Here is a 230686-nt window from a genome sequence, read left to right on the forward strand (position 1 = left end):
AAGCACGACGTAAAGCGATAACTGCTGCTGGTATTGGTAACTTTGTTGAATGGTTTGACTTTGTTTTATATGCACAATTTGCTGCGATTATTGCGATACACTTCTTTCCCTCAGAGAATCCTACATCAGGCTTACTTGCAACTTTTGCAGTTTTTGCACTTGGTTTTTTAGCGAGACCTATTGGTGGTGTGATTTTTGGCCATTATGGCGATAAACATGGTCGTAAAAAAGCACTGTCAGCTGCCGTTTTATTGATGAGTATTGCCACATTTGCAATCGGTTTAACCCCAACTTTTGAGTCTATTGGCATAATGGCGCCTATTCTTTTGGTTGTTTGGCGTGTGTGTCAAGGTTTATCCGCGGGTGGTGAATATGCAGGTTCAAGTTCTTTTGTAATCGAATTTGCACCCAAAGGTAAAAAAGCGCTTTATGGAAGTATTAACCCAATCGCAACGGCATTAGGAATTATTGGTGGTGCTTTAGTTGGTTTAATTATGACTCAATTAATGGATCCAGAGCTTATCAATTCATGGGGCTGGCGTATTCCATTCATGATTGCAGGTCCTTTGGGTATTGTTGGTCTTTATTTACGTAATAAAGTTGAAGAAACACCTGAGTTTCAGGCTATTCAAAATAAAGTCAAAGAAGAAAAACATGCGCCTTTAGTTGAAGCATTCAAAAGTTCAAAAATGAATATGCTGACCTTATTCGGTTGGGCTTCTCTAAATGGTCTGGGCTTTTATATGTTGACTGGTTATATGATTACTTTCATGACCAATACAGCTCAAATGGCAAGACCCCAAGCATTGTCTGTTTATATAGTCGCATTGATCTTATTTTCATTCTCTTGTTATTTTGCAGGTAAGTTGATCGATCGTATCGGTATCCAGAAAGTCGCTATTGTATCTGCACTTGTAATGTCGATTTTAATTGTGCCAGCCTTCTATTTATTAAGCACAGGTGATTTAACAACAGCAATTATTGGTCTAAGTGTTTTTGGAATCGTGATGGGGTTTATTTGCACAGTCACACCTTTATTGATGGTCAATCTATTTCCTGCACATATTCGTTATAGCGCAAGCGCTTTGGCTTATAACTTGGCATACGGGCTATTGGGTGGAACAGCGCCTTATATTGCGACCTATCTCATTGCAGAGACAGGCAATAATCTTGCTCCTGCTTACTATGTCGTCTTCGTCACTATTTTTGGTTTATTAATTACTTTGACTGGTTTCCGATTTAACAAAGCGAACCAATCTGAGCATAAGGAATTGGTGCAATCATTATGATGAATAATAAAGTATTTATTTGTGATGCTATACGCACTCCAATTGGTAAGTTAGGTGGCGTTTTTAAAAGCTTAACGCCTCTCGATCTCGCCGTACCTTTAATACAGCATCTAACACAAAAAAACGCTAACATTGCTGTCCATTTAGATGAGCTAATCGTCGGGCAGGGTTATGGTACGGCTGAAGCTGCCAATATCGGTAAGGCTTTGGCACTAGATGCAGAGTTACCCGATCATGTTTGTGGTTATAGTGTGGATCGCCGTTGCGCATCAGGTCTACAAGCGATTATTGATGCGATGATGATGATTCAAACGGGTAAGGCTAATTTGATCATTGCTGGTGGTGTAGAGTCATTGAGTCAAGCTCCTTATTACAGCACCAGTATTCGCTGGGGTGGTTTTGGAGATCTGAACCTTAAAGACTCACTAAAGTATGGTCGTATTCATGCGAATGGTCAGAAAAACCCAATTCAAGGTGGCATGCTTGAAACGGCTGAGAACCTGAGAAAAAAATATGCTATCAGCCGCCAAGCTCAAGACGAATGGGCAGTTTTAAGTCATCAAAAAGCTTGTAAAGCGATTGCTGATGGCAAGTTCAGTCGAGAAATTCTTCCCGTGAATGTAAAAGGGAAGTTGATTGATACAGATGAACATCCAAGAGCTGATACGACACTTGATCAACTGTCATTGTTAAAACCTATTTTACTGAAAAGTGATCCTGAATCTACTGTAACCGCCGGGAATTCATCTGGTCAAAATGATGCAGCCGCTTTTTGCTTAATTGCAAGTGAGAAAATGGTTGCAGAACTCAATTTGAAACCGTTAGCGGAAATTGTTGATTGGTCGATTGCTGGTGTACCAAGTGCGATCATGGGGATTGGACCTGTGCCCGCTATACGAAAGGTTTTGAAATCAACTGGACTGACTTTGGCAGATATTGATCGTATTGAAATCAACGAAGCTTTTTCTGCACAGCTATTGGCATGTACGCAGGAATTGAATTTTGGTCCAGAAGAATTTGAAAAACTCAATGTCAATGGATCGGGAATTTCGCTTGGACATCCGATTGGTGCTACAGGTGCTCGAATTATGACGACGTTGATCAATGAACTTCAAAGTCATCATCTGCGTTACGGTTTGATCTCTATGTGCATTGGGGGCGGACAAGGCATGGCTGCAATTATTAAAAACATTAACCACTAAAAATATTAACCACTAAGGAAGAGAGGTATAACATGTTATACATGGTTCAAATGACAGTAAACAAACCGAATGATATTGATCCAGATGTTTGGCTAGATATTATTACAAGAGAACGTGAGTATGGGCAAAAGTTCATGAAGAATGGACAATTTCCGCATATTTGGCGTGTAGTTGGTAAGTTTTCTAATGTCAGTATTTTTGATGTTGAATCTAATGATGCATTGCATCAAATCTTATCGGGATTCCCATTATTTCCCTACATGGATATGCAGGTGACAGCACTTGCTGAGCATCCATCGGCTTTGAAAAAATAAGCTGTATTGAATATAAAAAAATCCCTTAACAGTGTTAAGGGATTTTTTTATTGAAAGGAAATAATGAATAATCGAATATTTTTCATCAAATTAACTTAAGGTACTCAGTGCATTTTTTAATAATATTGAAGGATTTCCTTCACGCCACACGACTGCAAGATCAATAAATGTATGATTATCTTCTAGAGGTATGTAACGAATTTCATCTAATTGAATATTTTCAAGGCCTTCAAGCGTTAATGTAATGCCGTAGTTAGCCGCAACCAAGATTAAAATGGAATGTGTGTCGTCAGCTTCTTTCACGATCCGAGGATTAAAGCCAGCTTCCTGACACGCATGAATAAACACTTCTCGAATAACAGAACCTTTATAAGCATGATTTGTAATAAACTTTTCGTCACGTAACTCACTAACATTAATAAATTTTCTAGAGGCGAGAGGATGCGTTACAGGAACAGCAGCGATTAATCGATGACGACTAATGATCGTATAAGAAATTCCTAATGTACTAATGGGTAATAAAACCATTCCTGCATCTAAATCGCCGTTAGCAACACTTTCTAGCACTAGATTAGAATTGGCTTTTCGATGGATTTCAAAGTCAATATTAGGATAAAACTTTTTGGTCTGATTAAATAATTTCGGTAAAACGACGCTGGGTAAAGCACCTGAAAAACCGATATGAATTTTCCCTAAACTTCCTTGGTTTGATTTACACACGGCCGCCGCCGCTTGCTCAATTGCTAATTTAACTTTTTTTGCTTCTATTACAAAAATTTCACCTTCCGGTGTCAGATTTAAACCTTTGGGAATGCGTTCAAAAAGTTTACAGCCAAGCTCATCTTCTAATTGCTGAATTTGCTTCGACAAAGGAGGTTGCGCGATAAACAAGCGCTTAGCGGCCCGTCCGATATTTAATTCTTCTGCAACAATTAAAAAAGATCGTAATAGTCTAAATTCCATTTAAAACACACTCTAACTATGACGTCGATATTAAAATAGTATTTGAATATATAGCATAAAAAACCACAATGATAAGTGGTGATATATACCAAAATCAATTCAGTGAGGAACACATGATTTATTATAAAACCTTTGGAATACAAGGAAGTAAGACTTTAGTTTTGGGTAGCTCTTTAGGCACCTCATCCAATATGTGGAACAATATTATTGAAGATTTAGCACAAAAGTTTTTTGTTGTTACTTTTGATACGCGTGGTCATGGGCAGTCACAACAACTTGGACTACAAGAATCATCTGTCGAACAATATGCTGAAGATGTTATTGAAATCATGGATTTTTTAAACATTAAAAGCTTTAGCTATGCAGGTTTATCTCTGGGTGGTGCGATCGGACAAATTTTAGCAATCAAATATCCCACACGCGTAGAGCGCTTAATTTTATGCTGCACAGCTGCGAAATTTGGTGAACCTGAATTTTGGTATAACCGAGCTAATCAAGTGTTAGATCAAGGTTTAAATTCAATTTTAGAAGCTACAAAAAGTCGTTGGTATACACCAGGAACGGCAGAATCAAATGCATTTGCTCAAAGCTTATTAGATGAACTTCTCACATTCGATCCAGTGGGATATGCAAACACGTGTAAAGCTGTCGCAAAATTTGATGTTCGTGCACAACTTAATGAAATTCAATGTCCAACTTTAGCGATTGCAGGAACTGAAGATTTATCAACGCCTGTATCGGTTATGCAAGACCTAGTTAGCCATATTCCAAATGCAGAGCTTATAGCCGTTTCTGATGCAGCACATATCGGTAATGTTGAAAAACCGGAAGCGTTTAAAAATGCAATCTTAAATTTTGCATAATTTATCATTATAAGCAGGGATGAAATCTATTGTATTTCTCCCTTCTTTTTCTATGGAAAGAGCAATGATTTCAAAGGTAATCAGTAGCGCTTATGAAGCGGTGTCAGTAATAAAAGATGGATCAACAATTGCCATTGGTGGGTTTGGTGGAGCTGGTCAGCCAGAAGATTTAATTAATGCTCTGATTGAGCATGGAGCGAAGGACTTAACCTTAGTCAGTAATAATGCGGGCAATCATGAGGAAGGCATCGCAGCATTATTAAAAGCAGGACAGGTCCGTAAAATTATTTGCTCATTTCCGCGTATGAGCCACTCCTATGTATTTGATGAGCTTTATCATGCAGGAAAATTAGAATTAGAACTTGTACCGCAAGGAAATTTAGCTGAACGATTACGTGCCGCTGGCGTTGGTCTTGGCGCAATATATAGTCCAACCAGCTATGGCACATTGTTGGCTGAAGGTAAAGAAACCAAATCGATTGCTGGTATAGATTACCTTTTAGAATATCCAATCTACGTTGACGTCGCGTTAATCAAGGCTGAATTAGGAGATCGATGGGGTAATTTAACCTATCGTAAAGCTGCACGTAACTTTGGCCCAGTCATGGCCATGGCAGCAAAACATACCATTGCATCAGTATCTAAAATTGTCGAGTTAGGTGAATTAGATCCTGAGAATATTATTACGCCAGGAATATTCGTCAAAAATTTGATCAGTCGATAATAGAATAAATATAGGACTTTATAATGGATTTTGAAGTTAGAAATAAAATCGCCTCAAGAGTGGCGCGTGACATTCCTGAAGGTTCATATGTAAATTTAGGAATAGGATTACCCACTTTAGTGGCTAACCATTTGGATGCCAGCAAAGACATTTTTCTCCATACAGAAAACGGTATTTTAGGCAAGTGGACAGCAGCAGTTGAAGGTGAAGAAGACTGGGATCTGATCAATGCGGGTAAAGAAGCGATCGAGCTCTTACCAGGAGCCGCATTTTTTCATCATGCTGACTCATTTGGGATGATGAGAGGAGGGCACCTAGATATTTGCGTATTAGGTGCTTATCAAGTATCTGCTCAAGGGGATTTGGCAAATTGGCATACTGGTCAAAAAAAATCCATCCCTGCTGTTGGTGGTGCAATGGATCTGGCTGTCGGTGCAAAAAAAGTATTTGTTATTATGGAATTATTGAATAAAAATGGTGTGTCTAAATTCCTTGACGAGTGTTCATATCCTATTACTGGGTTGAAGTGCGTCAGCAGAATATATACAGATATTGCGACTTTCGAAATTAGAGATGATGGCGTTTATATTTTAGAAATTTTTGAAAATATGTCCTTAAGTGATTTAAAAACACTTATTCCATTTTCTATTAACACCAGCTTACTGAAATAAATGATATTGATATATCAAGGTTTTTTGGGAATCTCATCAACATGATTAAGCATGATTCTAGTTTAAGTTGATGAGATTTAGCTGAAAAAACATCCCAAGATATTCCAATTAACCTCTGGTGTACTCAGTTGATTTAAAAATATTAAATGTTTAATTAAATGCGGTTTGGAGAATATTTGGTTTTTATTAATATTTCCATGGTTGCCTCTAAATAACACTTCAAGCGATTGGTAAGGTAAATGTAGAAATATTTAAAATGAATTCTATATGGTGAGGCGTGGTGGCAGTCCACCACTAACTAACATGTGTATACAAAATCTATGGTTATTCAATAAGTGTAGTTTAGTATTTGGTATAAAATTATGCTAAGGCTGAGTTTTGATAGCTACGATTTCTCTTTGGCTTTTTGGCGTAAGACATACAAATATAAGCTTTCTACTTTTTCACGTGCCCATGGTGTAGTACGTAAGAATCGCAATGATGATTTAACACTTGGATCTATGCAAAAACATCTAATCTCAATTTTACGACTTAAGCCTTCAAAGCCACCGTAGTAATCCAATAATTCATCCAAAATATCAGCAAGTTTTTTACCGTGTAATGGGTCATTAGAAGCGTTCATAGTAGATTAATCATATTTTGGGAGGTCATCATTATAACCTGAGCAAGTTGAAAAATGAGAGTGGTGGAATTTAAACGTAATGAACATTGAAAATTACAACTTATTTTCTATTTTACTTTTTCTAATTATAAATTTGTCAAATTCTATTAAATTAATTATACAGTCAGTGCAGTACATTGAAAGAAACATATGAGTAGGATACAGTCTTTGATATTCTATTTAATATAAAATGAAGTTATTCGACTTCAGAATGACTACTAATAAGTAAAAAATTTATGAAAGCCATTACAGCATTACAAAAACTAGTTTTAGATCCTAAATCAAATTTGACGGATATACTTCGTAATGCATTATTAATTTCACAAAAATTAGGTTTGTATGATTTTAAGTCATGGTGTGAGCTTGAATTAAAAGGATACGAGGATATTGATGAGTCAAATATACCCGAGTACAGGTGTATTTATGGTTCTTTTCATGTTTTAGATGTGCGTAATGGAAGACGTCAATATGTTGGTGATCAAGCAGTAGGGCAAATAATAAGAGATGGTGCTATTTTTTTTCAGGAAACATTAGTGAGTGATCAAGATTTTTTTGATTTTAGGTTTCCAGATGATAAAAATGCATTTCTAAAAAAAACATTTAATCTTAATTCAAGCAATTATATCTTTTATTCAAAAGTAAATAAAATTGCTATAAAAAAAGTTTTAGAAATTATTAGAACAAAAGTCTTAGAGTTTTCTATTGAGTTAGATAAAGAAGGTATATTAGGTGAGGATTGGGAATTTACGATAGAGGAAAAAAAATTGGCTATCAATATTACAAACTTTCAAGGAATCTTGGGGGATGTTAAACATAGTAATGTTCAACAAACAAACACTTTAACAGTTCAAAAAAATGATTTTGAATCATTAGAGCGATATTTAAAATGTAATGGTATTGAAAGCGATGATATTTTGGACTTAAAAACTATTATAGATGTTAGCCCTCTACCGCAGTCACAAAGTGAATATAGTCCTGATTTAAAGAATTGGATGACAAAAATGATTGGTAAGTCTATTGATGGCACTTGGCAGGTTACTGTGGGTGCCGCAGGTAGTCTCCTTGCTACAGGTCTTCAACAGTATTTTGGAATTCTAGGCTAACAAAAAAAAGAGTCCATGTTATCTAATGGTGGACTCTAGTCCCAAATTCGGGACTTCTTAATATTTTTTAGGTAGCCAGTAAATAGACGTGACATAGTTTGTCGCACTTGTTGGGTAAAAATTGGAAATATTTTCATATTTGAACTATAAAAATAACTTTACTAATGTGGACGTTTTTATAATATGCGGGTAATGGATTCACAATAGGTATCTGAATAATAAGCTTTCCCAAGATTTAAAGATCATAGCCACGCAGACTTGCGTAGGCTAGACTAATACGCAAGTCGACTAGCGATCTGATTTCTGCATAACTTATATTATGTTCCTTAGGATACTCAGCAACGTGATGATTTAAATTATACATCACGTTGCTGAGCTGTAGCTACAAACAGTGTTGTGTAGGCTACAGTCTCAGATATTCTATTTAACTTATGTTTACCTAAAGTCTAGTTCATAATACTATTTAACCATATAATAATTAAATTTCAACAACATATGCACAAACACATAATTATTTTTATAAAGTAACTTCATGAACTATACGTTTTATTCCTTTAAGATCTGCCTAGAATGGCAACTATGCTATCTCGCTCGGTAATGTGGTGCGCTGGTTAGGTACGAAAGCGGAAGAGCTGGAAGTGTCGATCTTTCCGGGCTTTACCGCATCTGAAATCCTGTACCATGCAGACGGTTCGCTAAAAGGCATCCAAACCGGTGACATGGGCATCGGCAAAGTTTCATACTGAGATCTAATATTAAATATATGATGAACTTCAATTCATTTTAAATTTTAGTAATTATATTGAATCATGATTTAAGTCTTTTTCTCTATTTCGATAACGTTCAGTAAATATTTTAAAATGCTTCAGAATACCGAAATTACGTTCAACACCTAAAATAGGTATCCTAAAACTTAAATCTATCTATATCTCCACACAATCTCCATACAACATCATCAATTCATAAACATTATTAATTAAAAATAATAGAGCCAAAAACTACCTCTTTGAAAAACATGCAAAAAAGTCAACATTTAATAAGTTCAATGCTTATTACAATTGTACTTCTAACGAGTTGCTCACAATTCGAAAATGATGAACCGTCTACAGCAGAAATGCCGCCAGCTGTTGTAAGTACAATCACTGTAGTCCCACAATCAATTAATGTAATTGAAAACCTTCCAGGTCGTGTTACAGCTTATCGTATTGCTGAAATCCGTCCGCAAGTGGGTGGAATTGTCGATAGAGTACTCTTTAAGCAAGGCTCTTATATACAGGCTGGGCAACCACTTTTTAAACTAAATTCTGAAATTTTTCAGGCAGATGTAAAGAGTAATCAAGCCGCCTTAAATCGTGCTCAGGCGGAAGTAATACGTTTACAAGTATTATTAAAGCGTTTCACTGAATTAGTAAAAGTCAATGCAATTAGTCAGCAAGAATACAACAATACAGAAGCAGACTATAAGAAAGCAAAAGCGGATGTAGCGCAAATGCAAGCCATATTAAGTAGACAGCAGCTTAGTCTTAAATATGCCACTGTCACAGCACCGATTTCTGGAACGATTGGTGAAATCTTAGTGACTGAAGGTGCATTAGTGAGTCAAGGCGATACCAAGGCTATGGCGATTATACAGCAGATCAATAAAGTCTATGTTGATGTTAAACAATCGATTAGTGATTATGAAAAACTTCAGGAAGCTTTACAGCAAGGTGATATCTCCAATAAAAAGCACTCTGTTGAAATTCTGAATAGTCAGGGTAAACCTTATAATGTCATAGGTGAAATCCTATTTTCGGATACTAAAGTTGATCCTGATACAGGTGATGTCACTATTCGTATTTTAGCCAATAATGAAAATCATAAGCTTCTGCCAGGCATGTATGTTCGGGTAAATATGAGTCGAGCTCAAGTTGACAATGCACTACTAGTTCCTGAGCAAGCCATTCAACATGATATTAGTGGCAAGGCCAACATCACCATCATCAATCAAAAAGGTCTAGCACAAAGTAAGCCTATTCAAATTGGTCAACGCTTTCAAAACAGTTATGTGGTGACACAAGGTTTACAAGCAGGCGAAAAAGTTATTGTTGAGGGAGCTGATCGTATACAGCCTGAGCAAAAATTAAAAATCAAACAATGGCAGCCGACAAACACTAAGAAAAATGGAGAACAACCATAATGTCTCAATTTTTCATCAGGCGTCCTATTTTTGCGTGGGTGATTGCCTTATTTATTATTCTGTTAGGTGTACTTAGTATACCTAAGCTACCCATTGCTCGATTTCCGAGTGTTGCACCACCACAAATTAGTATTACTGCAATTTATCCAGGCGCATCCCCAAAAACATTGAATGATAGTGTTGTGACATTGATTGAGCGAGAAATGTCAGGTGTCAAGAACTTACTATATTATAGTTCAAGTTCTGATAGTTCTGGCACGGCAACAATCACGGCAACATTTAAAACGGGTACAGATGTAGAACTGGCACAAGTTGATGTACAAAACAAAATCAAATCGATTGAGTCACGCTTACCGCAAGCGGTTCGACAACAGGGGTTAATGGTCGAGGCATCATCATCAGGATTTCTAATGATGGTGGGGTTGAGTTCACCAAATGATCAATATAGCGAAATTGACGTCAGTGACTACATGACTCGCTATGTCATTGAAGAATTAAAGCGGGTTGAGGGTGTTGGTAAAGTTCAAAACTTTGGTGCTGAAAAAGCAATGCGAATCTGGGTTGATCCAGATCGTTTGGTCTCTTATGGATTAAGTATTCAAAATGTTAATACAGCCATCCAAAACCAAAACTTGCCGATATCACCAGGTCGTATTGGTGATGCGCCTGCTTTGACGGGGCAACAAATTACCATTCCTTTAACAGCTCAAAGTCAATTAGAAACTGTAGAGCAATTCAAAAATATTAGTTTACGTTCTCATCAAAATGGTGCCAATGTTCGACTGTCGGATGTCGCTCGTGTCGAAATCGGAGCGCAGATGTATAATTTTGCCATTTTAGAAAATGGTAAAGCATCTACAGCAGTGGCAATACAAATGAGTCCGGGTGCTAATGCTGTTAAGACTGCAGAGGGCGTCAAAGCTAAAATTGAACAATTAAATCCAGCATTGCCCGATGGTATGAAATTCTCTATACCATACGATACGGCACCTTTTGTTAAAGTATCGATTGAAAAAGTGATCATTACACTGCTTGAAGCCATGGCTCTCGTTTTTATTGTGATGTTTATCTTCTTACACAATGTTCGATACACCTTAATTCCTGCAATGGTTGCACCGATCGCATTACTTGGTACATTCTCAGTCATGCTACTGGCAGGTTTTTCTATCAATGTGCTGACCATGTTCGGTATGGTGCTTGCAATCGGGATTATTGTCGATGATGCGATTGTCGTCATCGAAAATGTTGAACGAATTATGGCGACAGAAGGTTTATCTCCAGTTGAAGCAACCTCTAAAGCTATGAAGGAAATTACCAATCCGATTATTGGTATTACTTTAGTTTTAGCAGCTGTATTTTTACCCATGGCATTGGCGGCAGGCTCAGTGGGGATTATCTATCGCCAATTTACGATTACCATGTCGGTTTCAATTCTATTCTCAGCATTCCTTGCACTGACTTTAACTCCAGCTCTATGCGCAACGATGTTGAAGCCTATTGATCGGGATCATCAAAAAAAAGGTGTTTTTGCTTGGTTTGATCGTAATTTTGAAAAGCTGAATATTGTATATGAGCGAAGTTTATTTAAGGTTATTAAACATAAAACCATCGCAATGTTGTGTTTTCTAGGTATTGTCATTCTACTGATTTTCAGTTTTAAACAAGTACCAACTGCATTTATGCCTGAAGAAGATCAGGGCTGGTTTATGACTTCAATTCAGCTTCCTGCAGATGCAACACAAGAACGTACCCGTAAAGTCGTTACTGAATTTCAAAATCATTTAGATCAAGAAACAGGCATCAAAGATAATTTGGCTATATTGGGCTTTGGCTTCAGTGGTTCTGGTCAAAATACAGCGATGTATTTTACCAATCTACTGCCATTTGAAGAGCGTACAATTACTGCACAGGAAGTTGTCAATAATGCCAATTTGGCTATGGCTGAAAGTTCAGAAGGTCAAACCATGTCTGTGCTGCCACCAGCCATTGATGAACTGGGGAACTCCTCTGGTTTTTCATTGCGATTATTAGATCGTGGCAACATCGGTATGCCTGCTTTAAGAGCGGCACAGGATCAGCTTTTAGCATTAGCAGCACAAAGTAGAATCGTGGCAAATGTTAATCCCGAAGGCTTACCTGATGGCAGTTCTGTCCAATTGAAAATTGACCGAGACAAACTTCAAGCTTTGAGGGTTAACTTTAGTGATGTCACCGATATCATTTCTACTTCAATGGGTTCGATGTATATCAATGATTTTCCAAATCAAGACCGTATGCAGCAAGTGATTGTACAGCTTGATGCTAAATCACGTATGAATATTGAAGATATTCTTCAAATTAAGGTGAACAGTCAAAGTGGTAAATTGGTTTCAATGTCTGAAATTATTACCCCTATTTGGCAACATTCACCTCAACAATACAATCGTTATAACGGTCGTCCCTCATTAAGTATTTCTGGCGGTCCAGCAGCAGGTATTTCTTCAGGACAAGCCATGAATGAAATGGAAAATTTGATTCAGCAGCTTCCTAAAGGCGTGGGCTATGAATGGACTGGGATTTCTCTAGAAGAGAAACAGTCTGAGTCACAAACCTTGTTTTTATTATTGTTGTCGATGTTAGTCGTCTTCCTTGTCTTAGCAGCGCTTTATGAAAGTTGGTCAATTCCGTTATCCGTGATGTTGGTTGTCCCTCTAGGGTTGATTGGCGCCTTTTTGGCAGTGATGCTGCGCGGTATGCCAAATGATATTTTCTTTAAGGTCGGCATGATCACCATTATTGGTCTATCTGCAAAGAATGCCATTTTGATTGTTGAATTTGCAAAATCTTTAAGAGAAGAAGGTATGGGCTTAGTAGAGGCAACAGTTGCGGCAGCTACATTGCGTTTACGTCCAATTTTAATGACGTCTCTGGCATTTACGTGTGGCGTTATTCCTTTAGTCATTGCCAGTGGTGCCAGTTCTGAAACTCAAAAAGCAATTGGTACAGGCGTTTTTGGCGGAATGATTAGTTCAACTGTCTTAGCTGTCATTTTTGTCCCTATTTTCTTTATCGTGGTCATGAGCATCGTCGAAAAATTCTCTAAACCTAGGTCAGCACACTAATTATAAAAGCAGTGGGTTAAGAAGTTTGGCCCACTAGCGATCAGTCTTTTATATATTAAATTTCAATTTTTATCTGATGACGTTTAACCGTTTGGAGCCATCATTATGAAATTAAAATCATGGTCATATTTAGGTCGTGGATTAGTGGTTTCTGCACTTACATTTTCTATGGCAGCGTGCCAAAGCATGCGTGGCCCTGAACCTACTGTAGAGACGAATCTCCCTGCAAGTTTTCAGCAGGCAAATGGTCAGAGTATTGCAGAAATAGGCTATAAAGATTTTTTTATCGACTCTCGTTTAATTAAAGTTATCGAGTCAGCCTTAGAAAATAACCGAGACTTACGTACAGCAACGCTTAATATACAACGTTCTCAACAGCTATTTCAAATTACACAAAGTAATCAATTACCGTCTATAAGCGCTAGTGGCAGTTTACTAGGTCAAAATAGACCGAATACTTCAACGTCTTACAATATTGGCTTAGGCATGACTGCTTATGAACTCGATTTATGGGGACGTATCAGCAGTTTAAAAGATAGTGCTTTAGACCGTTATTTTGCGACTGCAAGTGCTCGTGATGCCACAAAAATCTCATTGATTGGACAAGTTGCAGATACTTGGCTCGCTTACTCGTATGCACTTGCCAATTTACAATTAGCTGAAAAAACATTAAAGGGTCAACAAGAAGCTTACAGTCTCAATAAAAAGCGTTTTGACTTAGGAATTGATAGTGAACTTACCGTACACCAGGCTAAAATTTCTGTTGAAACAGCCCGTACTGATATAGGTCAATATAAAATACAAGTTGCACAAACTTTAAATGCATTAAATTTGCTGATCGGGCAACCTATTACCCAAAATTTGCTTCCTGATACACATGTGAAGACAGTCACTTCTATTGACTCTTTCGGCACAGGATTACCAAGTGATTTGCTTCTTAACCGTCCAGATTTACGTACCGCAGCATTTAATCTCTCAGCAGCAGGAGGCAATATTGGGGCTGCAAAAGCACAACTCTTTCCAACAATTAGCTTAATGGGTACAGCAGGTTATGCGAGTGCTGATTTGACCGATTTGTTTAAATCAGGTGGATTTAATTGGTCAATCGGACCTAGATTAGACTTTCCAATCTTTGATTGGGGTACACGTAAATCAAATATAAAAATTGCCAAAATTGATCAAAATATTGCACTCGCTGATTATGAAAAAGCAATTCAATCCGCTTTTAAAGAAGTTAGTGATGCATTAGCTATTCGTAATACCATCGATGAACGGTTATTAGCGCAACATCGCTTGGTTGATGCATCTCAAGCTTCGTACGATTTATCGAATAAACGCTTTAGCTCAGGTGTCGATGATTATTTTAATGTACTTGATGCAAAGCGTAGTTTATATAACGCTGAGAAGAGTCTATTGGTTCTTGAACAAATAAAACTGAATAATCAAATTGAGCTGTATAAAGCGTTGGGCGGTGGTATAAAAATTAATACTACGAATGTTATTCATATTGATAAATCTAGCTAAGAACGTGATGTGATTTTCGCTAGTTTTTATATTTATAAATAGTAAGAAACAGCCATCCGTTGCCAAGGATTTTTAAAGTAAATAACTTGGCAACAGGTATAAATAAGTTCAAAGAGTACTTGATGACTCAAGATGAGCTAGCTGTTTAGCATCAAATAACGATGAATAAACCATCTATGTAGGTTTAATAATGAAATCTTCAAATCTTGATCCAAAACGTTGGTGGATACTTTGCGCAGTCGTGCTTGCATTTCTACCCATTGTAATTGACATGACAGTACTACATGTTGCGGTTCCATCATTAACACAATCACTGAATACTACGAATAATCAAGTCCTATGGATTATTGATATTTATCCACTACTTATGGCTGGGCTTTTAGTTCCTATGGGAACATTGGCTGATCGTATTGGTAGTCGTAAGATTTTGTTGATTGGTCTGGCTGTATTTGGAGTTGCTTCAGTCCTTGCCGCATTTTCACAAACAGCCTCTATGCTGATAGCCTCGCGTGCTTTGTTAGCATTAGGTGCTGCCATGATTATGCCATGTGTATTAAGTATTATTCGTAGAACCTTTGAAGATAGTACTGAACGCGGCCTTGCATTGGGTATTTGGGGGACAATTGGCTCTGCTGGTGCAGCAATTGGCCCGCTGATCGGTGGTGGATTGTTAGAATATTTCTGGTGGGGCTCGGTTTTCCTTATTAATGTTCCAATCATGCTTGTTGTCGCACCCATGTGTTATTTATTATTACCTCGTAAGGAAGCTATAACCCCAGGGCATTGGGCATTTGGTCAAGCTCTATTGCTGACTGTCGGTTTGATTTCATTTGTATATGCGCTAAAAGCAGGCTTAGGCGGTAAACAATCGTTGTTGATCGTCTTGCCTCTGCTCATTTTTTCTATCGGCTTATTAGTCATATTCGTACGTAAACAACTGAATTCTACCCAACCGATGCTTGACCTTTCGCTATTTTCACATCCAGCTATTTTAGCAGGCATTATTATGGCAATGGTTGCTGCGGGTGCTTTAGCTGGAGTGGAATTAACCTTAGCTATGGAACTTCAATATGTCATCGGTTTAACACCGCTTGAAGCAGGTCTTTTTATGGTTCCCATTATGGTTGCTGCAGCTATTGGTGGACCTGTCGCTGCATTTTTATCTAATAAATTTGGACTCCGTCTTGTTGCGTCTATGTCACTAACTTTTGCAGCAATTGCCTTAATGAGTTTGAGTTATTCAGACTTTCATCATCCAGGGCTCATAGTTCCATTTATATTAGCTGTGATTGGATTAACCTTGAGCATTGGTTTAACCGCCTCATCAATTGCGATTATGGGTTCGGTACCTGCAGAAAAAGGTGGAGCAGCAGGGTCATTAGAAAGTACAGGCTATGAGCTGGGTACTGGATTAGGTATTACCTTGTTTGGTGTTTTTATGGCCTATATATTTGGTAGCCATCTTAAAGTGTCATCAGATCTACCAGCGTCATTAGCAGAGAAAGCTAGGCTATCGATTGGCGATACATATTTGGTAGCGAATCAGTTGACGAGTGAAGAAGGAGCAGCATTGATTGCTGCGGGTAAAGCAGCCTTTAGTTCAGCTCACGTGAATTTATTATTAACAGCAGGCATTATCATTGCTATGCTTGCTGTTGTTGTATTCATGATGCTGGCTAAATATCGAGATGAGTAATTTAATGTCACGTAATGAATATTAGAATGATCAAATAAGATTGTTAATTTAACCCGAATCGCGCATAAGGATTCGGGTTAAATGAATATATCAAATTCTTAAATTTACGCATTAAATGGATCTACACTGATCTGCACTTGACCATTAGAAATGAGCTGGAGTTTTACGATTCAACTGAATGGTAAAACAGCTACCACCTAAGTTTTTTGACTTAGAGTAATAAATGTGACCTTCATGTGCTTCAATAATCGCATCTATCACCGCCAAGCCTAAGCCAGTACCACCATCTAAACGAGATCTAGAGTCTTCCAAACGATAGAAAGGTTGGAACAAATGTTCGAGATGTGAGACATCAATACCAGGGCCTTCATCTTCAAACATTAATATCCAATATTCTTTAGTAGTAACGGTCGTAATATTGATTTGTCCAGCATTCGAATACCTTAAAGAATTTGAGAATAATGCAATAAAGACTTGTTCCATTCTTCTTATATCAACATAAACATCATCATCCGTTAAATTTACAACAGCATTTAAATATTTCGCTTGAAAACGCTCATTAAACATCCGTAAACATTTATCAATACTTGATTTTAAATTAGTCTTCTCAAGTTCTAAACGTAATTGTTTATTTTCAATAAGCGTGAGTGTTCGTAAATCTTCAACAAGATAAGATAACCCCTCGACTTGATTTAATAAACTTTGGTGTAAGGAATGATCTGCAACGAATATGCCGTCGACAATACCTTGTAACCGACCTTGTAGAATCGTCACGGGTGTTCTTAATTCATGAGCAATGGCTGCATTCCATAAAGTTAAGTTCTTAACAGATAATTCAAGTTGATTTGCCATTGCATTAACGTTTTCAATTAATGATTTGATTTCATGCGGAATATCGTGATGCGGTTGTTCAATTCTGAGGGACAGATTCCCTTGTTGAATTTGCTGAATGGCATTTGCTAAATCACTGATCGGCTGGGTATAGCGTTTACCGTATTTAACAGCAAGAATAGTGGATAGAAAAAAACCTGCTAATAAAACCAAAAACAGCCAAACAAAATCTATAGATGTAATTAAAAGTTGACTAGGATTGGTATTAGGATAATTAAATAAATCTATCTTGATTGCCCAACTGTAAACAAAATAGCCAATTGCAAAAGATAAAAGTGTAATGCCTAAATTGAATAGGCTCATCATAATGATAAATTGTAAATTAATACCAACTGAGTTTTTTAAAAAGCTACGTTTCATGATTTTGATCTAACCTATAACCAACCCCACGCACATTAATCAATAAGTCGTACACATCATTTTCTTCAAGTTTTTTTCTTAACTTACTAATATGACTATCTACGGTACGATCTAATGCATCACTTTCTGGCATGCAGCTTTGAATCAATTCACTACGAGTAAAGACTTTATTTGGTGCATTAACCATTAAAACTAGTACTTTATACTCAGTTAGAGTGAGATTGAGGAGTTGAGACTTTTGACCATTTGAAATATAAACTTGATGATTTTCAATATTAATCTCAATACTTTTGTAGCGAATAATATTATTAATTTCAGCATTACGACTAAGGCTGCGTCTTAACACAGCTTGTATTCTCGCAATCACTTCATTTGGATTAAATGGTTTGATAATAAAGTCATCAGCACCCATTTTGAGGCCCATAATTTTATTGACCTGATCATCCAATGCAGTCAGCATTATGACGGGTAAGTTACTGCATTGGCGAATGATTTGTAAAACATCCCAGCCATTTAATTTAGGTAATTTTATATCAAGTAGAATTAGGTCGATTGAGTGAGTTTTTAAGTAATTTAAGGCTTGGTGTCCATCTAATGCACGGATGACCTGCATGTTTTCATTTTTAATGTATTTTTCAAGAATATCACCAATATCATAATCATCTTCAACAATAAGAATAACGCTATTTTCAAAGCTATGTTGTAAGTTCAGATACATAAAATACAATTTTAATTGAAGTGAGTGATTTAGTTTAACATTTAAAGTTGATCAATTTTGGAATCACTAAATTCTACTTTTAAAATTTCAATAGCTATTTTTACTAATAGTAAAAAGATAAAAATTAAATTTACATAAAATTTTTCTATTATTATGATTTAAATTCATCGATGAGTTTTGATAACAAATTTTATGTACTAACAGTTCTTGGAGGGGTACACGTTTCTTAGTTAAGTACTCAGCTTAAGGATTTTCAATGATAGAATGTTCCTCGACTAGTTTATTCAAGTAAATCAAATCTAAATATTTATTAACAATATCTACAAGTATATCAAGTAGTTTTGATATTAATGAAGTATAGCCTTGATAGGCTGGCTTTGTTGAATAAAGGTTTGCAAGTCTCAGCTAAGTTCTCCAAATTTAAGATACAACTTGGGTATCAGGGCGGCCCAATTTTATGAATTTATTCAAGACTTGAGCAGCAATGCTGCGTAATGTGCATGAGTCTCGTTCACTGGACTGTCAAAATTCCTAACACTGAGTTTATTGCCTAAAAACTTGATGAAATGCATTGTGGTTTACACCATTATTTTTGATAATAACCAGACGGCTTTCCATAACTGTCTTTCTAAGCACTTAGTTATTTTCAATAACTCATTTCTCTTGCTAATCAATATTAAATGACTTCTCGGTAGTACTTCCTGTAATAAGCCTCATATGTATAGACAGATTCAATCTGCTCATCCATTCTTAGACGTATATTATACTACTGAATCAACAGAACAATGTCTTGAACATTTATCTGTAGTTGTAAGTGCTTGTTAGTATGACTCATCAGAGAAAACTATAAAAATTCTTATGTATAGATTCGTGAATACTTAGGTGAGTAGGGTACAGGACAAAGCATGTGAATTCATCAATATAATTCAAGACTTTAATCAGAACATTAATCAGCTTACAGAAGTTTATGAGTAGTCTAATTATATTATGGATGAAATCTTCTTGCCTGCTACGTACTCAGAAATTTATCTTCGTATAGGCCAAATCCTCAAAGACTATTTAAATGGTGTTGTTCAGAACAAATTGAAACATAGCATCACTAAAAAACAGATAAAGAAAGAATCGCAGGTCAATTCAATCGTTCAAATATTTGAATATAAAATTTAAAGTGTTGTTAAATATGACAGAATCAACTGCTAAGCAATGTCTTCAGCGCCCAATTTATAATATGCGGGTAATGGATTCACAACAGGCATTTGAATAATGAGCTTTCATAAGATTTGAAGGCCATAGCCACACAGATTTGCGTAAACTTGTTGCTACGTAAACCGAGTAGCGATCTGATTTATACATAACTTATATTATGTTACTTGGGATACTTAGCAACGTGATGTATAATTTAAATCATCACGTTGATGAGCTGTAGCTATAAACAGTATTGTGTAGGCTACAGTATTAGATATTCTATTTAACATAATATACATTATGCGAACTCTAAATATATTGTATATATTGCAGCGCTAAAAATAGATTCGACTATTCATATCAAAATGTGTATAGATATCAATACTGGAAAAGATTGGAATTGATTATGGACAATCAAACACATCGTATTCACGCTTTTAAAAATGACGTATTAGAAAAACATGATGCTGTAGCGCTCAAGGATCTTTTACGACGTAAAGAAATATCACAAAAAGAAGTCATAGATGCCACGATTGAACGCGCCCATTCAGTTAATCCTCAATTAGATGCAATTCAATGTGAGGCATTTGAAGCTCAACGAACAAAGCCTGATTTTCGTACAGGCCAACTTTTATCCGGCATTCCTACCTTTATTAAAGATAATGTTGATTTAGCTGGATTTCCTACACAACATGGCTCAATCGCCTTTAAATCTAAAATCAAGCATAACAACGCTAAAATAACGCAACAAATTCTAGATACTGGACTTCTGGTATTAGGCAAATCAAAAATGCCTGAGTTCGGTCTAAACGCAGCTACAGAATTCCAAAATGGTGAATTTACCCAAAACCCTTGGCATACTGGCTATTCTTGTGGTGCATCTTCGGGTGGTTCCGCTGCATTGGTGGCGGCTGGTGTGGTGACGATAGCCCATGCAAATGATGGTGGCGGATCAATTAGAATTCCTGCTGCCAATTGTGGTTTAGTTGGTTTAAAACCGACCCGTGGGCGTTTCCATGCAAATGATGCATCAAAACACTTACCTATTGACTTAATTTCAGATGGTGTTGTGACCCGGTCTGTAAGAGATACAGCCTATTTTTTTGCAGAAATGGAAAGACAATTTAAACCAAGCAAACTGCCAGAATTAGGTCTAGTTTCACGTGCAAGTGATAAGAGACTTAAAATTGCCGTTGTTTTAGATTCATTACAGACTCAAACAGATATAGAGACTCGTAATATCGTACTTAAAACGGCTAAGATCCTTGAAAGTAATGGTCATGTTATAGAAGAATTAGAACTTCCCATTCCAGATTCATTTGTAGATGATTTCAGCTATTACTGGGGATTTTTATCATTTATGCTGAAAAATCTGGGCAAGCCATTGTTTGGAAATGACTTTAAACATAATAAACTTGATCACTTAAGCTTAGGATTAGCTGACTTATATAAAACTAATTTTTATAAAACCCCTTTTTTCATACATCGATTAAAAAAAATTCAACACATTTACAGTACGATCTTCAATCAATACGATGTGATTCTATCCCCTGTCCTTGCACATATTTCCCCTAAAGTTGGCTATTTATCACCGACCCTGGAGTTTGATGATCTCTTTGAACGGCTGAGACATTATGTTGCGTTTACACCAATACAAAATATTGCAGGTGCGCCGGCAATTTCATTGCCGATGGGACTTACTGAAATGGATAAAAGACCAATTGGAATTCAGCTGTCTTCAAATTTAGGAGCTGAAAAAGTTCTCATCGAACTGGCTTATGAACTTGAACAGTCTCAAGCATTTCCGTGTATTTATGATTGAAAAATATGCTATTTATCTGTGCAAATCACTTAATCTATTGAAGTTTTGAGTGTTTATGATGGCGTCACAATCAAAGATTTAATTTACGAAAAATTTACTGCTCGAATTATAGGTGCAAGTGACTTTAGTATGGATATTCAAAGTGAGTAAAATTCAAATGGCGATCGAGTCAATGTTATTCTTTCAGGAAAGTTCCTGCCTTATAAAAGCTATGAATATCTATGAAAGTTAACATAACAAAAAATCCCGCACTAGTACGGGATTTTTAAATTTGATACTTTTTAAAATTAACGTTTCATTGCAGAACGAAAAACGATATCGCATTTACCAGGAATATTTTTCCCATCAACTTTCGCCACGACTGCTGTATTTTTCACTTTTCCTTTACATGCATTTTGAATCGCTGGGTCACGCATTAAACCTCGATCCAAGCCATTCGATTGATTTGCTTTAAATCCGATTTGACAGGTTCCTTCGAGTGTACGATCCCCTATTTTTTGACTCACCCTGGTATTAATCGCTTTACCTTGGCAAAGCTTAGTGGTATCAGGACGTTTGGTATTGTCATGGGCACTGGCATTAAAGGCTGTGAATGTCATAAGTAGTGTTATAAGGACAATGTTTATATTCTTCATGATGAACTTCTTGTGAGTGATATTGATTATCATTTGTAAATATACAGTTCAATAATGGAGAAAAATGAAAGATTAATAAAAATTTATTCTTAATTTAGATTTATAGATTTGATCATGTATTAAATTTTTAAAATAAATATGAGTAAAACTAAATTTTTTGTATATATCTAGATATACGCAGTTTCAATCAAACTGAGTCTTAATCTCACTTTACGTTTAGAGATCTGTTTCATAAAAAATTTTTACATAAAAAGCTCACGATCAGTAAAGGTCTTTATAAAGACATTATTCATAAAATTCCCTCCTCCTAACTTCCTCCCAAAGCAAGAAGGAACTTTTACATCTCTATGTATGACCACTTAATTTCATAATTATCTGTCAAATATCTGTCAAATCGATAGAGCTTTCAATACAGCCTTATTTAGGCTTTGCTCAACTTAATTTATTCACCCATTTTAACGGTAAAATTTTCATTGCAAATCCTATAGGGTGCCAAGGCCATTTAGGAACATAGGCTTTAGCCGGTGCTTTTTCTATTTCCGTTGCAAGAAGTCTTGAACCTGTTTCCACATCCACTTCAAAGGGAAGCTTTTGAGCACCCTCATTAATTGCCGTTCGAATATAACCAGGGAAAATTGTACTCACTTGAATCGGAGTGTTGAGTAATTCTGCTCGAATCCCCTCTGCTAGATATGCAATCCCTGCTTTACTTGCGGCATAGGCAGTTAAATGTTTCGGCATGCCTCGCATTGCGCTCATAGAGGAAATCACCACCAAGTGACCCCTATTTTGTTCTCGAAATATTTCAACAGCAGCCTCACATTGCGCAAGTGCTGATATAAAGTTGGTTTCGACGGTGGCTCTATTGATCGCAAAATTTCCTTTTCCAATTCTACGCCCTTCGCCCACACCAGCATTCACAATGATACGATCGATATGACCAAAATCTTGTTTAAATTCCGAAAAGACGTCAAAGACCTGATCGTAATCAGTCACATCCAATGTCTTCGCAATCACTTGAATGCCATAACGTTTCTCTAATTCCTGCTTTAATGTCTCTAAACGGTCTAAACGACGTGCACAAATAGCCAAGTTATAGCCTTTTTGTGCAAATTCGCGCGCCATGCCTTCACCAATCCCTGAACTGGCACCTGTGATTAAGATTATTTTGCTCATATCCATCCCTTTTATTTTCGACTTGTCTTTTGAGTTGTCTTTTGAAATGTCTTTTGACTTGTTTGTTTATGAATATCGACTTCTCTAATGGGCTTTAGATCCAAGTTAAAAGTTGAGCGTCATAAGCTTTAATAAAGTGATGCTCATTTAAACTTAAAAGTTGCGGCTCATTTCCGACCAGTCTAAGTGTCGTAAAACTCGCATTCGCAATTGCCCAGTTGAGTGCAAAGGTTTTATCTGGATTAAGTTGCAACATTTTTCCTGTTGCAACTGAAACAACTCCGCCAGAGGTAAAGATCACAGCATAACGTGGTTTGATTTTGGACAACTCATCACATAAGTTTTGTAAGGCATTTTCTACGCGAGTTTTAAAATCAGGCCATGATTCATCATATTCGTGATGAAACTCTCCGCCTGTCCAACGACCAATTGCACCTTCAAAAATTTTGGATAAATATGCTCTAGGATTCTCTTCTTTCTCTACATCTTCTCGAAGTAAATGCGGCTGATTAAAACGTGGCTCATAGTGAGCAAAGACTTGTTGATGATTAAATTCATTCCAAGCAGCGTTGGTCACTATTTTAGATTCAGGAAAACTTTCAGCTAAAGCTAAATTTGCCGTTTGTTGATGTCGTTGCATCGAACCAGCCACGACATAAGGTTCTTCTTTTAAAATCTGTTTAAAATAGCGACCTAAAATTTGAGCTTGCAGCTCGCCATTTGGAGAAAGTTTATCGTAACTTTCAGCGCCAAAAGATGCTTGTCCATGACGGACTAAATAAATGGTGGTCATTTGCCTAAACGCTCTTTAAATTTTGAAATGTAGTGTTGCGCCGTTTCATTGCTTTCAATCTTATGCCGACCGATTAATTTTAAAGCGCGCATATGAATCGCGTGGATCACAATCCAAAAATCTTTAAATGCAGGATTTTTAGTTTGCTTATTATAATAACGGTAGTAAATTTGCTGTGCGATCACCGCTAAACGGAATAGACCGAACACCTCATAAAAAGTCCAATTATTTGTTTGAATACCTGTTTTTTCTAAATAGTAATCTACGACTTGTTGCCGTGTCAGCATTCCTTTTAAATGCGTGGGTTGGCGCCGTGTATTTTTAAATATTTGATTGTCTGTATCTTCAACCCAATACGCCAATGCTGAACCCAGATCCATAAGTGGATCACCTATGGTCGCCATTTCCCAGTCTAAAACGCCAATAATTTCAGTCGGATTTTCTGGATCTAAAATAACATTATCAAAACGCCAATCATTATGAATTATGCAACTTTGATGGTCCTCTGGGATATGTTCTTTTAACCATGTTCGAACATAACGAAATGAAGGTACATTTAAGGTTTTGGCTTTCACGTAACGAGCATCCCAACCTTCAACCTGACGACGACAATAGCCTTCGCCTTTACCTAATTTTTCAAGTGCTGTGCCTTGATATGGAACTTGATGTAGTTCAATGAGCTTATCAATTAGATTTAAGCACAGTTGGTTAACTTGTTGTTCACCAAATTTCAACTCAGGCGGCAGTTTTGCACGTGGAATAATGCCTTCTATCCGATGCATCACGTAGAAGTCACAACCGATTATATTTTGATCCTGACACAGTGCGACCATTTTAGGCAGAACAGGAAAATGGGAAATCAGATTCTTTTGGACTTCATATTCACGAGCCATGTCATGAGCAGACTTGGCTTTTGTTCCTTTGGGCGGTCGCCTTAAAATCAGGTCAACATTCGAGTATTTTAAACGATAGGTCCAGTTAGATGCTCCACCAGAAAACTGAGTTACTTCAGCTTCACCTTGCAGTTCAACACCTTGTGTATTTAACCATTTTTCAACAGCCTGTATATCAAGTTCTTCGCCGTCTCGAACTGTTCCACCCAAATCAATCACTGACATCTTTTATCCTATTCGCTTAATCTGGTTAATATAACTTAAGCTTTATTAATCAACGTTTATCAAATAACCTACAACTTATCCAAATCTGTCTTTTGAAATGAGCATATTAAAAAATAATCTTTTTAAATGAATTCAGATCAATTTATTCATAAAATTCTTTCATCAGCATTTTCACACATAAAATGCATCTTCATTATTCCCTTACCCTAGCCTCATCTCACAGAGATAAGATATTTTTGCGTATGCAATTTATTAGCACCCAATGAACTTTTTTATTTTATGAAAGACGATTAGCTTCATCTTGAATCCATTTAATTGATTTCATCACATCATCTATTTATAACACGACCAGAGCATGCCAGCACATTTAAACATCGCTATAAATGCTGACTATAAACAAATAAATTCCTTATTTTTTATGGCGTTGAGAATAGCCACGTTTGGCTAATTCTAATTTAGCAATCATCGCTTTATGCACTTCATCTGGACCATCCGCTAAACGCAGCGCTCGAGCCTGCGCAAAAAAACTTGTCAGAAAAGTATCTCTAGATAAGCCTGCCCCACCATGAATTTGTATGGCCATATCTACGACCATCTCAAGTACTTTCGGCGCCACAACTTTAATTGCAGAAATTTCAGTGAGTGCAGCCATATTACCCAATGTATCCATTTTATAGGCAGCATATAGTGTTAACAGTCTAGCTTGATCGATCGCTACTCTTGCTTCAGCGACACGTTCAAGGTTACCACCTAGTTTTAAAATTTCTTTGCCAAAAGCAGTGCGTTGCATGCCACGATCTATCATCAGTTCTAAGGACTTTTCAGCAGCACCAATACATCGCATGCAATGATGTATGCGACCAGGGCCTAATCGACTTTGCGCAATTTCAAAACCTTGACCCGCTCCCCCAATAAAATTTTCTACAGGTACACGTACATTATCGAAACTCACTTCGCCGTGCCCATGCGGAGCGTCATAGTCTCCAAATACAGGAAGCATTCTTTCAATTTTCACACCAGCTGTTTCAATCGGTACTAAGACCATCGAATGTTGATGATGTCGATCTTTAGTATTGTCTGGTGTATGAGCCATGAAAATAATGATTTTTGCATTTGGATCGCCTAAGCCTGATGACCACCATTTACGTCCATTCAATACAATCTCGTCACCCACGACGATGGCTGTTGCCTGCATATTGGTTGCATCTGATGATGCGACATCAGGTTCAGTCATACAAAAAACCGAACGAATTTTTCCATCGAGTAATGGCATAAGCCATTGTTGTTTTTGTTGTTCCGTACCAAACCGCCAAAGTAATTCCATATTACCGCTGTCAGGTGCATTACAATTAAAAATTATTGGTGCAAGTAAACTACGACCTGTGAGTTCAGCGATATATGCATACTCTTGCACAGTTAAACCTTGACCCAGTTTTTCATCAGGCAAAAACATATTCCAAAGCCCTGCTGTTTTTGCTTTGGTTTTTAAAATTTCTAATTGTGCTGGCCACTGCCATTTGGTCCAATCTGATCCAATATTGGATTGATGTACTTCATTCCAAAAATCAGCTTCAATTGGCTCAATTTCATTTTCAATAAATTTTTTGATTCGTTCTACAAAATTTTGTGCATGTGCTGTCAGTTGAAACATATTTTTATTCCTTAAATACCGTATGAAAGAGTCAAAGCTCGTAGCCTGACTTTAAGATCCGTGGCATTCATTTATTTCTTTAATGCTTTACAACACAATAGCCTGAAAACTATTATGAATAAAATGATTTTATTAAATAGATAACTATGAATAATATTCATAAAAATGAGCACTTGGATGTAGGTTTATTTCCACGTATAGATATCAATTTATATCCACTTTTTATCGCGATTTTTGAGCATCACAGTATTAGTGATACTGCTGATATTTTTTGCATCAGCCAATCCGCTGTCAGTCATGCGCTTCAACGTCTAAGACGACAAATGAATGATGAGCTGTTTATTCGTTCTGGCAAAAAAATGCGTCCCACGCCGTTTGCTGAACAAATTTATCCTGTGATCAAAACGGCATTGATGTCGATTCAAAATATTGCTCAGCAACAAAACAATTTTGATCCAAAACTGATTAAAAGTTTAAAAATAGCGATACATGATGAAATCGAACCGATCATCCTGCCTAAAATAATTAAACATTTTCAGTTGCTTGACTTAGATATTCAATGTGAAAGTATTAAACTCAATCGCAAAACAATCGAGGCCGATCTCGCAACGCAACAAATTGATTTCGCAATTGATCTTGAACAAAATCTAGGTGAAAAAGTTAGTTTTTATCCTTTAGTAAGTGACCAATTTATGCTGTGTACACAGCATAAAAAAATGAGTTTAGACATTTATTTAGCATCACCACACATTGGGGTCTCTTCCCGTAGGACGGGTATTTTAATTGAGGATTTATATCTTCATAAAAAGGAGATGACACGAAATATAAAATTTAGATGTCAGCATTACTCAACAGCGCTACAAATATTAGAACAATATCCAGAGCTTATATTAACGATTCCCAACAGTATTTTGTCTCATATGTCTGTTTCAAAAAATTTAAATGTTTTTGAATTTCCTATTTCTGTCCCTTCTATGAATTTGGGTATGTATTGTTATAAATATTTAAATGGAAATTTTAGGCATGAGTTTTTAAAAAATAAAATCAAAGAAGTTTTTGCTTAGGCTATTAATGTGGTGAAGCTTAATTTGCTTAGGCTATTTTAATCACTAATAAGTTTTATTCTTAGTAAATCATGAATTTAATTAAAGTCTATTTGCTGTTTATTTAGACATTACTTAGTCTTAATTCAAGTAAAATATAGTTGAACTTTCTCACATATTAAATGCTCTTCGAGTATTCGCTCTCTTCCTTATGTTTTCTAATTTACCTGCAAGCTGGCTGATCTGTATTGGCATGGTCTTATGCCTTATTTTGTTGCTGTTGATTCGTAAAATTCGAATTGCACTCATGCGCTATTTTAAGCCCTTCAAAAAAGGCAAAACATATTGGTGTAAAGTCATTGCAGTGAGTGATGGAGATACCCTCACCTGCTATCGTTTGAATTTACGGCGCTCTCAAACCAAATTACGTTTTGCTTATATAGATGCTCCGGAGTCGACACAAAGTTACGGCGCAGAGTCGAAGCGTTTAGTCAAAAAAATGGTTTATCGCAAATTTGTCCGAGTAAAAATTACCGATATTGATCGCTATGGCCGTTGTGTCGGCGTAATTTATCGCTTTAGACGTAATATCAATGAAGAGATGGTTAAACGTGGCGCTGCTTGGGTTTATGAAGAATATATTAAAGACCCCAAACAACGTAAACATATGATCAGTCTTCAATCTAAAGCGTCAAAGAAAAAAAAGGGATTGTGGCGTGCAAATCGCCCTATTCGACCAAGTTTGTATCGAAAAAATGGTCAATAATCCTCAATACAACCACTGATCAGTTTGATTATTTAATGACTTGAATCATTTTTCGAATAGGCGTAAATTGGCATTAATTTAGTTACCTTGGTTAACTATTATGCCATCTCCTTTAAAATTCCGAACCTTGCTACTCCGTTGCTCTCGATTAATGAGCGACGAGTACAATGTGATTTTGCTACCACATCAGTTGAATTACTCCCTGTGGCAAGTGCTTTATATCATTCAAGAACAAATAGAAATCACTTCAATCGACATTGCTCAATATCTCAATGTTTCAAAACCTTCGATCGCCAAGCGTATACACGTTTTAATCGGTTTAGAACTGATTGAACAAGTAAATACGGTCGATAAGCGTCAAAAGAAATTGAAATTATCTCAGCATGGTCAAATCCTCTATCAAACATGTTCTGAAAAAATTGATTTATTCGAAAAACAACTTTTAATGAAGATAGCGCCTGTAGATCTTAAGCAAAGCACAGACATGCTTACTCAGCTTCTCGATCACTTGGAACATAAATCTACGGGAGCGAAACCATGATTGATGCAAATAAACTATGGACTCGCAATTTCATTTTGGTGAGTTTGATTAATTTCCAATTGGTATTAACGTTTTATCTCTTAGTTGTCGTCATTGTCGGCTATGCAATGGCAGAAATGAATGCCACTTCAGCGCAAGCGGGTTTGATTTCGGGACTTTTCATTGTCGGTACTTTGCTTGGCCGTTTATTGGTGGGGAAATTTCTTGTCTATTTCGGACGGAAAACCACCATGATTGTTGGCCTAGTTGGATTTTTTCTATTTTCACTGCTGTATTTTATTGATCTGAGTATTGGGTCACTCTTGTTTGTGCGCTTTATGCATGGCTTTATGATGGGGATTGCGGCAACCGTCTTTGGTACTATTATTGCCCAGATTTTACCTGTGAGTCGACGCGGCGAAGGGATTGGCTATTTCAGTATGAGCAGCACATTAGGAACTGCAATCGGCCCATTTCTTGGCATATGGATGATGTTGCATGTGGGTTATGACGCAATCTTTATTTTATCAAGTACGATTGCCCTCTCCTGTTTGATCGTATCTTTATGTATTCAAGTTCCTAATATTCCATCGCCATCACAACGTTTAGAAAACAAAGATCCTGTTTCAAAATCGAGCTTCATCTCGCAATATATTGAAAAAAAAGCCATTCCTATTTCTTTGATCATGTTATTTGCGTCCTTGTTTTACTCAGGAGTTTTATCTTTTATCAATTTTTACGCCAAAGAAATTGATCTCGTTCAGGCTGCGTCTTTGTTCTTTTTGATGTATGCCATTGCGATTCTGATTTCTCGACCTTTTACAGGACCTTTAATGGATCGTAAAGGCGAAAATATCATTATGTACCCCGCTTTTATGATCATGTCTCTTGCTTTTTTTCTATTGAGTATCGCACAGACACCAACCATGTTATTGGTTTGCGCAGGCTTGCTTGGCTTGGGTTACGGTAATATTCAATCGATCTGCCAAACAGTGGCTGTAAAAAGTACCTCATTGGAACGAATGAGTTTTGCGACATCAACCTATTTTATTTTCTTAGATGCAGGCCTCGGCTTTGGTCCTTATTTTTTAGGGATGACCTTAGATTTTATCAGTTACCAGCAATTGTATTTATATAGTGCTATCGGCAGTTTACTGTGCATTGGCTTGTACTACCTATTGCATGGTCGTCATACTAGAAAATCGAATAGATCTTTAGCTGCATAACTTACTTTAAGTCAGCTTATTTCTAATTATTTGTTCACTTCAAGATTTCAGTGCAATAAGAACAAATAAAAGAAGTAATAAAACATGATAAAAAAGCGCTCAATTTGAGCGCTTTTTTAAACTTGCGACACTCTAACTATTTTGTTCGAACATAAAAGTAAATAATGAGCGAATCAAACATATAAAATTTATTTAAAGACTTTAAAACGTGCTGCATCATCCATGTAGCCTTTGTCTCCAGCTTCTGCTTCTACAGAACCAAATACCAATTGAGCACGTAATTTCCAATGTGCTGGTACCTCCCATTCTGCATGAACCTGTTCATCCACAATTGGGTTGTAATGCTGTAGTGATGCACCTACACCGTTTGTGTGTAATGCAGACCATACCGAAAACTGAGCAATTGCTGTTGAATGTTCAGCCCAAATTGGAAAATTCTCTGCGTATGATGGGAACTGCTCTTGTAGACCAGCAACAGTATCCATATCTTCAAAAAACAATACCGTACCTACGCCAGCTGCGAAGCTGTCCATTTTGGCACTGGTTTTGGCTGCAGATGCTTCATCTTTTGCATAAGACTTGAGTTTTTCTTTTACCAAGCCCCAGAACTTTTCATGTTCAGCATTAAATAGAATAACGGCACGTGAAGACTGCGAATTAAACGATGATGGACTTTGTTTAATCGCATTTTGAATTAAATCGGTTAAATACTCTGTAGATTGCTCAACATTCTTACCAATTGCATAAATTGTACGGCGCTTGTTAATTAAATCTAAAAACTGATTCGACATTATTTGAAATCCTTTGGTATTTCCTCGGGGAAATACAACACCTAGCGAAATAATTGGTTAGAAAACCTAAAGTGTTGTTTATAAATTCAACACATTAAGATTAATCTCGTTCTACATTAAGCATAATTCAGAACAAAATTCAGACTAAGCACCATTTAATTTAAAGCTTCTATTACACTTGACGCTTCAACTGATTTAATATTAAACAAATCAATGCTGTATTAACGATTCTTTTAAATTAGAGCTTTAATCTTCATATAAAAAATCCTCCAAAGAAGGAGGACTTAGACATCATATAAAAGCTTGTTAAATTAGAGCTTTGCTTCTTTAGAACTTTGCTTCTAATACATTCGCTTGAATCTGACCTTTCCACAGCTCGCGTAAGGTTGGTAAATAGAACTTCTCACCCAACTCAACCAATTCGGCATCAATCAAAGCATGGACTTCGTGCTTGAACAAATAATCTAGTTCTACACTGCTTAAACGTGGCTGTTCTTTGGCAAATTTTTTACGTTTCTGCTGCGCTTTTTTGACCAATTGATCTGCAAAATTACGCGTTTTGAATTTAGCAATCGTATTTAAACGCAGTTCAATGACACCCCAACCACTTAACAGCAACTTAAATTTATCAAAATCACTGGTGGTTGATTCCCAAGTCATTTCTTCCAAATTCTCATCTGAAGGCAGCACAGGAAGTAAAAGCTCCATTACACTTGGAAAGATCTTTTTAAAATTCAAAATAAATTTAACAGGATGCTCGCCTGGGTAATCCTTAAATTGCACTTTTTTCTGAACATCTGTTAAATAAATATCAAGCATAGGTAAATCATCAGCAAATTAATTTCTTTGTATATTGTACGCACTTATGCAGAAGATAAAAACCGCTGATGATTGATCGATGAATACTTAGCCAAGCATCCATCGATTTTAAATTTGAAAATAATGAATTGACTACTTCGCGTTGGCTGAAACCATATTCTCAGGAATCACCACGGCGTCGAACTGCTCAGCTGTAACTAAATTCAACTCAACAGCCACCTGCTTCAACGTTTTGCCTTCTTTATAAGCAGTTTTAGCCACTTTGGCCGCATTTTCATATCCAATAACAGGATTAAGCGCAGTCACCAACATTAATGAGTTATGGAGGAAATAATCAATCTTCTCTCGATTTGGCTCAATACCCACGGCGCAATGATCATTAAAACTATTACATGCATCGCCTAACAATTGAATAGATTGCAAGAGGTTATAAGCAATCACCGGCATAAACACATTCAGTTCAAAGTTGCCAGAGGCGCCTGCAACATTAATCGTGGTGTCATTACCCAATACTTGAGCGACCACCATCGTCATTGCTTCACTTTGAGTCGGATTGACTTTACCGGGCATAATACTTGAACCAGGTTCATTTTCAGGAATACGGATCTCTCCGAAACCACAACGTGGACCACTGGCCAACCAGCGAATATCATTGGCGATCTTATTTAAACTTGCAGCTAATGTCTTTAATGCTCCTGACGCAAATACCGCTGCATCACGCCCTGCGAGTGCTTCGAATTTATTCGGAGCAGTGACAAAAGGCAGACCTGTTAACGTTGCCAATTGTTCAGCAGCTTGGACCGCATAGTCAGGATGTGCGTTTAAACCTGTACCTACAGCCGTTCCGCCCAAAGGAAGCTCATATAAGCCTTCTAAAGCGTATTGCAGACGTTTTAAACCATGATCAAGCTGTGAGACATAACCACTGAACTCTTGGCCCAAAGTTAAAGGCGTTGCATCCTGTAAATGTGTACGACCAATTTTAACAATACTTGAAAATTCTTGCGCTTTGGCATCTAAGGTATTTCTGAGCTGTGTTACCGCAGGAATTAATAACTCATTGATCTGCAAGCTTGCCGCCACATGAATTGCGGTTGGAAATGAATCATTGGTCGATTGTGCACGGTTCACATGATCATTCGGATGCACAGGCTTTTGTGCCCCTAAAGGATTTCCAAGTTTTTGGTTGGCAATATTCGCAATCACTTCATTGCAGTTCATATTGCTTTGAGTGCCTGAACCTGTTTGCCAAACCACTAGTGGAAATTGATCGTCCCATTGTCCTGCAATAACTTCTTCTGCTGCACCAACAATATATTGCGACAACTCTTGCGGAATTTGATTCAGTGCAGCATTGGTGATTGCCGCTGATTTTTTAACTAAGCCCATACCCCGAATCATTGCGCGCGGTAAACGCTCTCCACCAATTTTAAAGTTTTGCAAACTACGCTGTGTTTGAGCGCCCCACATTGCTTCGCTGGGTACTTCTACATCGCCCATCGTGTCATGTTCAATACGTGTTTGCATTCTTCACCTCTCATCCATTTCATTTTTTAAGTCAGCTTTAACGCTAAACTTTTATCCATACTAATCAAAATAATCATAAATGTAAATAATTCTCATTTGCAAATATTCATATGTGATAAGGATTTATCGCATAACTACTCTGACATCTTATCGTATATTCTCTATACAAAATATTTTTCAACTCTTTGAATCTTAACATTCAACCCTGAGGTGATTTAATTAAAGAATTTTTATAGAAACGCCACTCGTCTTGAATCATCTGTTCAATCGATCGCTTGGCTTTCCAATTTAATATTTGCAATGCTTTTTGACTCGATGAACCCACTTGATCTAATTCTTCAAATGCATACACGGCGTTTATGGTTTTAATTTTTGACTGAGTCACTTTTTCAATTTCTTTGATCAAACTTAAAATGGACAGCGGCTCTCCTGAGATATCAAAGCTTTCACAGATACCAGAATGCTGTTGAAGCCAATATAAACTGGCATGCACGGCCTCACAGACATCAATGACGTGTACAAAACTTCGTTCTACAGTTTGATCAGCCGTATCCGCGTTTTGTTGTAGTTCGATCACATCGCGTTGCATCGCAGCAACTTGAAGTGCAAGAGGTACAATATTCTTAGGTAATGGCTGTATAAACTCACCTAAAACCCCATGTTCAAATGCACCAACCACATTACTTATTCTTAAAATGGCAATATTCCAATCATTATCTGTCTTTACAGTATCTCGAATGATTTCTTCAATCATCTGTTGCGATTTTATATAAGGGTTTGGATTGGCAAAATTAAAAGGCAACTCTTCGTGTAGATCTAAACTGGATGTCCCGTAAACCGCTAAACTTGAAAAATGAACCAAATTGCGTACGCCTGTACGTTGCATAGCGCGCATCAGACTCATGATGCAACTCACATTATCATTATAGTATTCGAGTGGCTTAAGCTTTGATTCTTCTATCGACTTAAAACCGGCTGTATGAATAACTGCATCAATAGAGTATTGCTCAAACACTTTATTTAATGCAGGTGTATTACGTACATCAAGTTTTACAAAAGGCACATACATTCCTGAAATGTACTCAAGGCGCTCTAAAGTTTGTAAGCTGGAATTGACTAAATTATCCACAATGACCACTTCTTGACCATGAGCCAACAAGCTTAAAACGACATGTGAGCCTATAAAGCCTAATCCACCAGTCACTAAAATCATTGTTTAGATACTCCTTATAGTAATCAGCAGCTTATATTTAATGGATGTACTTGATATGTATGGAATAACTTAACCACAGACAATATAAGCAAAAACCGACTCAAAATTTCTCTTGAGTCGGTTAATCTGCAAGGTCATTATAACTTCATGTTAAATGTTAAGAATATTTTATGTGTTGCAGTTATAGTTATTAACTGTATTTCATTTACGACAAAAACATCAATTTTAGTGTGAGTTAGCCTAAAAAGCTTTTAACAAAAATTGGTGCTGACCTCGATAATAAGATTTCAGACCTACTACCTATAGCTAATCACCTAATTCCATTCGAATCTTTGATGTAAGGAGGTGAACGGACCTGTGAAGAAGGCTTTAAAGTTGATAGTTAATTTTTGAGTGACTTCCAAAATACACTTAGTCTGGATAAAATATTAATGGATGTGAAATTATAGATTAAGCTATGTCTTTGACTTGAGCACTCAAGAAAAATATGTGTAAAACCTAACTTTTTAGTTACGCCGTTTAAAATTGGGATTTAATAATTGTTCCTTTTAAGTTCAATAACAACCACTATTTAAGAAATTATTTATTGAAATATATGGCAATTATCTAGAATTTAATACTTCTAAAAGGTATGAAAGATTTATGAAATTCTAAAGCGATTTGATTTAATAGATAACGCAGTTGATTTATATAAAGATAGGCTTTGTTGCACAAAGCTATTCCTAAAGGCTTCTTTAGCAATATAATTTCCAAATGAAGAAGCCTGCATCCAAAATCTATCGCACAACGAATTGGCCCTCTTATAACCAAGCTCTAATCAAGCGAGGAAATATTTCAATTTGGTTCGATCCTCAGACTCAATGGTATGCTCAGCCACAAGCTAAGCATGGAAGAAATCAAACCTATTCTGATACAGCGATTCAGTGCTGTTTGATGATCAAATCTATCTTTCGCCTTTCTTTGCGTATGGTCACAGGCTTTGTGCAAAGCCTTATTCAACTTAGTGGGTTAAGTTGGACAGCACCGGATTATTCCACACTTTGCAGACGACAAAAGCAGATTGATATTGCGATCAGCTATCAAAAAAGTCATGAAGGACTACATCTATTGGTAGACTCAACTGGCTTTAAGTTTTTAGGCGAAGGTGAATGGAAACGCAAGAAACATCAGCCTGAATATCGTCGGCAATGGCGTAAACTGCACATTGGTATAGATGCTAAAACCTTACAAATACGAGCTGTACAGCTCACAACAAATAATGTCAGTGACTCACAAGTCTTAGATGATCTGCTGAATCAAATCCCATCTGATGAACGCATTGATTCTGTCTATACCGATGGAGCATATGACACGAAATTGTGTAGACAAGTGATTTCAGATCGTCATGCACATGCCGTAATTCCTCCAAGAAAAAATGCAAGGCCATGGAAAGATAAGCAATTGGGATCTTTAGAGAGAAATGAATTATTGAAAACAGTCAAACGTCTAGGAAGAGCGCTGTGGAAAAAGTGGTCTGGTTATCATCGACGTAGTTTGGTCGAAACTAAGATGCATTGCATCAAATTATTGGGCGATAAACTCAGTTCGAGAAACTTTCAAAGCCAAGTCAATGAAATCCATGCACGTATAGCCGTGTTAAATAAATTTACAGAATTAGGTCGCCCTCACACCCAAGTTGTCACTTAAATTTGTGCAGCTTAGGAAAGATCAGTCTTTAAAATCTTTATGCAACAAAGCCATAAAGATATATAAAATTTTATTTAAAATATGGAAATACAATGATTGAAAAAAATTTAGCTGATACACGACCTGCCAAAGATTACCTAGTTAATGGCATAACAAAAGATGTAACAATTGAAGAATGTATCTTTGATTTAATTGATAATTCAATTGATGCATATCCACTTCACACTGATATAATTATTTCTGATTATAAAAACTATACTATCAATCTGAATATAAAGAAAAACCTATTTTCCATTCTTGATAGTGGAAAAGGAATTCAGCGTGAATTATTAAAAACTGATACTTTGAGATTCGGTACTAAAACTATTCATCACTCTACAAGTATTGGTTATTATGGAATTGGATTAAATCGAGCGATTTTTAAATTAGGAAGAGAGATAAATATTGTAACAGAAACTACTCTTGAAAGATCTTCTCTTAAATTGGATGTCTCAAGCTTTCTAAAAGATAATGATAATTGGTCTCTTCCGATAGCCGTTGAGAAGATAAGTAAGCAAACAGGTACATTCATTGAAATAAAAAAGTTAAATGATGATGTAAATATTTGCTTTGCAAATAACGAATGGTTAGATGATTTAAAAAATGAAATTGCTTTAAGATATTCTGAATTTATTAACAAAAATCTTATCATTAACGTAAATGAAAAGCCTATAGATAAAGTTAATACATCTATAAGAATAACTAGTGATTTTAAAAAACTTAAAGAAGATTTTACACATAAAAATATCAGAATAATTATTGAAGCTGGGCAAAGTTCTCAACACTTTTTTACTTATGAAAAAAGTTATAATAAAGAAAAAAATGCCACCTTAAATGAGTCTGGATGGTTTGTGTACTGTAATGACCGAGCTGTCAAATTATTTGATAAGACATCAGATACTGGGTGGGCCTCAAAAGTACATTCACAACATACTGGTTTTATTGGTAGAGTTTTTTTTATTGGCAATGCAGGTATCTTACCTTGGAATACAAGTAAAACTGATATCGATTTAAATAATGAAGTTTATAAAAAAATTTTAGAGACCATGACGAGTTTTTTTAATTTATGGAAATCGCACACTTATAAGGTATTAAAAAAAGGCTATAGACCTATAACTGAAGAAAATCCTTTGAGCGAAGATCTTTTTGGCGATTATAAGCAAGATCAACAACAGCAAGATCAACAGCAGCAAGATCAACAGCAGCAAGATCAACAGCAGCAAGATCAACAACAGCAAGATCAACAGCAGCAAGATCAACAGCAGCAAGATCAATCAGAAACAGAAGATAATTCATTCGAAGCTGGTAAAGTCTCAGATGATTTTTATGAATATGATCCTAATTATACTGCCCCAACTCACATAACTGATTATGAGTATTTATTCGAAAATAAAAAAGCGAAAATTCCTTTTTTCATCCCTGATGAAGAGGTTAAGCTAAGAAGTCTTTTAGCTGAACTTATAAAAATTAGAATTTCTGCTTTACCGATTGCAACTCTAATGTTAATGAGGGCATTTATTGAATTGAGTTGTCAACACTATAGTAAGAAATTTAGTGTAGATATAAAGTTAAAGAAGCCTTCATTAGCTCAAACTGTCACGCGTTGTCTTAATAAGATGGAAGAAAAGAATCATCTGAAACTTGATAGTAGAAGAATTTCTACTTTACACGCCTTATGTAATGAACAGAAATTTGAAAAGTCTTTTCTAGCAATTCAAAATTTACAAATTACTATTCATTCGGATGATTTAATTTGGGACAAAAGATCTATTTTATCATTTTGGTATGCCATATTGCCGTTTCTTACTGCTTGCTATAACATTTCTCAAAAATAACTTGCAGAACTTTTTCAGCGACAATAGGGCTCACACTATTCCCTATTTGTCGAAAACTATGCCATTTTGTTTCATGGAAAATAAACCAATCTGGGAAGCCTTGTAATCTTGCTGCTTCCCTAGGCGTAATCACCCTTGGCTCTAAATAGTGAATGGGTCGTACTGCTTGATAACTGCCTTTATCACTTCCTGTTCCTGCCCTTAAGGTTGGGCAATACCCATCTGGCTTCAACCTAACAGATTTTGAAATTTTATCTTGTTCACCAAAGTTCAACCTCTCATATCTTTTTTCTACTTCAAATGAATGTCTTGTCCCATGGCATCCAGACACCAAATTCAATTCACGATATTTTTTTATACTCTCTTTGTCACCTATATTTAATGGAATATCACCTATCAATTTTTCAAAAAATATTTCTTTTCCAAAATCTTTTTTATTAATAGGTTGCCATGAATCTACTTCATTTAACCAAGTCGGTTCAATTTTTTGTGGTAACCCTTTCAATGCTTGCTCAACAGTTATTGACTTTAAAGCTTGCTTATAAAAATCACATTCATTTAAAGGCTTTTTAAATTTACTTTTATTTTTATGAAAACCAATAAAAAATATTCTAGTACGAATTGTAGGAGCACCAAAATCAGAGGCTTTAATTTTTATTGGATTTAACAAATCATATTTTTCTTCAACATGAGAAAGTGCAGCTTTCCTAATATCTTTATATTTATCGTTTAATATACCAGTAACATTTTCAGCTACAAAAAAATCAGGTTCTAATTCGCTAACTAAGCGAAAAAAATCATTAAAAAGATTATTTCTAGGATCTTCTAAATCTCTCTTACCCATCGTACTAAATCCTTGGCAAGGAGGACCACCAACAACTCCACTTAACTCATCTTTAGATATATTTAATTCATCCAGAAGCTCCTTACCAGTTAAATCGCGTATATTCTTTTGAAGGTGAAATGTATATGGGAAGTTTTTCATATGAGAGGCAATTGCCTGATCGTCTAACTCTACAGCTCCAATCACATTAAATCCTGCTCGCGCAGCACCTAAACTTAATCCACCAACGCCTGCAAAGAGATCAATAATTTTTAGTTCCATAGCTTATCATTCCTTCCAATGATGAGCATCATACATTTATTTATTAAAATTTACGATCGTAAGAATATTAAATGTATATTTAATCTACAGATTATTAATTAATATAAAAGCACTCTAAAATTTATTCGAAATAAATAAAAGAATAATATCATAACAATCAATATGATAGATTTTATATTATCAATAATAAAATAAAAGTTACTTTTAATTTAGTACTCTCAAAACCTCATAAACAATTGTTTTAAAATATTTATTTTAAATTAAGTTCATTAGATCTCTTTCATAAGTCAAGAAATAATCATTAATTAGTAACAAATTGATTTGTAAAAATCTCTTGTTCCTTTAGAAGAAGGTTAGGATGAGGGAATACTCACTATGAGTGTGTGGAGTGAATAAAGAGTTTTGAAAGAAGTTTAATATATGAAACCATCTTCCTCCAAACACCACATAAAATCATTGTATACTACCCGTTATTATGAAGTCTGAATGCTGCATTCAGTTTCTGCAGATTCTAAAAGTGATATTGCAATGCCTACTCTATTGTTAATTACCTCCGCTCCAAGTTCGATTCATGCATGGCATGCACTGGGTCTTGCACAAGCATTGAAAGCTAAAAATCAAGATTTCCGAGTTTTTTTCTATCAGGATGGCGTTTGTGTAGCAAATAATTTGCAATGGGTTCCTGATGATCAAAGAAACTTAAGTTTAGAATGGCAACAGTTAAATATTCGACTACCTGTATGTGTCAGCGCTGCGCTTGCAAGAGGCATCACAGATGCAGAAAATGCACAGCGCCATCACATCAAAACACACAACTTAGCAGCAGGCTTTGAGTTAGTGGGTTTGGGAGAGCTTGCAGATGCTGTCCAGTCTAGTGAACGCCTCATTCAATTTTAAGTTTTTATTTTATTTAACTATTGCGATTAAAAGGTAAATAGTTTGAAATCTGTCCTCGTTATATTAACCCAAGCCAATCTCAACACTTTACAAGTGCATGAAAGCTTATCTGCGACCATGGTTTTAGCAACTTTTGGCTGTAATGTTAAGGTCTTATTGCAAGACGGCGCTCTAAGCCTGCTCAAATCCGAACTTCAATATGAACGCCTAAAACATGCATTTAAAATTGCATCAAATATGGTCGATAGTTTTGAGTTTTATGACTTAACACCACTTCTAATTGAGTCAAAACATCAAAATCATGCTTTCGTACGTGAATCTGAACAAGAAATTGAGTTTATCAAGTTAAACAGTACGCTTATTCAATCTTTTGACCATGTTCTTTATTGGTAATACCCTATGAATTCATACACGCTCTATTTAATTCAGTCTAACTTTGCCAATACTGAAAACGCTTTAAATCAATTAGCACAAATCTATAGCCCAGATGATGCTGTTATTCTCATGGGTGATGCGGTTTTACATATTGGTTCAGAACAACTCAATAATTTACTAAGCACTACCCTAAAGATTAAAAACACTCTTTTTATTTTAGAAAATGACGCCGAGCTGTTACCTCAGCAAACCTTGGATTCAATTCAAAATTCGACTCAACATTCGATTCAAATCATCAGTTATGCCGAATTTTCTGAATTAGTCTTAAAATATAAGCGTTGTATCAGTTTAAAATGACGTTCTAAAAATGGTTCATTTAAATGAAAACATTTAGACGATTCTGTTTCAACGATATATTTCAAATCATAGCTGGATGACTAAAAAATGAGTGTTAATACAAACGTGAATAATCAAGACGAGTTTGCGCTTGACCAAGATGGTCATTTGGTCGACTACACGATTTGGAATCATCAAGTTGCTCAAACTTTAGCGCAATCATTAGATTTAGAGCTAACACCCTGGCATTTTGAAATTTTAGAAGCCGTGCGCCAGTTTTATGCTCAGTTTGGACATTCTCCAGCGACACGCCCACTGATTAAATTTTTAATGAAAACAGTCGGTGCTGAAATCAACAATGCAGTGCTTCAAGAGAAATTTAATACCGGCTTGGTTGCACGTCATTTAAGCCGTTTGGCTGGTGTACCTAAACCAGCCAATTGTTTATAAGCTACATTTTGGGGAAATATTGGATACATACATTCTTTTATATATTTAGATATATTTTTAATAATTTTGATTATGATGCACATTAAAAAGCCCACCTTACGGCGGGCTCGGAATTCATCAAGCATGAATTGATGAATAAAATATAAAAATCCGTATTGAATCAGGGAAATTCACTACATTTATATTTAACAATCAAATTATAAAATTAATTCACATATCATTTTCAGCCATCTTCATATCATTAGCAGACAAAGTCAGACCAAATGAGCTTAACTTTGAATACATAATGATTTTTCAGAAATGCCTGAATGTTGGAATCCAGCTAACTGTTTATCTAAATAATTTTGAGCAATCATTTTCATGAGCTGACTATTTTCAGCTTCAGGATAATGCTCAACAAGTTTTAAAATACCTTGATAAGCTTCTATACGCTGGCACAAAGCATATTTTTGCGATTGAATATTGGATGTTGATTCTGCTGTATCTAGGATTAACTTTGTTTCATTCACAGTTGCAATGTATTGCGCGAGTTTTTGCTCATACTCATCCATATACTCATTCATATAATCATTCATATTTAAGTTTTGAGCAAAAACAATCGAAGGTAAAATCCCAAGACCATGAGTTAACAAGATACTCAGCAAAAAATGCTTAGAAGTCACCATCAATATATGATTCAAAAATTATAATTGAGATAAATCAGGTTCAGCTTTCCATACATCTTCATAATCATCACGGTCGATCATAAAACGGAAACCTGTTTCAAGTGATAAATATGGAATCGCCTCTGGCAAAATGTCTTCCAGCTCTTTGACTGTGACAGTTTCAAAAAAGTCTTCACCCTCTTGTAATTCACCACCATAAATAAACCAACAAATTTTCTCGTCAGTTTCAGGCTTTTTACGTAAACCGACTATAGGCTCTTGATCCAACGTCTGCTTTGCAATAGCCACTACATCATCTTCATTGACTTTAATATATGCAGAATCAAATTCTTCACACACCAATTTCTGCTCTTCAATAAAATCTTTCAACATGAATGATACCGCTATGATCATTAATTCAATGATAATTCTATGCGTATGCTGTTCTATACACAATCATTACGGCGAAAGATCACATCTTAAATTGCAAATTTTTATGATTTTAATTTTATCGATGATTTTTGATAAAATTTCGTTCAATGACTATATAAAAGAATTACTTTAAATGAAGAGCTTTATATGCGAACGATATTTAAATATTGACGTTTAAAAAGACCTAAATATTGCTTAGGCTATTTTTAGTAAATATCATTCTCTCCTTTAAAGGTTTAATTCAGATCTTAAATTGATTTAATTCAGTTTAAGTTTTATTCAAGCATTGATTCAGTAAGCATCTGTTTGAACTATTGAATTTAGGCATGAGCGAAGACCACGCCATTTTTGATAATAATTTCTATTTTAAAAGTTCTCGAAGATCAAATGTTTCATCGGCTAGTTGAGCTACATCGATTTTTAATTGTTCATGAATGATTTTTTTACTGACCATAAAATCTAATGGACGATTAATACAATCCGCGGCAATTAGCTCACCTTCTTTCAAGTAAAAAACAGAAAACTGACGCTCATTGTGCATATTTCCTCGAATGATCTGCTGATCATAGCCCTGATTTAATCCAGCAATTTGTAATTTTAAATCATATTGGTCCGACCAGAACCAGGGTAATGAATTATAAATTTTGGATACGCCACATAATGTCGCAGCGGCAATTTTTGCTTGTTCATTGGCATTCGGAACAGATTCCAAGCGTATCTGTCTTTGATAGCGTTGATTGAAATACGTTGTGCAATCTCCTGCAGCCACAATATGAGTATCATTGGTTTGACAGTATGGATCGACAACGACACCATTCTCAACATGAAGACCAGCTTCAAAAGCAAGTTCTACATTGGGTTGAACGCCAATACCCACGATAATTAGATCTGTTTCCAAAGTCATACCGTTTGAACATAATATTCCTTGCACATCTGTCGTACCCAGTATCCGCTCTACACTCAGATCGGTATAAATACTAACCCCTTCTTCAGTGTGAATTCTGCTATAAAACGCTGAAAGTTCAGGTGTGGTAACACGTTGTAATATTCGCTGTGATGCTTCGATTAAAGAAACCTGTATTCCTTGTTTTCTTAGAGATGCCGCCGTTTCTAAACCGATATAACCACCACCCATGATTACGGCATGCTTAACATTTTTAATCTTTAGTTGTATTGCCTCGATATCTGTCGCATTTCGAACATAATGTACGCCGTTAAGATCAGCCCCTTCTATTGCTAATTTTCTGACACGTGCTCCTGTACATAATGCCAATTTGTCATAATTGACCTGTGTTCCATCTGCCAGGTTCAATATTTGTCGTTGTCGATCTATTTGGATGACATGACCATTTAAAAATTGAATATCATTTTTTTCATAAAATGCAGCTGGTCGTATCAACAAGTCATCAATGCTTTTATCACCAGATAAGAAGGTCTTAGACAAAGGTGGACGATGGTACGGTAAATAATGCTCATCGCTAATGATGAGTATACCACCCCTCCATCCTTCTTGACGCAGACTCACACTCAGTTGTGCTGCGGCATGACTTCCACCAATAATCACGGCTGATAATTTATGCATTGTTTCTTCTCTCTACATCTCATGCTGCATTTTTATTAAAACGTTTTTTAGAAAGTTTTGATCAATTCAATCAAGATCATTGATCTACAATAAATGGATATCTAAAAGTCCCTTCTCCCTGTGGGAGAAGGCTAAGATGAGCTAAGTTATACGCTTGTTGTATAAATAGTCGTTGTATAAAAGGACTGATGAAATAAGCCTATTGAATACTTATTTCAGTCGCTATTTCTACTTTTTTGTTCCACTTCATTTCTGCTTTTTAGTAGCAGCAGCATTTTCAGTTTTAGGCGTCAGTTTAACCATGAGTTTTGAATAACCTCGAACAAAGTTAGATTGCACAATTTCTGGTTCGCTTACCACTTCCAACTTCTCAAAGCGTTTTAAAATTTCTTCCCAGAGAATTCGCAATTGTAATTCTGCCAAACGATTGCCCATGCAGCGATGCACACCAAAGCCAAACGAAAGATGATTACGCGCGTCTTTACGATCAATCAAAAACTGATCTGGTTGTTCGAGAGCTCTCTCATCTTGATTACCAGAGGCATACCACATCACCACCTTATCGCCTTTACGAATAAATTGGCCATTTAACATGACATTTTGCTTGGCCACACGGCGCATATAAGCCAAAGGTGTTTGCCAACGAATAATTTCAGATACGGCATTTGACATTAAACTTGGATCTTCTTTGAGTTTGGCAAACTGTTCAGGGAAGTTATGAAATGCTAAAACACCTCCACTCATAGAGTTCCGTGTCGTATCATTGCCACCCACAATCAGAAGCGCCAGATTCCCCATATATTCCATCGGACGTTTAATAATGTCACGAGTTCCGTCACTGGTCTGCATTAAAGTGATGAGATCAAAACTACTGTCACCTCTCTTCAATCGCTCAGCTTTATCGTACCAAAGTTTGACGAATTGCTTTGCCATATCAGCCATAGCGACAAATGACTCATCTAAATCCATTGCTCCTCCAGTCGTTTGAGGAGACGATGAAATTAAATCGGACCAGTACACCAGCTTTAAACGTTCTTCATACGGAAAGTCTAAAAGCGTCGCCAACATTCTCGCAGTTAATTCAATTGAAACGCTATGAACCCAATCAAATGGCTCACCAATGGGCAAACTATCAAGCACTTCAGCAGTACGTTCACGGATCAAACCTTCCATTTCTTTCAGGTTTTTAGGTGCGACGACACCTTGTACCGCTTGGCGATGAACATCATGACGCGGAGGATCCATTGCGATGAACGTTTCAAAATCCATCGGAGCTTCGCCCAATAGAATGATGGGTTCTGAAGAAAACAAATCATGGTTTTTATCGACAAATATAATGTCTTTATGTCGTGTTATAGACCAAAAAGGGCCAAAAGGACTGTTAGCTTGATAATGTACAGGCGCTTCATCACGTAAGCGTTTTGCATAGGCATTCCACTGATGTTGTCTAAATAAAAATGGATTACTTAGGTCAATATCCTGTATCTCTAATGTAGAGACATCGGGAATTGGTGATTCGACAATCTCTGGAAAATACTCTTGATTCAAAATTTGCTTTTTGGCTTTCTTAAAAAAATGGAAGCCCTTAACCTGCATATCTATTGGAACAATTGCCGAAAATTTATTGACTGCATCTGTTTTGACTTTATTCACTATATTTACGAACTGTGTCATTTTTCAAACTCCATTTAGATTGAATCCACATTTTTATTTTATTTATAGCTGATATTCAGGTAGTTGCACTTTCATCCCGACCATCTCTTCTGAAACGTAGACCTGACATGCAAGTCTTGAGTTTTCTGTTTTTTCCGGCGTAAGATCTAACATATGAAGTTCATTTTCTGGGGCTTTACCAATTTTATTAATCCATTTGTCTTCTAAAATCACATGACATGTTCCGCATGCACACTCACCACCACAATCTGCATCAATTGATGGAATGCCCTGATTAATGGCTATTTGCATTAATGATTTGCCTGACTCAATATCAACCAAATGTTCTGTTCCATCGTGTTCGATAAAAGTGATTTTTCCCATGATGTTCTCCATAACACACATTAATTTTTTTCTTACTCCCTAATCTATCTTTTTATAAAAATTTAAGGAGGTTATTTGTTGACATAATGGAGTCATAAAAAGACAATATATAATCATCTATGAATTATTTGGGAAATATAAAAAAATTATCTCAGAATTAAGATTTGAGTTTGAGTTTGTAAATGCAAAGTGAATTATTTAACAGATACCTTTTAAATCATAAATGTTTAGATCGCATTCATTCATCAAAAAATGATCTTTAAGTGGCAATGAATTGATATATAAAAACTTTCTTCATTTGTGAGAGATTTAGGATGAGAGATGACTCATGATGAGTGTTTGCTGTGAAAAATGACTTTTCAAGGAAGTCTATTAAACAGTTATCTCATCATTTTTTAACAACGAACGAAGAATGAACTCATTACAAATAAAGATTTATATTAGATGGATATAAAGGACGACAAAATGGATGATGTAGCGACATTAATGATGGATGATCATTCTGAAATTGCGAATATTCCTTCAAATTACGCCAGAATTATTGGCCGCGAATTGGGTTTGAATATCAGAGATATCCCGAGTTTGTTACAGTTTAGTCAGCTTTCAGCTGAACAATTCATGCAGGATGACACTTTATTAAGCTCTCGCCAGTTAATTCAAATACTTCAAAATAGTTTAAGCTTGAGCAAAACACCTGATTTCTATTTAAATCTCGGAAAACGTTTAACACCTACAACTCATGGACTCATGGGATTTCTGGTCAATAATAGTCCCAATCTACTCATGGCTTTAAATGCGTTTAAAACATTTTTACCCACGCGTATTAGTTTTGCGCATGTCAGCCTGGAATTTACAGCAGATACCGTGATCTGTTCATTAGATTTTACGATCCCTATTTCATCAGCTGTCAATCGTATGCTGAATGAAGTCTGTGTAGTGGTGTTATATGAATGCGCAGAGTTTATTATTGGCCGGCCTCTGCATGAAGCACGTGCTTATTTTAGTCACGCTGAACCAGACTATAAACATCTCTATAAACACTATTTACCGAGCCCTTTTAGTTTTTCCGCAGATCAAATTCAGGTTGAAATTCCATTATCCGTATGTGAAATTGCCAATGCATCTTCAAATCATGAAAACTATCTGTTGGCCATGCGTCAATGTGAGATTTTGCTGCAAGAATTAACACCTACACAGGAAAATATTGTTTTTAAAATCCAAAAAATGATGCTCAGTCAGCCATTTAATGAGCTAAATGAAGAAAAGATCGCTGCTGCACTTTTCATTAACAAACGAACGCTTGCTCGTAAACTTGCTCAACATCAAACAAGTTTTAGACAATTAAGCGATGAGATAAAATCGCGCCAAGCAGCGCATTACTTATGTAAAACAGAATTATCTGTTGAAGCGATTGCGTCTATTCTAAACTATCATGATAGCGCAAACTTTCGACGTGCTTTTAAGCGCTGGTTTAACATGACACCGAGTGAATATCGTCAATCTAATGGTCAATTATCAGGAAAGGTAAAAGGTCGTTGATCTGGTTTAGTTTTACTTTTATTCATTTGCTTTTGAAGATCTGTTAAGACTTATGCTCGTAGTTGGAGTTAGGTTTTTAAATATGATGTTTAGATATTCATTTTTTTGGGAAGTTATTGACAGCAATAGTGAATAGAAAGTTAACTGGACTAAAAAGTAGATCACTCGTGATCAGAGATAAACAAAATAACTCATCAGCAAAGTATTTTATCACTCAAATATATTGAAAAAGTGCTTACATAGCCTTCAACATCATTTAAATAAAATCGAATTGAATGCTCTATAAACACTTTCTCAAGTCTCAATCATGGAATACCTGATTCCATGATTGAGTTTCATTCACTCAATGTTGACGACAAGTTCGGTCATTCGGTTTAAATTATATGAATAAGCTTCGTTTCGAATCATATAAATAAAAATCTAAACCCATCATTGCGTTGAAAATTGAATCAACCGCTGTGATTAAAAATTATAAATCGCAACAGCATTTACACGATTGTCTTCACCTTTTTTAGAACCATTCGGTGCTGCAGCAAATGCTTCACGTTCACCATAGACATATTCAACGCCAAGGCTGATCGGTTTAGTCGGGCTATAGAACATATTCGCCCAAGCTTGCCATAGCTCTTTATTAATCGCAGTAGGATTACTTGAAGCATTGATATAATCTTGATCTTTATCAAGTTTCATTAAGCCATAGCCTAATGTGCCACGAAGTTTATCGTTGAACTGCTGTGTCACACCAATCGTAATCGAATCAAATTCATTTTGTGCCACGATTTGATTATTTTGAGCAACGACGCCATTATTTGCCCAAGATACAAAACTGCTATCGCCTTTAACATGGTAATAATCCGCTTTAACAGTTGTATTTGGCAATACATCATATTTTACGCCTAAGCCAACACCCCATGCCCATTTTTCATCTTGATCGATACGTTTTTCATGTGCCATCACACGCCCACTGAGTGCCAACGTATCACTCATCTTATGATTCAAACGTGAAGTCAATGCGGGTAAACGCATATTGATCGATGGATCTTTTGGATCCTCGACGCTACTGACTATATTTGTTTCTGGACTTATGCGATGTGTATAGCGTACTTGCGGCGTTCTTTTAACTGCACCACCTACGTAGCCTAAAGGTTCAATGGTTTCAGGCATATAATCAGGTAAAGCAAAGTTTGACCATGTTTGTCCGATTAACCATTGACCATAATTCACGTAGGCATGACGTATACGTAAATTATCGAGATTGGGACCACCAAAAAAGTCAAGTTCAAGCTTTCCTGTGACATCTTTGCCTTGCGCTGGGGTCTTAAAATCAAACCCCAAACGTGTTGCTGAAAGTGTTGATTTTAATTCATCACTACGTTCATTAACGCCTCTTAAAGGCACAGTATTTATTTGGTTAAATGAACGAGCTGCTGCGCCACCTTCTGCTTGATATTGTGTATCTAAGCGGATATTCCCATAAAATTTCACTTCCGAGCCTGCAACTGTAAAACCTAAACCATTGGACTTGTTCGGCTGAGCTTGGCTTAGTTGTGGTTGACTAGACTGAGTTTGATTCGTTTGAACCTTTAAAACTTGAGTTTCCATTTGCTGTTGAGATTTTGCATACTGTTCTAGCAATTGTCTTAACTCTTTAACTTCATCTCTAAGTTGATCTACTTCAGTATTGGCTTGAGCATGAACCATCCCCGTCATACCTAAACTTAATCCAATCACCAATGTACTTTTTTTGAAATGATTCATTCTTAACATATCCTATGTCATTAAAGTCTGTCCTGACTTTTTCAAAATAATATTAAATCCATTTTGACTTATCGCCTTCATCAGCTCTATTGAGATCCGTTTTAAGCTGATGAAGAATAAGTTAAAATTTATTGCTTAAGCCGCATGATTGCTTTGTTTAATCAATTCAGGCTGTTTTTCTTTTACACCTTCTACTGAAGCTTTGAGGTTCACCATATAAATAGCGATCGCAGCAATCACACCAGGTATTGCAATCACTAAGAAGTTCATTTGATGAGGTAACTCTAAAGTCAATAATGCACCTGTTAATACCGGGCCTACGATCGCACCGATACGTCCAATCCCTGATGCCCACCCCATACCTGTAGAACGTACTGCTGCTGGATAGAACTGCGCGACGAAGGTATACAATAAAATTTGAGAACCAATCGTTGCAGCACCCGCAATACCAATCAATCCATACAATACTGCTTGAGGACTATTAAATCCAAGTAATATCAAGGCAATAGCACCCACAGTAAACATTGTGGTTAATACTGGTTTTAAATGGAACTTGTCTGCCAATGTTCCGCCGCCAATGGCACCAACCATCCCACCAATATTTAATGCGAAGAGGAACAACATACTTGCACCAAGTGAATAGCCTGCCTGAATCATCAACTTAGGTAACCAGCTGCCAAGTGCATAAACCATTAATAGACACATAAAGAATGCGATCCAGAACATCATGGTGCTGAACATACGGCCTTGTTGAAATAAAGCTTTTAATGGTGCTTCATCACCTGCAACAGGTTCATCCAATTTAAAGCGCGTACCAGCCGGCAAATTCATCTCAGGTGCAATTTTTTGTACGATCTGACGAACTTTTTCAGTTTCACCTTTTTTGGTCATAAACATGAGCGATTCAGGTAAGAACTTCCAAATTAAAGGCAAAGCTATAAATGGTAGGCCTGCGATATAAAACATGATTTTCCAACCATAATCGACCACCAAAAAAGCGCCAAGCAAAGCAGAAGCCATACCGCCAATCGCATAGCCGCTGAACATGACTGCCACTAAGGTACTTCTGATACGCTTAGGTGCATATTCAGTGGTTAAAGCCACCACGTTTGGCATTACGCCGCCAATACCGAGACCCGCTAAAAACCGTAAAATACCAAATTCTGTAGGATTCGATGCAAATGCACCTAAAAAAGTAAAGCCACTAAAGATAGCTACACAGATCATAATGGTTTTTTTACGACCAATTTTGTCTGACAAGGTACCAAAAGTCATTGCCCCAAACATCATACCGAAAAGTGCTGTACTCGCTAAAAAACCAGCTTGAACAGTAGAAAGACCCCATTCCTGCATCAATAATGGTAGTGCTACCCCGTAAATCACTAAATCATAACCATCAAAAATAATGATCAATAAACACCAAATCAAAACACTCCAATGAAATGGTGTAAATTTTGCATTATCAACAATCGTGTTGATATTTATTGTTTCTTTATTCACCATGCTCTCCTGCTCGTGAATGACTTTCATGTCACAAACAATGCAGCAAAGCGAAATTAATGTCCAAAACCGAATAACTCTATATTTATACCTTTAAAGTTTGTTAATTAAATCAATACGCTAAAAACAATACCCTAAAGTGAGTAGCAATGAATACATTTTATTCAAAATGTCATTTTTATTACAGATTCTAAAAGTTGAAAACTAAAAAATCCGAATTTTTGATGATGAAATCAAATATTCGGATTTTAAAAAAAAGTTAAATAATGGGTCTAATCATCTCGCCCATAGTGTTATTTCAGGTATCACTATCTACCCTACACAAAATGTTCTATGACCAAAGTCTAAGTCCTATATCACAGCTCTGTCATATTTGATGGCTTCTAAATCATAGACCTGATAGATACAGTCAAATAAAGAGCGTATATCTTCACTTTCATCCATAGAGCGAACAGCTAAAAAGATTGGACTTGTTGCCGCATCGTCTAAGATCGGTATGTAGTGTAAGTGCGGTAGTTGAATGGTTTTAGCACTATCTGGCACCACACAGATCCCTTCTCCAGCAGCAGTCAAACCCAAAGCCAACTGAATTTCACGGACTTCACGCATACTTTTAGGGTCTAATCCATACTCTGAAAATAGACTGCGTACTTGCGTTGAAAAATTTGGTTTCGGATGGCTAGGATATAAAAAAATATTTTCATCAACAATATTAGATAGATAGACACCATCTTTTTTATTTGCGAGTGGGTGACTCGAATGAACTGCCGCCATAAGTGGCTCTTCACGTAACAGAACTCTGCGTACAGCAGGGTCCGATATCCGCAACCGGCCAAAGCCAATATCTATTCGTCCTTCCTTAAGGGATTGAATTTGCTCTTTGGTGCTCATTTCAATTAATTCAATTTTTAAATGGGGTTGTTGTTGTCTAAATAGATAGACAATTTTAGGCAGTAAGCCATACAGCAATGACCCTACAAAGCCCATGGTGACTGTTTTTTCGACCATTCCGACACGCATGGTCATGGCTTTAATTTCTTCCGCATTAGACAAAAGTTTAACGGCATGTTGATAAAAGAATTGCCCTGCTTCTGTTGTCTTTAATGGTCTACTACCCCGTTCAAACAATTGAATTCCAAATTCTGCTTCAAGATTCTGTATCTGGCGACTCAAAGGGGGCTGTGCAATGAATAGTTTTTCAGCAGCTTTAGTAAAACTTTGTTCTTCTACAACGGCTACATAGTAGCGAAGGTGTCTAAGTTCCATAAGACTTCATACCTTTTTGATATATTAAAATGCAAATTAGGTCTTCGACAGCACATAATTATTCTTTTAAGGTATACCACATCAAGTACACAAAGCAAGGTTGCAAAAACTCAAGATGTATAAATCCATTGAAACGCTACTTGTCGAAATTCCAACGATTCGTCCACATAAGATGGCAGTCGCGACAATGCAAACACAAACACTGGTTTTGGTTAAAGTCACGACCGATGACGGATTTATTGGTTGGGGTGAAGCAACAACAATTGGTGGTTTAGGCTATGGGGACGAAAGCCCTGAAAGTGTTAAAACCAACATTGATACTTATTTTGCGCCATTACTAAAAACATTATCGCATTTAAATGTGGCTCAAACACTAAAACAGATTAAAAGACATATCAATGGCAACCGCTTTGCAAAGTGTGCGATTCAAACTGCATTGCTTGATATTCAAGCGCAGCGTTTGGGTTTACCTGTGAGTGAGCTATTAGGTGGTCGTTTGCGTGAGAGTGTTCCAGTACTTTGGGTATTGGCCTCTGGTGACACCGACAAAGATATTGCAGAAGCACAAAAAATGATTGCGGCTAAACGCCACAATATTTTTAAACTAAAAATTGGTTCTCGTACAGTTGAAGCTGATGTTGAACACGTTTTAGCGATTAAAAAAGTATTAGGTTCAGATATTTCGATCCGTGTTGATGTCAATCGCGCTTGGTCAGAACTCGAAGCGATTAAAGGGATTCAACTGTTACAAGACGGTGGCGTAGACCTGATTGAACAACCTTGTGCAATTGACAATATTGATGCCATGGAACGTTTAACACGCAGATTTGATATTGCGATTATGGCTGATGAATCTTTAATGGGCCCGAACAGTGCTTATCAACTGGCTAAACGAAATGCAGCATCTGTATTTGCAGTGAAAGTTGCCCAGTCTGGTGGTCTGATCGAAGGCTGTGAAGTGAATAAAATCGCGCAATTGGCAGGCATCGACCTTTATGGCGGCACCATGCTTGAAGGTTCAGTCGGTACGATCGCTTCTGCACATGCGTTCTCTACCTTTGAAAATTTAGCGTATGGCACTGAGCTTTTCGGTCCACTCCTGTTAACTGAAGAAATTTTAAAAACACCACTTCAATATGAAAACTTTGAACTTGTTGTTCCGAACACAACAGGCTTAGGTATTGAAATGGATGAAGATAAAATCGACCAATTACGCCGTCGTTAAAACGCCGACATGACACAGATGTAAATCAAAGGAGCTTCACATGCTTTTTCAAGTCCGAATGGATGTCAATATTCCACTAGATATGCCAGTGGAAAAAGCCAACGAAATTAAAGCTGTAGAAAAAGCCTATTCGCATGAATTACAGCGCCAAGGTAAATGGCGTCATATCTGGCGTATTACGGGTCAGTACTCAAATACCAGTATTTTTGATGTTGAAAGCAACGAAGAGCTACACAGCATTTTGCAAGGTCTTCCGCTTTATCCTTACATGAATATTGAAGTCATGGCGTTAAATCGTCACCCATCTTCTATTCATGAAGACGACCGTTAATTCAATTTATTGATCAAAAAATTTAAGCATTGAGTATTGCAAATGATTACGGTCATTTGCAACACATCCAAAGGGTTAGAACTGAAAGTCTATCAAGACAAACAAGGAACGTGGCAGCTAAAAGCTTGATGTATCAAGCATATCAGCCACCAAATGAATATACATACTTATGGAGATTTAGTATGAACCGTCAACAAATTGATGCTCTTGTAAAAAAAATTAACGTTGAAACTGCAACAGGCCCAGTAGATGCCCGTGTTCAGCAAATCGTTGTTCGTTTACTCGGTGATCTTTTCCAAGCAATTGAGGATTTAGATATTTCTCAAACTGAGCTATGGAAAGGCTTAGAGTATTTTACAGATGCAGGTCAAGCAAACGAGTTAGGTCTTTTGGCAGCAGGCTTAGGTTTAGAGCATTACCTAGACTTACGTGCTGATGAAGCAGACGCTAAAGCGGGTATCACAGGTGGTACTCCACGTACGATCGAAGGTCCACTTTATGTTGCGGGTGCGCCAGAATCAGTTTCTTTTACACGTATGGATGATGGTTCTGAATCAGATAAAGTGGATACTTTGATCATCGAAGGTACTGTTACAGATACTGATGGTAATATTGTTGAAGGTGCTAAAGTTGAAATTTGGCATGCAAACAGCCTAGGTAACTATTCATTCTTTGATAAATCACAGTCTGATTTTAACCTTCGTCGTTCAGTGATCACTGCTGCTGATGGTCAATATACTGCGTTGACTACTATGCCAGTAGGTTACGGTTGCCCACCAGAAGGTACAACTCAATTTGTATTGGATAAATTAGGTCGTCACGGTAACCGCCCATCACACGTTCATTATTTCGTGTCTGCACCTGGCTACCGTAAATTGACGACTCAATTCAATATTGAAGGTGATCAATACCTTTGGGATGACTTTGCATTTGCAACACGTGAAGGCTTAGTTGCTACTGCTGTTGATGTAACAGATGAAGCAGAAATCGCACGTCGTAAATTAGACAAAGCATTTAAACATATCCAGTTCAACATTGAATTGGTTAAAGAAAAGGCTGATGCGCCGAAAACTGAAGTTGATCGTCGTCGCGCTAGCGCTTAATCACTTTATTATAGGAAGCCGAAGTGTCAATTTTATGACATTTCGGTGACTTACCTTTTTTTCGGAAAGTCGGAGAACGGACATGCCACGTATTCCTGTAATTAACACTAGCCATCTTGATCGTATTGACGAACTACTTGTTGATAATCACGAAACAGGCGAATTCAAATTACATCGTTCAGTGTTTACTGATCAATCTATGTTTGACCTAGAAATGAAATATATTTTCGAAGGCAACTGGGTTTATCTTGCACACGAAAGTCAGATTCCTAACAACAATGATTATTACACCACTCATATTGGTCGTCAGCCGATTCTTATTGCACGTAACCGCCAAGGCGAATTAAATGCAATGATCAATGCGTGTTCACACCGTGGTGCTCAGCTTTGCCGTAATAAAAAAGGCAATAAAGCAACCTATACTTGCCCATTCCATGGTTGGACATTTAACAACTCAGGTAAACTTTTAAAAGTTAAAGATCCAGCAGAAGCAGGTTATTCTGATTGCTTTAACAAAGAAGGTTCTCATGACCTGAAAAAAGTTGCACGCTTTGAAAGCTATAAAGGTTTCTTATTTGGTAGCTTAAATCCTGATGTTCTTCCATTAGAAGAATTCTTAGGCGAAGCAACTAAGATTATGGATATGATCGTTGGTCAGTCTGAGCAAGGTTTAGAAGTTTTACGTGGTTCGTCGACTTATACCTATGAAGGTAACTGGAAGTTAACTGCTGAAAACGGTGCTGATGGTTATCACGTATCTGCTGTACATTGGAACTATGCTGCAACAACTCAGCAGCGTAAAGAAAAAGAAGCAGGCGATAATGTTCGTGCGATGAGCGCAGGTTCTTGGGGCAAACAAGGCGGTGGTTCTTACGGCTTTGAAAATGGTCACATGTTACTTTGGACTCAATGGGGTAACCCGGAAGATCGTCCTAACTTTGATCAATTTGCTGCATATACAGAACGTTATGGCGAAGCGATGGCAAAATGGATGATCGAGCGTTCTCGTAATCTATGTATCTATCCAAACGTCTATTTCATGGATCAATTTGGTTCACAAATCCGCGTATTACGTCCAATTTCAGTCAATAAAACTGAAGTAACGATTTACTGTATCGCACCTGTAGGTGAAGAGCCAGAAGCACGTTCACGCCGTATCCGTCAATACGAAGACTTCTTTAATGCATCAGGTATGGCAACACCAGATGACTTAGAAGAATTCCGTGCTTGCCAAGCGGGATATGCAGGTATCGAGCTTGAATGGAACGATATGTGCCGTGGTTCTAAGCATTGGATCCATGGTCCAGATGATGCTGCAAATGAAATCGGTTTAAAACCAAAACTATCTGGTATTAAGACTGAAGATGAAGGTTTATACCTTGCACAGCATCAACACTGGTTATCAGAAATGAAACGTGCAATTGCATCTGAAAAATCTTTAGCTGAACAAGGAGAGAACGCATGAGCAACGCGAATCTCGAAGCAACTTTTGAATCAGTAAGCCAATTTCTTTTCAAAGAAGCACGTTTACTTGATGATGAACAATGGGATGAGTGGTTAGAGTGCTACGCGCCTACCGCACCTTTTTGGATGCCAGCTTGGGATGATGATGATAAATTAATCACCAATCCACAAACTGAAATCTCATTGATTTACTACCCTGATCGCCAAGGTTTAGAAGATCGTGTGTTCCGTATTAAAACTGAACGCTCTTCTGCAACCATGCCAGATACACGCACATGCCACAATGTAAATAACATTGAAATTCTAGATCGTCATGAAGATAAAGTGGTTGTACGCTTTAACTGGAATACTTTAAGTTTCCGTTATAAAACAAGCTACAGCTACTTTGGTATGTCACGTTATGAAATCGATTTATCAGGCGATAAACCACAAATTTTAAATAAATACGTGGTTCTGAAAAATGATTACATCAACCAAGTCATTGATGTTTACCACCTCTGATCTTCGCTTCTACGCTTTCCGGAAAAAACCTTTGGTTAACTTGATTTAGCCAAAGGTCTCTCTCCCAGTTCTCCAGAATTATTTACAGGATTTTCAGCCATGTCAAACCATAATATTGCTCTTCAATTTGAAGATGGCGTGACACGTTTTATTTCAGTCGCTCAAGGCGAATCTTTATCTGATGCCGCTTACCGTCAAAAGATCAATATTCCACTAGATTGCCGTGATGGCGCATGTGGTACTTGTCGCGCATTTTGCGAATCTGGTACTTATGACATGCCTGAAGAGCTTTATATTGAAGATGCATTAACTCCAGAAGAAGCTGCTGAAGGTTATATTCTTGCTTGTCAGTGTAAACCTACGTCTGATGCCGTTTTCCAAATCCAAGCATCTTCTGATGTATGTAAAACAGAAATTCACACTTACCAAGGTTCTTTGGCACGCGTGGAAAACTTATCTGAATCGACCATTACTTTTGATATCCAATTGGATGAAGGTCAACCAGACATCAACTTCCTTGCAGGTCAATACGTTAATGTCGGTATTCCTGGAACAACTGAAACACGCTCATACTCTTTCAGCTCTAAACCAGGTAACCGTTTAACAGGTTTTGTGGTTCGTAACGTACCTAACGGAAAAATGTCTAGTTTCTTAAGTGAAACTGTACAAGTTGGCGACAAAATGACATTTACAGGTCCATTTGGTAGCTTCTACTTACGTAATGTTGTGCGCCCAGTGGTCATGTTGGCTGGTGGTACAGGTATTGCACCATTTATGTCTATGTTGCAAGTGCTTGAGGAAAAAGGTTCTGAACATCCTGTACGTTTAGTATTTGGTGTGACTAACGATTTCGACTTAGTTGCAATCGAAAAGCTCAATGAATTACAAGAAAAATTAGACTGGTTCGAATATCGTACCGTTGTTGCTCACCCAGAATCAGCGCATGAGCGTAAAGGCTATGTAACAGCACATATTGATAACGAATGGTTAAATGGCGGCGACGTAGATGTTTATCTATGTGGTCCTGTATTAATGGTAGACGCTGTTCGTAACTGGTTAGATAGCGAAGGTGTGAAACCAGCTAGCTTCTTGTTCGAAAAATTCTCTGCAAACTAATTTTTAAGTTGAACTGACTATATGTCAGTTCAACTTTTTGCACATGAGCATTTATGAGAGATTACGATATGAGTCGTCAACGTTTTGAAGATAAAGTGATTATTGTTACTGGTGCCGCTCAAGGCATTGGTCGTGGTGTGGCACTACAAGTCGCCGCTGAAGGCGCTAAAGTTGTTATGGCTGATTATTCAGAATACGTTGAAGACGTATTGGCTGAAATCAAAGCTGCTGATGGTGAAGCGATTACGATTCGTGCCGATTTAGAAACTTTTGCGGGTGCTGAATCTGTTGTAGCTAAAGCGATTGAAGTTTATGGTCGTGTAGACATCCTCATCAACAATGTTGGTGGTGCAATTTGGATGAAGCCTTTCGTTGAGTTTTCACCAGAAGAAATCGAAAAAGAAGTGAGCCGCTCATTATTCCCAACGATGTGGTGTTGCCGTGCAGTTCTACCTGAAATGTTGAAAAATAAAGCAGGTGTGATTGTCAATGTTTCTTCAATTGCAACATGTGGAATTAACCGTATTCCCTACTCTGCATCTAAAGGTGGCGTAAATACATTAACCAAATCTTTAGCATTCTGTCATGCGAAAGATGGTATCCGTGTCAATGCTGTAGCAACGGGTGGTACTGAAGCTCCGCCGCGTAAAGTTCCACGTAACTCGACACCGTTGACTGACAATGAAAAACAATGGATGCAAGAAGTGGTTGATCAAACCATTGATCGTACTTTCGTTGGTCGTTACGGCACGATTCAAGAACAAGTGAATGCAATTTTGTTCCTTGCTTCTGATGATGCGTCATATATAAATGGTACGGTTGTTCCTGTCGGTGGTGGCGATCAGGGTTAAACCTGATCCAAAATGAATTACAGGTGCATTGATATCTCAGCAAGGAGGCAGTAACAATGACGACCCTGTTTAAAACCTTGAAACAGGATTGGTCACTTTCAGCAACAGTCGCAGGATTTCTGGCTGTGTTGATTTCCTATTCAGGACCTTTGATCATCTTCTTTCAAGCCGCGCAAAAAGCCAATGTGTCCTCTGCCATGATGATCTCATGGATTTGGGGAATTTCGATTGGTGCCGCAGTTGCAGGGATTTATTTATCGATTAAATATAAAGTCCCTGTAATTACGGCATGGTCTGCACCCGGTACTGCGTTACTGGTGACATTATTTCCAGATCTCAGTTTAAACGAAGCGGTCGCAGCCTATATCACGGCTGCAATCGTGATATTAGTGATTGGCGTAAGTGGATATTTCGACAAACTTTTGCAATGGATCCCTCAGTCTATAGCTGCGGCTATGATGGCGGGTATTTTATTTCAATTTGGTCTCGGATTATTTACAGCAACAGATAGCATGCCTTGGATAGTCTTTGGCATGCTTTTGGTTTTTCTGATCTCTAAACGTATAGCGCCTCGCTATAGTATGCTTTGGGTTTTGGTTTCAGGTGTCGTTTTAAGTCTTATTTTAGGTAAAATGAATCCTGTTGAAATGCAGTTTAGTCTTGCTATTCCTCAGTTTATTTCACCTGAATGGACTCTCAATGGTATGTTGAACTTTGCCATCCCCTTGATTCTGGTCAGTTTGAGTGGTCAGTTTTTGCCGGGCATGGCGATTATGAAACTTAGTGGGTATGACACACCTGCAAAACCGATTATTACCACCACCAGTATTGCCTCCCTTGCAGTTGCCTGTGTCGGCGGAATTACCATTGTCCTTGCTTCAATCACTGCGGCATTGTGCATGGGTAAAGACGCGCATGAGCTTAAAGATAAACGCTATATCGCGGGTATCGCAAATGGGTTGTTTTATATTTTAGGTGGACTCTTTGCAGGCAGTATCGTGATGTTATTTAGCCTATTACCTAAAGAGCTGGTTGCTGCTTTGGCAGGTCTTGCTTTATTGGGTGCAATTGGGATCAACATCACGACCGCTATGAAAGATGAAAACCAACGTGATGCAGCCCTTATTACTTTTTTAGCCACGGCATCTGGTATGCAGTTCCTTGGTCTAAGTTCAGTTTTTTGGGGAATTTGCATTGGTATTATCGCGCATCTCATCCTCAATAAAAAAACCAGTCCACTGCTCGCAGTGAACTCTTCATCTCCTCCTCAGAAATCTAAATAGTTAAGTTGGCACAGATAAATTTAGGACAGCTTAAGTAGGATAAATTATGATCGATAAAAGCTCAGCTTCCCTTCAAGAAGCACTCTCCCAGATTAAAGATGGCGCTACCATCATGATTGGTGGCTTTGGTACAGCAGGACAACCCGCAGAACTGATTGACGGTTTGATTGATCTGGGTGTGAAAGATCTGGTCATCGTGAACAATAATGCAGGCAATGGCGACTATGGTTTGGCAAAGCTGCTCAAAACAGGTGCTGTTCGTAAAATCATTTGCTCATTTCCACGTCAGTCTGACTCTTATGTGTTTGATGAATTATTCCGTGCTGGAAAAATTGAGCTTGAGCTAGTACCTCAGGGTAACTTGGCATGTCGTATTCAAGCTGCTGGTATGGGGCTTGGTCCAATTTATACGCCGACTGGTTTTGGTACATTATTGGCTGAAGGTAAACCAACCCTTAATTACGAAGGCAAAGACTTTGTACTCGAAAACCCAATCAAAGCTGACTTTGCTTTAATTAAAGCGCATAAAGGCGATCGTTGGGGCAATTTGGTTTACAACAAATCTGCACGTAACTTTGGTCCAATCATGGCGATGGCAGCAGACGTGACGATTGCTCAAGTGTCTGAAGTCGTTGAACTTGGTGTACTTGATCCTGAGCATATTATTACTGCTGGTATTTTTGTACAGCATGTGGTTGGGGTTACGCCATCGAATCCAGAAATTCAAGCCTAAGCGTTCAGGAGAATCTAATGAGCTATAACAAATTAACACGTGACCAAATTGCTGAACGTGTTGCACAAGATATTCCAGATGGCGCTTATGTAAACCTCGGTATTGGTTTACCGACCAAAATTTCTAATTATTTACCATCAGATAAAGATGTTTTCTTACATTCTGAAAATGGCTTACTTGCATTCGGTCCTCCTCCTGAAGCAGGTCAAGAAGATCCTGAATTGATCAATGCCGGTAAAGAATTCGTTACGCTTCTTCAAGGTGGTGCTTACTTCCATCACGGTGATTCATTTGCCATGATGCGTGGTGGTCATTTAGATATCGCAGTACTTGGCGCTTTCCAAGTTGCTGAAAATGGTGACCTTGCTAACTGGCATACAGGTGCACCCAATGCGATTCCAGCTGTGGGCGGTGCGATGGATTTGGCTGTTGGCGCGAAAAAAGTCTTCATCACGACCGATCATGTCACTAAAAAAGGTGAACCTAAAATTGTCGCTGATTTGTCTTATCCGGCAACAGGTCTTCAATGCGTCGATCGTGTTTATACCGATCTTTGTGTGATTGATGTGACCAGTGAAGGTATGAAAGTCATTGAGAAAGTTGAAGGTTTATCATTTGAAGAATTGCAGTCACTTACGGGTGCAAAACTGATTGATGCTACACAAAATTAATTCATAAATCCTCCCTAAGTCCCTCCTTTAATCAAGGAGGGACTTCCATCTTTCTCATTATGGGAAAGCTCCACCCTTTTTAAAGGGAGGTTGGGAGGGATTATAAAAACCGAGAATACACATGAAAAATGCATATATTATTGATGCCATTCGTACCCCTTTTGGTCGTTATGCAGGTGGTTTAGCGCCTGTCCGTGCAGATGACCTAGGTGCCTTACCGATCAAAGCACTCATCGAGCGTAACCCTGATATTAACTGGGAAAAAGTGGATGATGTGATTTACGGCTGTGCTAACCAAGCAGGTGAAGATAACCGTAATGTGGGTCGTATGTCTGCACTTTTAGCAGGTTTGCCACATCAGGTTCCTGCAACCACTGTTAACCGTTTATGTGGTTCATCTCTAGATGCTGTAGCGATGGCAGCTCGTGCTATTAAAGCCGGTGAAGCAGATTTAATTATTGCAGGTGGCGTAGAGTCTATGTCACGTGCACCACTCGTTATGGGTAAATCTGAGGGTGCATACGGTCGTGCTCAAAAACTTGAAGACACGACGATGGGCTGGCGCTTTGTGAATCCAAAGCTAAAAGAACTTTATGGTGTTGAAACCATGCCTCAGACTGCGGAAAACGTGGCTGAGCAATTCAATATTAATCGTGCAGATCAAGATCAATTTGCTTTAACGAGCCAACAACGTACCGCAGCAGCTCAAGCACGTGGCTTTTTTGCCAATGAAATCGTGCCTGTGGTTATTCCACAACGCAAAGGTGAACCCGTTGTTGTCAGTGCTGATGAACATCCAAGAGCATCAACCACCATCGAAGCTTTAACCAAACTTAAACCAGTGGTTAAAGCAGATGGTACGGTAACTGCAGGAAATGCATCAGGTATTAACGATGGTGCGGCTGCTCTACTGATCGCATCAGAAGATGCTGTTGCTCAGTATGGCCTTAAGCCACGCGCTAAAGTAATTGGAGCAACTGTCGTTGGTGTTGAACCCCGCATTATGGGCTTTGGTCCTGCGCCTGCTATCAAAAAACTTCTTCAACAAACAGGCTTAACGCTTGAGCAAATGGATGTCATTGAACTCAATGAAGCATTCTCTGCACAAGCTTTGGCAGTGACACGTGATTTAGGTTTGTCTGATGGTGCTGAACACGTCAACCCGAACGGTGGAGCAATTGCAATTGGTCATCCACTGGGTGCATCTGGCGCACGTCTTGTGACTACTGCCCTGAACCAACTTGAACAAACAGGTGGCAAATATGCCCTATGTTCAATGTGTATCGGTGTCGGTCAAGGTATCGCTCTAATTATTGAACGCGTTTAAAAAATTCCTTGTCACCTCCCTTTAATTAAGGGAGGAACTTTAGGTTTTTTATTAATTTAAGGATCTACAACAATGCCAAATTTTATTTCAAATGATGCCACAATTAATTATCAAACCTTTGGTGATCATACAAAACCTGCGCTGATTTTTTCCAATTCATTGGGTACAAATTTCAGCATGTGGCAACCACAGATCGATGCGCTTAAAAATGACTTTTATATCGTGTGTTACGACACCCGTGGTCATGGTCTATCATCTGCGCCTAAAGGTCCTTATAGTATTGATCAATTGGGCACAGATGTTATTCATTTGCTTGATCAATTGCATATCGATAAAGCGATCTTCTGTGGTATTTCAATGGGCGGCCTCACAGGTCAATGGCTTGCGATTCATCACCCAGAACGTTTTAATCACGTCATGGTATGTAATACCGCTGCAAAAATTGGTCAAGAACAGGCTTGGAATGAACGTGCCCAATTGGTTCGATCTACTGGTTTAGATGCGATTGCTTCAACTGCTGCATCACGCTGGTTTACAGAAGGTTTCATTGCAAACAATCCAGCCATTGTGACTGAACTTTCAAACAATTTAGCTGCTGGTAGCCCTGAAGGTTATGCGAGTTGCTGCGAAGCTTTATCAAAAGCAGATTTACGTACCGAATTAAAAAATATTAGCATTCCTGTACTTGTTGTTGCGGGTAGCAAAGACCCAGTGACGACTGTTTCAGATGGTCAATATATGGTTAACAATATCAAGAACAGTGCACTGTTTGAAATTGAAGCGTCACATATTTCAAATATTGAACAACCAGATGCCTTTAATGAAGCACTAAAACAATTTATAGCCGCTTAATGTAGATGAAACCGGACGAATGTTCCGGTTTTTTTTATTCTTATATTTGATTAATCAATTTCCTTACTTTTCGTGTTGATACATCAGCTTAACTGCATATCTTTTCAATTTTCTAGATTTTCTATTCGAAATATTTTCTATTTTATGCATTTCAATGTAATGCTTACTTCCTTTGGATAGATCATCCCCCTTTTGGGATTAAATTTTGAAATAAAAAAGTCCAGAACAGTATGTCTAGACTTTTTTACTTACAGCCTTTTTACTTAAAGCTCTTTTACTACGCGCTAAAGTGATGACTTTAAAAGAAAATTAAAATCAGTTCCTTTAAGGTGTGTTTAATGAGTTTTTGAAAATTTAATCTTTAGTTAAGTAGTCTTCAGTTGATATGACTTGAGCATAAGCAAATTCAAAAGCGGACATTATTGCTGCATGCACATGAGCAGCAGGCACTTTTATACCGTTAAATTCTAGATCTAAAGTAGCACAAGCATCATGGATAACTTTTACTTTATAACCATAATCAGATGCAGCTCGTACAACAGCATCTATGCACATATGGCTCATAGCACCAATGACGACTAAATCAGTCACTTCATTGGTATCTAAAATTTCTTTAAGATTTGTATTTAAGAACGCGTTGATCTGATTTTTAATGACCACAGGTTCATCTACTTGAGGCTGAACAGTTTCCTGAAATTCAATACCGTTTGAGCCCGATTCGAATATTGGTGATTCACCATTCGCAACATGTTGGACATGTATGACTGGAGTCGCTTCCTGACGGGCCTTAGCCATCACTTTCACTGCATTAGCAACAACCTGTTCAATATTTACCAAGGGTAATTTACCTGTAGGTAGATATTCATTTTGTAAATCGATAACCAATAAAGCTGATTTTGACATAACATTTCCTTTATTTATTTAATCAATATTTTTTTAGCTGATCATTAATTAGCAACAAATTAATTTGTAAAAATCCCTTCTCCCTTTGGGAGAAGGTTAGGATGAGGGAATACTCACGATGAGTGTGTGGTGTGAATAATGCGTTTTGAAAGAATTTTATTCTCAAGAAATGGAATTATTCCACTCCTTTAAAACGTTATTTTAGAAAGAAAGTGTTGCACCATCGATTGGAATCAATACTTTTTCTTGAATCCCTTTGATTTTCACATACTCCGCAAGCTGAGCACGTGTTAAAGACATATGATTAATGGCATCCATATGTACTGCAACAATTTTAGCCATTGGTGCTTTTTGAACAGCATGGTAAGTATCTTCTTTACCCATAATAATTGACTCTTTAAACCCATCAAGCAATGCATTTCCTGTATTTAATACAATGACATCAGGTTTAAATTTTTGAATGGCTTGATCAACTTCAGGGCGCCAAATCGTATCTCCTGCAACATAAACGGTTTCATGACCTGCTGCTTCAAAAATCATACCCATTGCTTCACCTAAACCCGCTTTGAGCTCCGCATTACGATACATTTCATCAGTACCGTGTTGACCACCGGTTTTAGTTAATTTAACACCTTGGAATGTGGTTTCAGTTAATACACGAACATCTTTAAAACCCTGTGACTGGATCACTTTTTGGTCTTGTTTATTTTGTACAAACAACGGCATATTTTTAGGAATAGTGGCTTGTGCTGCATCATCCCAATGATCTAAATGAGTATGTGTCACAATCACCGCATCCACATCATGTAATATGGTTTCAGGCTTAATGGGTAAATCAACCAATGGATTGCGTAAATAACTACGATGACTATTAGGAAAACCTGCATAGAAGCCTTTTTTAGCAAACATGGGGTCAATTAAAAAGGTTGTATCAGCATAGGTGACTTTAATCGTTGCATTACGAATTTCTTGTATATGTGTAACTTTAGAAGTATCTCGTTCAACCACCTGATCATTTGCATATAAATTGACTGAAGCCATTGCTAAAGAAATTGCAATAACAGAGCTACTTAAAAATTTATTCATATTCCAAATCCAAATATTGAGTATTACGGACATCATGAGAGAGTTCATAGATTAAGAAAACTGTCCTTAAAGACAATCATCGAAACTATTGGGACAAAATGTTATATTCATTATTTTTAGAGAGCTTAATTGAATGGCTATACCTGTTATTGGCATGTTCGTTTATAACAATATAAATCCATTTCACTTCTCAATTCCTCACATTATTTTCAATATTAAAATTGAGGATAAGCCCCTATTTGATTTAAAAATATTTTCTTTAGATGGTCAGCCAGTGAACACTGACCAATCCTTCATGATTATTCCTGATGGCGGAATCGAACTGATGAAAGAGTCAGATCTTATTATTATTCCTGGATGGGATAATTTTGATACCAAGCCTGAACAACTCCTTATTCAAGCATTAAATCAGGCTTATCAAACAGGTATTAGGATAGTGGGATTATGCTATGGGACTTATGCATTAGCATATGCAGGATTACTCGATCATAAAAAAGCAGCCACACACTGGATGGCTGAACAAGATTTTAGTGAACGTTTTCCACAAATTCATCTCGATCGTGATGCTCTGTATGTAGAAGACCAAAAAGTCGTAACTTCAGCAGGAACAGGCGCAGCTTTGGATTGCTGTTTATATTTAGTACGTGAAATTTATGATGCACAAATTGCCAATAAAGTCTCTAGAGTAATGGTGGTTCCACCTCATCGTGAAGGTGGACAAGCTCAGTTTATTGAGCAGCCTGTAGCAAAATCGAGTCAAGATGCTCAGATTAATCTATTACTGGATTTTTTAAGAAAGAACTTATCTATACAACATCCTATCGAAGATTTAGCTGAACGCGCACATATGACACGGAGAACCTTTACACGGCATTTTAAGAAAGCGACAGGACTGACGTTAGTAGATTGGCTAAATACTGAAAGAATCAGATTAAGTTGTGAATTATTAGAAACCACAAATTTGTCTATCGAGAAGATAGCTGAGCTTTCTGGGTTTAATCATACTGTTTCATTTAGAAAGAATTTTCGTGAAAAATACGGCACTAGTCCTCAAGCATGGAGGAAATCTTTTGGGATCACTGCTGACACTAATCATCATTTTTGAAATAATGAAAACTAATAACAACAAAAAGCCTAGAGTAGATCTAGGCTTTTTGTATAATCCTGATTAAATTCATTTTAAAGTCTGGCAAAGATTGAACTTAATTCAATTAAGATTAAATACAGCTATAGCTGTTAGCACTATTAACATTACCAGAGTTATAGCGAATTTTTTGTGGATGAACGCAAATTGGTAAGCTCCTATCTTTTGTTTCTGAATAGGCAGTTAGTGTAGAGGGTTGAATTCCTTTTTCTACCCAATCTGTTAAGGCTTGGTAGAGATCTTGATTGCTCGGTAATGCAACGTTAGCATTTATATTTGAGGTTCCGTTCGAGAAAGAATGTCCCATACCTGGAATGAAATATGCTTTCATAAATGAAGAGACATTAGTTTCTCCCATTTTCTCATTCAATTGTGAGATATAGCGTAATGTACCTTGTGGCATAATTAACACATCAGATAAACCATGGTAAATAATTAATTTACGGCCATCCTGATTAAATTCGGAAAGATCTGTTTGATCTGTATTGATATTCGAAAATTGTTCTTGTAAAGCAAGTCCTTTTTGTTGAACCTGATTGAGGTCTGAATAACTTAGTAGTTTCCACTCATTCATACCATTACTGATCTTATTAATAAAATTCTCTTGTGCAATTCGACTGTCGTTAGCAATTAATGCAACTAAGTCACTTGAAGTCGAGAATGGAGTAGTTCCAGCTAAGCTCGATAAATTAGTTCCACGTGTCAAGCCGAACCAGTTTTGTTTTGCACTTAAGTTTAGATTAAAGCCATTGTCTAAAGCAGGATCAGGTACAGAACCATCTTCTGTTTGTCCATACCATATTTTATTGATGGCTTGAGCTTGAATTAAAGTAAGACAACTCTCACTTAGATTACTTTCACATAAAATCGACGTATCTTTTGTTGGATCATATGTGCAACTACTTGGATCAATCAGATATCCATAGGCCTGACCGTTTATCAATCCACAAGAGGTATTAGCCTGATTTGAAACACGAGTAAGCTGTTCATTTGTAATTAATTTACCATTTAAATCGCGTTGCATAACCACTTGTGGGTAAAGTTCTGCAGTAATAAATCGGGTCCAATTAATTGCAGGTGCTCCAGCTAATATACCATCAAAATCTTGAGGGTTAACTTGTGCTTCCTTTAAGCCTTGTCGTCCACCTGTTGAATATCCATTCCAATAACTGTATTTTGCATCCTCACCATAATATTGTCGGGTGAGTTTTTTTGAAACAACAGCCATTTCGTGTATTCCGCGTTCTGCAAAGTCCTTCCAAAGTTCTGTATTAACAGATCCATCCGCATTCATTGCAAACGAACCATTAGTGATACTATGGCCAGTATCTGTTGTTGCTGATACGGCACCTTCTACCATTGCTGTATCGGCAGCCGAACCCATGGAACCAACATTAATACCGACAAGGACGTCTTTGTTACGATGATTTCCACCAGCCCATCCACCACCGCCTTTTACATGGATTCGTTTGTTCCAGTTGGTTTGATCAGGTAGCCATACCTCAACTCCTATTCCCTCTGAATAAGAAGGTTGCCCTTTATCTTGAGGATTAGTCTCTGGTCCAACCAATATCTTAGCTACACAGACATTATTTGATGCTGAGAGAGTTGATGTTGTATTCCCACTTAATTTAAGAAGTTCACCTTTTTCAAAATAATGTGTACTTAAAACTTGATAGCTGTTATCAGAAAAACTCTTACTAAGATATTCAGGAGTACAGGATGTTGACGAGTCTTTTACTTGGTCATTAGTATTATCATTATTACACCCACTTAATAATAATCCAGATAGACTCAACCATAATAACTTATTTTTTATCATTAAATTGTAATGTGACATTCTCTTATCCTTAAAATGTGCCAACTAAAGATTAAAACACACTACAATTTAAAAGTTTCTTCTTTAAAGGTATATTTTTATACGTTAAAAGTTGGTCTTATCACAATATTCTAGATACAGCAAAATTATGAAAAATATTTATTTAAAATAGAGATATTAATTTAAAAAAAACCGATTATAGATTTAAAATTAATATAATCTTTTTTATGTCAATTTTATAAAAATAAAATCTTTAAATGCAAAAAAGAAAGAAGTTTATACTGAACATCTATTTTATATCGCCTATTATTTTAAATTAAAATTTCATAAAATACAACAATCTGAATTTTATTTATTAACTTTTAATTTTTTATTTGTAATTCTTTGGATGCAAAGTTATCTAAAACTGTTCCTCCCTCCTTCTCTTTAAATACTGGATCAGTAAAAAGCCTTTCTATGTTGTCACTACTTGTGCCAATTAAATCTACTATTTTTTCATTTAACATAATTTTATTTGGTATAACTCAAATAAATAAATTTATTATTTTAATAACTTAGTTTTCTATTAGATTATTCCAATAAAATTAACATATATGAATATTGATTTATTTTTAAACAGATTTTATATTTTTTCCTATTAAAGTCCTTGTTTCATATACGTTTATAAATTAAAACTAACCTAATTCAATCGAATTAAAACTAGAAATTGATGTATATGGTTAATCTCATTCACTAAATTTATCGAGGACTTTTACACCTGCTAGTAACTTACTCATTTAACTAGGGAACTCCTGACACTCAGTTTATCTACAAGCAATTTGATGCAATACATCTTGGTTTCTGCACCCATTTCATATAAACCGTTCATTCTAAGAGTTTAGGACCAAGCTTATTCATTTGAGAAAATATTGATGAGTTAGCTTTTAAGAACAAATTTATGTCAACAAAGTCCCTTACAAAAAGAACAATATAGACAGATAAGAAATCAAAGGATATGCTAAATCCAACCCAAGTTGGTTTTTAATTAGCTTAGCAATTGGGTTAATTTCATAAAAAAGCTGTTAAAATTCAAGGAAGAATAATAATGCCTCAATCTATCTGGATTCCTATAGAGGAATACCGCATTCAAGCGGATCTATATTCAAGTTCAAAGCCCATTCAAAAAATCATCATTATGGCGCATGGATTAGGTGGCGAAAAATCGTGTGGTTTGACAGATTTTGCTGAATATTATCTAAGCCTCGGTTTTGCCGTTTGTGTATTTGATCATCGGGGTTTTGGTCAAAGCACTGGAAAGGTCAAAAATTTAGTCGATAAAACCAGTCAACTCAATGATTGGCAAGCGGTAATCAGCTATATCAAAAATGAGTTCAAACTCAGCAATGCAGATCTCGTGTTGTGGGGATATTCCTTTAGCGGCGCACATGCTTTAACACTCGCCAGTGAAGTGCCATTTAAAGGTGTTATTGCCAACTTCCCACATGTGGATGGTCTAGCTAGCTTAACGCTTTATCCAAAAAAATACCTTTTACCAGCAACATTGCTTGCTTTACAAGATATAGCCCTAGCTCGATTCGGCAAAGTCAAAAATATGCCTGTCGTATCACAAGATCGTTTTGCCATTTTGGCTGGAGAAGATTGTTTTGCTGCTTATCACGCCATTATTCCAGAGCACGTCACTTGGGAAAATGCAGTTCCAGCACGAATCGTGGCAACGATTGGTTTATATCGACCGACCACCGTGGTCAATCGTATTCAATGCCCTGTTCTGGTTACAGGTGCCAATCGTGATTCCTTAATTCCGATTCAAGCTACACGAAAAATGGTGGCTAAAAACGCTAAAATTGAATATTTCGAACATGATTGTGGGCACTTTGATTTATTTCACCCACCATTTCAAAATGCGATCTTAAATCAACATCGACAATTTTTAGAAAGTTTAACCTGATTTAAAAAAATCTAAACTGGTTTTAAAACTCCTAAAAAAGTTCAAAAACAATGACCTATGTCGAGAATGAGTGACCTTTTAAGCCTAAATAAAGATCACTCACCGCAATACATTCTTGCTGAATTTCAGCGGTAATTTTTCCGTATTTATAAAAACTATGTTTCATCAGTGCAAAAACCATTTCTACCAAATAGGTCATCTCATTCGGATTTTTAAAATGCAGTGGATCAAGTTTATGATTCAAAATATAGTGAATATCTGCTGAAATTTTTTCAATCACCACTTCCTGTAAATTAAATCCATCTACGTGAACAGGACCCCCTAAAATAAGAATACTGGCTGCTTTTTTTTCATTATAAAAAATACATACTTTTTCAATCAATTCCATGCAAATCGCTTCTGCAGTCCACGTTGCGAAGTGTTCGCTTTTGAATGACACATATTGTTGTAATTCTTCTAGATAGTTCTTAACGAGAATACTAAACAAATGATTCACTGTAGGAAAATATTGATAAATATTAATTTTGGGCAAATTTGAGCGCAACGCAATTTCTGGAATGGTGCAATGCGTTATTCCTTCAGACTCAAGAATTTTTATTGTTGTTTCGATCACCAGCGCTAAACGCGCTTTACTTCTCTTCTGAACGGGTAACTTTATTTCATTGAATAACATCCAATGCATCCTTCCTCTTGCTGATCAAAAATAATTCAACTATATTAGCAAAACCAACTATAGTTGGTTTTATATAAAAATAACATTCAAGGATTTGAATATGAGCACAGTATGTATCATTGGTGCGGGACCATCAGGAATTTCCGCAGCCAAAAACTGCCAACAATATGGAATAACATACGATATTTTTGAGAAGAATGACAAAGTCGGAGGAAATTGGGTCTTTAATTCCAAGACTGGTCATTCTTCTGTATATGAAAATACCCACATTATCAGCTCACGCACGATGTCAGAATTTGAAGACTATCCAATGCCTGAGCATTATCCAGACTATCCTCGTCATGACCATTTACAGGCCTATTTCGAAAATTATTCCAAGCATTTTGGCGTCTATGATCAAATTAAATTTCACCATACCGTCGATCATGTCACTAAAAATGAAAATGGTAAATGGCAGGTAGAATATACAGATGCACAAGGTAAAAAATCTGAAAAAGCTTATGATTACTTAATGGTCTCCAATGGCCATCACTGGATGCCTAAATATCCAAAATATGAGGGTGAGTTCACTGGGAAGTGGATGCACTCTCATGACTTTAAAGGCGTCAACGATGAATGGCGCAATAAAAAAATATTGGTCATTGGTGCAGGAAACTCAGGATGTGATGTTGCGGTAGAATCTGCTCGTGTATCTAAAGATATTTATATTTCGATGCGAAGCCCACAATGGTTCGTTCCTAAATTTATGTTGGGTTATCCAGCTGATATTTTAGTCAAAGCTTTAGAGAAATTGTCTCCTAAAATGCGCCAACGCATTCTCACCAAAATGGTCAAAGCATTTAGTGGTAACTATGCGGACTATGGATTACCAGTGAATACCAAGCCGATGTTAACGCAGCACCCGACGGCCAATTCAGATTTTATTGACTATATTCGTCACGGTAAAATTACACCTAAGCCAGCAATTAAACGTTTGGATGGGAAATTTGTTGAGTTCGTAGACGGAACACGTCAAGAATTCGACATTATCTGCTGTTGCACTGGCTTTTGGACTGTATTTCCTTTCTTTGACAAAGCATTTATTGATTTTCAATATGCTGAAAAATTACCGCTCTATCGTAAAATGATGCATGCAGAACATGAAAATCTATACTTCATTGGCTTATTCCAACCTCTAGGATGCATCTGGCCGATCTCTGATCATCAGGCTAATTTGGCTTGTCAGGAAATTTTAGGACGTTATAAACGCCCTGCAGATATGCATCAGGCCATTCAAAATGAACTTGATAACCCACATTATGACTTTGAATCAGGTCAACGTCATGCAGCAGAAGTTGACTACAATGACTTTAGGGCGGAACTGGTCTCTGACTTGAAATCCGCAGGAATCCATATTCCAGAACGTAAAGCTCAAGTGTCCATTAAGAAGCTCATCGGTTCTTTACTCACTGCATAAATTAGTGTATTTGTTAGCTACTGGACTGATTTCAAATGGTTGATTCAGTCCTCTAAAATGGGGCTATTAAATTTAATCTGCCCCATCAACACCCATAAAACAAATAGAAACAATGATTTAAATTTTATTGAATATTTTTATAAATATGGAGTTAGCAATGCACGGACGTATGATGTTTCAACCTCTATTAATTAGCAGTCTTATTGAGCATGCTGCTGAATACCATGCAGATACAGTGATAATTTCCAAAAATACCAATGGCAGCATGACTGAAACCAATTGGGGAAATATTTCAGATAATGCTAAACGTGGGGCAAAAGCTTTAAATGACTTAAAAATAAGCCATGGAGAATGTGTTGCGACATTGGCTTGGAATAATCATCGTCATTTAGAAGCATGGTACGCGATTTCAGGAAGTGGGTTGATTTGTCATACCATTAATCCCCGACTTTTTCCTGAGCAACTCATATTTATTATTAATGACGCTAAAGATAAAGCTCTTTTATTCGACAAAACATTTTTACCCTTAATTACAGCGATTAAAACGCATATTCCAACTGTTGAAAATTTCATTTGTTTGGATGCACCTGATGCTGAAGTTCAAAAAGCCTTGCCAGAAGTCATATTTTATGATGATTTAATCGCAACTCAAACTGCTGAATTTATTTGGCCAGAATTTGATGAAACGACTGCCAGTTCACTATGCTACACCTCTGGTACGACTGGAAATCCTAAAGGTGCTTTATATACTCACCGTTCAACGATACTACACAGCTTAGCGGCCAGTCTTCCAGATACCATGAATTTATCTGCTAAAGACGTCATTTTACCTGTTGTACCCATGTTTCACGTTCAAGCTTGGGGCACACCTTATGCCGCGGCAATGGTCGGTGCATCGCTTGTTTTACCTGGTCCAGGTTTAGATGGAGACAGTCTGGTAAAACTGATTGATGATTATCAAGTGACCATCGCACTAGGCGTTCCGACAATCTGGCAAGGGTTATTGGCTTCTGCAAAAAAACTGGCGAGCCCACTCAGTTCTCTCACTCGAAATGTCATCGGTGGTTCTGCCTGCCCACCGTCAATGTTAAATACATTTAGAGATACCTATCATTGTGAGACTATTCATGCTTGGGGCATGACCGAATCCAGTCCGCTCGGAACAGCAAATCAATTAAAAGCCAAACATCGAACACTTTCCCAACAAGAACAAGCACAAATGCGTCTTTCACAAGGCCGCCCACCCTACGGTGTGAGTGTCAGACTTGTAGATGAGGAAAAAGGAACAAATCCAATTGCACACGATGGCGAAACCATTGGTAATCTACAAATAAAAGGTCATTGGATTATTGAACGCTATTTTGGTCAAACCAATTCAGCACTTACACCAGATGGTTGGTTTGATACTGGTGATATCGCTTCATTGGATCAAGACGGATTTCTTCAGATTAGTGATCGCGCCAAGGATTTAATTAAATCTGGTGGCGAATGGATTTCTTCAGTTGAGCTTGAAAATATTGCGATGGGCCACCCTGAGATTACAATGGCCGCTGTTATCGCAGCTGAACATCCTAAATGGGATGAACGTCCTGTATTGATCGCAGTGAAGCAACCAGATAGTCAAATATCCGAAGATGATCTGATCGCATACTACACAGATAAAATAGCGAAATGGCAAACCCCAGATAAAGTCATTTTTGTAGATGCCATTCCACTCAGTGGAACTGGAAAAATGTTAAAACGCAAATTACGTGAAGAGTTTAGTTCAGTCCTTTTGTAAGAATTGACTAAAAAATTTACATTATTGTGTTCAAATTAATTTCAGACTTCTTAACAATTTAGAATTATAGATCTTGTTAAGGAGTCTGTTCTTTGATGAAAAGAGTTGGCTCATTATTCATTCTGTTGAAACTCTGAATGACTTTTAAACCAATGATCTTTATCATCATTGATGAAGGTAGTGGTTGTAATAACTATTGCTTACTTAAAAAAGTATACCCTAGCAAAATATTAAATTGATTAATTGTTATTATTGTGGCTTAACTAGCTCTGTATAAAGAAGATAAAGTTAACATTGGCAGATTTAATAAGAACAGATTTAATAAATACAGTTCTAATAAGCAGCATTAGTTCAAAAGTCATTGTTTTAATAATCAGATCATAATCTATACGCCCTCATTCTAAACTTCTATCAAATGGTGAATGATTTTTAGCCAAAATTATTCCCTTATACATCATCTTTTTTATTGATGAAATTGTTTGAGTGAACGACATGAATAAAATTACCGTGAATTATTATCACTTTTTCTGCATAATATATAATAAATTGTGATTTGAAATTTAATATGCCATTTCCAAAGCTCAAAGCCAGACATTTTTTCCCCGCTTGGTTATGGCTTAAAGAGTATAATCAGCCCAAATTTAAAGAAGACTTATTGGCTTCGGTCATCGTGCTCGCAATGCTTGTACCCCAAGGTATGGCATATGCCATGATTGCTGGTTTACCCCCAATGATGGGTTTATATGCCAGCATATTGCCCATGATCATTTATGCTTGGGTCGGCGGTAGTTTAACGCTCTCTATTGGTCCTGTCGCACTCATCTCAATGATGACCTTTGCCACATTAGCGCCGTTATATGAAGTAGGCTCCCCTGTTTATATCCAAGCCGCTTGTCTTTTGGCAGTATTGGTCGGCCTCATTTCATTTTTTCTAGGTTTTTTTCGTTTTGGGTTTTTAATACGCCTGATTAGTCAGCCGGTGATTAAAAGTTTCATTATTGCTTCGGCACTTTTAATTGCATTAGGACAAATCAAGTTTTTACTGGATATCCCCCTGCAAACCAGTAATGTGATTGAATTTACCCGAAGTGCTTATGAATATTTAAGATTCAGTAGTTTAAGTACCTTATTACTCGGTACTCTGGCCATTCTATTCCTGATCTATATGCCAAGACTGCTGAAGAATCCTCTGTTCAAAAGAATTAATGGTACTCATCAGCTGTTCAGTAAAGCCCTGCCTTTAATGCTGGTGATGATGTCTATTGCCTTGGTTTACTTCACGCCATTGGATCAATTGGGAGTGAAAACAGTTGGTGAGATTCCATCAGGCTTTCCACCATTTGCCATTCCCTTTTGGAATTTAGATTTAGTTCTTAAACTATTACCTGGTGCAGCGATGATCGCGATGGTGAGCTTTGTAGAGTCTATTTCGATTGCTCAAGCAACAGCCTTTCAACAACGCAGTCAGTTAAATAGTAATCAAGAACTCATCGCGCTGGGTTTAGCCAATCTAAGTGCAGGTGTCAGTTCTGCTTTTCCTGTGACAGGCAGTTTATCTAGAACCGTCGTGAATGCAGATGCGGGTGCCAAAACACCTATGGCAGGCGTGCTTTCTTCCTTATTTATTATTCTGGTCAGTTTATATTTTACAGGTCTATTTCAGCATTTACCTTTAGCGATTTTGGCTGCAACGATCATTGTTTCAATTTGGAAATTGGTCTCCATTAAGCCCTTTATTGAGGCGTGGAAATATTCCAAAGCTGATGGTTTAGCCATGTGGGTGACTTTTTTAGGTGTACTCTGTATCGATATTTCGACAGGGTTAATGATCGGGATCGTTTCTACATTTATACTTTTACTCTGGCGGATCAGTCGCCCGCATATGGCAGTCATTGGTCTAGTCGAAAATACGCAACATTTTAGAAATATTTCACGCCATGACGTCCTCACCAGCCAAAACTTAATATCGATTCGAATTGATGAAAACTTAAGTTTTTTAAACGCCAATACTTTGAAAGAATTTATTATTCAACAGGTCAGTCAGGCTGACGCATTGCGCCATGTGGTGATTAACTGCTCAAGTATTAGTAATATTGACCTCAGTGCTTTGGAAGCTTTAGAGGATATTAATATGGAACTTTCTAAAATTAATATTCAATTACATTTAACTGAAATCAAAGGTCCTGTGATGGACCGTCTAAAAAAATCAAATTTGTTTAAAGATTTGAGTGGCCAAATTTATCTCACACATTATCAAGCTGTGCATGAGCTCGACGCGAAATCATTTTGCTAAACGGTATTTAAACTAAACTGATGACCTATAAATCTGCTTATAGGTCATCACTCAATTTTTTTAAATGACCTGCTCATGTTTTTGATGACGATAAAATGGAGCTTCTGAAGCAGCCAACGGCGAATTGCCTCGAATATGATCCGCTAATTTCTCTGCAATCATAATCGTCGTCGCATTCAAGTTCCCCGTAATAATCACAGGCATGATTGAAGCGTCTATGACTCTCAAACTTTGCACACCGTGAACACGACCATAACCATCAACCACAGCCATCTCATCTTCACCCATTTTACAACTACAAGCTGGATGGAACGCTGTTTCTGCATGGTTACGCACAAATTCATCCAGTTCATCATCCGTTTGAATATGTTTACCTGGACTGATTTCTTCGCCTCGATAAGGATCGAGTGCAGGTTGATGCATGATTTCACGGGTAATACGTATTCCGTCTCTGAACTCACGCCAATCTTGCTCAGCACTCATATAGTTAAACAAGATACTTGGATGCTCAAAAGGATTTTTGCTTTTCAGTTTTACTCTACCACGTGATGGAGAGCGCATCGAACCTACATGCGCTTGGAAACCATGTTTCTGTATCGCATTACTACCATTGTAGTTAATAGCAACGGGTAGAAAATGATACTGTAAATTAGGCCAATCAAATTCTTCAGAAGATCGAATAAATCCACCCGCTTCAAACTGATTACTCGCACCAATACCTTGACCTAGAAACAACCACTCAGCACCAATTTTCGGTTGGTTATACCACTTTAATGCCGGATATAAACTCACAGGTTGTTTGCATTCGTATTGAAGATACATTTCCAAATGATCTTGTAGATTTTCACCGACACCGGGTAAATCGTGTATCAGGTCAATATCTAATGCCTTTAGGTGCTGCGCATTTCCAATCCCTGAGCGTTGCAGAATTTGAGGCGAAGCAATCGCGCCACCACAAAGAAGTACCTCTTTAGCGGCGTAAACTTGAATTGGTTTTTGTTCATCATCTGCTGCGTAATACTCAACTCCAATCGCTTGTTTCTGATTGAACAGTATTTTATTGGTCATTGCATGGGTAATAATGCGGAGATTCTCACGCCCTTTTGCCATATCTAAATAACCACGCGCCGTACTTGAGCGTCGACCATTGGGTGTAACGGTACGATCCATCGGACCAAAACCCTCCTGCTGATATCCGTTGAGGTCATCTGTTCTTGGATACCCAGCTTGCACACCCGCTTCAATCATGGCGTGAAACAAGGGATTATTGCCTTGCTTAGGTGTCGCAACACTCACTGGACCTGAGTCACCATGATAGTCATTCCCACCAATATCTCGAGTTTCAGCTTTTTTGTAATAAGGTAGACATTCAGCATATCTCCAATGTTCCAAGCCCTTAAAGCTAGCCCATTGTTCTAAATCCATAGCATTTCCACGGATATAGCACATGCCATTAATGAGCGATGAGCCACCCAAACCTTTACCCCGTCCACATTCCATTCTACGATGATTCATATGCGGTTCTGGATCAGTCTCATAGGCCCAATTATAACGGCGACCTTGCAAAGGAAATGCTAAAGCAGCAGGCATCTGAGTTCTGAAATCCAAACGATAGTCTGGACCACCTGCTTCTAATAACAACACTTGAATATCTGGATCTTCAGTCAGACGCGCAGCCAGCACATTACCCGCCGAACCCGCCCCGATAATAATATAGTCATAATTCATTGAATTAAGCCTCCAATTATGCAGAAAAGACAGATTGGAATCGGCTCAGTTCGACCTGAACAGACTTCAATTGGGTGTAATGTTCTAAGGTTGATATACCATTTTCACGTCCGACACCAGATTGTTTATAGCCTCCAACCGGCATTTCTGCAGGTGATTCACCCCAAGTATTTAACCAACAAATACCGGCTTGAATTTGATGAATCACTCGATGTGCACGCGCCAAATCTGAGGTCACCACACCAGCTGCTAAGCCATAAATCGTATTATTCGCTCGAAGAATGACTTCCTCTTCATTGTCATAGCTTAAAATAGTCATGACAGGGCCAAAGATTTCTTCTTTTGCGATATCCATCTCATCTGTACAGTCAGTAAAAACAGTCGGCTGGACATAAGCCCCTTTTGCAAACTCTTCCTCTAACGCTCTTTCACCTCCCGCCAGTAAACGAGCACCTTGACGTTTACCTGACGCTATAAAGCCAAGCACTTTTTCCATATGAGCGAAACTAGAAAGTGGACCAAAGTTTGTTTTAGGATCAAGTGGCTCACCCATACGTATATAGCTCATACGTTCAAGGATTTTTTGCTCAAAAGCTTCTTTTAAAGCGTTCGGAATAAATACACGTGTGCCGTTGGTACAGACTTGTCCTGAACTATAAAAGTTGGCCATCATTGCGATATCTGCAGCAAGATCTAAATCAGCATCTTCAAAAATAATTAAAGGTGATTTGCCGCCCAGCTCCATCGTGACTTCTTTCAAACTAGAAGTCGCTGCCTGCGCCATGACTTTTTTACCCGTACTTACACCACCCGTAAATGAAATTTTGGCAATATCAGGATGCAAACTTAAGTAAGCGCCAACATCTGCACCGCCCGTAACCACATTAAATACACCGTCGGGTACTCCTGCTTCAGTATAAATTTCTGCAAGCTTTAAAGCTGTTAAAGGGGTTATTTCGCTGGCTTTAAACACCATCGCATTTCCCGCAGCAAGAGCAGGTGCTGATTTCCAAAGCGCAATTTGAATCGGATAATTCCAAGCACCAATACCAGCAACTACACCCAAAGGCTCACGGCGGGTATATACAAATGAAGTCGTTCGCAGTGGAATTTGCTGACCTTCGAGTGCAGGCAATATTCCAGCGTAATACTCTAAGACATCAGCGCCTGTTGCAATATCAACAGTCGATGTTTCACTGATTGCCTTTCCACTGTCTAAACTTTCAAGTTCAGCCAATTCATCATTTCTTGTTCTGAGAATATCCACTGCTTTAGTTAAAATACGCGAACGTTGAATGGTGGTCATCTCAGCCCATATTTTTTGACCTTTTTGTGCTGAAACAACTGCACGATCTACATCAGCTTGATTACAACTTTGCACAACTGCAAGAACTTCACCATTGGCAGGATTAATGCTTTGAAAGGTGTTTGTTGATGAAGCATCTGTATATTGACCATGAATATATGGTTTTTGCATTTTAAATGTTGTCAAAATTATTCTCCTTATGCGACAGCATGTTCGAATTGTCGATGTATAAATTCGCTACAAATTTGAATGGGAATATCTGTATTAAATGAGGTCTTCATCAATGCACCACGTAACCAGAAACCATCAATCAATGCAGCCAAACCTTGTGCTGCAATTTCGGCTTGTTCTGTTGGCAATTTTTTTGAAAATTCAAATTTAATATTGGAGTGCAAGCGATGGTGATTGACATTTTGTAAGCGCTGTAAATTAGGTTGATGGAGACTATTGGTCCAAAACTCTAACCAAGTTTTCATTGCCGCTTTATCTGTTTGTGACGATGAAAAATTAGCTTTTACAATGGCCATCAGACGTTGCTCTGGCGTGTCATCTGCTATTTTTATATTACTGGCAATAGCGTCTGCCAATTGTTGCAGCAGATAGCGCATGGTTGCTTCAATTAAGCCATGCTTTCCTTTGAAATAGTGACTGATGATTCCAGTTGAAACACCAGCACGTTGTGCGATTTGAATGATCGAAGCATCTGCAAAACCCAGCTCATTAACAGCTGATAACGTTGCATGGATGAGTTGTTGACGACGAATGGGTTGCATCCCAACTTTAGGCATATGGCTAACCGTATATCAAATGATTAAGTCGCAAGAAATGAATATTGCGTAAGGATTGAATTAACATAATAAAACCTTTTTTTAATTGAACGTTCAATTAAAAAAAATTATAGTCCTATCAACTTGGTGAAGTACAGCTTCGTTTGTTTTTTATTTGCAATTGTTTGTAAAACCGCTAAACATCATCTGTTCAACATTTAAAATATGTTCAACTAAAATATGTTCAACACTAAAAGCGACCGTGCTGCCTCTCTGAATATAATAAGACCATGGATATTTTATGCAAAAAAATCTCGAACAGTCTCAAGACAGTCTCAATAAAGTCGTCTTTTATTTCTCAGCCACACTGATCTTGCTGTTCTCATTTGTCACCATTTTATTTAATGAGCAAACAAATGCAGTCATTGTCATTATTTTAGATTGGGTCAGTCGTACATTCAGTTGGTATTACTTATTAGCTGCAACACTGTATATGGTTTTCGTTTTATTTATTGCCTTCTCTCGGTATGGCAAAATAAAACTGGGTCCTAAACATTCAAAACCTGAGTTTAGCTTGTTGAGCTGGTCTGCCATGTTGTTCTCAGCAGGTATCGGTATCGACCTCATGTTTTTCTCTGTGGCTGAACCTTTGTCTCACTATATAAATCCTCCCGTAGGTCAAGGTGAAACCTTTGAGGCTGCACGCCAATCCATGGTATGGACCTTATTCCACTATGGTTTAACAGGCTGGAGTATGTATGCGCTGATTGGAGTTGCCTTAGGTTACTTTAGTTATCGCTATAATCGACCACTCACGATTCGCTCAGCTTTATATCCGATTTTCGGTAAAAAAATATATGGTCCAATTGGACATACGGTCGACATTGCAGCAGTGATGGGCACCATTTTTGGTATTGCGACAACCTGTGGTATTGGGGTTGTTCAGTTAAACTACGGTCTACATGTCTTATTTGATGTACCCGAAAATCTTATTATGCAATCCGCGTTACTGGCAGTCGCTATTGCTATTACCATCGTATCTGTAACTTCTGGCGTCAATAAAGGTCTACGGATTCTTTCGGAAATGAATATTTATGCGTCCGTTGGACTGTTACTCTTTATTCTTTTCGCGGGTAATACCGAATTTCTTTTGGCAGCACTGATTCAAAACTTTGGCGATTATATTAGTCAATTTCCACAGCTTTCACTCACCAGTTTTGCTTTTGAACAACCGAAAGAATGGATGAACAGTTGGACATTATTCTTCTGGGCGTGGTGGATTGCATGGTCCCCTTTTGTTGGGTTATTTCTCGCACGTATATCTCGTGGGCGAACCATACGAGAATTCATTGCCGGCACGCTGATTATTCCTTTGTTATTTACCTTAACCTGGTTATCTATATTTGGTAATAGTGCCTTGCATAGCGTTATTTTCGATGGTAATGCTCAACTTGCCGCTACGGTTATTCAAAATCCCGCGCATGGATTTTATGATTTACTTTCAACATATCCGGGCTTTCCATTTATTGCAGGTCTAGCCACGATTACTGGGTTACTTTTTTATGTCACGTCAGTCGATTCTGGTGCTCTGGTGCTCGGAAATTTCACCACGAAATTTAGCAATATAGATCATGATGCACCCCGTTGGTTAAGTGTTTTCTGGGCAATTGCGATTGGGATCTTGACCTTGGCAATGCTGATGGCTAACGGTATTACAGCCTTACAAAACACCACCATCATCATGGGCTTACCCTTTAGTTTTGTTATTTTCTTAGTAATGGCAGGTTTGTATAAATCCTTACGCTTAGAAGATTTCCGACAGGCAAGTACGCATATGAATGCTGCTCCAGTGGTGGGTAATGTGGATATTCTCAATTGGAAAAAACGCCTCAGCCGTGTCATGTTGCATCCGACCCGAGAACAAACTTTAAATATGTTGGAAACGGTTTGTGAACCCGCCATTGAAGCGGTTGCAAATGAAATGCTGAATCGTGGTGTACAAGCCGAATTCACAAAAAAAGACACTGAGGAAGATCCAGAGCTTTATCATTTAGATTTAACGATTCATCTGGATAATGAAGAAAATTTTGTTTACCAGATCTGGCCTATTCGCTATGACACACCAAACTTTAGTTCTCGCGGTAAAAGAACCAAGAAATATTATTATCGACTGGAGAGCTATTTATTTGAAGGTTCTCAAGGCAATGACTTGGTCGGATATAGTAAAGAACAGGTGATCAACGATATTTTAGACAAATATGAACGTCATATGACTTATCTCCATATTAACCGAATTAGTCCGGGTAACCGTCCGCTTTTCCCTGACCTAGACAACGAATAAGGATATTTAAATCATGTCAGACTCACTCCATTCGTTTGCACTGTTTTTTTCATTACTTAATCCATTTTTGATGAGTATTTATATGCTCGGCATTATTCGTAATTCCGACGCAAAAACATTCAATATGGCTTTAATTCAGGGTAGTTTGATTAGTCTAGTCGTATTTATTATTTTTGCAAAAACAGGCGAAGCTTTTTTTAATGACGTTTTGCATGTTCGTTTTGAGTCTTTTCAGATTTTTGGCGGAATTATTTTCTTAGTCATCGGTTATCGTTATGTCTTTGAAGGTGCTGATACGATTGGTGTCATGCGCGGAGCACCAAATCATTTGGCTGGCACGATCGCCATGCCATTTATGATTGGTCCAGGTACGATCAGCGCCGCGGTGATAACCGGTGTCCGTCTGAGCCTAATGGAAACGATCATCGTTATTTTCATTACCCTTTTTCTGACCTGTAGCATTCTTATTCTTATGAAATATGCCCACGATCATTTACAGCATAAATACTCTAATTATATTGATTTATATGTCGATATTGTTGGACGTTTAGCTGCCTTACTCATTGGTACTATTGCCATTGATATGATTGTTACGGGTGTCGCAGGCATTATTCAATCGACTTAGAGTCTTTCTAAAACCTTTGATAAAATTCTTACTAAAGATTTTATGAAAAAATTTTATGAAAAAAGTCTGCATTTCCTCGTCTTCGCCTTTTCCTTCAAAAGTGAGAAGGCATTTTTGTATATTGATTTAATGTCATTGAATGATTTATTGATTGAATAGATCCATACACATTTAAAAACTTAAAAAGCGTCTAATTATCACTAAAAAATATCTAAGAAATTCTGAATATAAACTCATAAAAGGTTTGAGTGCATATCTTGAATGTTACTCAATCCGTTAAAAATATAGACACAAATATTCATTCGCACATTTTCAATTTGATTAAATTTTGTTGTTGAATAACAAAAATCTTGAGGAAAACTTTAACTACAACCTCAATACTTTTTAAAAAAAATGATTCTTTTTAATGGCTTAATTTTTATTAGTAAATTGTTTTATTTAAGTTATTGGTTTTCAGTATAGAATATGCAGCTTGTTTATTTGATTTTAAGCCAGTCTAGGCATATTAGGTTGAATTATGTTCGCTGCACTAGCACGTTTAAGTTTAGTCACCAAAATTATCATCGCCATTATATTAGGCGTAGCAGTTGCCATTTTTTTCCCTAATGTTGCACCGTCTTTAAGCTTATTAGGTGACCTATTCATTAAGGCACTAAAATCTGTCGCTCCGATTCTTGTATTTATCTTGGTATTGTCTTCAATTGCCAATTTCAAAGTGGGTGGCGGTCATGACTCTAAGATCAAGCCGATCATGGTTATGTATGTAGTGGGTATGTTTTTATCCGCTTTAACTGCTGTTGTAGCAAGTAATATTTTCCCAAGCACTTTATTCTTAGATCTTCCTGCTCAAGCGGAATTACAACCGCCTGGCAGTCTGATTGAGATTTTAAAGAATCTTCTGCTGAGCTTTGTAGCAAACCCGATTGTGGCCTTAAGTGAAGCCAACTTTATTGGTATTTTAGCTTGGGCAGTGGTTTTGGGCATTGCTTTTCGACATGCGGCCGATACCAGCAAAATCTTTTTGACAGATGCAGCAAATGCAGTGAATAAAGTGATTCGGGTGGTTATTAGTTTTGCACCATTCGGTATTTTTGGTTTGGTTGCTGTGACTTTTGCAGAAGCTGGCTTAGATACGTTAAAGAGCTACGCGCATTTATTGACTGTTCTTATCGGTAGCATGTTATTTGTTGCATTGGTCATCAATCCAATTATGGTGGCATTTGTAACACGTACCAATCCTTACCCTTTAGTATTTCAGTGTATTCGTGAAAGTGGTATTACTGCATTCTTTACACGAAGCTCAGCTGCCAACATTCCAGTTAACTTAGATCTTGCAAAACGTTTAGGTGTTAATGATTCCACAGCAAGCGTGGCGATTCCTTTAGGCGCTACAATTAATATGGCTGGTGCATCCGTAACCATTACCGTATTAACGCTGGCTACAGTAAACACTTTAGGTATTTCAGTCGACTTTAGCACCATGCTTATTTTATCGATTGTGGCAACCGTTTCTGCTTGCGGTGCTTCCGGTGTTGCTGGAGGTTCACTCTTACTTATTCCTGTGGCATGTGGTTTATTCAATATCTCGACAGATATTGCTATGCAAGTTGTGGCTATTGGTATGGTCATTAGTATATTACAAGACTCTACTGAGACTGCATTAAACTCATCCTCAGATGTTTTGTTCACTACTGCTGTTGATCGCGGTCCTACAAAATAATATATTGAAAGACATAAACTTTTAATGTCCATTTCAAGATATGCCATTTCAAATCCTACCTAAATGGATTCAATTTGGGGCTTTCATGCTCGCGATGAACGCGGGCATGATTAATGTTCTAGGTCTCATTTCTTTATTGCATCAATCTGTTTCGCATATGACTGGTAATGCCAGTTTGATGGCACTCGGCCTTGCTGAGCAAGATTTCTCAAGTGTTGCCTTCCTTTTCTTGATTATAATCAGTTATGTCTTGGGATCAAGCTTTAGTGGTTATATTCTGGGCAACAGCCATTTTAAATTGGGTCGACGCTATGGAATTCCGCTCAGCTTAGTCACGGTCTTCATATTCTTATGTTGGGTCTTTATTCGCTATTATCCGAGTTATGCCTTACTTTGGGCATGTTGTGCAATGGGTGTACAAAATGCCATGGTCAGTCATTATCAAGGTGCGATTATTCGAACCACACATTTGTCTGGTGTGTTGACGGACTTAGGCTTGGCGCTGGGTTATCGTTTTAAAGGTTTACAAAATGAACCCAAGAAAGTCATCTTACATTTGTTGATATTATTTGGTTTTATTTTAGGAGGTCTTATTGCAGCAATTGCCAATCCTTATTTACAATTACAATCATTCCTGATTCCAGCGAGTTTAAGTTTAGGGCTTACACTGGCATATTGGTTTATTTATTTCCGTTATTCACGACTTCAAATGTCATAGTTGGTATTTAAAATGGTTAAAAATGCATTACAAGCGCAATTGCTCAAAGCAGGCTTAGTGGATAATAAGAAAGCAAAGAAACTGTCTAAACAAGCGGTTCATGAGCAACGTACAGGTCAAAGCCCTGAGGCTGATTTAAAAGCTAAAATCGAGCAAGATCATCAACAAAAAATTGCCAAAGATCAATCTCTCAATGCTGAAAAGAAAAGAATTTCAGATGAGAAAGCATTGGTTGCAGCAGTGGTTCAAATGATTGGTCAACACAAAATCACCGATACCGATGGTGACATGACCTATCAATTTATTGATGAAGCAAAAATTAAGAAAATTTATATCAATCAGCAAGTTTATAATGCGCTGGTATCCGGTAGTTTGGTTATTGCTAAAGACCTAAAAAGTTATGCGATACTGCCTAAAGCGCTTGCAGATCGTATTAATGAAAAACTGGAAGGCTATATTATTGTAAATAATTCCAGCACCAACAATGATGCTGTCACCAATGAAGAAGATCCGTATGCAGCTTATGTCATTCCTGATGACTTAATGTGGTAAGACCACGACTAAATCTATACATCACATCTAGCCAATCTTAGTGATTGGCTTTTTATTGAGTTTTTCTTTCGATTTTGTCAGGAGTTTTCTATTCAGTTCTCTTCTCAATTTTTTAACTTAATTTTAGGCGCTGAAGTAGAACAGATTAAATTCTACATTTCATTTATTTATTAGTTTCTTAAATAAAGTTCTGAATAATGATTTTTACTGATTTCTATTCATTCCAAAACAGGTCAAAAAGCGATTTAAATCAATTCAACATCAATATCTCGTTATGTTCCTGTAGTTAAATGGTTATTTAAGAATAATTTGTCACATAAAGGCTTGTAAAATAGCGCATTTATGAATATAAGGGGTATTTTTTGCAAAATATACAGTTGATACAAGATATTCAAGTTTGGGCTGATCAATTTCCATGGCTTGAAATGCTCACCTCTCTGAGTATTCTGCTCGCGATTGCTTTCGTAGCCAATTTCTTTACCAAACAAGTGGTTTTGCGCGGTATCCGTGCACTTATAACACGATCTAAATTAAGCTTTGGTAATATCATTGCTGAACATAGTGTGATTCGACGAATTTCAAATATTGTTCCCGCTATTATTATTATGAATGGGATTGAAACAGTTCCACATTTATCAAGCAAAATTATTCTAATCGTACAAATGCTTTCCCAAGCATTTATATTTCTTACGATTGCTTTGGCGATTAGTCAATTCCTTAATCTTTTCAATGTCATTTATCAGCGTAATCCGAAATCAATTAATAAGCCCATTAAAGGTTATTTACAACTGGTAAAACTGATCATATTCATTGTCTGTGGACTCATGATCTTAGGCACTTTCTTGAAAAAGGATGTGTTTACCTTACTTGCAGGTTTTGGTGCAATGGCCGCGGTGTTGATGTTGGTATTCCAAAATACCATTCTTTCATTGGTTGCATCGGTACAGATTTCATCCTATGACATGGTTCGTATTGGTGATTGGATTGAAATGCCTACTCTAAATGCAGATGGCGATGTCATTGATATGTCATTACATACGATTACAGTTCGTAATTTTGATAAAACCTTTACCACCATTCCGACCAATCGCCTCGTCACTGATACCTTTAAAAACTGGCGCGGCATGCAAGAACAAGGTGTGCGTCGTATTAAACGATCGATTATTATTGATCAAAATAGTGTGCATTTTATGACTGCACTGGAACAAAGCAAATTACGTGAGTTTCTCCTACTCGATCAATATCTTGATCAAAAAAACAATGAACTGAAAGAATTTAACCAGCAATATGTTAATTCTTCGGTGAATAATCAAAGACGCCTAACCAACTTAGGGACGTTTAGAGCCTATGTAGATTATTATCTAAAAAACCACGAAGGCATTGCTCAAAATCAATCGTTGATTATTCGCCAACTGCAACCAACGAGCGAAGGTTTACCGATCGAAATCTACGCATTTACCAATACCACTGCTTGGGGTAAATATGAAGATATTCAATCTGACATTTTCGATCACTTACTTGCAATTTTGCCTGAGTTTGGATTAAAAATATTCCAGAATCCTACGGGTAGTGATTTTAAGATCACGCAATAAGCATTACACTGTGATCTATCTAAAGTTAAGGTTTGAGTACGACTATGTTGCAATGGTTTGAAAAGTTAGTTGATCCATATCCGACGAAAAACTTAAATGAACCATTGCCAAAGACTTTCTTTTCTTTTGTGTGGCAGGCAGCATCTGGGGTCAAACGTTATCTCGTTATACTGGTCTTATTTACTGCTGCCACAGCCAGTTTAGAGGCGATTTTCTTTTCTCAAATTGGCCATTTAGTGGACTGGTTAAGCCAGTCTACCCCTGATACATTTTTAGAAAATCATCAGCAACAATTGACGGTTCTCAGTCTAATTTTATTTGGCAATATTTTCTTTGCCAATATGCAATCCATCATACGTCACCAGATTTTATTTAGTAGTTTTCCAATGCGTCTGCGTTGGAGGTTTCACAATCTACTTTTAAGACAAGGACTGGATTTTTTTCATAATGATTTCGCAGGTCGTCTATCTGCCAAAGTCATGCAAACCTCTTTGGCCGTTCGAGAGTTCTGGGTAATTTTGGGTGATATGGTCACTTATGTGATCATCTATTTTATTACCATCAGTGTTGTACTGGGTAATGTTTCCCCTTTCTTATTATTGCCTCTCCTGTTTTGGTTGGTATTGTTCGTCTCTGCTGCTTTGTATTTCATCCCTAAACTTGGTCGGATCTCAAAAGAGCAAGCAGACGCACGTGCTGAAATGACTGGCCGTGTGACAGATGCCTATACCAACATTCAAACCGTTAAACTCTTTGCTCATGCTGGCCGTGAAAGTCAGTATGCCAAGGCATCTATGCAAATTTTCATGCGTAGTGTATTTAAACAAATGCGTTTGGGTACTGCCTATGAAATTAGTATTAACTTACTGACAGCTGTGCTGTTTTTTGGTGTACTGGGTACTGCTGTTTGGTTATGGTTACAAGGTCAAGCACAAATAGGGGTAATTGCAGCGACGACTGCGATGATTTTAAAGCTCAACAGTATGGCTGCGTTTATGATGTGGCAAACGTCTGCTTTATTTGAAAATATCGGAACCATTCAAGATGGTATGAAAACGCTGGGTAAGCCGATTCAAATCGAAGATAAACCCAATGCTCAACCCTTAGCAATCAAAAACGGTGCAATTCAATTTAATAATGTCACCTTTGCGTACAATGATAAAAATGTCATTGATCGATTTAATTTAGATATTCGAGCAGGTGAAAAAATTGGCATTGTCGGCCGCTCGGGTGCAGGAAAATCAACCCTTATTCAACTGTTATTAAACTTCTACACTTTAAAACAGGGTCAGATTTTAATTGATGGACAAAATATTCTTGATGTGACCCAAGACAGTTTAAGAAAAAATATTGCTTTGGTGACTCAAGATACTTCTTTACTGCATAGAACTGTGGCGGAAAACATCAAATATGGCCGCCCTGATGCAACAGATGAACAAATGTATGACGCCGTGAGAAAAGCCAAAGCTGAAGAGTTTATCCCTCAACTCACTGATTTGCGTGGAAAAACAGGTTATGATGCATATGTAGGTGAACGTGGCGTCAAACTCTCTGGTGGTCAACGACAACGTATTGCAATTGCACGTGTATTTTTGAAAGATGCGCCTATTCTGGTTTTGGATGAGGCAACAAGTGCTTTAGATTCTGAAGTTGAAGCTGCGATTCAGTCCAGCTTAGATGAGCTGATGCAAGGTAAGACGGTCATCGCAATTGCACACCGTTTATCTACAATTGCACAAATGGATCGCTTAATTGTTTTGGACCAAGGTGATATTGCTGAACAAGGCACACATGAAGAACTCATTGCCCTAAATGGTATTTATGCACAATTATGGCAAAGACAAACTGGTGGTTTTTTAGTAGAACAAGAAGTGAAAGCAAAGGAAGACAAATAGAATGTTATACTTGGAAGATTTAAAAATCGGCGATCAGTTCAAAAGTAATGAATATGAAATAACCCTAGATGAAATTAAAGAGTTCGCTGCTAAATATGACCCTCAAGCTTTTCATTTAGATGAAGAAGCAGCCACTGAGCATCCTATTTTCAAAGGAATTGCAGCCAGTGGATGGCAAACTTCTGCTTTAACCATGCGGTTATGGACAGAGTGCTTTCCAGTGGCAGGTGGCTTGATTGGCTCCGAATCAAGTTTACGTTGGCCACGTCCGACTCGTGCTGGTGATCGAATTCATGTCGAAATTGAAATTGTAGCCATTACCCCATCAAAAACAAAAACTGATCGGGGCATCGTGACCTATGTTAACCAGACGAAGAATCAACATGATGACCTTTTACTCATCTCGACAACCAAAATATTCGTGTTTAAAAAATAAAGCCCTATGGACAAGGCACAAGCCTTGTCCTACAAAATAAATGTATTCAATCGTATTTTATGTCAATATGAATCTGAAAATTAGAATAATGTTGGAAGCAATGGATCGCATATGAAATCAGTCTCACACCGCTCAGATCTTGGTATACCAGGTGTATACGGACTCTTACTTTTAGATGTGGTCGCTCGTTGGGGCTACAGTGCAGAATCCCTCTTTGCACCGTTTAATTATACCAATGAGCAGCTTGCTGAACCTGATTTCAGAATTCCGCTCGATGTCGCCAATGAAATGATCATCCTCGCTAGAAAAATGACGGGTGAAGCGTCATTGGGCTATCATATTGGTAATCAAATGCGTATTTCAATTCATGGTTTTATTGGCTATGCGATCATGACCTCAAATGAGATCACTGATGCACTTTTCCTAGCCAATCGATTCATACAATTGCGTATGCCATTTTTGCAATTTCACTTTTCAACTTTTAGTGAGCAAGTGTCATTACAATTACAATGTGATATTGACATAGAGCCGCTGAGAACAGAAATTGTGATGGCTTTGACTTTTGGTGTGATTACAATGGCTCGTGCGCTTACTGGCGTAGATGATTTACATGGTGATATCAATTTTGATTTTCCAGAACCAGCAGGTTTTGATAAATATTTAACTCGAATCAACCCCCACTATTCAGTCCACTTTGATCAACCTCATTTTTTAGCCAGTTTTGATAAAAAATATTTGGCCTTAAAAATGGTGAATGCCGATCCTATTGCCAGCCAAATTGCCATTAATCAGTGCGAAGCTGAATTATCGGAGCTCGGAGAAAGACGACGCATCTCTATGCGAGTACGTGACATCCTGACCCATTCGGAACAGCATTACTTAAGTATTGAAAATGTCGCCGATCGCTTACATATGTCAGATCGAACCCTTAAGCGCCAATTAGCAGCGGAAGGCACTTCTTTTTCTACTTTGGTCGATGAAGTGAGGTATCGACATGCGACATCATTACTTTCGCGCACAGATTATACGCTTGAGCAAATTGCAGATGAATTAGGTTATTCCGATGTTGCCAATTTTAGTCGTGCATTTAAACGCTGGAGTGGTCGTAGTCCGAGTAGTTGGCGCAAAGACCCATATTTATAAACGTTATAGAACTTTCTCTTTTAAAAAAAACCATGTATAACACTGAGAAAAATATGCGATGTAATCAGGAGTTTTTATGAATCATCCTTCAGAGCTGAAGTATGCCACCACACATGAATGGGTAAGAATCGAAGGTGATCTTATCGTGACTGGTATTTCTGATCATGCCCAAGACGCTCTAGGCGATTTGGTCTATGTCGAAGCACCAGAGGTTGGACGTCAAATTGTTGCTGGTGAACAAGTCGGTGTTGTTGAATCCGTAAAAACTGCTTCTGACATCCACGCACCCATTTCTGGTGAAGTTGTTGAAGTGAATGAACTTCTTGAAGAAGACCCAGACTTTGTTAATGACGATCCTTATGGTAAAGGTTGGATTTATAAAATAAAACCAACGGATATTTTAGATATTGAAGAGCTATTAACAAGTGATGGCTATGAAGCTGGACTTTAAAATTTATCTCTGAAAATATTAGATTTAGATTCTGTAATTTATTCAGAAGCCGTTTAAGCACTCGTTTTAATTACTTTTATTTTAAATTTAAAATAGACGAATTAAAAAGCCCCTTGATTAGGGGCTTTTTAATAATGATTATCACAAATTTAAGCAGAACTTTTTAAAGTAGCAGACTTTAATTCATTCGCAGACTGACGAATTAAATCACCCGTCTTATCCCAACCTAAACAGCCATCTGTTATCGATTGCCCATACATCATATTGGGGCTTATTTTCTGATTTCCATCGATCAAGAAACTCTCAAGCATCACCCCTCGCACTTGAGTAGCATGACGCTCGGCAATAATTTGTTTTAAGACCTGAACTTGCTTAAGCGGATCTTTATGACTATTGCCATGACTGCAATCAATCACCAAAGCAGGTAAAACACCATGTGCTTTTGATCTAATTTTCTCAATCTCTTCTAATTGGAAGTTTGTTCCTGTATTTGAACCCCTTAAGATCAAATGAGCTCTAGGATTCCCTTGAGATTCAAGGATCGATGGCAAGCCCGTTTGACTCATCCCCATAAATTGATGCGGATGAGATGCCGACTGAATAGCATCCAAAGCAATTTGAATAGAGCCATCCGTACCATTTTTAAAGCCAATGCTATACGGCATATAACTTGAAATTTCTCGGTGAATTTGCGACTCACTGGTTCTCGCTCCAACAGCGCCCCACGCCAGTAAATCATCAAAGTACGCAGTTACCATTGGGCTCAAAAGCTCTGATGCTATCGGTAAACCCATTTCAATGATTTGCAGATACAAAGTACGGGATTGCGCTAATCCTTTTTGAATATCATATGATCCATCTAGCTCTGGATCATATAAATAACCTTTCCATCCGACTGTAGTACGTGGCTTTTCAATATAAGCACGCATCACCAAGTAAATTTCGTCTTCAACTTCAGATTGTAATTCTTTTAATTTTTGAGCGTATTCTAAAACAGCATTTGGGTCATGTATTGAACATGGTCCAGTAATCACCAATAAGCGGTTATCACGACCTTCTAAAATATTTTGAATGGTTACGCGTTGAGTTTTTATTTGATAAGCAAATGATTCAGATAATGCAAATTGTTGTTTTAATTGATTCGGTAAAACCAAAGTTTTTTCAAGTTGAGTATTTTGTGTCGTTACTAAGTTCTTATTTAAAGCATTCATACGTATTCCTTTGGACTGAAATACCAGTCCTATTTTCATCTGAGCGTTAAAGGTCTTGAAGATTTGGCTGTTAAAACCACCAGTTGACTAAAGTAAAACCAATACGTGTTGCTAAAATAAGAACGGTTAAAATTTTTCATAATCTACTCCAAAAAAGTTAAAATTTGATGCATAAAAAAACCTGATCGGGGCTGCCGATCAGGTATAAACTTGATGGGCAACCATTATGTTGCCCGAACGCGTCTAGGCAACTAGGTCATAAATTGCCAAAAGTAATAATAAGCGTTAGAAATCAAATTCGGGGTTTGCATCAGTATTTATTAAACATATAAAGATATTTAGAAATACAATACGCACAATCGGATAATTTTACAAGGGCTTTATTTGTAATTAATTTTTATGAATCATATTATAAAAACGATTCTAATAAATAACTTAAATTTAACGAACGTGATTTAATTAAGCAATTTTAAAATTCATTCTTAAACTTGATTATACTTTTGATCATTTATCCAGATCTTAAAACTTCATATTTATTGCCACCATCATCAACTCAAATTTCAATTTTTTTAATTAATTGAGTCTCTACATTGTAAATTATTGATGTTATTGGTCAGTAATATTCTAGCGTCTTCAGCACACACCGCTCGACCAAATAGAAAGCCTTGACCATATTTACAGCCAAACAGTTCAAGCGCTTTTGCTTGCTCCAAAGTTTCAATACCTTCCGCGATAACGTCCAAAGATAAAATTGGACCTAAACGCGCAATGCCCTCAACAATCGACTTAGTCGATTTGTCTTCATTCATTCGACCCACAAAAGAACAATCTATTTTTATACAATCGACAGGATAATCTCGTAGATGCGTCATAGACGAATGGCCCGTTCCAAAATCATCGAGTGAAATTCGTAAACCATATTCTTTTAGTTTTGTTAATGCACGAATGATATGATCCGAACCACTTTCGGAAAATACATGTTCTGTAATTTCAATTTCAATTAAATTTATTGGTATTTGGTAATGTTCTAAGCGCTGAATAAGTAATTCAGCATAATTATCACGCATAAATTCAACTGGTGAAACATTAATTGAGACCGGAACGAGATTTAATCCTGCTTTGATCCACGCTGCCATATCTGAAAATATTTTGGCATGCATGACTTCGCTAATTTTGGTTGCCAGTTCATAATCACTAAAAGCCTCGAAAATACTGGCTGGATGTTGAATATTCTTATCCTCTTCTCGCCAGCGTAAGAGCGCTTCAAAACCAATTAGCTGTTGATTATCTAAACGTACTTTGGCTTGATAAAAAGGCTCAATACGATTTTCACGCAGAATCGATCGTGCTGTATAAAGTTGAGCTGTTTTTTTCTTTGCCAATATCAACATCTTTGGATTATATAAGCGAATTCCACCTCGACCTCGCTCTTTTAAATCATTCAATGCTGTATCTGCACATTTCATCAAACCCATGACATCCATTGCATCTTGTGGATATAGAGCACAACCGATGCTCATACCGCTATTAATTATTTTTCCAGAAAAAGTAATGGGTAAATCATTTTGTTCTAGTACTTTTAAAGCAACACGCTCTAAATCTTCAGTTTTAGTCATATTGGGTACGATAACAGCGAACTCATCCCCGCCTATACGTGAGAAATAAGCATTTATATTTAAACATTTACTGAATCTTTTCGATAAAACTTGTAAAAGATGATCTCCAGCTGAATATCCCAAGCTATCGTTAATATTTTTAAAATAATCTAAATCGATAAACATGATTCCCAAATGATTATTCTGCTCCCTAGCATCTGTAAGACACTGTTTAAGTTGATTTTTAAATGCAATTCGATTTGTTAAGCCTGTTAATTCATCATATTCACTTAAATATTTAACTTTTTGCTCTGCGATACATTTAGATGTGATATCTCTAGATACACATAAAATACTGATTGTTTCACCAAGATCATTCAGGACAGGGGTTAGAGTATTATCCCAATAGGTCATTTTATTCGCATTAACCGTCTTTCCAACAAATCTTGCACTTATTCCTTTTGCTGCAGTATCAATCGCCTGCTGAGCCTTTAGACGCATGGCCAACGGTAATAGATCACACCAATTCATTCCAAACTTATTGACTTTTTCTTTTCCGAATAAGGCTAAACAACCTGAACGATTCATATGTATTAACTGGCCTGAAGGCGTCATCGTTTTGATACAGTCAAGACTGATGTCAAGCATTTCTGAATTGGTACGCAACATGTCAGTTGCTTCACGTAACTTAATCATACGATCATGAATATTGGTACAACTCACGACCCAATCTAAATTATTTTTTTGTTTTAAATGATATTCACCAATCAAATTAAACCAGATGTACTCACCTGCTTGATTTTTAATTCGACACTCTTTTTCAAATCTTCGCCCAGTTTTCTTTGCGTTCTTCCAAAGAACATAGATATGTTCTGCATCATCAGGATGAAAAAATCGTACCCATTCACGATCATTGAGATAATCTGTATCAACTCCTAGGTATTCTTTCATTGCCGTATTGAAATAACCTACATTTCCTTTCGAAACCCATAAAAAATGAGGTAACAGATTTAAAGTATTCTTAAAATCATCAGATAAAATTAATTTTTTTGAACTATTATTATTTTCAGAGCTATCTTTTTGATTCAAAGTCGAATCAGGGTACAAATCTAAAATGCTCATATCTCACCTTACAACTCAACCCAAACAATTAGCCATGGTTCTATTGCCAATCACTCTAAGTTATTTATATACAAAAAAAATTCAATAAAAATGTGTTTAAACACTCAAATATTTAGTTTTATAAAGTTATTTATTTGAAAAATTCATACATAGTGAATTTAATCACATAATAATAAAAGTATGAACATTATAGCACTCATTTTTTTTAAATAGTAAACTTGAAACATTTATATCAATCTAATATTACAAACTAACTATATTTAAATTTTCAATACGCACCTCCATTGCGTTTTTATGCTGCTTTATAGAAGTAAAATTTTTATTATTTTCTAATATTAAATTCATTAATTAAGTAAAATTATATAATTTTGAGATTATCATCGCTATTGATTAGATTTTCTTAACAATAGCGATGATAATAATAAATATCAATCTATTATTCAATTACATTATTAAATTATTGATTAAATTTTGAGTTCAAATACTTTCAATTCAAGAAGTTTTGAATGACTGAGACTACCTTGTCAGTTTTTTCAGCATGTAACCAATGTCCAGCGTCTTCAATTGTAATCAATTGGTGTTGAGAAAATTGCTGCTCAATCGCGCTAAAATGTTCAGGCTTTGAGATATATTCAGAATTCCCACCCCGAATAAACAAAGTTTGCTGTTGCCATACAGGAACATCTTTCCAAGATAAAATTTCTGGATAAGAATTCGATAAAGTATTGACGTTAAATAACCACTGACCTTGCGACCATGATTTTAATAAAAACATGATCACACCAGCTTCAGAAATATAATAGTTCATGATCTCAGTGGCTTCTTTACGAGAAGAAACATCTGCTTCATTAACAGCAAAAAGTGCTTTGAAGATCTGATCGTGATGATTTTGTTGATAAGCAACCGGTGCCATATCTAAAACAACTAATTGTTCTAAGCGATTCTCCGCGATTTCCGTCATTTTCATGGCGACTTTAGCTCCCATAGAATGACCAATCACGGAAAATTTGTCGACTTTGAGATGATCAAGTGTATCGAGTACATCTTGAGCCATCTCTAAATAATCCATCGACTCTACATGCTTAGATTTGCCATGATTACGTAAATCAATTTGAACAACGTGATATTTTTCTTCAAAGGCACGTGCAAGCATGCCTAAATTGCTTAGACTTCCAAATAAACCATGAATAAACACGAGTGAAGAATATTGTCCTGCGGCTGTTGGCGAGTGTGTTTGAACATGGAGTTGCATAGATTAGTCCTTGAGATTACGTTTAAATCATTTAGTTGTTGATATATTTTAAAATTCACATATCTTAAAATTTAAATATCTTAATCTTTACATATTTTAAGCTTTGAACTGTGGAATGATATGAATAAGGAAGTTTGAAAAAGGATATTCAGTAGAGTTCTTTCAAAAGTCATTATCCACACAACGCACTGATTATTTGTATTCCCTCATCCTAAGCTTCTCACATAGTGAGAAGGATTTTTTACAGATTAATTTATTGCCATTCCATGATCATATTTCGACTTATGAAAGAGATCTAATTTTTAAAAAAGATCGAGAATCAAAATATATTTGGATCTCATAAGTAAAAGTATTTCGAATTATAAAAAATAGTCTTAGCTCTTTGTATTGAGTCCAGCTTAATTTTCTATATATTAACAACTCAAACTTGAACAATCTAAACTTTTAGGAATATAGACCATGTTTCATCATGTAGATGCCTATGCTGGCGATCCAATTTTGTCCTTGATGGAAGATTTCAGCAAAGATGAACGTCCAAATAAAGTGAATTTGAGTATTGGTCTATATTACAACGAAGAGAATATTGTTCCTCAATTAGACGCGATCAAAACAGCTTATAAAAATATTGAAGCGACTAATGAGACAGTAAAACTTTATTTACCGATGGATGGTTTGAAATCGTATAATCAAGCGACTCAGGCGCTGGTATTCGGTGAAAATAGTCCTGCACGTCAATCAGGTCGTGCAGTGACCATTCAAACGCTAGGCGGTTCAGGTGCACTTAAAGTCGGTGCGGATTTCTTGAAAAAATATTTCCCTGAATCTGATATTTGGGTGAGCCAACCCACGTGGGACAACCATATCGCCATTTTTAATGGTGCTGGGGTTCAATCACACTACTATCCATATTTCGATGCTGAAACCAACGGCGTGAATGTGCCTGTAATGTTGGCGTGTTTAAATTCACTCCCTGCCAAAAGTATTGTGCTTTTACACCCTTGCTGCCATAACCCGACAGGCGCAGATTTGACTCCTGCTGAATGGGATGAGGTTATCGCTGTACTTAAAGCCAAAGATTTAATTCCATTTTTGGATATTGCTTATCAAGGTTTTGGACAAGGTATTGAAGAAGACGCTTATTTAATTCGTGCTTTGGATCAAGCAGGAATGAATTTTATTGTCAGCAACTCCTTCTCTAAAATTTTCTCTTTATACGGCGAGCGCGTTGGCAGCTTATCTTTCGTCTGTGATGATCAGGCAACCGCACAAAAAGTTTTGGGTCAGTTAAAAGCAACTGTACGTCGTATTTATTCAAGCCCAGCAACGACAGGTGCGCTCTTGGTGAATGAAGTGCTGAACAATGCTGAATTGACTGCACAATGGGAAAATGAATTAAAACAAATGCGCGAACGTATTATTGAAATGCGCCAATTACTTGAAGCAAAATTAAATATTGAGCTTCCAACACATGATTTTAGTTACTTGGTAAAACAACAAGGTATGTTCAGTTACACAGGCTTAACAGGTGAACAAGTTGATATTTTGAAAGATAAATATGGCATTTATTTAGTTCGTAGTGGTCGTATGTGTGCTGCAGGTCTTAACCACAAAAATATTGATTACGTTGCAAAGTCGTTTGCTGAAGTGCTGAAAACAACTGCAATTTAAGAATTAATTTAATAAGAAGTGTTAAAAGTCTAATCTCGATTGGGCTTTTAACATCATCTTGTCATAGAAAATAATAAATAAAACTTCGTTAAATCATTATACTTTTGTTAACTGAGCTGAATTAATACTTAAAAATAAGTAAAATGCTGCTTTAATATTCATCATTATTCATCATTATTCATCATTATTCATCATTATTCATCATTATTCATCATTATTCATCATTATTCATCATTATTCATCATTATTCATCATTATTCATCATTATTCATCATTATTCATCATTATTCATCATTATTCATCATTATTCATCATTATTCATCATTATTCATCATTATTCATCATTATTCATCATTATTCATCATTATTCATCATTATTCATCATTATTCATCATTATTCATCATTATTCATCATTATTCATCATTATTCATCATTATTCATCATTATTCATCATTATTCATCATTATTCATCATTATTCATCATTATTCATCATTATTCATCATTATTCATCATTATTCATCATTATTCATCATTATTCATCATTATTCATCATTATTCATCATTATTCATCATTATTCATCATTATTCATCATTATTCATCATTATTCATCATTATTCATCATTATTCATCATTATTCATCATTATTCATCATTATTCATCATTATTCATCATTATTCATCATTATTCATCATTATTCATCATTATTCATCATTATTCATCATTATTCATCATTATTCATCATTATTCATCATTATTCATCATTATTCATCATTATTCATCATTATTCATCATTATTCACATTTATTAAACATTCCTAACTGAGTACCCGCCAATGAAGTAAGTCATTTTTCCCATCAAATTTTTTATCATTCTTTTTTGATGTGCAAAATAGACTCGCTTCCAAAGTGATGACTCATACTTATTTTTTGGTTCTTATGCTCCAAATTCTTATTATTATAATACGTTTATAAGTCCAGCTATTTTGCATATCCTGTATATAGAGGTTCTCTATGACCGAACAGGCATGTGTAGTTTCAAATTTATCTCTCGATTTCCCGAATAAATCCATTTTTCAAAACTTAAATTTTTCATTGTCTTTAACACAAAAATCAGCACTCATCGGTCGCAATGGACAAGGTAAGTCCCTGCTTATGCAAATTTTACATCAACATGATCATACTCAAATGAGCTATCGTGGCGATGTTCAATGGCAGGTACAGCATCTGTATCTTTCACAATTGCAGCGTCTCGATTTTTCTCAATCAACAACCATTGCAGATATTTTGGATGTTCAAAATATCTTGCCTCTATTCAAACGTGTAGAAAATGGATCTGCAAGTTTTAGTGACTATGAGCAATTAGAACATCAATGGCACCTTCCGCAACTGTGGGAAAAACAACTTGCTGATGCCAACTTACCGACCGATCTTGACTTTAAAGTGGAGCATTTAAGCGAAGGCCAAAAAACCAAGTTAGCCCTGTGCCATTTATTTTCACATACAGATCATTATTTGCTATTGGATGAACCCAGTAACCATTTAGACGCTGAATCTAGACAATGGTTAATTCGACAGATCCACCAACATCCTTCAGGCCTATTAATCATTAGTCATGATCGAGTTTTACTTCAAGAAGTTGATCATATTTATGCGCTTAATCAGATCGGTTTACAGCATATCTCAGGAAATTATGATGACTATAAAGATTTTATAGATTTAAAAACGAATGCTTTAGAACACAGTATTGATCAGCGGAAGCGTGATTTAAAATCGATCAAGAATCAACAAAACGAACAGCGATTGAAAATGCAAAAACGTTCAGAACAAGCAAAAAAACTTCGCCAATCTGGATCTCAACCCAAAATGGTACTCAATGCGAAAAGATCTCAAGCTGAACACAGTCTATCCAGTATTCAAAAACAGCAGTCACGTCAGATCGAACAAATTCAGTCCGATCTTTCGACTCAAAAAAATGAATATGAAATACTCAAACAGCAACGATTCTTTTTTCATCAGCATCAATTTTCTACGGGTGAAATCTTAAGAATTAAAAACCTGAAACTTCCTTTTGGCAGTACACATCCCATTCATTTTTCACTCAATGCGGATCAAAAAATCCATTTGCGTGGTAAAAATGGCAGTGGTAAATCTACATTGCTTCAAATCATCCAGAAAAGTCATTCGAGTGGATCTGAACATATTTATTTAAAGGCTCATCTCGCTTATTTAGAGCAACACTTAGCCATTTTAGATTCAGATTTGAATGCTGTTGAAAACTTGATGAATTTTAATGATTCACTCTCTCCGACAGAGTGGCGAAATTTACTGGGTCAACTGCGTATTCGTGGTGATTTATCAATGTTATCCATCGCTCAACTCAGTGGTGGTGAAAAATTAAAAGTGATTCTTCTTGGAATGAGTCATTCAAAAACGCCCATCGATTTACTATTACTCGATGAACCTGAGAATCATCTTGATATCGACTCACGTAATTTACTTGCTCAAGCAATTCGAAGTTTTAACGGCGCTGTGATTTTGGTTTCTCACGATCCTGAATTTATTTTAAATTGTGGTATTCAGGAAAACTATGATTTAACACACTAACAGAAATAAAAAAACCAAGCCTAGGCTTGGTTTTTTTTAAAATCTAAGTCGTTAAAAATAGTTATTCTGAAAAACGAATAACCGAACGAATTGATTTACCTTCATGCATCAAATCAAAAGCTTCATTAATTTTATCTAAGCCCATGGTATGTGTCACAAAAGGTTCCAATTGAATATCACCTTTCATTGATTCTTCAACCATTCCAGGTAATTCTGAACGACCCTTTACTCCACCAAATGCAGTGCCTCTCCAACTACGACCTGTAACCAACTGGAATGGACGTGTCGAAATTTCTTGACCTGCACCTGCGACACCGATAATGATCGATTGACCCCAACCACGGTGTGCACACTCAAGTGCTGAACGCATAACATTGGTATTACCAATACATTCGAAAGAATGATCTACGCCCCAACCTGTTTTTTCAACAATCACTTCTTGAATTGGACGATCGAAATCTTTTGGATTTAAGAATTCAGTCGCACCGAATTGCTCTGCCAATTTAAATTTTTCTGGATTGGTATCAACCGCAATAATTCGACTTGCTTTGGCTTTATGTGCACCCTGCACCACAGCAAGGCCAATTCCACCTAAACCAAATACAGCTACGGTATCGCCTTCTTGGACTTTAGCTGTGTTTTTAACTGCACCTAAGCCTGTGGTCACACCACAGCCCAATAAACAAACATGTTCAGGATTTGCTTCAGGATTCACTTTCGCTAAAGAAACTTCAGCAACCACGGTATATTCACTAAAAGTTGAACAGCCCATATAGTGATAGATCGGCTCACCCTTATATGAAAAACGAGTTGTTCCATCTGGCATCAAGCCTTTGCCTTGAGTTGCACGTACAGCAACACATAGATTCGTCTTATCTGACTTACAGAACAAACACTCTCCGCATTCCGCTGTATACAGTGGAATAACGTGATCACCCACAGCTACACTGTTGACACCTTCACCGACTTGTACAACGATACCCGCACCTTCATGACCCAGCACCGCTGGAAAAACACCTTCAGGATCATCACCTGATAATGTAAAGGCATCGGTATGACATACACCTGTATGTGTAATTTTCACCAACACTTCACCCGCTTTTGGTGGAGCAACATCCAATTCAACGATTTGTAATGGCTGTCCTGGACCAAATGCTACTGCCGCACGTGATTTCATGTATAGAGAGTCCTTAATAGAGGTTCAATTTAACAAATGGTTTACAACAGTAACCTCTTTTTAATCGCAGATTCAACCATTAACATGCTATTTATAGAGATATATAAAAAAATAGGTTAATCATCTAAATAATGCCACTCAAAAAGCAAACTTCAATTGCCATATATGTATGCATATTAACGCTGACTGGATGTAGTTTACCTATGAATAAATCCGTGAAAGATACGATTTCTTCCGAGCATGCGGAACATTGGTTACAAGGCACGCTGTCCGCTCCGCAGTTAAAACAAGATTTAACTGCCTACTTGCCACTGGACGATGCTTTTATGAGTATTGCCAGTCGTATCCATCTGATTCGTAATGCGAAATATAGTCTTGATTTGCAATATTATATTTGGAAAGATGATTCTATTGGACACATGATGTTAGCTGAACTCCTGAATGCTGCTGATCGTGGCGTGAAAGTTCGTTTAATGATTGATGATCAAAATGGTACTCAATTGGATGAAGCATTAAAGGCTTTATCAGCACATCCCAATTTTGAAATTAAACTCTTTAATCCCTATAAATATCGAAATTTTCGCGTGATAGATTATGCATTTCGCTTAAAAAATATTAATCACAGAATGCACAATAAACTGATCATTGCCGATGGCGTTATTGCCGTTACAGGTGGTCGAAATATCAGCCGTGAATACTTCGATGCTAGTGATAGTTTTCAATTTACTGATCTAGATATTCTATTTTTAGGTGAATCAGTTAAAAATGCCAATGATGTATTCATTGAGTTTTGGAATGACAATTTAAGTTATTCGACCAAGCAATTATTGGGAGAAAGCTCAGAACAAGAATTAAAAAAGCTACGCAATAAATATTTAGCCAATGCTCAAGAAAAAGATGTCATTGAAAACCGACTTGAATTTGCTCAGCAACAGATTCAGGAAAACTTAAAGCAACGCCCAATACAATGGGCTAAAGCGCATTTTGTAGCAGATAGCCCCAACAAAATTCGTGGAGAAGCTCAAGGTCAACAATATATTTACAATCAAATGATCGATATTATGGGCAAACCTAAAGCTCACTTGGAACTTGTCTCAGCATATTTTGTACCGACGGCCAAAGGTGAACAATATCTTTCTGAATTAGCTCGAAACAATATAGACGTTCGTATCCTCACCAATTCATTTTTGGCCAATGATGTGGCTTTGGTACACGCCTTTTATGCAAAATATCGTCATAATTTGCTTAAAAATGGTGTGAAGCTGTATGAGTTTAAGCCATATATAGAAAGGGAAAAAAGAACATGGTATGAAGCTATGACCGGTAATGTGATCCCTGCTAAAGGTAAAAATGCATCGAGTCTACATGCTAAATTTTTTGATATTGATGGCATGGTTTTTATAGGTTCATTTAACTTCGATCCACGTTCTGCATTTTTAAACACAGAAGTTGGCTTGGTGATCGAATCTGACCAGTTACAGGATCAAATTTCAACATCATTAGATCAATACCTTCCTCAAATTGCTTATCAACTCAAATTGAATCCAAAAGGAGAAATCATTTGGCAGGATCAAAAATCCGATGGATCAATGGTTGAACATACACATGATCCAGAAACAACTCGATTTCAAAGATTCACTATTAAAATAGTTTCATACCTGCCTATTGAATGGATGATGTAATTACATTGAGATTTCATAAACCCTATAATTGGTAGATACTCCATTTAAAATCATTAAAGCTAGTAGGTTGAGTGAGGATCCCCCATTTTACTCTGGTTGATTATTACGATAAAATTCCAGTTTTTAGCATTTTGCTAAATCCATTCAAAATATCTCCCTAAGTGATTCACTCGTTATGCAATTTTTTGATTTAAGTCGTCAATTCAATCTTGATGAGATGATTGTTCCCCCCACTACACTCGATGAGCTAACTCATCAGGATTGGTTTTTAGCAAAGATTCGTGTCGAACATGATTGTATAAATAAATCTGAAATAATTGAAGGACAAGTGGTTTTAAAGTCAAATTCTAATATTCAAATCGAATTGGAATGGCAAATCCAAGATACTGGACAGGATTTACAGGTGGTCTTTAAAGGTATTGAAACTGAAACCAAAGATCAAAGCTGGATCTTGGTTAAAGGTGCAAAACTTTGTGATGCAGAGCAAAATAAACTTTCTGTACAAGCTTTAAGTCTATGGATAGACGGTACATTGTTTAACCTAGTCCCTCATATCCGTCGTGAAATTAAAGCCTATCTAAATCTCTGGGATTATGTTGATTATGATGTTTAATCAACAATAAATCTCATTTTATTTAAGCGCTTACATATTTAAATAAGTAACATCAGATCTAGAATTTAACTGCTTATAAATTCTTTTTCTATAATCCAGGATGCGTTTCATCTATAAAACCTACAGCTTTAAATAACTGTAGGTATGCAGCTGCTTTTTTTTCTAATGCCAAGGGATAAGCACGGGATGAAGAAGGCATTCGATATAAAGTCAATTCACGATCTGCGAACTGAACGTGTGAAGTCATTCCTAAAGCAGGTTTTATCGTATGCTCAGGCATAGACAACATCAATGTATCGGTTGCTTTGTCGCCCGTGGTCATTATGTGCTGACACATTGGAATCTTTGCCAAAAGATTTGCTAAATTTGTGGGTGTGACCACTTCGAGGAATTTATCTGCGGCATTGCCTTTTTGACGAATAACTTCATATGCAGTATCAAAGATAGCGATGCCCCTTTTATTTAAAAAATCGCGGATGAGCTGCTCTTTAAATGTTTTATTTTTTAGATCCAAAAAGTAATTCGAATCTTGAAAGAAACAGAGTCCAAAGATTTTCCACATATCATTTTGAAAATTTGGATAATAAAAATCCATTTTCCAACGAGTTTGAGGCGGTGGAAAACTTCCCAACATGAGCAATTGGGCATTCTTTGGTAGAAAAGGTTCAAGAGGATGCGTTTCAATTTCAAATTCCGTCATGATCACTCCGCTTCCATATATATTAAAATTTCAATTGGATTTTATCTGCAACTTGTTCCGCCCAAAGCGTATAAATTTCTTTGCTGGGATGAAAACCATCTTCTGCCATCTCTAATTCCAGCGCTCGATATTTTTCAATATCATATTCGATCCAATCCATATTGGCAGTCTGAACAACCATTTTTTTCAGTTGTTGATTCATTCTTTTGGCATATTGACCAAAAAGCCAAGCCAAAGGATTCGGTAAAGCTGGAAATAAGTCCATCGGTGGCACGCCCGTTGCAATAATCAATTTTGGACTAAATTTTTTCATAAGCTCTGCATACAGCTTTTGTTGTTTTTTGATCCAAACATTTGCAGACATGAATTTGGTGACATCATTTACGCCCACAGACGTGAGCACGATATCAAAATGCTGTTCATCTAAATCATCTATAGATTTAATCACTTGTGAAGTTCTATGGCCTGTTTTTGCATGTAATTTCCATGTGATTTCATATTGAGCTTGTAGCGCATCAATCAATTGACCCAATAATGCATCATCTTGATGAATCACTCCAACCCCAGCAGCTGCGGAATCCCCCACAATCAGAATAGATAGAGGCTTACCCGACCCACTTAGACCTTCTCTCGGACCTACTGGCTCATTTAGATGCAAAATGTTATTTTTTACGCGAATTCCTTGAATCATTAATACAGGAATGAAGGCAATGGTTAAGGCTTTAAGCAACATAATCGCATTTGTCATGATTTGCATAACAGCTATCTTAATCGAAAATAAAATCTGAATCAGTAACCAATAAAAAAGCCAGTTTACACTGGCTTTTTTCTAATACTCGGTCAGTTCGCTGACCGAGTATTTTTAAATGCATCGATAGTTTTAGAACAACAACTGATTATTTTTCAATAAATCATCCAAGCTGATATTTGTATTTTTCAAAATCAGCAGTTCAGTGACTTCAAACTGATCAGCTTTGGCAGTAACTCCATCTGCTTCATAAGATTGACCATCGCGATCAATGCTCACAATGGTATTTTCATCTTTGAATGAAACTGAGATATATTTTGAAATATCAGTAATATTTTGATCTACCAATAATGCACTCACATCAATCACGTCAGCGTTTAAACCAAAATTAAAATCAGTCCATGTATCTATACCATTACCGCCAGTAGCATCAAGCTGATCTAATACATTAAATATAAGCGTGTCTGCACCAGCGCCCATCTTATAACTATCATCTGCAGCACTACTTTCTACAACATCTTGATATTCTGAACCAATTACATTTTTTGGCACTTGAATAACAAGGCTAGCAGAGCTATTCGTTCCAACAGCTGTTTCAGCGATATAATCAAAAGTTTCAACTCCGAACGCTTTTCCAGATGGAGTGTAGGTATATGAACCATCATGTTTAAGGACCAAAGTACCGTATTTCCCTTCAACTGTAATTTCTTTTTTACCAGAATATGCAGAAGCGGTTTGACCATTCACAGTGTAAGAAATTATTGAAGCTGAACCAATATCATTACTCGCCACATTACCCTGAACAGGAACGATTTCCTTCGCTTCATATACATTTAAATATGTGTTCTGGAAAGTAATCGTTGAATCAGAAAAATTAGCTGAACCTGGGTTAACTAGTTTTGCTTCAAGCGTATATGTACCAGAACCTAAAAGCCCGAGGTCTAATATTTTACCCGTAGTTCCATTTAACATACCAGTTTGAACAATCTTAGCTTGACTATCTCTTACTACGTATTCCACATTACGATTTGAATTGAGAGACGATGTGGATTCAAAGCTAATCGAAACTTTACTGACTACATCTTCAAGGACTTTAAATGTCGTTTTTATTTCACGTTGAGCAAATCCAACATCAAGAGTTGTTTTATCAACATATGTTTCAGTCTTATTGATTAAGTTAACGGCCTCAACCTTCACATCATCTTTCAAGCTTGCTAAATCAATCTTAATGTTGAGGTTATCAAGACGTGTAGATCCATCTTTATTACGGACAACATAGGTGAAAGACTCAACCTGACCGTAAGGCGCATCTTGCCCAGCATTAACAGGATTGAGCAGGTAGCTATACGTACCATCTGTATTGATCTTCAAAACACCGTACTGCCCATTGATCTCTAATGAAGAACCGTTGAACTGTTTATTATTGATGGTAATGAGTAGATCATTTGGATCTAGCGTTACATCACCTGTCGACTCACCTCTGATACTTGATTCTAAAGGAATGTTGTAATCATAAAGTGTATCTTTATTGACAAATAGACTTGCAACACCGAGTACATCTAGTCCTGTTGGTACAACTGTAGCGATATACGTACCTTCAGTAAACTTAAGCGGAAGCTCTGGTGATTTCCCACCCAAAACAACCGTATACCAGTCCTTTTCTGTGTGATATTGGACATATTGATTGGTCGCTTTATCTAGGCGATAAATATACAAAGAATAGATTGTCAAACTGACACCAATACCATCACCTTGCAGCGTCAATTCACGAACTGTATTTGAATCAACAGTGAAGTTCATAAAATCAGAAGTTTTAACCGCATCGGCTTTAATAATTGGATCTAATAAGCTTAGATTTAATACTTTGATGTTGCTTAGTTTATCAATCGGCTTTGGATGAGATGTGATTACAGGTTCTGGCATTATAACAATCGTATCGTTAATTGTTATTTGCTGAGGTTCTGGCGCTTTATTGGATATAGTGATATCTAATTTTGCAGATGCAGTGTCACCAGCAGGACTTTTGACGGTATAAGTGAAATGTTCAGTTTTTCCAAATGGTCCTTTAAAGTCACTATCCAGCTCATAACGATAACTACCATCCTGATTCACATACAACGTACCATATTGACCTTTAACTGCAGTTTCGGTTGTTTCTAGAGTGGTCGTAACGCCATCTTTAGTAATGCTATTCAAAATTGTGTCAGTTGGAACAATGTCTATGCCATTCACTTGATCAATATCTGTAATGACATTACCAGCTGTCGAACCTTCTGCTGAAAGTGCATTGGTGTAGTCTAAAATATCGTCATTCAAAACTTGTAATGTATAGCCACTTAATACTGTTAAACCATATGCAGGCGTGAGGAATACAAGATACTCACCTTTAGGCAAGCTTAAAGTTAACTCATCTGATACACCACCGAGCAAATATGCTTTAAGCCATTGTTCTTCTACTTGATACTGTTGGTATTCACCTGAAGATTCATCTTTACGATAAACAACCAAGTCATACATAGAGCCAATCGAAATACCGCCAGATTGTGATTTTAGTGTCACGTTTCGAATATTGTCTTCAGCCACATTAATTTTCAGTGAATTTGATAAAACCTCAGTCAGCACATCAGCTGATAACACAGGACCTAAACCAACACTAGCGATAGCAAGAGCTGTTTTATTTTGTAGAACATCATCACCTGTTGGTTTAAGTACCGTAGGTGTAATCTCGGGGGTTAATACAGTTGTATTGTCTGCCAAATTAATAATTTGATCTGAAAGAACTGGGGTTAAAATCGTTTTTACAGGCGATTCATTACCAGCTGCATCTATTGCTACAGCTGTTATGACTTCGCCATTTTTAGGAATTGGATTTAGCGCTAAAGAAAATTCACCATTCTGATTAACAACTACTTTTTGAGATGTAGTCTGTTCACCAAGTGATTGGGTAATCGTAATTTCTGTTCCAGCTTCTGCCTTACCTGAAACAAGAGAATTATTCGCAGAAATCGTAAATGTTTCGATCACAGGATTTGTATTATCAACAACAATCTTACCAAGACTTACAGATTGTGCATTTCCTGCAATATCTGTTTGTTTAACAAGAACGTTGTTATAGCTACCTTCAGCTAAATTAAAATGATCACCTAAACCCTCAATCCATGTTTTACCTGCATCTACGCTATACGACCAAACTGCATTAGCCTCAACATTCGAAACTAAAACCTTCCCATTGTTGGTAATGCCATCACCTGGTTTTCCAGAATCCAACTCCAATTTAACTTGAAGGGATGTAGGTGCAACTGTATCAATAATTAATGATGATTCTTGTTTGATCGGACCAAGCGAACTACCGTCTTTGTCACTCACATAGGCATTAACTGTATAAATACCATCAGGAAGTACTTCGGTGGTCATCGTCCATTTACCATCAGCATCTGCCTGCACTGTGATGCTCTGCATTTTACCGTTGACTTCGAATTCAACAGTAATATAAGAATCTTTGAGTGCTGATCCTGAGATCAAAGGCGTATTATCTGAAGTAGGATTTAAGGTATCGATACTGAGTAATTCAGATGCTTTGGCATAAGAAACAACTTGATCTAGTACACCTTCTGCATTTTTGAAGATTTGATCGGTAGATGAAGGATCAGTTAAAACTTGTTCTGCAACTAGAATTGCATCTTCAACGAGCTTAAGTTCTGCGCCATTCAATAATCCCGAAGCAACAACAGCTTTAGCATCAGCAATAGAATCAGCCAATGACTCTTTAGCTGACTCTAACTCTTCAGCAGCTTTAGCATCTGCAACAATTTTGTCTAAAGTTTCTTCAGCGTTTTTATAATCTTCATTCTTTGAATTCGGATTATTTAATACAGCTTCAGCTTCTCGAATCGCTTCTTCGACTTTTTTCAGTTCATCACCGTCAAATGCACCCGAATTAACATCAGCTTGTGCATCTGTAATTGAATCAAGCAATGACTCTTTAGCTGACTCTAACTCTTCAGCAGCTTTAGCATCTGCAACAATTTTGTCTAAAGTTTCTTCAGCGCTTTTATAATCTTCACTCTTCGAATTCGGATTATTTAATACAGCTTCAGCTTCTCGAATCGCTTCCTCGACTTTTTTCAGTTCATCACCGTCAAATGCACCCGAATTAACATCAGCTTGTGCATTTGTAATTGAATCAAGCAATGACTCTTTTGCAGACTCTAACTCTTCAGCAGCTTTCGCATCTGCAACAATTTTGTCTAAAGTTTCTTCAGCGCTTTTATAATCTTCATTCTTCGAATTCGGATTATTTAATACAGCTTCAGCTTCTCGAATCGCTTCCTCGACTTTTTTCAGTTCATCACCGTCAAATGCACCCGAATTAACATCAGCTTGTGCATTTGTAATTGAATCAAGCAATGACTCTTTTGCGGACTCTAACTCTTCAGCAGCTTTAGCATCTGCAACAATTTGTTTAAGCTCATCTTCAGCGTTTTTATAATCTTCATTCTTCGAATTCGGATTATTTAATACAGCTTCAGCTTCTCGAATCGCTTCTTCTACTTTTTTCAGTTCATCACCGTCAAATGCACCCGAATTAACATCAGCTTGTGCATTTGTAATTGAATTAAGCAATGACTCTTTAGCGGACTCTAACTCTTCAGCAGCTTTCGCACCAGATACGACTTGGTTAAGATAATTTTTAGCAGCTTCAAATTCTTTAGTCGAAGATTCTGGATTGTTTAATATCAGATCAACGTCTTTAATCGCATTTTCTACATCCGTTTTTTCTTGACCATCAAAAACATTCTGCTCTAAATCTTGTTTAGCTATAGCTATCGCATCTTCAAGTTGTTTTTGTGCTGCATCCTCTAAAACTTCAACGGCCTTCGCATCAACCACTACTTTATCCAATTCAGCCTTTGCTTTATCGAAATCTTCAGCAGTAGAGTTTGGATTATTAATAATATCTTTTGCTTTAGTAATCGCATGAGTCACATCAGTTTTTTCTTGACCATCAAAAAGATTATTGTCTAAGTCTTTTTGAGCTGCCGAAGTTGCATCTTCAAGTCTTTTTTGAGCTGCATCTTCAAGATCTTCTTGTATCTGAGCATCTTTTAAAGTTTTATTTAATTCTTCAACTGCTTGGTTAACAGCTTGTTGATTTGCATTGGCATCGTCTAAAACGCGCTTTGCATTATCAATTGCATTGAAAACAATCGTGTTTTCAACACCATCAAATTGTTTTAATGATTCTTCAGCATTCTGAATAGCCTTGGATAAATTTTGCTTATCAACCAAAGGATCTGCGGGTGCTACTGAAGAACCACCATTACTACCACCACTTGAAGCAGCCGCAATAATGCCGACTCCCGCAACTAGAGCGCCACCAGCCATCCAACCATTTATTGTTAATAAATTACTAGAACCTGATGTCAAAAGTGCTTGAATTGATTCAATTGGATTATATTCAACTTGAGCGAAGTCTAACAAAAATAACTCTTTATCATTTGCTCTAAATACAAGATCAGAAGATTCAGCTTTAAAATTTTCAATGGTTAATGTTTCACCATTTTTAAGCTTAATAACAACTTGATTATCATTAACGATTATTTCTTGCACTTCTTCTGGTGCAATATCAACCAAAACAATTGAACTATCTGTTAATTTAATATTGATACTATCCGTAGAAACTGAATTTGTTCCTGATTTTTTTGATATTACTTGAGTTTGCATTTTACAAAACACCCCTAAAATTTAAATACTACAATACAAATGATTAAACGATCATTCAAACTTGTTTACAAGATAGGATTATATATTTTTTATCATATATTTCAATAATATGATAAACAACTCACACTTTATCTATTAAATTAGTCTGTTTTTTAATTAATAATTGATCAATACCATATATTTTAATATTGCTTATCTGAATATTAAATTCGCATAAATCAATATAATTATTAAATTAATTTTAACAAAACCTTTATTCATACTTATTAAAAAATTTATCCAAAAAGCCATTTGAAATAAAAATTAAGAAATTAATTTTTTATTTTAGATAATCTCATTTTTTCGAATTAGATATCAGTTTAAAACTCAAATCTAATATTATTTAAGTCTTAAATTTTTCGCTTAAAAATTACTCACATTTAATTCAAATCAAAACTAAAAATTTAAATGAGTTAGCCAATGCTAAAAATTTTTTGTAATATTTATTTTTCACTTTTTAATTTATTTTCAATTGAAATTTATTTGATCTCTATTGCACTTCATTTGAGAATCTAAGAATTAAAAAAGAACATTTAGTTCTATTAAGTTGATAAGAAAAAATACCTTCCCAGAGTACAAGAACGCGAAGATCAAGAATTATTGGTTGTGAGTTTGTTGCGTAAAAAAACTTATGAAAGGTGTCAATTCAGCATGTAGAGTTCTACACAAGAATATAGCGCTATCGATGACGCTTAAAGTGCTGAAATTTTACAATTCTGCCGACTCAAACTAAGAGTGAGAAAACAAAAAACTACTTTGACAATAATCCAAAATTGATAAGGCGTTAAAAATTTTGTCGATTATCATGGTTTTCATTAACGCCAAACGCCAAAAACATCATTCTCAACAAAAAATACAGCGTCTAAGGCACATAGCACCTCTATGCTTATATGCCTCTGTTCATAAATTCTTTAAAAAATTTCACTTAATTTACTGATATATCGAAAACTCTTTCTTCTTGAAATTCAAAATCAATAGCACTTAAATGAATTGAGTAAAATTATCAAAAAAACTGTAAATTAATGGACTAAATACAGTGTCCAAAATCTTCAATTAAACACTTTGACATGTCTTGTGACTTTGAGTTTCTGAATGAGTCTGCGTCACTGATATAGGTCGTAAAGTTAAAATCTGTTCGCTACGTGCGTAAGGACCATATATGTCATGTAAAATTGAACTGGTTAATCCGATTCCATCTGTTCCAAATTGTTGTACTGCTTCTATCCCCAACCATTGTCCTTTGGGTAGACGATGCATATGAATCTGTAAATCTAAATTGGGAAAAGCCCAATCTAAAACAGGCTGCTGCCGAGGGACCATCCCATTAGCGGTATCCACCATCCCCATATGTTTTACAAAATCACTGGTTGGCTCACCTTCAACCATGTCACATGAGGTTTTAATCCAAACAATCCCTTTTCCCGCTCTGTGGGCAGTATTCGCTCGTGTTTCTGTGGATTGAATGAAACCACCTGGCCACTTTCGCATACCATCCCAAATTTCAAATGATTCTGGATTATCAATAGGAGTATCTTCTAATCCAGCAATTTCACTGGTGTCTTGCATCAACATCCGCCATGCACGGGCAATAATGCAGGTTTTACCATTGGCTTGCATTTCAGCTTCAAGCAGTTCAATCGTTTTACCCGCTCGAATGATGCGCGTATTAATCGTAAAATCACCAAACGAAATTAACCCAAATATATCAAGGCTAATACGTCCAATTCTCATATCATGACGTGCTTTAAAACGTTCAAGTTCAGTAGAAATAATTCCTGTGGCAGGTGCCATATGTTGTTCGTGTGGATTCCAAGCACCTTGTGCATGTATTTCTGAACGATACGAACTCGTTGTACTACCATCACTGTTATTTTCACGACCTAATAAAACGTAATATGCAGGCATTGGTAATCCTCTATCATCCTAATCATTATATTTTCAATTTTTTCATGATTAAAACCTGAAACAGTCGATGATCATGATTGGACTGTTTCAGGTTGTTTAGTATTTTTGACTCTTCTTTAATTATTGTTGAATTAAAGATGATGCTTTTGTCTTGTCAACCTCATGAATACTCGCATGTATTGCAGCATCAGAACGTTGATGATTGATCAATGATAATGCAATCGCACCTATTAATCCCGCCAAACTAATGACCATGAAGTTTTGAGCAATTGGAAGATTCAGTGCAACAATAAAACCAATTAATAACGGCGCAAGAATAGCCCCTAATCGACCAACACCAGCAGCCATTCCAATACCAGTTGAACGAATAGCACTAGGATAGAATTGTCCACAATATGCGTAAGCAACAATCTGAGCACCTGTCGTACATGCACCAACCACAACAATGGTGAAGTACAGCATTTCAGTAGGCATTGGTAATGTCATCATAAACAAAAACACACTGCCTAAAGCATACATTGAAACCAGTACCCATTTGATATGGAATTTATCCGCTAACCAACCACCGCCCACAGCACCAATGACGGCACCCACGTTTAAAGCAATCACAAAACTGAGCGCAGAACCAAGGGTATAACCTGACATCGCCATCAATTTGGTGAGCCATGTGCTAAGTGCATAAACCATAAACAAACCGGTAAAGTACGCGCCCCAGAACATTAAAGTACTAAATGCTCGTCCTTCTTGGAATAATTGCGCCACAGGTGTACGAGTATTATTTAATGGAGTCGTTTGTGTAAATACAACCTCTGAATCCATTTTCAAACTCGGATCCATTTCACTTACCACACGTTTCAAATCTTGCTGATTTTGTTTCTTTAACAAATAAGCTAATGATTCTGGCATTGATTTTAAGATGAAAGGTAATAAAAGAACGGGCACACCCGCCGCCAAGAATACAACCTCCCAACCAAACTGCACGATAAATTGCTTACCAATCACTGCAGCTAAAATACCGCCAATCGCATAGCCTGAAAACATCATCGTCGTCATTAGGCTACGAATTTTCTTAGGAGAGTATTCTGTCATTTGTGCAACAATATTCGGCATCACGCCACCAATACCCAGTCCAGCAATAAAGCGCATGATACTGAAAGTGATGGGATCATTGGTAAAACCCGCAGCGGCTGTAAAGACACTAAATAAAAATACGCAAATCGCAATTGTCAGTTTACGACCAATCTTGTCTGAAAGTGCACCTAGAAAAATAGCACCAAACATCATCCCGAATAATGCTGAACTTGCCATAAAACCAGCTGTAGATGCATTTACCCCCATGCCTGTCATAATCGACGGTAAAGCTGCACCTGCTACTGCAATATCATAACCGTCAATAATAATAATCAGGAAACACCAAAATAAAACTTTGCGATGAAACTTATTGAATTTGGCTTCGTCTGCAACTTTATGTACATCTATGTACTGCATAATCCGCTCCTTGAAGGATATTTTATTTTTTTAAAACTTGTATCTGATTCAGTTTGAACATCCTGTTCATCACGACTCAAAACTACGCACGGCAATTTATAATTAACGTTCAGTCAAATTAATAACAAAGCCATATTATGTCAATAGCATTACATATATTTTTTATAATTATAATTTTTTTCAATTATTTCATTATCTTATATTTAAGATCACCAAAATATAAATCATCCAATTGATACAATTAAATCTAAAATATTATCCTTTAGTCTAAGAAAAAATCGATATCTATTAAAAATACTCACTAAAATAATTTTAAAAAACTAAAGAAAAATAAGACAGCATTTTAAATCAGCTAATCAAGTGTCCGGATCCAAATTTACCAGCATCATTTCTTCATTTAATTTATTCAATAAGTGTACCAATGTGACCATGTCATCGAAACGAAAACTTTTAAAACACTGCGTATAAAATTCAGCGACTTTAAGCTGTAAATTTGCCCAAACCTCTTCGCCCTGAGCAGTTAATGCAACATTTTTGACACGACGATCCAGCGTATCGGTTACTCGACTTAACTCTCCTTCTTTTTCTAACCTTTTTAAAACTCCATCTAGACTCTGCCTGCTTACGCCCAAATATTGAGTCAAATCTGAAAAGGACATCCCCGATTTTACGGAAGGACGTGAAAGCGCACCCAACACAGCCCAATGAATAGGTGAAATCTTCAACTCATTAATACTTTGACGATCTAAAGTATTACTGGTTTGGAACAACCTAAAAAACAAACGATTATGAAGTGCGAATAGATTTGGATCTGGATTTTGTAGATTTTGTTTATGCATGGTTCAGACCTTAAATAAACAGCGATATGCTGTCTGACAATAAGTTTTAATGTTATTAAAATATTAAATGATGTTATTCACTGATTCATCACAACATTTCAATATCAAAGGGTCAATATCAAATGATCAATCTATAAATCATAAATTAAGTGAAAATTACACAAATATATCCATTCATGATCATCCTGAAGACTGTTTTTTTCAATACAAAAATTTTAGACATTATCCTTAAAAATATTTGTAACATACCCTTGGGATCTATATTTATTCTTTTAAAATATAGAATCATCTATAGATAATTCTATCTATCTACAAGTTCCTGATAAAGACTGTAAATCAGGAATTCAATGTTTTAATTTTGAATCGCTTAGTTTTGAATTGATTAATTGGGAGTTGGTTAATTTCGAGTTGCTTAATTCGCTTTACAACAAAATCACTTATATAAAATAGACATCCCCCTACAATGGATATCTTGCTTTCCCATTTTGAAAGAACAACAGGATCGCTGATGAAATATTTCGCTTGTGCAAATTGTCAAAGTCAGATTTTCTTTGCCAATTCTCAATGTACGAATTGTCACAAGGCACTCGGCTATGTTGCCTCAGAAAAAGATATGGGAAGTTTTGAAAAATATAATCAAACACGCTGGAGAGCATTCAATTCCAACTTTAAAACGAAGTTGTACAAACCTTGCTTTAATTACACACATCATCAAGTTTGTAATTGGATGATTCCCGCAGACTCTCCAGAAATTTACTGCGAGTCTTGCATACTCACCCACATCATACCCAACCTCGATAATCCAGATCACACTCTCTATTGGAGTCGTTTAGAACACGCAAAGCGTCGTTTTTTGTATTTAATGCAAAGACTTAATATTATGCCCAGACCCAAAAAATCAGATCATGATCGTGGTGGTTTAAGATTTAATTTTTTAATGCCTGAACCTGGCAGACTTGTCATCACAGGACACTCCTATGGCTTAATCACTTTAAATGCCACTGAGGCAGATGTCGTCTATAGAGAAACCACACGGGTTAAAATGGGTGAAAACTATCGCACATTATTGGGGCATTTTAGACATGAAAGTGGGCATTATTACTTCGATTTGATGCAACACTTACATCCAGAATTAATTGATGAGTTTAGAGTGTTATTTGGTGATGAACGCCAAGACTATGCAGAAGCGCTCAAAGCACATTATAACTTTGGTGCCCCGTCCAACTGGGAAACACAGTTTATTAGCTCTTATGCCAGCACTCATCCTTGGGAGGACTGGGCTGAAACGTGGGCACACTATCTACACATGATGGATACTTTAGAAACGGCTTATCATGCTGGACTCGTGGTTAAGACCAACAAAAGTGATTTAAATAATTTAGAGTTTTTAGAAGATCCTATAGGCGCTCAAGATTTCGAAGAAGTCCTCAAAAATTGGATGACCGTGACCTTTAATTTAAATGCATTAAATCGAAGCATGGGATTAGATGATGCTTATCCATTTACATTGTCCGATGTTGTGCTTGATAAACTTCGCTTTATTCATCATAAGTTACTTAATATGGCCTTTCAAAATCATAGCGAAACTTAAACTTGATGGTTTTCGATAATGATGTGATTTCAAATTTAATAAGCCGACTTAAGCATTTCATCTGAATTTTACTTGGTCAGCATTAATATTAAATGTTGATATACAATGTTAAGCTTTCATTAAAATCAGGCATCGTTAAACGATATAACGCTTACTGAGTCCCCATTCCGCTAAAATTCGTCGATACATCGTAGATGAACGATCCGCTTCAAAATGAGCTTCCATCGATATATCTAAAGGAAGCTCTTCAGGTTTTTGACTTTCTACCATGTCTTGATCTTCTGCAAAAATTTGTGCATTAAAATCATAAACAGCTTGTAAATCACTCGTCGTATCAAAGTTACGCGTTAAAGGCACAAATAAACGGGTTTTATTATGCGATACAGGACAACATGCATTTAAAATATTTAAAACACCACTGTTAGGAAAGTCTACGCGTAATGTCGCTGTAAAAGGTGGATAAACATCAAACGTTCTTTTCCAGAGAAATCCTTCAGGCGCTAAATCTTGCATACCGTGCGGGTAATTACTCACATCGCTGATATATTCAGTCTGTAAACCATAAGCTGTTTTGATTGTTGAATATTGAGGAACCACTGGATTATCACGCGATGCAAATGACTCTTGATGAACCCAAGCAAAATGAGCAACATCAATAAACCCTTCCAACTGACGTCCGCTTGAACCTGCAATATCGACATAGGGCGGTAAAATTGACTGATAGTCTTCAGAATCCCAAGTGTGCAAGTTTGGAAAATTTGCTGCACGCTCATCTCGTGAAAATATGCTGGTCCAAATCAAACCATATTTTTCAATAACAGGAAATTTGGTTAAAGAAAAACGCGATGAAATTTTCTTTAACTCGGGTTGAGCCGGTATCTTTACGCACTCTCCTTCGGCGTTATAGTGCAAGCCATGGTATGGACAGACAATATTTTCTCCAGAAACCCACCCCTTGGTAAGCGGCACTCCACGATGTGGGCAAATATCTCGTACCAATTGTATCGCCCCACTTTCAGTTTTATACAATGCCATCTTTACATCTAACAACATCACTTGTTGCGGGGTTGTGCTGACATCTTGAATACGCGCGACAGGATACCAGTGCTGTGCCAAAATACCCCAGTCGCGATCTTCAAACTGGCTATAACACGGTTTATTAAACAAATTGATCACTGGAATGGCATTCATGCGTTCACCTTTATGACGTTTCAAAATAGACTTCCATTTAAGTCTTGGTTCGAAAATTAATTCAAACATTATTGATCAAAGAACGAACCAATCACTTCGATGAAACTCAGTATCAAACTGCATGATCTTTCTGTCCATTCGTATGATTTGAATTACCTGTTCTTAAAATTAGAATGCTTATTCAGTACAGCTTGCTCTCATTAAAGATCCATCATCATGCAAATTTCAAAAGAATTGGAACGTAATGTGCATATCAAATAGAGATCAAATTTGATTACCCACTTTATTAACTGATGTAATAAATGATAAATATGCCTTTTTCACGTTTTACTGATTATTTTATCGCTGTTGCCAAGCATGGTAGTTTCCGAAAAGCATCTGAAGAGCTTTATATTTCAGTGTCTGCTGTACATCGGCAAATTTCTCTTGCTGAAGATGACATGGGGATTTTACTGTTTGAACGTTTGAGCACTGGTTTGAAATTAACGTTAGCAGGCGAACTGCTTTACGCAGATTTAATGCGTTGGCAAAAAGACTTCCAACAAACTAAAATCCGCTTTGATGAAATTCAAGGACTGAAACGTGGATCAATTGAATTTGGTTTAATTGGCGCACTGAGCGAGGGTTTTATCATTGATGTTTTAGCCTCTCTCTATCAACAATATCCTTGGATTAACTTCAACATTTGTATGAATGATAGTGAAGTCATTGCTCAAAAAATCATGAACACTGAACTTGATTTTGGCCTCATTCTTAATCCTAAAGCGCATAATCATTTGGAGGTCGTTTCATTTTTAGAAATTCCAATCGGTTTTGTTTTGGCCCATGATCATCCACTTTCAAAGCAAGAAAAAATCTTTTTTTCAGATACGATCGAATATCACCATCTTATTCCTTCCGCTCCCCTTATTATTCATGATTATGCAAATTCTTTATATAAACATCATGCTTTTACACCCCGAGTAAAAACAGAATGTAACGACATTAGAATGATTACTGCAATATTAAAAAAGAGTACGGGCATTGGTATTCTGAGTTATTTAGATGCTTATCCGATGTTGCAGCGTCAAGAATTAGTCTTTGTTCCCATTCAAGAAAAAGGACTTCATTCTCTGACTATTGCGTTGTGTGTTGCCCCCAAACGTCAAATGTCACGCATGTCTCAAATCATGATGAATCAACTGACTCAAAAAATGGAGCAATTAAATACAATGATTCAAACTGCGCTTTAAAATAGGTAGGTTATATCGCTTAGAGATGATGCATTGATTTGCCTGATTTAAAAAATATAGATTATCGCAAAGGCTTTTATTATTTTAAATTTTCAGAATGATGTTTTTAAAATTCAGAGCGTTGGATATAAAACAAACAAACCCGATTAAACCTAGATTATTCATCTTTGCAAAATCTTAACTTTTGCCAATCAATCTCATACAACTCAGTCTATGGTGATGAGCACGATCCCTCTCATCTATGAACTAAAAAGTCAGTCGTACCTTTTATGAGATTGTTTAATATTTAGCCTAAAACTTAACTGCTTTTATATCGTTTAAGATCATATGGCGCAAAATTGATCTTATCAAAAGACAGTACTCTGCCCTTTTAATGATAAATTTCAATTTTCAATTAAATAGTTTCTTAAACATTTATACGCATTTTTTAAACCTATGATAAGAATATGAAACAACCCCTGTATGGTGTATCAAAAACTACTGATGAATTCACAAATTCACTCCTCTATCGAATTACACTAAAAAAAAGCAAACAAATGCATGTTATATATGAATAAAAATATTCTTATTAAAATCTTTAAACGCTTCTTAAATTGATATTCAATCCGTTTTTATATTCATCATATCTAGCAAACTTTAGATAATATGGGTCATCAAATATTTCAAATTTAAGTGATGTTTGAAAAAATAGTTCACTTCAATATTGTATGTCTACTGTATTTTAATCTTCAAATCTATCCTCCAATGCGCAACAATAACCTCTTTGAAGCCATGTCATCATTTAGAAATATTTCGCATGCTTACTGGGTTACATCGACTGCTTAAATATACTTAATGACTAGTTTTGGTCAATTCGAGTTGAATTAAAAAATTAAAAAAAAAATTAAAAAATGTCATCTTTTAACATTGTGAATTCTTTGCAAAGTTTCCAGAATGTAGCCCTATATTGGTGTACATGATTTCACTTGTTTCAAAACATTTTACATTATATAAGTGGCAAAACATGCCATAATACGCAAACTTTGCAGGCATCTTGTAAATATTTTGTGCAACTTAAGTACTGGAGCAATCTTCATGAGTTCGACCGTCTTGGTCATACATGGACCAAATTTAAATTTGCTAGGACAGCGAGAACCAGATGTATACGGTCATCTCACCTTAGAAGACATTAATCAACAACTGAAGACACAAGCCCAAGAAAGTGCCATTCAACTCGAAACCTTCCAAAGTAATTGGGAAGGCGCCATTGTCGACCGCATTCATCAAGCACAAGAAGAAAAAATTCAGTTTATTATTATCAATCCAGCAGCACTAACTCACACTTCTGTTGCTGTACGTGATGCACTTTTAGGCGTTGCCATTCCTTTTATTGAAGTACATTTATCGAATGTTCATGCTCGTGAAGCATTTAGACATCACTCATTTTTATCAGACAAAGCTGTTGGCGTAATTTGTGGTCTTGGCGCACAAGGCTATTCATTTGCCCTAGCGCATGCAACTCAAAAACTTCAACTTTCCACACATCTTTAACCTTAGGAATACGAATTCATGGATATTCGCAAAATTAAAAAGCTCATCGACTTAATGATTGAATCTGATCTTCAATCTATTGAAGTAAAAGAAGGTGACCAATCGATTGCATTAGCCCGTCGTAATCCTGTTGTTGCTGGTGTTGCGCAAGTCGCTACAGCGGCTCCAGCTGCTCCTGTGGTCAAAGCTGCTGCACGTGGTGCAGTAGAAACTTCGCCAATGGTCGGCGTATTCTACTCTGCACCTAGCCCTGGTGAAGGACCGTTTGTAAACGTAGGCCAAACTGTTTCTGCTGGTGAGACGCTAGGCATCATTGAAGCAATGAAAATCATGAACCCAATTGAAGCAACTCAAAGCGGTGTGGTTGAAGAAATTTTAGTGAAAAATGGTGATGTAATCCAGTTCGGTCAACCTCTATTCCGCTACCGCGCGTAATACTTGGGGATCGATATGTTACAAAAAGTCTTAATTGCAAACCGAGGTGAAATTGCACTGCGCATCACTCGGGCTTGTAAAACATTGGGAATTAAAACCGTTGGTATCTATTCTGATGCCGACAAAGACCTTATGCATCTTCGCTTTGTTGATGAAGCGGTCTGTATTGGACCAGGTGCAAGTAGCGAAAGCTATTTGAATATTCCTGCCATCATTACAGCAGCAGAAATTACAGGCGCAGATGCGATTCACCCGGGTTATGGTTTTCTATCTGAAAATGCAGAATTTGCAGAAATTGTAGAAAGCTCAGGTTTTATCTTCATTGGTCCGCGTCCAGAACATATTCGCCTAATGGGCAATAAAGTCTCTGCGATTATGGCGATGCGTAAAGCTGGCGTTCCTACTGTTCCTGGTTCTGCACATGCAGTCACCACCAACAATGCCTTGGCTGAAGCCAAAGAAATTGGCTTCCCACTGATTGTCAAAGCAGCATCAGGCGGTGGCGGTCGTGGTATGCGTATTGTTGAACGTGTAGATACTTTGCTTGAATCTGTTCAAGCTGCGCAACGTGATGCTGAAATGTGGTTTGGTGATGACACCGTGTACATGGAACGCTTCCTCCAAAAGCCACGTCACGTCGAAGTACAAGTGATCGGAGATGGTAATGGACATGCAGTTCATCTGTATGACCGTGACTGTTCGCTTCAACGTCGTCATCAAAAAGTGCTTGAAGAAGCACCTGCGCCAAATTTACCTGAAGATGCACGTGCAGAAATTTTAGAAGCTTGCGTGAAAGCTTGCGAATTGATGCAATATCGTGGTGCAGGTACATTTGAGTTCTTGTTTGAAGAAGGCGAATTCTTCTTTATCGAAATGAATACTCGTGTTCAAGTTGAACATCCTGTAACTGAAATGGTGACAGGTATTGATATTATTGAACAACAATTACGAGTGGCAGCAGGCTTAGGTTTAGACCTTAAACAAGAAGATATTAAAGTTCAAGGTCATGCCATTGAATGTCGTATCAATGCTGAAGATCCAAGCAATTTCATGCCATCCCCAGGTAAAATTGAACAATTTTACACGCCGGGCGGTGCAGGAATTCGTTTAGATTCACATATCTATCCGGGCTATAACATTCCTCCTTACTATGATTCAATGATTGCGAAACTCATTTCACATGGTAAAAATCGTGAAACTGCGATTGCTCGAATGAAACAAGCTTTGGATGAAATTATTCTAACCGGTGTTAAAACCAATATTCCTTTGCACAAAGATTTAATTCTCGAAGATAAAAACTTTTGTGAACGTGCAATGGATATTCATTACCTTGAAAATCACTTGCTCAAGCAATTACAAGGTAACGAAACAAAAGCCTAATTCGCATTAGACATTCCAGACAAAAAAAAGCCTCTTGATCAAAGAGGCTTTTTTTATTATTCCGATACGATTCTAAATACGCTTTAGATTTGAATTAAGGTAGTACTCTTTTGAGAGTCGCAAAACACTGGCCATCTTGCTCAGTAGAACAAAAGTTAATGACGTTCGGTGTATTCCATTTCACAAAGTATTGAGATAACTCTCCTGATTGATCGACCTGATTACCAGAACAGTCTTTCTCATTATTCTCATAATTAACTTGCATCACCAAAGTAGACGGCGCGTTCGTGGCCATATCTTCAGTAGGTTGATATTCAAAAAGTCCTACCGACCATTCTTTGTCACTTTTGACCACAACTTCATTACCGCCTCTAAAGTTATAGTATTCCGTGCAACTTTGATTCGTCGGAATTTCCATTCCCCACAAACCTAATATTTCTGGGCGTACAGAAATTCGAATACTATTCGTATTTTTTTGCACTTCCGTGTTTTCAACAGTAGGTTGTATTGCTTGATCTGCGTTAACCAAAGGTGAAACAAAAAGCAAAAATGGAATGAATAACGCTCTTTTTTTCATACATCATCTGTTCACTAAATCCTTGACTTTAAATTAACATAATTTCATTCATTTACATGGTAAATTAACCAGATAAGAACAATTATATTTATTCTGGAATTTTCAAGATAAAGTTGATAATTCAATTATTTAGTGAATAACTATTAAGTGATTAAGCCACCTTAAGATTCACAGTATAAAGTCTCAAACAGCCTTTTTAAAATAGATATTTTGGGATGCAATTATTGCTTAAATACTGATAAAAATACCCCAACATATTTACGATATTGCAGTATATCTAAACGCTGGAAAATATTTGTTTTCATTCACACCTGTAAAATTGCTTCTCTCTAATCACGACTCTATTATCATTATCTGGAAGATTTATAGTGTTTATCGTCATTTTTGCATCATCATAAACTGAGTATAAGTGTCATAATTGTCGTCATATAAGATCAATTGAATCTACTTATAAGACTCAAAACACTGTTAGAAATGAACTTTTATTCACGCTTAAACACAACTTAGTATTTTATTAAACTTTTAAATCCAAGCTTAATTTGAGCTCTTTTCTGAGTCAAATTGACTCTACACTCGTCGATTTTATTGGATTTTGTTTTGGAATACCTAAAATAAAAAATAATGCAAAGAGTGTGGATATACCCGCAATGATAAAAATATATTCACCTTTTAAAAGATCCCAATAATGACCTGCCAACAAACTTCCAGAAGCCACTCCTAAGCCCCACATTGTGCTATATACTGCCTGTGCACGTCCTTGCTGAGCAGGAAGAAAATTCTCAAAAATAATCCGCATAGCAATCATATGAAATAATCCAAAACTAAATGCATGCAAGGTCTGCGATAAGAATTGCATCAAGAATACTGAAGGATATAAGCCCACAATGATAAACCTTAATGCGGTCGCAATAATGCAAACAATAATTAAATAGCGCCATGAAAATCGTTGTAAAAAGTAATTTGCATATGCAAACATCATGATTTCTGCAATCACTCCTACTGACCATAAAAAGCCAATCGTCGTGGTACTAAAACCAGCGATTTGTAAATAATTACTATAAAAACTGTAAAATGGTGCTTGAGCAAAAAGAATAAAAAATTCAATGATAAATAAGCAAGCCACAATCGGTCGCTTCAAAATCGGCAATAAAGGCTGTAAGGTTTTTTGAGCACTGGGTGCAGATAATGGTTCTGGAATACTAAAAGACCAAATAAATGCCAAGAATGCGATACTCAATAGCAAGAGCGGCAGTTTTGAAATATCAACAACTTCTAAAATCGCTCCAATTGCGAATACACCGACAATAAAACCCACTGACCCCCATTTTCTTACTTTGCCATATAATTCGGCTCTTTTTTCAGCCAGCCAAAATAAGGTCACCCCTTCAAATTGCGCTAAAATGGCATTCTGAAAAAAACTAAAAATAAGCATCAGTAAAGCTATAGACTGAAAATCGTTTGGAATAATAAATATTGAAAACCAAACCACAGCCTCCATCCATGTCGCTATTCGAACCAAGTACATTCGCTTACCGGTTTTATCTGCCACCCACCCCCAAATAAAGGGCGCAAAAAAACGCGTAATAATCGCTATTGCACTGAGTAACCCTATGCTTGAGAAATCAAAACCTTGATCATAAAGATAAAGACTCCAATAAGGCATAAAGGTACCTACAATTGCATAATAGAAAAAGTAAAATCCACCTAATCTATGTTGAATTGCAATCGTTAGCATCAGTGCCCACATCCTTTAAATTTCAACAATTTATCACAGCCAATAGTTGCATTAGTTTATATATTCTTGCTCTCAATTAAACGGAGAGCACCCATCACATTGCTTTAAGATCAATTATAACCCATAGGCTGAGAAGCGTATGCTCGATGTCGAGTCTAATACTCCTGTTACACTATTGAGAATATTCAAAATTCAAAAACTAGAATGATCAGTTGCATAGCGACTTATCGTCTTAAAAATATACTGATGAATAATTCCTTGAAATAAAAGACTATTTTTTAACCTAAAAATTAAACCGTTTATCTGAAAATTAATATCTAAGTTGTTCTAATCTAAAGCTGTATAGATTTTGATTGAAAAATACCATTTGAATTAAAATTAAAGCAACCCTAAAATCCTGATTATGTTACATAATCAAGGTGATTCAAGTGGAGCTCAAAAATACGTATGGCGGAAAACGAGAAGGTGCTGGTCGTAAAGCAAAATACGACGAACCAACTACAGTCATACGTGTCCCTGAATCCAAAATCGTAGAAATTAAAGAGTATCTAAACAAGTCAAAAAATGAAAATGAGATTTTAGATATTCGACAGATTGATCCAACGACATATGTTCAAATTCCCATGGCTGTTGAACGTGTACAAGCGGGCTTTCCTTCTCCAGCCCAAGACTACATAGACAAAAAACTTGATCTAAATGAGCACCTGATTCGCAACATCAATGCCACTTTCATCGTTCGTGTAAATTCACTCTCCATGATTGGCATCGGACTCGATATAAATGATGAGTTAATTGTTGATCGTAGTCTTGAAGCAAAGCATAAAGATATTGTCATTGCGTTTGTTGACAATGAGTTCACGGTAAAACGCTTAATGATTGATCACGATATGCATTGGCTTAAAGCCGAAAATCCTGAATTTGACGACATTCATTTTGAAGATGGCCAAACGCTTGAAATCTGGGGTGTCGTAACGAATGTGATTAAGAAGTTCCGATGAAACACGACCAAGAAATATATGCACTCATTGACGTCAACAATTGTTACGTCTCTTGTGAGCGTTTATTTAACCCTTCCCTCAACGGTAAACCCGTCATTGTGTTATCAAATAATGATGGTTGCGCTGTCGCTTGCTCCCAAGAGGCTAAAGACCTTGGAATAAAGATCGGTGTACCCCTCTTTAAAATTAACGACATTGTTGAAACACATAACGTAAAAGTACTTTCAAGTAACTATGCACTTTATGCAGAAATGTCGAATCGCTTTCATTCTATTCTGGGTGCATATGTCGCACCTAACGAACAAGAAATTTACTCAATCGATGAATGCTTTCTCAACATTACTGCCTATACGGAAAACTACAATCTAGAAGAATATGCACGTGAAATGAAAGCCCGAATTCAAAAATGGATTGGCTTACCTGTTTGTGTCGGCATTGGAAGAAGTAAAACCGAAGCAAAAATTGCAAATCACATGGCGAAGAAAGCGAAACGCTTTACTGGCGTATGTGACTTAGTCTCCATGGACTTAAAACACAAACATTACTTCTGGAGTCTCATTGATGTATCTGAGGTCTGGGGCGTCGGTAGAAAACATAATAAACGCTTACATGAGATGGGTATCCATACCGTTTATGACTTATCCCAGCAAAATCCACACAGAATTGGCAAAAAATTTTCCGTGGTCATGCAACGAACGGTTATGGAATTACAAGGTATATCATGCCTAGAAATAGAACATTCACCTCCACCTAAAAAGCAAATTGTCGCCAGTCGATCTTTTGGTGAACCCATCACTCAACTTGAAGATCTCAATGAAGCGCTGTGTAAATATATACAAGATGCGACTAAGCGATTACGGCAAGAACAATTACTCTGTGGCACCTTGATTGTTTTTATTCAATCAAATCCTTGGAATAAAGATACTCCGTATTACAGTAAATACTTATCTCTAGACTTAACTGACCCTACAGATTGTGTCACGACTTTAGCTCGTTCCGCATTGATCCTCTTAAAAGGTACATTTAAGAATGGGATTAAATATAAAAAATGTGGTGTGATTTTTACAGATCTTATTACTAAAGCCTCTTACATACCTCAACTGTTCGCAGATCATGTTGAGATTCAAAATAACGAAAATTTAATGAATGCTTATGAACAAATCCAGCAAAAATTCGGAAAATCCAAAATATCAGTTGGACCTTGTTATTTCCCCAATCGAATTTGGGCCGGAAAAAAGGCAAGCTCCAGTAGGGACTATTTTAGCTGGGAAGGCATGTTGACGATTAACCGTTAATTTTTCATCTTAATCAGAGATTGGAAATAACTTAAATTCACGGGTTCAAATAGAATCCAATTATATACATGCCTCATATAAAGACCTCTACATAAAACTGATATATCTTGCGCAAAATTTGAATGGTTGAGTGCGATGTGTTACTTATAATCTATAGGTTTGACCATTAACAGGAGGTTTAAATGTCATATAAAAATATTTTAGTCCCAGTAGATGACTCTCCTATCTCATATGCAGCAATTGAACATGCAGAAAAAATTGCTAAAGCATTTGATAGTGATGTTACCGTAATGTGTGTTCTCTCAGTCGATCCTTTGCGAAGTATAGACTTTTATAAAGTCGCTCCTGCGATTACTCAATATGTGCTTGAAGCTGAACAAAATGCTCAAGGTCGTTTAGAAGACATTAAGCAAACTTTTCAAGCTCATGGTATTACCATTAAAACCCTCATCATTCGAAGTGTCCCTCCTGCAACTGGAATTCTAAATGTCGCGGAAGAAATTCATGCAGATTTAATCATCATGGGTTCACATGGTCGCAAAGGTATAAAGAAACTTGTTTTAGGAAGTGTTGCTCAAGAAGTTCTTGGCTCGAGTCATATTCCAGTCATGATTGTGAAATAATATTTTCAAAAATATATCATTAAATCATTACAATAAAGGCTGAATTAAATTCAGCCTTTATTTATCTCACTCTTGAAAAGATTTTTAAATTTTTTACCTTAATTTATTTACTTTAACATCAAGTGTAAGCACGGAAACCTTAAACCACATTTAGTTTGATGAAATGACTTTAACTAGAATATTTTGTGACTCCTCAAAATCATCAAAAATTTGTTTACGAGTTAATTCTTTAGACTTTACCTTGAAATCATGACCTTGAAAATGAATTACAGATGGAATCTCATCAAAATAATCGGCAGTAACATCTAAACTTTCTTCGAATAGAACAGTGCCCAATTGATAGTCTTTGCTTCTTAAGACTACGTATTTTACTGTGGTTTTCATGATTTATGACCTCATTAGCTTTAACCCTTTATTTTTAGTTATATCAGGTTTTCAACGACTATCAAATGAATAGACAACTTATTTGCTTAGTAAAGGTTCAATTAAAAAATTCCCTACTTTTAATCCTTATGATTAAAAAGTATCAGCATATAATTTCAGGATCTTTTCTGCATCTTTTTAACCCTATTTTATTGTATTTATTAAATTTGAAAAGCCGAAATACAAGAATCTAGCGCTTTAAGTTCTTCTATAAAATGAATATTTGAATCAATTTCAGAACATAAATTTAAAATCCAAAAAATAAATAATGATAAATGACTCACATTTTCATAAAAAAATGTGATACATTCCAAAACAACAAGAAAATCAAATAAAATGGTTGATAATAATGAAGTTCGTTCTTATATCTCTAGTTGCGTCTCTTTCACTGTCAGGTTGTTTGGTCATTTCTAAAAAACCAAATCCATCGAACCAGTATAAATCAGCGATTGAATTCAAACCTTCCGATCATGTAAGCCGTATTGCTACTACAGGTCAGGTCATTTGCGAAGCCTTTAAACCATGTCCAGAAATCACATTTGACTGGAAAAATTCAACGCGTAATGTCTATCCAGTTCGTACAGATCTATTTGATCGTGAGAAATTTGATATTCAAAAGGTGACTTTCATTGTAGATGGTCAATCCTATCAATACTCACCTTCTACACAAACAGCGCAACGCTCAGTGTTAAACTCTAACCTGACCAATTCATCGAACGTAATCAATGTGAATACAGGTTTTATCAACCGTTTCAATACTGCTCAGGCAATTGATATTTCAATTTTTACCGATAAAGGTGAAATGACTTATTCGATCCTAAAAAATGGACAAGAATCTTTAGCATATAAAACCTTTAAACGTGGATACAGTCAGAAATCAAATCCATAATCTCTAAATATCTCATCAAAGCTCAGATTTTTTAAAGATCTGAGCTTTTTATATCTAAAACATCATTGTGATACAAATTTGCTACGTGACAAGCCATACTCAGCATTTCAATTTGTGACAAATATAGTTAAATTTAACATATTCGCAACATAGCTATAATAAACATCTAATTAGGTATATATATGAAAACTCAATTGGCATTGATTTCTGCTTTGGTTTTATTAACAGGATGTGCGGGAAGCTATCCAGAACGTGTGGTGACTAAGGGTCCACTGATTTGCGCAGCAGATGAAGTTTGCCCAGAATTGGCGCTTCGTTGGAACGAAGAAAAACGTAATGGCTTTAAAATTACTGCCGAAATCAACAACCCAACGGCGTATAACATCCAACAATTAAATTTTATTGTAGATGGCCAACCCTATGTATATTCTACAATTCAAGCAACTCAAGTTAAAACAATCGCAGGACTTCAAAATTCATCGAATTCGATTAACGTGCCTGTGAGTTTCTTAAATTCGTTTAGAGATGCCAAAGAAATTGACTTAAAACTAGTGACAGACAAAGGTGAAATTACTCGCCCACTTCTTAAAGCCAATGGTGAAAAATCATCTGCGTATTTAACTTTTCTTAAAGGCTATACCGGTGACGTCACTCAATAATCTATCTCATGATTAATGCAAAAAACCAGACATGATGTCTGGTTTTTTACTTAAATTCTTACTTAGATTCTTAAATGAAGTGCAACACAGTTAAATTGGATTAAATGGCGCCACAACATCTGCATTTTGAGCACGATGACGCATGAAATGATCCATCAAAACAATCGCTAGCATCGCTTCAGCAATTGGTGTTGCACGCACACCTACGCAAGGATCATGACGACCTTTGGTTAAAACATCAGTATCTTCACGATCAAGATTAATCGTTTTGCCTGGTGTTGTAATTGAAGCTGTCGGTTTTAGCGCAATCGCAACACGAATATCTTGGCCAGAAGAAATCCCACCAAGAATTCCACCTGCGTGATTCGCTAGAAAACCATCTGTAGTCAATTCATCTCGAGACTCATGACCAAACTGCTCAGCTACTGCAAAACCATCGCCAATCTCTACACCTTTCACTGCATTAATTGACATCATTGCATGTGCAATATCTGCATCTAAACGATCAAAAACTGGCTCTCCCCATCCGACTGGAACATTTTCAGCAATAATTTCGAGCTTTGCACCACAACTTGTCCCTTGCTCACGCAAAGACGTTACCAAGGCTTCAAAACGAGGAACTGCGTTCACATCACCACAGAAGAATGGATTATTAGGCACTTCATTCCAATCTAAAGTTTCTGCTTTCTCAGTACCAATTTGAGTGACATGACCACGGATCACGATTGCAAATTTTTCAGCCAAATATTTCTTGGCAATTGCACCAGCAGCAACTCGCATCGCCGTTTCACGCGCACTTGAACGCCCGCCACCACGGTAATCACGAAAACCGTACTTATGAGTATATGTATAGTCCGCATGACCTGGACGGAAAGTTTCCGCAATATTGCCATAATCTTTTGATTTTTGATCCGTGTTACGAATCAACAAACCAATCGATGTGCCCGTCGTCTTCCCTTCAAACACACCCGAAATAATTTCAACTTGATCAGGTTCTTTACGTTGCGTCGCAAATTTAGATGTACCTGGCTTACGACGATCTAAGTCATGCTGTAAATCTGCTTCACAGAGTTCGATTCCGGGCGGCACACCATCGACAATCGCCATGAGCCCAACACCATGAGATTCACCACAAGTCGTTACACGGAAAAGTTGTCCAATACTATTACCTGCCACGTTCACGACTCCTTATGCTTGAACAGATTGAATAAATAAATCACGGTATTGACGGCATTGCGCTGCTGTTAACGCAAAAATACCTGAACCGCCATTTTTAAAAGTTAACCAATGAAAATCAATAGAATTGAAGTTTTGTTTCATTGCCCACTCTGAATTACCAACTTCAATGACAATCAAACCATCTTCAGTCAAATAATCTGCGGCCTGCGCTAACATTTTACGAACCAAATCCAAACCGTCTTGACCCGCAGCCAAAGCCAATTCTGGTTCATGCAAAAATTCAGCAGGTAAATCTGCCATATCTTCTGCATCTACATAAGGTGGATTTGACACGATTAAATCGTATTGATTTTCGGCTGGAATTTTTGAAAACAAATCAGATTCCAGTAAAGCCACTTCAAACTGCTTATTGTGATGTTCTGCATTAATAGAAGCGACTTCAAGCGCTTCTTTTGAAATATCAGTCGCATCTACTTCTGCTTCAGGAAAAGCATATGCTAATGCAATAGCAATACAACCAGAACCAGTACACATATCTAAAATACGACGTGGCATTTTAGGATGACTATTTATAGGCAGATTATTGGCAGCTTCGCGTGGTTGATGATTTTCATCTAAACAATAGGGTGCAAAACGATTTTGAATTAATTCAGCGATTGGAGAACGTGGAATCAGTACACGCTCATCAACATAATATGGTTTGTCGCAGAAATAAGCCAAATTCAATAAATAAGAGGTTGGAACTTTTTCATTAATACGACGCTCTAATAAGCTGATAAATTCAGCTTTTTCGCTCGGTAGTAATTTTGAATCTAAAATTTCAGGGTTTGCACTCCAATCTAATGCTAGCGTTTGCAATACCAATGCAGAACTTTCAGCAAAGAAATCTTCAGTACCTTGACCTAAGTGAGCATCATATTGACGTAGTGCTGTAACCCCAAAACGGATGAAATCTCGAATCGTGGTTAAGTTTTCAGCTGCTTCCTGTAAATGTTCAGGGCTTATGGTCAGTTGATCCACTTAAAGGTTCTCCAAAGGGCAAAAAATAACGGCTTATGATACCTTGTTTTATCTAATTTTATAAAAATTCTGATCTGAGTGTGCATTAATATTTTTATTTTTTTCTAAAAAACAGTCATTTAATCAATAAACAAACACATTTAGTATGATTTTTTAACGTTCTGACACAATATGCTATCGTTTTTAGAAAATTATCGTGTATAATTCCCTTAACTAGAAAATTTATGTTGTTTCATTAAATCTTTTATTTCGCAGTGTTATTCATAATCCTACGTTTCGTTTCAGATTTTAAGTTTCATTCTTTTTCAAAGTTACAAATGAGTTTTTTAAAACTCGAATTACCAGATTTCCATAGGATTTATATTATGTCTAATACTGTAAAAGGTACTGTTAAGTGGTTTAACGAAACTAAAGGTTTTGGTTTTATTCAACAAGAAAATGGTCCAGACGTTTTCGCTCATTTCAGCGAAATCAAAAGCTCAGGTTTCAAAACTTTAGCTGAAGGCCAACAAGTTGAATTCAGCGTTACTCAAGGTCCTAAAGGTCCTAACGCTGTTGATATCGTTGCTATCTAAGACTTTTAGTCTAAGCAATTGATAAAAAGCGAGGTTTTACCTCGCTTTTTTACGTCTAAATTTTATCAAATCCCATAAGTTCCGCATTGTATTAGATACCTTAAGCGTTTAGTTAGTCTGTTATTTAGCTAAATTTTTTTAGTGATAATCATTAAACTTGATCTGTTCTAGCTTGATTATTTCATCCCACACCCCTATATATAAACAATCTCCTTCATTGCCCCCTCCTATATATGAGTTATAAACATAATAATTTAATGGCCATGCGCCTTAATTACTGGAATGACCAATCTTCTGAAAAAACCCAGAATGAGAAAAGTTTTTTTCAAAAAATCCTGATACAACATGACATCTTTCAGGAAGCAACTCTTGAGGATGCCAAATACTTCTTTTTTTCACTGCCAAGTATCATCATCGTCAAAGGATATGCACTGGGTTTTTTAAACCATACTGTCGTGCAAATGCTTGAACAACATATTGATCAAAATAGAAACTCCCTAATTTCACGTTCAGAATTAAAAATTCAATATCAAATGAATTAATTCTTTGCTTAGGCTATTCTGCATATATAATTCATTGACATTATTTACACTCAATATTCAAATAGTTGAACTATTTTAATACGCTTAATGCATGTAGTATTGTTTACAATGACTTACTTGCTCGGTTCGCTTACAGGATTTTATTTTCATGTCAGATCAGAATGAAAAGCTTAAACAGTTAAAAACCTCATCTATGGATCGACGTCTCTCTATAGCAAAGGCTTCCCTGTTGGCTGGAACACGTTGGGCGGCATCAAATGCGACTTCAATGTTTTCAAGCGAAGAAGAAAAAGATAAAAAACGCAAGCAAGCAATGAAAGAGCAAGCAGACTATCTAGTCGCAGAGATTGGTAAATTAAAAGGTTCAATCGTCAAAATTGGCCAAATGATGGCGCTTTACGGTGAGCACTTTTTACCTGAAGAGGTGACGCAAGCCCTTAACACGCTTAACAATCAAACGGTTGCCCTCGCTTGGCCTGCTATTAAGCAGCAACTTGAAAAGCAGCTAGGCTCTAAACTTAATGACCTGATTATTGACCATGAACCGCTAGGCACAGCATCTCTTGCTCAAGTTCATAGAGCAAGACGTAAATCTGATGGTCTAGAAGTTGTGCTTAAAATTCAATATCCAGGTGTTGCGAGTGCCATTGACTCAGACATGAGTTTATTTAAGAACATGCTTAAATTAACCCGAATGGTTCCTCAAACACGTGAATTTGACCAATGGTTTGATGAAGTTCGTGAAATGATGCATCGCGAAGTAAATTATCGTATTGAAGCTGAAGCCACTCGTCGCTTTGCCTCACGCTTAAAAAATGATTCACGCTATGTTGTGCCACAAATAATTGATCATTATTGTACCGACCAAATACTTTGCATGACTTTTGAACGTGGCGTTCCTATCAATAGCCCAGTTCTCCTTTCACTTCCTCAAGAAAGACGTAATCAATTAGGCGAAGCTTCTCTAGAAATAGCGGTTAGAGAGATTTTTGAATGGGGTGAAATGCAAACTGATCCAAATTTTGGTAACTATTTGGTTCGTTTAGGTGATGGCGAAACGATTGGCGATAAGATCGTACTTCTAGATTTCGGTGCAATTCGTCAATTTGATCATCAATTGTTGAATGTTGCTCGGAATCTGATTACAGCGGGTTACCATCATGACGCAGAACAAATGGTGGATGCGATGCAAGGTTATGATTTCTTTGACGGTATGCCATTGAGCATAAAACCCGATATGGCCAAAGTATTCTTACTGGCAACTGAAGCATTTAGCTCACCTACAAATAATCCAGACTTAACAGCTCAAGTTATGGATGATCAAAATCGTTACGATTGGAAAAAAAGCCAACTGCACAGTCGCGTCATGCAACGTGCTTCAAAATCAATGACTTCTCGTTACTTCTCAGTTCCGCCAAAGGAATTTATGTTTATTAGTCGAAAATTTATTGGTGCATACACGTTTATGACGGTTATTGAAGCGAAAACTAACGTGAGAAAAATGATCCAAAAGTTTATTTAACAACCCAATATATTGGCCGAAATGCACTCTTCATAGATTCTGTCATTTCGGTCAATTCAAATATCGAATTTAAGATTCTACAAAAAAAATAAATGATTAAAATTATGGTGATATATCTATTATTACCACTTATCTAATTTGTCATACTTAGCCAATACATCCGTCAAGGATGACATAGTCTTTTAAAATTTTCCATGTCAGGATGTTCAACATATACAACCGTTGATTCAGGGAAATAACAATGACAAATATGGCAAATAAAGCGCAAGGCTTAGGTTTGGCTTTGATCACAAAAATTGCAGGAAGTGATCTTATCGATCAACTCAAATTACGTAAACTGATTGAAAAATCACTCTATCAAGGATCTCGAACTGGCTTTAAAACGCTTGGCGCGACACAAAAAGTTTTTAGTAACAATAAAAAAAATCCGAAACAACGTCTACCCAATCAGCAAAAGTCACTTTTTGATTTAAATTTGACTGAAGAACAGCAAATGACCGCAGATGCGATGAGCCAATTCGCAACTGAAGTACTTTATCCACTTGCGCACAACGCAGATCACAATGAAACATTCCCACAAGAACTATGGCAACACATTACAGATCTTGGCTTAAACTATTATGCCCTACCTGAAGCATTTGGCGGCGTTGCAGCAGAAAAAAATATCGTCAGTAATGTCCTCATTGCTGAAGAATTAGCAAAAGGTGATTTCTCATTGGCGGCAGGATTACTCTCCACATTTAGTGTGATTAATGCAATTACCCAATGGGGTTCTAAAGAAATACAAAGTCAATATTTGTCGACTTTTGCTGAAGAATCTAATATTCAAGCAACCTTCGCGGTACAAGAAGCCACTCCTGCTTTTAATCCAATGAAATTAAAAACCAAAGCATTGGTTCAAAATGGAAATATCACCATTCAAGGTGAAAAATCGCTGGTGATTTTAGGTGAAGCAGCAGACGTCATTTTACTTAGCGCAGAGTTGAATGGTGCTCCTGAAATCTTTATCGTTCAACGCGATGCAAGTATTAGTTTTAAGAAAAATCCAGCAATGGGTTTGAAAGCCACAGAAACAGTCACCTTAAAATTTAATAACACACCTGCACAACGCTTAGGTGATGAAGACTTTAAATACAATGATTTCTTGGATCTTGGTAATTTAATGTGGTGTGCTATGGCTGTTGGTACTGCTGAAGCGGTTAAAAATTATTGTATTAAATACGCGAACGAACGTATCGCTTTTGGTGAACCTATTTCTCACCGCCAAAGTGTAGCTTTTCTGATTGCAGACATGGCCATCGAAATTGAAGCAATGCGGATCATGGTTTTAAATGCTGCAAGCTTAGCCGAGGCAGGAAAACCATTTCACCGTGAAGCCTACTTGGCACGCATTATATGCGCTGAGAAATCAATGAAAATTGGTACTGACGGCGTACAGCTTCTGGGTGGACATGGCTTCACTAAAGAGCATCCTGTAGAGCGTTGGTATCGTGATTTACGCGCGACCGCAATCGTACATTCTGGCCTACATGCTTAATTAATTAGAATCATTAAAAAAGAATCAGGAAGAATCTCATGAACTTAGAAAATCCTAAAAAATTTCAAATGTTGGTCGATCAAGCTCAACAAACTGCTTTAAATGTACTGCGCCCAATTTCACGCAAATATGATAAAAGTGAGCATAGTTATCCGAAAGAGCTGGATATGCTCGCCTCACTAGTCGATGGCATGAATGATGGTGGTGATGGTATTAATGCAGGTGCAGCAGTCAGTAAACGTGGTGACACCGATCAAGGCAATAAAAATGGTGTCAATATGTCGACAGCGCTTGGTGTCATTGAGATGAGCTATGGCGACACAGGTTTATTGCTGACAATGCCTCGTCAAGGCCTTGGAAACTCTGCTATTGCCGCTGTTGCCAATGATGAACAGCTTGAACGCTTTAAGGGAACTTGGGCTGCAATGGCGATTACAGAACCAGGTTGTGGTTCTGATTCGGCAGCCATTCGTACGTCAGCCACTAAAGATGGCGATGACTATATTCTAAACGGCGAGAAAATCTTTGTAACCTCTGGAGAGCGTGCTGACTCCGTCGTCGTATGGGCAACGTTAGATAAAAAGCTAGGTCGTGCTGCCATTAAATCCTTTGTGGTTCCAAAAGGCACACCAGGAATGAATGTTGAACGCCTAGAACACAAGCTTGGAATTAAAGCTTCAGATACGGCAGTGATTCGTTTCATTGACTGTCGCGTTCCGGCAAGCAACTTACTTGGCAATGCTGAAATCGATGTTGCTAAAGGGTTCGCTGGCGTGATGGAAACCTTTGATAACACCCGTCCTTTAGTTGCTGCAATGGCTGTGGGTTGTGCAAAAGCATCACTTGAAAGAATTAAAGAAATTTTTAAAGATACGCTTGATCTTCAATATTCAACGCCTTATTTACAGACATCCAATATTACAGCCCAAATTTATCGATTAGAAGCTGAATGGGAAGCGGCACGATTACTGACCATGAAAGCAGCGTGGATGGCAGACAATAAAAAGCCAAACTCTCGCGAAGCTTCAATTGCTAAGGCTAAAGCAGCACGTATCTGTAATGAAATTACACTTAAATGCGTAGAGTTAGCAGGAAGTGTGGGTTATGCAGAAGATGAACTTTTAGAAAAATGGGCGCGAGACTCTAAAATTCTAGATATTTTCGAAGGCACACAGCAAATTCAACAGTTGATTATTGCTCGTCGTGAATTAGGAAAAACATCGAGTGAGCTAAAATAAAATGAGTGCTTAAATACATTTTAGCAAAACAATGAACATATTTTGAGGAGAGATGGATTTTAATACGTTGATGTATTATAACAATCCATCTCTTTTTCAAATTAATCATTTGTATGTATGATATTCGGTTAATACAGATTGAAGATAACCCTCAAATCGCTCAAATTATCCGTCATGTTTCTCAAGAATACGGCCTAGCACCAGAATCAGGATTTGCCGTAGCAGATCATGCTTTAGATGATCTCTATAGTGTATACACTCAGAAACATGCACAGTACTGGGTCATTGTCGACCAATCGAACACCGTTTTAGGCGGTGGTGGTCTCTCCCGCCTCCAAGGCGAAGACACCCTACTCGAAATACAAAAAATGTATTTTTCAGAAAAAATTCGTGGCCAAGGATTTGCAAAGAAAATTCTCGAGCTTTGTTTCGAATTTGCAAAACAGTATCACTATCAATACCTATACTTGGAAACAACGCAGCAATTATCGCAAGCCGTAAAGCTCTACGAAAAAATGGGATTTAAACATTTAGAACATGCTTTAGGAAATACGGGACACAGCAATGCTTGCGAAATTAGAATGTTAAAGAAAATTGAATAACACCGCAGCATAGTCGCCGAATGTTAAAGCCTAAACCCTTTTTCTTTCAGGGTTTAGGCTACGATTCAATTTATTTTGTTGCTGAGAGTAACCGATCAATCACACCAAACTTCTTAAATAATTTTGCACGACGTTTAGGGTAAATATTGGCTTTATTCAAGTCACCTTGGTAATGGTCATACACGCGCTGATCCATCATCTTAAACCACCAAGATGGTATTAAAGCCGGTAATAACATACTCGCATACCCATTCGGCAATTCTGGTGCTTCGTCAAAGTGACGCAAAGCTTGGAAAGGTCGTGTTGGATAGGCATGATGATCTGAGTGTCGTTGTAATTGATATAACAAAAGATTGGTGACAATATTGTTATTGTTCCAGCTATGCTCAGGTTTTGTTCTTTCATATTTACCTTGTTCGTCCTGCTGACGAAGCAAGCCATAATGCTCAATATAATTAATGATCTCAAACAGCGTAATACTATAAGCAGATTGTGTCGTTAAATAAGGAATTACACCTTTACCAAATAAAGCCACCATAGAAGAATGAAAAACAGCACTCATTCCCCAGCCCTGCAATAACTCATTGTCCTTTGACCAAAAATTTAAGTTTTTACGCTTTAAACGATTTTTTTCAATTTCTACTGCAGACTTAAAAGATCCAATAACGGTGCGCGGTAAAAACTCATAGAAAGTTTCTCCCATTTTTGAAGATGCTGGATCTTCTGGGGTTGCAGCACGCTTATGATGACCATATGGGTGCTCTACACGGAAATGATTATATCCAGATGGGACCAAGGCCAAGTGCGATAAAATATGATCGATCCGATCAGGCTTATGACTCAATTCATGCGCTGTATTAATAGCTATTCCGTTAATCGCTCCCATGGATACACCAAGGAGCAATTTGTCCACCAAAGAGGTTTCTTTACGACTGGTGAGATAACATGCATAAATATTTGCAGCATATTGAAGAGGGATGAATGACTTCACTAAGCGAGAGTAGTAAGGATCTTTCTCTAATAGTTTCACTTCATCAGCAGATGGGTTGTTATTATCCTTACCAATGAGTGTGTCGATGATTGGAATAATGACATGTAAAACCAACGGCCCGCCTAGAGCGAATACTTTCTTAAGTGGTCGTGGCCCAAAATGGTATCCAGCTAAAATCCCTAATCCAATCACAGGTAATGCTGGGCTGATCATCCAGAGATAACGTTTTTTATCTAGAACCAAACCACTCGGTTTTTGCTCTAAGGTTTGGACATCTTGAATTTTGAGAGGTGCATTCATCTGCTTATTATTCCTTTGTCTTACAATACCTCATATGTTCAGTCAAATATTCAGCGGAAAACAGTTGTAATCGTCCAAATTTACTATGTAAAACACTTTGGCATTTTCGACATCTAATTTGACCTCAAAACACATATGATTGATGTACAATGACATTAGAATCATTATAAGCAATTGAAATTTTATATATTATGGATGCACTCAGCCAAGTTTTCGAAGATATTCACCTCAAGAAAACTGAATATATTTATTTGCAAACAGAAGGCAATTGGAAGGTTGAACTCTCAGATCAACCCGCCATCATGACGCATATCATCTTATATGGTGAAACTTACTTAGAATGTAAGAATGGAGAAACGCTTCATTTAAACGCAGGTGATATGGTCATCATTCCATCAGGAATGTCTCATACACTGCAAAGCCATCAAGACAATAATCTGGTTGCTCAAGAAAATATTGATCATTTATTCGAAGGCTTAAAATCTGATGCCATTTTTTTAGGTCAACCGAATGCACGCAATAAAAGTTTAATTTTTAGCATTAAATCACAGATGGATCGGATTATGGGCAGCCCATTGATCCAAGCACTTCCCACTTTTATCCATTTAAAAAATGCGCTTAACTCACAAGAACCAGAATGGTTAAGAATCGGTTTATATTTTGTCGCAGATGAGAATAGAAGTAATCAACCCGGTCGACACAAAATTATGGATCATGTCGTAAACATCATGTTGATCGAATGTGTCCGAGATTATATCTCCAATCTAACCGATCAAAATAATTGGCTGAATGCGCTTACCCATACCGAACTCAGCCCTGCTTTTTCAGCTATTCACAGCCAACCTGAAATCAATTGGACTGTCGAATCCTTAGCAAAAACTTGCTGTATGTCTCGGTCCAAGTTTGCCAGCCTGTTCCAACAAGTTGCGGATGAAACACCTCTGGCTTATTTGAAACAACATCGATTACGTTTAGCCAGCCAGTTTTTAAGAACTGGGCAATTATCGATTCAACAAATTGCACATCGCGTTGGATATTCTTCGGAAACAGCTTTTAGTCAAACCTTTAAAAAATATTACCTGTGTACGCCAAGCCAATATCGACAACAAAACAGCCATACGATATAAATTACATTGTTTTATCACATTCTTATAAAGATAAAAAAAAGCGCCGAAGCGCTTTTTTTTATTTACTTAATTTTAGCTTTCGACTTCAAATACTCGGTATAGTCTTTTAACAACTCTTTACCTCGATAATCTTGGTACAAGCGCGTCAATTGCTGATTCTCTTCAGCGGACAAAGAATCCACAGATGGTTTTACAACATCTGCAATCGCAACAATCACCATCTCATTCGGCAGTGCAACAGTTCCCACTGACCACATACCTGCCTTAGGCGGAACAAGACTAAAAGCGGTACGTTCAATTTCACGCTTCAAACCTTTCGAACGAGTAAACACACCTGCATTTTCAAAATTCTGATTATGCTTCGCTAATACTTGTTGTGACGGCATCGTTTTAAAGTCTGCAAGCATTGTTGATACTTTAGCTTTAGCAGCTTCATAAGCTTTCTGATTAATCAGCTTGGCTTTTACACGCTCAGTGGCTTTCTCAAGCGGCTGAACACCTGCTGCTGTATAATCACGTACTTTAATCCACACTGTATGACCATTCGCAAGCTGAATATTACTTGAAGCATTGCGATCACCATTTTTAACATCTTCATTAAATAATTTTACTTTAACTGCAGGATCTGCCAATACAGGATCTTGTGTCGCTAAAGAAACATCTTTAAGAGATTTTACTTGCGCAGATTTAATTTCTTGAGTCACCACATCAAGCGCATCACTATCAACCACCAACTCATTTAAACCATTGACCAAATCTGCATAAGCATTTGCCGCTTTAGATTGACGAACTTCTGCAGTCAAACGTGCTTTTTCAGCTTCAAAACTAGGTGCAGCAGTAGCTGCCGTATTTGCTTGAATAATATGATAACCAAATTCAGTTTTAACAGGTTTTGATACCGCACCTTTCGATGCAATTACAGCTTGATCGAATGTATCACCAAATACACCCGCTGCATAACCGTCCACAACACCGGCTGCTGACTTTGAACCTGGATCTTCAGAGTATTGTGCTACAGCATCAGCAAAACTCAAACCTTGTTGAATTTTTGCATAGACTTCATTTGCTAATTTCTCAGCCGCAGCTGCAGTACGGTTTTCAGTTAGAATTAAAATATGCTTAACATCAACTTTTGCTTCTTTTTGCTGTTTTGCGACAAACTGATCATAAGCTTGCTTTAAATCTGCTTCCGTAACATCTGTATTTGCTTTTACTGCCATTTCTGGAGTCACAACCACATAATCCACATCTACAGTTGCGGATTGTTTGAATTGATTTGGATGCTTGTTGTAATAATCTGCTATTTCTTGATTGCTAACTTTTACGCCTTTCTTATAATCATCTAATTTGATCGAAGATAAAAATAAACTACGCTGTTCAGATTGCAAATTTGAAATTTGTTGAACATCTAAAGGATTCACTAATGAATTGTTGGTAATCGCTGAAACCAACATATTCAAACCATGATCTTGACGAATATTGTTAATCAACGATTGATTGGTCATACCCACTGAACGTAGATAGTTCTCATAAGTTTTTTGATCAAATTTACCATTCAATTGAAGACTCGGTTGTTGTGCGATCATCTGCTCAATTTGGGTATCGCTCAACGTAATCCCGAGTTTTTCAGCTTGCTGAATCAGTAATGCACGATCAATTAAACCATCTAATGCAAATTTTTCAATATATGATTGATTTAATAGAGACTCATCACCCTGAACCATTTGTAAAAATTGATCTTTATAATTTTTCGTTTGATTTTCTAACTCAGTGTTAGAGATTTCTAAATCATTAACAGTCTTCGCAATTCCGTCTTTATTTCCACCACTAAAATATCCCTCGATACCCACCAAGGCTAATGGTGTCAAGAATAAAACAAGTAGGACTTTGCCGAGCCACCCCTTAATGAGTTTACGAAACGATTCCATGAGTATTCCAATATTTTATTTCAATGTGATTCTAACTGATATTCAAAAATGAATGAATGAGAACATCAGTATAATTTTTATTATTTAATAAAAAACGCGCCGAAAGTTGGCGCGTTTTTTATTAGATGCTGTTAAGCAACAGAATCTTTAAGCCCTTTACCTGCTTTGAAGCTTGGTACTTTGCTTGCTTTAATTTGAAGCTCTTCACCAGTTTTAGGGTTACGACCAGTACGTGCTGCACGATCTTTAACGCTAAATGTACCAAAACCAACTAAAGTTACAGTATCACCCTTTTTCAACGCTTCACCAATAGAAGCAATAGTCGCGTCCAATGCTTTACCTGCATCAGTCTTAGACAATCCCCCTTTCTCTGCAATCGCGTCGATCAATTCTGATTTATTCATGAAGATTACGTCCTCTTATATCGTTTGTTTAAAGTCCAAGGCTATAATTAAAAAAGGCCATGACGACTTTATAGCAATGCTTTGGGGGAAAAGGCAATACTACTCAGCTGCTTTTCACAAAAATAACCCGCAAAAAATGATAAAAGCATCAAATTAAGGTCTTTTGAATCACTTTTTACGAAGTTGCTCGATTAATTTTTGATTCTGCTCCACCAGCACCTCTACCTTGCCGTGCAAATCTAAAATTAAACCTTCTAAATGCTGAATATCCTTAGCCGTCACTAAACCAATCTTATTCAACGATGAGCTCACACGATGATCTAGAAGCTTCTCTACCTTATCTTTAGTATCCGTCACAGATTCTCTGGTTTTTTCAGCAACCTTAACCACTGTCTGATCTGTAATCTCAACTGTTTTTGACTCCAACTCCTCACCCACTTTAACCAAGGAGTCGAACATCTTATTGCCTTCTTCTTCTGCACGCGAAAATGCACCCAAACCGGCCAACCAAATTTGTTTCGTGTACTTTCGAAAGTCTAAAGAAGATTTACGATGCTGTTTTGTCTTTTTTTCAAGTGAGTTTTCTTCTTCATCTTGTACTTTTTGTTGATGATCGTTATTCATTTTTTCATCCACTTGACCACTCCTGTATGTTTTCTGTGCTTTACATGCATATTCTGCACAAAATAGAATAATATTATCAAACTATGCACTTGAACCTTTTGTAAAACTGTTCTACAAAGCAATATAAATTAAATTTCTAAATGAATACCAGTAACTTTAATTTTGTTTTAACGAGGAAATGTAAACTTGAATAGGATTCTTTTATGAGTGATTCGCAACAACAACAGGGTCATACTCGCTTGTTGCTTAACATTGCTATGGTTGTCTTAGAAACATTTTATTCGTTTGTTTTAAAACACGATCGAGTGGTTCGCCTACAAGCAAAAAAGCTGATAGAACAAGAATCTACAATAAGAATCAATAGTTACATCCCTTATTTTGATTTTTACATTCAATTTACCAACAAAGGTCTATTGTTTGATCTCATCGCTCCAGAAAAAGAAGTGGATCTTTCACTGAGCAGTACACTTATAGATTTAATACAAGTTTTTGTATTCGCTAACCGTCGCAGCTTAAAAAAAATGCGAATCGAAGGCGATGCAATGATGAAAGATGAATTTCGTGATCTCCTTTTGAACCTTTCTATACCTAAACTACTTTCAGATTGGAAAACTTGGCTATCTAGTGAAGATGATGAGAGTACAATCTCCTCGAATAAGCGTCTTACCCCTTTGCTTGAAAAAATTGATTTGCAGCGCTCAAAAATTAACACCCTGCAAGTTGAAGTAAAACAATACAAAAATCGTGTGAAACGCTTACAGCGCAATCAGAAAAGAATTAACATCGCTTTTAGTCTTACATCGATTCTTTTTATCGCTTTAATCGTTTATAATTTGTTTTATATTTAACATTATAATGAATAAAAATAAGTTCAAATTACCTTTAACTATAATTCCGACTTATTTAGTAGGTTTTAGTAAATAATACTTGACTAATTTAGTCAGGATTCCTAAAATTCATACATCTAGCCTTACACGTGTATCGGATCATGCGCTTAACCACTCGCGGTCGCTACGCAGTGACTGCTTTACTTGATTTAGCATTGCAGCCACCAGAGCAAATAATAACTTTAGCTGAAATTGCAACACGACAAACAATTTCGGTTGCTTATTTAGAGCAACTTTTCGCTAAATTAAAACGCCATGGTTTGGTTTTAAGTGTCCGTGGTGCAAATGGTGGATACCATTTAGCGCGTAAAGCTGAAGAAATAACTGTTTTAGAAATCATCGAAGCTGTAAACGAAACGGTTGATGCCACTCGCTGTGACCATAAGGGCAATTGTCAAAATGGTGCGATGTGCTTAACTCATGATTTATGGCAAGAACTCTCCCTCCATATTGCCGACTATCTAGCGAAAATCACTCTTGCTGATTTGGTTTCGCGTGACAATGTACAAACCGTTGCCATTCGCCAAACAACACCCCCTATTGATTTAGCCCTTTTATCGGTTACAGGTATTTGACATGAAACGTCCTATTTATCTTGATTATGCAGCAACAACTCCTGTAGACCCACAAGTCGCAGAGCGCATGATGGAATGCCTTACTTTTGATGGTACTTTTGGTAATCCTGCATCTCGTTCGCATGCTTATGGTTGGCAAGCTGAAGAAAAAGCAGAATATGCGCGTGAACAAGTTGCAAACCTGATCAAAGCAGATCCGCGTGAAATTGTTTGGACTTCTGGTGCTACTGAATCTGACAACCTTGCACTTAAAGGTATTGCTCAGTTTTATGCATCTAAAGGCAAGCATATCATCACCAGTAAAATTGAACACAAAGCTATTTTAGATACTTGTCGTGAATTAGAGCAAGAAGGCTTTGAAATTACCTATTTAGAGCCACAACCACAAACAGGTTTAATCACACCTGACATGGTTAAAGCTGCGCTTCGTCCAGACACCATTCTTGTTTCCCTCATGATGGTTAACAACGAAATTGGTACTGTGACTGATGTTGCTGCGATTGGTGAATTAACGCGTGCAAACAAAACATATTTCCATGTAGATGCTGCGCAAGCTGCGGGCAAAGTTGAAATTGACTTATCGGTTATGAAAGTTGATTTAATGAGCTTTTCAGCACATAAAATTTATGGTCCTAAAGGGATTGGCGCACTCTTTGTACGTCGCTCTCCTCGCGTTCGTCTTAAAGCACAAATGCATGGCGGTGGTCATGAACGTGGTATGCGTTCTGGTACCCTTGCTACGCATCAAATTGTGGGCATGGGCGAAGCATTTGAAATTGCTGGCAAGAATCTTGAGTCTGAACAAAAACGTATTCGCGCACTTCGCGACAAACTTTGGAATGGCGTTCAAGGCCTTGAACAAGTTTTCCTTAACGGCCATCCAACACAAAACGTTGCAAACTACTTAAACGTGAGTTTCAACTTTGTCGAAGGTGAATCGTTGATGATGGCCTTGAAAGATGCTGCAGTATCTTCAGGTTCTGCATGTACATCTGCAACCTTAGAGCCGTCTTACGTACTTCGTGCATTGGGTCTTTCTGACGAACTTGCACACAGTTCAATTCGTTTCAGCTTTGGTACTTACACGACTGAAGAAGATATCGATCACGTAATTGAAGTCACTAAAACAGCAGTACAAAAGCTACGTGATCTTTCACCGCTTTGGGATATGTTCAAAGAAGGCATCGACTTATCTAAAGTTGAATGGACTGAACACTAATACGGTACAAAACACTGGAGCATTTTATTGAATTCTCATTGATTTTTAATAAAATGTCTCCATATTAATATTATCAGGCAGACCCCGAGTTTTGGAGACGCATCATGGCTTATAGCGAAAAAGTAATTGATCATTACGAAAACCCTCGTAATGTTGGCGTTTTAGATAAAAATGCTGAAAATGTGGGTACAGGTATGGTCGGTGCACCGGCTTGTGGTGACGTTATGCGTCTACAAATTCAAGTCGATGATAACGGTATTATTGAAGAAGCACGCTTCAAAACTTACGGTTGCGGCTCTGCAATTGCATCAAGTTCTTTGGTGACTGAATGGTTAAAAGGTAAAACCTTAGATCAAGCACAAGCTATTAAGAACATTGATATTGCAACTGAGCTTGCGCTTCCTCCTGTGAAAGTACACTGTTCAGTACTTGCAGAAGATGCGATTAAAGCAGCTGTAGAAGATTACCGTAGTAAAAAAGCGACTGTTTAATTACTGCTTTTATTGATAATTGAATGGAGTTTTCATGATCAATTTAACTGAAGGTGCTGCAACCCACATCAGCAATTATTTACTGAGTCGCGGTAAGGGTGAAGGCATTCGCGTTGGTGTGAAAACTTCTGGATGTTCAGGCTTGGCCTATGTACTCGAATTTGTAGATGAAATCGATACACACGATCAAGTATTTGAACAGTTTGGTGTAAAGGTTTTTGTTGATCCTAAAAGCCTAGTCTATCTTGAAGGTATGGAGATGGATTACGTGAAAAATGGTTTGAACGAAGGCTTTGAGTTTAATAACCCAAACAAAAAAGGCGAATGTGGTTGTGGTGAATCGTTCACGATATAATCTACCCCGCTTTACGTTTCCCAATTAAAACAGTGTCCAACACTGTTTTAATTTTATAAACCCTCTTTGTTTTACTGCATCACTATCTTGGAATTTTCTCCCAATGAATCATTTTGAGTTGTTCAATCTACCTGCAGCACTCGATATTGATTTAGCAATTTTAAAAACTAATTTTTTAAAATTGCAGCAACAATATCATCCTGACAAAGCAGAAGATAAAAACCAAGCATTGATTAAATCGAGTGAAATTAATCAAGCATTTAAGGTTTTATCAAATGTTGACAGTCGCGCAGGCTATTTGTTGGCACTCAAAAAACAAGATCATCATTTAGATCAATCGATCAGTGACTTCGAGTTTTTACAATCTGCTTTAGAAATCCGTGAGCAATTGGATGAAGCTGTTGAAACAGAACAATTGCAATCACTTAAGCGCGAAGTGCAACAGTGGATTGATGGCTTAGTTCGCGAATTCAAAATTGATTTCGACGCTGAAGACTGGCCAGAATCACGTGATACGGTTCGTAAATTACGTTTCTTCGTTAAAGTGATGAACGATATCTTAAAAGCTGAAGATCGTATTTTAGATGATGAAGATTTCGATTTAGATGATGAATTCTAATTTTACTTTTTTGACTTATTTTCAAGGGACTTAACACATGGCACTCTTGCAAATTGCAGAACCTGGACAATCAAGTGCGCCACATGAACATCGTATTGCGATCGGCATTGATTTAGGCACCACTCATTCACTTGTGGCAACTGTACTTTCGGGCAAAACTAAAGTACTCAATGACGAACAAGGTCGTGTGTTACTTCCTTCAGTTATACATTATGCTCAACAAGACACGCAATTTGGCTATGACGCCAGCCCATTTATAACAACTGATCCAAAAAATACGATTGTCTCCATTAAACGTTTTATGGGGCGCTCTAAAGCAGATATTAAGTTTCAACACCCGTATGCTTTAGTGGGCGAAGATCATCAAATGCCTGCATTTGAAACTGCACAAGGTCGTAAAACTCCTGTCGAAATTTCTGCTGAACTGTTAATGCAGTTAAAAGAACGTGCAGAAGCCAGCTTAAAGAATCCAATTAATGGTGCTGTTATTACAGTCCCTGCCTATTTTGACGAAGCACAACGCCAAGCAACGCGTGATGCAGCAGAACTCGCTGGGTTAAATGTTTTACGTTTACTCAATGAACCTACAGCAGCAGCGGTTGCTTATGGTTTGGATCAAGTCTCTAACTTAGAAAATGATCGTAATTATGTGATTTACGACTTAGGTGGTGGAACTTTTGACGTTTCGATCTTACGTTTTACCCAAGGTGTATTTGAAGTTTTAGCCACAGGTGGTCATACCGCACTAGGTGGTGATGACTTAGATCGTCTTATCGTGAAATGGGCGAAGAAACAGCTCAATATTGAAACCCTAGATGATGCTGAGTTTGCACATTTCATGGTTTCTGCGCGTAAAGCAAAAGAAGCATTGTCTGAACAAGATACTGTTCAACTCAAATTATTAGAGCATAGCCTTACACTAACGCGCCCAGTATTTGAAGACATTATTAAAGTTGCTTTAGATAAAACCATCAGCGTTTGTAAACGTGTATTACGTGATGCAAAATTAGAATTGAGCGACATTCAAAGTGTTGTATTGGTCGGTGGCTCTACCCGCTCTTATGCGGTGAAAAATGCAGTTGCGGAAGTGTTCAGTCAAGAACCTTTATGCACGATTAATCCAGATGAAGTCGTTACTATTGGCGCGGCCATTACCGCAAATCAATTGATTGGTAATAGTACTGATGGATCTCTGCTACTCGATGTTACGCCTTTGTCACTCGGTATTGAGACCATGGGCGGTTTGGTTGAACGCTTAATCTCACGTAATACCGCAATTCCTGTTGCGCGACGCCAAGAATTTACGACGTATCAAGATGGTCAAACTGCCATGTTGATTCATGTCGTTCAAGGTGAACGTGATTTGGTTGAACATTGCCGTAGTTTGGGTCGTTTTGTACTGCGTGGCATTCCACCAATGACTGCTGGTCAAGCACGTATTGAAGTGACTTATCAAGTCGATGCAGATGGCTTACTTGCTGTTTCTGCGCGCGAAACCACGTCCAATGTTTCAGCTCAAATTGACATTAAACCTTCTTATGGTTTGTCTGATACAGATATGGAACGTTTACTCGTCGATGGCTTTAAATTTGCAGCAGAAGACAAAGCGCTGCGTCATCTTCAAGAAACTAAAGTTGAAGCGCAACGTGAACTTGAGGCACTAGAACAAGCGCTTAAAGTCGATGCGACCTTGTTAACTGAGATTGAGCTTAAAGATTTAAATATCGCTAAGGTTGCTCTTCAAAATACTTTGCAGACCGATGATATCGATCTGATTGAGAAAGCAATTGAAGTACTCAAAAGCCATAGTGATGAATTTGCAGCAAAACGCATGAATCAACATATTGACCATGCACTTAAAGGTACTAAGCTTGACGATTGGTCAAACTCAAACTAAAGAATAGGTAATGATATGCCACGTATTAAAGTTCTTCCACATGCGCAAATTTGCCCTGAAGGTGCTGAGTTTGAAGTTGAGCAAAGTGCCAATCTTTGCCAAAGCCTTTTAGATAACGGCATTAAAATCGAACACGCTTGTGATATGTCCGCTGCATGTACAACATGTCATGTTGTTGTACGTAAAGGTTTTGATGCACTTGAAGAAATGAATGATGTTGAAGCAGATTTGCTCGATCGAGCTTGGGGTTTAGAGCCAGACTCACGTCTCTCTTGCCAGGTGAAAATTGAAAATGATGATTTAATCGTAGAAATTCCAAAGTACACGATTAACCATGCTTCAGAAAACCACTAAAACTTTTTGAATATTCAAAAAAGGTCACTTCATGTGACCTTTTTTATTATGTCTAATCCAATGAATTTAGCCTTTTAAATAAATGATTGCTCTATAAATTAGTTAAATAAAATTCTTAGATTAGAACTAGAAAATAAGTTTTTAAACATTCAGATTATTTAATTTCATCTTCTAAATTAAGCTTAACCACACCCGCATTGTTGGTGAGTTTCTGCTGAATATTAATTCTTTCGATCATTTTTTCTAATACACCGACCAATTCAGAATATTCATAATTCTGAACCTCTTCAAGATTTAACACCAATTGGAAGCCTTTATAATCATAATCAAACCATTGCTGATTAAACTTTTTAGAGTCATAACGCTCCATGACTTGCCAACTTTTAATCTCACCTTGAATTCCCTTCAATTCAATCGGTGCTTGCGGTGTACATAAATAATTATTTTTGATTAATTTATACGTTTCATCTGAAATCAAAATTTCATCTATTTCTGCTGCACTCTGTAATCGTGCAGCCAAGTTCGCATCACGGCCGACAATTGTATAAGCCATACGATGTATAGCCCCGTAATTACCCACGTGACAATACCCCGTACTGACACCCATACGGACATGTAGCGCTGGATAACCCATTTTCACCCAACGTTCGCGCAAAAATTTCATCTGCTGGCGCATTGCCATGGCCATTTTTATACAATTATCTGCATCTTTCTCAACACCCTCCGAATTCGGATCGCCAAAAAAAATGAGAATCGCATCACCCATAAACTTATCGATCGTACCGCCATACTGCTTCGCTATTTCAGTCATATGACTAAGATAGTCGTTCAGTACAAAAGCCAAGTCATCTGGAATTAATTTTTCTGATAACTCAGTAAAGCCCTGAATATCTGAAAAGAAAATCGTTATTTTTTTTCTTTTATATTCTAATTTCGCTTCTGTTTCACCGCGCATAATCGATTGCCACAATTGTATAGGCGCATAACGACTTAATTGGTTAGACAACTCAATATAGCGATTCATTTCTTTAAAATAAGTCTGCCTTTGAACGTCTAAACGTTTGACTCGGTTACTTTGATAATAATTGGCAAAATTAACAAAAATAAAAGCAAATAGGCAGGAAACAACAGTCAGTTCAGGAGAAGTCGATTCAAAATAGTCATCAAAACCGAATATAAAAATCGTGTTTAAATAGAAAACAACAATCGCCAATAGAACTGAAACAGAACTAATCATCATTGAAATTTTATTATTAATTACAGCATAGACCAATCCAAATAAGAATATGATGCTTAACAATAAATTTAAATGTGTTGCAGCTAGAGCTGTTGAAACGACTAGAACATCAATCAGAAAAAATGAATAACGCCGCGCTTTACTACCAAATCTGTATTGCACAATGTGCGAAATACGAGGCAAAAACAATATTATAATAAGTATAAATGATGGGAAAAACAGCTGATAATTTGAATGTGGAGAAGTAAAGTAATAGATCGTTACCAATACAGAAATCATGATGTACCCAACAATCCGTTGAAGTGCTTCAAATTGCTGTGGCTCTTTATCCAATAATTTTTCGAATGGCAATTGCTATTACCTCAACTCACACTGTTTTTATAATGTTTCCTGTCTATTTCCAGTTTAATCCATGCGCCAGTCGAATGGCATATCGCCTTGACCACGCAATGCAAGCATCAACGTTTGACGCATATGCGCTAAAACATCACTACTATATGGAATTGCAGGTGCTGCACCCCAAACTGGTTTCGGCCAAGCCAAATCATTTTGGTAACGAACAACATGGTGAAAATGCAATTGAGGAACCATGTTACCCAAAGCTGCAACATTCATTTTATCCGCACGAAATACACGCGCCAATTGACTCGACAACCAACTAGACTCTCTCAAAAATTGCTCTTGATCAGCCTGACTAAGTTCATATAATTCAGTCACACCTGGTACACGAGGAACCAAAATTAACCAAGGAAATTGCATATCATTCATCAAACGACATGTAGAAAGCGGAAAGTCGCCGACAAAGAAACTATCTTGAGCAAGTTGTGGATGCAAACTAAACATATATTTATAAATGACACAAAATTAAATGGATGAGCAATACTAACACATCGGTTTTAGCCTGAATATTATTAGTATTATGTTTTGACACAAAATAAATGCAAAAAAAAGATTTGTATCTGACAAACACTTTAATCTTTCACATAAATAAATCAAGCCTTTATCTGTATATTTTAATCACACATTTAAAAGGCTTAATTTAGAACAAACTCATCCTAAGATGCGTTAGTTTTAGCCGTTTATCCCTTTTAAAAGCTCTAGTAATAATTGATCAGCAAATTGAATGCGTTTAGCATTTTCCTCAAGCATAACCATGACTTTTAAACGTTGTCCGCCATCCATCTTGTAATATGTCGGCTGCTTTTGCATCAACTGAATAATACTGATGGCTTGCACAGGCGTTTCTGGTGAGAATTCGACATTACCGCCATTCGCACCCAGATCAATTTTAGTAATCCCCAGCTTTTCTGCTTTAATACGAAGTTGATGCACACTAAATAGCTGTTTCACTTGTAATGGTGGAATGCCAAAACGATCTATCAACTCCATACGAATATTATCGAGTTTTTCTTGCGAATCGGTATTACTGATACGTTTATAAAATAATAAGCGCTGATGCACATCCCCTAGATAGTCATCGGGTATGAGCGCAGGCATATGTAAATTGATCTCAGAAGTCAGCGATAAAGGTGCATCAAAGTTTGGTGTTTTACCTTGCTGAATGGCTTTGGTCGCTTTTTCTAACATTTCCATATACAAGCTATAACCAATGGCATGCATCGAACCACTTTGCTGCTCGCCTAACAATTCACCTGCGCCACGAATTTCTAAGTCTTCGGTAGCCAATATAAAGCCTGCACCGAGATTAGAAGCCCGTTGAATTGCATCTAGACGCTTTTCAGCATCGCCTTTTAAGGCTTTCAATGAAGGCACCATTAAATAGGCATACGCTTGATGATGCGAACGTCCTACTCGGCCACGGAGTTGGTGTAATTGTGCCAGACCTAATTTATCAGCCCGTTCGATAATAATGGTATTGGCATTTGGAACATCAATACCCGTTTCAATAATCGTCGAGCACACCAAAACATTATGTTCTTTATGATAAAACTGCTGCATGACTTGCTCAAGTTCACGCTCTCTCATTTGTCCATGTGCTACAGCTACACGTGCCTCAGGTACTAAGTTACGGATATTCTCCGCTGCTCTTTCGATGCTATCCACTTCATTATGCAAAAGATAAACTTGGCCACCACGTAGCAATTCACGCAAAATTGCTTCTTTCATAGTGGCATCTGTTTGTTCATTTACAAACGTTTTGACAGCTAAACGACGAGCTGGTGGCGTAGCAATAATAGAAAGATCACGCATGCCTGAAAATGCCATATTCAACGTTCTTGGAATAGGTGTCGCGGTTAGCGTTAACATATCCACATCAGCACGCATGGCTTTGATCCGCTCTTTATCACGTACACCAAAGCGATGCTCTTCATCTACGATCATTAAGCCTAAATTTTTAAACTGTACATTTTCTTGCAGAATCTTATGCGTACCAATTACGATATCCACTTTACCATTGATTAAATCTTCAATGACTTTGAGATGTGCTTTGTTACTTCCAAAGCGTGAAAGCACTTCAATACGAATAGGCCAATCTGCAAATCGGTCTTTAAAAGACTCGAAATGTTGCTGTGCCAACAAAGTGGTTGGAACCAATACCGCCACTTGTCTATTGTTTTGAACCGCAAGAAATGCTGCGCGCATTGCCACTTCTGTTTTACCAAAACCCACATCACCACATACCAAGCGATCCATCGGCTTTGCGAGTTGCATATCATGCAAGGTCGCTTCTATCGCATTGGCTTGATCCAGTGTTTCTTCATACGCAAAACCACCAGCGAATTGCATATAAGAAACTTGATCCAATTCAAAACTGATGCCAGGTTTTGCTTTACGTCGAGCCTGAATATGAAGAAGTTCAGCTGCAACATCATGGATTTGCTCTAATGCTTTACGTTTTGCTTTATTCCATGCATCTGTACCTAATTTATGTAATGGCGCTAGATCAGGATCTCCACCGCTATATCGACTAATTAAATGCAAATTGGTAACAGGAACATATACTTTTGCTGCGTCGGCATAATCCAGTTGCAAGAATTCGTAATCTTGTTCATCTATACTGAGTGTAACTAGACCCGCATAACGCCCAACACCATGATCGATATGCACCACAGGTGCACCCATGCTGAGCTCTGTGAGACTTCTAACCAAAAACTCTTCAGAGACATCCTGTTGACGTTTACGGCGTCGTTGAACTACACGATGTTCATAAAGTTGATTTTCTGAAATAACCGTTAAGGCATTTTGAATGACTAAACCACGCTCCAAAGGTGCATTGGTAATTGCGACAGAAAATTGCTGCTGAATAAATTGCTCAAAACTTTCAACGACAGGAATATCACCCATACTTGAACGCAAAGAGTCTCTTAAAGATTCACGTCGTCCTGCGCTTTCAGCCACCAATAAAACAGGATGATTCGCTTGGTCTATATAATCCTTAACCACATGAAATGGTCTTTCATGCTTGGGATCTACAGCAAGTCGTGGTGGGTTTTCAGTAAGCAGGTTGATTACACCTGCTTTTTCATCAAATGAATCTGGTGATACAACAATCCGTGAGAACTGATTCAATTGCTCATAGATTTGATTTTGATTAAAGAATATTTCTTCTGGTGGCAATAGAGGCTGATCTTGGTTATGTCTACGATCTTCAAAGCGGCGGTAAACCTCTTTCCAAAAATTGGATAACTCATCGTCCAAATACTTATCTGTAATGACAATAGCATTACTTGGTAAGTATGATGTAATACTACTTTGCGTTTGCATCGCATCATGACTAAAGAATAATGGAAAATAGAAGTCTAAGCCTGGTGATGCAATACCCTCCATGACATCTTGATAAATCGGATTTTTTTTCGGATTTGCTGTCGGAAAACTTTCAGCATATCGATCTCTGAAAATTGTTCGCGCTTCTTTTAAAGGAAATTCTTTGGCTGGCAAAACAGTGAAATATTCTAATTTTGTCGTGGTGCGCTGCGTTTCGGGATCAAAAAACTTTAAAGTTTCAATTTCATCATCAAATAAATCAATACGAATTGGCGACTCTTGTCCAGAGGCATAAATATCCATAATACTGCCACGAACCGCAAACTCACCATGGTCATAAACCGTATCTACCAGATGATATCCCGCCTGAACCAAGCGCATTTTCTGCTGTTCTAAATCAAATTTTTGCCCGACTTTAATATCAAAATGTTCACCCAAAATCCATGAGGTGGGTGCCACGCGTTGTGCTAAAGTCGTACTCGCAATCAGCAGCACACCTGATTTAGGCATATTTGATAATATTGATAAACGCTCAGAAACGATATCTTGATGGGGAGACAATCGATCGTATGGAAGAATTTCCCAATCTGGGAAAATAGTCGGACTTATGCCATAAAAATCAAGTTCACTTTCCAACTGCCCCAAATGTTGATTATTTCGTGCAACCAAAACAAATAAACGATCTGTGGTTAAACTAATTTCTTTAAATAACAGTGCAGCAGATGAGCCAGCTAAGCTCCCTACCCAACGTTTTTCATTTTGTTTAAGTTGTTTTATATTGAGTTTTGAAATTTCACTTTGGAACATGAAGATCGCTTTTGGTCTAAATGACATGGTCCATATATTAGCATGATGCTTTTTGGCTTTGAGTATTTTATCAATTTCAAAATGCTATTTCAGCCGAACATCATTGATTCAGACTAGTTTAAAAATAGTTTCAAATTGGAAATAAATCAACGTTAAAGTGAAACAGTTATTTTTCTCTCAAAAACAATCGGTAGTATTGATTTAATTTCGCAATACTCGTCTTTAAAGCCAGTAAGTTTTCTTCAGTATTTCCAAGTCGAGTAACAAAGCGCTGATGCGCAATTTCTAAATCTATTTTCTCGTTGATGAGCATTGACTTGAAATATAATGCTTTGAGATCGTCAAAATTCTTTAATTTACCGTTTGAGAAATACTCTAGTCGTTCAGATAAGCTATTCAAAACCACATCATCAATCATCCAGCCCTTAGATTCATCAAAGTGAAGCTTATTTTCTTCTAAGAAAATTTGCTCTAATGAGGGTTTAGTTTTGAACATTTTCTTAATTTGACTGAACATAATCGTACTTCTACCGAGAAAATCTGACCAAATATAGCAAATAGCGTGATCAGCTGTGGAATAAATCTTTTTCTCATTTTACAGTCCTAGTCCGATTCAGCTCAACGTACAATAAAAATAATTTAGTTTTACATACTTCATTAAATCATCAGTATTATTCGTCGTTGCATATCGCTTACTGAGCTTATCAACTCATAAGTTTTCCTTGTTTTTTTAATCGATAATCCAATGCCGCTCGACTTATGCCTAAAATGCGTGCTGCTTCAGAGATATTCTGCTTAGCTCTTTTCATGGCTTGCGTAATTAATTGTTGCTCATGTTCATCTAAACGAAAACCCTCTGTCAAAAACTGATCAAAATCATCTGCATTATCTGAAACATCATTCTCTTGTTTTTTCTGCGGAAATAAAGCACTGAGTTTAATCTCTTGCTGCGCATCCGTCAGTAAGGTTGCGCGTTCCAAGAGGTTTTCTAGTTCACGAATATTTCCAGGCCAATCATAATTCACAATAAAATGTTTGGCTTTATCACTCAAACCTTTGATGTCTTTGCCATACATATAATTAAACTTGTGAATAAAGTGTTGTACCAACAGAGGAATATCCTCACGACGTTCGCGTAAAGCAGGAATTTTAACTGGAAAAATATTTAAACGATAAAATAAATCTGCTCTGAAGCGACCATCTTTGACTGCTTGCTCTAGATCTTCATTGGTCGCTGCTATGATACGTACATCTACTTTACGAGTTTGATAGTCTCCAACGCGCTCAAACTCTCCTTCTTGAAGCATTCTTAACAAAGCCGCTTGTGCACGTGTTGAAAGTTCAATCACTTCATCTAAAAATATTGTACCGCCATGCGCACGTTCAAACTTACCCATACGTGACTGTGTTGCACCCGTATATGCGCCTTTTTCAACACCAAATAATTCTGCTTCGATCAAATCGGGTGGAATAGAAGCACAATTCACTGCAACAAAATTTTGCTCACGACGCTGACTGGCTTGATGAATACCACGTGCAAAAGCTTCTTTTCCTACACCCGTTTCTCCTTGCAATAATACAGCCACCTTACTCCCTGCAGATTTTTTAAGCAGATCACAGACATTTCGGTAAGCTGCTGATTCACCCACAGCATTAAACATGGTGTAGTCCGCTTCTGTTTGGGTGTAGATATTCTTTTTGAGTTGGTTTAATTCAGCTTGTAAGGCAATAATTTCGTCCGATACCGCATCAGGTGACATAAAACGAAGTAACTCGTCTGCATTTTCCCACTCCTCCAACGGTTTACCAATAATCCGACAACAATCGTGCCCTTGTGCAACACATTGAACCTCTTGATAGATAATAGTTCTACCCATAACAAAACTGGTATAACCACAAGCATATCCCAGTAACATCCAACAGGCAGGCTCTTCAGATGCTCCAAATTCACTGAGATGAACTTCAGCTTCAAAAGAGTTAAGCCAATTAAAGTCTGCAAAAAATTTATGATCGTCGTGACTGAGTTCTAATGCATTCACATCAACTTGAACCATGCCGCGAATGCTATGCATCTGTGGGCCAGCCATGAAAGCTTCAACTTCATTCAAATTGGGACGTACTCTCGAAGTTACATCAGCATCTCGCATTCCAGCTTGATAACCGCAACGAATAAAGAAATCTTTGGTACGCTCATGACCGAGCATTTGATATAAGTCTTTACGCAGGAAACCCATAATGCCCGTATGCAACAATAACATTCTGTTTTCTTCAAACCAGATTTGACCATGTTTAGTATCAAATTTAATCTTATCCAATAAATCTTGAATATCATCTTGTTGTTCTAATATTTCTTTATATCGTTTGATATCTTTGGCGAGCAGCATCTGACCTGTCCTTGGCTGAGATATTATCGTTATCTTAACGAATTCTCACTCAATTGTAGTGTTGCTTTTAAATATAAATTTATACTTTCAAGGTATTTAAAATAAATAATTTTATAAAAAAAATTTAAAATAAGTTATTGATTTATTTTATTTTAACCTTTAATAAAACTCTCAAAGCAATTTAATCATCTATACGATAAAAAAAGCTTCTCAATACAAAGTTGACGATTTTTGCTGCAATTCATTTATATCAAACTGCTAAAACTCGTTTCAAAAGAACTGAAATCTTCATTTGATTTATGCGTAATCATTCAAAATTCTATCTTCAAAATAGGCTTTTTTCTTAAGAGCACGACTCTCACACAATATTCATCATTTAAAGTTTCATCATTTAGAGAATAAGACAATTTTAACTTCATCATATGATGAATTTTTTAATCACTCAAAATCTTAAAAAAATTAAAAATAAATATAAAGTTAATAAATTCAATTGTTTATATAAGTTGGCACGCATTTTGAAATAGATATAGCAAATAACACAGGTTCAAGCGCAAGGTTGCGCAGATGAATAATCTCGGTAAAGAACAAAAGGATGAGCATATGGAACCGCTGACCAAATATATTCGGATTACCGGTGACCGAAATGCAAAATTTGTAGAATTTGATTTTGCAATTCACGATCCAACTTTATTTGTAGAGTTGGTTCTTCCACAACAAGCCTTTCAACACTTTTGTGAAATCAATCAAGTGCTCGAAATGACTTCCGAACAACAAGCATGGAATGACGCCCAAGAAGATAAATGGCGTTATGGCATTGAACCAACGATGTTACACGCAGAGCGCTATACCCTGCCTGAAAATAACGAACACCATATTCCAGATCAAGAAGATCAGTCTTAAATTCCAAGGAGAGTGTGATGACTTTAGAAATTAAAACCTCAAATATTGAGCCGATTCGTAATACCTATGCTTATATTGAACGTCGTTTTGGCGCAAAGCCCGCAACGCGTTATCAAGAGGTTAGCTATGATATTCAAGGTGCAGCCAACTTCCATTATCGCCCACTTTGGAATCCTGATAAAACTTTAAACGACCCAACCTATACTGCCTTACAGATGAAAGATTGGTATGTATTTAAAGACCCACGTCAATTCTACTACGGCGCTTATGTACAACATCGTGCGCGTCTACAAGACATCGCTGAAAGTAATTATACCTTCTTTGAAAAACGTGATTTGGTTTTAAACATTTCTGATGAAGCAAAGCAAAAAATTATTCAGTGCTTACTGCCATTACGTTACGTTGAACAAACTGCGAATTTACACATGATGTCAGGTAGTGCATACGGTTATGGGACAGTCATTACCCAAGCTTGTATGTATGCGGCAATGGATCGCCTTGGCATGGCGCAATATATTTCTCGAATTGGTTTATTGCTGGATGGCAATACTGGTGATTCATTAACGGAAGCCAAAACTGAATGGATGGATAATCCTGCATGGCAACCATTACGTAAACTCTGCGAATTTAGCCAAACTGAAAAAGATTGGTTCAAGTTATTTATTTTACAAAATTTGCTCATCGACACTGCACTACAACAACTCGTTTACGGTGATCTAGATGCATGGCTCGTTACAAATGGAGCACGTGATGTCGCGATGCTGACTGAATTTATGCAGGAATGTTTAACAGACTTACGTAAATGGTCAGATAGTGTTTTCAAAAATGCAGTACAAGAATCCGCAGAGAATAAAGCCTTAATTGAAGATTGGATCAAAGATTATCTCCCGCAAGTCGATGAAGCTTTTAGCGCTTGGACAGCTTTAGCATTGCCTGAAATGAATACAGAGTCTGCTATGAATTTACTGCTAGAACGTGGAAAAAAAGCAGGTTTAGATCTTCAACATTTATTTACTGCATAAGGATTTGCATCATGAGTAAAGTATATTTGGCACTGCAAGATAACGATACCTCACGCTATATCATTGAAGCGATTGAAGAAGATAATCCTGAAGCCTCTGTGAAATACATGCCTGCGATGATCCGTGTCGAAAATGAAGGCACTCTAGTCGTTCGTGCCGAAACTGTATCTGAAAAACTCGGACAAGATTGGGACATTCAATCCCTACAGCTCAACATGATTACTTTGGGCGGTAATGTCGAAGAAGACGACGAAACCTTCACCTTAAAATGGAATTAATGCGACCAACATCGCCCGATAAAAATACAGCATGACGCTATAGATAAAGAACAGGATGATTAGCCATGAATAGCCAAGTAAAAACCCCAAATAAGAAAATGAATGCTAAAGAACGCTATCGCATATTAACGCGTGATTTGGACTGGGAATTTTCTTATGCCGATCGCAAGGAAGCTTTCCCTTATGAAGAGTTTGAAGGCATTAAAATCACCGACTGGTCAAAATGGGAAGATCCATTCCGTTTAACGATGGATTCTTATTGGAAATACCAAGCGGAAAAAGAAAAGAAACTGTATGCCATTTTTGATGCATTTTCTCAAAACAATGGTCAGATGAACGTAACCAATGAACGCTATTTAAATGCCATCAAACTGTTCTTAACCGCAGTTACTCCATTGGAATATCAAGCTTATCAAGGTTATGCACACGTTGGACGTCAATTTGGCGGGATTGGTGCACGTATTGCGTCACAAATGCAATCCATTGATGAATTACGTCATGTACAAACCCAAGTTCATGCCATGAGCCATTACAACAAGTTCTTTGATGGCTTCCATGATTGGGCACATATGCATGACCGTGTTTGGTATTTATCTGTACCGAAATCTTTCTTTGAAGATGCACGTTCTGGTGGGCCGTTTGAGTTCATATTGGCAATCAGCTTCGCCTTTGAATATGTACTTACTAATTTATTGTTCGTCCCATTTATGTCTGGGGCGGCTTATAACGGTGATATGGCAACCGTAACTTTTGGCTTCTCTGCGCAATCTGACGAAGCCCGCCACATGACTTTAGGCTTAGAGATTGTAAAATTCTTACTTGAGCAACATGAAGACAACGTCCCAATCGTTCAAGAATGGATTGATAAATGGTTCTGGCGTGGAACACGTCTACTTTCGATTGTTGCCATGATGATGGATTATATGTTGCCAAACAAAGTGATGTCTTGGAAAGAGGCATGGGAAACATATTTTGAAGAAGCTGGCGGTGCATTGTTTAAAGATTTAAGCCGCTACGGTATTCGTATGCCTAAATATTCTGAAGTGATTGAAAAAGAAAAAGAGCATGTATCACATCAAGCTTGGTGGATTTTTTATAACTACGGTCATGTAGCAGGTTTCCACACTTGGATTCCAACCGATGAAGAAATGGATTGGCTCTCTGAAAAATATCCAGATACTTTTGATAAATACTACCGCCCAAAATGGGAAATGGCACGCAAAATGGAAGCTGAAGGCAAGCGCTTCTATAGCGATGGCTTACCGCAACTGTGCCAAGTCTGCCAAGTTCCGATGGCCTTTACTGAAATGGATAGTGATCCAACCCTATTCAGCTATCGCGACAGTATTTATAACGGCGAACGTTACCATACCTGCTCAGATGGCTGTCATGACATTTTCGAACGTGAGCCTGAAAAATATAGCCAAGCATGGTTACCTGTACATCAAATTTTACAGGGAGCCTGTGGTGGTCCAGAGCTTGAAGACATCTTACGTGATTATTACCACTTTAATGTCGGTGCTGACAATATGGATATTGAAGGCTCACCTGATCAAGAGCGCTGGAAAAAATGGAAAGGAATGGCTTAAATACTCAGCCAAAGTGATTCGGTTACTGCACATTCAAGATGAAATAAATGTGCGGTAACTGCATAAGGAAATATGGAGAAGATTATGTCAGTAAAAGCAATCCGAGCAGATTATAAATTTACCCCACGCGACCAACAGCAAAACTACGGCGACAATATGTTGCTTTATATCGGTTGGGATCATCACACCCTGTTCTGCGCAGCTTATGCCATGTTGGTTTCGCCAGAGCAAAGCCTTCAAGATTTAATCGACCAACAAATCAAAGCTGGATTTCATCAACACCCAGATTTTGAACATATTAATTGGTCAGAGGTGAAATTCACATTGAACCGTAAAATCTTAAATAATGATTTTTCAAAATCCTTAAAAGAATTGGGTTTTGATCATAAGTCTTTATTACGTTTTGTCACACCAGGCTTGAATGGCTACAACGGTACACACGTATAACACTAAAAATAAATAACTGCGCTAGACGCCTGTCATCAAAACCCAGATGTCTAGTGCAAATATAGAGATGCAAGGAGAGCAAGGATGAGCTATCAAGTTACCATTGAACCGATTGGCATGACCATTGAAGTTGAAGAAGATCAAACCATTCTAGATGCAGCATTACGCCAAGGTGTTTGGCTGCCCTTTGCTTGCGGGCACGGTACTTGTGGCACGTGTAAAGTACAAGTTACTGACGGCTTTTTTGATATAGGTGAGGCCTCTTCTTTTGCTTTAATGGACATTGAGCGTGAAGAAAATAAAGTTTTAGCCTGTTGCTGCAAACCTGAATCTGACATGGTGATTGAAGCTGATGTTGATGAAGACGAAGATTTCATGGGTTACTTGGTCCAAGACTATCAAGCCAAAGTTATCGAGATCACCGATCTTTCACCAACTATTAAAGGTGTACGCCTAGAGATTGATCGGGATATGGACTTTCAAGCGGGTCAATATATCAACCTACAATTGCCAGGAATAGAAGGTACACGTGCATTTTCAATTGCCAACCCTCCAAGTCAAGCCAATATTGTGGAACTACATATTCGCCAAGTACAAGGCGGTGCAGCGACGACCTATGTACACGAACAACTTCAAGTCAATGACAAAGTTGAAATTTCAGGTCCCTATGGTCAATTCTTTGTCCGTAAATCTGATCATAAAGATGTCATCTTTATTGCAGGTGGCTCTGGTTTATCCAGCCCACAATCAATGATTATGGATTTACTTGAGCAAGGCGATAGACGCACAATTTACCTCTTCCAAGGCGCGCGAGATCTCTCAGAGTTATATAATCAAGATATTTTTGAAAAACTGGTCAAAGATTACCCCAACTTCCGCTATATCCCTGCTTTGAATGCTCCCAAAAAAGAAGATCAATGGACTGGATTTACGGGCTATGTGCATGATGCTGTGGCCGATTATTTTGAACATAAATGTGGTGGACATAAAGCTTATTTATGCGGTCCACCACCCATGATTGACGCAGCAATTTCAACCCTGATGCAAAGTCGTTTATTTGAGCGTGATATTCATAATGAACGTTTCTTAAGTGCCGCAGATGGCGCAGATAGCCAGACTCGCTCTGCACTGTTTAAACACATTTAAAAATTGGATTCGTGCTGAATTTATTTAATCAGCATTCCCATCTTTGATGTCTTAGACATCGATCCGTTTTCGAATGATTTGAACTGGCATGGAACAAATCATTCGAATTTTAAATTTTTATTTTTTATTTTTTATTTTTTAAACAGCCAATCGACAAGGAAGATTAAAAATGAATCGCCAACAAATAGAAAAACTTGTAAAAAAAGTCAATTTAGATACAGCTAAAGGTAGTGTAAATCCACGTATACAAGAAATCGTCGTGCGTCTGGTCACTGAACTTTTCCAAGTCATTGAAGATCTCGATATTTCACAAACTGAAGTTTGGAAAGGTATTGAATATTTAACCGATGCAGGTCAAGCCAATGAATTAGGATTGCTGGCTGGCGGTTTAGGTTTAGAACATTATCTAGACTTACGTGCAGACGAAGCAGATGCTCAAGCAGGTATTACAGGTGGTACATCGCGTACAATTGAAGGACCACTGTATGTTGCAGGTGCTCCTGAATCTGTTGGCTTTGCGCGTATGGATGATGGCTCAGAATCAAACACAGTCGACACCTTATTCATTGAAGGTACGGTGACCGATACTGAAGGTAATCTGTTAAAGAATGCCAAAGTTGAGATTTGGCATGCCAATGGTTTAGGTAATTATTCATTTTTTGATAAATCACAATCTGATTTTAATTTACGCCGTACTATTTTTACAGATGAAAATGGTCAATATGTCGCGCAAACCACTATGCCAGTCGGTTATGGCTGTCCGCCTGACGGCACAACACAAGCTTTGTTAAACCAATTAGGCCGCCACGGTCAACGTCCATCGCATGTTCATTATTTTATCTCAGCGCCCAATTATCGTAAATTAACGACACAATTTAACATTGAAGGCGATGAATATCTTTGGGATGACTTTGCCTTTGCAACGCGTGAGGATCTCATTACAACAGCAATCGAAATCACTGATCCTGCTGAAATTTCACGTCGTGGTCTAGACAAACCATTTAAAAAGATCACTTTTAATGTCGAATTGGTCAAAGATAACCCTCAAGCACCATCAACAGAAGTCGATCGACGCCATCTAAGCTTATAAGGTCAAAAAAGTTAATCAAAATTGAATCGCTTAATCACTATTCCTCTGCTCATGGTTTAGATATTTCCACCAAGCTCATCTATCGCTTAAATGATAAAAAAGTCAATGCAGACTACAAATGAGGAGAATAATAGGAGAATATTTCGCTGGAGATTATAGATCGATTTCATTATTAAGATAAAAATTGGTCTTGTGAAGCGAAATCTCTAGATAAACTAAAAGAGAGAATCGTCCCAAAGGTGATAAAGAAATGCTCAAATTCGTATGGATATTTTAATTCTGAGTATATCAATCTCATCAAGAAAATATCAAAGCCACCATAATGTTGGCTTTGATTGAGTTATTTTTTGAATCTGAAATCATGGCTTTGATCGCATAAGTATTAACAACGAACACCTTATTGAGTAAAGACTATCAATTAATATCATTGTCTCAACAAGTATGGTCTGTTTTATCTCATATTAATCATCTCAAATTAACCGTCGCAAATTAACCATATTGATGATTGAGATAATCCACAATTTTTTTAGATTCAAATAATTTTGTTCCTGTATTTGGATCAATCAAATACGGCACTTGTATGTCCAGTTTTTTACGATTCATAACTTGCACCACTTGTTCACGCTTACCACCAGATAAAGGGATATATTTCCCAGGTTTTAAACGCAATAATGCAGGCCCCTGATCTTGCCAACGCTCTTTCGGTACGTTATGAAACTTAAATGGTATTTCTAACTCTGTAAGCACACCGCGAACCACACGCGTGTATGGGCTAGCTTCAAAGCCCCACAATTCCAACAGTTGCTCTGGAGCAGCGCGATCAATAATTTTTTTATTGACGTATACCCCACTGATTCCATTAATCAATGTGCCGAACAATGCAACCGCAGGAAGCTTAGGATAATGTGCGTATTTTCTTGGGGTAGATCCAGTTTTACCATAATGCTTAAAAAGATAATGAATAATCTGCTGTGACTCATATAAATGCTCACCTGTATTCTCATCCACTAAAAATGGAAACTGTAACTTACCACCGAGTGCTTGAACTTCTTTACGATATTTCGTACCGCCTTTCGGGCACGGATAAACCTCGTAATCTAAATTTAATGTCGTGAGGACTTCTCGAACACGACGACAAAAAGGCGAACCCTCAAACTCATATAATTTCAATGCTTTTTCTGGCTGTATCGGAAAGGGTGTTCCTGTTACGCCACGACCACCCTCGGTCACAGCAGATAATACCGCTTGTATCACGTTGATTTGATGATTCGCCATTTTCACTTCTTCCTTTATATTTTATGTGTTCTCGTACGATAAAGTTTAAGCCTTAAAATTCTGCTAATTTTTCTTTGGTCACAATGATTCCGTTATTGTCTGCGTAAATAAAATCACCTGAATGGATTGTTACGCCGCCAAACTTCAAAACCAAGTCAACCTCGCCCGCACCTTTACGATTACTCTTTAATGGAATTGAAGCTAAAGCATGCACACCCAGTGCTAAATCAGCTATTGCATCCACATCGCGCACACAGCCATAAATAATCACACCATTCCAATGATTTTTTACGGCAGACTCAACAATCATGTCGCCCATTAAGGCACAACGCATAGACCCACCACCATCAACCACCAAAACTTTTCCTGTACCGTCTGTTGCCAACAATTCCTTTACTCGTGAATTATCTTCAAAACACTTTACAGTCACCACTTCACCAGCAAAACTTTTAATTGCACCATAACTTTTAAAAAAATGGCCTTCAAGAGATGGTGTCATCACTTGAATGTTACGATCAGGATGATCATCCAATATGTCACACGTTACAAATTGAGCTGTCGTCATGGTGTAATTCCCTTTTATTTACTTTTTTGAATGTGCAAATTATCATAAATTTTAAATTTTTCAGTCTGCGTTTGCGCAACCTCGACCATAGTATGAGCCACCTGCTCTGCTGTCACTGGCTTATATTTAAATGTATCGGGCACCAAATGCGATAAACGCTTAAAGAGTTTCTGAGAGACATCTTCAAGCGTTCTTGATTCATTGCGTTCACCCAATAATAAAGACGGACGTAATATAGAAATCAAAGCTAAACTGGATTTTTTTAAATATTGTTCGAGTTCGCCTTTTACCTGATTATAGAAAAACATGGAACCTGCATCTGCACCATGCGCACTCACCAAAACAAAATGTGTATCCGTTTCACTGAATAAATCTGCAAAGTGTGCATTAATTTCAAAATCGATGGTATAGAAATTGGCTTTAGATCCTGCTTTTTTAATCGTACTGCCCAAACAACTAAATGCATGACTGAAACCATTTACATCTTGATCATTGATCAATAAAAAATCATCCATGACCAACTGTTCAACTTTTTCGAATTTTTCGAATTTTTTTAATTGTTCGTCTTCACGACGAACAATGGCGACAATTCGCTCACAAGTTGGGTTCTGGTTCAGTTGTTTTAATAGCTCACGCCCCACCAGACCTGTTGCACCAATCACAACTGCACTTTTTATCAATTGACTCATTTTTAATCATTCCATCTTTAATTCGTATAATTTAACGCTTTAACAGCATTTTATCTGCATCAAAAATGTTGTCAAAGCATGTCAAGACTTGACTTTGCTTACTCAATTAATCACAATATGGCACTTGTTTACGGGCTGGTGTAAATTCTTCTGGTGAAGATTATTAGATGCAATTTCAGCCCGCCCAGACCAATCTATTTCAAGGAGTGCACGAGTGGCAAACTCTGCTCAAGCTAAAAAACGTGCTCGTCAAAACGTTAAAGCACGTAAACACAACGCTAGCTTACGTTCAATGGTTCGTACATATCTTAAACGCACTGTTGCGGCTATTGCAGCTGGCGACTATGCGGCAGCAACTGAAGCGTACAAAACTGCAGTACCAATAATCGATCGTATGGCTGATAAAGGCATCATCCATAAGAATAAAGCAGCTCGTCACAAGAGCCGTTTAAATGCACAAGTTAAAGCTTTAGCTGCTAACTAAGTTGTATTGTAAAAAAAGTCCTATATAGGGCTTTTTTTATATCTTTAATTTGAGTTCTCCCACTAATTTAAGCTCTCCCACTCAAAAACCAGCTTCACTGTGAATCAATCAGTATTAATTCAATCACACATCATAAATTCTAGAGATAAGCAAACAACATAAATAGAAGCGCTTTAAATGTATTGAACATTTAATTCATTTTAAAATCTCGAATCAGCAATTCATGACATTGTCCTCGCCAAATCCATTTTAATTTTGAATCCATAAATTCATCGCCTTCAAACCAAACAAATAAACCTTCCATCATTTTAGGCCAATCCGCTTGATTTATTTGTGTTTGTCCAGAGATCACAGCAATAATCGCTGCCAAAATCGTGTCATGACTCACAGCCAGACTTAAGCCATTTTTTTGTTTGGGATGGGTATTGTAAATTAATTCAAGAACATCAATCACGCCACGAATGGGATGCTTCATTCCTGGTAATGCATTATTCACGAAGCTATTGATAAAACCCAAAGCACCTTGTTTCTGAAAAAAAGGTCCGGCTTGATGAATATCTAAAACAAAGCTACCCGGCTCAACCAGTAAGCCTTGTTCAATAATTTCGATATGATGCGTATTTTCATAATTTGATATTTGATCTGCACCCTGAATCATCAGTGCAGCGGTATCCACACAACGCTGGATAGGACTTGAGATACAGTGTCGAATGATTCGATCTGTATTTTCAATCAAGTATGAACCCCATTCCTGCGCTAAATCACGACCCGTCTCTGTTAACTGTAAATCATAGCCAGCAAGACCTTGTCCCTCAACAATTTCTCGAATTGAATGACGTGTGAACAAGGTAACGGGAACTGAAGCTTCAGGCAGCATATCCACTGCCTGCAACATACTTTTCGGTAAAAACTTTAAACTCATATCATTTTATTAATTTTGATTTACATATCCACTATAACATGCAGGACAAAACTAACCATCTGATTAAGAGATATTTGATAGCGCATCTAAAGCCAATTGTTGGATATCTTTATCTCTAAATGCAATAAAACCTTCGTTTAACAGGGTGTCTCGATGATTATAACTAAAACGTACTGCATCCAAGCTTAGCAAGCCTCCACCAATACTTTCTAATAGTCCTTGTCCAGCACTCGTATCCCATTCGGAGGTTGGATGAAAGCGAGGATAAATATCAATTTCACCTTCTAACATCATGCAAAATTTATATGCACTTCCCGCTTCTCGCTTAACCACAGGATTATCTTGCTCGATATAGTCGATATAGCGCTGATATTTAGGATTTTTACTACTATGACTCAATCCAATTTGAATCGCATCTTCTTCTGACTTCTTATACTTACAGTAACGCTCCCACAAATCTTCATCAAATGAATATTTGTAGGGTAGATCCGTTAAATAGCCCACGTATAACACTTGCTCAGTAGGTACAACGATGACTGAAAAAATAGTTTGATGATTATGAATCAAACTCAAATTAATCGTGAATTCATCTCGCTGATGAATAAATTCTTTGGTTCCATCTAGTGGATCCAGCATCCAACAGTCAGACCATGCGTGTCGATCGACGTTATCACTTTCCTCTGAAAGAACAGGTATATTCGGTGTGAGGCGCTTTAATTCAGTCATGAGGTACTCATTCACTTTTAAGTCAGCCTGGGTGACGGGTGAATGATCTTCCTTTTCAATAATTTTAAACTCGCGCCCTGCGCAATAATTTTGGTATTCTTCTAAGAGAATTTTACTCGCAGCAACCAAGACTGGCACTAAATTCAATATTTTTTGATCTTGTGGTGCCTGAGTTGTGATAAACATGGATAAAAACCTATTTTATGTCTTATTTAGAGAATAAACCCATCATCATGTTCGACATGGACGGAACCCTACTTGATCTGGCTTATGATGATTTGATTTGGAATCAAAAACTTCCAGAACGTCATGCAATGACACACGCATGCACACTGGAACAAAGTCATGCCGCATTAAATTGTTTCTACGAAGAACATAAACACACCCTTGCTTGGTATTCTTCAAGCTTCTGGAGCTCAAAAGTCGGTGTAGACACTCTAGCGCTACAGTATGACTATAAAAAGAATATTCAGCCACGTCTAGGTTGTTTCGAGTTATTAGAAGCGCTAAAACATCAAGGCTATCGCTGCTGGATTGTCACCAATGCAGATTGCGCTGGTCTCAAGTTAAAGCTTGAAAATGTCAATCTTAGCCCTTATTTTGAAGTTATGGTGAGTAGTGAAGAAATTGGATACGCCAAAGAGTTTATCGAATTTTGGCAAATTTTACACAACAAACACCCCTTCGATCCTAAAAATGTAATGCTTATCGATGATACGGCAAAAGTACTCAAAGGCGCTGCATCGTTTGGTATTGAAAATTTAATCACGATTACACAACCCTCAAGCAATAAAGCAGCGAGAAATGCCTTAGAGCTCGAATATCCAGCGATCAACAATCTGACTGAACTGCTCGATATTTTGAACCAACAGTCTCAATTAACACAGCACTCCCAAAAGGAAATGAATGTCAAAACAGCTTGAACCACAACCCACTGAATCCATGCGCGTAGACAAATGGCTTTGGGCAGCACGTTTTTTTAAAACACGTTCGATCGCGAAGTCAGCCATCGAAGGTGGTAAAGTTCACTTAAACAATGATCGGGTTAAAGTCTCGCGTGAAATACGGGTTGGCATGGAACTTACCATACAACAAGGTTTTGAAAAAAAAACCGTGATGGTCAAAGCTTTATCGAGTGTTCGTGGAGGTGCACCTTCTGCACAACTGCTCTATGAAGAAACAGAAGTGAGTATCGCACGACGTGAGTTGCTTTCTGCTCAAAGAAAATTGCATAATCTTGCTCGACCTGAACATCGCCCGAGCAAAAAAGATCGACGCGACATCAGCAAATTTAGACAAGAAAATGGGCAGCAATTTGATCAGCAATGGTCATACGATGATGAGTAAGCCTATGCGACAATATATGTCGTGCTTATGCTTTAAAAGATAGAATACAACATTTTTTTCTGTCACTATAATGACGTGGACTAGAGATTTAATTCAAGACATCCACTTAAGTTATAAGTGACATTACATCGTTTTTGAGGTTACGAGATGGATGAGAACAAAAGCAAAGCGCTCACAGCTGCTTTAGGCCAAATTGAAAAACAATTTGGTAAAAACACAATTATGCGCTTAGGCGATAATAATGTTCAAGCAGTTGAAGCTGTATCTACAGGTTCATTAACCCTAGATATCGCTTTAGGTATCGGCGGTTTACCCAAAGGGCGTATTGTTGAAATTTACGGTCCAGAATCATCAGGTAAAACCACCATGACATTGCAAGCTATTGCGCAATGTCAAAAAGCTGGTGGTACTTGTGCATTTATCGATGCTGAACATGCATTAGACCCACAATATGCTCGTAAACTCGGTGTTGATATCGATAATCTTTTGGTCTCTCAACCCGACCATGGTGAACAAGCACTTGAAATTGCAGACATGCTGGTACGTTCTGGCGCTGTAGACATGATCGTTGTCGATTCAGTTGCTGCCTTAACCCCTAAAGCCGAAATTGAAGGCGAAATGGGTGATTCTCATATGGGCTTACAAGCACGTCTGATGAGTCAAGCGCTCCGTAAAATTACGGGTAATGCAAAACGCTCAAATTGTATGGTCATTTTCATTAACCAAATTCGTATGAAGATTGGTGTGATGTTTGGTAGCCCTGAAACGACAACAGGTGGTAACGCACTTAAATTCTATGCCTCTATTCGTCTTGATATTCGTCGTATTGGTCAAGTCAAAGAAGGTGATGAAATTGTCGGCTCAGAAACACGCGTTAAAGTCGTGAAAAACAAAATGGCACCGCCTTTCCGCGAAGCACTTTTCCAAATTCTTTATGGTAAAGGTGTTAACCACCTAGGTGAATTGGTCGATTTAGCTGTTGCTCAGGAATTGGTTCAAAAAGCAGGTGCTTGGTATTCTTATCAAAGCAACAAAATTGGTCAAGGTAAAAATAATGTGATTCGTCACCTTGAAGAAAATCCTGCACTTGCAATCGAACTTGATCGCATGATTCGCGAACGACTTCTTGTAACAGCAACGCCGCCAGCCGCTGAAGAAAAACAAGATGAACCCGATCTTTTAGATGTTTAATCTGTTAATCAAAGTTAAACTATAAACGCCCCTCGGGGCGTTTTTTCTCATAAAGTGATACTGCAGCATGAATGATCCACAATTCCCCAAAGTCATTGACTATGAAGCGCTTAAACGTGAATATGGTGAGGATGAGACAGCGCCACAAGAAAACAATAAATCTAAATATCAGCGCTATAGTAAAAGAAAACCACCCAGTAAATATCCATCTTTAAATGATGAAGAAAATCCGGAACCTAAACAGCCTGGTATGACAGGCACACGCCTTCGTTCTTATGCTTTTGCAGTCTTGACCCGCAAAGAATACTCTAAACAAGATTTGATTGAAAAATTATGCTTATACGCTGAAGATCGTGAAGAAGTCCTCACCCTCGTCGATGAGTTCGCCAGAGAAAACTATCAAAGCGATCAACGGGTCGCTGAAATGACCGTAAGAAGCCAAATTCGACAAGGTAAAGGCCCTAATCGCATTAAACTTGCTTTAAATGCAAAAAGTATTGATAAAGCTTTAGCCAAAAATGATATGGAAGAAATTGACTGGTATGAACAAGCGTACTTATTAAAAGTCAAAAAATATGGAACTGAAGTCGCTATAGATGCAAAAATAAAAGCAAAACAGATTCGTTTTTTACAATATCGAGGCTTTGAAATGGATGCAATTATGAAAGCTATTCGCAGAAAAGAACATGAGATTGAATAAATAACTTTGAATAGATATAGATAAATAAATGATTTTTCTATTGAAATATAAAAATAGGTTTTTGGATTTAAATAGATAATTTTTGGCTTTCAATAGATAACTTTGGACTTTATATTTTGGAATTTATATACAGATAACTTATAGTTTTAGATTATGGTGGCAACCCTACTAGCAAAACTTCGGCACATCATATTTCTGATACCGTTGCTACCTTCCGGTCCTGGCGGAGTTCTCAGAGTACAATTGCGAAGCCACCAGCAGGGCTACCATTGCAAGGTCAGAGTATAGAGATTTTTACTGATCTTGCAAGTCTCAATTGAGAATAATCACAACCAACTGATCCTTTTGCTTATTTAGCAATCAAATCTGTAAAATAGCGTTAATTTTTATACATTAACCTGTCATTTTTTAATCTTCATTTGTATATCAAGATTGTAAAAACATATTGCAATTATAGTCTATGACGTTTCTAATGATATTAATTTTTAGATTTCAAATGCGCTGTCTATTTAATTCACATTGTCATTAATGTTGAACTAAACAGAAGACACCTGCCTTTTAGTTGGATTAAACATAATGCTTAATAAGTATACTTTACTCACATTAGCAATTCTCGGCTCAACAAGCGTATTTGCAAACATTCCAATTGAGTCACGTGGACTGAGTCAAAGTTCAGGTGGATCCAATCAGGCTGTGACGGTTTCAAATAACGTAGCTTCTTCTGGTAGTTCCAGTAATCTCAATTGGGATCTGATACAAAAGAATCAACAGTTAGAAAATCAACTGCGCGAATTACGTGGAAAAATTGAAGAACAAGATCATCAAATCGATCAACTCAATAAAGAATTGACAAACCGTTATGCAGATTTGGATCAACGCTTAGAGCTTTTACAACAAAAAATTGAACCGACTGAAGATCAGCCTGAAAGTGAAAATCCTGCACCAAGTACAACACCCCCAGTAAGCTCAGCACCAAATAGTACGCAACAAACAACAACAGCTCAGAGCTCGCCATCTAATAGTAACAACGCAGCAGCTCAAACTGAGTTAGATAAAGCTGCATATACCATCGCACTGGATGCATATAAACAAGGCGGTGCAAAAAAAGCTATCGCACCTATGCAAAATTTTGTCAAAAACAATCCCAACAGCGTTTATACAGGTAATGCATATTTTTGGTTAGCTGAGTTTAATCTTGCAATAGAACCGCCAAACTATGTGGAAGCTAAAAAGTATTATGAAATTGTTGCATCGACATTTCCGAATTCAGCGAAAGCTCCCCGATCTCTCTATCAACTTTATAGCATTGCTAAAGATGTAAATAAAAACCTTCAAACTGCTGACGTTTATAAGAAAAAATTAATTTCAACTTATCCAAGTTCTGAAGAAGCAGCTTACTTCAATAAAAGTTAATGGATAGCCAAATTACTAACTCAAAAGACGCTTACTGAATTTCATTGAGCGTCTATTTGCTTTAGTTCTTTTTTAAATAAATATTTCATCGATCATTTCATTTAAACCTAGACCCTCATTTGCGACTTAAAAATTCGCTTAAACATCTCAGTTTCGACAATCTAAAATTCTAAATATTTATAAATATTTATGAACTCATCCATCGTACTTTTGATTAAGACAGTGATTAACTAATTTTTTATAATCAAATGCTTAAATTTTTATGGGCTAATCACTTATTGCAGAAAATACAATAGTTTAAAGTGAAGGATTATCTAATTAAATTTAATAGATTTATGAAGAGTGAGGATATTCAAAGGTTTACTTTAAGTTTATATGAGAGTTTACGAGCCTTAGAATGCAAAAAGCCCCACATCAGTGAAGCTTTCTTTTTTATTTAAAATTAATTCGCTACAGTCGTAATTTTAACCGTCTTAATGCGAGTTTCATCCATTTCTAGGATTTCAAACTTCACACCTTCATGGCTAATCTCTGTACCGACTTTAGCATCGCCATTGGCTTTGTCTAAAATCAAACCTGCGACACTGAAATAACCTGAATCTTCTTGAACCAAATCCAAGTCCAACATGCTCAGTTCTAATTCCAACTGATACAAATCGAGCATACCTGAAGCCTTCCAAGTATGGTCATCGATTTTCACCAACTCAAGCTGCTCATCTGCATCTGGGAACTCCCCTGCGATTGCTTCAAAAACATCCAAAGGAGAAATCAGACCCTGAATATTTCCATATTCATTTGTTGCGAGTACCAAAGAGCCTTTCGACGTACGTAATGTGTTAATAGCATCAATGACTTTCATTTTTTCATAAATAAAAATAGGACGAACACGTTTTAATAGAGCCTTCATTTGCTCAGGATCATCTAGAGCATCTATGAGTTCTTTGGCACGCACAATCGTAATCACCTTGTCTAATTGACCACGACAGACAGGAAATAAGCTGTGTGGAACTGAAAGGATTTGCTCACGTATTGCTTCAGCATCATCTTCAATATTCACCCAAGAAATTTGATTTCTCGGCGTCATAATCGATGCCACTGAGCGCTCTGCAAGTGAAAGTACACCACCCACCATATAACGCTCTTCATGCGCAAAAGCTTGATGCGTATCGTCACTATCTGCAGTATCAAAACTGGTGTCTAATCGACTACCCATCAACTTTAAAATTGAATCAGCAGTACGATGACGTAACGGAATTTTTGATTCATGTTTTTCGACATTACGACTTGTGAACTGATTAAATGCTTCAATCAGAATCGCAACACCAATACCAGAATAAATATATCCTTTTGGAATATGGAAACCAAAGCCTTCTGCGATTAAACTCACGCCAATCAGAAGCAGGAAGCTTAAACATAAAATCACCACTGTCGGGTGACGGTTTACGAAGGTTGTTAATGGTTTAGAGGCAATTAACATCACTACCATTGCCACGATCATAGCGACCATCATCACGTAGATGTTGTCCACCATACCAATCGCAGTAATCACAGAATCAAGTGAGAATACCGCATCGAGCACAACAATTTGTGCGACGACTACTGTAAACCCAGCATATACAACATTTGAAGTCGCCTTGATCTCAGGCTTACCTTCCATCTTTTCATGTAATTCGTTGACAGCCTTATATACAAGGAATAAGCCACCAAAGAGTAAAATTAGATCTCGCCCAGAGAATGTCCAACTAAATAAGGAGATAAGTGGTGCTGTAAGCGTAACCAGCCATGAAATGGCAAATAAAAGGCCAAGTCGCATGAGTAATGCAAGAGACAAACCGATAACACGTGCTTTATCGCGTTGTTCTGGAGGAAGTTTTTCGGCCAAAATGGCAATAAAAACCAGGTTATCAATACCTAAAACTATCTCAAGAACAATTAAAGTAATGAGTCCAACCCATATACCGGGATCTAATAAAAATTCCATACTAGATCACCTTATTATTATTTTTAGATGAGAATAAATTTGTCCAACACTGCGACGGGTCCATTAAAAGATACCTTTTCAGAAATAATGAGAGCATTATGCATAAGATTTTTAATTTGTAATACGTAATTTAAAAAAAAATTTAAATCTTTTATAACCTTATTACGTAACATTCCTATAAAAATAAATATTTATTATTAATAATCAAAAACTTATAAAATATAAAAATTTAAACTATTTGAAATAGAACATCATCAATATACAAATTTATTACATATTCTCGTGATCATTTGATTAATAAATCAGCACATTTAGATCAATTAAAAATCCTCAAAGGATCCAAAAACTAAACAAAATTATAATGTGAAAAATATGAGAAACTCGTCACAAAAATTAATTTATAGTAAAAATAATGCGCTATTTAATGCCTATATATAAAGGAAACGAAATAACATTAAGTAGAATGTTTATAAACAGTATCTACAAGCAAAAAATCATCTGGATAGATTTAATTAAAATGCTTAAAGTTATATCTTATGATGATTCTTATTTGACTATCATTAAATTATGATGAAAGTGATAGATATCGCTTTAAGTCGTAATTATTTATTCTGAAATGTGCTTTAAAAGCGACGAAACACGTCGATAATTTTTCTTAAGTACGTTAAGTTATTGATCAAATATTGATTAATTATGTAAATATCCCTTATTATTGGATGTGCTTTGTAATAATCACTGGATAAATAACAAAAATTAAGGACAGAATAATGTCAAAAAAATATGCAAAATTTTTACCTACAATCGAAAATTTTGATTTAAAGAATTTTCCATTTTATTGGATCACACAAGTACATGCGCAATATGTACTGAATGTTGATCATGTTTTAAAAAAGCATGGCATGGATAATTCGCGTAGGAGGCTCTTACTTGCACTTTCATCAAAGCCTCATGCCAGTGTATCTGACCTATCAAATATGATCGTTTCTAAAATGTCAACGACCACTAAAATCGTTTATCGATTAAAAGATGAAGGTATGGTTGATACTTATTCATGTGAAAATGATGCACGAATTACTCGAGTGGTCTTAACTGAAAAAGGCGTAAAAATGACGGAAAAGATTAATGATCTAACCACCGTCGTATTGGAACAGTCTTTTGAGGGTTTAACTCCCCTTCAAATTGAAAAAATGATGGACAGTCTTAAACATATTTTTAAAAATCTTTCTCATTAGACACATTTTTTGATGCGCGAATAAATATGATTATTCAAAAATATTGAGTTGTGATGAGTTTTTCGTATATTTTGGTTTTGGACAATAAAAGCATTCAAATTCATTAACTGGAAACCCCAGAACAAATTTTTGGATATCAGTCGTTTTTAAACTTAACCACTCATCTAACTGGTTATGCGGAATAATGATTACAGATCGTTTAATAGGACCTGGCTCATGAAATTCGCGCATCATCTCATGATCAACAGCATCCATATCAAGCAATGGTCTTACGTTGTGTTACCTTGCCTTTCTTTGAGTTCTATCTATTTGATTTTATTATATTGTTATCGTTACTACTTATAACCTAGCATGACATGACATTACTTTTATTTGTGAGTAATATTGTGAGTAAATCCTTATAGACCATAACGGTTGTTACTCACAATATGTTAAATGACTTAAAAATCAAGCAGCTAAAAGCTCAAGACAAGGTATATCGTGTCGCTGATCACTCTGGATTGTGTATTGAGATTCGACCTACTGGAAAGAAGTTTTGGCGGTTCCGTTATCGTTTTCTCAATAAACCACAGATGCTAACAATTGGACAATATCCCGAAATCAGCCTTTCATACGCTAGAACAAAAACAAATGAGTTTCGAGAGCAACTTGCTAAAAATATTGACCCTATCACTCTTAAGAAGGCTGAACGCATGGAGGCGATGCAGGCACAAGAAGAGACATTCCGAGCTATTGCTAAAGAATATTGTGAGCATAAAAAGAAATCAAAATCAAAAAATTGGCTCTATATTCGAAATCTTGCATACGATGTAGATATCTTTCCCGTAATCGGGGATAAGCCAATCAAGGATGTGAGTTCTGTTGATGTTAAGAACATTATGGATAGTGCAATTAAGAGAGTTTTAAAATCAGGTAAGGGTACCGGAGAAAACAAGGCAATCTCAATTAGGCAAATTATTGCTGAGATTATGCAGTATGCAATCATCTCCGACAGATTGATCAATGATCCAACCTATGCGTTACGTGGATACATTCATACCCCTGAAACAGAGAATGCTCAACCTGTCAGCTCAAAAGATCAAAAACTAATTATGCCGAGTATTAATAAATATAAAGGCTCTATCAGCACCAAAAATGCACTTAAAGCGCTTATCTATACAATGCTACGGACAATCGAAGTCCGCAGAGGGTTGAAAGAGTATATTGATTTTGATGCTCGTACATGGATCATTCCAATTGCGTCTAAGTCTGACATTCTTAATGGTAAGCGCAACATGAAGAAAAATAGAATTCATATTGTGCCACTATCAGATCAAGTTATGAAAATCTTGAGGGCGCAATTCGCTGCTTATCCAGATAGTCCTTATATATTCCCAGGCGTTAACAATAATTCAATGATTGCCCCTACAACATTAAATCAATCATTTCGAAATATGGGATTAGGACATATCACTATGCATGATTTTAGGGCTACAGCATCCACAAGCCTGAATGAGGCAAACTACAACTCAAACTGGATAGAGCTTCAGCTTGCGCATGTTAAGGGGGATAAGGTAAAAGCTACTTACGACCATGCAAAATGGCTAAATGACCGCAGAAAGATGATGCAGGATTGGGCCGATATGGTTGACGATTGGTAATCAATAATACAATCGCTTTCCATTCCACAGCACCTGACGTGCTTCTTTATTGTGTTGCAGCACATTTCCTTGATAGTCTCGAACCTCAATCACTTGGTCTTTTTCATCTAAGGTGCAAGGTAATGAAATTTGATTGGCTGAGTTAATATTGAAGTGTTTTAATGTATTTATAGTTTTCATGGTGCATCTTTTTTGAGTGGTGTAACAGAACCGTACCTGAAACTTTTGAAATAAGCCAACTTTTGCATTTCTGCAAGCTGGATGAAACCTAAAGGAAGTTATAGTTTATGCAAAAATTTGACGGCAACATTAGAAACATACCAACATTAACTGATCAGAAGCTAACACAACAATTAATCCCTGCTCGGTTTATTCCAAAAACCCCAGATGAGCTCAAAGGGAAGAATGTTGTTTATATTTTTGATAGCGAAGATTCTTTCAATTTGACGTACGATGAATTAGTTGAGATTGTGGGTAAGGCAAGAATGGCTGGACCTAAAATGATTCCAGTTTTAGGAACGATTGGGGATTAAAGATCTTAATATCGCCACAATTTAAATCATGCTTAGAATTCAGATGAGCGCAGAAGATGAAGTAAGAATAGTGTGATATTGTGGCGGGGAGTGATAAAAGCGAAAGTTAGAGTGCTTAAAAACCCTCACTTGGAGGGGTTTACGTAAAATAGATTAAACACCTATTTGCCCAAGTTGATATAAAAGAATCATAAATATTAGACCTGAGCTTGAAATTTTAATTGCATCGACTGCGTTCATCACTCATCTCCTTGATTTTAATTGTTCATTATTTATACAACTTTTATGAAGACTTGGTAAATAACATTATACTCCAAAAAGTAACAAGAGTTTTATTGAGTAAGAGATTAAAGCCCTCACTTAGAGGGCTTATTTATTTCAATTATCTTTTGCAGCATATTTTAAATTATCCGCAACACGATTAGTCCAACCCTTTCCATAAGTAGGCCATGTCTTTAAAGATGTGTAGAACTTTAAACGCTCTGCAGTCAGAGTTAAAAGCACATCATTTAAATCGTGACTATTCACAGCGGAAATCGTCTTAGGCCCGATCACTCCATCTGCTGCCACACCAACGGCTTGTTGTAATTCCATGATTGCACGTTTCTTCCCCGCATTAATAGCAAAGTCCCATAATTGGAATGTGATTGCGGAATGTAGACCATTACCGCCCAATTTATCCCACCAGTCCTTTTTATAGATTTCTTTGGCTTGGTTAAGGGTTAAATTTTTAATATCCAAATTTGGATAGGTGTTTGCAGCAATGCCGTATTTAGTGCCCTTCTTTACACCGACTCCAACTTTACCACCAGTCCAATTCCCTGGATCATTATGATCTGTGGAATAATCACCTTCATGTGCAATAAGTCTCTGAAAGGCTTCATCAAAAGATATTGAACCAACCGACAGGCTAGAGAAATTTAAAATATTTGTTAATGGTTCTAATTCAGGTTGCTTTTTAAGTCGCGCCAATACCATGGCCACACCCACAAAACACCCGACATATTCCTTCCACTGCTCTGGAATATGGTTTTTTACATCTTGAGGGATGACATGCCAGACCTGCACAAATTGATCTGCGAACAAAATCAAGGCATAAAAAATGGCGCTCAATGCGCCAACTTGTACCGACTTGAGTTTCCAAGCCTGTTTCCAATCTTCAATTAATTTCATTACTGCTCTCTCTATAGTTACGTTCATATAATTTGTTGCGGATTTCTTCGAGTGTTCGAAGTGTTTGATCAGACTGTTTTTCAATAATTATGATTCGTTGGTCGTTATTCGCAGTTTTGGTTTGAGTGTTTCGCACGTCGGTGGATAGTGTGTACCAAGACCCAACTATGCTTCCGAGCAAAGCAAGACCGCCCCACTTAAACCATTCGCCAAGCGTATCGATTCGCGTTTTACTAGTTTTAAGCTCCCCTACATCCCGTTGGATTTTCTCAAGCTCAGCCTGAAAGTTGGTTTGAGTTTGTAGTAGGTCGGCCCGAGTTTGTTGATGATCTTTACTAAGTTGAGTGATCGTCATATCTAATCGATCAAGCTTTTGCGGGATATCACCAAGCTTGTCGATTTTCTGACACATATCAGTCATCTTGTCTGAAAGAATCATCATTGATCCCGCACTCGCTGGCGGCAGATCGGATGAGTATTCGTGCGTTGGCATGCCGCCCCCTAAATTTTGGTAATAAAAAACCCTGATCTAATTAAAGATCAGGGTTAGTAGTGGCCTGTTGGGTTTAATTAGCTACAGGTGAAATTTCTTTATTTCCTATTTTATCCGTTACTTTCTTACCAATTTTTATGAATGGTTTTTCATAATATTTGTATGAAATATTTGCCATAATAATTGTCACAATAGAGGTAAGGATTATACTCATGATAGGATTTTCGACTAATTTATTGACAAAAATAAATACAATTGGATGAAGCAAATACACGCCATAAGTAGCCTCGCCAAGGTTAGAGAATGGTTTTGAAAACCAATGCGGAAAAGTAACTTCTAACTTATAAAAACCCAATGTTAATGCTATAGAGGCTAATGCAAATACAACTCGATTAAATCCAGAAACAATATTAATTTGGTCTCCTGAAACCGGATAGAAGGCCAAAATTGATAGTGCTGCCACTATTAGAAATGGGGCAATTTTCTTCAAATTAATTTCATTAAAATTATAATAAAGAGCTAAGCCACAGGTATACAAGAAGAAGTTATTTAAAGGGTTGATGTAAGTTTGCCACTGCTGTGCCAATTTCTGACTCTGATCGAAGACTCCGAAAGCAAAGTATAAACCTATTAATATTGTTCCGAAGACAGCAAAATTGCCAAGCTGCTTATGCTTTGCATAAAGTGCAATTATAAATGGAGTAAATGCATAGTAGAAAACCTCATTCCCAATACTCCATGCACCAATATTTATATACTCGCCAGGCGCAATAAATCCAAATAGTAAAGTCGCATTTATAAATATTTTATATATATCAATCTCACCACTACTTAAAAATATCAATCCTGATGCAGCAATTATTACAACCCACAACAATGGCAATAATCTAAATACTCGTCTTAAAAAAAAGACTATTGAGCTCTGTATATCCTTTATAAAATGGTTATATACGATTGCCATACTCAGTCCGCTTAAGACAAAGAAAATGGATACACCGTACACACCAAAGTTCCCCAAAAGACTTCCTGACTCTGGATGAAAGAAGGTCCATGAGACGAGGTGATAGATCATGATTGCAAAAGCCATAAGCCCTCGCAACCAATCGAGGCTTTCATATCTTTTCATGCTTTTATTCTATTTTCCTACAATAATCAACATTAAATCACACAGAAAGACATGTTTGTAGAAAAACTCCACTCATTTTAATGGAGCTTTCTCTTTAAATTTTAATTGAATACTGACTTATTTAAATGAATACTCAAGTCAACAGCTAGAGGTCTTGACTCAGAAACAATAACCCAAGATTCGTTAATAAAGCTATTTGCTGAGTTTGAGACAACTGCGGGGTAAGCTGCTAGACCTGCGTTGTTTTTAGGCGCGAGTATCTGCACTCCTTTTTGAAGACCATTTTCAAAGATATAACCCCCTGTTGGTATTATCAATCCAACAATTCCTGAATATTTTTTATACGCTGAACCGACTTGATCGAACGATGCATAACCAAATCCGCCTGCTACGTTTATATAAGATAGTCTCCCTATATTCCCATTATTGTTTTCAACAATGGAGAAAGCATTACCTGTTCCTGCTGTGTTTTGATACACAGTGTTTCTTACATATGATGCTGCATCTGTATTTACATCGTTTGAAGACATCCCCACAATCATCCCAGAGCCAGCCGTTAGGCTGGTTTTTGTAAGCATACCCGTTCCCGTTCCAGAAGTATTTTTCAATACGATTAGATTGCCATCTTCGGATTTTCCAAACGACACATCTACTGGCTCTAGGTCACGACCTGAGAGATCATAGACTTTTAGGACTGCACCTCCCGAAGTCTTAATGCCAAATTCTACTGAAACTGCTGAGAAAACTGATGCAGTTAGTGAGTTTTTTACTGCGAAGATAATAGCTCGAAGCGTCATTGCATTTGATAGCACGATGCCACCATCTGCGATCACACGCTCACGGTGTGACTTTAATTTAGCGAAAATAGAATCCGCGTTGGCACTTGTAATGTAAGCGGAATCTCCGTTGACAGAAGCATATGTCTTTTTAAGATACTCAATCTTTTGCGCTGTAGTTGTGAGGCTGTCGATTATATTCGGAAGGGCTTTCGAGCCTGTGTATTTTTTGTTTGATTGAATTACAGTAGACATTTACATTACCTCTGCTAAATTTAAGAATTTGATTTTCACGGATTGAATTTGATTTGTTTGACCTTCTTCATATAAAAGAGCAAACGTAGAATTATTTAAAACACATATTGACGAATATGCGACATTAAGATTATCGGCAAACGGTGCATACTCTGAAACGAATGTTTGACAGTTATCATAAGAAATGCGAACCCTAAAAATCTTGCGGTCAAAGCTGGGAAGCGAGGGGTGTGACATAATGATTTTAGGGACATTATCAAACACTGTTGGTGCGACTTGCTTAAACCCAATTTGACATGCAGACGTTCTTATTCTCGGATTCATACCAACTGGCTTAATTGTCTGCCCTCCGTCAGTCGATTTTGCGAACAAAACATAGCGATTAGCGACTGTGTAATCTTCATGTCGCATAGCAAAAATCAAGTTTTGGGATGCATCTAATGCGATAGAAACTTCATTAATTTTGGGGGTGAGCGGAAAAGCTATATTGCCATTCAAAAGACCACCAGCGCTCCACGTTTGGCAATCGTCATCAGAGTACATAATGCCGATAATGTCTTGTATATAAACAGCTAAACACACGCGACCTGCATACCGACCACCTTCAATCCTGACGGATGTATCCAAGCCAAGGGCGAAAGGTGAGAATCCAGCGATATTAATGATTTTTCTATTCACCCACGTTTGACAATTATCAAAAGATTCCATTTGGATCAGGCTGGCGCTTGCATTGAAAATAAGTACAATTTTATCTTTCAACTGAATAAAAGTAGGATGACGAGAATTGTTGCCAAGTCGGTTTCCGTCAATGACTTGAGTTTCGCTCACTTCTGACGTTTTATTCACTAAATCAAAATCTACAAATCGACCAACCAATCTACCGTTTGATCCGTCTGCCCCATAGGTACTAAATTGCGCAAACGCTACGAATAGTCGAGTATCGCTGATTTTTATAGCAGAAGGCATTCGTTGGTGTAGTGTGTCATCTGAGCCATAAGGGCTGACTTCTAATCCGTAATTGAGCGGGGTTTCAGCAATTGCTTTTGCGTCCAAAGCTAGACCAACATCGTTCATATCATTGCTAGACAAAACCCCTGCACGTAACTCAGATAATCCAAATGACGTGCTAGTTCCAGCAACACTACCATCCTCTTTTATACCAAATAAAATATTCCCTTCGTTGTCAGCAAAGACATGTGTATAGCCTGGAATTTCTTGCTGTGAAATTACTTTAGTAACAGTGCTTAGATTTCCACTTTCAGTTTTGAAGTCTTGTGCTTCAAATTCACCAACTGAATTTATCGCTGCAAAAATGCCCCCGTCTGAATCCGAAAACTCGTGAAGATTTGGTGTATTTGTCTCGTGAATCATTGATGTTGCGTTAAGAGATTCGTTCTTTGCGTTAATTAAAGAAGTTGTCACCGCATTCTCTTCCGCTGCATTGGCTTTTGTCGTTGCGTCTGCTTTAGCTTGATCAAGCTCACTCAATCCTGTATCTGTCCAAGTACCTGTAATTGGAGTAACACCTTCAGCACTGGTACGAGTCCAGCGCCAAATTTTACGAGTGTCGTCTGCACGTGCGCGCATTTCTGATACAACAGGCTTAGCTGCTAAAAGTAGTGCCTCTGTTGCAAAACCTTTGTAGAAGCCTTGAGCGATAACCTCATCAGCCTCTAATTGCAGTTTTTCAAGTGCAGTATCTACACTTTCAACCGCAGAACTAATATCAATATTAAGTTGCTGTATATGTGTTAATGCCTCATTAATCGTTGTCACATCTGCTTTGACTTCTAGCGATGCGAGTACTTTCTTAAGAATAGCCAACACATCAGTTAAATTATTGGTGTTGCTTAGAATTGCATTCCAATTGGTCGCCATAAATACTTTTCCTTATCCCATAAAAAACCCACTAAAAGTGGGTCATATAAACTTAAATAATTATTTAACTTTAATGATGTAAATCATTGCAATATTTCGAGGACGCGTCTCATAACCACCAGTGGATGTCGTTATAGTAGCCTCTGATCCACCACCCGTTCTAGAGCCTAAAGCAACCCCAGTATCTGGTGTTCCAGCCTCACCTGATTCATTCTCAAGATGGTGACTGTGTGATTTAAGCATATCTGTTTGGCTAGAACCTAAGACCCTGTCAGTGTCGACACCTCTCTCATTATCAAACCCTCTAACAAACTCGCCACGGGTATCTGGCAGAGTAAATTGATCTTCACTAATACCGTACACCTCAAATAGTTTGGGGTAATCAGACTTAAAAATGGTTTGCCCTTTTATTTCTATAGAGTCGGTTGGAATTAAAATGGATAACCATTGTGTGACTGTTCCAATCCTAGAATTATTGATTGCCTCAATTTTCTCATCATTGGACTCTATTGATTCACCTAAAAAAGCAATAATTTCATTTATTTTTAATGCATAAAGATTGAAAAGATAATTCCACCATTGTCTGGCGGGTTTTAATTTGCTTGGAAATCCACGCTCTAAATCTAAATCTGTAGTATTTTTCTCGCCTGTTTTAGCGAATTCAACAATATTATCAATACTCATCTTCACCCTCGAATATTAAGCGAACGCCCGAAGGCAATGGGAGTAGAAGCTTTACAAGCTCTCGCTGCCAAACCTCGTAAGCAGTAGAAAATGAAAAAGTCACAGTCATGTTATCGTTGTCTTTAATCTTGAAAGATTGATCCAACACCGTTTCCAATATTTCTTTTGCTGAAGCTAGCGTGCAGTCACTGTTGTTTAGCTTAATTTTAGCTTTTACCACACGCTTAAATAGTTGTTCCGACATAGCAAGAGCACGATGATCGCTCATTCCTGATTCGCGCCAATACCCACCAGAATCAGTACCATCTTGTTCTGCTGCAGGTAATGATTCAGGCTGGTCAGCAAATCCAAAAAATGGAATTGGAATTGCATTTGGTATGGCATTTGGCGCACCAACCCAATCAGCGATAATTTGAAGTTGATCACCTTTTGCTACATCTATATCAAAATAACTGTTTAATTTTTTCAGAAGATCGATGCAGTCAATGATTGGCTCAATCGAAACCTTAACCACTTCATTGAATTTTGGTTTTTGCTTATGCTGACTTATGATCAATGAGAGATATTTGTCTGTGTTCATCAATCACCACCTGAGATATTGATCTCGATATTATCGGTATCGCAAAACGCCACTTGATTGAAATTCATGCTGTAATCACCATCAATTTCCAAGCCATTGACAATGATTTTCAGCAACGATACTTCATACGACATTGAGTCTAAATTGCCGTAAAGTCCTGCTGGCACATACACTTTATTGAGTGTAATTCGATCCCCGATATCCAGCTGGTTCACGTAGTCTGCAATCGCTTGCTTAATTTCTTCGCCAATCTCAATCGTGTAGTTGGTGGTACTGATCAGGTTTAACCTGAAACCAATATTTACAACGTCTGGTCGGTAGAGAGACGTAACAACAGGCTCATTGAATGCATCTAAAGTGGTGATATCGGTGTTGCCAAAGTATCCACAGCCCATTGATTTTTTTGCGCGCATGATCTGAGCAATTTCATTTGCATCACCACCTGAAATGACTACACATAAGCTATGAGCAGGTATACCAAGACTATCTGTTGAGTCGCTGTCATTTTCATAAGTCTTACAACGAGAAACGCCTGGTAGACTGAAAATCGAACCTTTAATGCTGTCTGTTTTTGACTGAGATGGGATAGCCACAGATAAAGCCTGTCGCTGTCTTAATTTAGCATTGCTCTCAACGCTCATACCGAGAGTTGATGCAGTGATATTATTTACACTGCGCCATCCACGTGTTGGCTTTCCGATCGTTTTAACAGTATTGGGTAAAGCCAAATACGCACCCACTTTTGAAGCTTGAGCTGTCACTATTACTTCACCGCTTTGGGGGATTACAACAAGCTCAGGCAACATCCAATTGATGCCGCTTGGATCGGGTGAGTAGCCGTTTTTAATTTCGGTGCCTGGTATACCACCAATCATCAAGTCAACAGATGAATAGGTTGGAATCGCTCGTCTAATGCCATTAATTGCCACATTGCGAGACAAAGCATCATCATTGGCTGTCTTCGGTGAAAAGGTGGAATAGGTATCAGTGCACGCTGCACCACAGTCAACGACTACGCGCGCCAAGATACCGATCCATTGACCATCCTGACTGTCGTTTTCAAGATAGACATCATCACCGTAAATGGCCTTGTACTTGTCTTTTAGAAACTCAACCGCTTCATAGTATGTTGGTGCTATTACTCCTGAATTTGTGACAATTGGAGCAATTGAAGTAAGTGTCATGCTTTAATTTCCTCGTTGCTCAAATAGGCAGTTCCATAAATTGTTTCAATCGTCATGGCCACAGTCAGGATCCGTGTCCTGCTATCAAGTGAGCTCTCAAACTCTTCAATACTTGATACACCAAAAGTTTCCAGAACTCGTTGTCGCAAAGTCATTTCATACAGGTTATCTGGTTGACGACCAAGAATCGCTTGGGTCCAACCGGTTCCATCTGACGTGTCTGCAAACCACTCACCAAGCCAATGCTTTAACCGGGTTAAAACAGCTTGGCCTACTGCTTCAGGCGTATTCACGTGAAAGTCATAAGCACTAGATCCAAACGTGTAGTCCCCATCTTCATCAAGTTTTCTATAGCGCATAAAAAAAGCCGCCTTTCAGCGACCCCTCAAATATTTGGTTATTCTGGTGGGCCAGATGACCCATTACCAGGTTGAACACCTTTCTGCGTATGGCTGAATAAGCTAATTGTTTTAGCAAAAACATCACTCAGAGACTTAATAATGCCATTCACAGTGAGCGTGCTTTTCATCTCGACTGGGTGGTGAAACACCGACTTTGTACCAATAAAATTAATCACACCAGACGGCGTAATTTGAATTTTGCAGGTGTTTTCATCGTTGCGGATTTCCAAATCATCCGTTGAAATATTCTTGATTTTTTTGGCTTGAGATTGTGGTCTAAAGAATGCAAAACCGTCGGATAAATCATGCTTTCGCATATCGAAAGGATTCTGAACACCACCCGACTGCCACCACAAATCGATATTTCGATCTGCAAATGATACAAGACACTCATCACCACTTTTGATTGGGTGGGTAATTGTGAATCCACCTGCACACGGAAACATTACCGGCACATCAAGAAGCAAAGGCATTTGAACTAATTCAATATCACCGTCGGGCTTTCTGATCGGGATCTTAATTAATGGCTGCACTTTTACCGTGACAGCCTCAGCATCATAGCTCTCAACTTCACAAGGCAATGCTGACCAAAATTGAGCTAGTTCTGATTTGATCGCATCTTTAATGATTTTAAGCTGGTCAGGTGAGCGCTCATTATTTGAAAGGGCCATTAGTCCACCCCTTTGATAGATACGCCTGATTTAGGCACTGTTGCACCAACTGCAGTGCAAACTAGATTGTGGTACCAGTCCTCGCCACGAGTATCACCAATAGACTCAATCGACTGAATTATAAATAAGCCACCTTTATTCGTAGTTGTGTTTGGATTCTTGAACACTTGATCTTTTCCCTGCTGCTCAAAATCAATGTCGTATGCTTCAGTTTGAAGATTAGTCATATCAACCTGAATTCGTCCACCACGCTTAAGTTTTGGATTAATAGCACAGGACACTTTTAAGCCTTCAGTTGTCATCTGAGGCATTCCGATCATTCCAGTATCACGGTTAAGTATAATTACGGGCTCCGTGCGGTAACCCACATAAGTGTTGGCATTTAAGATGCCGTCATCCATGTCGATAAATACATCATTCTCTGTATAGAATTGCCCCATATGGCTATATAGCGACCCAAAGAATACACGGCCGCGTGGATATTTCTGGTCACTTAATACAGGGATTTCGCCAGCAGTAACACCATGATTTTCAGCTTCAGCTATCAATATTTTACCCGTATTATTGATTGAGGTGCCTGCTGGAACCCCCCGACTCACAACGGCAAAATTTTTAAGATGATCGCCTGACTGCGCTAAAACACACAACCAACGATCGACCTGATTATCACGCCCTCGTCTGAACTGAAAAACCTGACCTTTAAAAAGAGTTTCAAGTGGCGTATCTCTATACCCAACTTCAAGTGTGACGATCGTGTCTTTCTTTTCAGAGTCACTACCTGCCAACTTATTCATTGTTTCATCAGAAAGATTGTAGATGTATATTTCAGCAGCCTTAGGAGTTTCTGCTGTTGCCTGGCCTATATGAAAATTAATTTTAAACTCAGATAAATCTAGAGCCTCGGGGTTGCCCTGATCAATTTGGATCGAGAGCTTAATTTTTCGTAGCCAAATCTCAGACATTAATCGCCACTCCAATACAACTGCATCTCGGTGCCAAGACCTGAGAATATTTGTTTTTCTTCAGGATCTTTGTTTGAGACATAGAGACCGCCATTAATAATATGCTGATGCTGAGCAAGCAGGTTGTCACCTGAAACCATTGGTAGCGCGCAAATCAAATAGTTGCCTGATACATCCATCACATCCAAAAACCACTTATCACCACGATAAATCAGTTGCAATTTATAGGTGGTCTTTCCCAGTAATACGTTGAATTTTTGATTTGTACCACTTAAAGGAATTTTGTATAAAGCCATACGTTACTCCCATACCCCGCCAACTTGAGCACTACCGGTAATTTGGCCAAGTCGAGATGTTGGAACTTCTTCTTTTTGTGCTGTTCCGCCATCTTGAACAGATGCAGTGGCTTCAGGTGTAGCTTGATTATCAATAAACACAACCGTCTCAGAGGTTTTTTTGATTATTACTTTTTGAAAAGTTATCTCTAAAACCATTGAGTTTTCAGTAGCAATTTCTGTTGTAGTAGATAGGTTTTTGATAAGCATATCTGTGTAAAGTCGCTTACCTGTTGAGATGATTAACCTTACGAAATTCTCTTTTAATGCAAGCAGCCCTTGATAGATTGCGCTCAACTCTAAAGCTGTTCCAGACCACCCAATTTTTACGCTAAGCTCAGGTGCTTCATTGTACGCATGGTCATTCATGGACGAGCCTTGATCAACAGGGTTGCTAGTGATCTGAGTTTCATCCTTGTGCTTTTCTTCGATTGTGACATCGGCAGTAAGGCCCATGATGGTGCGACCTCTACCCGCGAGAAGCAGGGAGCCAGCCGTTTCTATAAGTGACATGCATTATCTCCGGGCGTAAAAAAACCACCCGAAGGTGGTCTTAATAATAATTTTGCGATTACTCTTAAACTCTTTCCAGATATTTTTGGGTTGGCAAATGAAATTCACCATCTGCCTTGTAGTGAAAAAGAATATCAACAATTACAATATGTGTTTCTGGGCTTTTCCACTGGAAATGCAAAACCCAATCAGACGTAAAAAACTCGAAATACCTACTTTTTATATATTCAGGCAGACCCAAGTGGTAATGCCAAAGATGATTTGATTTTGCATAAGTATATGTTTTTAGATCAGGCGTCCCCTTCCAAGAAGGAGAAATTTTCCCAGGAAACTTGGAAAAGTCAGACAAACCGTATTGGGTATAAATCTCAATAAAATCAATAATTTTATCTTGTTGGTCGTTAGGATATATTTTGAATTCTATTGCAAACTGTTTTCCAAATTCCCAGGTGAAGCTCAATTTTATTTAGTCCCTGCCATAATGATGAATTGGCGGATCTGTTCACGTGACATGCCTACAGGAGCCTGAAAGCGCTCTGCACTTAAGGCACATTCCATACGATCCACACTAATTACAACACTAGCAGATTTTTGGTTATTTTTCATAGGCATAGAGCGATCTATTGTTCTTGCTCGGATTACTTTGGTCATAATGATCACCATGAAATTTGTATTGCACAATACAATTCTACCAGTAAATATTCCTTTATGCATAAATTGTATGTATTTTATGCGATATAGCATAACTTAGATGATTTAAAAGTATGAGAACTTTATAGATGAAAAAACTACTACTTCTCGCAATTGCATCAACTTTTAGTGCTGGAGTCTGGGCTGATTGCTCATCTGCAAAAACATCTTTAGATAGTCAGAAGTGTCTAAACAATGAAGTGAAGAACTTAAGACTTGAGTTAAATAAAGTATATACAAATGCTCATAATCAAACTGAAGCTAAGCTTGAATTAAAAAAGGCTCAAGAATTATGGGTGCTATACAAAGAAGCTCAGTGTGGTGAGTTCGTGGTTGCTGATACACAAGCTAGCCCAGCAACCATTGAATACGATCTTACATGCCAATCGGATCTTTATAAACAGCGCATAAGCTTTCTTAAAAGTATATTTAATTAAGCCATCACACCCTGTGCTGCTCTCGCCATAATTGCCATAGAATTCTCGTTCTGTCGTTTAACAGCGTTTGCAGCCTCCATTGGATTATTTACACCATTTAAGATCATGTCCGTCTTGAAGCTTTGGTTGATAGTCACATTTGAAGCCGACAAGCTAGATCCATTAACCTGATTCTTATGAGGGTTGCCACTCAATGATGTTGTGTTCTGAATGTTCGGTGTGCTTATTGTTGATTTTTTAGTTGAGGGTGTTGATATATAATATTGCTTTGGCTTTTTCCATGCATCTGCAGATGGGGTTCCATGCACATGAATAGCATTACCAGAGCCATATATCTGACCTGATTTTTTAGCTTGAGCCTCCACTTCACGAACCCACTTCTTGGTTGATTGACTTGCCTCACCTAGAAAGTTGGGATTTGCGTAGGAGATGTCCTGCCCAACGCTTGAAACCTTACCATTCGCTCTTTCCTCTAAATATGCCCTAACAAAGTTTTCCATTTTTTTAGAAACTCTAGACATTGGTACTTTATCAACACTACCGTATGCACCTTTTCTTGGAGCATTAATATCAGAAAATGCCCACCTCTGATTAACAACATCACTTACCGATCCGCCAAATTTTCCAGATGCAGTACGGTTCAGAATAGTATCAACCACGCCTGCTGCCTGATTTTCAAAATTCTTACCCTTAAGTGATGGGACAACCTCTGTAGATGCAACCTTCATGATGCGCACTATATCCTCTTCAGAAAGATTTAATTCCTTGCCTGATTTGGTCGCAACCCCTTTAACCTCACCCTGCACTGCCTTAGCCACACCCACTGCGACTTCCGCAGCCTTTTTAGCACCATCCTTAACGGTATCAACAATCGACTTACTGACATCATTAATGGCTTTTACTGTGTCATTTGCAGGTTCTGTGCTTGGTGTTAATACTTCTGCCACTTTGTTCTTAACGGCGTCTTTGGCAGTCTCTACAACTTCTTGAACCGCACCAATTGGATCTGAAATAACCTTTTGAACAAAGTTCACAACCTTGTCTTTGATTTGATCCAGCATCTCCAAGAATTCTTTAATCTTATTGATGATGGTGTCAATTCCATTGGTCCACTTAGACCAGTCGAATAGTGACTTACCGCCGTCTCGCCAAGTCTTATAATCATCGTAAAGAAGATATAAGGCTGATGCTAAGGCTAGAATAATGCCAATTGGTGAGGCTAGGAATGCCAATCGAAAGAGCTTCAGCAACCCGATAAAGCCCTTGATCATCGGGATGAATTTAAAGAGCAAGCCAAAGGTTTTAATGAATGCTCCAAATACAAGCGACACCAATGCAAAGCGCAATCCAATGGCCAAACCCTCTTTGATTTGAGGATTCAACTGACTAAAAGCACTAATACCACCCATGATCAATTGATTTAGCAATTTAAGGATGGGGATTAGGGCTTTACCCGCCTGCATAACAATGGCCTGAAATCCAGTCTTGGTCATCATTGTTAAATCACGGTACTCGGTCATGAACTCATTACCTGATTTAGTCAGGTCGTCGCTCATTCCTAGTTCTTTTTGTATTTTTTGGTACTTATCCATGTTGGCCATGAACTTACCATCACGCATCGCAAGCAATGTGTTTTGATCGATACCGAGCGAACTGGCATATGCATTGGCTTGGTAAGCTGGCATCTTAGATAAAACACCGCTTAGATCTTTCATGACTTCGACACGATCACGCATCGATCCATTTGCTTCTTTTGTGTTTACGCCCAGGCTATTAATTTGGCTTTCATAACCAGGGGAATTACGCATCTTTTCAGCAAGCGATTCAAGTGAACCAACAGCACCTTCAGCATTACCACCGAGTTGGGCGATAGCATTACCGTATGCATTGATATTGTTGGCACTTGCGCCAATACGTTGAGATGAGAAATAAAGCTTATCTAACTCACTCGCCGTTTGACGTACCGCAATGACAGCACCAGTGGCCAAAGCCATTAATGCACCATTGAGTAATTTTGCCTGTCCCTCAATTCCTTTCATGGCATCTTGCATTTTGCCTAAACCTGAATTATCAGTTTTAAACCCTAATGCGACCATGAAGTCTCTAATCACACCTGCTTGAGCCATGAAATCACCTATTATTTATTTTTACTTTCTCTGTCTCTGTCTTCTTCAATCAAATACTCATTGTCTGCAACAACATCGAGAGCATCATTCATCAAAGCAATATCAGCTAGATCCAAAGTTCCATCGATCAGTGATTCGTATTTACACATACCTTTGATGACCGGCCTCAATAACCAGTCCTCTTGATTGGGTAACTCTCTAAAACTTACTCGACCTGCTTCAAGTTCGATGCCTTCGTAAGCAGATCTTGAATAAAATTTCCCAAGTTCTGCCGAATCACGGCGAGCACAATTGGAAGGATCTGCATCATATCGAGGTCATCAAACATAATTGATTCACCACGACACAAAACAGCACCCTCACGATGCACAACAGACAAGCACTTATGAACGACGAGATTGGTGTCATCTTCAGACATCCCTGCGATTGCATCCATAAGCGGTGATAGAGCAGTTGAGAGACCATCGAGATCAGTTAAGTCAATCTTATCTAATTCAATATCTTTGTCAGATTCAATCGCCTCAATAACCTTGGCCAAACCACCTTTAGCCACTTCACTGATGATCGGGATAAGCTTAGGAACAATTGGGGCAATCTTTCGCGATACATGAAGCTGATCGAGCGCATTTAAGCGCCCGATCGTGTAGTTTTTATTACTAATTGTGATTTGCATAAAAATTACTCGTATGTGCCAAGTTTCATATCAACTTTGATTGAATCAAAGACCCACTCAACAGTTGAGCCATCTTTTGCATTGGTGTAATCGGGAACTTTTTTAAATGCACACTTAGATGCCGTGTGGTTATCACCTGAACCAATATGGTTTAGAGTAATTGTGTTTTTTCCCCATTTCTTACTTGATGATTTTTGAGCATTGTAAATGTTCATCAATTTTGCATTAGTTGGGGATGTTTTTAAAAATCGAATCGTGACTTGACCTGAGTTATCAGCATGCAAAGAGTGCATACCTTCCCCATCAGCACCCATGGTCATTGTATTTTTATCACCCGCCATAGCAAAAGTAATACCTTCTTCCGCAATTGCTGCACCATAACCTAGATCAATTACACCTTCAGAACTCGTCAAAGAGCACTGGGTGTCCATAAAAGAATAAGTTCCAGACATTTTAAATTCCTCTTAACGATTTACAGCAACAAGCACATCAGCGAAATGCGTAGCACCAGCCAATTTGATTGCGATTTGGAATACTGGCGCTTTACGTGCTTCACGCTCTGACTGCGCTTGATCATCTAAACTGTTGGCATACACATAGAACGCCTTAGGTAGGTAATCACCTGTTTCTAAAGCACCAAAACTATCACCGTTCCACTGACCCTCACCTAGCAAGCCATTAGTTACACCTTGCTCACATGCACGCTCTAGCACACCACATTGACGATTTACGCCAGCTGGTGTTTGAGGGATCTTAGTGGTCGATGTGTAGTAAAGATTCCAGAGTGCGGTTTCTAAGTGGTTTTGAAGCCAATCAAGACCATGACCTTCATCAAAGAATGAACCATCACACATCACACCTTCCTGAAGAATGGCCGTGTCATTGTTGTAGCCTGCAAATACATTGCAATTTTTTTCGGTAAGCGATTTGGCTTCACGTGTTTTTAGGTCTTCAGCAGCAATGCCTGGCAACTGCTTAAACTTCAGTGTGATTGCAGTATTGGTGCCCATGAAATTCACACTAAATGCGCGTCCAAATAGAGATGCAGCAGCATGTGGGTTATCGCTTGAGAAAATTGTGAATGTGCGACTGTATTTTTTGAGTGAGAGCTTGTAAGCGACATCGGTAATGCTTGTGCCGACCAGCGAATTTTCATCTTGAGTAGTTACACCAAAACGGCGAACTGGTGAAGCTGCTTCAATCAGTGATGCAACTGAATCAGCCTCAACATCAGTTAGATCATCAGCGAATACCAAACCATACCATTTAAGAGATTCAAGGCATTCAGCAACAACCTGTTCAGCTGTTTCTGGTACCGCACCTGCCTTATCCCAAAAGCCGATATACAAGGTACGTGGTTTGGGTGCTTGACCAAAATAAGCTTTGGCAGATGCATACTCTGGATCATCCACGCCGTAGTCTTCTGCTACTTCTGCAATGCTTGAGTATTCACGCATACGCTCAATAGTATCAATTACACCTGCAGTCGAACCAAGAATAAGTAATGAGCCAAATGAGCGAGGCCCTGCCGCCAACGCAGCTAAACTAATACTGACATTGACGACGTTTGAGATAGGTAGTGTCATTTAAGACTCCTAATTAATTTTAATTTGAGAAAGACCCTGAAATGACTGCACCGCATAAGTTCGCTCAGTCTTGCGCCTAAAGGTGGCTGTGACATCGAAACGGTGAACATACTGCTCATTAAGTAGGTCTGGAGCTGTAATCACGTCAGTCACGCCAATGAACTTAATTTTGTGTAATTTCAATTGATCGATATTTTGTGGAATCGCTGTGCCGTCAATGAATTGCTTTGCTATTTTTTGACCATTATTTCCGTAAAATGACAAAGCCACTTCAATGTCTTCATGGCGAATCGATGTAGCATTCTCATCATGTTGATCGAAGTAAGGGCTATTATCTTGACGCTGAGACTTGATACCAAACGCCACCCAATCCTCACCAACCGCAGGCATGGGCAAAGGCACAGTTTGGAATCTCGGTCTAACCATAGATCCCGCAATACCAGTTACACCCCTGATAAAACCCTGAAAGATATCTTCAAGATCCTGGTCATTGGGCACAGTTCCACCATCAGGCAAGAGATATCCGCCTGTCGCTGAAGTATTCATGCTTATCCTGAAATTGGTTTTAAGATACAAATCGCTTTAGTAAATCCACGACCGTATTGAAGATTGGGTTTAGTTTGTAGAACGATGTATTCACGACCCTGCCATTTAATTTCATCCGCTTGATGACCGGCATCACCCTCAGTTAAAACAAAGCGTGTGTGAATATTGATAGCACCTTTAATCACGGTACCATCTGGTCGCCTATCCAACTTAAAGCCATCATTGCTTGTCACTACACCATTGAATTTACTATTTGTAATTGTGGTCTGAGATCGACCATTATCACCAGCAACGACCGCCGTTCGCTTACACTCAATGCCCCTACTCATGAAATCGGGATCAGATAGAACATCACTCACGTCTAAATTTGGCATTATTTCTCAACCTTCTTAATGATGTAAGTGATTGAATTTCGCAATTGACCCGTATCGATCAAAGGCTTGGTTCGTGTCTTACCTGCAAGCCGTCTTGCCCTTAGCGTGGCTTCTGATAGTGGCTCAAAATCACCAGTATTAATTTTGGCTCTTACACTGTTTTGAGCAATCATGCCCGCACGATTTAGGCAACGATCTACACCTTGACTATTACCAGCCAATGCTTGATCAATTGCCTTGGTTAATTGTACGGATGTCTGTTCTTGGCAATCCTCTACACCTGGTGCAAGAAATGCACGTGCAGGTAGATTCATTGCTGGTGATCCAGTTTCTTGAATATAGCCAATTTGAGCATTTGTCATATCTGCATCAGACCGTGCTTCGCCGTGTGGAATACCTACCAACACCTCTTGAGATGTTAGTTTTTGAACAGCTTCGAGAATATCCGCTAAACCTTGACCAGATGAGGTAACACTCATAACTGAATACCTCCTGCACCAATCATCTGCATGAGTTGATAGAACTGAATGCCAAAGGTTGTTTGATTCCAATGCCCCGCATCGGTATTTAAAATCCCCGATACATCCATTGACTTAGATACACTATCAACAGATTTAGAGGTTTCATTTCCAACCACCTTGCCAGCAATACCACCAACATCCACAAAAGACATATCGCGGGCATACAGGGTTAAATAATGAGCTATAAAGAATGTTAAGCCCTCATCAAGCAAATCATCCCATCGGCATTCGTTTAGTAATTTTTTCCCAAGTTTTAAGTAAAAATTGAACTGGAAAGATGGGTATAAATCCACATCCGCAAATACTGGCATCGTCTGCCGAAAGGTTGATTCATCTAGCATTATTTAGCCTTTGGATCTGGTTTTGTTTCAGGCGGTGTTTGAGCCTTAGCCAACTGAACTTTCAATGCTTCGATTTCTTTATCTTTGGCCTGACCAGATTTTTCTAGTTCACCAATTTTTTCATCAGCGGCGGCAGACTGAACTTTTAATGCTTCGTGTTCCATAGATAGTAAATCGTGTGCATCTTGAAGTTCTTTATTCGCAACCACGGTTTGGGTGATTTCTTGCGAATGCGCTTTAACGAACCAGTGTTCAGCAATTTCAGCGCCCACCTCCTGCACACCTGCAGGAAGGGTTACTGTGTTTTGCTGACCATTTCCGTCTTTGCCGAGATTCACAACAAGTTCTTTCGTCAAAAGGATCTGTACAAGTTTAGTCATGGTCAGTGCTCCTTATAGACCGTCAGCGTAGTAAGCAGTTTCAGGATAGACCCACTCAACCGCACCGATACGACCGAAATAAGTCGTCAATTGGCGTAAGTCGCGGTATTCAAGTGGAGTGCGTTGTAACGGTACCAAAGGCATACGAACACGGTTTTCTGACTGCGTGTAACACATCATGCGATCAGTATCACCAACACCACGCTTAACAGCCCATTTAGAAGGCTGAATGTCCAATGGTTTACCATTTACCGACATGCAAAGGTTATTGATTTTTAAGTATTCAAGAATTGAGATGTTACCTGCGTCACTCACAACACGAGTCGTCAACCAACCAAACTGTACTGGCGGTAAAAGCAACTTATCTGGACATACAGCAAAACCAGAGGCAATCCACGCGTTATTTAGAATCAGGTTTACATCGTCCACAATTTGTTGTGGTGTTGCGGTAGCCCAAGATACATTGACGTTTGTTGCACCCACTTTGCTTGAGTTGAATAACCCTTCCAAGCCGAGTTGCTCATCACCGATATAGACTTGCTCATCCACATCCATGTTGTATTTAAGCGTTAAACCCGCATGCTTCTGCGCATCAACTGGACGACCAACCTTCAAAGCTGATTCAAGTTCTGGAAGCGTGTAGCCGATTTGCATAGCCCATAATGTTAAAGGCGTTGCAGTTTTACCAATATCCAAAGCAATACCTTGAATAGCATCAGTGTTTTTGCCGACCCAAGCCTTACCATTGCCAGATGGTCCACCTGCAGCAGCAAACGTTGAGTTGGTGAAAGATGAGGTTTCATCAGCAATCGATACATCAGAACGTAAGTCGATATCACGTGTCCATGTAACCGATGCTAATGGCTCATGCATTGTTTGGTCTAAACGCTCAAGCTCACCAACCAAGAATGCACCAGAGCTATCCACTGTACGCTGATCAAACGTCATCATCTGGTCACGTGTACGTGCGCGAATAGAACCACCCATTGAAACAGCTTGCGCCATGGTTGTGGCCAAGAGTAATTTACTCATATTTTATTTTCCTACAGACATAAAAAAAGACGCTTTAAGCGCCCCAATTCATGTTGTTTATATTTAAATGTTGTAAGAGATTTCTACGTTTCCGCTTGCGTCAGCTGCATGCATAAAGATCGCATTCACTTCAATCGTGTTAGCTGCATCAGCAACAGCTTCAATACCACCCAATGGCTTTACTTCAGTTGCGGCATCAACACGAACAAATACTTTACCGCCTGTTTTTGCAGTACCGGCATTGCACTTTACGGTCATATAACCACGGCGTAATACATCATTAAAGCCAGCTGCAGGAACAGATACACCTAATGCGTTTTGAGCTGTTTGAACTGGATACGAACGAACGATAAGGCCATAAATACTTGCAGCAGTATCACCTGCAGCAAGGGGTGTAAATTTACCGTCAACATTTAATTTGCCGAATAAGCCAAAGCCCGCAAAACCTGCTACGGCGTTATGTGCTTCAATCGTTGAGTGAGACTTGCGTGATACATCACCAGCAATACCTGACGGCATGCGGTATAAAAAAGAGTTACCCATTATTTTTGACTCCAATAAGCGCGGTTTTTAGCGTTGATGTCGGCAGGCGTTGGAGCTGAGCGACCAAAGTCACGAGTCGTTACACCAGTGCGCACGCCTTTAAGATTGTTTTGCTGTTTGATGAGTTCCGATGCACCAATAAATGCAGCATCAATCGTATGTGCAGGTAATGCGTCAATATTTGCATTAGCACCCCCAACGAACGGCCCAATTGTTTTAAGACCATCTGCAGTTGCATAAGCCAATTTCAAAGCATTGCGTTTCGCCGTATCAGCAACATTTCCAATGTCTTTAGATGATGAGTCTAGCGTAGGCAGTTTTAAACCCGGGGCAAGAATTTCAGCACGTGAACGAATATCTTGAAGCGAGTCACCCGTGTATTTTTCCACGCCACCTTCATCTAATTTTTTAGCAGGTTCAGCTTTTAAAATATCGTCTTTGGTTTTTTCTTCTTCAGGATCATCCTCACCATCTTCAGTTTTCTTTTCAGGATCATCTGAATCTTTGGTTTTTTTCTTTTCCAAAGCACCAAGTCGGGAATCCATGGTTTTAAGCATTTTAAGAATTTGACGATTTACAGCAGCATCAGCAGTTTTGCCTTTATCGTTTTCATCATCGTCATCTGAATCCTTAGTTTCAATATCCAGCTCTTCATCTTCAACCGCTTGAGCTAATTTCTCAGCCTCCTCCGCATCCTTGGTTTTCACCAGATTACGAATACGATCAGCAAAGCTAATCTTTTTCTTAGCCATTTGTTTATCTCCAATTGAGCAGCGAGAACCGCAACGCCCTTTGTCTACTAATGCAACGTGATTACCAATAATGTTGCTCTGAACCCCTTTGCCCTTACTGATTTCTTGATAATCAGCATCGTAGCCTAGAGAAATTTCTACCTTGCCCTCTTGAACGGCATTAATGGCTTCTTGATCCTGAATGAGTAAATCTGCAATCAACAGGTGATCTTCAAGACCTTCACCACGGCGTACATTCTGTGCTACACCTTTCGCTAGATCCTTCCAGTTCTCAGGTTTTACCCAATCGTCAGGATGATCATTAGTGACTGGTTTACCCTCAAAACTTGAAATGGTTTGAGGGCTAAATAAATCTTCATCCCCACGATTAATCACAATCAGGCCAGCGTCCGCCGTAACAGGCACTTCACCTTCTCCATAAAGTAAGCTACCAGTGCATGCAATCGCTACATCACGGCACAACAAGTAACCCTCTGGTGTGACTTCACGTGTCTTTCCAAGTTTGCCGACCGTGTAAAAATTAGATCGATCTTTGGTCTGCCGATCCTTTGTCTGTTTTTTCTTAAACATGATTCACCTATGGGTGTTTGGGAGGCGAGTCCTTTAGGTATGACCCCTTAAGGATGTACTGTGCTAATGGCTCAATAATCTTAGGGATCATCTCTGGTGGTACTTTGTGATCAAGTGCCTGCTGAGTTAGCTTTAAGCGAATTTCCTGAATACTCATTTTTGGTTCCTTATTAGTCTTCCGGGATAACCGGTTCTGGATAACATCGACAATTAATATCGCAACCGGCATGCGCCCTACGACCTGACTTTTTATCAACAACCGGTGGCTTATCCCAAGGGACGTATTGGCCATTCAGCTCAGCATGTCTATGACGCACATCACTATCACCTGAATCTCGCCAGATATACCCATCACTTCCCAGCGCTTCAGCACGTGATTGCGTAAATAGCGTTGTAGCTTTTGATATTTCAGTACGTGCAATAGTATTTGCTCGGGCTTTAGTCACACTGCCAATTGACATGATCAGACCTGATATTTCATTAGATCGACCACCCTCAATCACGGCGCGTGTAGCTAAATCCTGAATACGTTGTGCAGCAGTTAGAGGTAGTGACTTGATCAAACCAACCTGCTCATTCACAAGCTTTTGATATGTCGCACCAATATCAGTATTTCTAATCTGATCTTTAATGCCTTTTGACATATCTTGAGCGTAAATGAGCCATGTTTTTTCGTCACGTAAAGCCACATCCATGATGATTCTGCTCGAGGCGCTTCTAGCCCAAATATCTAAGGACTCAGCATACTTTCGCAAAGCTGTGACCATCGACGGATAGACCGTTTCATCCTGAACATCAAAACCTTTAACAATTGAGTCGATATGACTAGCTATCTGCCTCAACTGTCTGCCGTACCTCAACTCCACTTTCCGTGCTCGGTTCGGTGTATGTCGGATTGTCTGTTTCATCTGGATCACTCATCGGTGCAGGTGGTTCATCGTTCGCAGCTTCAATATCTCCATCGGTGATATTCGAGAATACGCCAGTGATTTCACTAGATTGGCGAAGTTCTTTCATTGCACCTTTCTGTGTAATCAAACCTTGCTCTTCAGCTTTACATACAGCATCAGTAATCTTGGTGGCCACATCAGCTTTCTGCACATCATCCATCTGCCATAAAGACGCAAAGTCAAATGTGAATGAATCCGGCAATGGCTTTCCTAAAACAGATAAAGAAACAATCCGCAAAAGCTTGCCAAGCCCCGAGCGCATACGCCGTTCTTGCTGTTGATTGATATTGTCGTAGTAATTCGATAGGTCTGACTCACCAGTGGCGTTCATCCCTGCAGGAGACTGCCCAAACAATCGAACCAATGGAATTTGTGAAGCACCTGATAATTGCTGATTGAATTGAAGCAATACGGCGTCAAGTCCCGCAAAGCTATATGAGTGGGCTTGGAATTCATCTTCGGCATCCATAAGGGTTAATCCCTCATTCGATTGCCATAAGCGAATATGCTCAATCTGCTTCACCAACCCCTCTAGTGCCTTACCACCTGCAGCAATAATGCTTCGCAAGCCTTTCACTTTGTATGTACGTAAATGCGCTTTATAGACAAGCTGAGCAACACCCATAGTTGTACTGTCGAATGCCGTCAAACGATCAATCATTCGTTCGATGACTGACTGTCCCCATAGGTTCTCAGCAATACGTTGCCAATAAGGTAGATCCACACCATCAAAGCGAATAATGCGTGAATGATGAATTCTCTGGTTGGATAACCCTAATGAGTCTGCAATCACATTGTAAAACTTTGGCTTACCAAAATCGGGACCATAGTCAGTAACTAGATCCTGTAATGTCGGCTGAACCAACCAACGATCCAAAACCAATAGGCCTTTGAATTGATCTTTACCAACAGATTCAATTTTTAGCGGTGTACTTACATTCTGGCCATCAATCATCATCACAGCGATAGCACCGCCGTATAGACGACCCCATTTAATAACGTTGGCCAACTCATTCCAGATTTCCAGATCATCCAAAGCCTTTTGGATTTTTTCAACATCACTTGGATCATCTAAGCCTCGGATGTTCACGCCTTCACGCGTCATATCCTCGGCCACAACATCGACCACTTGACCAACCACCCAGCTTGAACGATACATTGCCTCAAGCTTTAATCGGTCACGGCTCAGAAAATCAAAGCCATAACCTGATTGATCATGTTGGCTTCCCGCACCCAAGCCGAGTCGCGCAGCAAAGTTTTGAAAACCATCTGCGGTATATTTAAATAATTTCATTGTTTATCTCGGTTAGAGCTTATCCCATATCGCCATATCGGAAATTGCAGGATTAAAGCAGATCATTACGCTGTCGGCTCGGTTAGGAGAAACGGCGCCGTCTGGTTGCTTATTGACTAAGATTTTTCCGACACCATTTTTCATGTAGGTCGGTTGTGATAATTCCATGACCAGTTGATCAAACTCATTCTTATCAATTCCCCTAGACAGTGAAATTAGATTATCGGGGTCATATTCCATACCCTTTAAAGCGCGGTAGGTATTCTGGAATCTCATGCGTAATGACCACCATGACTGAGCTTTGAGGTTCGCAAAGAAGTCTTTGTTTTTACGCTTCTCTACCATCTCACCATCAGGATCATGTACGGCGGCAGAACCTCGGAATGATTCGACGTTAATTTCAACTCCACCAATTTCACGCTGTTTCTCATTAATCACACGAGCATCACCACGAACGCCTGCACCCAAGCCGTCTGCATCGTAATAAAACAGGCCGTAATCTTTATCTATGCAGGTATCCATAGTTTTTTGAGTTGTTCCAAAGATGTCATCACCTTTACCCGACCAAGACTCTAGATACTCCAGAACGATACCGTGACGCCCTGCAAATGAGTTCTTGTCCCTACCTTCATCTGCAACGTCTAGGGCACCAATACGATCACCTGTAGCCTCAATATTGAGTTTCTCATGAGCATCAATAGCAGCTTGAACCCATACAGATGGAATCAATACACCCTCAACCGATGCGGCATAGTTAATATCAACCTCTTGGGCTAATACCACCTCATCAAGTGTGGCCAACTGCTTTTCATACCAGGGGTAAATCAATTTACCGCGTAGATCTACTTGCCAATTCTTATCCGGGTTGTCACGCCACGGCATAGTAAAGACGGAATAGCGACCACTAAAACGATCTCGGTGAAAACGATCACCAATACCGTTTGGAGTAGACCCTTTAATATGCACGTTAGTATTTTGAGATATTGCAGCATCCACAGCCTCCTGACGCTCTACGAATGCCCATTCATCAAGAAAGTACATTGACGTACGACCGCCACGACCAATGTTGTCACCCGCTTCACCGGTAATGGTTGCGCCGTTGTCTGGGTTCACGATACGCATGTAGTTATCATGATCACGAGATGAAAAGTTTTTAGGTTTCATCCAGTCCGGCATCTTGCTAAACATGTCGCGAAATTTATGCAGCAGTGTTTTAGGATCCCCACGCTTATCTACAAGTTCCTCTTTACGACTCCCTACACCACCTGCAAAGCCTTCGACAAATAACCATCGATGTAAAAAGAAACCAAGTACAACGTAGCTCATGCCCTCATCACGAGACTTTTCAATTAAGCCGTGAGTTTGACTGCCCTCTCTTTCAAGCAACCAGTGCACCAATTCAACCTGCTTAGGTCGAAGCACGAAAGGAATATTTGCAGGTAGTCCAAAGGCCATACCCCGGGGATCATATGTCCAGATCCAGTTATTGAACCAGTGCACTGGGTCTTTACTGCACTTATAAATCTCTGCCTGCTTGCTTTGCTCGTTTTGCTCAATTACAGCTTTGTAGTAATAACGCCGTGTCATTTCGCTAATGACTTCAGGTAGACGCGTGTTGACTGTCCACTCTTTAATTAGTGGCGCTATTTCTTCAAGTGCATAGGTCATAACTTGCCATTAATTGCCAAACGTGAAAGCTCTTGCGCGGTCATGCCTGCGAGTTGCTCTGGTGTGTATTGGGGTGGATTGTTGTTTGTATTTTCAGTTTTGATAGGTTGCCCATCCTTCCCGGTAATTTCTTGACGAGTAATACGGGCATCTGTTTCTTGATACGCTTGCTTGAGTAAATTCTGCTTAGCTCTTTTATTTCGCCCAGAATCGTCATACATCTTCTGAAGCTCGCGTAATCGAAATGCCTTGTTGGCTATCGCAATATCTTCAATGTTCTCCCGAAAATCTGTCCGGGTACGTTCAAATAAATCTTTCAATTTCTTACTGAGATTACGTCCAGCAACTTTCGTTGGGTCGTAAAGCGCTACCTGTTGGCGTGTTATTTCAATCTTATAATCTTGCTTTACAGCGTCTACAACTTGTTGAGGGGTTTCAAAGCAAGCAAGAGACTGAACTATAAACATTTTTACAGGCTCTTTTAGTGCTGCCATAAACACCTCTTTGTATAGCTACGTATAGCAAGATAGGCAAAAAAATAGAGCCTTTCAGCTCTATCCAATTACGCAATTTCCACAGCACGCAGCAATATTCGTTTCTGAAACAAACGGCGCATTCTTGGCAATTTCCAAAAGCCGTTTGACTGATTCATCAGCACCCCAACGTTTTGTCTCACCAAAGAACACTTCCACGTCGTGACCAGCTAAGTAATGCTTTGGTAAACCAGTGTTATCGCTATATATAGGTTCGCCGTCCTCATCACGCTCAACACCAATGTGATAAAGCTCATGCTCGATGAGTCGGCAGAATTCACGATCCGACGTCTGTTCGCAAAAGGCTGCATCTACAGTAATTAAGTATTGAGGTACAAAACCAAACCAGTCACGCATCTGTTGTTCTTGTCTTGCTTTTTTCCATCCGCCCTGGTTAAACATTACTTTTTCACATTGACCCAACACCATACGTTTTTTCGCTACGGCGGCAGATGAGGCCCATGCGAATGCTAAAAAGGTTTCATCATCATGCAATAGCTCAGCTATATGGTCATGATCAGGGTTATGTAATTCACCACCAATGGTTAGCCAGTTTTTAATAACCCAATCTTTTAAATCTACGGCGGGTGCCAAGCGGATCGCTTCTTCCTCATCAGCCTGATCAATCAGATCTGTCGGCGGGAATGGTCTGATCTGTTCCATCTTTTAATCTCTTTAATTGAGCTTGAATCCAATTAATCGCACAACCTGATTCAATTTGATGAGGCTCAAGACGCACAAGCGCATAACCCATTTCTTCGGCCATATCATATTTACAAAATGCATTTGCTATCTTTTTCCCACAACGACCAACTGACCATGGGCTACCAGCGATTTCAATAAGAAGTCTCAACCTCACAATATAAAAATCGAACCGCCAGTTTTTGGTTGGCTCAAATTGAAACTTACGCTCATGCCCAATTAAGTGTTCTTCTAATTCTTGGAATAAAGTTTCTTCAGCTTCTAAGTATTTTTCTTTCGCTTTAGGTAAAGGCTTGGTGCGAGATTTTGTTTTAGGTGGACGTTTCTTGGTTGCCCAGAAATAATCTTTTTCGTCCATAAATTGCGCCCATTAAAAAACCTCCAGAAGGAGGTTGTACTTATTTAAGCGTGTAGAGTTCTGACTGAATACACCCTATATCCTGAAGACCCATTCTATCAAGAAGTTTTTCAACTAACCCTTTAAAATGCGGATCCGCCTCTGGTGAGATGTAAACTCCATTCACAAGTGTAGCTAAATTAATTTTTAACTTTATTCCATCTGGATTGTTAATGCTTTTTTTATCGGGTGGGTTTAGATTATTTGGATAACTTATTGACGTAAGCCCTTCACCCAGGAAATAAAGAACTCTCAATTCCTGTTCATATTTAAAACTTGTTCTTTTTTCAAACAATGGATTAAGCCAATTAATTGATTCTGGCCTTTTATCGTCCTCGTGGTAAGTAACTTCTTTAATATACACTACCGCATTGTTGTTATCATTTATTAGTGCTTCTTCTAGGTTGGCGACTGAAGTGAGTATAGCAATACAGTTTTTAGTTTCGCCATATAGTTTCCACATTGCAGCGGATTCTTCTTCTCCTATGTACCAACAACTTGCATATGAATACATTGGCAATAATGATTGGTTATTTATATGGAGATTGGATAATTCTTCCATATCCTCTTCAGATTTACCGAATGGCTTTGCTAGATCTGCATAACTTTTATGTGCCACATCACAAAACTTAGCAGACACAAAACCCTCATAAACGTCCTGAAACTTATCGATTCGCCTAAGGTAGATCTCCTGGTTTAAAATTAAATCCAAAAATTTAGTTAAATCCATATAACGCCAAATTTTGGCATGCTGATCTAACTCCCCTAAGTGTAGATGTTTTTCCATTTTGTATGCTTATTTAAATAAAAAACAATATTGTATACAGATGCAATTGATTTAACTAAATGGTTAATAATTTAAAATTCCAAATTTTCCTGACTTTATATACCGCTTCGCATCTTTCACTTTCTACGAGGTGCTTGTTATTTGTCATAACACCACTCAATAAGAAGGTACAGAACCTGCCAATAATGCATATTGAGCAGGGTTTTATACGCCGTAATACGTTCGGCGAATAACTAGTGTGAAATAGAGTAAAACTTTATTTGTTCATTAAAACCTTAAAAAGATTTTGTTTACTGTATAGGGCAGTATCTAAGAAAGTCACTTTTCATTTTTTCTAATTCATCCCCTTCTAAAACCTGATTATAGTAAATCAAGAAAGTAGCATCAGGATATTCGATTGTATGTTGAAACATCGTCCCATTCGGGAAGCTTGTATAGGTATCCGGGTAATAAGGACCAAAGTTGATCTTTTCCCTAAATTCATAATCATGATATACGTTTTTAAAAGTCTCAAACACATGGATAACTTTCATCTTTACCATCTCAGTAAGTTAATTCCCTCTCAACTTACCCGAACGTACCAACAATATACAAATTTAAATTAAGCAACAAAAAGCCCATCGAATGATGAGCTCTTAATTCAAGATCATTTAGGTCTGTGCCATACCTAACCCAGTACTAAACAGATTAATTGCCACACCATTTGAAAACATAGCTAATGCAGTAATAATTTGTTTTTTCATAGACACCTCTTGTTGACTTAATAAAACTGTTGAATGGTTTGTTAAAAAACACAATATTAAAGTTAAAAGAAAGGCAACCAATCCAAGTACTATGAGTGGAATCGAACCACTAATCACAGAAACCCCTAATACCACAGACCTAAGTGATCTAAATATGAATTATAGCACAATTTTTTTAAACCAAATCAAAAAAGCCCACCATTCGATGAGCTTCCTTGAAGCTGGTTCGCCCGGTAGGATTGAACCTATGAGTACTGGATAATATTTATCGATTTTTTAGATAAATAAGGATCAACCCTAACGGCGCTAAGACTACAGCAAATGCCCAACAGAGATATCTCATAACAAGTATAAAAATTATTGAAATAGGGTTAATTGAGTATGCGTATGCCCGATCACCTAAGACAACTCCCCAAATTGAATCATAAACAAATTTAGAATAAGGATATAAAACCGAATTCAGCACTATTAGAGCCTTAATTGTAATTATTGTGGATAAAGCTTTTGGATTGGTCGATCCTTTTTCTAGAGTATCTATTAAAAACCATGCGCACACACCAAATATAGATCCAATAAATAGGTTTCTAAAATAATATTCCTTTGTTAAACCGCCAAAGCTGTTTCTAATTATGCTCATAAATCCATACTAGTTTCTTGGTAGAAGCTATCGTAACAATTTTTAAAAAAAAAGCCCACATTTTGGGGGAAATGCAGGCTTTAGGAGTCCAGGTATTATATTTATCTATTGATTTATAATCAGTATATTAACAAATTATAACTTAATAGTCACTTACATTATGTTTCAGGCAAAACACTTGGACAAAAAAATACCTGTCGTATGAGAGACAGGCAATAAACTTTAAATTCTATAAACACATATGTGTGAGCTTCTTTCTGCGCAACTCACATACTTCATGCACTATAAGCGAAATATGCCATAACCTGTGTACACAGGCAAGCCATTTAATCATCTAATACAGTCATCTGGGTTTAGATTGTAGAATATAGCTGTAATTTCCTTAGCTAGGTAATCTAAAAAAGCATATTTTTCATTTGGTTCAGGTGCTTCAACTAACCAAAAGGTGTATTTTTCCTCAAACACAACATATTTGATAGTTTGATCACTTAGAGTTATTTCACCATCTAACATTTTTAAATCATTCATTTGAATCAAGCATTGAAATAAAAAACTAGCTTTTTCCAATGGTAGATTTTCCGTTTTAAAATCATTAAAAGCCAGCTTGTAGATAGCATTGCTAAAATCATATATCGCCTGATCGGGTGTGGACTTCATTTCTAATCCTCTTAATCCAATTATCAGTTGATAAACTTATATCAGATTAGACTGAGTTTTACTTTTGAAGAAGGTCAGAAACAAGATTGGGATAACGCCCGGAAATAAATGCTAATCCGCATTTCATATCTTGGCGAATCTGAATCGTTGATGTATTAAACATGGCAGCCACTTTACGTAATTTTTGATCCTCTACACATACCTGCCATATAGCATCTATCCAATCTTGAAGCGGCTCACTTTCAATAGCTCTAATATCTAAAACAATACGCTGAAATGCACGGGCTTCATTATCTGTAATTTGGCAAACAACCCCACGGCGGTGATAAGGCTCTTTAAATTCATCATCATTCATGTACAGAGCAAGCAAAGCTTCTCGTTGTTTTTGTGTCAGTTTTTTAACGTTCAAACACTTATAAAACTTTCTTTTATTTTCTGTGTTACCGTTGATCCAAGCCCCAAACTGACGAAACCAATCCTCCGTACTAAACTTAGACCAATCCGTTGTCTGCATAATCGTTGCCACCGCTACACCCATTCTATTCCCCTACCATCTTCTCAATTTGCTGTATCGCTAAACCTGATTTTACTTGCTCTGTACTAAACCGTATGACCTGATAACCCAGCATTGTTGCCGCGTTATATTTCTCCATATCGCCTAAATATCCCTTAGCTCTGGTATGTCGCCCTCCACTCCAGATCCCACCTTCAACCTCAACTAAAATCTTTTTTCCAACTAGATAGAAATCAGCCCGCCATTTCCTGTTTTGATGAAACTTAAATTCTCTCTCAAATTCGATCCTGAGCGCTTTAAGCTGAACTACTAGTAATGACTCACCCTCACTCTCAATTTGCTTACCACGGCGCGGAGATTTTGATTTACGCGCATTCTTACTCTTGGATCCATACAACTTTTGATATTCAGCAAGAGAAATACTCGTCATTCATCAATTCCAGTTGCTAATTCGTTGAATAATTTTTTTGCATGTTTGGATAGAGTAAATCCTTGTGGCATTTCTCCATCCTTGCTGACCAATCCACATTTTTCTAAATTATTCAAATGACGTTGCAGACTTCGTTTTGACATCCCCACCTGAGGTTGAATCGATTCATGAATTTGTTTTACAGAGATGCGTCCAGTGTTTGTGGCCATGATTCTGAAAATGATGAGGTCTCTGTAGGTTTGGCTTGTGGGATTCATGCTTTGTCTCCCTGCAGAGATCCGTTGAATCCAACCTGCTTGAGATACGATTCCCATTTTTTCGCTTGCGCTGGGTTTTCAAGTTTCACAGCGATACGTGCTGCAAGTTTGTCGTATGACTCCCCTGGTTCACTGAACGTTCCTGCGAACTCAGGATGGTGAGAAAGTTTTTGAGCAAAGACCTGAATTTGTTTTTCAGTGAGTCGATTTGAATTTAATTTCGGTGAACTTGAGTTTCCAGAAGGGCCTGAACTTGGTTTTTCAGAATATTTGGTTTTGTAAGCGTTGATCAGCCAATCAGCGAAGTGGTAGATCATCAAATCATCGCTCATGGATTTTTCAGCGTTGTAAATTTCGAATGCTCGTTTTTCTCGTTCGAACCATTTTGAATTCATGATGGATTCAAAATCGATTCCGTCATCGGCCAAGTAAATTTCTTCACGAAGTTTTTCAAGGCAAATCCACGTTTTTTTATTTTTAGATTCTAATGGGAGATTCATTGGGAGATTCTGTGTCCCAACAACGGCACTATTCAAAGTCCCAACAACGGCACTATTCAAAGTCCCATTGATGGAATGATTCCGTTGTTGGAACTGTTCCGTTGTTGGCACTATTTTAGCTGGTTTTTTATCGTCTAATGGTTCCGTTATTGGCATAGTTTCACGACCATTTACACCGATTAAACGGTAAACTTTCACCCGTTTCGTGTTGCCTTTTCGCTCTCCAGTATCCAAAATAAAGCCATCTTCAATTAATTCTGAGATGATTTTTAGTACAGTTTTACGCTCTAAACCAGTATCTCTTTCAAGTCTCTGCATACTTGGATAACAACAATGGTCTTCACCAGCACGATCAGCCAGTGAGAGCAATACTAGTTTTTTAAGCGGTTTCAAAGCACCGCCTTTTTTTGTGGACATTTCAATTTTCCACGCCCATACACTTGCATCTAAGCTCATGGTTTTACCTCACTCGCTTTAGGTTTTATAAAGCTACCAAATGAATCTACAGCTGCAGATTTAATCAAACTGCTAATCACTTCCTGCGCCAACCATTGTGAAATTCGCATGCGATACACCAACAACTCCTTAAAGGCATTTTTAGAGATTGCGGCATTATTTTCGTCATAGCCTTTGCTGCGAAGATTTGCTTTATTTCGCTCAAGCATTTCATCTAGCAATTTCAATGCAGGTTCATAAAATGACTGCACATTCTGCCTTTGCTGAAACTCTGGTTTATTCTGAAATTGGAAATTCATGAAACCTCCGCTATTGATAGCTCTACTGCAGATAAACGACGCTTAGCTTTAAGTTCTGCAGGTGATGCCAGTTGAATATCAGTACGATGTACAAGTTGGCCACACTCCAACCAGTAATATTCTGCAGGTTGAAATGCCTCGACCATCTTCAGGTCATCAATTTTGATATGGTTCATGTACACCACGACATCACCAGCCAAGAAGTCTGTGTCTGGATTGTTTTGAATTAATTGTTGTGCTAAATTTGATTTCATATTCAATGCCTTCTAAAGTTTTGAATTGCTAAAAGCCTGATTCTCTAGATCAGGCTTTTTTAATGTCTAAAAGATCATTCCGATCTGATAAATCTGAGCGGTGCTCATCGATTTTATGGTTCTCTGTTAAGCCGAATATTCTTTGTTTAATCTTTGTCTCAGCTTTTAATTTCTGGAGATGAGGTTTGATTAAGTTTTCATACACGTATTCGCTTGCACCCTGTCCTGCACGCTGCATTTCACCCAACATGGATAATTGCTCTTTATGGTCTGAAGGCATATGCAAAGTAATGGATGCGTCCTTTTTAGGTTTTCTGTTAGTCATGGTTGTTCCTAGGCTGATAATGTTTGATTGCGGACATAATCAAAATCTGCTTCTGGGCAAAGCAGGTCACAACTAACTACACCATTACTTTCTTTGTCGATCTTAATTGCTAGGGAGGCACTGCATTTGCTGTTGCCATACATGATTTGATTCAAGTAACCAACTGTTGTTGAGCACCGTTCAGCAAAAGCGTCCTTGTCTTGAGCAGAAAGACTCATAAGAAAAGATTTGAGTTCGATTGAGTTGCTGGAAGACATGCTAAATCCCCTGATTAGTGATATTTAGTAAATACTAATTTCAATCACTAAACAAGTCAATCGGTATTTAGCAATTACGAATTTACTTTTTACTAAAAACTATATGAAATACTAAATATGGATAAAATTGCTTTAAGACGCACAAATTTGCGCACAGCTATTAACGCTGTTATTAAATCTAAAGGATTCAAGTCTGATGTGGCTTTCTGTGAGCACTATGATTTAAATCCAAGTCACATATCTCAACTACTAAATGGTCATGGGAGTTTCGGAGAACGAGCTGCTAGAAATTTGGAGCGCAAAGTTGGCTGGGAAGATGGTTTGCTTGATAAGTCTCTTTTGGCTCCCGCTGAGAGCCAAGAGGAAATAATATCAACAACCACTGGGGCTATTAAAATTTCACCAATCAAATTTAGAGATGGTGAGAAAAAGGCATCTAATGTCAAAATTCCTGTTTACAGGGATATAAAGGCATCTTGTGGTGCAGGTATTGAGAACTTTTTAGAAGATGTAAGTGAATATTTAGATATAGATCCATACATTCTTAAAATTATGGGTGTGCAAACCAAATCAGATAATTTAAGAATTATTTATTCAGATGAATACAGTATGTGGCCTACCGTAGCGCCTAACAGCCCCTTGTTTATTGATGTATCAGATAAAGATCCTGATGGTATAAAAAATGGCAATGTATATGTTTTTACCCACAATCATGAGTTAAGGATGAAGCGGATCTTTGTCAGCTATGCAGGCAGTAAGACTGTAAGGTTGGCCAGTGACAACCCAGATAAAGTTCGTTACCCAGATGAATTTATTACTAATGAACAATTAAACGAAATTAATTTTGTTGGACGTCTCGAATTGGCTCTAGTTAAGCCCTAAAGGAGTAAACATGAATAACAATGATTTATTAATTAATAGAATCATAGATAAATTGATTAGTGCCTCTGATGAAAATCAAGAATTATCACTATCTGTTGAAGAGGTTCACGAATTAAGAAAAGAATTAGGTGACACTGTTTTTATTCCAGTTATGACAATGGAAGAAATGGCTAAGAAGTGTGAAAGTGGTGAAATAGGCGTATCACCCTTTAATCAGGATAAATAACTGCGAACCAGACGCAAGCTATTTGCGTCTGGACAATATAACTCCATCCCTGCACAAGAATTAATTAAAACTCCTAAAAGAAAAGAGAAAATAATGATCGCAACACTTAATAAATCCAAAACGGCGCTATCGATTAATCGTCAAGAATTTAAATTAGCACTAGGTAAGATTGGTGCAGGAATTGATAAACAGATAGCCTCGCTTAAAAAAGCCAAGCAAAGCTATGACGCTGGGGAAATTGCACGCGAGGTCATTAATGAAGCAAATATCTTCGAAGCCATTATTGAGGGATTTAATGAAGCAGAAGGCACTAATCTAAAGCTGGCTGATATAACCAATATTGAGGTGGCACAAGGATGGTTAGACGAATTTATAGAGAAGTATTCTGAGTTATGAGTAAATATGACTACATACAACTAGGGGTGCTCTTTGTATTGGCAGCTTTAGCTTGGGCCTCAATAAGTTTTTAAACTGCGAACCCGACGCAGGACTTTAAAACAGATCGGGTGGAGAAAAAAATGAGTATTTATATGCCACAACCCAATGAAACTGAATTTTTTAACAATGGGCATACTGTTGTTACAAATGCAAGATTTATCGTAGATGGTCAAACTTATGCAATGAATGGGGTTACATCTGTAAAACAAGGAATCAAGCCTGCTGATAAAAAAACAGGTATTTGGTTGGTTATCATCGGTATTATTATATTTTTAGCAACAAGCGGTGGCGCTAAATTAATTGGTTTGGGATTGGTTGGTGTTGGTGCTTGGTTGATTTACAAGGCAAAACCTATTGCATCTGTAATTCTTCAATCATCTTCTGGCGAAGTTCAGGCACTATCGAGTGAGGATCTTAGTTTTATCTCCAATGTTGTGTCTGCACTTAATCAAGCAATCATCCATCGCGGATAGATTAAGTGTTAATTTTTTTCATCATGATGATTTTTGATCTTTAGCTGCGAACCCGACGCAGTCCTTTGGATCGGGTGGAGAAATGAATGACGAAGTACTTAATCAGCTACGATCTTATTGGTGATAAGGATTACGAAAAATTATTTGAGGCTATTAAATCGTTAGCCAATGGGTACTCTAGACCTCTTGAATCAGTTTGGATTATAGGTCATAAAGGAGCAGCCTCTGATATAGTTAACGCCCTATCACGATATATTGATAATGATGATAAATTGTTTGTCACATTAGTAACAAAAGATACTTCGTGGACTAAAACTCTAACAGACTCAACTAGAAATTGGCTTAAGAAGTATATTTGGTCATAATTTTGGCTCTGATGTGACCCCGATGTCATTATTAAAATCCTCTTGATCTTGAATCGCCTTATCAATCCACTCTTGGCTTGTATCTACAGCAGTATCTTCTAAGAGTGTGATTGACCCTTCATATAGTTTAACTCGTGTTCCTGCGGGAATTACACCGCATTTCATTTGATTGTTAGCACTAGAGCATCGAAGGGAGTCACAAAGGTTGATACCTAATAATCGTGCAATTTCATTAATTTGTTTTACTGGCTTTGTATGATCAATTCGCCAGTGTGTTTCATCGGGCTGAGCATCAATATTATCCGTTGTGACAGTGTTGTGATGAGAGTTTAGAGTTAATTGAATATCAATCAATTTTTCTCGAATATCTTCTATTTCTGATTTAGTTAAACTCATCTTAAAGACTCCAAATAACCCACCCTGCGTGGGTTTTCTTTTGCCTATTAAAACATAATACTAATTTAATTTACTAAATATTTAGTAATTACTATTGACATATTATTTAGTAAATACTAAATTACATCTCATCAGATAATAAAAAGCCCCGAGAACTTTCGACGGCGATCAGGGCTTTTCAACTTGCGAGATAATTATGAACACAAAACTAAATCCAATCAACTCCTTTACTGTTGCAGCCTTCGCTGCTTCTGTATCAATTGGTGTATTAGCATTCACATACGAGCCTAATTCATACCAATCACATTCTAGCCCAGTATCTCAATCAACTGATTCTGAATACGCCCTTCAAGCTTTGAGTATGAGCTCAAATACCCAAGGTCAAGCAACTATCAACCTTGACGGTTTTAAAGTTCAAGTTGCATTTGAAGTTGAACCATTCCCAGACAGCTACGGCGTACCCGGTTCAGAATTCACCGCTGTAGAAGTTGTAGATCTTCATAACGTGAATGTATTCGATGCCAATGGTAATCCATACAAAGACTTCACAGATCAGATCGACCATCGCTATATCAACCTGCTGATCAAAGGTCATATCGAAAAGCATAAATTAGTGGAGGCTGTGTAATGTCTGTATTCTTCAAAAAAGCTGAGCGTAAAAATGCAAAACTACGCCTTGCCCTTGCTGGTCCAACTGGTGCAGGTAAAACACTGGGTGCGCTTCTGATTGCTAAAGGTATCGGTGGCAAAGTTGCTGTTGTTGATACTGAAAATAGCAGTGCTGAACTGTATGCAAATGTCATGGATTTCGATAGCGCAAACTTACAACCACCCTATTCACCGGATAAATTTATAACTGCAATTCAGGCTGCTGAAAAGGCTGGCTATAACACGGTCATTTTAGACAGTATTACGCATGAGTGGTCAGGGGTTGGTGGCTGTTTAGAAATGGTAGATGCTTTAGGAAAAGGAAAATTCAAAGGTAATACGTGGGGTGCATGGAGTGAAATCACGCCTAAACACCGCAAATTCATTGATGCAATGCTTCACTCGAGTATCAATATCATCGTAACCATGCGTAGCAAAATGGATACGGTTCAGGTAGATGCTGGTGGTGGTAAGAAAAAAGTTGAAAAAATTGGTCTTAAGGCCGAACAACGAGATGGTATTGAGTATGAATTTACGACTGTTCTTGATATCACACACGGCGATAACTATGCAGTTGCAACTAAAGATCGTACTGGGCTATTCCTACAACCAGAACAAATTACTGAACAAACAGGTATAAAGCTTGCTCAGTGGCTCTCTTCAGGTTCTGCAGACTCAACCATTAATGGAAATCAGTATCTAGAATTAGAAATGTTAATGACACAGGCTGGCATTGATATTGATAAATATTGCGCTAAACGGAAATTAAATAGTCTGCAAGACGTTAGGCAACAAGTATTTGAAGAAACGTGCAACAGCATACGAAAAATTATAGATCAACAGGCGCAGTCGAACCAACAATCAGAGCAACAGCTACAACAGGAACAAGATTCCCTGCTTGAAGCTGATTATCAAAAAGCCTTGGTTGCAATTCAAAATGCTCAAAGTTCCAGTGAACTTCAATATCCTGCAGATTATTTCAAGGGTGGTAAATACGAACAGAATATTTTAAACGCATGCCAGGCAAAGATGGACATGGAGGGATGGTCAGAATGAAAACTTTAAACGGACAAGAAGCTTTTGCGGCATTAATGGCTGGTAAAGATATTATGTGTCGTGCTATCGGTAGCTTAATTGAGTTTGACGACCTAAATCAATTCCCTGCTACCATTTTTGCTACACCAGGGTATGAATTTTGCGTCAAGATTAGTGAAATCACTATCAATGGATTTACGTTTTTAAAGCCGTATTCACTTGATGAGCTTGCTGAAGGTCAAGACGTATTTTTGCTTGGAAATACAGGCAGTATTATTAAAGGTCAATTTATTCCTGAATATGAAGATCTTGTATTTGCTGTAAAAAATGGTTCAGTTCAACGAGACTTTGAAAGTGCTCAAAAACAAGCAAAAGCTATTCAGAGTTTATTGGGTATTGATAATGATTTGGTTTTAAAAGTTGTAGATTTTAAAGAGTTTATAAAACCTGCAACTAAATCAAAGAAAACAACACGTAAAAAAATGACTGATACCTCAGTGGCCATTGCTGAGGTTAAGCCATCAGACGAGGAATCTACAGATTTTCCTTGGGAAGCTACTGTTGATACTGCTACCAAGGCGGAAACTAAGCATGCCTATACATTAGATGAAATTGAAGTAATTGAAGAAGATCCTCTGAAAATTGTTGAAAAGTTCGCAGCGCAAATCAGTGCATGTACAACAACAGATCCAGTATTGAAACTTCGTCACTCTTTCGCTGCTAACGGTCACCTAGATGATACTCATGTACATCATTTGATGAAGTTGGTTGAAGATAAGTGCCTAGAGCTAGATCCGGAACAATACACACCTAAGACAGGGATTGAGATTATCTCTCAAGAAAATGTCACGACATCTGAAGATAGTTTGATAAATGAAACTGTGGGGCAAGAAATTGCAGCTGAAAAAGCGATCAAACACCAAGAGCACTTGAGTGAAATTCTTAATGATGTTGCTTTGGCCAATAGTCCTGCAGAAGTTAATGCACATATTCGTTACACAAGATCATGGACTGAAGAGCAACGTAAACCAGTTATGACTGCAATTAATAAACGTCTAGTTGAGCTTACTGCTGTCAATCCCGTTGAAATTTCTCAACCACCATCACTCATGGTACGCATTCAAAGCGCATCAACCGAACATGAATTAAATGAACAACTTCCTGAGGTTCGCTCTCGTCATCCTGACATTCAACCTAAATTAATGGATTGCGTTAAGAAGCGTCGTTTTGAGCTTGAGAATAAGGTGGTGACATCATGAGTTTCAACTATTCGTCAATCACCCGGACACTCACAGTGTTCGGGACAAAAATGACACATATATTCAATAACGTGGGTGTTGGTGAAATTGAGCACTTAATTATAGATGCAAAATTTAAAGAAGCGACGTGGAGAGCATGATGAAAATAAATGACTTAAAACTAGAAGGTGATGCTAAGGAAATTGCTGAGCAAATTTTTCAGCAGTTTGTTTCAAAAGTATATGAAGAAATCAAATGTCATGATGCTGACAAAGCAAGTGAATTTGCTTTCTGTATGGCGGGCAATGCAATTGGGTGTCTTTTCAGTATTACGAAGCCTGCGAAGGTTCAAAAGGTTAAAGGATTGCTTGTTCAATATGCTGACCACATGGCTGTTCAGGCTATGCAAAATCGCAAAGCTGAGTTTAGTTGAGGTAGTGTGATGGAAATGTCTCTTTTACTTACTGAGATAGCAATGGTGATTTACGGACCAATATTGATTGAAATCTGGAGCTGGTGATGGGTGTTGCAATTGATTTAACAAATACTGAACGTCGCATTTCTACTGCTGAGTTTGCCTTACGAATGAATATTTCAGAAAAGGAACTTTATGCCAGAATTAATGATGGTCGGGTCAAATCACCGATGAAGGATGGGCGAAAAAACTATTGGCTGAACAGCTATGTTTTGGAGTGTATTGTAAATACAGATGGTGATAACATGGACACCATGGATGCGTAAGTACAAGTATAAAAAATAGGTCGCACTTAGCGGCCTTTTTTTACAATAAAACTAAATGTGAGTAATATTGTGAGTAATAAGACCATGAAAACAATAATTATAGTTTAAAAACAAATACTTATATTAACAATGATGACTTGCATCCATAGTAAGCATCGCGGCTGATCGCACAACTTTATTTTGAATTTTGGCAACTTCGTATAAAGCTGCAATAAAAAATCCTTGACCATCTTTGCGTCGAATTCCCCAGCGTTGAGGACGACCATTTACGTATTTAGATTCATAAAACTCAGAAACAGGAATGACGCCAAAGTTACATCTCTGAAAAGCCTCTTGAAAACTTCGCTTCTGATGTAAGGTTTCGCTACGCGCATTATATGTTTTTTTGACCAATGATGGGTCTTCCACCCATTTAGGAATCAATCCAAAATTTAACGAACGCCATTCTAAACCTTGATCAGATTTGAATAAAAGTGGCGTTTGATAAAAAGGAAATATTTCTTCTTCGTATTCAAAAGGTATATTTTCTAAACCCAAAGCTTTTAACTGTTTGAGCGTAATCGGTTTATAGTTTGCACACATCAAAAATAAGCCCATCGAAATGAGCTTATTATAATTGTTAGATCAGCTTAAAATGTTCTTATTTGTTGATCGTCACCCAATGCGTGCGACTAAATTCTTCTAAAATCCAGTGTCCATTAAAACGACCCAGTCCAGAGTTTTTCTCACCACCAAATGGCGCAATTGGATCATCAGCAACTGAGATCGCATTGATATGGGTCATTCCAGCATCTATCCCTAAAGCAAATGCCAAACCGCGCTCTTTGTTTGATGTACACACAGCACTGGATAGTCCAAATCGTGTGTCATTCGCCAGTCTTAGAGCATGTGCTTCATCTTCAGCCTTGATGATTGGAAGTATCGGACCAAAACTTTCTTCTTGAGCAAGGTCTGATTGAGGGTCAACATCAATAAAAATGTGTGGTGGTATCACGTTTCCTCGAATCTCACCTTTTAATGCTAACTGGGCACCTTCTGCAACTGCTTTTTGAATAATTTCTTTAAGTTTTTCGACTTGATCTACATTAATAACCGGACCTATCAGTGTTTCTTCTTGACTAGGATCTCCACAAGAAATTTGTTTGGCTCTTATCAATAATTTTTCAATAAAAGCATCATAGATTTGAGCATCTACAATAACTCGATTGGTGCTCATACAAATTTGGCCTTGGTGTAAAAAACGCCCCATAACGGTGAGTTCTACAGCCAAATCTAAATCCGCATCATCGAGTATCACAAGGGGTGCATTACCACCTAGCTCTAAAGCCACACGTTTTATATGTGTACCACTGACAGCAAGTTTGCCTACACCCTGTCCAACTTCGGTCGATCCTGTAAATGAAATCAACTTAGGCACAGCATGCTCTACGAAATAGTCACCTATTTCACGTCCTAAACCTGCGACTACACTTAAAACACCTGTTGGTAATTCTGCTTCTTCAAAAATTTTGGCCAACAGTAAACCACCAGTAATCGGTGTATCACTTGCGGGTTTAAGTACCACAGTATTTCCAATGGCAATGGCTGTGACCACTGAGCGCATACTCAAGTGGAATGGAAAATTCCACGGGCTAATGACAGCAATCACACCAAGCGCTTTTTTGTATACCCAGCTATGGCGTTCTGGATCAGGAGATTTTAATTTACTATCCAGCAAACGATTTGGAAATGTTGCAGCCTCATGAATAATGGCCAAAGCCGCATCTACTTCAATATTGGCTTTTAAACGCGTACTTCCCGACTCTTCTATAAGTAAATCAACGATTTCTGTACGACGCTCAGAAATAATCTCTGCAACACGAATGACTAAACTTTTACGTGACGCTGCATTCGTTTTAGACCATGTAAAAAATGCTTCTTGTGCGGCATGATATGCGCTATCGACATCTGCTGTACTGGCTGCTTGTAACTCTAAAATGGTCTTTTGATTATATGGGTTTGTATTTTTTATAATGTGCTTTGACGTGCCTTGAATCCATTGTCCCGCAATATATTGTTGATTATTAAATTGATATGTTTGCATGATATGACATCCCTATTCTGAAGCGACTGAATGACGCTCATACTTACTCTAGGGTGTAATTCAGCCAAGTTCTAGTTAATTTACCAATTGCATAAACTTGATTAGCTCAATTGCATAAAAAAGCCTCCGAAGAGGCTTTTTTATTTAAAACGTTAGTCCAAAAAATTTGGCAGTGATATTAATCACCTGTATAGCCTTTTAACTTTAAACGTGCCGCATGTAAAAGTGGCTCTGTATAACCAGACGGTTGTTCAGCACCTTTAAACACAAGATCATAAGCTGCTTTATATGCAAAACCATCGAAGTTTGGTGCCATAGGTGTATAAAGTGGATCATTGGCATTTTGCTGATCCACAATTGCAGCCATACGTTTGAACACTTCTTCAACTTGCTCTTTTGTAACGATACCATGGCGTAACCAGTTCGCTACATGTTGTGAAGAAATACGAAGCGTCGCACGGTCTTCCATTAAACCAACATCGTTAATGTCTGGCACTTTAGAACAACCAACACCCAAATCTACCCAACGAACCACATAACCTAAAATACCTTGAAGGTTATTTTCAAGTTCTTTGGTTTTTTCTTCAGCAGTCCAATTGGTATCTTTAGCAAGCGGTGGAGTTAACAAGTCATCCAAAGGTAATGCCTCTGTAGCCAACAATTCTTGCTGACGATTTGAAACATTAATTTGGTGATAATGAATCGCGTGTATTACCGCACCTGCTGGTGATGGTACCCAAGCACAACTTGCACCGGCATCTGGATGCTCAGTTTTAGTTTTATACATATCTAGCAACATATCTGGTTTTGGCCACATGCCTTTACCAATCTGTGCTTTACCACGTAAACCTGTTTGCAAACCGACCATAACGTTACGGTTTTCGTACGCTGGGAACCAGATTTGACCTTTTACTTCGCCCTTACGAACGAATGGGCCAGCTTCCATAAAGGTATGAATTTCATCGCCTGTACGATCCATAAAGCCCGTATTAATGAAAATAGTACGGTCTTTGGCTTGAGCAATACAATTCTTCAAGTTGACAGAGGTACGGCGTTCTTCATCCATAATCCCTATTTTCAACGTTTTTGCTGGCAAGCCTAGTAATTGTTCAGAACGTTCGAACAACTCAACTGCAAATGCTACTTCTTCAGGACCATGCATTTTCGGTTTAACGATGTACATCGAACCTTTACGTGAGTTCTTGATCTCATTTTCACCTTTAATGTCTGCAAAAGACAATAATGGTGTAATCAATGCATCCATGATGCCTTCATAGATCTCTTCACCATCGACAAGAATCGCTGGATTAGTCATCAAATGACCGACATTACGAAGTAACATCAATGAACGACCGTGAATCTTGGTTTCACCACCAATCAAGTTTTTATGAGAACGATCTTGATTCAATGTACGGGTAATAGTTTTGCCATTTTTCTCAATTGATTCTTCTAAAGTGCCTTTCATCAGACCTAACCAATTACGGTAGCCTTCCACTTTTTCTTCAGCATCTACAGCTGCAATAGAATCTTCTAAATCTTGAATCGTCGTAACAGCAGCTTCTAGCACTAAATCTTTAACGCCAGCAGCATCAGTTTTACCAATTGGGCTAGTCGCATCTATCTCAATGATTACGTGTAGACCATTATTTTTAAATACAATTTCATTTGGCGCAGATTCGTCACCATTATATCCAACAAATTGCGCTTCATGCGCTAAAGTCGTAGTGGTGCCATCTTTCAGCGTAACGACAAGTGCATTATGATCGACTTTGTAGCTGGTCGCATCTGCATGTGAACCTGCTGCAAGTGGAAAATTTTCATTTAAGAAATTTTTTGCGAATGCGATGACTTTATCACCACGAACTGGATTATATCCCTTACCTTTTTCAGCGCCACCGTCTTCAGAGATCACATCGAAGCCATATAAGGCATCATACAGTGAACCCCAACGCGCATTTGCTGCATTAATGCAATAACGTGCGTTTCGAACTGGAACCACCAATTGAGGACCTGCCAAAAGTGCGATTTCTTCATCGACATTTTCTGTGCTGATCTTAAAATCTTCTACTTCTGGTAATAAGTAGCCAATTTCTGTCAGGAAAGCTTTGTAAGCTCCTAATTCAAAAGTGTTATTGCGGTGCCATTCATCAATTTTAGCCTGAAGGTCTTCGCGCTTAGCCAAAAGTGCTTTATTTTTAGGGCTAAGATCAACAACAACTTGTTCAAAGTTTTTCCAGTATGTTTCGTTGTCTAAACCAGAACCTGGTAATGCTTCATTTTCGATGAAATCGTAGAGTTCTTTAGCAATCGCTAACTTGCCTTTTTGAATACGTGCAGTCATTGTCTTTCCTGATATTGCTACTTTTTATACAAGAGAATCTAGTATACCTATTTAAACATTGCTGAATAGTAATATCACACAGTGAAATAGTGATCATTTAACTGGCATATTTTGTATATCAATTAAACTAAATCGGCATGAGCAACTACATCATCAATTTAAATATGCATCTACATTTTATAAAGTTTTATAAATGTAGGAATTAGACTTAAGTGCATGCTGAGGATAAATATAATCAGCTTCGCACAATAATTCACCAACCTACTTTGATTAAGCCATGAAAAGTACAAATTGTCGATAATCACCATTATTCATTTTGTTCTTTTTTTGACGGTGCATTTTTAATTGATGATCAATAACTGTCAAAGTTTACGGATTGTGACCACCATTCTCTAAAATGAGAGGTGATCTAGATCTAAAACTTTTGAGTCAATTTAGATAAATATATAAAAATGAAGCGCTACTATCTGACAAGTAGATCGAACTAGAGAATTTTTTAATTTTTAAATCTGAAATATTAGCCTTGACCGCAGCATAAATTACTCAGAGTTAGCAATGATTTTTTTTATTTCTAAATAAAAAAGAGAGCTTGAGCTCTCTTTTTGTCCAGATAAAATTATATCAAGTTTTAGTTAATCATTAAGCAGATGATGCAGCGGCTTCAATTTGAAGATGTGCTGATTGTAAATATTCATCAGATTGCATTTCTAAGAGTCTTGAACGCGTTCTTTCTATTTCAAATGCCAGTTTTTCACCACTATAAATATCAATAATACTGGCTTCTGAGGTTAATAATAGCTTTACACCGCGATCATAAAACTCATCAACCAAATAAATAAAGCGACGTGTACCTTCAGACAATACGTCATCTAAATTCGGAACATTACTCACCAAAACGGTATTATAAATATTGGATATTTGAATGAAATCTGAAGGACTTCGAGGTTTCATACACAGTTCTTTAAATTCACACCACAGTACATCCTCGGTATGACCTAAAGTTTCAACTAAGCGTTGATTAATAATGATCGGCTCATCACTGACTGTTTGTGATTGCGTCAATGCGGCAAAGCGTTGAGCCATCCAAACATTGTGATCATGTGTCAGTGGTGATTTAAACAGTTGCGCTTGTTTCAGCACTCTTAAACGATAATCCACACCCGCATCTACATTTAATACTCGGCAGTGTTTCTTTACCATTTCAATCGTTGGAATAAAACGATCTCGATGGATACCATTTTTATATAATCCATCTGGCGCAATATTCGAGGTTGCCACCAAGGTAATGCCACGTGTAAATAGCTTTTGAAAGAGGTCACTCAAAATCATTGCGTCGGTAACGTTTGAAACAAAAAACTCATCAAAACAGATAACCACAGCTTCTTTATAAATTTGCTCAGCAACAATATCGAGTGGGTTTTGTTGTCCAGAATTGCGATTTAGTTCTTTATGCACATATTGCATAAAGTGATGGAAATGCATGCGTGTCTTACGGCGAAATGGGATTGATTCATAAAACTGATCCATCAACCACGTTTTGCCACGCCCTACTCCACCCCACATGTAAACACCTTGGGGAGACGTTTGACGGCGAAAACGACGGAATGCTTTTTTAGACGCTTTATAACGCGAAATCAACTCTTCCCAAACACGGTTTAACTCATGTACCGCTTCGGCTTGAGCATCATCTGCCATAAATTGTCCAGACGAAATCGCATTGGCATATCGCTCTGATGGAGATTTTATTTGTGTACCTAAATTACTCTGATTCGATTTTGGATCTAACATAAAATTTATTTACTATTGTGGGCTGATGGAAGTATATCTAAATAATGGATTTGTGAAATAACACTTTGGCATAATGCTCAATATTCAACATTTAATCTTCAGCGTTCAAGCTAGGCTATTTAACATTAGGCTATTTACCATATTGTCTTGGACTTTGTCCAAACCATCGTTTGAATGCATGATTAAATGCCGCCGGCTCTGAATAACCTAACATTTCGGCAATCACTTCAATTGAGTATTCTTTATATTCAATGAACCTTAGCGCTTTATCCTTAATCAATTGCTCTCTAATTTCTTTATAACTGGTATTAAGCTGCTGTAATTGATAACGCAACGTCCGCTCTGGAATATTGAGTGCATTTGCAGTTTCTGCCATGGTAGGTATAAATCCTTTCTGCATCTCAAGATAATCATTCACGCGTTCAACAAGACTGCTTTTGTTTAAATTTTCACTCCCCAGTCGTTGAACTTCTAATTCGCATTTGGCTTTATAAATATTAAATGTAATGGCATCGGCCGAAGGGATTTTGAGCTTTAAAATTTCAGGCTCGAAACCGAAGCTGGCATAGGACATATCAAAATTTAAATTGCGACCATAATATTCATAATATTGATTTAAAACGTCTACATCCGTAGGCTTTTTAAATGGAAGTTCAACTTGGATTTCAGGCATGATCAGCCCAACCATTTTATAAACATCTTGGATAAATTTATAAGTGCCAGAAATTTCGCATTGCGCTCTTAAGAGCCCTAGAGAGGTTTCCATTGATACAGGTTTATACGTCAATGCCACCATTTCACTCGACATCGCTAAACCTAATACGCCTGATAAATGCGTGAGGCCTTGATAATAAATACCATTTTTTACAGCAATTTCCGCGGTTGGACTAGTAACCAATAACATTAACATTGGGCCGTAGCCTGCTAAAGCGTAATGCTGGCCGATTTTTAGCCCTAATTCAGATGGAATATCTTTTGCAATCACTTGAAGAATATCCCACTCAAGATCTGGATGAATAATAGCACTCGGATCTAATGCATTTGCTTGCAACCCAATACTCTCTAAGCGTGTATCTACATCTATACCCACTTGACGCATGCCTTGAATTAAATACAACAAACCGAGTATGGATCTTTTCATTGGAAATTTTTTGATTCTTCATTTTTACAATTTGATTAGTTTTACCTGAAACTGGACACAAAGAATATTGCCGAAAAGATCAATTTTTGCTGCCTGCATAATCATATTCTATTTTCAAAAAATTCATTAAGATGGCATTGCTCATAAAATTATATGGAAATATTCTATGCAGGGTATCGATAAAATCAAAACATTAGCCCCAAGCACCTCAAAATATAAAGTCGCGATTATTGGTTCAGGTTTTGGGGGTATTGCAGCAGCGATTCGCTTACTTCAAAACAATATACGTGATGTGGTGATTTTAGAAAAAGCCAGTGATGTCGGTGGAACATGGCGTGAAAATCAATACCCTGGTGCGGCCTGTGATGTACAATCTCATATGTATTCCCTCTCGTTTGCAGCCAAAACCGACTGGTCAAAACGCTATGCTGAAGCACCTGAAATTTTAGAATATATTCAAAACTTAATTAAAAGTTATGAATTAAACCCGCTTATTCAATTTAATAAAGAAGTCATTTCTACCATTTATAACGAAAACGAATGTCACTGGGATATTCATCTAAAAGATGGGCAGCAATTACAAGCTCAATTTTTAATTTTTGCTTCAGGTCCATTGCATATTCCTCAAATTCCAAACATAAAAGGGATTGAGAAATTTAAGGGTGAAATATTTCATTCTGCATCATGGAATCATCAGTATGATTTAAACGGTAAAGCAATTGCCTCGATTGGAACAGGCGGTAGCGCAATTCAATACATTCCAGAAATTGCGCCAAAAGCAGAACAACTTTACGTCTTTCAACGTACGGCTGCATGGGTAATTCCCCGTGACGAACGTCAATACAATGCGCTGGATAAACGTTTGTTTGAAAAGTTTGACTGGTTTCGTAAATTACACCGTGCGCGCCTCTATTGGTCGAATGAATCTCGCGTCGTTCCGATTGTTAAACCTCAAATGATGAAATTAGGTCAAAAGCTTGCTACGGCGTTCATTCATTATCAGGTAAAAAATAAGTCCATCGCTAAGAAGCTGACACCAGATTATACGATGGGCTGTAAACGCATCTTGGTATCAAACAAATATTATCCTACGTTTAATCGCCCCAATGTTGAATTAGTGACTGATGCTATTGAGCAAATCACTGAAGACAGCATCATCACCAAAGATGGAACCAAACGCAAAATTGACTGCCTCATTTATGGCACAGGTTTTATTACCGACCCAAGAATTTATCTAAAGTCTTTTCAGTGCTACGGCGAAAATAATCTTGAACTGAAAGATGCTTGGCAAGAGGGTGCAGAAAGTTATCTTGGCATGAGCACCAAAGGTTTTCCGAATCTATTCCAACTCTTAGGTCCCAACACAGTCTTAGGGCATAATTCTGTTATTTTCATGATTGAATCTCAAGTCAATTATATTGTGCAATTGATTCAAGCTTCAGATCAGTTAAAAGTTGATGCAGTCGCTGTTAAAGCAGAGGTTCAAGATCAATTTAATGAGAAGGTTCAAGCGCAGTTTCAAGGCACGGTTTGGCAATCAGGTTGCGTGAGCTGGTATCAACAAGAAGGTGGAAAAAACTTCTCTTTATGGCCAAGTTATACTTGGAAATACTGGTTAGACACACGTAAAGTGAAGTTAGCGGATTATCGTTTTTTATCTAAAATACCGTATACTCTTAGTACGTCTTAATTATTTGTCAAAATCAAGAGCCAAAACCATCAGCTAAAAATCAGCAAACAAAATTTAAAACTAATTAAGCTAAAAACCCAATAAGCACTGAAATAAAGTGCTTATTGTCATTTTATTCACTTGGTAATTTGTCATAATTGTATACAACTACTCATACAATATTTTTTATGCAATCTCTTTGGCTTATTTTTCAACTTCTCATTTGTTTATTTCTCGGCTTTATCGCATTAGGACGTCTACCTAAATCGCTTGAAACTTTTGCTTTAAAGTTACTGCCCTACTTTACCTATATCTTGCTAGTGGCAATCGCCATTGAATTCGAACAAACTTTATATAGCATAAGCTCTCCAGCACTCATTTTAACCAATGCGATTATTCTTGCCTTCACTACCTCTGTGGGTGCATTCTTATTTTGTTATCTACTTTATAAAGCCATTGGTTATCAGCCAACCCAAGGTAAAGTGTCCTTCAGTTTACTGACCAAATCCTTAATCAATATTAGCTATGCTTTTCTCGCCTTATTATTGGGTTATGTAATTGCCGTCTTGATCAGTCAACTTGAGCTAAATATACATATCAGTTCATGGAATCTATTATTGGTATTTATGTTCTTGATCGGTCTAGATTTGGCTCGCTCACCTCTTGATCGCTCTTGGCTCAACTGGAAAATACTTCTTGTACCTGTAGGATGTATTATCGGATCTATATTTGGTGCATTTATCGCGGCGCTAGTGATCCATAATATCAGTTTGAAAGATCTTATTATGCTTTCGCAAGGTTATGGTTTTTATTCAATGTCAGGCATTGTCGTCACTGAGCTTAAAAATGCTGAACTCGGAAGCGTTGCTTTAATCAACGACTTATTCCGTGAGATTTTTGCCATACTTTTTATGTATATGATCGGTTGGCGTTACCCCCGCTCTGCCATCTCTTCAGCTGGTGCAACGGCGATGGATGTAACACTGCCTATGGTCAAACAAGCCTGCGGAAATGAGTTTATTCCTCATGCCATGGTGAGTGGTTTTATTCTTTCAATTTTAGCGCCAATATTATTAAGTATATTGGCGGCTTTATGATTTCAAGCTAGACCTTTATAAAACTTTAAAACAAAACATTAAGCAAAAAAAATCAGCTATAAGTAGCTGATTTTTTTAACCAGACCATCAGCCAGCCAGTGCTTTTTCGATATCTTCTTCAAGCGTTTCAGGCTTCGTGGTTGGTGCATAACGATTTAAAACTTTACCGTCTTTACCAATCAGAAATTTAGTGAAATTCCATTTAATCCCACTGCCTAAAACCCCTTTACTGTTATTGGTTAAATAACGGAATATCACGTGAGCTTCTGGACCTTTGACATTAACTTTTGCAAACATTGGAAAAGAAACACCATAATTTCGTTGGCAGAAAGCACCAATTTCCTCATTGTCGCCTGGGTCTTGTCCGCCAAATTGATTACACGGAAAACCAAGCACTTCTAAACCTTGAGCATTATATTTTTCATATAATTTCTCGAGTCCAGCAAATTGCGGTGTAAAACCACATTTACTTGCCGTATTTACAATCAACAACACCTTGCCTTCATAGTCAGATAATTGTTTATTTGCGCCTTCTAATAATTCCGCTTCAAACTGATAGATGTTGGTCATGGATAGGTTTCCTCATCATTTTTCTTTTCTGTTTTTAATTCTAATGACGCAGAGTTTACGCAATAACGTAGTCCTGTAGGTTCTGGTCCATCCTCAAACACATGCCCCAAATGTGCGTCACAGTGATGGCAAACAATTTCAGTCCGGTTCATACCATGAGAGTGATCGTCATGCTCTTCTATTGCAGAAGGATTAATC

At 37.6% G+C, this 230686-nt stretch carries 221 protein-coding genes, 1 other RNA gene and 5 pseudogenes (2 of these 227 running past the window's edge); 111 read left to right on the forward strand and 116 right to left on the reverse strand.

What is annotated here, in order from left to right; genetic code table 11:
- The 3 genes in view from V5M36_RS08145 to V5M36_RS08155 are tightly spaced (at most 32 nt apart) and all read left to right on the forward strand, a layout consistent with a single transcriptional unit that may run on beyond the window.
- Positions 1-1289: the 3' portion of an MFS transporter gene (locus tag V5M36_RS08145; RefSeq protein ID WP_338557799.1), read on the forward strand. 22 nt of this gene lie to the left of the window's left edge; 1289 of the gene's 1311 nt are visible here — the last part of the coding sequence; its start codon lies beyond the left edge, outside the window; it ends in the stop codon at positions 1287-1289.
- Positions 1286-2491: an acetyl-CoA C-acyltransferase gene (locus V5M36_RS08150; RefSeq protein WP_338557800.1), complete on the forward strand. Its 1206-nt coding sequence runs from the start codon at positions 1286-1288 to the stop codon at positions 2489-2491. The genes V5M36_RS08145 and V5M36_RS08150 overlap by 4 nt, the downstream gene beginning before the upstream one ends.
- Positions 2492-2523: 32 nt before the next feature.
- Positions 2524-2805 (forward strand): muconolactone Delta-isomerase family protein, encoded by a 282-nt coding sequence (locus V5M36_RS08155; RefSeq protein WP_338557802.1) that lies wholly within the window; start codon positions 2524-2526, stop codon positions 2803-2805.
- A 90-nt stretch (positions 2806-2895) separates the two neighbouring features.
- Here V5M36_RS08155 and V5M36_RS08160 read toward each other — a convergent pair whose 3' ends face one another.
- Entirely contained in the window at positions 2896-3768 is an 873-nt protein-coding gene (locus V5M36_RS08160; protein ID WP_338557803.1) for a LysR substrate-binding domain-containing protein, read from the reverse strand.
- 113 nt (positions 3769-3881) lie between these two features.
- On the opposite strand from V5M36_RS08160, the gene pcaD (V5M36_RS08165) reads away from it, so the two are divergent.
- The 3 genes from pcaD (V5M36_RS08165) (at position 3882) to V5M36_RS08175 (ending at position 6026) form a co-directional block, all read left to right on the forward strand.
- Positions 3882-4631: a 3-oxoadipate enol-lactonase gene (gene pcaD, locus V5M36_RS08165; RefSeq protein WP_338557804.1), complete on the forward strand. Its 750-nt coding sequence runs from the start codon at positions 3882-3884 to the stop codon at positions 4629-4631.
- Between the two features lie 64 nt (positions 4632-4695).
- Complete coding sequence (locus V5M36_RS08170) at positions 4696-5355, forward strand: 3-oxoacid CoA-transferase subunit A (protein WP_338557806.1); 660 nt, start codon at positions 4696-4698, stop codon at positions 5353-5355.
- A gap of 23 nt (positions 5356-5378) precedes the next feature.
- Positions 5379-6026 (forward strand): 3-oxoacid CoA-transferase subunit B, encoded by a 648-nt coding sequence (locus tag V5M36_RS08175; RefSeq protein ID WP_338557807.1) that lies wholly within the window; start codon positions 5379-5381, stop codon positions 6024-6026.
- 385 nt (positions 6027-6411) lie between these two features.
- Here the strand turns inward: V5M36_RS08175 and V5M36_RS08180 are convergent, their stop codons facing one another.
- On the reverse strand, positions 6412-6648 hold the full coding sequence (locus tag V5M36_RS08180) for a VF530 family protein (protein WP_338557808.1): 237 nt from the start codon (positions 6646-6648) through the stop codon (positions 6412-6414).
- Between the two features lie 275 nt (positions 6649-6923).
- Here V5M36_RS08180 and V5M36_RS08185 point away from each other — a divergent pair, with 275 nt between their 5' ends.
- The 6 genes and pseudogenes from V5M36_RS08185 (at position 6924) to V5M36_RS08205 (ending at position 16290) form a co-directional block, all read left to right on the forward strand.
- On the forward strand, positions 6924-7790 hold the full coding sequence (locus V5M36_RS08185) for an AbiTii domain-containing protein (protein WP_338557810.1): 867 nt from the start codon (positions 6924-6926) through the stop codon (positions 7788-7790).
- A 569-nt stretch (positions 7791-8359) separates the two neighbouring features.
- A pseudogene (locus V5M36_RS16075) lies at positions 8360-8524 on the forward strand (electron transfer flavoprotein-ubiquinone oxidoreductase); the annotation flags it as partial.
- A 281-nt stretch (positions 8525-8805) separates the two neighbouring features.
- Positions 8806-9969, forward strand: coding sequence for an efflux RND transporter periplasmic adaptor subunit (locus tag V5M36_RS08190; RefSeq protein ID WP_338557813.1), 1164 nt, complete (start codon positions 8806-8808; stop codon positions 9967-9969).
- Entirely contained in the window at positions 9969-13070 is a 3102-nt protein-coding gene (locus V5M36_RS08195; protein WP_338557815.1) for a multidrug efflux RND transporter permease subunit, read from the forward strand. Before V5M36_RS08190 ends, V5M36_RS08195 begins: the two co-directional genes overlap by 1 nt.
- Before the next feature lie 105 nt (positions 13071-13175).
- A complete protein-coding gene (gene adeC, locus V5M36_RS08200; protein ID WP_338557818.1) occupies positions 13176-14594 on the forward strand; it encodes an AdeC/AdeK/OprM family multidrug efflux complex outer membrane factor in 1419 nt (472 codons plus the stop codon).
- A 190-nt stretch (positions 14595-14784) separates the two neighbouring features.
- The gene (locus tag V5M36_RS08205) at positions 14785-16290 is read left to right on the forward strand and encodes an MFS transporter (protein WP_338557820.1); all 1506 of its coding nucleotides are present in this window, start codon (positions 14785-14787) and stop codon (positions 16288-16290) included.
- Between the two features lie 144 nt (positions 16291-16434).
- Here V5M36_RS08205 and adeS read toward each other — a convergent pair whose 3' ends face one another.
- Together adeS and adeR are read right to left on the reverse strand one after the other, a co-directional pair.
- Positions 16435-17541 (reverse strand): two-component sensor histidine kinase AdeS, encoded by a 1107-nt coding sequence (adeS, locus tag V5M36_RS08210; RefSeq protein ID WP_338557821.1) that lies wholly within the window; start codon positions 17539-17541, stop codon positions 16435-16437.
- Positions 17531-18259, reverse strand: coding sequence for an efflux system response regulator transcription factor AdeR (gene adeR, locus V5M36_RS08215; RefSeq protein WP_338557823.1), 729 nt, complete (start codon positions 18257-18259; stop codon positions 17531-17533). Before adeR ends, adeS begins: the two co-directional genes overlap by 11 nt.
- Before the next feature lie 1591 nt (positions 18260-19850).
- Here adeR and V5M36_RS08220 point away from each other — a divergent pair.
- Entirely contained in the window at positions 19851-21266 is a 1416-nt protein-coding gene (locus V5M36_RS08220) for an amidase (protein WP_338557824.1), read from the forward strand.
- 39 nt (positions 21267-21305) lie between these two features.
- Positions 21306-21491, forward strand: a pseudogene (locus V5M36_RS08225) (cyanase); the annotation flags it as partial.
- A 62-nt stretch (positions 21492-21553) separates the two neighbouring features.
- Here V5M36_RS08225 and V5M36_RS08230 read toward each other — a convergent pair.
- The 5 genes from V5M36_RS08230 to V5M36_RS08250 all read right to left on the reverse strand — a co-directional run bounded on the left by V5M36_RS08230 (position 21554) and on the right by V5M36_RS08250 (position 26639).
- Entirely contained in the window at positions 21554-21901 is a 348-nt protein-coding gene (locus tag V5M36_RS08230; protein WP_338557825.1) for a hypothetical protein, read from the reverse strand.
- 432 nt (positions 21902-22333) lie between these two features.
- Positions 22334-23077: an SDR family oxidoreductase gene (locus V5M36_RS08235; RefSeq protein ID WP_338557827.1), complete on the reverse strand. Its 744-nt coding sequence runs from the start codon at positions 23075-23077 to the stop codon at positions 22334-22336.
- Positions 23078-23171: 94 nt separating this feature from the next.
- Positions 23172-23870: a histidine phosphatase family protein gene (locus V5M36_RS08240; RefSeq protein ID WP_338557828.1), complete on the reverse strand. Its 699-nt coding sequence runs from the start codon at positions 23868-23870 to the stop codon at positions 23172-23174.
- Positions 23867-24988, reverse strand: a complete 1122-nt coding sequence (locus tag V5M36_RS08245) for a phosphotransferase family protein (RefSeq protein ID WP_338557829.1) — start codon at positions 24986-24988, stop codon at positions 23867-23869. Before V5M36_RS08245 ends, V5M36_RS08240 begins: the two co-directional genes overlap by 4 nt.
- A gap of 409 nt (positions 24989-25397) precedes the next feature.
- Positions 25398-26639, reverse strand: a complete 1242-nt coding sequence (locus V5M36_RS08250; protein ID WP_338557830.1) for an acyl-CoA dehydrogenase family protein — start codon at positions 26637-26639, stop codon at positions 25398-25400.
- A 146-nt stretch (positions 26640-26785) separates the two neighbouring features.
- Here V5M36_RS08250 and V5M36_RS08255 point away from each other — a divergent pair, with 146 nt between their 5' ends.
- From V5M36_RS08255 to V5M36_RS08270, 4 genes are all read left to right on the forward strand, one after another.
- Positions 26786-27703 carry a LysR family transcriptional regulator gene (locus V5M36_RS08255; protein WP_338557832.1) on the forward strand — a complete coding sequence of 306 codons (918 nt, stop codon included), beginning with the start codon at positions 26786-26788 and terminating at the stop codon, positions 27701-27703.
- A 190-nt stretch (positions 27704-27893) separates the two neighbouring features.
- Positions 27894-28448, forward strand: a complete 555-nt coding sequence (locus tag V5M36_RS08260) for a thermonuclease family protein (RefSeq protein ID WP_338557834.1) — start codon at positions 27894-27896, stop codon at positions 28446-28448.
- 100 nt (positions 28449-28548) lie between these two features.
- Complete coding sequence (locus V5M36_RS08265; protein ID WP_338557837.1) at positions 28549-28989, forward strand: MarR family winged helix-turn-helix transcriptional regulator; 441 nt, start codon at positions 28549-28551, stop codon at positions 28987-28989.
- Complete coding sequence (locus V5M36_RS08270) at positions 28986-30194, forward strand: MFS transporter (RefSeq protein WP_338557840.1); 1209 nt, start codon at positions 28986-28988, stop codon at positions 30192-30194. Before V5M36_RS08265 ends, V5M36_RS08270 begins: the two co-directional genes overlap by 4 nt.
- A 188-nt stretch (positions 30195-30382) precedes the next feature.
- Here the strand turns inward: V5M36_RS08270 and V5M36_RS08275 are convergent, their stop codons facing one another.
- From V5M36_RS08275 to V5M36_RS08290, 4 genes are all read right to left on the reverse strand, one after another.
- On the reverse strand, positions 30383-30985 hold the full coding sequence (locus V5M36_RS08275; protein WP_338557842.1) for a nitroreductase family protein: 603 nt from the start codon (positions 30983-30985) through the stop codon (positions 30383-30385).
- A gap of 327 nt (positions 30986-31312) precedes the next feature.
- Positions 31313-31804 (reverse strand): hypothetical protein, encoded by a 492-nt coding sequence (locus V5M36_RS08280; RefSeq protein WP_338557845.1) that lies wholly within the window; start codon positions 31802-31804, stop codon positions 31313-31315.
- Between the two features lie 132 nt (positions 31805-31936).
- On the reverse strand, positions 31937-33331 hold the full coding sequence (gene fumC / locus V5M36_RS08285; protein ID WP_338557847.1) for a class II fumarate hydratase: 1395 nt from the start codon (positions 33329-33331) through the stop codon (positions 31937-31939).
- A gap of 199 nt (positions 33332-33530) precedes the next feature.
- The gene (locus V5M36_RS08290) at positions 33531-34544 is read right to left on the reverse strand and encodes an NAD-dependent epimerase/dehydratase family protein (RefSeq protein ID WP_338557850.1); all 1014 of its coding nucleotides are present in this window, start codon (positions 34542-34544) and stop codon (positions 33531-33533) included.
- 753 nt (positions 34545-35297) lie between these two features.
- On the opposite strand from V5M36_RS08290, the gene V5M36_RS08295 reads away from it, so the two are divergent.
- Both V5M36_RS08295 and V5M36_RS08300 read left to right on the forward strand, forming a co-directional pair.
- Positions 35298-36230 (forward strand): IS5 family transposase, encoded by a 933-nt coding sequence (locus V5M36_RS08295; protein ID WP_338557852.1) that lies wholly within the window; start codon positions 35298-35300, stop codon positions 36228-36230.
- Between the two features lie 92 nt (positions 36231-36322).
- Entirely contained in the window at positions 36323-38104 is a 1782-nt protein-coding gene (locus tag V5M36_RS08300; protein WP_338557854.1) for an ATP-binding protein, read from the forward strand.
- Here the strand turns inward: V5M36_RS08300 and V5M36_RS08305 are convergent.
- Complete coding sequence (locus tag V5M36_RS08305; protein WP_338557856.1) at positions 38073-39209, reverse strand: DNA cytosine methyltransferase; 1137 nt, start codon at positions 39207-39209, stop codon at positions 38073-38075. The two genes, V5M36_RS08300 and V5M36_RS08305, sit on opposite strands and share 32 nt — an antisense overlap.
- A 528-nt stretch (positions 39210-39737) precedes the next feature.
- Between V5M36_RS08305 and tusD the strand changes: the two genes are divergently transcribed.
- The 4 genes from tusD to V5M36_RS08325 all read left to right on the forward strand — a co-directional run bounded on the left by tusD (position 39738) and on the right by V5M36_RS08325 (position 41267).
- A complete protein-coding gene (gene tusD / locus V5M36_RS08310; RefSeq protein ID WP_338564112.1) occupies positions 39738-40106 on the forward strand; it encodes a sulfurtransferase complex subunit TusD in 369 nt (122 codons plus the stop codon).
- Between the two features lie 42 nt (positions 40107-40148).
- The gene (locus tag V5M36_RS08315; protein WP_338557857.1) at positions 40149-40499 is read left to right on the forward strand and encodes a hypothetical protein; all 351 of its coding nucleotides are present in this window, start codon (positions 40149-40151) and stop codon (positions 40497-40499) included.
- A 6-nt stretch (positions 40500-40505) separates the two neighbouring features.
- Positions 40506-40838, forward strand: coding sequence for a DsrH/TusB family sulfur metabolism protein (locus tag V5M36_RS08320; RefSeq protein ID WP_338557858.1), 333 nt, complete (start codon positions 40506-40508; stop codon positions 40836-40838).
- Between the two features lie 87 nt (positions 40839-40925).
- Positions 40926-41267 carry a TusE/DsrC/DsvC family sulfur relay protein gene (locus V5M36_RS08325; RefSeq protein ID WP_338557859.1) on the forward strand — a complete coding sequence of 114 codons (342 nt, stop codon included), beginning with the start codon at positions 40926-40928 and terminating at the stop codon, positions 41265-41267.
- 269 nt (positions 41268-41536) lie between these two features.
- On the opposite strand, the gene V5M36_RS08330 is transcribed toward V5M36_RS08325, so the two are convergent.
- From V5M36_RS08330 to V5M36_RS08350, 5 genes are all read right to left on the reverse strand, one after another.
- Positions 41537-41830, reverse strand: a complete 294-nt coding sequence (locus V5M36_RS08330) for a hypothetical protein (protein WP_338557861.1) — start codon at positions 41828-41830, stop codon at positions 41537-41539.
- A 120-nt stretch (positions 41831-41950) separates the two neighbouring features.
- The gene (locus tag V5M36_RS08335) at positions 41951-42304 is read right to left on the reverse strand and encodes an immunity protein Imm33 domain-containing protein (protein ID WP_338557862.1); all 354 of its coding nucleotides are present in this window, start codon (positions 42302-42304) and stop codon (positions 41951-41953) included.
- 400 nt (positions 42305-42704) lie between these two features.
- Positions 42705-43925 (reverse strand): NAD(P)/FAD-dependent oxidoreductase, encoded by a 1221-nt coding sequence (locus tag V5M36_RS08340; protein WP_338557864.1) that lies wholly within the window; start codon positions 43923-43925, stop codon positions 42705-42707.
- Positions 43926-44171: 246 nt separating this feature from the next.
- Positions 44172-45599 carry a cytochrome P450 gene (locus V5M36_RS08345; protein WP_338557866.1) on the reverse strand — a complete coding sequence of 476 codons (1428 nt, stop codon included), beginning with the start codon at positions 45597-45599 and terminating at the stop codon, positions 44172-44174.
- A gap of 42 nt (positions 45600-45641) precedes the next feature.
- On the reverse strand, positions 45642-45962 hold the full coding sequence (locus V5M36_RS08350; protein ID WP_338557868.1) for a 2Fe-2S iron-sulfur cluster-binding protein: 321 nt from the start codon (positions 45960-45962) through the stop codon (positions 45642-45644).
- Between the two features lie 465 nt (positions 45963-46427).
- Here V5M36_RS08350 and V5M36_RS08355 point away from each other — a divergent pair, with 465 nt between their 5' ends.
- A complete protein-coding gene (locus V5M36_RS08355) occupies positions 46428-47501 on the forward strand; it encodes an AraC family transcriptional regulator (protein ID WP_338557871.1) in 1074 nt (357 codons plus the stop codon).
- Positions 47502-47963: 462 nt separating this feature from the next.
- On the opposite strand, the gene V5M36_RS08360 is transcribed toward V5M36_RS08355, so the two are convergent.
- From V5M36_RS08360 to V5M36_RS08370, 3 genes are all read right to left on the reverse strand, one after another.
- The gene (locus V5M36_RS08360) at positions 47964-49259 is read right to left on the reverse strand and encodes a DcaP family trimeric outer membrane transporter (RefSeq protein WP_338557873.1); all 1296 of its coding nucleotides are present in this window, start codon (positions 49257-49259) and stop codon (positions 47964-47966) included.
- Positions 49260-49394: 135 nt separating this feature from the next.
- Complete coding sequence (locus V5M36_RS08365; protein WP_338557875.1) at positions 49395-50759, reverse strand: MFS transporter; 1365 nt, start codon at positions 50757-50759, stop codon at positions 49395-49397.
- Positions 50760-51110: 351 nt separating this feature from the next.
- Positions 51111-52025: a LysR family transcriptional regulator gene (locus tag V5M36_RS08370; protein ID WP_338557878.1), complete on the reverse strand. Its 915-nt coding sequence runs from the start codon at positions 52023-52025 to the stop codon at positions 51111-51113.
- A 115-nt stretch (positions 52026-52140) separates the two neighbouring features.
- Between V5M36_RS08370 and V5M36_RS08375 the strand changes: the two genes are divergently transcribed.
- The 12 genes from V5M36_RS08375 (at position 52141) to pcaD (V5M36_RS08430) (ending at position 63482) form a co-directional block, all read left to right on the forward strand.
- A complete protein-coding gene (locus V5M36_RS08375) occupies positions 52141-53250 on the forward strand; it encodes a muconate/chloromuconate family cycloisomerase (RefSeq protein WP_338557880.1) in 1110 nt (369 codons plus the stop codon).
- A gap of 40 nt (positions 53251-53290) precedes the next feature.
- Positions 53291-53581: a muconolactone Delta-isomerase gene (gene catC, locus V5M36_RS08380; protein ID WP_338557882.1), complete on the forward strand. Its 291-nt coding sequence runs from the start codon at positions 53291-53293 to the stop codon at positions 53579-53581.
- A 182-nt stretch (positions 53582-53763) separates the two neighbouring features.
- Positions 53764-54684, forward strand: coding sequence for a catechol 1,2-dioxygenase (gene catA, locus V5M36_RS08385; RefSeq protein ID WP_338557883.1), 921 nt, complete (start codon positions 53764-53766; stop codon positions 54682-54684).
- Positions 54685-54766: 82 nt separating this feature from the next.
- Positions 54767-56149, forward strand: coding sequence for a benzoate 1,2-dioxygenase large subunit (gene benA / locus V5M36_RS08390; RefSeq protein WP_338557884.1), 1383 nt, complete (start codon positions 54767-54769; stop codon positions 56147-56149).
- The gene (gene benB / locus V5M36_RS08395) at positions 56146-56649 is read left to right on the forward strand and encodes a benzoate 1,2-dioxygenase small subunit (RefSeq protein ID WP_338557886.1); all 504 of its coding nucleotides are present in this window, start codon (positions 56146-56148) and stop codon (positions 56647-56649) included. The genes benA and benB overlap by 4 nt, the downstream gene beginning before the upstream one ends.
- A gap of 99 nt (positions 56650-56748) precedes the next feature.
- A complete protein-coding gene (gene benC, locus V5M36_RS08400; RefSeq protein WP_338557887.1) occupies positions 56749-57765 on the forward strand; it encodes a benzoate 1,2-dioxygenase electron transfer component BenC in 1017 nt (338 codons plus the stop codon).
- A 68-nt stretch (positions 57766-57833) separates the two neighbouring features.
- Complete coding sequence (gene benD / locus V5M36_RS08405) at positions 57834-58616, forward strand: benzoate diol dehydrogenase BenD (protein ID WP_338557888.1); 783 nt, start codon at positions 57834-57836, stop codon at positions 58614-58616.
- 56 nt (positions 58617-58672) lie between these two features.
- Entirely contained in the window at positions 58673-59899 is a 1227-nt protein-coding gene (gene benE, locus V5M36_RS08410) for a benzoate/H(+) symporter BenE (RefSeq protein WP_338557890.1), read from the forward strand.
- A 46-nt stretch (positions 59900-59945) separates the two neighbouring features.
- Positions 59946-60632 (forward strand): 3-oxoacid CoA-transferase subunit A, encoded by a 687-nt coding sequence (locus tag V5M36_RS08415; RefSeq protein ID WP_338557892.1) that lies wholly within the window; start codon positions 59946-59948, stop codon positions 60630-60632.
- Positions 60633-60649: 17 nt separating this feature from the next.
- Positions 60650-61303 carry a 3-oxoacid CoA-transferase subunit B gene (locus V5M36_RS08420; RefSeq protein WP_338557894.1) on the forward strand — a complete coding sequence of 218 codons (654 nt, stop codon included), beginning with the start codon at positions 60650-60652 and terminating at the stop codon, positions 61301-61303.
- Positions 61304-61424: 121 nt separating this feature from the next.
- Positions 61425-62630, forward strand: coding sequence for a 3-oxoadipyl-CoA thiolase (gene pcaF, locus V5M36_RS08425; RefSeq protein ID WP_338557897.1), 1206 nt, complete (start codon positions 61425-61427; stop codon positions 62628-62630).
- 72 nt (positions 62631-62702) lie between these two features.
- Entirely contained in the window at positions 62703-63482 is a 780-nt protein-coding gene (gene pcaD, locus V5M36_RS08430) for a 3-oxoadipate enol-lactonase (protein ID WP_338557899.1), read from the forward strand.
- Positions 63483-63836: 354 nt separating this feature from the next.
- On the opposite strand, the gene V5M36_RS08435 is transcribed toward pcaD (V5M36_RS08430), so the two are convergent.
- Both V5M36_RS08435 and V5M36_RS08440 read right to left on the reverse strand, forming a co-directional pair.
- The gene (locus tag V5M36_RS08435) at positions 63837-64385 is read right to left on the reverse strand and encodes a cysteine hydrolase family protein (RefSeq protein WP_338557901.1); all 549 of its coding nucleotides are present in this window, start codon (positions 64383-64385) and stop codon (positions 63837-63839) included.
- Between the two features lie 201 nt (positions 64386-64586).
- Positions 64587-65471: an MBL fold metallo-hydrolase gene (locus V5M36_RS08440; protein WP_338557903.1), complete on the reverse strand. Its 885-nt coding sequence runs from the start codon at positions 65469-65471 to the stop codon at positions 64587-64589.
- 133 nt (positions 65472-65604) lie between these two features.
- Here V5M36_RS08440 and V5M36_RS08445 point away from each other — a divergent pair, with 133 nt between their 5' ends.
- Positions 65605-66576, forward strand: a complete 972-nt coding sequence (locus tag V5M36_RS08445; RefSeq protein ID WP_338557906.1) for a GlxA family transcriptional regulator — start codon at positions 65605-65607, stop codon at positions 66574-66576.
- 112 nt (positions 66577-66688) lie between these two features.
- Here the strand turns inward: V5M36_RS08445 and V5M36_RS08450 are convergent, their stop codons facing one another.
- Entirely contained in the window at positions 66689-68185 is a 1497-nt protein-coding gene (locus V5M36_RS08450; protein ID WP_338557907.1) for a tannase/feruloyl esterase family alpha/beta hydrolase, read from the reverse strand.
- 1333 nt (positions 68186-69518) lie between these two features.
- On the opposite strand from V5M36_RS08450, the gene V5M36_RS08455 reads away from it, so the two are divergent.
- A complete protein-coding gene (locus tag V5M36_RS08455) occupies positions 69519-70382 on the forward strand; it encodes an alpha/beta hydrolase (protein WP_338557909.1) in 864 nt (287 codons plus the stop codon).
- Between the two features lie 55 nt (positions 70383-70437).
- On the opposite strand, the gene V5M36_RS08460 is transcribed toward V5M36_RS08455, so the two are convergent.
- Entirely contained in the window at positions 70438-71055 is a 618-nt protein-coding gene (locus V5M36_RS08460; RefSeq protein ID WP_338557910.1) for a TetR/AcrR family transcriptional regulator, read from the reverse strand.
- Between the two features lie 100 nt (positions 71056-71155).
- On the opposite strand from V5M36_RS08460, the gene V5M36_RS08465 reads away from it, so the two are divergent.
- The 3 genes from V5M36_RS08465 (at position 71156) to V5M36_RS08475 (ending at position 76584) form a co-directional block, all read left to right on the forward strand.
- Positions 71156-72511, forward strand: a complete 1356-nt coding sequence (locus V5M36_RS08465) for a flavin-containing monooxygenase (RefSeq protein ID WP_338557912.1) — start codon at positions 71156-71158, stop codon at positions 72509-72511.
- A 157-nt stretch (positions 72512-72668) separates the two neighbouring features.
- Complete coding sequence (locus V5M36_RS08470; protein WP_338557913.1) at positions 72669-74291, forward strand: long-chain-fatty-acid--CoA ligase; 1623 nt, start codon at positions 72669-72671, stop codon at positions 74289-74291.
- A 565-nt stretch (positions 74292-74856) separates the two neighbouring features.
- Positions 74857-76584, forward strand: a complete 1728-nt coding sequence (locus V5M36_RS08475; protein WP_338557915.1) for a SulP family inorganic anion transporter — start codon at positions 74857-74859, stop codon at positions 76582-76584.
- A gap of 60 nt (positions 76585-76644) precedes the next feature.
- Here the strand turns inward: V5M36_RS08475 and betA are convergent, their stop codons facing one another.
- From betA to betI, 3 genes are read right to left on the reverse strand one after another with little or no spacing between them, the layout of a single operon-like run.
- Positions 76645-78312, reverse strand: a complete 1668-nt coding sequence (gene betA, locus V5M36_RS08480; RefSeq protein ID WP_338557916.1) for a choline dehydrogenase — start codon at positions 78310-78312, stop codon at positions 76645-76647.
- A gap of 16 nt (positions 78313-78328) precedes the next feature.
- Positions 78329-79804, reverse strand: coding sequence for a betaine-aldehyde dehydrogenase (gene betB, locus V5M36_RS08485; RefSeq protein ID WP_338557918.1), 1476 nt, complete (start codon positions 79802-79804; stop codon positions 78329-78331).
- A gap of 11 nt (positions 79805-79815) precedes the next feature.
- Complete coding sequence (gene betI, locus V5M36_RS08490) at positions 79816-80406, reverse strand: transcriptional regulator BetI (protein ID WP_338557920.1); 591 nt, start codon at positions 80404-80406, stop codon at positions 79816-79818.
- Between the two features lie 280 nt (positions 80407-80686).
- Between betI and V5M36_RS08495 the strand changes: the two genes are divergently transcribed.
- The 10 genes from V5M36_RS08495 to gcvH all read left to right on the forward strand — a co-directional run bounded on the left by V5M36_RS08495 (position 80687) and on the right by gcvH (position 91858).
- A complete protein-coding gene (locus V5M36_RS08495; protein WP_338557921.1) occupies positions 80687-82726 on the forward strand; it encodes a choline transporter in 2040 nt (679 codons plus the stop codon).
- Between the two features lie 13 nt (positions 82727-82739).
- On the forward strand, positions 82740-83351 hold the full coding sequence (locus V5M36_RS08500; protein ID WP_338557923.1) for a MarC family protein: 612 nt from the start codon (positions 82740-82742) through the stop codon (positions 83349-83351).
- 517 nt (positions 83352-83868) lie between these two features.
- Entirely contained in the window at positions 83869-85071 is a 1203-nt protein-coding gene (gene sstT / locus V5M36_RS08505) for a serine/threonine transporter SstT (RefSeq protein ID WP_338557925.1), read from the forward strand.
- Between the two features lie 40 nt (positions 85072-85111).
- Positions 85112-85789, forward strand: a complete 678-nt coding sequence (locus V5M36_RS08510) for a YoaK family protein (protein ID WP_338557927.1) — start codon at positions 85112-85114, stop codon at positions 85787-85789.
- Positions 85790-85801: 12 nt separating this feature from the next.
- Positions 85802-86341 (forward strand): DUF2058 domain-containing protein, encoded by a 540-nt coding sequence (locus V5M36_RS08515; protein ID WP_338557929.1) that lies wholly within the window; start codon positions 85802-85804, stop codon positions 86339-86341.
- Between the two features lie 362 nt (positions 86342-86703).
- On the forward strand, positions 86704-87933 hold the full coding sequence (locus tag V5M36_RS08520; protein WP_338557931.1) for a mechanosensitive ion channel family protein: 1230 nt from the start codon (positions 86704-86706) through the stop codon (positions 87931-87933).
- A 44-nt stretch (positions 87934-87977) separates the two neighbouring features.
- Complete coding sequence (locus V5M36_RS08525; protein ID WP_338557933.1) at positions 87978-89828, forward strand: ABC transporter ATP-binding protein; 1851 nt, start codon at positions 87978-87980, stop codon at positions 89826-89828.
- A gap of 1 nt (position 89829) precedes the next feature.
- A complete protein-coding gene (locus V5M36_RS08530) occupies positions 89830-90264 on the forward strand; it encodes a MaoC family dehydratase (RefSeq protein WP_338557935.1) in 435 nt (144 codons plus the stop codon).
- Positions 90265-90375: 111 nt separating this feature from the next.
- Positions 90376-91407, forward strand: coding sequence for a helix-turn-helix transcriptional regulator (locus V5M36_RS08535; RefSeq protein WP_338557937.1), 1032 nt, complete (start codon positions 90376-90378; stop codon positions 91405-91407).
- A 76-nt stretch (positions 91408-91483) separates the two neighbouring features.
- Positions 91484-91858: a glycine cleavage system protein GcvH gene (gcvH, locus tag V5M36_RS08540; RefSeq protein WP_338557940.1), complete on the forward strand. Its 375-nt coding sequence runs from the start codon at positions 91484-91486 to the stop codon at positions 91856-91858.
- A 149-nt stretch (positions 91859-92007) separates the two neighbouring features.
- On the opposite strand, the gene V5M36_RS08545 is transcribed toward gcvH, so the two are convergent.
- The 3 genes from V5M36_RS08545 to V5M36_RS08555 all read right to left on the reverse strand — a co-directional run bounded on the left by V5M36_RS08545 (position 92008) and on the right by V5M36_RS08555 (position 97038).
- Complete coding sequence (locus V5M36_RS08545) at positions 92008-93069, reverse strand: 3-deoxy-7-phosphoheptulonate synthase (RefSeq protein WP_338557942.1); 1062 nt, start codon at positions 93067-93069, stop codon at positions 92008-92010.
- A 569-nt stretch (positions 93070-93638) separates the two neighbouring features.
- Complete coding sequence (locus tag V5M36_RS08550; RefSeq protein ID WP_338557945.1) at positions 93639-95786, reverse strand: sensor domain-containing protein; 2148 nt, start codon at positions 95784-95786, stop codon at positions 93639-93641.
- A gap of 487 nt (positions 95787-96273) precedes the next feature.
- A complete protein-coding gene (locus tag V5M36_RS08555) occupies positions 96274-97038 on the reverse strand; it encodes an alpha/beta fold hydrolase (RefSeq protein ID WP_338557947.1) in 765 nt (254 codons plus the stop codon).
- Between the two features lie 459 nt (positions 97039-97497).
- Between V5M36_RS08555 and V5M36_RS08560 the strand changes: the two genes are divergently transcribed.
- Together V5M36_RS08560 and V5M36_RS08565 are read left to right on the forward strand one after the other, a co-directional pair.
- Positions 97498-98706, forward strand: coding sequence for an amino acid aminotransferase (locus V5M36_RS08560; RefSeq protein WP_338557948.1), 1209 nt, complete (start codon positions 97498-97500; stop codon positions 98704-98706).
- A 1013-nt stretch (positions 98707-99719) separates the two neighbouring features.
- Complete coding sequence (locus tag V5M36_RS08565) at positions 99720-101312, forward strand: ATP-binding cassette domain-containing protein (RefSeq protein ID WP_338557949.1); 1593 nt, start codon at positions 99720-99722, stop codon at positions 101310-101312.
- Between the two features lie 61 nt (positions 101313-101373).
- On the opposite strand, the gene V5M36_RS08570 is transcribed toward V5M36_RS08565, so the two are convergent.
- Positions 101374-102489: an S-(hydroxymethyl)glutathione dehydrogenase/class III alcohol dehydrogenase gene (locus V5M36_RS08570; protein ID WP_338557951.1), complete on the reverse strand. Its 1116-nt coding sequence runs from the start codon at positions 102487-102489 to the stop codon at positions 101374-101376.
- 131 nt (positions 102490-102620) lie between these two features.
- Here V5M36_RS08570 and V5M36_RS08575 point away from each other — a divergent pair, with 131 nt between their 5' ends.
- Together V5M36_RS08575 and V5M36_RS08580 are read left to right on the forward strand one after the other, a co-directional pair.
- Positions 102621-104171 carry a phospholipase D family protein gene (locus tag V5M36_RS08575; RefSeq protein WP_338557953.1) on the forward strand — a complete coding sequence of 517 codons (1551 nt, stop codon included), beginning with the start codon at positions 102621-102623 and terminating at the stop codon, positions 104169-104171.
- A 175-nt stretch (positions 104172-104346) separates the two neighbouring features.
- Positions 104347-104784 (forward strand): hypothetical protein, encoded by a 438-nt coding sequence (locus V5M36_RS08580; protein WP_338557956.1) that lies wholly within the window; start codon positions 104347-104349, stop codon positions 104782-104784.
- Positions 104785-104872: 88 nt separating this feature from the next.
- On the opposite strand, the gene V5M36_RS08585 is transcribed toward V5M36_RS08580, so the two are convergent.
- From V5M36_RS08585 to V5M36_RS08610, 6 genes are all read right to left on the reverse strand, one after another.
- Positions 104873-105484, reverse strand: a complete 612-nt coding sequence (locus V5M36_RS08585) for a uracil-DNA glycosylase family protein (RefSeq protein WP_338557958.1) — start codon at positions 105482-105484, stop codon at positions 104873-104875.
- 22 nt (positions 105485-105506) lie between these two features.
- Positions 105507-106217, reverse strand: coding sequence for an SGNH/GDSL hydrolase family protein (locus V5M36_RS08590; protein ID WP_338564115.1), 711 nt, complete (start codon positions 106215-106217; stop codon positions 105507-105509).
- Between the two features lie 147 nt (positions 106218-106364).
- On the reverse strand, positions 106365-111956 hold the full coding sequence (locus V5M36_RS08595; protein ID WP_338557959.1) for a BapA/Bap/LapF family large adhesin: 5592 nt from the start codon (positions 111954-111956) through the stop codon (positions 106365-106367).
- A 1092-nt stretch (positions 111957-113048) separates the two neighbouring features.
- Positions 113049-113900, reverse strand: coding sequence for a thioesterase family protein (locus V5M36_RS08600; RefSeq protein ID WP_338557961.1), 852 nt, complete (start codon positions 113898-113900; stop codon positions 113049-113051).
- A 120-nt stretch (positions 113901-114020) separates the two neighbouring features.
- A complete protein-coding gene (locus tag V5M36_RS08605; protein WP_338557963.1) occupies positions 114021-115388 on the reverse strand; it encodes an MFS transporter in 1368 nt (455 codons plus the stop codon).
- 356 nt (positions 115389-115744) lie between these two features.
- The gene (locus V5M36_RS08610; protein WP_338557966.1) at positions 115745-116227 is read right to left on the reverse strand and encodes a MarR family winged helix-turn-helix transcriptional regulator; all 483 of its coding nucleotides are present in this window, start codon (positions 116225-116227) and stop codon (positions 115745-115747) included.
- Positions 116228-116735: 508 nt separating this feature from the next.
- Between V5M36_RS08610 and V5M36_RS08615 the strand changes: the two genes are divergently transcribed.
- A complete protein-coding gene (locus tag V5M36_RS08615; protein WP_338557968.1) occupies positions 116736-117818 on the forward strand; it encodes a zinc-binding metallopeptidase family protein in 1083 nt (360 codons plus the stop codon).
- Positions 117819-117953: 135 nt separating this feature from the next.
- Here the strand turns inward: V5M36_RS08615 and V5M36_RS08620 are convergent, their stop codons facing one another.
- Positions 117954-119009, reverse strand: coding sequence for an aromatic ring-hydroxylating dioxygenase subunit alpha (locus V5M36_RS08620; protein ID WP_338564118.1), 1056 nt, complete (start codon positions 119007-119009; stop codon positions 117954-117956).
- Positions 119010-119314: 305 nt separating this feature from the next.
- Here V5M36_RS08620 and V5M36_RS08625 point away from each other — a divergent pair, with 305 nt between their 5' ends.
- From V5M36_RS08625 to accC, 4 genes are all read left to right on the forward strand, one after another.
- Positions 119315-120241 carry a LysR family transcriptional regulator gene (locus V5M36_RS08625; RefSeq protein WP_338564121.1) on the forward strand — a complete coding sequence of 309 codons (927 nt, stop codon included), beginning with the start codon at positions 119315-119317 and terminating at the stop codon, positions 120239-120241.
- 1074 nt (positions 120242-121315) lie between these two features.
- Positions 121316-121771, forward strand: a complete 456-nt coding sequence (gene aroQ, locus V5M36_RS08630; RefSeq protein ID WP_338557971.1) for a type II 3-dehydroquinate dehydratase — start codon at positions 121316-121318, stop codon at positions 121769-121771.
- An 18-nt stretch (positions 121772-121789) separates the two neighbouring features.
- Complete coding sequence (locus V5M36_RS08635; RefSeq protein WP_338557972.1) at positions 121790-122206, forward strand: acetyl-CoA carboxylase biotin carboxyl carrier protein; 417 nt, start codon at positions 121790-121792, stop codon at positions 122204-122206.
- A gap of 15 nt (positions 122207-122221) precedes the next feature.
- Positions 122222-123586 carry an acetyl-CoA carboxylase biotin carboxylase subunit gene (accC, locus tag V5M36_RS08640; protein WP_338557973.1) on the forward strand — a complete coding sequence of 455 codons (1365 nt, stop codon included), beginning with the start codon at positions 122222-122224 and terminating at the stop codon, positions 123584-123586.
- Between the two features lie 94 nt (positions 123587-123680).
- Here the strand turns inward: accC and V5M36_RS08645 are convergent, their stop codons facing one another.
- Both V5M36_RS08645 and V5M36_RS08650 read right to left on the reverse strand, forming a co-directional pair.
- Positions 123681-124163, reverse strand: coding sequence for a hypothetical protein (locus V5M36_RS08645; protein ID WP_338557974.1), 483 nt, complete (start codon positions 124161-124163; stop codon positions 123681-123683).
- A 556-nt stretch (positions 124164-124719) separates the two neighbouring features.
- Entirely contained in the window at positions 124720-125898 is a 1179-nt protein-coding gene (locus V5M36_RS08650; RefSeq protein ID WP_338557976.1) for an MFS transporter, read from the reverse strand.
- Between the two features lie 428 nt (positions 125899-126326).
- On the opposite strand from V5M36_RS08650, the gene V5M36_RS08655 reads away from it, so the two are divergent.
- From V5M36_RS08655 to V5M36_RS08665, 3 genes are all read left to right on the forward strand, one after another.
- Positions 126327-126896, forward strand: a complete 570-nt coding sequence (locus V5M36_RS08655) for a LexA family protein (protein WP_338557978.1) — start codon at positions 126327-126329, stop codon at positions 126894-126896.
- Complete coding sequence (locus V5M36_RS08660) at positions 126893-128191, forward strand: Y-family DNA polymerase (protein WP_338557979.1); 1299 nt, start codon at positions 126893-126895, stop codon at positions 128189-128191. The genes V5M36_RS08655 and V5M36_RS08660 overlap by 4 nt, the downstream gene beginning before the upstream one ends.
- 182 nt (positions 128192-128373) lie before the next feature.
- Complete coding sequence (locus V5M36_RS08665) at positions 128374-128814, forward strand: universal stress protein (protein WP_338557981.1); 441 nt, start codon at positions 128374-128376, stop codon at positions 128812-128814.
- Positions 128815-128964: 150 nt separating this feature from the next.
- Here the strand turns inward: V5M36_RS08665 and V5M36_RS08670 are convergent, their stop codons facing one another.
- The gene (locus V5M36_RS08670; RefSeq protein WP_338557984.1) at positions 128965-129198 is read right to left on the reverse strand and encodes a hypothetical protein; all 234 of its coding nucleotides are present in this window, start codon (positions 129196-129198) and stop codon (positions 128965-128967) included.
- Between the two features lie 388 nt (positions 129199-129586).
- Between V5M36_RS08670 and V5M36_RS08675 the strand changes: the two genes are divergently transcribed.
- Together V5M36_RS08675 and V5M36_RS08680 are read left to right on the forward strand one after the other, a co-directional pair.
- Positions 129587-130126: a hypothetical protein gene (locus tag V5M36_RS08675; RefSeq protein ID WP_338557986.1), complete on the forward strand. Its 540-nt coding sequence runs from the start codon at positions 129587-129589 to the stop codon at positions 130124-130126.
- A 182-nt stretch (positions 130127-130308) separates the two neighbouring features.
- Positions 130309-130785: a hypothetical protein gene (locus tag V5M36_RS08680; RefSeq protein WP_338557989.1), complete on the forward strand. Its 477-nt coding sequence runs from the start codon at positions 130309-130311 to the stop codon at positions 130783-130785.
- A gap of 90 nt (positions 130786-130875) precedes the next feature.
- On the opposite strand, the gene aroC is transcribed toward V5M36_RS08680, so the two are convergent.
- Together aroC and prmB are read right to left on the reverse strand one after the other, a co-directional pair.
- Positions 130876-131961 (reverse strand): chorismate synthase, encoded by a 1086-nt coding sequence (gene aroC / locus V5M36_RS08685; RefSeq protein WP_338557991.1) that lies wholly within the window; start codon positions 131959-131961, stop codon positions 130876-130878.
- A 12-nt stretch (positions 131962-131973) separates the two neighbouring features.
- Positions 131974-132984 (reverse strand): 50S ribosomal protein L3 N(5)-glutamine methyltransferase, encoded by a 1011-nt coding sequence (prmB, locus tag V5M36_RS08690; RefSeq protein WP_338557994.1) that lies wholly within the window; start codon positions 132982-132984, stop codon positions 131974-131976.
- Between the two features lie 365 nt (positions 132985-133349).
- On the opposite strand from prmB, the gene V5M36_RS08695 reads away from it, so the two are divergent.
- From V5M36_RS08695 to V5M36_RS08720, 6 genes are all read left to right on the forward strand, one after another.
- Complete coding sequence (locus V5M36_RS08695; RefSeq protein WP_067659077.1) at positions 133350-133559, forward strand: cold-shock protein; 210 nt, start codon at positions 133350-133352, stop codon at positions 133557-133559.
- Between the two features lie 233 nt (positions 133560-133792).
- On the forward strand, positions 133793-134101 hold the full coding sequence (locus V5M36_RS08700) for a hypothetical protein (protein ID WP_338558000.1): 309 nt from the start codon (positions 133793-133795) through the stop codon (positions 134099-134101).
- Between the two features lie 148 nt (positions 134102-134249).
- Entirely contained in the window at positions 134250-135623 is a 1374-nt protein-coding gene (locus V5M36_RS08705; protein ID WP_338558002.1) for an ABC1 kinase family protein, read from the forward strand.
- 241 nt (positions 135624-135864) lie between these two features.
- Entirely contained in the window at positions 135865-137160 is a 1296-nt protein-coding gene (locus tag V5M36_RS08710; RefSeq protein ID WP_338558003.1) for an acyl-CoA dehydrogenase family protein, read from the forward strand.
- 38 nt (positions 137161-137198) lie between these two features.
- Entirely contained in the window at positions 137199-138398 is a 1200-nt protein-coding gene (locus tag V5M36_RS08715) for an acyl-CoA dehydrogenase family protein (protein ID WP_338558004.1), read from the forward strand.
- Positions 138399-138511: 113 nt separating this feature from the next.
- Positions 138512-139000 carry a GNAT family N-acetyltransferase gene (locus tag V5M36_RS08720; protein ID WP_338558005.1) on the forward strand — a complete coding sequence of 163 codons (489 nt, stop codon included), beginning with the start codon at positions 138512-138514 and terminating at the stop codon, positions 138998-139000.
- Positions 139001-139070: 70 nt separating this feature from the next.
- On the opposite strand, the gene V5M36_RS08725 is transcribed toward V5M36_RS08720, so the two are convergent.
- Entirely contained in the window at positions 139071-140291 is a 1221-nt protein-coding gene (locus V5M36_RS08725; RefSeq protein ID WP_338558007.1) for an alkane 1-monooxygenase, read from the reverse strand.
- A gap of 191 nt (positions 140292-140482) precedes the next feature.
- Here V5M36_RS08725 and V5M36_RS08730 point away from each other — a divergent pair, with 191 nt between their 5' ends.
- On the forward strand, positions 140483-141418 hold the full coding sequence (locus tag V5M36_RS08730) for an AraC family transcriptional regulator (RefSeq protein ID WP_338558008.1): 936 nt from the start codon (positions 140483-140485) through the stop codon (positions 141416-141418).
- Positions 141419-141480: 62 nt separating this feature from the next.
- On the opposite strand, the gene V5M36_RS08735 is transcribed toward V5M36_RS08730, so the two are convergent.
- From V5M36_RS08735 to V5M36_RS08745, 3 genes are all read right to left on the reverse strand, one after another.
- Entirely contained in the window at positions 141481-143346 is a 1866-nt protein-coding gene (locus V5M36_RS08735; protein WP_338558009.1) for a SurA N-terminal domain-containing protein, read from the reverse strand.
- A gap of 131 nt (positions 143347-143477) precedes the next feature.
- Entirely contained in the window at positions 143478-143750 is a 273-nt protein-coding gene (locus tag V5M36_RS08740) for an HU family DNA-binding protein (RefSeq protein ID WP_067659107.1), read from the reverse strand.
- 168 nt (positions 143751-143918) lie between these two features.
- Positions 143919-144374, reverse strand: coding sequence for a phasin family protein (locus V5M36_RS08745; RefSeq protein ID WP_338558012.1), 456 nt, complete (start codon positions 144372-144374; stop codon positions 143919-143921).
- A gap of 203 nt (positions 144375-144577) precedes the next feature.
- On the opposite strand from V5M36_RS08745, the gene V5M36_RS08750 reads away from it, so the two are divergent.
- From V5M36_RS08750 to fdx, 8 genes are all read left to right on the forward strand, one after another.
- Positions 144578-145222: a hypothetical protein gene (locus tag V5M36_RS08750; protein WP_338558013.1), complete on the forward strand. Its 645-nt coding sequence runs from the start codon at positions 144578-144580 to the stop codon at positions 145220-145222.
- 140 nt (positions 145223-145362) lie between these two features.
- Positions 145363-145836, forward strand: coding sequence for an Rrf2 family transcriptional regulator (locus V5M36_RS08755; protein WP_338558015.1), 474 nt, complete (start codon positions 145363-145365; stop codon positions 145834-145836).
- A gap of 1 nt (position 145837) precedes the next feature.
- The gene (locus tag V5M36_RS08760) at positions 145838-147055 is read left to right on the forward strand and encodes an IscS subfamily cysteine desulfurase (protein ID WP_338558016.1); all 1218 of its coding nucleotides are present in this window, start codon (positions 145838-145840) and stop codon (positions 147053-147055) included.
- Between the two features lie 104 nt (positions 147056-147159).
- Complete coding sequence (iscU, locus tag V5M36_RS08765; protein ID WP_338558017.1) at positions 147160-147546, forward strand: Fe-S cluster assembly scaffold IscU; 387 nt, start codon at positions 147160-147162, stop codon at positions 147544-147546.
- A gap of 34 nt (positions 147547-147580) precedes the next feature.
- Positions 147581-147901 (forward strand): iron-sulfur cluster assembly protein IscA, encoded by a 321-nt coding sequence (gene iscA / locus V5M36_RS08770; protein WP_338558018.1) that lies wholly within the window; start codon positions 147581-147583, stop codon positions 147899-147901.
- Between the two features lie 103 nt (positions 147902-148004).
- Positions 148005-148520, forward strand: a complete 516-nt coding sequence (gene hscB / locus V5M36_RS08775) for a Fe-S protein assembly co-chaperone HscB (protein WP_338558020.1) — start codon at positions 148005-148007, stop codon at positions 148518-148520.
- A 37-nt stretch (positions 148521-148557) separates the two neighbouring features.
- Positions 148558-150417 carry a Fe-S protein assembly chaperone HscA gene (gene hscA, locus V5M36_RS08780; protein WP_338558021.1) on the forward strand — a complete coding sequence of 620 codons (1860 nt, stop codon included), beginning with the start codon at positions 148558-148560 and terminating at the stop codon, positions 150415-150417.
- A 15-nt stretch (positions 150418-150432) separates the two neighbouring features.
- Complete coding sequence (gene fdx / locus V5M36_RS08785) at positions 150433-150771, forward strand: ISC system 2Fe-2S type ferredoxin (RefSeq protein WP_338558023.1); 339 nt, start codon at positions 150433-150435, stop codon at positions 150769-150771.
- A 154-nt stretch (positions 150772-150925) separates the two neighbouring features.
- Here the strand turns inward: fdx and V5M36_RS08790 are convergent, their stop codons facing one another.
- The 5 genes from V5M36_RS08790 to mobR form a co-directional block, all read right to left on the reverse strand.
- The gene (locus V5M36_RS08790; protein WP_338558025.1) at positions 150926-152359 is read right to left on the reverse strand and encodes an adenylate/guanylate cyclase domain-containing protein; all 1434 of its coding nucleotides are present in this window, start codon (positions 152357-152359) and stop codon (positions 150926-150928) included.
- 54 nt (positions 152360-152413) lie between these two features.
- The gene (locus V5M36_RS08795; RefSeq protein ID WP_338558027.1) at positions 152414-152851 is read right to left on the reverse strand and encodes an HIT domain-containing protein; all 438 of its coding nucleotides are present in this window, start codon (positions 152849-152851) and stop codon (positions 152414-152416) included.
- Positions 152852-153079: 228 nt separating this feature from the next.
- Complete coding sequence (gene mfd, locus V5M36_RS08800) at positions 153080-156541, reverse strand: transcription-repair coupling factor (RefSeq protein ID WP_338558030.1); 3462 nt, start codon at positions 156539-156541, stop codon at positions 153080-153082.
- 166 nt (positions 156542-156707) lie between these two features.
- Positions 156708-157058 (reverse strand): hypothetical protein, encoded by a 351-nt coding sequence (locus tag V5M36_RS08805; RefSeq protein ID WP_338558031.1) that lies wholly within the window; start codon positions 157056-157058, stop codon positions 156708-156710.
- Between the two features lie 187 nt (positions 157059-157245).
- Positions 157246-158925, reverse strand: a complete 1680-nt coding sequence (gene mobR, locus V5M36_RS08810; protein ID WP_338558032.1) for a phenol degradation transcriptional regulator MobR — start codon at positions 158923-158925, stop codon at positions 157246-157248.
- Between the two features lie 564 nt (positions 158926-159489).
- Between mobR and V5M36_RS08815 the strand changes: the two genes are divergently transcribed.
- From V5M36_RS08815 to catA (V5M36_RS08845), 7 genes are all read left to right on the forward strand, one after another.
- Positions 159490-159825: a phenol hydroxylase subunit gene (locus V5M36_RS08815; RefSeq protein WP_338558034.1), complete on the forward strand. Its 336-nt coding sequence runs from the start codon at positions 159490-159492 to the stop codon at positions 159823-159825.
- A 17-nt stretch (positions 159826-159842) separates the two neighbouring features.
- Positions 159843-160847 carry an aromatic/alkene monooxygenase hydroxylase subunit beta gene (locus V5M36_RS08820; protein ID WP_338558036.1) on the forward strand — a complete coding sequence of 335 codons (1005 nt, stop codon included), beginning with the start codon at positions 159843-159845 and terminating at the stop codon, positions 160845-160847.
- An 11-nt stretch (positions 160848-160858) separates the two neighbouring features.
- Positions 160859-161125, forward strand: a complete 267-nt coding sequence (locus tag V5M36_RS08825) for an MmoB/DmpM family protein (RefSeq protein ID WP_338558038.1) — start codon at positions 160859-160861, stop codon at positions 161123-161125.
- Between the two features lie 65 nt (positions 161126-161190).
- Positions 161191-162714: an aromatic/alkene/methane monooxygenase hydroxylase/oxygenase subunit alpha gene (locus V5M36_RS08830; protein WP_338558041.1), complete on the forward strand. Its 1524-nt coding sequence runs from the start codon at positions 161191-161193 to the stop codon at positions 162712-162714.
- An 84-nt stretch (positions 162715-162798) separates the two neighbouring features.
- A complete protein-coding gene (locus tag V5M36_RS08835) occupies positions 162799-163161 on the forward strand; it encodes a phenol hydroxylase subunit P4 (RefSeq protein ID WP_338558043.1) in 363 nt (120 codons plus the stop codon).
- Between the two features lie 84 nt (positions 163162-163245).
- On the forward strand, positions 163246-164307 hold the full coding sequence (locus V5M36_RS08840) for an NADH:ubiquinone reductase (Na(+)-transporting) subunit F (protein ID WP_338558045.1): 1062 nt from the start codon (positions 163246-163248) through the stop codon (positions 164305-164307).
- A 169-nt stretch (positions 164308-164476) separates the two neighbouring features.
- Positions 164477-165397, forward strand: a complete 921-nt coding sequence (gene catA / locus V5M36_RS08845; RefSeq protein WP_338558048.1) for a catechol 1,2-dioxygenase — start codon at positions 164477-164479, stop codon at positions 165395-165397.
- Between the two features lie 489 nt (positions 165398-165886).
- On the opposite strand, the gene V5M36_RS08850 is transcribed toward catA (V5M36_RS08845), so the two are convergent.
- Genes V5M36_RS08850 through V5M36_RS08860 form a run of 3 tightly spaced genes read right to left on the reverse strand, consistent with a single transcriptional unit; the run spans position 165887 to position 167926 of the window.
- Entirely contained in the window at positions 165887-166672 is a 786-nt protein-coding gene (locus tag V5M36_RS08850) for a glutathione S-transferase N-terminal domain-containing protein (RefSeq protein ID WP_338558050.1), read from the reverse strand.
- 52 nt (positions 166673-166724) lie between these two features.
- Positions 166725-167237, reverse strand: a complete 513-nt coding sequence (rraA, locus tag V5M36_RS08855; RefSeq protein WP_338558052.1) for a ribonuclease E activity regulator RraA — start codon at positions 167235-167237, stop codon at positions 166725-166727.
- 14 nt (positions 167238-167251) lie between these two features.
- Positions 167252-167926, reverse strand: a complete 675-nt coding sequence (locus V5M36_RS08860; protein WP_338558053.1) for an NAD(P)H-binding protein — start codon at positions 167924-167926, stop codon at positions 167252-167254.
- 214 nt (positions 167927-168140) lie between these two features.
- Here V5M36_RS08860 and rpsT point away from each other — a divergent pair, with 214 nt between their 5' ends.
- A complete protein-coding gene (gene rpsT / locus V5M36_RS08865; protein ID WP_338558056.1) occupies positions 168141-168410 on the forward strand; it encodes a 30S ribosomal protein S20 in 270 nt (89 codons plus the stop codon).
- A 190-nt stretch (positions 168411-168600) separates the two neighbouring features.
- On the opposite strand, the gene V5M36_RS08870 is transcribed toward rpsT, so the two are convergent.
- The gene (locus V5M36_RS08870; RefSeq protein WP_338558058.1) at positions 168601-169332 is read right to left on the reverse strand and encodes a histidine phosphatase family protein; all 732 of its coding nucleotides are present in this window, start codon (positions 169330-169332) and stop codon (positions 168601-168603) included.
- Between the two features lie 63 nt (positions 169333-169395).
- A complete protein-coding gene (locus V5M36_RS08875; protein WP_338558060.1) occupies positions 169396-170244 on the reverse strand; it encodes a 3'(2'),5'-bisphosphate nucleotidase CysQ family protein in 849 nt (282 codons plus the stop codon).
- A gap of 17 nt (positions 170245-170261) precedes the next feature.
- Between V5M36_RS08875 and V5M36_RS08880 the strand changes: the two genes are divergently transcribed.
- The 4 genes from V5M36_RS08880 (at position 170262) to V5M36_RS08895 (ending at position 173296) form a co-directional block, all read left to right on the forward strand.
- Positions 170262-170981: an HAD hydrolase-like protein gene (locus tag V5M36_RS08880; RefSeq protein ID WP_338558062.1), complete on the forward strand. Its 720-nt coding sequence runs from the start codon at positions 170262-170264 to the stop codon at positions 170979-170981.
- Entirely contained in the window at positions 170965-171405 is a 441-nt protein-coding gene (locus V5M36_RS08885; RefSeq protein WP_338558064.1) for an RNA-binding S4 domain-containing protein, read from the forward strand. The genes V5M36_RS08880 and V5M36_RS08885 overlap by 17 nt, the downstream gene beginning before the upstream one ends.
- Before the next feature lie 147 nt (positions 171406-171552).
- On the forward strand, positions 171553-172596 hold the full coding sequence (recA, locus tag V5M36_RS08890; RefSeq protein WP_338558066.1) for a recombinase RecA: 1044 nt from the start codon (positions 171553-171555) through the stop codon (positions 172594-172596).
- A 67-nt stretch (positions 172597-172663) separates the two neighbouring features.
- Positions 172664-173296 carry a regulatory protein RecX gene (locus V5M36_RS08895; protein ID WP_338558067.1) on the forward strand — a complete coding sequence of 211 codons (633 nt, stop codon included), beginning with the start codon at positions 172664-172666 and terminating at the stop codon, positions 173294-173296.
- A 163-nt stretch (positions 173297-173459) separates the two neighbouring features.
- Here the strand turns inward: V5M36_RS08895 and ffs are convergent.
- Positions 173460-173556: signal recognition particle sRNA small type (ffs, locus tag V5M36_RS08900), an RNA gene on the reverse strand.
- Positions 173557-173869: 313 nt separating this feature from the next.
- Here ffs and V5M36_RS08905 point away from each other — a divergent pair.
- The gene (locus tag V5M36_RS08905; protein ID WP_338564124.1) at positions 173870-174709 is read left to right on the forward strand and encodes a YbgF trimerization domain-containing protein; all 840 of its coding nucleotides are present in this window, start codon (positions 173870-173872) and stop codon (positions 174707-174709) included.
- A gap of 442 nt (positions 174710-175151) precedes the next feature.
- Here V5M36_RS08905 and V5M36_RS08910 read toward each other — a convergent pair whose 3' ends face one another.
- On the reverse strand, positions 175152-176690 hold the full coding sequence (locus tag V5M36_RS08910; protein WP_338558068.1) for a TerC family protein: 1539 nt from the start codon (positions 176688-176690) through the stop codon (positions 175152-175154).
- Positions 176691-177457: 767 nt separating this feature from the next.
- Here V5M36_RS08910 and V5M36_RS08915 point away from each other — a divergent pair.
- A complete protein-coding gene (locus V5M36_RS08915) occupies positions 177458-177922 on the forward strand; it encodes a MarR family winged helix-turn-helix transcriptional regulator (RefSeq protein ID WP_338558070.1) in 465 nt (154 codons plus the stop codon).
- A 30-nt stretch (positions 177923-177952) separates the two neighbouring features.
- On the opposite strand, the pseudogene V5M36_RS08920 reads toward V5M36_RS08915, so the two are convergent.
- Positions 177953-178186: pseudogene (locus tag V5M36_RS08920) on the reverse strand (DUF159 family protein); the annotation flags it as partial.
- 164 nt (positions 178187-178350) lie between these two features.
- On the opposite strand from V5M36_RS08920, the gene V5M36_RS08925 reads away from it, so the two are divergent.
- On the forward strand, positions 178351-179562 hold the full coding sequence (locus tag V5M36_RS08925) for a tyrosine-type recombinase/integrase (protein ID WP_338558071.1): 1212 nt from the start codon (positions 178351-178353) through the stop codon (positions 179560-179562).
- Here V5M36_RS08925 and V5M36_RS08930 read toward each other — a convergent pair whose 3' ends face one another.
- Positions 179563-179742 (reverse strand): hypothetical protein, encoded by a 180-nt coding sequence (locus V5M36_RS08930; RefSeq protein WP_338558073.1) that lies wholly within the window; start codon positions 179740-179742, stop codon positions 179563-179565. It lies immediately after the preceding gene.
- Between the two features lie 107 nt (positions 179743-179849).
- On the opposite strand from V5M36_RS08930, the gene V5M36_RS08935 reads away from it, so the two are divergent.
- Complete coding sequence (locus V5M36_RS08935; protein ID WP_338558074.1) at positions 179850-180095, forward strand: hypothetical protein; 246 nt, start codon at positions 179850-179852, stop codon at positions 180093-180095.
- Positions 180096-180473: 378 nt separating this feature from the next.
- Here the strand turns inward: V5M36_RS08935 and V5M36_RS16080 are convergent, their stop codons facing one another.
- From V5M36_RS16080 to V5M36_RS09010, 16 genes and pseudogenes are all read right to left on the reverse strand, one after another.
- On the reverse strand, positions 180474-180989 hold the full coding sequence (locus V5M36_RS16080) for a glycoside hydrolase family 108 protein (RefSeq protein WP_445206329.1): 516 nt from the start codon (positions 180987-180989) through the stop codon (positions 180474-180476).
- A gap of 117 nt (positions 180990-181106) precedes the next feature.
- Positions 181107-181295 (reverse strand): annotated as a pseudogene (locus V5M36_RS16085) (DUF7940 domain-containing protein); the annotation flags it as partial.
- Positions 181255-181761 (reverse strand): hypothetical protein, encoded by a 507-nt coding sequence (locus tag V5M36_RS08945; RefSeq protein WP_338558076.1) that lies wholly within the window; start codon positions 181759-181761, stop codon positions 181255-181257. The pseudogene V5M36_RS16085 and the gene V5M36_RS08945, both read right to left, overlap by 41 nt.
- 73 nt (positions 181762-181834) lie before the next feature.
- The gene (locus V5M36_RS08950) at positions 181835-182887 is read right to left on the reverse strand and encodes an acyltransferase family protein (RefSeq protein WP_338558077.1); all 1053 of its coding nucleotides are present in this window, start codon (positions 182885-182887) and stop codon (positions 181835-181837) included.
- A gap of 101 nt (positions 182888-182988) precedes the next feature.
- Positions 182989-183918 carry a hypothetical protein gene (locus V5M36_RS08955; protein WP_338558078.1) on the reverse strand — a complete coding sequence of 310 codons (930 nt, stop codon included), beginning with the start codon at positions 183916-183918 and terminating at the stop codon, positions 182989-182991.
- Positions 183919-185796 carry a sialidase family protein gene (locus tag V5M36_RS08960; RefSeq protein WP_338558079.1) on the reverse strand — a complete coding sequence of 626 codons (1878 nt, stop codon included), beginning with the start codon at positions 185794-185796 and terminating at the stop codon, positions 183919-183921.
- Between the two features lie 60 nt (positions 185797-185856).
- Entirely contained in the window at positions 185857-186480 is a 624-nt protein-coding gene (locus V5M36_RS08965) for a tail fiber protein (RefSeq protein ID WP_338558080.1), read from the reverse strand.
- Entirely contained in the window at positions 186470-187060 is a 591-nt protein-coding gene (locus tag V5M36_RS08970; protein ID WP_338558082.1) for a DUF2612 domain-containing protein, read from the reverse strand. The genes V5M36_RS08965 and V5M36_RS08970 overlap by 11 nt, the downstream gene beginning before the upstream one ends.
- Positions 187060-188244 carry a baseplate J/gp47 family protein gene (locus tag V5M36_RS08975; RefSeq protein ID WP_338558085.1) on the reverse strand — a complete coding sequence of 395 codons (1185 nt, stop codon included), beginning with the start codon at positions 188242-188244 and terminating at the stop codon, positions 187060-187062. Before V5M36_RS08975 ends, V5M36_RS08970 begins: the two co-directional genes overlap by 1 nt.
- On the reverse strand, positions 188241-188603 hold the full coding sequence (locus V5M36_RS08980; protein WP_338558087.1) for a hypothetical protein: 363 nt from the start codon (positions 188601-188603) through the stop codon (positions 188241-188243). The genes V5M36_RS08975 and V5M36_RS08980 overlap by 4 nt, the downstream gene beginning before the upstream one ends.
- 38 nt (positions 188604-188641) lie before the next feature.
- Positions 188642-189316: a Gp138 family membrane-puncturing spike protein gene (locus V5M36_RS08985; RefSeq protein WP_338558089.1), complete on the reverse strand. Its 675-nt coding sequence runs from the start codon at positions 189314-189316 to the stop codon at positions 188642-188644.
- A complete protein-coding gene (locus V5M36_RS08990; protein WP_338558092.1) occupies positions 189316-190278 on the reverse strand; it encodes a baseplate hub protein in 963 nt (320 codons plus the stop codon). Before V5M36_RS08990 ends, V5M36_RS08985 begins: the two co-directional genes overlap by 1 nt.
- Complete coding sequence (locus tag V5M36_RS08995; RefSeq protein WP_338558094.1) at positions 190278-190574, reverse strand: phage baseplate plug family protein; 297 nt, start codon at positions 190572-190574, stop codon at positions 190278-190280. The genes V5M36_RS08990 and V5M36_RS08995 overlap by 1 nt, the downstream gene beginning before the upstream one ends.
- Before the next feature lie 3 nt (positions 190575-190577).
- The gene (locus V5M36_RS09000) at positions 190578-191126 is read right to left on the reverse strand and encodes a phage baseplate protein (protein WP_338558096.1); all 549 of its coding nucleotides are present in this window, start codon (positions 191124-191126) and stop codon (positions 190578-190580) included.
- 64 nt (positions 191127-191190) lie between these two features.
- Complete coding sequence (locus V5M36_RS09005) at positions 191191-191586, reverse strand: hypothetical protein (protein WP_338558098.1); 396 nt, start codon at positions 191584-191586, stop codon at positions 191191-191193.
- Between the two features lie 2 nt (positions 191587-191588).
- Positions 191589-191777: a hypothetical protein gene (locus V5M36_RS09010; RefSeq protein WP_338558100.1), complete on the reverse strand. Its 189-nt coding sequence runs from the start codon at positions 191775-191777 to the stop codon at positions 191589-191591.
- Positions 191778-191905: 128 nt separating this feature from the next.
- Between V5M36_RS09010 and V5M36_RS09015 the strand changes: the two genes are divergently transcribed.
- On the forward strand, positions 191906-192253 hold the full coding sequence (locus V5M36_RS09015; RefSeq protein ID WP_338558102.1) for a lysozyme inhibitor LprI family protein: 348 nt from the start codon (positions 191906-191908) through the stop codon (positions 192251-192253).
- Here V5M36_RS09015 and V5M36_RS09020 read toward each other — a convergent pair.
- The 29 genes from V5M36_RS09020 to V5M36_RS09160 form a co-directional block, all read right to left on the reverse strand.
- Complete coding sequence (locus tag V5M36_RS09020; RefSeq protein ID WP_338558104.1) at positions 192250-194379, reverse strand: phage tail tape measure protein; 2130 nt, start codon at positions 194377-194379, stop codon at positions 192250-192252. The genes V5M36_RS09015 and V5M36_RS09020 overlap by 4 nt on opposite strands.
- 11 nt (positions 194380-194390) lie before the next feature.
- Complete coding sequence (locus V5M36_RS09025) at positions 194391-194549, reverse strand: DUF6889 family protein (RefSeq protein WP_338558106.1); 159 nt, start codon at positions 194547-194549, stop codon at positions 194391-194393.
- Positions 194550-194584: 35 nt separating this feature from the next.
- Complete coding sequence (locus V5M36_RS09030) at positions 194585-195052, reverse strand: phage tail assembly chaperone (protein ID WP_338558108.1); 468 nt, start codon at positions 195050-195052, stop codon at positions 194585-194587.
- A 5-nt stretch (positions 195053-195057) separates the two neighbouring features.
- Positions 195058-195504, reverse strand: a complete 447-nt coding sequence (locus V5M36_RS09035) for a phage structural protein (RefSeq protein ID WP_338558110.1) — start codon at positions 195502-195504, stop codon at positions 195058-195060.
- A gap of 12 nt (positions 195505-195516) precedes the next feature.
- On the reverse strand, positions 195517-196638 hold the full coding sequence (locus V5M36_RS09040) for a DUF3383 family protein (RefSeq protein ID WP_338558112.1): 1122 nt from the start codon (positions 196636-196638) through the stop codon (positions 195517-195519).
- Positions 196639-196647: 9 nt separating this feature from the next.
- Positions 196648-197184 carry a phage neck terminator protein gene (locus tag V5M36_RS09045; protein WP_338558114.1) on the reverse strand — a complete coding sequence of 179 codons (537 nt, stop codon included), beginning with the start codon at positions 197182-197184 and terminating at the stop codon, positions 196648-196650.
- A 2-nt stretch (positions 197185-197186) separates the two neighbouring features.
- Positions 197187-197558, reverse strand: a complete 372-nt coding sequence (locus tag V5M36_RS09050; protein ID WP_338558116.1) for a hypothetical protein — start codon at positions 197556-197558, stop codon at positions 197187-197189.
- Entirely contained in the window at positions 197558-198037 is a 480-nt protein-coding gene (locus V5M36_RS09055) for a hypothetical protein (RefSeq protein ID WP_338558118.1), read from the reverse strand. Before V5M36_RS09055 ends, V5M36_RS09050 begins: the two co-directional genes overlap by 1 nt.
- Complete coding sequence (locus V5M36_RS09060) at positions 198034-198420, reverse strand: DUF4054 domain-containing protein (protein ID WP_338558120.1); 387 nt, start codon at positions 198418-198420, stop codon at positions 198034-198036. The genes V5M36_RS09055 and V5M36_RS09060 overlap by 4 nt, the downstream gene beginning before the upstream one ends.
- A complete protein-coding gene (locus tag V5M36_RS09065; protein ID WP_338558122.1) occupies positions 198420-198800 on the reverse strand; it encodes an STY1053 family phage-associated protein in 381 nt (126 codons plus the stop codon). The genes V5M36_RS09060 and V5M36_RS09065 overlap by 1 nt, the downstream gene beginning before the upstream one ends.
- Positions 198801-198812: 12 nt before the next feature.
- Positions 198813-199832 (reverse strand): DUF2184 domain-containing protein, encoded by a 1020-nt coding sequence (locus tag V5M36_RS09070; protein WP_338558124.1) that lies wholly within the window; start codon positions 199830-199832, stop codon positions 198813-198815.
- A gap of 63 nt (positions 199833-199895) precedes the next feature.
- Complete coding sequence (locus tag V5M36_RS09075; protein ID WP_338558126.1) at positions 199896-200375, reverse strand: structural cement protein Gp24; 480 nt, start codon at positions 200373-200375, stop codon at positions 199896-199898.
- Entirely contained in the window at positions 200375-201697 is a 1323-nt protein-coding gene (locus tag V5M36_RS09080; protein ID WP_338558128.1) for a DUF2213 domain-containing protein, read from the reverse strand. The genes V5M36_RS09075 and V5M36_RS09080 overlap by 1 nt, the downstream gene beginning before the upstream one ends.
- Positions 201698-201867: 170 nt before the next feature.
- On the reverse strand, positions 201868-202464 hold the full coding sequence (locus V5M36_RS09085; protein WP_338564127.1) for a phage head morphogenesis protein: 597 nt from the start codon (positions 202462-202464) through the stop codon (positions 201868-201870).
- Between the two features lie 58 nt (positions 202465-202522).
- Positions 202523-203941, reverse strand: coding sequence for a DUF1073 domain-containing protein (locus V5M36_RS09090; RefSeq protein WP_338558130.1), 1419 nt, complete (start codon positions 203939-203941; stop codon positions 202523-202525).
- A gap of 12 nt (positions 203942-203953) precedes the next feature.
- The gene (locus V5M36_RS09095; protein WP_338558132.1) at positions 203954-205609 is read right to left on the reverse strand and encodes a terminase; all 1656 of its coding nucleotides are present in this window, start codon (positions 205607-205609) and stop codon (positions 203954-203956) included.
- A complete protein-coding gene (locus tag V5M36_RS09100; protein WP_338558134.1) occupies positions 205606-206103 on the reverse strand; it encodes a DUF2280 domain-containing protein in 498 nt (165 codons plus the stop codon). The genes V5M36_RS09095 and V5M36_RS09100 overlap by 4 nt, the downstream gene beginning before the upstream one ends.
- Before the next feature lie 60 nt (positions 206104-206163).
- Entirely contained in the window at positions 206164-206805 is a 642-nt protein-coding gene (locus tag V5M36_RS09105) for a putative metallopeptidase (RefSeq protein WP_338558136.1), read from the reverse strand.
- Positions 206765-207202, reverse strand: coding sequence for a hypothetical protein (locus tag V5M36_RS09110; RefSeq protein WP_338558138.1), 438 nt, complete (start codon positions 207200-207202; stop codon positions 206765-206767). The genes V5M36_RS09105 and V5M36_RS09110 overlap by 41 nt, the downstream gene beginning before the upstream one ends.
- Positions 207203-207242: 40 nt before the next feature.
- On the reverse strand, positions 207243-208028 hold the full coding sequence (locus tag V5M36_RS09115) for a DUF2971 domain-containing protein (protein WP_338558141.1): 786 nt from the start codon (positions 208026-208028) through the stop codon (positions 207243-207245).
- Between the two features lie 1710 nt (positions 208029-209738).
- On the reverse strand, positions 209739-210065 hold the full coding sequence (locus V5M36_RS09120; RefSeq protein ID WP_338558143.1) for a hypothetical protein: 327 nt from the start codon (positions 210063-210065) through the stop codon (positions 209739-209741).
- A 58-nt stretch (positions 210066-210123) separates the two neighbouring features.
- Positions 210124-210603, reverse strand: coding sequence for a hypothetical protein (locus tag V5M36_RS09125; RefSeq protein ID WP_338558144.1), 480 nt, complete (start codon positions 210601-210603; stop codon positions 210124-210126).
- A 1-nt stretch (position 210604) separates the two neighbouring features.
- Positions 210605-211009, reverse strand: a complete 405-nt coding sequence (locus tag V5M36_RS09130) for a DUF559 domain-containing protein (protein ID WP_338558146.1) — start codon at positions 211007-211009, stop codon at positions 210605-210607.
- Positions 211006-211266, reverse strand: a complete 261-nt coding sequence (locus V5M36_RS09135) for a hypothetical protein (protein ID WP_338558148.1) — start codon at positions 211264-211266, stop codon at positions 211006-211008. The genes V5M36_RS09130 and V5M36_RS09135 overlap by 4 nt, the downstream gene beginning before the upstream one ends.
- Complete coding sequence (locus tag V5M36_RS09140) at positions 211263-212222, reverse strand: helix-turn-helix domain-containing protein (protein WP_338558150.1); 960 nt, start codon at positions 212220-212222, stop codon at positions 211263-211265. Before V5M36_RS09140 ends, V5M36_RS09135 begins: the two co-directional genes overlap by 4 nt.
- Positions 212219-212521, reverse strand: a complete 303-nt coding sequence (locus V5M36_RS09145; protein WP_338558153.1) for a hypothetical protein — start codon at positions 212519-212521, stop codon at positions 212219-212221. Before V5M36_RS09145 ends, V5M36_RS09140 begins: the two co-directional genes overlap by 4 nt.
- The gene (locus V5M36_RS09150; protein WP_338558154.1) at positions 212518-212775 is read right to left on the reverse strand and encodes a hypothetical protein; all 258 of its coding nucleotides are present in this window, start codon (positions 212773-212775) and stop codon (positions 212518-212520) included. The genes V5M36_RS09145 and V5M36_RS09150 overlap by 4 nt, the downstream gene beginning before the upstream one ends.
- A 49-nt stretch (positions 212776-212824) precedes the next feature.
- Positions 212825-213100 carry a hypothetical protein gene (locus tag V5M36_RS09155; RefSeq protein WP_338558157.1) on the reverse strand — a complete coding sequence of 92 codons (276 nt, stop codon included), beginning with the start codon at positions 213098-213100 and terminating at the stop codon, positions 212825-212827.
- Between the two features lie 8 nt (positions 213101-213108).
- Positions 213109-213357: a hypothetical protein gene (locus V5M36_RS09160; RefSeq protein ID WP_338558160.1), complete on the reverse strand. Its 249-nt coding sequence runs from the start codon at positions 213355-213357 to the stop codon at positions 213109-213111.
- Positions 213358-213474: 117 nt separating this feature from the next.
- Here V5M36_RS09160 and V5M36_RS09165 point away from each other — a divergent pair, with 117 nt between their 5' ends.
- The 5 genes from V5M36_RS09165 to V5M36_RS09185 all read left to right on the forward strand — a co-directional run bounded on the left by V5M36_RS09165 (position 213475) and on the right by V5M36_RS09185 (position 215741).
- On the forward strand, positions 213475-214239 hold the full coding sequence (locus tag V5M36_RS09165; protein ID WP_338558162.1) for a S24 family peptidase: 765 nt from the start codon (positions 213475-213477) through the stop codon (positions 214237-214239).
- Positions 214240-214249: 10 nt separating this feature from the next.
- Complete coding sequence (locus tag V5M36_RS09170; RefSeq protein WP_338558164.1) at positions 214250-214465, forward strand: hypothetical protein; 216 nt, start codon at positions 214250-214252, stop codon at positions 214463-214465.
- Positions 214466-214558: 93 nt separating this feature from the next.
- Positions 214559-214861, forward strand: coding sequence for a hypothetical protein (locus V5M36_RS09175; RefSeq protein ID WP_338558166.1), 303 nt, complete (start codon positions 214559-214561; stop codon positions 214859-214861).
- A gap of 122 nt (positions 214862-214983) precedes the next feature.
- Positions 214984-215376 (forward strand): DUF6232 family protein, encoded by a 393-nt coding sequence (locus tag V5M36_RS09180; protein ID WP_338558168.1) that lies wholly within the window; start codon positions 214984-214986, stop codon positions 215374-215376.
- 86 nt (positions 215377-215462) lie between these two features.
- Complete coding sequence (locus V5M36_RS09185) at positions 215463-215741, forward strand: hypothetical protein (RefSeq protein ID WP_338558170.1); 279 nt, start codon at positions 215463-215465, stop codon at positions 215739-215741.
- Here the strand turns inward: V5M36_RS09185 and V5M36_RS09190 are convergent.
- A complete protein-coding gene (locus V5M36_RS09190; RefSeq protein WP_338558172.1) occupies positions 215736-216137 on the reverse strand; it encodes a hypothetical protein in 402 nt (133 codons plus the stop codon). The two genes, V5M36_RS09185 and V5M36_RS09190, sit on opposite strands and share 6 nt — an antisense overlap.
- A gap of 196 nt (positions 216138-216333) precedes the next feature.
- Between V5M36_RS09190 and V5M36_RS09195 the strand changes: the two genes are divergently transcribed.
- From V5M36_RS09195 to V5M36_RS09220, 6 genes are all read left to right on the forward strand, one after another.
- Positions 216334-216765, forward strand: coding sequence for a hypothetical protein (locus V5M36_RS09195; RefSeq protein WP_338558174.1), 432 nt, complete (start codon positions 216334-216336; stop codon positions 216763-216765).
- Complete coding sequence (locus V5M36_RS09200) at positions 216765-217841, forward strand: ATP-binding protein (RefSeq protein ID WP_338558177.1); 1077 nt, start codon at positions 216765-216767, stop codon at positions 217839-217841. The genes V5M36_RS09195 and V5M36_RS09200 overlap by 1 nt, the downstream gene beginning before the upstream one ends.
- Positions 217838-219079, forward strand: coding sequence for a hypothetical protein (locus V5M36_RS09205; RefSeq protein WP_338558179.1), 1242 nt, complete (start codon positions 217838-217840; stop codon positions 219077-219079). Before V5M36_RS09200 ends, V5M36_RS09205 begins: the two co-directional genes overlap by 4 nt.
- Complete coding sequence (locus V5M36_RS09210; RefSeq protein WP_338558181.1) at positions 219076-219219, forward strand: hypothetical protein; 144 nt, start codon at positions 219076-219078, stop codon at positions 219217-219219. The genes V5M36_RS09205 and V5M36_RS09210 overlap by 4 nt, the downstream gene beginning before the upstream one ends.
- Positions 219219-219491 carry a hypothetical protein gene (locus tag V5M36_RS09215; RefSeq protein ID WP_338558183.1) on the forward strand — a complete coding sequence of 91 codons (273 nt, stop codon included), beginning with the start codon at positions 219219-219221 and terminating at the stop codon, positions 219489-219491. Before V5M36_RS09210 ends, V5M36_RS09215 begins: the two co-directional genes overlap by 1 nt.
- Before the next feature lie 86 nt (positions 219492-219577).
- Positions 219578-219799 carry a hypothetical protein gene (locus V5M36_RS09220; protein WP_067658070.1) on the forward strand — a complete coding sequence of 74 codons (222 nt, stop codon included), beginning with the start codon at positions 219578-219580 and terminating at the stop codon, positions 219797-219799.
- A gap of 129 nt (positions 219800-219928) precedes the next feature.
- Here the strand turns inward: V5M36_RS09220 and V5M36_RS09225 are convergent.
- From V5M36_RS09225 to V5M36_RS09245, 5 genes and pseudogenes are all read right to left on the reverse strand, one after another.
- Positions 219929-220381, reverse strand: a pseudogene (locus V5M36_RS09225) (SOS response-associated peptidase family protein); the annotation flags it as partial.
- Positions 220382-220439: 58 nt separating this feature from the next.
- Entirely contained in the window at positions 220440-221882 is a 1443-nt protein-coding gene (locus V5M36_RS09230; RefSeq protein WP_338558189.1) for an aldehyde dehydrogenase family protein, read from the reverse strand.
- Between the two features lie 178 nt (positions 221883-222060).
- Positions 222061-224223 (reverse strand): malate synthase G, encoded by a 2163-nt coding sequence (locus tag V5M36_RS09235; RefSeq protein ID WP_338558191.1) that lies wholly within the window; start codon positions 224221-224223, stop codon positions 222061-222063.
- Between the two features lie 639 nt (positions 224224-224862).
- On the reverse strand, positions 224863-226011 hold the full coding sequence (zapE, locus tag V5M36_RS09240; protein WP_338558193.1) for a cell division protein ZapE: 1149 nt from the start codon (positions 226009-226011) through the stop codon (positions 224863-224865).
- Between the two features lie 130 nt (positions 226012-226141).
- Positions 226142-227152, reverse strand: a complete 1011-nt coding sequence (locus tag V5M36_RS09245; protein ID WP_338558195.1) for an AraC family transcriptional regulator — start codon at positions 227150-227152, stop codon at positions 226142-226144.
- A gap of 166 nt (positions 227153-227318) precedes the next feature.
- Between V5M36_RS09245 and V5M36_RS09250 the strand changes: the two genes are divergently transcribed.
- A complete protein-coding gene (locus V5M36_RS09250) occupies positions 227319-228842 on the forward strand; it encodes a flavin-containing monooxygenase (protein ID WP_338558197.1) in 1524 nt (507 codons plus the stop codon).
- A 167-nt stretch (positions 228843-229009) separates the two neighbouring features.
- A complete protein-coding gene (locus V5M36_RS09255; RefSeq protein ID WP_338558199.1) occupies positions 229010-229918 on the forward strand; it encodes a lysine exporter LysO family protein in 909 nt (302 codons plus the stop codon).
- Between the two features lie 87 nt (positions 229919-230005).
- Here the strand turns inward: V5M36_RS09255 and V5M36_RS09260 are convergent, their stop codons facing one another.
- Both V5M36_RS09260 and msrB read right to left on the reverse strand, forming a co-directional pair.
- Positions 230006-230488, reverse strand: coding sequence for a glutathione peroxidase (locus V5M36_RS09260; protein WP_338558201.1), 483 nt, complete (start codon positions 230486-230488; stop codon positions 230006-230008).
- On the reverse strand, positions 230485-230686 hold the final stretch of the coding sequence (msrB, locus tag V5M36_RS09265) for a peptide-methionine (R)-S-oxide reductase MsrB (protein WP_338564129.1). It continues 218 nt past the right edge of the window; only the last 202 of its 420 coding nucleotides appear in the window; the start codon falls outside the window, past its right edge; its stop codon occupies positions 230485-230487. Before msrB ends, V5M36_RS09260 begins: the two co-directional genes overlap by 4 nt.

Origin of the sequence: Acinetobacter sp. KS-LM10 (assembly GCF_036896575.1) — a bacterium.
Taxonomy (GTDB): domain Bacteria; phylum Pseudomonadota; class Gammaproteobacteria; order Pseudomonadales; family Moraxellaceae; genus Acinetobacter; species Acinetobacter avistercoris.

Coding starts and splice junctions, on each gene's coding strand:
- V5M36_RS08995 (WP_338558094.1), bottom strand. CDS start 190,574: ATGGCTTTATACAAAATTCCTTTAAGTGGTACAAATCAAAAATTCAAC.
- V5M36_RS08335 (WP_338557862.1), bottom strand. CDS start 42,304: ATGTTGAAAGATTTTATTGAAGAGCAGAAATTGGTGTGTGAAGAATTT.
- V5M36_RS08980 (WP_338558087.1), bottom strand. CDS start 188,603: ATGCGCTATAGAAAACTTGATGAAGATGGGGACTACACGTTTGGATCT.
- V5M36_RS08510 (WP_338557927.1), top strand. CDS start 85,112: ATGCCATTTCAAATCCTACCTAAATGGATTCAATTTGGGGCTTTCATG.
- V5M36_RS08710 (WP_338558003.1), top strand. CDS start 135,865: ATGACAAATATGGCAAATAAAGCGCAAGGCTTAGGTTTGGCTTTGATC.
- V5M36_RS08835 (WP_338558043.1), top strand. CDS start 162,799: ATGTCAGTAAAAGCAATCCGAGCAGATTATAAATTTACCCCACGCGAC.
- V5M36_RS09115 (WP_338558141.1), bottom strand. CDS start 208,028: ATGGAAAAACATCTACACTTAGGGGAGTTAGATCAGCATGCCAAAATT.
- V5M36_RS08605 (WP_338557963.1), bottom strand. CDS start 115,388: ATGCAGTACATAGATGTACATAAAGTTGCAGACGAAGCCAAATTCAAT.
- V5M36_RS08550 (WP_338557945.1), bottom strand. CDS start 95,786: ATGAGCATTTTAGATTTGTACCCTGATTCGACTTTGAATCAAAAAGAT.
- V5M36_RS08730 (WP_338558008.1), top strand. CDS start 140,483: ATGGATGCACTCAGCCAAGTTTTCGAAGATATTCACCTCAAGAAAACT.
- tusD (WP_338564112.1), top strand. CDS start 39,738: ATGCCTACTCTATTGTTAATTACCTCCGCTCCAAGTTCGATTCATGCA.
- V5M36_RS08945 (WP_338558076.1), bottom strand. CDS start 181,761: ATGCCAACGCACGAATACTCATCCGATCTGCCGCCAGCGAGTGCGGGA.
- V5M36_RS08470 (WP_338557913.1), top strand. CDS start 72,669: ATGCACGGACGTATGATGTTTCAACCTCTATTAATTAGCAGTCTTATT.
- V5M36_RS08590 (WP_338564115.1), bottom strand. CDS start 106,217: ATGTTGCTTAAAGCCTTAACCATTGCCTTCATTCCTGTATTAATGATT.
- iscA (WP_338558018.1), top strand. CDS start 147,581: ATGATCAATTTAACTGAAGGTGCTGCAACCCACATCAGCAATTATTTA.
- V5M36_RS08935 (WP_338558074.1), top strand. CDS start 179,850: ATGCAAAAATTTGACGGCAACATTAGAAACATACCAACATTAACTGAT.
- V5M36_RS08990 (WP_338558092.1), bottom strand. CDS start 190,278: ATGTCTGAGATTTGGCTACGAAAAATTAAGCTCTCGATCCAAATTGAT.
- V5M36_RS08190 (WP_338557813.1), top strand. CDS start 8,806: ATGCAAAAAAGTCAACATTTAATAAGTTCAATGCTTATTACAATTGTA.
- V5M36_RS09055 (WP_338558118.1), bottom strand. CDS start 198,037: ATGAGTGTTACCTCATCTGGTCAAGGTTTAGCGGATATTCTCGAAGCT.
- V5M36_RS08700 (WP_338558000.1), top strand. CDS start 133,793: ATGAGTTATAAACATAATAATTTAATGGCCATGCGCCTTAATTACTGG.
- V5M36_RS09130 (WP_338558146.1), bottom strand. CDS start 211,009: ATGACGAGTATTTCTCTTGCTGAATATCAAAAGTTGTATGGATCCAAG.
- mfd (WP_338558030.1), bottom strand. CDS start 156,541: ATGTTCCAAAGTGAAATTTCAAAACTCAATATAAAACAACTTAAACAA.
- V5M36_RS08755 (WP_338558015.1), top strand. CDS start 145,363: ATGCGCTTAACCACTCGCGGTCGCTACGCAGTGACTGCTTTACTTGAT.
- V5M36_RS08715 (WP_338558004.1), top strand. CDS start 137,199: ATGAACTTAGAAAATCCTAAAAAATTTCAAATGTTGGTCGATCAAGCT.
- V5M36_RS09205 (WP_338558179.1), top strand. CDS start 217,838: ATGAAAACTTTAAACGGACAAGAAGCTTTTGCGGCATTAATGGCTGGT.
- V5M36_RS08220 (WP_338557824.1), top strand. CDS start 19,851: ATGGACAATCAAACACATCGTATTCACGCTTTTAAAAATGACGTATTA.
- V5M36_RS08170 (WP_338557806.1), top strand. CDS start 4,696: ATGATTTCAAAGGTAATCAGTAGCGCTTATGAAGCGGTGTCAGTAATA.
- V5M36_RS08915 (WP_338558070.1), top strand. CDS start 177,458: ATGTCAAAAAAATATGCAAAATTTTTACCTACAATCGAAAATTTTGAT.
- pcaF (WP_338557897.1), top strand. CDS start 61,425: ATGAAAAATGCATATATTATTGATGCCATTCGTACCCCTTTTGGTCGT.
- V5M36_RS08240 (WP_338557828.1), bottom strand. CDS start 23,870: ATGACCACCATTTATTTAGTCCGTCATGGACAAGCATCTTTTGGCGCT.
- adeR (WP_338557823.1), bottom strand. CDS start 18,259: ATGTATCTGAACTTACAACATAGCTTTGAAAATAGCGTTATTCTTATT.
- V5M36_RS08600 (WP_338557961.1), bottom strand. CDS start 113,900: ATGCCTGCATATTACGTTTTATTAGGTCGTGAAAATAACAGTGATGGT.
- V5M36_RS08895 (WP_338558067.1), top strand. CDS start 172,664: ATGAATGATCCACAATTCCCCAAAGTCATTGACTATGAAGCGCTTAAA.
- V5M36_RS08515 (WP_338557929.1), top strand. CDS start 85,802: ATGGTTAAAAATGCATTACAAGCGCAATTGCTCAAAGCAGGCTTAGTG.
- V5M36_RS08245 (WP_338557829.1), bottom strand. CDS start 24,988: ATGTCAGTGATTGATTTGGGTGGAACAGTTCGAGACGGCGAAGAACTT.
- V5M36_RS08820 (WP_338558036.1), top strand. CDS start 159,843: ATGACTTTAGAAATTAAAACCTCAAATATTGAGCCGATTCGTAATACC.
- V5M36_RS09105 (WP_338558136.1), bottom strand. CDS start 206,805: ATGGAACAGATCAGACCATTCCCGCCGACAGATCTGATTGATCAGGCT.
- V5M36_RS08875 (WP_338558060.1), bottom strand. CDS start 170,244: ATGTTTATCACAACTCAGGCACCACAAGATCAAAAAATATTGAATTTA.
- V5M36_RS09040 (WP_338558112.1), bottom strand. CDS start 196,638: ATGACACTACCTATCTCAAACGTCGTCAATGTCAGTATTAGTTTAGCT.
- recA (WP_338558066.1), top strand. CDS start 171,553: ATGGATGAGAACAAAAGCAAAGCGCTCACAGCTGCTTTAGGCCAAATT.
- V5M36_RS09200 (WP_338558177.1), top strand. CDS start 216,765: ATGTCTGTATTCTTCAAAAAAGCTGAGCGTAAAAATGCAAAACTACGC.
- V5M36_RS09120 (WP_338558143.1), bottom strand. CDS start 210,065: ATGAAGTCCACACCCGATCAGGCGATATATGATTTTAGCAATGCTATC.
- V5M36_RS08615 (WP_338557968.1), top strand. CDS start 116,736: ATGAAATATTTCGCTTGTGCAAATTGTCAAAGTCAGATTTTCTTTGCC.
- V5M36_RS08555 (WP_338557947.1), bottom strand. CDS start 97,038: ATGCAACTCCATGTTCAAACACACTCGCCAACAGCCGCAGGACAATAT.
- V5M36_RS08545 (WP_338557942.1), bottom strand. CDS start 93,069: ATGAATGCTTTAAATAAGAACTTAGTAACGACACAAAATACTCAACTT.
- V5M36_RS08255 (WP_338557832.1), top strand. CDS start 26,786: ATGAATAATATTCATAAAAATGAGCACTTGGATGTAGGTTTATTTCCA.
- V5M36_RS09065 (WP_338558122.1), bottom strand. CDS start 198,800: ATGACTAAACTTGTACAGATCCTTTTGACGAAAGAACTTGTTGTGAAT.
- V5M36_RS08910 (WP_338558068.1), bottom strand. CDS start 176,690: ATGGAATTTTTATTAGATCCCGGTATATGGGTTGGACTCATTACTTTA.
- benA (WP_338557884.1), top strand. CDS start 54,767: ATGCCACGTATTCCTGTAATTAACACTAGCCATCTTGATCGTATTGAC.
- V5M36_RS08180 (WP_338557808.1), bottom strand. CDS start 6,648: ATGAACGCTTCTAATGACCCATTACACGGTAAAAAACTTGCTGATATT.
- V5M36_RS08680 (WP_338557989.1), top strand. CDS start 130,309: ATGAAAACTCAATTGGCATTGATTTCTGCTTTGGTTTTATTAACAGGA.
- V5M36_RS09100 (WP_338558134.1), bottom strand. CDS start 206,103: ATGGCAGCACTAAAAGAGCCTGTAAAAATGTTTATAGTTCAGTCTCTT.
- V5M36_RS09010 (WP_338558100.1), bottom strand. CDS start 191,777: ATGACCAAAGTAATCCGAGCAAGAACAATAGATCGCTCTATGCCTATG.
- V5M36_RS09035 (WP_338558110.1), bottom strand. CDS start 195,504: ATGTCTGGAACTTATTCTTTTATGGACACCCAGTGCTCTTTGACGAGT.
- V5M36_RS08725 (WP_338558007.1), bottom strand. CDS start 140,291: ATGAATGCACCTCTCAAAATTCAAGATGTCCAAACCTTAGAGCAAAAA.
- adeS (WP_338557821.1), bottom strand. CDS start 17,541: ATGAAACGTAGCTTTTTAAAAAACTCAGTTGGTATTAATTTACAATTT.
- V5M36_RS09045 (WP_338558114.1), bottom strand. CDS start 197,184: ATGAATACTTCAGCGACAGGCGGATATCTCTTGCCTGATGGTGGAACT.
- V5M36_RS08825 (WP_338558038.1), top strand. CDS start 160,859: ATGAGTAAAGTATATTTGGCACTGCAAGATAACGATACCTCACGCTAT.
- aroQ (WP_338557971.1), top strand. CDS start 121,316: ATGAGTTCGACCGTCTTGGTCATACATGGACCAAATTTAAATTTGCTA.
- V5M36_RS08455 (WP_338557909.1), top strand. CDS start 69,519: ATGCCTCAATCTATCTGGATTCCTATAGAGGAATACCGCATTCAAGCG.
- pcaD (WP_338557804.1), top strand. CDS start 3,882: ATGATTTATTATAAAACCTTTGGAATACAAGGAAGTAAGACTTTAGTT.
- V5M36_RS09150 (WP_338558154.1), bottom strand. CDS start 212,775: ATGAAATCAAATTTAGCACAACAATTAATTCAAAACAATCCAGACACA.
- V5M36_RS08805 (WP_338558031.1), bottom strand. CDS start 157,058: ATGTTCAGTCAAATTAAGAAAATGTTCAAAACTAAACCCTCATTAGAG.
- V5M36_RS09190 (WP_338558172.1), bottom strand. CDS start 216,137: ATGAGTTTAACTAAATCAGAAATAGAAGATATTCGAGAAAAATTGATT.
- V5M36_RS09015 (WP_338558102.1), top strand. CDS start 191,906: ATGAAAAAACTACTACTTCTCGCAATTGCATCAACTTTTAGTGCTGGA.
- V5M36_RS08885 (WP_338558064.1), top strand. CDS start 170,965: ATGTCAAAACAGCTTGAACCACAACCCACTGAATCCATGCGCGTAGAC.
- V5M36_RS08650 (WP_338557976.1), bottom strand. CDS start 125,898: ATGCTAACGATTGCAATTCAACATAGATTAGGTGGATTTTACTTTTTC.
- V5M36_RS08795 (WP_338558027.1), bottom strand. CDS start 152,851: ATGTTTAGTTTGCATCCACAACTTGCTCAAGATAGTTTCTTTGTCGGC.
- V5M36_RS09245 (WP_338558195.1), bottom strand. CDS start 227,152: ATGAAAAGATCCATACTCGGTTTGTTGTATTTAATTCAAGGCATGCGT.
- V5M36_RS08580 (WP_338557956.1), top strand. CDS start 104,347: ATGCAATTTTTTGATTTAAGTCGTCAATTCAATCTTGATGAGATGATT.
- V5M36_RS08675 (WP_338557986.1), top strand. CDS start 129,587: ATGAAGTTCGTTCTTATATCTCTAGTTGCGTCTCTTTCACTGTCAGGT.
- V5M36_RS08270 (WP_338557840.1), top strand. CDS start 28,986: ATGATTGATGCAAATAAACTATGGACTCGCAATTTCATTTTGGTGAGT.
- V5M36_RS08660 (WP_338557979.1), top strand. CDS start 126,893: ATGAAACACGACCAAGAAATATATGCACTCATTGACGTCAACAATTGT.
- V5M36_RS08375 (WP_338557880.1), top strand. CDS start 52,141: ATGTATAAATCCATTGAAACGCTACTTGTCGAAATTCCAACGATTCGT.
- zapE (WP_338558193.1), bottom strand. CDS start 226,011: ATGTTAGATCCAAAATCGAATCAGAGTAATTTAGGTACACAAATAAAA.
- V5M36_RS08740 (WP_067659107.1), bottom strand. CDS start 143,750: ATGAATAAATCAGAATTGATCGACGCGATTGCAGAGAAAGGGGGATTG.
- V5M36_RS09210 (WP_338558181.1), top strand. CDS start 219,076: ATGAGTTTCAACTATTCGTCAATCACCCGGACACTCACAGTGTTCGGG.
- V5M36_RS08330 (WP_338557861.1), bottom strand. CDS start 41,830: ATGAATGAGTATATGGATGAGTATGAGCAAAAACTCGCGCAATACATT.
- V5M36_RS08750 (WP_338558013.1), top strand. CDS start 144,578: ATGAGTGATTCGCAACAACAACAGGGTCATACTCGCTTGTTGCTTAAC.
- V5M36_RS09235 (WP_338558191.1), bottom strand. CDS start 224,223: ATGACTGCACGTATTCAAAAAGGCAAGTTAGCGATTGCTAAAGAACTC.
- V5M36_RS09250 (WP_338558197.1), top strand. CDS start 227,319: ATGCAGGGTATCGATAAAATCAAAACATTAGCCCCAAGCACCTCAAAA.
- V5M36_RS08265 (WP_338557837.1), top strand. CDS start 28,549: ATGCCATCTCCTTTAAAATTCCGAACCTTGCTACTCCGTTGCTCTCGA.
- V5M36_RS09180 (WP_338558168.1), top strand. CDS start 214,984: ATGAGTATTTATATGCCACAACCCAATGAAACTGAATTTTTTAACAAT.
- V5M36_RS08460 (WP_338557910.1), bottom strand. CDS start 71,055: ATGTTATTCAATGAAATAAAGTTACCCGTTCAGAAGAGAAGTAAAGCG.
- benB (WP_338557886.1), top strand. CDS start 56,146: ATGAGCAACGCGAATCTCGAAGCAACTTTTGAATCAGTAAGCCAATTT.
- V5M36_RS08300 (WP_338557854.1), top strand. CDS start 36,323: ATGATTGAAAAAAATTTAGCTGATACACGACCTGCCAAAGATTACCTA.
- V5M36_RS08965 (WP_338558080.1), bottom strand. CDS start 186,480: ATGAGTATTGATAATATTGTTGAATTCGCTAAAACAGGCGAGAAAAAT.
- V5M36_RS09230 (WP_338558189.1), bottom strand. CDS start 221,882: ATGCAAACATATCAATTTAATAATCAACAATATATTGCGGGACAATGG.
- benC (WP_338557887.1), top strand. CDS start 56,749: ATGTCAAACCATAATATTGCTCTTCAATTTGAAGATGGCGTGACACGT.
- accC (WP_338557973.1), top strand. CDS start 122,222: ATGTTACAAAAAGTCTTAATTGCAAACCGAGGTGAAATTGCACTGCGC.
- V5M36_RS08735 (WP_338558009.1), bottom strand. CDS start 143,346: ATGGAATCGTTTCGTAAACTCATTAAGGGGTGGCTCGGCAAAGTCCTA.
- pcaD (WP_338557899.1), top strand. CDS start 62,703: ATGCCAAATTTTATTTCAAATGATGCCACAATTAATTATCAAACCTTT.
- V5M36_RS09060 (WP_338558120.1), bottom strand. CDS start 198,420: ATGCTAGATGAATCAACCTTTCGGCAGACGATGCCAGTATTTGCGGAT.
- V5M36_RS08295 (WP_338557852.1), top strand. CDS start 35,298: ATGAAGAAGCCTGCATCCAAAATCTATCGCACAACGAATTGGCCCTCT.
- V5M36_RS09080 (WP_338558128.1), bottom strand. CDS start 201,697: ATGTTTAAGAAAAAACAGACAAAGGATCGGCAGACCAAAGATCGATCT.
- betA (WP_338557916.1), bottom strand. CDS start 78,312: ATGAATTATGACTATATTATTATCGGGGCGGGTTCGGCGGGTAATGTG.
- V5M36_RS09215 (WP_338558183.1), top strand. CDS start 219,219: ATGAAAATAAATGACTTAAAACTAGAAGGTGATGCTAAGGAAATTGCT.
- V5M36_RS08695 (WP_067659077.1), top strand. CDS start 133,350: ATGTCTAATACTGTAAAAGGTACTGTTAAGTGGTTTAACGAAACTAAA.
- hscB (WP_338558020.1), top strand. CDS start 148,005: ATGAATCATTTTGAGTTGTTCAATCTACCTGCAGCACTCGATATTGAT.
- V5M36_RS08230 (WP_338557825.1), bottom strand. CDS start 21,901: ATGAAGAATATAAACATTGTCCTTATAACACTACTTATGACATTCACA.
- V5M36_RS08585 (WP_338557958.1), bottom strand. CDS start 105,484: ATGACGGAATTTGAAATTGAAACGCATCCTCTTGAACCTTTTCTACCA.
- V5M36_RS08930 (WP_338558073.1), bottom strand. CDS start 179,742: ATGAAAACTATAAATACATTAAAACACTTCAATATTAACTCAGCCAAT.
- V5M36_RS08970 (WP_338558082.1), bottom strand. CDS start 187,060: ATGAACACAGACAAATATCTCTCATTGATCATAAGTCAGCATAAGCAA.
- V5M36_RS08635 (WP_338557972.1), top strand. CDS start 121,790: ATGGATATTCGCAAAATTAAAAAGCTCATCGACTTAATGATTGAATCT.
- V5M36_RS08155 (WP_338557802.1), top strand. CDS start 2,524: ATGTTATACATGGTTCAAATGACAGTAAACAAACCGAATGATATTGAT.
- V5M36_RS08840 (WP_338558045.1), top strand. CDS start 163,246: ATGAGCTATCAAGTTACCATTGAACCGATTGGCATGACCATTGAAGTT.
- V5M36_RS08340 (WP_338557864.1), bottom strand. CDS start 43,925: ATGCATAAATTATCAGCCGTGATTATTGGTGGAAGTCATGCCGCAGCA.
- V5M36_RS08955 (WP_338558078.1), bottom strand. CDS start 183,918: ATGTCTACTGTAATTCAATCAAACAAAAAATACACAGGCTCGAAAGCC.
- V5M36_RS08275 (WP_338557842.1), bottom strand. CDS start 30,985: ATGTCGAATCAGTTTTTAGATTTAATTAACAAGCGCCGTACAATTTAT.
- V5M36_RS09000 (WP_338558096.1), bottom strand. CDS start 191,126: ATGTCACTTATAGAAACGGCTGGCTCCCTGCTTCTCGCGGGTAGAGGT.
- V5M36_RS08440 (WP_338557903.1), bottom strand. CDS start 65,471: ATGAATAAATTTTTAAGTAGCTCTGTTATTGCAATTTCTTTAGCAATG.
- V5M36_RS08595 (WP_338557959.1), bottom strand. CDS start 111,956: ATGCAAACTCAAGTAATATCAAAAAAATCAGGAACAAATTCAGTTTCT.
- V5M36_RS08370 (WP_338557878.1), bottom strand. CDS start 52,025: ATGGAACTTAGACACCTTCGCTACTATGTAGCCGTTGTAGAAGAACAA.
- V5M36_RS08325 (WP_338557859.1), top strand. CDS start 40,926: ATGAGTGTTAATACAAACGTGAATAATCAAGACGAGTTTGCGCTTGAC.
- V5M36_RS08830 (WP_338558041.1), top strand. CDS start 161,191: ATGAATAGCCAAGTAAAAACCCCAAATAAGAAAATGAATGCTAAAGAA.
- V5M36_RS08205 (WP_338557820.1), top strand. CDS start 14,785: ATGAAATCTTCAAATCTTGATCCAAAACGTTGGTGGATACTTTGCGCA.
- V5M36_RS08495 (WP_338557921.1), top strand. CDS start 80,687: ATGCAAAAAAATCTCGAACAGTCTCAAGACAGTCTCAATAAAGTCGTC.
- V5M36_RS09260 (WP_338558201.1), bottom strand. CDS start 230,488: ATGACCAACATCTATCAGTTTGAAGCGGAATTATTAGAAGGCGCAAAT.
- V5M36_RS09255 (WP_338558199.1), top strand. CDS start 229,010: ATGCAATCTCTTTGGCTTATTTTTCAACTTCTCATTTGTTTATTTCTC.
- V5M36_RS08350 (WP_338557868.1), bottom strand. CDS start 45,962: ATGGGAAAAATCACTTTTATCGAACACGATGGAACAGAACATTTGGTT.
- V5M36_RS08525 (WP_338557933.1), top strand. CDS start 87,978: ATGTTGCAATGGTTTGAAAAGTTAGTTGATCCATATCCGACGAAAAAC.
- V5M36_RS08320 (WP_338557858.1), top strand. CDS start 40,506: ATGAATTCATACACGCTCTATTTAATTCAGTCTAACTTTGCCAATACT.
- V5M36_RS08870 (WP_338558058.1), bottom strand. CDS start 169,332: ATGAGTTTAAAGTTTTTACCGAAAAGTATGTTGCAGGCAGTGGATATG.
- V5M36_RS08815 (WP_338558034.1), top strand. CDS start 159,490: ATGAATAATCTCGGTAAAGAACAAAAGGATGAGCATATGGAACCGCTG.
- V5M36_RS08985 (WP_338558089.1), bottom strand. CDS start 189,316: ATGGCCCTTTCAAATAATGAGCGCTCACCTGACCAGCTTAAAATCATT.
- hscA (WP_338558021.1), top strand. CDS start 148,558: ATGGCACTCTTGCAAATTGCAGAACCTGGACAATCAAGTGCGCCACAT.
- V5M36_RS08420 (WP_338557894.1), top strand. CDS start 60,650: ATGAGCTATAACAAATTAACACGTGACCAAATTGCTGAACGTGTTGCA.
- V5M36_RS08250 (WP_338557830.1), bottom strand. CDS start 26,639: ATGTTTCAACTGACAGCACATGCACAAAATTTTGTAGAACGAATCAAA.
- V5M36_RS08195 (WP_338557815.1), top strand. CDS start 9,969: ATGTCTCAATTTTTCATCAGGCGTCCTATTTTTGCGTGGGTGATTGCC.
- V5M36_RS09075 (WP_338558126.1), bottom strand. CDS start 200,375: ATGGGTAACTCTTTTTTATACCGCATGCCGTCAGGTATTGCTGGTGAT.
- V5M36_RS08160 (WP_338557803.1), bottom strand. CDS start 3,768: ATGGAATTTAGACTATTACGATCTTTTTTAATTGTTGCAGAAGAATTA.
- V5M36_RS08290 (WP_338557850.1), bottom strand. CDS start 34,544: ATGATTTTAGTGACTGGTGGATTAGGCTTTATAGGCTCACATGTCGTT.
- rraA (WP_338558052.1), bottom strand. CDS start 167,237: ATGACGACAGCTCAATTTGTAACGTGTGACATATTGGATGATCATCCT.
- V5M36_RS08445 (WP_338557906.1), top strand. CDS start 65,605: ATGGCTATACCTGTTATTGGCATGTTCGTTTATAACAATATAAATCCA.
- V5M36_RS09175 (WP_338558166.1), top strand. CDS start 214,559: ATGATCGCAACACTTAATAAATCCAAAACGGCGCTATCGATTAATCGT.
- V5M36_RS08345 (WP_338557866.1), bottom strand. CDS start 45,599: ATGACACAGTTCGTAAATATAGTGAATAAAGTCAAAACAGATGCAGTC.
- V5M36_RS08575 (WP_338557953.1), top strand. CDS start 102,621: ATGCCACTCAAAAAGCAAACTTCAATTGCCATATATGTATGCATATTA.
- gcvH (WP_338557940.1), top strand. CDS start 91,484: ATGAATCATCCTTCAGAGCTGAAGTATGCCACCACACATGAATGGGTA.
- V5M36_RS08530 (WP_338557935.1), top strand. CDS start 89,830: ATGTTATACTTGGAAGATTTAAAAATCGGCGATCAGTTCAAAAGTAAT.
- mobR (WP_338558032.1), bottom strand. CDS start 158,925: ATGCTGCTCGCCAAAGATATCAAACGATATAAAGAAATATTAGAACAA.
- V5M36_RS08950 (WP_338558077.1), bottom strand. CDS start 182,887: ATGAAAAGATATGAAAGCCTCGATTGGTTGCGAGGGCTTATGGCTTTT.
- V5M36_RS09145 (WP_338558153.1), bottom strand. CDS start 212,521: ATGAATTTCCAATTTCAGAATAAACCAGAGTTTCAGCAAAGGCAGAAT.
- V5M36_RS08435 (WP_338557901.1), bottom strand. CDS start 64,385: ATGTCAAAATCAGCTTTATTGGTTATCGATTTACAAAATGAATATCTA.
- V5M36_RS08610 (WP_338557966.1), bottom strand. CDS start 116,227: ATGCATAAACAAAATCTACAAAATCCAGATCCAAATCTATTCGCACTT.
- V5M36_RS09020 (WP_338558104.1), bottom strand. CDS start 194,379: ATGGCTCAAGCAGGTGTGATTAGAGACTTCATGGTCGCATTAGGGTTT.
- benE (WP_338557890.1), top strand. CDS start 58,673: ATGACGACCCTGTTTAAAACCTTGAAACAGGATTGGTCACTTTCAGCA.
- V5M36_RS09070 (WP_338558124.1), bottom strand. CDS start 199,832: ATGAGTAAATTACTCTTGGCCACAACCATGGCGCAAGCTGTTTCAATG.
- V5M36_RS08880 (WP_338558062.1), top strand. CDS start 170,262: ATGTCTTATTTAGAGAATAAACCCATCATCATGTTCGACATGGACGGA.
- V5M36_RS09050 (WP_338558116.1), bottom strand. CDS start 197,558: ATGCCAAATTTAGACGTGAGTGATGTTCTATCTGATCCCGATTTCATG.
- adeC (WP_338557818.1), top strand. CDS start 13,176: ATGAAATTAAAATCATGGTCATATTTAGGTCGTGGATTAGTGGTTTCT.
- V5M36_RS08560 (WP_338557948.1), top strand. CDS start 97,498: ATGTTTCATCATGTAGATGCCTATGCTGGCGATCCAATTTTGTCCTTG.
- V5M36_RS08565 (WP_338557949.1), top strand. CDS start 99,720: ATGACCGAACAGGCATGTGTAGTTTCAAATTTATCTCTCGATTTCCCG.
- V5M36_RS08925 (WP_338558071.1), top strand. CDS start 178,351: ATGTTAAATGACTTAAAAATCAAGCAGCTAAAAGCTCAAGACAAGGTA.
- V5M36_RS08360 (WP_338557873.1), bottom strand. CDS start 49,259: ATGAATCATTTCAAAAAAAGTACATTGGTGATTGGATTAAGTTTAGGT.
- V5M36_RS09195 (WP_338558174.1), top strand. CDS start 216,334: ATGAACACAAAACTAAATCCAATCAACTCCTTTACTGTTGCAGCCTTC.
- V5M36_RS09220 (WP_067658070.1), top strand. CDS start 219,578: ATGGGTGTTGCAATTGATTTAACAAATACTGAACGTCGCATTTCTACT.
- V5M36_RS08975 (WP_338558085.1), bottom strand. CDS start 188,244: ATGACACTTACTTCAATTGCTCCAATTGTCACAAATTCAGGAGTAATA.
- V5M36_RS08720 (WP_338558005.1), top strand. CDS start 138,512: ATGTATGATATTCGGTTAATACAGATTGAAGATAACCCTCAAATCGCT.
- V5M36_RS08665 (WP_338557981.1), top strand. CDS start 128,374: ATGTCATATAAAAATATTTTAGTCCCAGTAGATGACTCTCCTATCTCA.
- V5M36_RS08500 (WP_338557923.1), top strand. CDS start 82,740: ATGTCAGACTCACTCCATTCGTTTGCACTGTTTTTTTCATTACTTAAT.
- V5M36_RS08415 (WP_338557892.1), top strand. CDS start 59,946: ATGATCGATAAAAGCTCAGCTTCCCTTCAAGAAGCACTCTCCCAGATT.
- V5M36_RS08620 (WP_338564118.1), bottom strand. CDS start 119,009: ATGAATGCCATTCCAGTGATCAATTTGTTTAATAAACCGTGTTATAGC.
- V5M36_RS09110 (WP_338558138.1), bottom strand. CDS start 207,202: ATGGACGAAAAAGATTATTTCTGGGCAACCAAGAAACGTCCACCTAAA.
- V5M36_RS08150 (WP_338557800.1), top strand. CDS start 1,286: ATGATGAATAATAAAGTATTTATTTGTGATGCTATACGCACTCCAATT.
- V5M36_RS09140 (WP_338558150.1), bottom strand. CDS start 212,222: ATGAGCTTAGATGCAAGTGTATGGGCGTGGAAAATTGAAATGTCCACA.
- sstT (WP_338557925.1), top strand. CDS start 83,869: ATGTTCGCTGCACTAGCACGTTTAAGTTTAGTCACCAAAATTATCATC.
- V5M36_RS08670 (WP_338557984.1), bottom strand. CDS start 129,198: ATGAAAACCACAGTAAAATACGTAGTCTTAAGAAGCAAAGACTATCAA.
- V5M36_RS08850 (WP_338558050.1), bottom strand. CDS start 166,672: ATGGCGAATCATCAAATCAACGTGATACAAGCGGTATTATCTGCTGTG.
- V5M36_RS09095 (WP_338558132.1), bottom strand. CDS start 205,609: ATGACCTATGCACTTGAAGAAATAGCGCCACTAATTAAAGAGTGGACA.
- V5M36_RS08760 (WP_338558016.1), top strand. CDS start 145,838: ATGAAACGTCCTATTTATCTTGATTATGCAGCAACAACTCCTGTAGAC.
- V5M36_RS08355 (WP_338557871.1), top strand. CDS start 46,428: ATGGATGATGTAGCGACATTAATGATGGATGATCATTCTGAAATTGCG.
- V5M36_RS09170 (WP_338558164.1), top strand. CDS start 214,250: ATGAATAACAATGATTTATTAATTAATAGAATCATAGATAAATTGATT.
- V5M36_RS08465 (WP_338557912.1), top strand. CDS start 71,156: ATGAGCACAGTATGTATCATTGGTGCGGGACCATCAGGAATTTCCGCA.
- V5M36_RS08305 (WP_338557856.1), bottom strand. CDS start 39,209: ATGGAACTAAAAATTATTGATCTCTTTGCAGGCGTTGGTGGATTAAGT.
- V5M36_RS09155 (WP_338558157.1), bottom strand. CDS start 213,100: ATGACTAACAGAAAACCTAAAAAGGACGCATCCATTACTTTGCATATG.
- V5M36_RS08475 (WP_338557915.1), top strand. CDS start 74,857: ATGCCATTTCCAAAGCTCAAAGCCAGACATTTTTTCCCCGCTTGGTTA.
- V5M36_RS09135 (WP_338558148.1), bottom strand. CDS start 211,266: ATGAATCCCACAAGCCAAACCTACAGAGACCTCATCATTTTCAGAATC.
- V5M36_RS09085 (WP_338564127.1), bottom strand. CDS start 202,464: ATGGTCACAGCTTTGCGAAAGTATGCTGAGTCCTTAGATATTTGGGCT.
- V5M36_RS08745 (WP_338558012.1), bottom strand. CDS start 144,374: ATGAATAACGATCATCAACAAAAAGTACAAGATGAAGAAGAAAACTCA.
- V5M36_RS08185 (WP_338557810.1), top strand. CDS start 6,924: ATGAAAGCCATTACAGCATTACAAAAACTAGTTTTAGATCCTAAATCA.
- V5M36_RS09125 (WP_338558144.1), bottom strand. CDS start 210,603: ATGGGTGTAGCGGTGGCAACGATTATGCAGACAACGGATTGGTCTAAG.
- catC (WP_338557882.1), top strand. CDS start 53,291: ATGCTTTTTCAAGTCCGAATGGATGTCAATATTCCACTAGATATGCCA.
- V5M36_RS08280 (WP_338557845.1), bottom strand. CDS start 31,804: ATGCTTGATATTTATTTAACAGATGTTCAGAAAAAAGTGCAATTTAAG.
- V5M36_RS09030 (WP_338558108.1), bottom strand. CDS start 195,052: ATGCAAATCACAATTAGTAATAAAAACTACACGATCGGGCGCTTAAAT.
- V5M36_RS09165 (WP_338558162.1), top strand. CDS start 213,475: ATGGATAAAATTGCTTTAAGACGCACAAATTTGCGCACAGCTATTAAC.
- V5M36_RS08960 (WP_338558079.1), bottom strand. CDS start 185,796: ATGGCGACCAATTGGAATGCAATTCTAAGCAACACCAATAATTTAACT.
- betI (WP_338557920.1), bottom strand. CDS start 80,406: ATGCCTAAAGTTGGGATGCAACCCATTCGTCGTCAACAACTCATCCAT.
- V5M36_RS09185 (WP_338558170.1), top strand. CDS start 215,463: ATGACGAAGTACTTAATCAGCTACGATCTTATTGGTGATAAGGATTAC.
- V5M36_RS08260 (WP_338557834.1), top strand. CDS start 27,894: ATGTTTTCTAATTTACCTGCAAGCTGGCTGATCTGTATTGGCATGGTC.
- V5M36_RS08705 (WP_338558002.1), top strand. CDS start 134,250: ATGTCAGATCAGAATGAAAAGCTTAAACAGTTAAAAACCTCATCTATG.
- V5M36_RS09160 (WP_338558160.1), bottom strand. CDS start 213,357: ATGTCTTCCAGCAACTCAATCGAACTCAAATCTTTTCTTATGAGTCTT.
- iscU (WP_338558017.1), top strand. CDS start 147,160: ATGGCTTATAGCGAAAAAGTAATTGATCATTACGAAAACCCTCGTAAT.
- V5M36_RS08570 (WP_338557951.1), bottom strand. CDS start 102,489: ATGAAATCACGTGCGGCAGTAGCATTTGGTCCAGGACAGCCATTACAA.
- catA (WP_338558048.1), top strand. CDS start 164,477: ATGAATCGCCAACAAATAGAAAAACTTGTAAAAAAAGTCAATTTAGAT.
- V5M36_RS08175 (WP_338557807.1), top strand. CDS start 5,379: ATGGATTTTGAAGTTAGAAATAAAATCGCCTCAAGAGTGGCGCGTGAC.
- V5M36_RS08645 (WP_338557974.1), bottom strand. CDS start 124,163: ATGAAAAAAAGAGCGTTATTCATTCCATTTTTGCTTTTTGTTTCACCT.
- fdx (WP_338558023.1), top strand. CDS start 150,433: ATGCCACGTATTAAAGTTCTTCCACATGCGCAAATTTGCCCTGAAGGT.
- catA (WP_338557883.1), top strand. CDS start 53,764: ATGAACCGTCAACAAATTGATGCTCTTGTAAAAAAAATTAACGTTGAA.
- V5M36_RS08860 (WP_338558053.1), bottom strand. CDS start 167,926: ATGAGTCAATTGATAAAAAGTGCAGTTGTGATTGGTGCAACAGGTCTG.
- V5M36_RS08535 (WP_338557937.1), top strand. CDS start 90,376: ATGAAATCAGTCTCACACCGCTCAGATCTTGGTATACCAGGTGTATAC.
- V5M36_RS09090 (WP_338558130.1), bottom strand. CDS start 203,941: ATGAAATTATTTAAATATACCGCAGATGGTTTTCAAAACTTTGCTGCG.
- fumC (WP_338557847.1), bottom strand. CDS start 33,331: ATGCAAACACGTATTGAACATGACACGATGGGCGATGTAGAAGTACCC.
- benD (WP_338557888.1), top strand. CDS start 57,834: ATGAGTCGTCAACGTTTTGAAGATAAAGTGATTATTGTTACTGGTGCC.
- V5M36_RS08235 (WP_338557827.1), bottom strand. CDS start 23,077: ATGAGCAAAATAATCTTAATCACAGGTGCCAGTTCAGGGATTGGTGAA.